Raw genomic sequence first — 230,686 nt, 5'->3', positions numbered from 1 at the left:
ATCGCGCCGTCGCGCTTCTCAAGGATCTACCTGACTATCAGTTGCTGACATCAATACCTGGGATCGGCCCGATCAACGCTCTGACCATCCTCGCAGAAGCTGGCGACTTGCGCCGTTTTGGACATCATCGGCAGTTCTTGAAGTTCTGCGGCATGGACTTGGCAACCATTCAGTCGGGCACATTCCGGGGCCAAACCAAGCTGTCAAAATACGGGAATGCCCGCTTGCGCCGCACCCTATGGATGGCTGGCCAGGTTGCCATACTGCAGCGCACCAACAGCTTCCGGGATAAGTTCGAGCGCTACATCGCCAAGGACCGACAAAACACCCATTTGCGTCGAAAGGCGTATTCCGCAATCGCCGCCAAGATGGCCCGTACTGTTCACGGGATTATCAAACATGGCGAGCCCTATCGCCCTTTCTTTGAGGGGTGATCGATCGCAGAAGGACCTTTCTCTGTAGGTGCCGTGGAGGCAGGTAACTGACCTCGTAGATAATGTTCAGGCCTTCTGTGTTAGCGACCCGATGATCTCGTCTTAAGGACGGTGAGAGCCGCAAAAGCGTACTCTGTGTTTGTTATGGGAGAGACTGTCGTTGACAAAAAGCCGAACTGAGGCATTCTCTGAACGTGTCGAGGCACCTCGATACGACAATGACCTGATGCCAAATCAGCCAGTTATTCCGCGCATAGGACGTTATCGATACGAATAGCCTTGGGCTTTCCACGCCATTCGATGATCTGGTTCAGGCTACGCACCACGCGTTCAGCGGGCAGTGAAAAGTCGACTTCGATGCAAAGGCCCTCGCGATTGAAGTCATCCAAGACGTTCAGTGTCCGGATCGACCGGCCGTCAGAGAGCTGATCGGCATAAAATCCATCGACCACGTCTCATTTGGCTTGTCAGGCACAGCCAGCGGTTCTGGCTTGTCTCGCTTCAGCCGTTTCTTGGGTTTGATCCGTAGATTCAGCTCCAGTTCGCAGTAAATCCGGTACACGCGTTTATGGTTCCAACAATAGCCCTGCACGTTGCGCAGATACAGAAAGCACAGGCCAAAGCCCCAGGTGCGCTTGTTTGCCGTCAGACGTTCCAACCAATCGGCGATCTCCTCGTTCTCGGTGCTCAGCGTTGGACTGTAGCGATAGCAGGTCTCACTGATCTGGAACGTGCGGCACGCCAGCGCGACACTGACCCCATGTACTGCCACCACCTTCATGGCCATCTCTCGTCGATGAGACGGGATGGATTCAGGCGGTCACTGCAACACAGTATGAACCTTTGCATTTAAGGACTGTGTTGATGACTAAGCCGCTGCCGATGGACGAACAAAAGAAATCAGTGATTTGGCGCGAGTGGGAACGCGGAACGCCGATGGCAAATATCGCTCGCGTTATCGACAAGCCACCTGCTACCGTTTTCTCGTATCTCCAGTATCATGGCGGCATTAGACCGCGTCACCGGTTTAGGCGCACTGAAGCACTGAGTTTAGAAGAGCGTGAGGAGATTTCCCGTGGCATATCGCATGGATATAGCATTCGATTTATCGCCAGTATTTTGTGCCGCAGTCCTTCAACTGTAAGTCGTGAGATCAACAAAAACGGCGGAAGGAATCTGTATCGTGCTATCATTGCAGATAAATTTGCCTGGTGCCGTGGGCAGCGCCCAAAGCCGTTCTTATTAGGCGAAAACGCAATGCTGAGAGATCTCGTTGATGCCAAGCTTAGTGAAGACTGGTCCCCTGAACAGATCGCGGGATGGCTCAAGCTGACGTATCCGGACACAAAGGGAATGCGTGTGTCTCACGAAACAATTTACAAAAGCCTGTTCGTGCAAACACGTGGTGTTTTGCGCAAAGAGTTGCACAACCATCTTAGAAGTAAGCGCAAATTCCGGCATGCCAAAGCTCACAAACCAGGATCAGGGCAGCAAATTGTCGAAGGAGTATCCATCCGGGAAAGGCCTGCTGCCATCGACGACCGCGCAGTTCCGGGGCATTGGGAAGGTGATCTCATTTGCGGATCGAAGAACAGCTACATCATCACTGTTGTCGAGCGCCAAACCCGGTTCACGCTCTTAGTGAAGGTCGATGGCAAGAAGACTGATACCGTCGTCCCTGCTTTGGCCCGTCAAATGACCAAACTACCCAGGCAACTGAAGCAAAGCCTTACTTGGGACCGGGGAACCGAATTAGCCTCTCATCAGAAGTTCACTGTTGCGACTGACATTGACGTCTACTTCTGCGATCCAAGCAGTCCATGGCAACGAGGAACAAATGAAAACACCAATGGTCTGCTGCGCCAATACTTCCCGAAAGGGTCCTGCCTTTCCAACTACTCTCAGGAACAGTTAGATGAGGTCGCAAACCAACTCAACAATCGGCCACGGAAAACCTTAGGGTTCCTCACACCAGCGTGTAAGTTAGAGCAGGTGTTGCAGTGACCGCCTGAATCCATCACCACTAATTTTAGGGGGGATTACCCGCCCCCTTTTGATAAGACCGGATGGCAGGCACTTCGAAGTTTGCCCCCTGATGGCTTGCGCGCCGCCCTGTCTAGATGTAGTGTGTGAGACACATGCCGTGCGCATGATGTGCTAAGTCCGATTTCCGCTCAGTGAAGGTGATGTGCATGATGCCAGTCCCTTCGCTTTTTGCAGGGACGCACCGATGCGCATTTCCGGTTTTCCAACATCATTTTTGGGCTTCAAAGTGCACGCGCGCGCGCCGCCTTGCGCCTCGATTTGACCCTTTGCTCATTGCCAAAGGCCACATCTGAGAAAGTCTATTCCGTCGCAAGGAACCCATAAATGACCAAGAAGCCTACACAACCCGTTGCCCCGCAACACAAACGCCTCCCTGTCGCTCTTGGGGGAAGTCGAGCAAACCATCAAAAGATTGAGGGCGAGGTGCATGACACGCTTCAGGCCCGCAGCGCTCTGGAGCGCCGCCGCGCCAGTGAAATCGCTATTCTGGAGATGGAGCTGGAGCAGCATCGCCGATTGCGCGATACGCGTCTCATGGCAGCTGTGCGCGATTTTGCGGCTGGCTATTTCACGACCGGCCGGTTTGTAATTCGGACAGATGCTGAACAAAAGCATTTGAAGCTCGCACGGGATCTGGTGGGGGAAGACCCAACGCGCCAGATCGCAGCGGAAGAAAAGCTGCAGGCTGCGGGAACGACGTTGGATGAGCTCTACGCGCGTGCCTATCAAACTCTCGCGGAGGGCCTGAGCCATCACGAAAAGCGTATTGAAAGTCTGGAAAAGCGCCGCCGCGAGCTCATGGATGATTTTGATGCACTCCGGGTCATTGCTCCGAGAATGCGGCAAAATGGGTAAGCGCGAGCAAACCAGCGTCGTGCGCGCTGCCCCATCGCAAAATGCTAAACGGCACGGGCTCACTGCGCCCGTGCCAAGTGCGCATACGCTCGAAATCTACCGTGAAATCCTCAACAATCCCGAACAATGTGCGGCAAGCTACGTGACGCATAAAGTGGCCCGCCTGGCATGGGAGTTCGCGGAAGCCGAGGCGCAAGTCGAGCGGACCAGCGCGGCTGAGCGCGCGCATCTATTTGGCGGTGCGAGAGCAGACGCGGTGACGATTGACGATTTCAAAAACGTGGTGCTGGACGTCCCAGCAATGCGGGAAATCGTCTTTTCGCAAACGACGGATGTCGCCGCTGCGGTCGCAGCCGCGCAGGAGGCGGCATACTGGAAAGCCTATTGGAAAGAGGCTGATCTACTGAAGCGCTATCGTCGCGAGGCTGAAACCAGAAGAAAGAAAGCGCAGGCAGCCTATACCAAGGCGCTTGTCGAGGACGATCCCAATCTACCCGGCTAGCGACGCTGTTTGCCGGCCGGAGCGGGCTTAGGAGACACCGGATCTGCCGTGACAAAGCAGTCTTAGCTTTTTATGGCGCGCTATTTGACAGCTATGAACCATTCATTCTCGGGGCGAAGACGGTCTTCGCCCCGAGAAACTCTTTTACCGGCTCGGTTTGTGGGCATCACTTGACCCGCCGGTGCTGCCGAGAGATGACCTCTCGCCCCTATGGCCCAAGACGTCTATGTTGTTTCGTTCGCATCCGAGCTTTGAGCCACCGCATCCCTACGTTTCGCTTTATCAGTCTCGAATCAGTGGATGTCGCTCCCACCGGTAGCGCGAGCTGAGCGGAGCCTTCGCATCGCGAAGCGAGGCGCGCGCGGGCCGCAGGGTGGTCCCATGTTTCCTGCCGAAGCTTTGACCGCATTGCGGACTATGTGCTGCAGAGGGTGGATGTCATTGCCCAGTGTCTCGATTTCGACTTCCGTGAGGGAGATCTATAAGCCCGGGCTATCGCAACGTTTCCCACCCCTTTACGTCGCCGGCCAGATACCATTTCCCGAAACGGACCTGAATTTACCTTTAAGTTGTGGGAGTAAGGTTTCGGCGTTAGCTGCAAGGCTTCAAGGGCAGGGCGCTGGTCGACGGATAGGTCCGGTTACGCACATAAGTAGCTTGGATGACAAATCCTTATACGCGCGGCAGTTTGCCGACCCACCGCAAAAATTAGTCGCATTTTGCGGTGCACTTGCCTAAAATTTGCAAGTGTGCAGGGGCGCCGGAGGACCTCATGAGTAAACTGAGCTTAAGGCTGACCCCTGATGAGAAAGCCCAGCTAAAAGCCTAGGTCGCAGTCAGGGGCGCAAGCATGACTAACTACATCAAAACTTTCATCGCCGCGGATATGGCTACGGGAAGTTCGGAGGAGCGCGCTGCCGCTTGGTTCCGCGAGAATGAAGCCGCGATTGCTGCGGAAGCAGAGCGGATCAAGACTAGCGGTGTTCCAGGGTCTGATTTGGCGCTGAACCACCCATGGTTTGGCGCAAAAGTGTGACGTTTTCGAAAGCACGGGCGATCTTTACCTCGTTTTTCAAGCGTAGCATCTGGAGCTAAGCAGGGTTGCACCAAGACTGGTCTTGCCGAGTGATTAGCCGCCGCCCCATACGTGGCTCATGGTTGATATAAAGACCCACTTTCCCGAAACGGCCTTTGGCTCACCTTTGAGTTGCGCAGCCCGGGTTTCACCCGGCGCTATACTTTCTACAAGGTCGAGAAGGCCGGTGCGCCAAAACCCCGATAACGTGCAACATCAGAGCTTCCTCGCTAGGCGCGAAGGAGCCCGAAGTCTTCGCCAATTTCGGAAGGCCCTGGTCCAGCAACATTTCAGCTCATGTCCGCCAGGAGCCCCAGGTTCGAACGCCAGAGACTGAAAGGTAGAAAATTAAGAATATCATACAACAATTTGATATATTTAGATAAACCCATTTTCCTTTCTTGTCTTCCACGTGCCTGGCTCCTGACGTTGAAGCAAAATCTCTCAAGCTATCGAAGACCTGAAATCCTCTGTTGTTTTAAAATCCAAGTTCGGCTTCGGTCCTGGACTGGGCATCAGGTTCACGAATGGCCTTTTGCGCAGCCGCTGGCAAAGGGCGAAGGTTCAAGCTGAGAGGCCCCAAGACGGGTCTATGCGGAGATGGAACAAAGGTATTTATTGACACGCATAGATTAATTTTCAGCCACCGCATGTTCCATGTTTGAGTAAATGTCGCTTCCATATTAAGGTTTTCCCAGAAAAACTTAATGTGGACCTACCAAGCCTTGGGTGAAAGCCCCTTCGGGACTGGCTTCTGGCAGCGAGACCGTTTTTTGAATTTTTGAGGGTATACGATGCAGATCGAAAAAACCGCCCTGGCAGGGGTATTGATCCTCACCCCTGTACGCCACGGCGACGCGCGCGGCTTTTTCAGCGAAAGCTGGAATGCCAAAACGATGGCGGATGCCGGGCTTAACTATCACTTCGTCCAAGATAATCACTCTCTGTCTGAGGCGCCATTCACACTGCGCGGCCTGCATTTCCAAACCCCGCCGCATGCGCAGGCAAAACTCGTGCGCTGTGGACGTGGTGCGCTGTTCGATGTGGCTGTGGATATCCGCCATGACTCACCCAGCTTCGGTCAATGGCTGGGCGTCGACCTTAGCTTTAAGAACGGACGTCAACTGTTTATACCGGCTGGATTTTTACACGGGTTTATCACCCGCGAACCGATGACCGAAATCGTCTACAAATGCACCGATAGCTATGCGCCCGACTGCGACGCAGCGGTTCGCTGGAATGATCCCGCGATTGGCATTGATTGGGGGCTTCAAGGACAAGCGCCGATCCTATCTGAGAAAGACGCGAGCGCGCCTCTGCTGTCCGAAATTAAGCCGCATTTTAGCTGGGGGACTCCCGCATGAAGCTGCTTGTCACCGGGGGTGCCGGTTTTATTGGGTCTGCCGTGGTGCGTCTTGCCTTGGCCCAGGGACATGAGGTGGTGAACCTGGATGCGCTGACCTATGCCGCTTGTCTTGATAATCTGACGGCGGTGGCGGACCTGCCGGGTTATCGGTTTGAGCACGCAGACATCAGAGATGAAAAAGCGTTGGCCCGAATATTTTCCTCTCATGCCCCGGACGCGGTGCTCCACCTGGCGGCCGAGAGCCATGTCGATCGGTCCATCGATGGTCCAGGCGCCTTCATTGATACGAATGTGACCGGAACTTATAAGCTCCTTCAGGCGGCACGGATCTTTTGGGAGGGCCGCGGCCGCCCAAAAAGCTTCCGCTTCCATCATGTGTCCACCGACGAGGTTTACGGAAGCCTCGGGGCTGAAGGCCTCTTTACCGAAGAAACGCCCTATGCGCCCAATAGCCCCTATTCAGCCTCCAAAGCTGCATCCGACCATCTTGTCCGGGCTTGGGGCGAGACCTATGGTTTGCCGGTGCTGCTGACCAATTGCTCCAATAATTACGGGATGTATCATTTTCCGGAAAAATTGATCCCGGTCGTCATCCTTAACGCATTGGCGGGCAAGCCAATCCCGATTTATGGTGCAGGCGAGAATATACGTGACTGGCTCTATGTTGAAGATCACGCCGAGGCGCTGCTCACAGTTGTAACCAAAGGGGTTGTGGGACGCAGTTACAACATTGGCGGCAATGCCGAGCTGAGTAACATCGATTTGGTACATCAGATCTGCGCGCTCTTGGATGAATTACGTCCTGCTAAGAATGCCTATTCTGAATTAATTTCCTTCGTCGCCGACCGCCCGGGTCACGATGCCCGTTATGCCATTGATGCCAGCCGTATCCAAAAAGAACTGGGCTGGCAGCCCTCGGTCACGCTAGAGGAAGGCTTGCGCCGAACAGTCGTTTGGTACCTCGACAATCCCGACTGGTGGCAAGCGCTGCAAGCGCGTGATGGCGTTGGAGAAAGGCTGGGTCGGGCATGAGCTTGCTTGTCTTTGGTACCACCGGGCAGCTCGCCGTTGCGCTGCGTAAGCTTGCACATGGTGGGCAGTTTCTCGACCGCGCTGCAGCCGACCTCACCAACCCCGCAGTCTGCGCCGCAGTGATCCGCGCGGCGCGCCCCTCTGCGGTTATCAATGCTGCGGCCTATACAGCCGTAGACCGTGCTGAGGCAGATGAGGCGTTCGCCACGGTCATCAACGCCGAGGCTCCTGGCGCCATGGCGCGGGCCTGCGCTGAGCTGGGAGTTCCCTTTCTGCACGTCTCGACAGACTATGTTTTTAATGGAAGCGGACAAAGCCCCTGGCGCCCAGACGATCCAATTTCCCCAATCAACGCTTATGGGCGCAGCAAAGCGACCGGTGAAGCAGCCGTGCGCGCGGCTGGCGGGGCCCATGCAATACTCAGGACTTCTTGGGTGTTCTCCGCACTGGGCAGCAACTTTGTGACCACCATGCTGCGGCTCAGTGAAAGCCGGGATAGCCTGAAGGTGGTCGATGACCAGGTCGGTGGACCCACCCCGGCGCTGGCGATCGCAGAAACACTGTTGCAGATGGCCGCTGAGATGACGGCAGGGCAGGGCGGTGGTACCTATCATTACGCAGGGGCGCCTGCGACCAGTTGGGAGTGTTTCGCACGCGAGATCTTCGCCATTGCAGGGCGCCCGGTCGACGTGATTGGCATTCCAACCTCAGATTACCCTACACCCGCAAAAAGACCGCTGAACTCTCGTCTCAATTGCGGCTCTTTGGAGAGGGATTTTGGCATTACGCACCCAGACTGGCGACCGGCGCTAGAAGATATTGTGAAAGAACTATCATGAAAGCACGTAAGGGCATACTGCTGGCCGGCGGGTCTGGAACTCGACTTTATCCCATCACAATGGGCATATCCAAGCAATTGCTACCGATCTACGATAAGCCGATGATCTATTATCCGCTGTCGGTGCTCATGCTGGCGGGCATTCGTGAGATCGCTATCATTACCACGCCACAGGACGCGGATCAGTTCAAACGCAGCCTGGGTGACGGCGCCCAGTGGGGGCTGTCCCTTACATTTATTGAACAACCCAGCCCCGATGGTTTGGCACAAGCCTATATTTTGGCAGAAGCCTTTTTGAACGGCGCGCCTTCGGCAATGGTTTTGGGTGATAATATTTTCTTCGGGCACGGGTTGCCTGAAGCGTTGGCCGCTGCCGGTGCCCAGAAAGAGGGGGGCACAGTGTTTGGGTATCACGTGTCAGATCCGGGGCGCTATGGGGTCGTGGATTTTAATGCCGAAGGTCGCGTGCAGGGGATTGTGGAGAAACCCGCCGTGCCGCCCTCGAATTATGCCGTAACGGGGCTCTACTTTCTTGACGGTACTGCATCTAACAAAGCGAAGGCAGTGACGCCGTCAATGCGGGGTGAATTGGAGATCACCTCACTCTTGGAGATGTATCTAGACGAGGACGCTCTTTGTGTGCAGCAGATGGGGCGCGGCTTTGCTTGGCTGGATACAGGAACCCATGGCAATCTGTTGGATGCGGGAAATTTCGTGCGCACTCTCTCAGAGCGACAAGGGTTGCAGGTTGGCAGTCCGGAGGAGATCGCTTTCAATAAGGGATGGATTGACGCCGAGCAACTGCGCCACCGCGCGGAGCGTTTTGCGAAAAACAGTTATGGTGCCTATCTCCTCCGATTGTTGACGTAGTCTCGCCAAGCAAGGGGGTATAGCAAAGTGGTGCGGTGCGAGCTCATAAGGCTTTGATGTGTTAGATCGGTCAAAGAACTTAAGGTAACCTTGCTGGATCGGCCTGATCGCAATATACTCCTTATCTGCACTCCCACTCCGAGAGGCTCACTATGGGACGGGCAAAGGTCAATCTGACGTTAGATGCAGACGTTGCAAAAACAGCGCGGTCGCTGGCCCTCAATATGACCAGTCTTGCCGAAGGTGCGATCATTGAAGCCGCTAAGCTTGAGCGTAATCGCTTGTGGTGTACAGAGCACCAAGCTGCGATAGATGCCTAGGCAGTGGAGGCAACCAAAGAGGGGATGCCTCTATCCAGTTTCAGAAGGTATTAGGACACAGGCGGGATGGCTCAGTTCGATTTGTACCGCCTTAGGAGTGCGCAGCTTGTCGTTGACCTGCAAACGGATCTCATTGGTATAGACGCCTCACCTGTTGTTGCCCCTTTGCGCGAGGCTGACCGATATACGGCTTTTCCGGGACTGACGCCAATTGTCGTATTCGAGGGTGTGACGTGGATCGTTAGAGTTCAAGAGCTTGCCGCGGTTTTCGGATCGGAATTTAGTGAACCGATCGCTTCTTTGAGAGCGCGTCGGGACGCACTGAAGCGGGATTTGTACATTTTGATCGACGGCGTTTAGCGCATCTGATCATGCTGTGGCATTGCAGTAGCGCTAGGATTCTTTCGATGAGATAAAAGCGCCCTCACCAGAGGGTATAAGATGCTCTGTAATTTGCCAGTGATCGCAAAATGTGTGGTCACCCCCGACCTATAGGGCCTGTGGACATTCATCTTGAAGCAATCAAGGCAGCCGCAAGATTCCAACTGGCTATGTAGCTGCAATCGGTTTTGTCGTAGCGTGTCGCTATACCTCTGAATTCCTTGATCTTCGCGAAGTAGTTTTCGACAAGGTGCCGCCATTTGTAGGCGTCGGCGTCATTGTCGCGTTGATGCTTGCGGTTCGCTTTCGGCGGGATCACGGCGGTTGTGCCACGCGCGTCCAGTTCTTCCAGAAGCCAATTCGCATCGAACGCTTTATCCGCCATAAGCGCGCCGAAGGAGACATCTCGGATCAACGGCGCGACGCCTTTCATGTCATGCGCCTGACCGGGCAGCAGCAGAAAGCGGACCAAGTTGCCAAGCGCATCGACCAGGGCCACGATTTTGGTCGTCAGGCCGCCACGCGAGCGCCCGATGGCCTGAGCCTGAGTCCCCCTTTTGCGCCGGTTGCCTTCTGGTGAACCTGAACGATCGTGCCGTCGATAAGCGCGTATTCGAGGTCGGGGTCACCGCTCATGGCGTTGAAAAGACTCTCGAATACACCCGCCTTGGCCCAGCGACGGAAGCGCCGGAACTGGCTGTTCCAGCTGCCGAAAGCGGGCGGCAGGTCGCGCCATGGTGAGCCGGTCCGGACGCGCCAGAAGACTGCTTCCAGGAACAAGCGATTGTCCTTTGCCGTAGCCCCCGCGTCGCTGGCCTTTCCCGGCAAATGGGGCTCAAGCCGCTGCCAAACATGATCCGTCACTACAAAGCGCTGCGTGTTCATTCAAACCTCCATTTTGGAAGCTTGAATCAGAAATTAGGTTAGATGGGAATCCTAAATGTCCACAGACCCTAGGCAGCACACCGGCTTTGTGGTGGCTTTAACACTCACCACAATGGCACATTGAGATGCCGTCGGGAGGGGCGTCCACATGGTGTAATCGCGGGAGGGAGTCGATTGTGCAAACTGTGGTCTGGAAATTCTCTGACACCATGATCACGGGTCCTGGCATTCCCACTTTATTATGTAGGCCTTGGTGTTGGCGGCCCATTTGTCGTCGATCTCCAACAGTACGGCACTGACCAGGCGCTCAAGGGCGACCTCGTTGGGAAATACCCGGACCTTAACGGTGCGACGTTTCAACTCCTGCTGCACGCTGCGCTCCATCGGGTTGGAGGTGAGCATGCGGCGGCGGTGGTGTTTTGGCAAGGTGAAGACGGTGAGGCCCTCAGGGACATTCTTCTCCAGCCATGCAGCAAGTTTCGGCGCTGTATCGCGATACTCGGTGACCAAGTCGGCCAAGCTGGTTTCGGCCTTGGCGAGGGAGGCCGCGTTCCAGATCTCGTGGAGCTCGGCACCGATGCGCTTGCGAACGGCAAGGTTCGGCGCGTGATGGATGGCGTTTTGGGCGAGTTAAAATGGCAGCGCTGCCATGTGGCCCCGCCGAAGACCGCCCTGCGCGCGGCCCGCAGTCCGGCATGATCGTCAGATACAATGTATTGGACGCCGCGCAAGCCGCGAGCTTGGAGGCTCTCGAGGAAGGCGCGCCAATGCACCTCGGCTTCCGACAGGGCCACAGAGACGCCGAGCACGATCCCGCCATGGCGCATCTTTTCGTATCGGGCGTCGAGGATCAGATATTTAATCTCGCCCAGAGGCCGATTGCGCCATGCTGCGAGCTCGTCATCGAGCAGCTTTGCGGCGCGGCTGACCTGACTGGAGGCCAAGGGACTGTCCTGAATTTTGTGCTCTGGCGTGGTAACTGCTCTATAAGGAGACCCACGTATGAGCATCGACAAAGAACTATTGGACCAGCTGATGGAAGGCCGGTCGTCTGGCGACCTATTTGGCAAGGAGGGCATTCTTGCTGATTTGACCAAAGCATTGGCAGAACGCGCACTGACGGCCGAGATGGAAGAGCATCTGGGAGAGGAGCGCGCTGAAGGGATTGAGGAGGGCCAGAACCATCTGCCCAATCGCCGTAATGGCAGCAGTCAGAAGACTGTGACCACCGACAGTGGGAAGGTCACCTTGGACATTCCGCGCGACCGCAACGGCACCTTTGATCCGCTGTTGATCGCCAAGTATCAGCGTCGTTTTCCCGAGTTCGACCGCAAGATCGTCAGCATGTATGCACGCGGAATGACGACCCGTGAGATCCAAGTGCACATCGAGGAGATTTACGGCTTTGAGGCATCACCCAGTTTGATATCGGCGATCACTGAGGCCGTGATGGACGAGGTTACCGCCTGGCAGAACCGCCCGCTTGAACCCTGCTATCCAGTGGTGTTCATGCCCTCTCGGCAGCATCCTGCGGATGCGCCTGCCGGGTAATAGACGCGATCCGGGTCAAAATCCGCAGTGATGGCGCGGTCTCGAACAAGGCAGTCTTCGTAGCCTTGGGGATCCTTCCAGACGGCACCCGGGACGTTCTGGGGCTGTGGTTCCAGGCCAATGAGGGTGCCAAATTCTGGGCAAAGGTTCTGAATGATCTGCGCCACAGGGGCGTTCAGGACATTCTGATTGCCGTGGTCGACGGCCTCAAAGGCTTCCCCCAGGCCATTGAGGCGGCTTTCCCGGACACCCAGGTTCAGACGTGCATCGTTCATTTGCTGCGCCACTCTATGAGCTTTGCCAGCTACAAGGACCGCAAGGCCGTGGCGACAGCCCTGAAGGCGGTCTACACCGCCTTGGACGTCGAAGCCGCAGAGGCTGCGCTGGCCGAGTTCGAGGAGAGTGATATGGCCAAGCGCTATCCGGCCATTGCACCGAGCTGGCGCCGAGCCTGGAACGAGGTGATCCCGTTTCTCGACTACCCGCCCGAAGTGCGCCGACTGATTTACACGACGAATGCCATAGAAGCCCTGAACTCGAAAATCCGGCGTGCGGTGCGAACCCGCGGCCACTTCCCGAGCGATGAGGCGGCGGCAAAGTTGATCTACTTGGCGCTCAATGCTACTTCCGTCGAGTGGAAGCGATCTGTACGTGAATGGCACCGCGTTAAAAGCCAACTCGCCATCATGTTCGAAGAACGCTTTCCCATGGCGTAACTGAAGGCGTCAGGGCACAAAATTACGCACACTCCCGAGGACAGGCTCTCTATCCCGAGCTCGCGCATCACCGCTTCAGCTTCACGTATGGAAACGCCCTTCACATACATCTCAGCCACCGCAAGCATCACGGCTCGCACCGAGCGCCGCCCGCGCTCCAGCGATTACGGGTAGAACGGCTGACCACCATGATCGGCAGTCTTCGGCACCCGCACCGAGACCGTGCCTGCGTGTCGATGCGCTTTGGCTTGTAGCCATTGGCACACCCCTGCCGCCCGGGCGTGCGCTCATAGCGGCCAGCTCCGAGGAAGCGCTCACGCTCTATCTGCATCGCTAACTCGAACGCTCGCGCGAACACTGTCGCCATGTCGTTGGGGCCGTGCTCGATCAGATGTTCCATGAGGGCCTCAACCGTTGTATCCTGCTGCTCGTCAATTTGTCCGTCTCCATGATGAGTTTGCACTTCCATGGAATACCAGAATGGGCAGCTTCTGCCGGGGCGCGCCCCGGCAGAAGCTCATGGCGCCAGCATCAAATGAATTTCCAGACCTGAAGTTACACCACCCTTCAAACGCGCCGCTGTCGCTGTCGCACGCAAACTCGCGGTCACAATGCATGCGATGCTCAAGGCCGGCCAAGCATTCAACCGGATCATTGAAGTGAAAGCCGTATAGTAATCTATCATCAGTGCTTGCAGTATTAAGCGCGCCGAGACGACCCTGCACCGGGCATACGAATCCTCAACGCGCGTCAGCATAGATTGGCAAGCCCAAAACACTGCCGCGACACTGGAACTATTGAAGTTACGGAGAAGTGAACCTTTGCAGAAAAGGCTTGCAAAACCGATCACGATTAGACGACGCTATCAACAAAGCCTCGTTCGATCCAGAGTCTCCTGTGTATCTGAGAAATGTTGGACTGATCGCCGTGTTGGTTTGATGTCGATTAGCCTCGAAGTGCTGGTAGACCAACGCCGGTCGCGTCGAACCCACCATCAGAAGCGACAACTTGACCGGTGACGAAGCTCGCGCGATCACTGGCCAAAAAGCAGATAACTTCTGCGATTTCACTCTCCGTTCCATAGCGGTTCAATGGCATTGCATCGTGGTAAGCTGCACGTATTTCAGGGGAGTGAACAGCGAGCGCCAATTTCGTATCCACCGGTCCAGGGCAAACACAGTTGACGCGAATGCCAACCTCGCCAAGTTCCGCGGCCTGCTGTTTGGTCAAATGGATCACGGCAGCCTTGGATGTGCCGTAAGCAATGCGAAATGTCGAAGCGCGCAGCCCAGAGATTGAGCCGATGTTTACGATGGCACCGCCTCGTTCTGACAGAAGCGCTAAGCAGGCCTGAGACATGAGGAACACACCGTCGAGGTTCGTGTCCATAACGCGCCGCCAGCGGGCGAAATCAGTCTCCCCGAGCGGGCCAAAGTCGGCGATACCTGCGTTGTTTACCAAAATGTCGAGGCGTCCATATGTCTGTTTTATCTCAGCTATGGCCTGCGCGACTTGTTGGGGGATCGACACATCGCAGGTGATGGCGAGTGCTCCAGGTAGGGTGGCCGCGGCCTCTGTAAGCTCATCTGTATCGCGGTCAAGCATGACGACGCGGCGGCCTTCTGAGTGAAAGAGCGCCGCGGTTGCAAGGCCAATGCCACGGGCGGCACCTGTAATCAGGGCGATGGTATCATTCATTTCAAAACCTCGGGCAGGAATAGGGAGAGGGCAGGGACCGCCGCGACAATAGCAAGACCAATGACGCTGATGGCGAGAAAGGGCAACGCGGCGCGGGCTATACGCTCCAAGGGTTGTCTGGTGATGTTTGCCGCCACGTAAAGATTAATCCCCACAGGCGGCGTGATTAGACCAATGGCGAGGTTTACCATGACCAACACGCCGAACCACACTGGGTCCCAGCCCAACTCACGCACCACGGGCAGGAAGATCGGCAGTGAGATGAACATGACGGTAACAGGGTCCATAAACATGCCTGCAATCAACAGGATCAGCATGATGACCATCAAGATTACCCCGGCATTGTCCGATAAGCCGAGCAATTGGTCCGAATACTGCCCGACCAAGTCTTCGACGGTGACTACCCAGCCAAATAGGCTTGCATAGGCGACCACAAGCATGACCACGGCTGAGGAAGATGCGGCTTCGGTCAGGGCCTCATAGAGGGCGCGGATTGTAAGTGTGCGATATGCAAAAGCGCCAACAGCGATGGCATAGACCGTAGCAACAAGGGCGGCTTCAGTCGGAGTGAAGATGCCGGAATAGATTCCGCCGAGGATGACGACTGGCGTCATCAAGCCCCAGAAGGACTCGCGAAAGCTCTGCCTAAGATCGCGCCAATATCCGTTGCTGGAAGGGGCGGGGGAAAGTTTGTCCAGCCCCTCGCGGTTGGTCGACTTGATGAAGGGCAGGACGACCAGCATCAGCACCCCCATAAACAGGCCGGGTATAATCGCCGCAGTAAAGAGCGCTGAGATCGAGGTTTCAGCAATGACGCCATAGATTACGAGACCGATGGACGGGGGGATGACAATCGAAAACGCGGCACCTGTACAAACAAGAGCGGCGGCTGCGGCCCGGGGGTAACCGTCCTCCTCCATTCCCTTGATGATCATGGGGCCAATGGCTGCGACAGACGCCGGACCAGAACCTGAAACCGCCCCCCAGAAGAGACAAACGACGGTGCCGACGACGCCCATACCGCCAGGCAGGCTACCGATCAGGATGCGGAAAAAGCGGATCATGCGCTCGGCAATGCCCAACGTTCCCATTAGAGTCCCGGCGAGAATAAAGAAAGGGATGGCCAGCAAAGCATATTTGGCAATGCCAGTGGCGATCAGGTCGCCCGCGAGTTCAAAGCCAAACCCAATTTGCCACATCGCATACATGGCCGATAAACCGAGCGCGAATGCTATGGGTACGCGCAGCGCTATCAGCGAAAAGAAGGCCACAATCATCTGGGTGCCGGCACCCATGTTCAGTATATCAGACACTTGGGGTCGCCTGTGAATTTTGCCGTGGCGGATGCCACGTCTCTACTGCATGTTGCAGGTAGCGGACAATAATGAGGGCAAAGCCAAAGGGCAGGCCGATCTGATACCACCATGCAGGCACGCCAAGAGCATAGCTGCGGATGCCGCTGTTCATCTGGTTCATCAGTGTAGACCAAGAAAACCAAGCCGAAGCCGCCAACAGCAAGACCGAAAGGACCACTGACAGCATGAATACGGCTCTTGCCGCAGGGCGCGGCAGGAAATCCTGAACGATCGTGACCGCCAAATGCTGCCCCCGCCGAGCGGCGATCGCGGCGCCAAAGACGGTCAGCAACAAAAAACCGTTGGTCAGCAGCTCTTCTGAGGCTGCGAAGGAATAATGCGTGGCATAGCGCACCACGACATTAACAAAGCCGATCAGCGTCATGCCTAGAAACAGCACAGCACAGATAATTTTCTCGAATTCACGCAGCACGAAACGCATGGCTGTCTATCCCCCCGGATCGGCGCGGCCCCACGGTGAGGCCGCGCCAAAGCTTTAGTTCGCCGGAGCGGAAGCGATGGCATCTTGGAAGCTGCTGACGATCTCGGTGCCGACTTTTTCGGCCCAAGAGTCAAACGCGGGTTTGGTGGCCTCGCGGAAGGCGGCAAGTTCTTCTTCGGAAGGCTCGTAAACCTCCATGCCTTTTTCTTGCAGGAAGGCGACCCCATCGGCGGTGCCTTTACGGGTGATCTCGCGCTGGTATTCCATCGCCTCGGTTGCAGCGGCGCGCATCTGTTCCTGCTTTTCTTCGTCCAAACCCTCCCAAACCTTGCTGGAGACGCCGAGGAAGATTGGATCGTAGGAATAGTGCCATGTCGTCAGGTGTTTTTGCACCTCAAAAACCTGCTGGGGGATGATCACCGCGCCGATGGGGTTTTCCTGACCGTCGACAACACCCTGTTGCAGCGCTGTCATGGTCTCGCCCCACTGCATCTGCTGGGGGTTGGCGCCAAGCGTGTTCATCACGTCGATATACATTGGGCCCGCAACGCGCATGTTCAGGCCCTTCATGTCCTCTGGGGATTTGATCGGGCGCACGTTGTTGGTGACTTCGCGGAAGCCATTTTCGCCCCAGGCAAGGACTTCGATGCCCTTCTCGCGCAGGATATCTTCGAGCATTTTGGCGGGCTCACCTTGGGTCGTCGCATCAACCTGCGCATAACCACCATAGAGGTAGGGCAGCGAGAAGACGGCCATTTCAGGCACCAGCGGTGTGACGTTGATCGCAGAGGTGACCACCAGATCGAGCGCGCCGCGGCCGACCATCTCGGCCTGCTTCATTTGGTCGCCGCCGGAGAGCTGCGCATTGGGAAAGACGCGCACGTCATAGGCGCCATCGGTTTTCTCAGACAGAAGCTCACCGAATTTCTCTGCCCCCTTGTGCCAAGTCGTGGTGTCGCCCGTGTTATGCGACAGACGCAGGGTGTCCGCGCTGACCGCGCCGGAGAAGACGGCGGTTGCAAAAATTGCGGCCAAACCCGCCTTTGAAATCATTTTCATAATAGTTCCTCCCTCATTGAGCCATAATGTGGAACAGAGTTCGCCGGCTCGGGCAAGATATTTCTTGCAATCAGGAAAAGAATGCGCAGTTCTTTGTTTTCATATCCCGGAATCCCGATGTGAGAGGTCCATACTATGAACGGCGGAGATCAGGCCTCCCCCGCCAGCGGCAGCCAAGCGGTGGACCGTGCATTAGCACTTCTGCAGATCACCGGGCGCGCAGCGGGGCGGGGGGTGGCGCTGTCGGATTTGATCGAGGCCTCGGGTCTAGGCAAACCGACGGTACGGCGGTTGATGCTTGCGCTGATCCGGCGCGGGCTGGTGGAACAGGATGGCGCCTCGCGGCTCTATTTTCTGGGAGAAGAAAGCTATGTCCTCGGCACTCTGGCAACCCCGCGCCATGGGCTGTTGGAGATCGCGGCGGATGCGGCTGTGCGGCTTGCGCAAGTGAGCGGGGACACGGCCTTCGTTAACGTGCGGCGCGGCGCAGCCGCGGTTTGTCTGCATCGCGAAGATGGGGCTTTTCCGATCCGGACGCACGCGCTTGAGACTGGCGCGCAGCATCCTTTGGGGGTCGGCGCCGGGTCGCTGGCGATGTTGAGCGCCTTGCCAGATGCAGAGGTCGAAATGGTGCTGGCTGACAACGCAGAGCGAATGGCCACAGACTACTCAGCATATGACGCCGCACTTTTGCGCAGCGATGTAGCGCGGACGCGCTCGCGGGGGTTTGCATTGAACCCCGGGCGGATCGTGCCCGGCAGTTGGGGCATCGGCGTGGCCCTTTGCCGCCCCGACGGCTCTGTCGCGGGCGCCATGTCGATCGCCGCTATAGAAAGCCGAATGTTGCCGCCGCGCGATTGTGAGTTGGCGGAATTATTAAAGCGCGAAGCGCGGGAAATTGAAAACCGGTTAGCGCGCAGGATGCCGCAGCCGGTACTGAAGGAGGATGAACGATGACGGACCCTTATATCGTGGGCTGGGCCCATAGTGCCTTTGGCAAAAGCGAAGCACCCGATACCGAAGCGCTGATGGCTGAGGTCACAGGTCCGGCCTTGGCCCATGCGGGCGTGGAGGCCGATGACGTGGACGGCATATTTGTCGGCGTCTTCAACAACGGCTTCTCGGGTCAGGATTTTCAGGGGGCGCTGGTCGGCATGGGGAATGAGGCCTTGGCCCGCGTGCCCGCCACCCGATACGAGAATGCCTGCGCGACCGGTTCTGCCGCATTGCACGGGGCGATGGATTTTATTGCCAGCGGCCGGGGCAAGATCGCCTTGGTGGTGGGGGCCGAGAAGATGACCGCCACACCGGGCGTGGAGGTGGGCGATATCTTACTTGGCGCCTCCTATCGCGCGGAGGAAGCGGGCGTTGGCGGCGGCTTTGCCGGGCTCTTTGGGCAGATCGCGGGCAGCTATTTCCAGCGCTATGGTGACCAATCCGAAGCACTGGCAATGATCGCCGCAAAGAACCACCATAATGGAATGCAAAACCCTCTTGCGCATATGCAGCGGGATTTCGATGTCGCCTTTTGCAATACTGTGTCCGAGAAAAACCCTCTTGTGGCTGGCCCTCTGCGGCGCACGGATTGTTCGCTGGTCTCTGACGGCGCGGCCGCGATGGTTGTGGCCGCGCCTGAGGTGGCGGCCCAGCTACAGCGCGCCATCCGTTTCCGCGCCCGCAGCCATACGAATGAACCGCTGGCGCTGTCGCGGCGTGACATCACCCGCTTTGATGGCGCGCGGCGGGCGTGGGAGCTGGCATTCGCGACGAGCGGTCTGACGCTCGATGACCTAAGCCTTGTGGAAACTCACGACTGTTTCACCGTGGCGGAGCTGTTGGAGTATGAAGCGATGGGTCTTACCGAACCGGGGCAGGGCAGCCGCGCCATCCGCGAAGGATGGACGGCCAAGGACGGGCGGTTGCCGGTAAATCCTTCGGGTGGGCTTAAGTCCAAGGGTCACCCCATCGGGGCGACCGGCGTGTCGATGCATGTCATGGCGGCGATGCAATTGATGGGCGAGGCGGGCGGCATGCAGATCCCCGACGCCGAACTCGCCGGGGTCTTTAACATGGGTGGGGCGGCGGTGGCTTCCTACGCCTCGATCCTTGAGCGAGTGGCATGATGCAGCCTGTCACCACCCGCGTCATGAACCTCTCGCAGTTTTTGACAGAGTCTGCGCGACGCCAGCCTGAGGAAATCGGTCTGGTCTGGGGCGAGGAAACCTGGGGCTGGTCCGCGTTGGAGGCCCGTGCCACCGCCTTCGCCGCCGCCCTGCGCGACCGCTATGGCATGCGCAAGGGTGATCGTTTGTTGGTGCAATCCGCGAACTGCAACCAGATGTTTGAGGCCGCCTTTGCCTGCTGGAAGCTCGGCTGCGTTTGGGTGCCCGCCAATTTCCGCCAAACGCCAGAAGAGGTCGCATGGCTTGCCATGTCTTCGGGGGCCAAAGGACTGTTGGCGGGGGCTGAGTTCGACGCCCATATCGCGGCTTGCGTGGATGTTGCCTTCACCGTCGCGATCGGCGGGGCCGGAGAGGATGATTACGACACGCTCGTGGCGGAGTTCGCAGGCGTGCCGGTCGCCGTGGCTGAAGTGGATCGTGACGATCCCGCGTGGTTCTTCTTTACCTCCGGCACGACCGGCAAGCCAAAGGCGGCCGTGTTAACGCATGGCCAGTTGGCCTTTGTCATTACCAACCATCTTTGCGACCTGATGCCGGGCACCGGGCCTGATGATGCGTCCATCGTCGTCGCACCCCTGTCCCATGGCGCGGGCATCCATCAGCTGACGCAGGTGGCACATGGGGTGAAAACCATTCTGCCCGGTGGGGCAAAGTTCGCCCCTGCGGAGGTTTGGCGCTTGATTGCCAAATGGCGCGTGACGAATGCCTTTACCGTGCCAACGATCGTGAAAATGCTGGTTGAACATCCTTCGGTTCATGAACATGACTATTCTAGCCTGCGCTACATCATCTATGCCGGGGCGCCGATGTACCGCGCCGACCAGATCCGCGCAATTGAGGTTTTAGGCCCTGTTCTGGTCCAGTATTTCGGCCTGGGCGAGGTGACGGGCAACATCACCGTGTTGCCCCCGGCGCAGCACTCCGCAGATGATGCCGTGATGCGGATCGGCACCTGCGGCTTTGCCCGGACGGGGATGCAGGTTCAGGTTCAGGACGCCGAGGGTAAAGAGGTCGCGCCCGGCGAGACCGGAGAGGTCGCCGTGATCGGTCCGGCTGTCTTTGCCGGCTACCACAACAACCCCGAGGCCAATGCCAAAGCGTTCCGCGACGGATGGTTCCTGACGGGCGACCTTGGGCATATGGATGCTGAAGGGTTCCTTTACCTCACCGATCGGGCGTCCGATATGTATATTTCGGGCGGCTCCAATATCTACCCGCGCGAGATCGAAGAGAAGATCCTGCAACACCCGGCGATCAGCGAATGCGCGGTGCTGGGCGTGCCAGATTCCACTTGGGGCGAGGTCGGTATCGCCGTGTGTGTGGCCCGTGATAACGCACCCAAAGCAGCTGATTTGCTGGCGTGGTTGGAGGAGAAAGTGCCGCGTTACAAAATGCCAAAGTCGTTGGTGTTCTGGGATAAAATGCCACAATCGGGCTATGGCAAAATCACCAAGAAGCTAATCCGCGCCGAGCTCTTGGCGCGAGGAGAAATTTCCAGTGTCTGAGACACAGAGGCTAAAACACCCCGGCCCGGTCGCGGCAGAGCGCATCAGGGCGGTCCCATGTATAGCAACATACCGGCGGGTGAAACTGGAAGCGGGATTAACGCTCCTGCAGGCGATGACTGATGCGGTCGACGGGGCGGGGGCGTGGTTCGACTTAACTGATTTACCAGTCAGCACGCTTACTTTTGTGCGTCCGGCGCCCGCAACGGATGACTGCCATGTCGCTTGGTACAGTGCCGAGAAAGTTCTGAATGACGCCACTATCCTGCACGCTGGTGCGCATCTCGGACGGCGCGATGGTGCGGCTTTTGCCCATGTACACGGTCTTTGGGTTGCGGCAGACGGCGCTCGGCACGCAGGACATCTTCTGGGAGAGGCCACAGTCTTGTCCGTTGATTGCGAGGTGGACGTTTGGGTGCTTGAAGGCGCAGTGATGGAAACTGGGCCAGATGTTGAAACCGGGTTCACATTGTTTCGCCCGACACAAAAAGGGACCGTTGATTGCCCGAACGCGGTGCTCGCCACTATTCGGCCCAACGAGATACTGGAAGAGAGCCTCGCGATATGTGCCTCAACCAGCGGACTTAGAGTAAAGGCGGTTAAAGGCCTGGGTAGTTTAATCGGTGCAAAGTTGATCGGACAGCCATCCTTGAATGATCGAGCAACAGAGGTTCTATTGACCGGCGAGGCAGGGCGAGCGGTGATCGCAGTGGGTTTTAACGGCCCTTCCGTCGTAGGCGAACTTCAGAGCTCAAGCCTGATTTGCGTAACTTTCGAAGCCCTTCTATTGTCGTAGTTGGCTGGTCAGCTTCGGGGTTAAGGGCTTTATTAGCTAACCAGCGAATGAGGGGAGCGAACGTTGTAGTCGTCGAGGCTCAACTCATTATGCTTTCGATGCCGGATATCGCCGGGGCGCGGCTGTCGCCGTAGAGCCTGGGCGATCAGGGGGCTGAACTTGACGGTCTGGCGCCGGATCGCCTGATACGAAACGTCCACGCTACGTTCCAGCATCAGCTCCTAAACTTCCCGCAGGCTCCAGTTAAACCGGACGTAGAGCCAGACAACATAGCGTTGATTTAAGGCGTGAACCTGTGGTGTTTGTCGCTGATCTTCTGTGTCCGCATCAACGCTGCGTAGGGGCAAATCAATGGACCAGCAACCTCAGACCAAGTAACGTAACAACGCCATTTATTTTACATAAGATTCACTTTTGGTTGCAACATTAAATATGCGCATAATTGACGCGCATTGCGTCAAAGCGTACTCTGTCTTTAGGAGGTCGACCCATGAATTCGCATACAAGAAAACCAACAAACTTGTCGTTGGACGCAGATTTGCTTACTCAAGCTAAAGCGCTGAAGATAAACTTGTCTCGCGCTGCAGAGGATGGGGTGCGAGTGGCGGTTTCTGTGGCCAAGGCACAGCAATGGAAAGCGGAGAATGCCGCGGCAATCCGAAGTTCCAACGCATACGTCGAGAGGCATGGGCTGCCACTCGATAAGTACCGTCAATTCTGATGCCCAAGTATGACGTATTTCCTAACCCGTCTGGTGATGGTTATCTTTTGGATGTCCAAACGGATCTTCTGAGTGATCTGAACACCAGGATGGTCGTGCCTTTGCTGCCAACATCAAGCGCACCGAAGTCTGCAACAAGGCTCAATCCGGTTTTTGATTTCGAAGATCAACAAGTCGTTATGGTAACGCAGTTCATGGCGGCGGTCCCAGCGGGTATTCTCAGGGTCTCAATTGGAAAACTCGATGAAGAGTTTGAGAAAGTTACATCTGCAATCGACATGCTTTTCCAAGGCTTCTAGGCGACAAAGCAAATCCGTTTATTTTTATACCATAATTCATATTATGAGTTTAAAATTTTTGTAGTGGCGCGCGCTACCTTCAAGTGCGACTCTTGTTAGAAAACAGTAGTTTATCTAACGGGAGGAATCGGTATGGGAGCCGTTTACGATCAACTGAGTATCACAGAACGACGCAAGATAGAACGCTGGAGACACGCGAAGGTCCCAGTTAACGAGATGGCGCGCGTTCTGAAGCGCTGCAGATCAACGATATTTCGCGAGCTAAAGCGCAACCATTTCTCGGACGAGAGCATGCCGGGATGCGATGGCTATTACGGTGCTGCTGCCCACCTCATGCAAGCGGAACGTCGTGCTCGAGAGCGCAAGCTGATTAAACATCCTGAGCTTCGCAAGCGCGTGATCGAGCGTATCAAGAACGGTTGGACACCCGAGCAGATCAGTAACCGCATGATCCACGAGGGTGCTCCGCTTAGGGTCTGCCAAGAAACCATCTATCGTTACATCTATTCCACAGAAGGTCAGCGCGAAGACCTGTGGTGGTATCTACCGACCCACCGTGTCGCCCGTAGACCACGCCGCACCAGAAGGCGTAGAGAACCCAAGTTCCACCGCGATGTCAGTATCCTGTTCCGCCCGGATGATGTCGCTCATCGCCGTCAGTTTGGTCACTGGGAAGCTGATTTGATGCTGTTCAAACAAAAGCTTGGCCAGACCAACGTCACCTCACTGGTTGAGCGCGTCAGCCGCTTCACCGTGATCCTGAAGAACCCCAACAAGCGCACCAAGCCGGTCATGGGCAAGATCACGAGTGCCATTAAAGATCTCCCCCTCGTAGCCCGACGGTCCATCACTTTTGATCGTGGAACCGGGCGCGCGCTACCCTCAAGTGCGACTCTTGTTAGAAAACAGTAGTTTATCTAACTGGAGGAATCGGTATGGGAGCCGTTTATGACCAACTCAGTATCACAGAACGACGCAAGATAGAACGCTGGAGACACGCGAAGGTCCCAGTTGACGAGATGATGCGCTTGCAAATATTGCAAGCATATTCTATGTAACCTCATGAACAACAAACATCGCAAAACGCTTGCCGTAGTTTTCACGGACCCTGTATCGGGGACGATTGAGTGGTCGGCGATTGAAAGGCTACTGGTTGCCGCGGGAGCACGGGTGATCGAGGGCAATGGCTCGCGCGTTCGGTTCGAGAAGGTTGGCGAGGTCGAGACGTTCTACCGCCCTCACCCGGCCAAGAAAGCCAAGCGGTATCAGGTTCGCGCTGCCCGTGCGTTTTTGGAGAGAATAGGAATTACGCCATGACCAACACCATGACTTACAAAGGCTACTCTGCCCGCATCGAGTACGATGATGAGGACGGCATCATGACGGGCCAGATTGCGGGCATCCGTGACGGCGTAGGTTTTCATGCTGACAGTGTGGAAGAACTGAAAGAGGCGTTCCATGAGGCGGTTGATGATTACGTCGAGACCTGCGCCAAGGTGGGCAAGGAACCACAGAAGCCATACTCTGGCCGCGTAATGTTCCGCGTCGATCCAGAGGTGCACCGCAAGGCGGCACTGGCCGCAGAGCTGTCGGGCAAGAGCCTCAACCAGTGGGCGGAAGATGTGCTGAACCGTGCTGCGTGCGGCGGACACCCAGTATAGAATATCGGCCCAAGCCTAACTTATGAATGCCGATGCCAAGGCTTCAGCCCTTGATGAGCGCAACGGACTTGGCGCGCACTTCTGCTAGTTCCGATATGGTTACCTGACCCTTCCGCTTTGCTCTTCTGACTTTCCAATCCAGGCTTTCCACTTGATCAGCAAGCGCTGCGCTAATCGGCGACCCTTTGATAACCACTTCGAAGGGGTATCCCTTTACTTTGGTCGTCATCGGGCAGCAGAGCATCAAGCCGATCTTATTGTACTTTGCTGGGCTCAAGACGAGCGCTGGACGGTGTCCTGCTTGTGGGTTGAATTGCAGCCAGACGATGTCGCCTGCCTCTGGGATGTAGGTCATATCAGAAGGTTTCTTGCCCCAATGGCCCACCAGTCTTGATTGATGCATGAGCATTATCGCTGGTAATTCCATTTAACAAATCGTCCAATAGAAACTCCGGCGATCGATCTGGCTCAATGATAATACGTCCATTTTCTTCGCGTACATCAACAGGAGTATCGAGCGATAGCTTCGCTGCCTGCATAATGGCTGCAGGTATCCGAACGGAGGCACTATTGCCCCATTTTTTCACTATCACGCGCATCTCTCATCCTCATTCCCATTTTGAACCCAAGATATAGACATGGTGTGCGTGTGTATCAACATCGTTAATACATCCGGAATCTACTTTTACATGAAGCGCGAAAGGAACCTTCGAAATCCACCACCCCGCTCGTAAAGATGAACTGCTGCTGTTTGCGATATGCGTAGCGTGACACAGGAGAGGTTTGTTTGAAATCCAATGCGCAGTCTGAGACGAGTATGGCTTCTGCGTGCATTCAGTTCAGAATGGATGGGGTGCAAAGCCGCGTTTGGTGTCTCGGTCAGTGTGCCGTGGGTGCGCATGTGGGTATATTGATGATATCATAGGCATTGCCCGCAGTAACGCTTTTCATAATTTTAATCTTTTAGTAACATATTTCATGCGTTAGTAACGTTTTTCAGAACATCTTGCCTTTAGTGACGATATTCGCACAGGAGAAACGCAAATCAACACACAGCCGATAGAGGCTCAGTTTTCAGGGCCTGTGAGCACAATTCACCAAAGACGATTGCCTGAGAACGCTATTCCAGCAGGCTATAGTGCGCTTATTGACGCCTATCACCTCGCAGTCCCCATCCCACACCAACTCTCTGCAATCGGAGACCGGCATCGCATTGTGATTTCGGATGAATGGCGCATCATGACACCACGTCATGAGCCCCAGGCTTCACTGCGTGGCCATCTGACATTCGCCCTAAAGTATGAAGGGCTTGATCTCGCTATTCTCAAACGATTGTTTGAGGCTGTTGGGAGTGAACCAATCGTTGCATGGGCTAGTGATGAACCTAATGGAAGCTATGCGCGGAGGGTTTGGTTCCTCTATGAATGGCTCCTCCAAACGCAAATTGGTCTGGAAGACGCAACTGGCGGACGCTACGTACAAGTGCTGGACGACCGTCTTCAATATGGGTCGGCCGGGTCAAACTCGTCACGTCATAGAGTGAAGAATAATCTGCCCGGGACACCAGACTTCTGTCCTTTGGTGTTTCGCACGCCGGAGCTTGATGCTTTCTGCGCAATGGACCTGGCGCACAGAGCCAAACAGATTTTGGACGAAGTGCCCCGCGATCTTTTAGCGCGTACAGCCGCATTTTTATTGCTGAAGGACTCTCGGTCCAGTTACGCTATTGAAGGCGAACGCCCCCCCCAAGATCGCATTCAACGTTGGGGTCGCGCCATTGGTGAGGCAGGCCGACAGCCACTTGATCAAGAAGAACTGCTCCGTCTCCAACAGATTGTCATTGGGGATGACCGTTTCATAAAATTGGGTTTCCGCCAGGAAGGCGGCTTCGTCGGATCGCATGATCGTGAAAGCCAGTTGCCTCTTCCGGATCATATAAGCGCGAAGCATGAAGACCTGGACGACCTAATTGCTGGCATGGTCGCGTTTGACAGCATAAATGGGCAGAATCTCGACCCTGTGATTGCCTCAGCGGTGCTCGCGTTTGGTTTTGTCTACATTCATCCGTTTGAAGACGGAAACGGGCGTCTGCATCGATACATCTTCCACCATGTTTTGGCCGAGCGTGGGTTTAATCCGCCAGGTGTCGTGTTCCCGATCTCGTCTGCAATCCTTGAACGCGTCGACGACTACCGCGCTGTCCTCGAAAGCTATTCAACACGACTGCTGCCGTTCATCGAATGGAAGCCAACTGAAAAATCCAATGTCGAAGTCATTAACGACACGGGCGATTTTTACCGCTTTTTTGACGCCACACCGCATGCTGTATTTCTCTACAGCTGCGTCCAAAAAACGATCGAAGTTGATCTGCCTTATGAGACTGATTTCCTCCGTCAATACGACCTGTTCCGCGCAGCAATAGATGACATCTTTGACATGCCCGCACGCACCGTCGATCTCTTATTCCGCTTCTTACAGCAGAATAATGGCCAGCTCTCTGAGAGAGCACGCGGCAAAGAATTTGCCGCTTTGACTGATCACGAAGTCGAGCGGGTTGAGGACATCTATAGTAATTTCAATGCTTCCTGAGGGTTCAGTCCGGCAGGCCGACATTCGCGATTCCGGCAGATAAACGCGTTCGGCGTGACCTATTTACCGGAGGAAAGTTCATGAGAAATTTATCAGACCATCTCCTTCGGTGTGACCTTCCGCTTTTGCAGGTTCTCCCGTGAAATTGACCGTCGTCTTCGCACCACTTCTTTACTTGTACTAAATATTGTACATATAGAGGGGAGCAAAGGAGAGTTGGTATGGATGTTATGACCTATTCAGATGCACGAGCTCACCTGAAGGACGTCATGGATCGTGCGATCAATGATAAGCAAGAAGTTGTTGTGACGCGCAAAAAAAGTGAGTCCGTTGTGGTCGTATCCTTGGACACCTGGAACGCCGTTAACGAGACGTTGCACCTCTTGTCCACACCGAACAACGCATCCCGCTTACGCGCATCGATCGCGCAACTCGATGCTGGAACTGGCAATGAGCGTGACCTGGCCGAGTGAAGCTGGTTTTCTCTGAACAGGCTTGGGAAGACTATCAACACTGGGTCAGTACCAATGACAAGGTGCATGAGCGGATCAACGAGCTGATCAAACAGTGCAAGCGGACCCCTTTAAAAGGGACCGGCAAGCCGGAACCTTTGAAAGGGGATCTGACCGGCTGGTGGTCACGGCGAATTTCTCAGGAAGATCGAATGGTCTACCGGGTCAAGGGAAGGGGCGACGGTCAAAGCTTAGAGATTGCGCAACTGCGGTTCCATTACTGAATGGCAGGAGTCTTGGGGGGTACACGTTTTTGATATCCTCCTCGCTACTTTCCTTCAGCGGTAGATGTTGCAATTCAGAACAAGCGCTATTCACAGACAGAGCAAAATCGGTCGCTGCGGCTTCAGTACGCTTCATAATAGCGGGCACATACTTCCTCATCTGATAAGTCCTCCATTAGAGAGATCTCTGTGCGTTTGTGTCGGTCGATGACATCAATGAGGGTTTTACCAAATGCTTTAGCAGCCCATTCGCTAGATGTGAGCGCGCTTAGCGCGTCATCAAGGTTCGATGCTAGGCGCGTGCATCCAGCTGCCTTCAGTTCCTCAGGGCTAAGTTTGGCAAGGTCTGTTTCGGTGGGCGTCGGCGTTGTCAGGTCGCGGTCCAAGCCGTCTAGACCGGCATTGATTAAGGCTGCGAGCAAGAGGTGGGGGCTGGCAGCCGCATCTGCGGCTCTAAACTCAAAATGGAATTTCCGAGCCATGGCCTCCGGATCTTTGGTGCCAAAGACTGGGCAAATACGTACCGCAGATTCACGATCTTTGTTCCCAAAATTGTTGAAGGCAGCACTCCAGCGATGAGGCTGGAGCCTGAGATATGAAGGAACAGAGGGCGCGGCGATGGCCAAGAATTCGGGTAGTCGTTCGAGAATGCCGGCCACAAAGGCACCCGATGCACGCGCAACTTCGCTAGGTTGCGTGGGGTCGTGGCAAACCGGTTGCCCATCTAAGGTTTCAAGGCTGAAATGGACATGCACCCCATTGCCAACGCCATCTGGATGCAAAATCGGAGCGAAGCTTGCGCGTTCACCCTGCCCTTGGGCACAAGCGCGCACCAAGTCTCTTAAGATTGCAGCTTCATCTGCTGCTCGTAATGCAGGTTTTGGGCCGACGGTAACTTCGCATTGGCCTGGCCCGTACTCCGGCATGAACGTGTCAATGTCGAGCCCCGCTGCGTCCAGAACCGACATAACAGCATTAGGGAATGTGCCGAGCCTTCGGAACGTGCGTAGCGTGTAGCCTAGCCCTTCTTGTTTCGGCAGGCCTGAATAATGAAACTCATGCTCGAAAGCCGCTTTGACGCGTAGGCCGTGCCGGTCTTCTAGCCGTTCCAACGCAGTCTTGAGCTGGCCGCGCAGACAGCAGTCCCACCGTTCGTCATCCAATGTGAAGATGTCACCCAAGGCAAAACTTTCGTCAATGCCAGCCTCTTCCATTTCGAGGTCGATCAAAGTTTCTGGATCCGGTCGGATCGTAAGATCCCCTAATGCGCCCCATGGGGAAGGTGCGATCGGGCCGAAAGAGGTCTGCAGAACATTCGTCGGTGTCCAGCCGATGCCGTTTTTTTGGCGCGACTCCCATGCGCGCCATGGAACCGCTTTACCGCGCAGTTGCCCTGCTACGTCACTGGCGCAGATCATTATTAAGTCGGTATCGAGACGCGTCACGTCGGACCTCCTAAGTGCTTTCAGATTGGGAATTATATGCGCCGGTATCTACGCAACTCAGCGTTTCGCCCAAGGCCAAACGTTCTTGAAGCGGAGGCCCGATCTTTTTTGCAAGCCCTCCGATAAGGGCCTCGGCGAGTAGAAGTTGCCCACAATGGCTATCTATTGGAGAAGGTGAAGCGGAAGGCATGCGAAACAGGACTTCGGCACCAAAATCATGCCTGTCGGCCCATGCGTCGGAGATGGCGATGACTCGCGCCCCCTGTTTGGCCGCAAGATTACTGAATCTCAGCAGGGATGGCTGATACCGGCGAATATCGGTCACGCAAAGTACCGTACGGCTGTTCATTTCCAATAGGTAGCGCTGCCATCCTTCGGATGGCCCCTCCACTAGCTGAACATTTGGGCGGAGCAAGCCCAGGTACTCTGTTAGCAGCGCGGCAATGTGCCGTGAATGGCGTCCGCCCGCGCAATAGATGCGGTTTTTCGTATCAGCGAGAAGAGCGGTGGCGGTTTCGAAATCCGCGTCCATTACTGGATCATGGCAATTCTGCAATTGCTGGGAAGTTCTGTTCAACAGATCGCTCAGCAAGCTCCCCTCTTGATCTGGGCGAGCAGTTTGGGCTGACAGTCGCTGTAGTGGTGTTTCCAGAAGCCGCGCTACGTCTGATTTTACAGCTTCCTGAAACCCTCCGTACCCATTCAGGTCGAGCCGTTGTACCAACCTCAGGACTGTCGCGGTACTCACATTGGAGCGCTCTGCTAAAGCTGAGACGGTGCAAAGAGCAGAAAGCGGGTATTGGCGCAGGATCTCGCGCGCCACGTCCTGCTCTCGACGTCCAAGAGATTCAAAAAGGTCAGTGATGCGCTGAGACACGGCAACAGAGTCGGCGCCAGTCGGGCTCAACTCGGGCTGATCAGTACGGGGCTGCGCATGTTTTTTGTTCATGAAAAAAAAGTAATGATATATAAGAGGCCCCACAAGACAAAAATGTCAAAAATTATTGACGCACGGCCCTCACCTTCGCTAGCGTCATGAGATGGACATGATGCCGGATAGCATGGCTGTTTTTGGCATGTCTCTGCGTCCTGTCGGCAGCGGTGGCGAAGAGCAACGACGCGTAAATGTTATTTGTCCGGTGTCATATTCGAAACTCAGGGGAGTAAAGATTGATGAAAACTTTAAAAAAATTTGCAGCAGCCGCGGCTTTGACCGCCTTAGGAGCCGCACCTGGCCTGGCACAGGACGAGCCAATCAAGATTGGAGCTCTTTATAATGCTACCGGAGGCATGTCGTCCTTGGATGGCCCTTCCCTAAAGGGCGCGCAACTGGCTGCTAAAAAAGTGAACGAGAACGGTGGCGTGCTTGGTCGGCAGATCGAGTTGCTTGCACCTGATACACGGACTGATCAACAGGAAACGGCGAAAGCTGCACAACGTGTCCTATCTGAAGGGGTCGTTGCTGGAATTGGGCAATCTGATACGACCTTTGTCATGGCCGCAGCGCCCTTGTTTCAAGAGGCTAGCATTCCCTTTGTGACATCCGGAGCAACGCACCCGGAGTTGCCGCAGTGGGTTGGAAACTACATGTTTATGGCGCCATTTGGAGATGATGACCAATCCTACGCCATCGCGGATTATGCGGTGGATGAGATGGACGCGAAGACTGCCGTCGTGTGGACGGACCAATCGATGGACTTCACGAAGGCCCTCAGCAAGTTTTTCAAGGAGCGTTTCATCGAGCGCGGCGGGGAAATTGTTGCTGAAGATAGCTTTATGATTGGCGACACTGACTTTTCAGCACAAATCGCGCGCCTCAAATCAACCGATCCGGCGCCCGACATTATTTTTGTCTCCGCAATCCCGACCGAAGCCGGTTTGACGGTCAAGCAAATCCGGGAAGCAGGGCTTGAGCTTCCGATCGTCTCTGGGGATGGCTTTGATACTGATCTGGTCGCGGATACCCCCGGTCCGGATCTGGCAAATGACGTTTGGTTTTCAACTCATACCTATCGTGGGGACGACCGTCCGGAAGTGGGCCAGTTCATTGCGGATTATAATGATGAGTACGGCATGGACCCCGAGAATGCTTTTGCGCCATTGGGCTATGATGCGTTGATGCTTGTTGTTGATGCAATCGAACGTGCCGGATCGGCGGAGCCCGATGCGATCCGCGATGAATTGGAAAAAACGCGCGACTTTAAAGCGGTGACCGGTACCATATCGTACACACGTGACACGATGGTGCCACCGAAGCCGATTTCGATCATCTCGGTTATGGGTGGTGAGTTCAACGTCGAGTCGATTTGGCGGCCTTGAGTTAAACGTCCACTCGCAAGCAGTCCATTGGTTTGCGAGCCTTTGAAAGACGAAGTGCGTGGGCGAAGTATTGGCGTTCCCCGAGGGAGTTTCCTTGGGGAACCACTTGCCCTACGAAAGCTCTTCCAAGATTGGCACTGTCTTCATGTGGGTCTCTACGGTTGATCTGACTTCATCACTCATCGGCAAATTTGGCGCTTCTGCATCCCAATGCTCCCGAAAAAGCTGAACGGTCTCTTTAGCAGCATCGATCGCCATCTTTTTCGGTATGGAAGCTTTCACCGCGAGATGCGTTAGCTCATCCAATGAGAACGCCGAGAACACTTTGGCGCGGCTGATCTTCATGTTGGTTGCATCGCCCGGAATGTAGGGCACGGTCGCCACAAAATCATAAGCGGGTGCCAGCGATACATACCGCCTGTCCGGGTAGATCAACGACCAGTTCTTCATGTGCATATCTGCATTGCCGATCAGCATATTAAAGGTCAGACGCCGGATATATTCGATGATGTCGGTGTCATTACCTTCGGCGGCGATCACCTGAGCGATGTTCCGGAATGTGCCATTGCCGTACTTGTCCTCAGGATAGAGCCCATAGACCTGTGCGAAATCCTCGATATGGACGCTCGATCCGTTGGATAGCCGATCAAAGCGCTCAATCACAAAGGCATGGTTGCCGGTCCTATCGATGCCTTCGGGCAAGTTCTTGATCGCATTGATGCTGACCAGATCGATGGCAGGCACGTTCATCCCGATAAGGCTGGCCAGCTTCATCATCGAGTATTCATTTTCAGGGACGCCGGAGAATTCGCGGGAGGGTAGCTTTACGATCCAAGAGCCCCCCACGCCAGAGGCGGGGATGGTCAGTCCGCCGCTTGCTTCCATCACGGCGGAAAACTTGAGTTGAACACCTGCCAGCGAGAAGCGCAGCGCGTTTTCGCGTTGATCATCGCCATGATCATCGGCACCGTCGGTGGCATCCGGCGGCCAGGCTTCACCATCGGAAGGGGTTATTGTGATCGCGCCGGGCAGGTCATGGCCAAGTGCCCAGAGTAAATAGAATTCACGTTCGGGATTCACGCCCACCCGTTCGGCCAGGTATTTGCGCAGATGACCTTCGGGCAGAAGGTTTGAGAAGAAGGGCATGACGCGCTTCTGATAGGGTCTAAAGTCCGTATAAAGCTCCCCGAATTCATCCTTGAAAGCGAGGCTGAGGGTCGGCCTGTCAGGGTTTTCGATATACTCGTCAGTGAAGGCAAAGATGGTGCGATCGCCGCCGAGATTGGTGAGCGTGCCGATCGGCTCGCCATACAGGTTCACGTTGAGAACGGAGACACTACTCATCGTTTTCTCCATCAAGGCGATAGGCAGGACGCGGCAAGCGCACGCGATCCTCGTTAGCTATGCCGTGAGCAAGCGTGTTCCGGAAACTTTTCATCTGCTTTGACGCGTCTTGCAGCGCTGCAATGCCACCCTCGCCCTCCACGGCTTTGAGCGCTTTACGGATGCTGCGCAATGTGTCGGGGTTCCGGATCAGGTTCCCGAATTGTCGCATCTCTCGAAACTGCCGCTGCAGGTTTTCGAAGGCGGGACTATCGATTTTGAGCGACTGGATGTGCTCAAGCTGCTTGGCGAGCTGGGCAATCTCTTTACGCGTTTCCGGCGTGGCCTTCGGCGCGTCGCTTACGTTACGGGTGAGCGTCCTTACGGCGGGTGCCGCCTTGCGCGGCACAAGCGCCAGTTCCAGATCGAGGGCGTTGGCAATGGCGGTCAGGCTTGAGACGGTGAGGTTGACCGCGCCGCTCTCGATCTTGGAGATGTGCGACTGCGGCACACCTGCACGCGCGCTTAGTGCGCGCTGGCTAAGCCCCTTGTTCTCGCGTGCGGTCTTCAGTGTCGCCGCCAGTTTTTCGCTCTCATAGCTCATCTTGATATAATCCTGCAGATCAAGCAAAGCGCTTGATCTGCGTTGGTGTATCATATTGGGCGCGGCTTCTCAAGTTATGATCTATTTAAGTATATATATGTAATGATGTGATATGCTTTTGTAGATCGAAAGCATGATGGCACATCTCCAAGATGGATCAGGGAGTGCGCACAGCCGTGTACTTCGGAGACCAGAGCATACTCGGTGCAGGGCCCTATGAATCATACGTCTGCCTTATGATCCGCGTTGCTTTTCGTCTAACCGGTTCGGTTTCCGTTCTTACACTTCGTTGCCGTTGAGCGAGGCATAGCATCGTCGTGACAGCTCGTGCTGGGTGGAATGCCCACTTGTGGAAAATCGGACGGGATCTTCTGCCCCTACAGCAGAGTGCCCACTACGTCTGGTTCGAATGTATCAAAGGGCTGACTGGGTTGGAAAACTTTCCTACAGCGCGCTATATGGAATTATGGACCCCGTGCGCGATAGCTCCGAGCCTGGGCGTCGGCCAGGCATGGGGATCGACGACCTGCCGTCTTGGAATGGCTGACCGGCTTCGGCCAGCGCAGGATATAAATGCCTGTGTCTGGGGCGGGCATCCAAAACTCGCCGCGTGCCTGGCGACAATCTCAACGAAGAAGGACGCAGCATTGATAACCCACACGATCCACAGGATAGCGGTGTTGGCTCGCCAAAACCGCCCTCTTCTTTTCTCAGAACGCCTCTAAGCGTTTCACAAGGAAATATTTTGGGCTGTCGCAGTCGATGCGGTGCTGGTGGAAAATCGTCTCCTTCGAATTTCCGACTTTTTAACAGAATAGGCTCTAAGCAAACTCTTTCTGCGGGCGTTCATTGAACTGATCGTGACAGGCTGCTGAAGTTGTTTCTGAAAAATGGCATATGGCGAAATCGTCCCACCCTCCGTCTCAATCAACCACATCATTTCTGAGCGCGATTGGCGGCCCAAGAATTTGGTTTTGTTGAGTTGTGATGCAAGCGTTCTTATTCGGCGGCTCGTAACTGTTGTAGGATATCTTCCACCTCTTCCGTCTGGCAATATCCGCCGAAGGCCGCGAGTGCCTTGTCGTGACGCGCTTTGGTTTTCGTTACACAGGCATCTTTGGCGCAGATCATGTAAAAGCCGAGATCAGCGCCATCACGCACCGCCATGTCGACACACTGATCGGTCAATAGTCCTGCCACGATGACCCGATCCAATCCCATGTTGCGCAGCAAATAGGAGAGATTGGTTGAGTTGAACACACCGGAAGAGGTCTTCGGGATCAAGATATCGTCTTCTTGTTGGCGCGCTTCTGGAAGTGTCTTGGCGAGGGGGGAGCCGCGGGGCACCAGAATGTCTGATAATTTGTGATCGAGGCTACGGTCCCGCCCATCTGCTGTTAGAGCTTCGATCACGGTATAAATGATTTCGCATCCTGAAGCGCGGGCGCCGTCAACCAAACGGGTTAATGCTGGCAGCATGCGGTCGCGCATCGCTGTGGCCATTTCGGGTGCTTCGGCCAAGACCTCGTCTGTATATTCACTAAGCTGGACATCAACCACAAGAACGGCGGTTTTCGATGGGGTTAACGGCCAGTTGCGTATTGGTTCGACCTGTTTCACAGCGTAGTCCCTTCTTTTGGAGGATTGGTTGTCACACCGAGGTTTTCGGCAGCTTCGCGCAGTGCAAAGACCAGTTCATTGGCTCGCGTCTCAATCTGTTCTCGAGTGGAGAGAAGGTCGTTTCGCACTTCAATTTCAACGCTGTCTAAGCCTCGATCTTCACCATGAACCGGGACTGTGTAGTCACTGTCTCGGTTCATGTCATAAGGCTCGTTTGCTAATGCCTTTTCCCCATGCTGCGCACGTAGCGCTTTTAGTAAAGCAGGAGATAACGTCGTGTCGCGGTCAAAGAGTACTCCATACTCCACTTCCCGTTGCTTTCCGAAGAACGTTGGGGTGAAGCTATGAATGGTCACAAAAAGAGTTCTTTGGCCTCGTGCTTCCCTCGCATCCAGCATATTTGCTACGCCATCCTGGAAGGGTTGCCAGATTTCGGCCCGACGTCGCGCGCGCTCGGCAGGCGTCAAATCGGCATTGGCTGGAACAGGAATGCCCTCGCCGTGTGTGGGGATGAAGCTCTCAGCTTCCCAATGTCGGTTGCAGTCGCAGATCATGCGCGAATACCGCTGGGTTGCCAAAGGGGCGTCAAGACGCTGGGCGATAATGTGCGCTAGGTCCAACGCCCCAATATCCCACATGAAGTGGCGGGTTAAGTGTTCATCATCAAGTCCCAGTGTGCCGAGGCTTTTTGGGAGGCGCGCGCTTGCGTGCTCACACACGATCACAAAAGGACTTTGGCCAAGCTCATTTTCAAGTCCGAAGGGCGATGGCTCGTCGGCACTTAAGAGTGTTAGATAATCAGGCATTAGGGGCTCCGACTACGGCTTTCTTCGCCGCTTCGCAAATGAAACTTTTAATACATATTGACATCAAGGCGGTTACAATATCAATTTAAATTTGTCTAGAATGTCTTCGGCAAGGTCTCATGTCGCAACTGAATGTGCGAAAACTTTCCAAACGGTTCGGCGGCGTACAAGCGCTGTCAAACGTGAGTTTCACTGTAGGGAAAGGTGATCTGGTTGGGCTGATCGGCCCGAATGGCGCCGGCAAAACAACTGCCTTTAATGTTCTGACTGGCGTAATGGCTGCCAGTAGCGGAAGCATTGAATTTGAGGGCAAGGACATCACTCGTCTGAGCCCTGAAGTGCGCGCTAATCTGGGTATGACCCGCACCTTCCAGAATATCCGATTATTTGACGATATGACGGTGCGTCAGAATGTTATGGCGGGCGCGCATGCACGCGCAGGTCGCTCATTGATGCACAGCGTCTTTGGTTTGCCTGGGCATCGTGCAGCCGAACAGCGCATTGGCGAGATCGCCGATGAAATGTTGGAACGAACGGGGCTGACAGAGTTTGGAAGCCGTAACGCGTCCGAATTATCTTATGGGGATCGGCGTCGGGTCGAAATCGCTCGAGCATTGGCCAGCGCGCCGACCCTGTTGCTGCTGGATGAGCCAGCGGCGGGGATGACAGACACTGAAAAAGGACGCCTTTCGCAGCTGGTGCGTCGTTTGAATGACGATGGCCTCACGATTATTCTCGTGGAGCATAACGTGCGCATGGTTGCTGCATTGTGCAAAAGACTCATCGTCGTGAACAAGGGCGAGATGCTGGCCCTTGGCAAGGTGGACGAGGTTTTGCGTATGCCCGAGGTCGCAGCCGTTTATCTGGGTCGTCGCCGCAAGGAGATATTGTGATGCTGCGTGTCGAGGAGCTGCACGTTAACCGAGGCCGCACTAAGGTTTTGCAGGGGATCAATTTTGCTGTCGAAGCTGGCGAGATCGCGACGCTCATTGGGGCCAATGGAGCAGGCAAGACGACAACTTTGATGACGTTATCGGGGCTTTTGCCCATTTCTAGCGGTCAAGCAAGGCTTCAAACCTCAGACGGCAGTTATGACGTTGGAGCAACCAGTCCGGTCGACTTAGTGCGCGCAGGTATTGTTCACGCCCCCGAAGGGCGTCAAATTTTTGGGCGTCTGAGCATTGAAGAGAACCTGCAGCTCGGTGCTTTCTTATCGAACGATAAGGCGCGCGTGGCGCGAGCAATTACTGATATTTATGAACGGTTTCCTATTTTGGGGGAACGGCGTGCAATGCCGGCGGGCAACCTTTCTGGGGGCGAGCAAATGATGCTGGCCATTGGCCGTGCGCTTGTCGCCGAGCCCAAATTGCTTTTGCTGGATGAACCATCCTTGGGCCTGGCGCCTCAGATCACTGAAGAGATATTCGACTTTCTTGAGGAGTTGAACCGCGAGCAAGGCGTGACGATGCTGATTGTCGAGCAAAACGCAATGCTCGCACTTGAGCTGGCAGATCGGGCTTTTGTTCTGGAAAACGGGCGTATCGTACTCGAGGGCAGCGGCGATGAGCTGCTCAATGATCCAGCTGTTTTTGAAGCATATTTGGGGGTGGGCTGATGTCCGACTATCTGATCCAGCAGGTCGTGAACGGTCTGAGTCTAGGCAGTCTTTATGCACTTGTGGCGATCGGCTTCTCACTGATTTATGGTGTAATCCGTTTGGTCAACTTTGCCCATGGCGACCTACTCATGATCGGTGCCTTTATGACCTTCGGCTTAGTGGCAAGTGATGTCGTGCCATGGGCCGCAATCCCGCTTCTCGTCCTCGCGGGAGGCTTTGCAGCTGGCGGGCTTATCGAGAGAATAGCTTTCCGCTCCATCAGTGGCGCACCTATGATCACCGGGTTTATTGTCACGCTTTCTGCCTCTGTCGCGATCCAGAACCTGGCACTGATTTTTCTGGGCTCGCAACCGCGTAACTTCAACTTTCCTGAGGTATTTCGTATGCGCCTTCCGCTTGGAGGCGCAGATGTCGCATTGATTGATCTCGTTATTCCGGCGGTCACTCTGTTATGTGCGCTTGGACTTACAACATTTATCCGCAAGACCAGAGTGGGAATTGCGATCCGTGCGGTGGCGGAAAACCCCTTTGCCGCACAGCTTATGGGGATCTCAATCGGCCGTTTGGTCTTTCTTGTTTTTGGGCTCGGCGGAGCCTTGGCCGCCCTAGCAGGTCTTTTCTGGAGCGGAAAATATGGCCAGATCAATCCCTTGATGGGGTTCCTGCCGGGTTTGAAGGCCTTTTTGGCCACGATTATCGGGGGTGTCGGGTCCTTGCCTGGTGCAATCGTTGGCGGCTATATCCTCGGCTTTTCTGAAATTGCCTTTGTGGGGTTTCTGCCACCTGAGTATTCAGGGTATCGCGATGCCTTCGTTTTTGGGCTCCTCATCCTGATCCTTTTGGTCCGCCCTCAAGGGTTGTTTGGTGAAGCAGAGCAGGAACGGGCATGAGACAGCTGCAAATCACACCTTGGCAGGCTTTCTTCGTGCTCGTTGTGGCTATGGCCATCCTGGTTCTGGCTGTTGATGCTTCTGGCAATGGCTACTTCCAGACGTTTACAGCCCTTATGCTCATTCAGGTGATGTTAGCGGTTAGCTTAACGATGACGAACGGCTTTACTGGTATGTTTAGTCTTGGTCACCCTGCTTTTATGACCATTGGGGCCTATGTCGCGATCCTGTTTACCTACCCAGTGGGCCGCAAAGGGTTTGCGATGCCCGCTTTGCCCGAAGCTGTCGCCCAGATCCATTTATCCCTCCCCGTAGCAGCTCTGGTTGGAGGCTTGGTTGCTGCGTTGATGGGGTGGATCATTGGACGTCTCGTTGTACATCTTCAAACCCATTATCTTGCGGTGGCCACGCTGGGCTTGATCATCGTTGTTCAGACCTTCGCTCTCAATCTGGATGGTTTCACCCGTGGTGGTCGCGGCATCACGGGCATTCCGCGGGAGGCGACGCTTGCATTGATCGGTTTTTTTACCGTTTTGGTGATCGTGCTGTGCTGGCGGATTAAACACGCTTCAATAGGGCGAGCGATGCTCGCTGTACGGGAAAACGAAATGGCTGCTCGTTGCTTTGGCATCAAAGCCATTCGGATAAAAGTAATGGCCTTTGTCTTAGGAGCAGGCATTGCTGGTTTCTGTGGGGCTCTTTTGCCGCATGTCGTTTCTGTCATGTCACCGAAGTCCTTCGGTCTGATATTGGCTTTCAATCTCATTGCGATCATCGTGGTCGGTGGGCAAGGGTCGATCATCGGGGCGATTTTTGCTGCCGTCTTGATCACCTTCGGCAGTGAATCTTTGCGTCAGGTAGAGGAAGCGACTGGGGTTTACGGCGTGACACAGGTGATCGTGGCCGTGGCGCTGATTGCTTTCCTATTGGTGCGGCCCAAGGGTCTCTTTGGTTTGAAAGAACCATTTGTGCGGACGTCATGACGATGCTTCTTGAAGCCGAAAAAACCGCGCTGCTGTTGATTGATGTGCAAGACTACGTTCTTGATCCGATCAATCACCCGCCGCGTCCGTCTTTTTATGACCGCATCGCCCATGTTGTGTGGCCAAGCTTGTCAAAGCTCTTGCCAACCGCGCGCGATAGCGGCGTTGAGGTGTGTTACACGGTCATGGAAAACCTTACTCGGGATGGTCGTGACCGCAGTCTTGATTACAAGCTTTCTGGTTTCAACATTCCTAAAGGTTCTCAAGGTGGGCAGGTTTCGTCCCGCTTTTCTCCTCAAAGTGACGATATCGTGTGGAAGAAGTCCTCGGCTTGCCTCTTTCATTCGACCAATTTTGACTACGTCATGCGTAATATGGGTATATCGACCATCCTATGTACGGGCTTTCTGACAGACCAATGTGTTGAGCAAACAATGAAAGTCGGGGCGGCTCTGGGGTATCGTATGATATGTATTGAAGACGCTTGTGCTACGGATACTAAAGAACGACATGCATCTGCCTTGCAGCGAATTTCACTCTCTGGTGAGGTCGCATCTAGCCAAACGGTCCGCTCAGCGTTTGTGTTTTAACGCTGCGGCTCAAAGCTAGATCATTACATCACCCCCATTGGGATTGAAGGTTGTACCTACGTAAAAAGCAGCTTGCTCAGTGGCCAATAACAATGCTGTCGGGGTAATCTCTTCGACGCGACCTTGCCGTCCGATCATGAGGTCATTTTGTTTTCTTGCGGCCCATTCGGGAGGCAGCCTCATGTCAGTATCCAGTGGCCCAGGACAAATTGCATTAACCGCGATACCATCCTTTGTCACCTCATGGGCCAGTGCTTTTGTAAGGCCAATTACCCCGGCCTTGGCTGCCGCATAATGGGTCATTCCATAGCCGCCCTTGTGAGCCAGCTGCGAGCTGATGTTGATGATCCGGCCATAGCCGCGCGCCCGCATCGCAGGCAGCACAGCACGGGTGCAAAGGAATACGCTCTTTAAGTTGATCCGGAGCATTTCATCCCATGTTTCGGTGGTCATTCCATCCATTGCTGCGACCGTGATGATCCCGGCGTTATTGACCAGGATATCCGGAGGACCAAGCACGTGAGCCGCTTCAGCCATTGCGGCATTGAGGGCAACCTCCTCCCCTACATCGACTTCAATGGCGACACTGCGCCGGCCAAGTTTTTTGATATCTTTGGCGACATTTGCACTGCTTCGCGCATTGCGATCAAAGATTGCAACATCGGCTCCTTCGCGGGCATAAAGTAACGCGATACCGCGTCCCAGACCTGTGCCTGCACCGGTAACGAAGGCAATACGATTGTCTAGTTGTCCCATAGGTGTGCTCCTTCGCACTCTGCGTGCGAGATTGATGATATCGTATATTTATGAGTATCTTAGAGTTGCAGCTGGCTGTTTCAAATATGTAAGTCCGGTTAAGAGGGGGTAAATACCCGTGGCCATGGGTATGACTTCGGCTGCTAAATAGTAGAATGCTACAGAAGCCTAAGAGGCGTTGCAAAAGAAGGATGCGGAATGGGCCAGAAGAACCAATTCCCCGCCGGCAGAAAGCTTGGACGGGTCCTGGTTACGGGTGCTGGCGGCTTTCTCGGGGCGGCAGTGGTAAGCGCACTCAGGACAAGAGGCGTAGATGTTGTGGCCACAGACGTGGGCTCAGTAGTATGCCAACGCAGTGATATCATGCAGTGCGAAGTGACAAACAGTGAGCAAGTCGACTTGGTTGTAAGGCAAGGAGAGTTCGATACGATCCTGCATTGTGGCGCCGTATCAGGTCCAATGGTAATGCCCGAGCGGCCCTTGGATATATGGAAAATCAATGCTGGAGGCACCGCCTCTGTTCTTGAGGCAGCCCGCCGCCATAGAGTGGGACGTGTCATCATATGCTCCACCAGTGAAGTATACGGTGAACTGTCAGGTTCTGTCGACGAAGCCTCTCAGCTTGCCACTCATACAATCTACGGTGCCAGCAAGGTAGCAGGCGAGCAAGCGATGCTGGGCTACGTCAAAGAGCATGGAGTAGATGCTGTCGCATTGCGGCTGTCATGGATATATGGGCCGGGGCGACAAACGCCTACGACGCTTGAGAAATTGGCGCGCGCAGCGCATTCAGATCACAGGTTTGAACTGCTTACGCCTGCGAACGCATATACTCATTACCTCCATATTACGGATGCTGTGGATGGCCTTTTGCGTGCCGCGGAAGCAAAAGCGCCTCGCTCAAAGATACTTAATATTACGGCTGGACCTGCAATCGAGATGTCAGATGTCGCAGAGATAGTTATGCAGATTCAGCCAGGCATAGCGGTCACCTGTGCACCTTCTACTCAAAGCGGACGGGGGATTTCAGAATTGCGCAATCAGCGGGCTTTTGAGGAAATTGGGTTTGCCCCAAAAATTTCCCTCGAAAGCGGTTTGAAACAACTGTTTCAGCACTTTCTCTCAGTTAAATAACCGGGCTCTTCTTTTGTGATGCAAACGCAGAGGATTTGAAGGTCAAAACTCTCAAACCGAGTGCTTATGCGGCCGTTCAGCACTCGACGGGGGAACTTCCTAGGTGCTTTGGGGTTCATTGAACAATACCTCATGCGGCCAGAAGGGCTAGTCGCAGTGTTTGCAAGTTAGGGATTTACTATGTTCGCTCACCTCAAAACCCTTGCCTTGGCGGCCGGCGTTAGCACGCTCGCGCTGAGCACAGCTGTTCTTGGCTCAGAGGACGTTCGCATTTCCAAGATTGATGTGGAATCTTCTGTCGCTTCAATGGCGGACAGCAATGCACTGACCTTTTACCCTGATCTAGAGGAAGACTTGAGGTCTGAGATTGCTCAACGTGTCCCATTGAGCAGTGACGGCGCAGACCCGCAAATAAGGGTCGATATTCGTAAGATCGCATTGAACGGATCAGTGATGCTTCCAGAAACTCGAGAATTCAATGAGTTAGAGGGTGTTGTTGATGTAACGAGCCCCACCGGGGAAAGCTCTGGACTGAGCTTTGCAGTCAATATTTCTGCCTATAGTGGTGACGCAGTCGCTCCAGAAGGCTATGTAAATGTGCCGCCTTCGGAGACAGATTTTTATGTTGCGATGGTTTCAACTTTTGCGGATGTTGTTGCTGAAGGCCTCAAAAACGTGAATACCTCCGGGAACAAAGTTGATCCCTAAATCCAGTTATTTCTTCTGTCGCAGCCCAGTTTTCAAAGACAGAAGGAAAAGGCGCGGGTCTTCCCACCGGATCCGCGCCACCATGCCTTTTTTGACAAGGTAGGCCGCCGCAATTTTGCCGAGCGATGGGGAGGAAGCGGCACGACATATGGCATCATAGCTATTCTTTTCCTGTAATTCGTAAGCAGCATGGAACATTGCGTCGCAGCTTCATCAGGTTGTTGCCGTAATGACGTTTGATCGAAAAGTCTTCTAGAAGTTAGACCTTGCCTGCAGCTTCGGGGCTGGCATATTTAAAATATGCCCTACGTGTTTCAAAGTGTCGGATTTGTCGGAATTTTTGCTATATTTTCCGACAAATCCGACAAGTCCGTGCCACTTCGCTCAAGCATATGACGTATTGAGGGGTCTGCTCCGGCTCAGTGCAAAATCCTACGTTAAGGAATATTTTTCCCTGACGCTGACACCCTTTGCGGAATTTACATTGAGACACGAACTGAGATGCACGACTTCGCTATCTGAGAGCCTATTTTACATCCGTTTCACAAACCTGCGTTTGTGGAAGCCGCCATTCGCTGCGCTGCGCATGAAATCACTCAGTGCGGACAAAGCAGCCATTTGCACACATGCGGCGAACGGCTGCTGCCAGAGCTTCGATTGTACAACGGGCGATAGCTATAGAAGATTTATGCCGCCAGCTTCTCATTTTTCATTCTTAATGAATGCTGCGTCTGCGACCGGCGTGAAACCCGGGCCTGTGATCTGAGGTGTTTAGTCTTCAGGTCGAGCTGCAATCCCGAGAGCGGCACCTGCGACCGGCGTGAAACCCTGACCCTTGGCCTGAGCTTTCTTCTCTTCAGTTTGCGAATGCGTAACGTCAATCGTAGCGCGTGCGGGGGCTTCGGGCGATGATTCTGGCGCGCCGGAATGGACCGCTCCGACAGCAATGATTGCACCCAAGCCGAGTGCCAAAGGACCAGCTGGCTCTGCTGAAGCTGATGTCGCAGTGATTGCACAGAACATGATTGCTGTGTTGCGAAGGGTGCGAAGCATAATATTTCCTTTAAGAACTATGTAAATGAAGCCAAAGCATTTGACCCTTTGAATAAGCCCAAGCCCCTGAAGATATGCCATTTCAACTATTTGTTATCGGATAACAGGGTGCAACCCACTTATCCGATAACTAGAAGGAAGGTGTGATGCGGCTGTGTACAGCCACACCTTCCGATGTTGGGGGGGTACTCAATTTTGAGCCTTTCCGAGGCCAGCTTTTCTTTCAGCGTTACTTCGCCATTCGAGATGAAAACGAGCTTCCAGACACGCGTATTGACCGCTTGAACGTAGAAGCTTGATCGAACTTCCCACAGCCGTTCAAGAGTGCGTAGGCCATGGTCTTTTCTTCTGACCAACCGGAGCAAGTGCTGAATCTTTGGGCGCACGCTTAGGTTTAAAAACTTTTTGTTGAGTTAACCTCTAGGTTGCCTATGGTCAATTCGTTACAAGTTAACTATCTCCTCTCATATAGAGGTGACTACATGAAGATTTTACGATTATATATCGCTGGAGTCGTGGCTTTTTTGTCTGTGCTGCTTTTTGTGGGGTACGCCATATAAGGCCTATGACGCACGCTCCTTCGGCTATCTAAGGCGAGGTCGGCGGTCCAATTTTGCCTTGAGGATGCTCCGGTGACCCACTTCGAGATTATCTGTAGCCCGCTGAGCCAGGCAGTCGTGGTGGAAGGCAATCGCTTCGAAATACAGATTTATCGTGGGGAAGATACCCAATGGTCCCTCGAAATAGTCAATGCCAAAGGGACCAGCTTTGTTTGGGATGAACTGTTTCCAACGGAGGAGGACGCGCTTGGCGCGGCATTAAAAGACTTTGAGAACAGCCCTATTAAGAATTTTCTTTCCTGATGATATACACTGTAAGTTGTGCTGGTAACTGTGGGCCAAATATACGTCTAAATGGCATCCGAAAAACGTTACCCTTCAGGCATGCTTCTCCGTCAACCGAGGGGTTCATTTCGTGACCAGCGCTTCACTATATCGAGATAGATGGTCTATTTGCCGCCCACTCGGTCTCGGCGAAGGCGGGTGTGTGTAATCGCGCTCAGCATCTAATATTCTAGGGTTACTAGGGCAATGTATCTGCTCTTCACGATATGCCTGATTTAACATCGGCCTGTTGAGAAGTTCTCACAGTTCAGTTGCAAGATGGCCCAAACAATCGCCAGCTTCCACCAAAGCATGTGTACGGATGCAAATCGCGACGCCACCAGCTTGAAAATGAACTGGTACTGGATCGTCCCAAGGCGCATCAATATTATGGATTAGGCCCGCGATCGCTCCCGCCTCTACAGTTTCACCCAGAACGTATTGAGGTTCAAAGAAACCTGCACGATCAGCAAATGCATAGAGCCCGGGAGCGTCCATCACAAACTTTCGGCTTTGGGGGGCTGGGGGCAAGTCTACTTTCAAGACACCAAGATGGGAGAGTACTCCGCGAATACCGCGTTCCACCATTGCCAAACCGCCAAGATTAACACTCGCTCCACCACCAAATTCGCCCGTGAGAAATTCGACGCCATTTTGATGGGCATGGTTTCCCATGACCCGATCTTCTCCACTTAAGGCTCTGATCGAGTCGAAGTAGATTACCTTCTCTGCGCCGAATGCCTGAACCAAGTCTTCAGTTCGGTCTGTTGCTGCTGAATCGTCCCAGCGGGGCGCGAGCAGCGTGGGAACGTATTGTAGCGAGCTGCCACCAGCGTGTAGGTCGATCATGTAGTCTGCGCGAGGAAGCAATTCGCTTACTACATAGTGGGCAATCATTTCGGTTGCGGTGCCATCAGGGCGACCTGGAAAGGTGCGATTCAGGTTAATATCGTCAATCGGAGACGTGCGTGTCCCTGCCGCAAAGGCCGGTTGGTTCAACATGGGTACAACAATGATGCGGCCGGCAACTTGCTTAGCCTCAACCTCACGGACCAAGCGTGTAAGCGCGATAGGCCCCTCATATTCATCACCATGTACACCTCCAGTAAGTAAGACTGTCGGCCCTTCGCCGTTCTTAATCGTAGCAATAGGAATTGGGATGTGCCCATAGGCTGAACGATGTACGGAATTTGGCAACTTCAAGTGCCCGACATGGCGCCCATCTTTATCCAAATCGATGCTCGTGCTGATCATAGTTTGTTTAATGGCCATCCGGTCGCTCCTTTAATCTCACGGCTTGGTCTAATTCGCAGGGGGCGTCGCCGGTCCTACCGGTTTGCCCATGGCGTTTGACTGCTGCTTTGGCTCTATAAAAACATCTGTGCGATGATCGCTGACCCAAGGAAGGTCCCGATCATTACCAACAGTGCCACGATTAAGATTTTCCATCCTGACCGTTTGGCGATTGCCACCTCATGTTCGGCGATTGCCAGTCCTGCATAGGCGACGCAGGGTGTACCCAGTGCAATAAAGTTCACATCGTTCGTCCATCTGAGCACAAAATCTGCCGTTGGCATGCCGGGCAGGCAAACGAGAATGGCCAATAACGAAATCCACGCCACAGCAGGTAGTCGCAATGGTACGAACCTAGCAATTAAAAGCCCCACTAATGAGATGGCTACGAGCAACAGAATACCGATAGCCGCGCCAAGCGGCGGCATACCCGGACCGATCACATTGCCAATCCAGCAGATTACTCCAACCACAGACAGAATGAAGATATTTTGTTTAAAGTTGAGGTACGGCTCGTCTGCCGGTGGCTGCGTGTCGTCAGATATCGCGGTCATGGCCGTACCCTTTTTAAGATTGGATAAAGAATGTTGCACAGCGGCAGTGCCACAAAGATGCACACATAAAGTCCGGTGGCGTAGGTCATTAGGTTGCTGGCGCCGGCAAGAGCGGCCAACTCGTCCGCGCGGTCGGGAAATAATTCTGTCAACGACCCCGTACAGGCTAGCATCATGCTTCCCGAACCAACGCCACAGGCCATGGCAAGAGCTGCAGGATCAAACAATCCGAGCGAGCCGAAGAGAGAGGCAAGGATGGCGAAGATGAAGGTGCCCACAAGCGTGCCAACGACGTAAACCCCTAGAACGCCGGTGCCTTCGGCACTTTTGAGGCCGTACTTCTCAGCGATCACGCCGATGTTGGGTTCGCGCGCAACCGAGAAACAAGCTCCAATTGCTTCACGCCCCATTCCAAGCATGATCACAGCAAGCGGCAAGGCAAGGACGACCGTCCCCAAGTTCCCGATCTCCTGCAGGATGAGAGCTGGCCCGGCCTCGTAGATGGTATTCATAGCTGGCCCGATAATCGTTCCAAACTTTGCCATGAACGGCAGGATAGAGATCAAAATAATAGAAGAAGCTGCTTTCTGCTGGCGTGGCGTTGTCCATGATGCCGCCCACTTAATAATCTGCGGGTTGAGCAAGAGCCCAAGGATGAAACTATAAAACAATGGAAGTAGCAGGATCGAACCTATCCCGATGGGGATCTGTATGATGCCGACCAGCTCCGCAAGAATGGTAATAACGGCAACGCCAACATGCAGGCGCCAATCTGTCAGGGCATGCCACGAAATCGCAGTGCGCGCCTTGGGCGCAGCTTCGTTAGGATAGGGCAATTTAAGTGTCCTCTTTTGTCCGATCTTGCACGGCACGATGCCTTGCGATCGCTTCGATCTCGACCCGCGCCCCTAATGGGAGTTCAGCAACGCCCACGCAGGACCGTGCTGGGGCATGAGACTCGAATTCTTCTTGGTAGACGGCATTCACCTCAGAATAGTCGGCCATATCTGTGATAAAGATTGTTGTCTTAATCACGTCGGAAAGATCGCAACCTGCGCTTCGCAGAACCTTACGGAGGTTCGTTAGGGCGTGCCGTGCTTCTTGAGCGGCGCTACCTTTGCGAAGCGTGCCGTTCACGTCCAGAGCCACATTCCCAGAGACGAATACGAGGTCGCCATAAACTGCGGCGTGAGAGTATGGGCCAACTGCAGGGGCCACGCCCTGCCCGCTTACGGTTTTGATTTCTAAGTCCACCTCAACCCCCTAATATTTCTTGATATCGCTCAATTGAGATATTTGATCCGCAAGCAAGGATCGCGACTTTCTTACCCTCACATTTGTCTCGGAGCGGCCCGCAGATTGCCGCAAGAGTGGCGGCGCATGCTGGTTCAGCGATCAACCTCAGAGTGCTGTAATAAAGCCGCATGGCATCGCGCAGGGCATTGTCGGAGACGCGTATGATCGCGTCGACATTCTCTTTTGTGATGCCGAAGGAATATGCCATCGCATATGGGGAGCCCAAACTGTCAGCAATTGTAGCCACAGAAGCGAGCTTGGCGGGTTTCCCGCTTTCAAAGCTGCGCGCCATACTGTCCGCCCCTTCAGGCTCAACGCCAAAAATCAGAGCATTCGGGCGCGCTTTGCGAATGACTGCGGACATGCCGCTGATCAATCCGCCCCCACCGACGGGAATAACATAGATATCGGCGTCACCGACATCTTCTAGCATCTCTAGTCCACAGCTACCTGCGCCTAAAGTCATGTGTTTAGCATCGAAAGGATGCATAATAGTGCGGCCCTCGCGGCTCTCGAGCGCCTGCATCAGTTCAAAGGCGGCGGCTATATCGGGAACTAAAGTTACTGTTGCGCCAAGTTTGCGGCAGCTTTCGATACGTAAAGGGTCGGCAGTCTCAGGCATAATGATTGAAGCGTCGACGCCTTCAGCTTGCGCGGCCCAAGACACGGCCATTGCGTGATTTCCACCACTGGCCGCCACTACACCGGCCGCTCGTTGCTCCTGGGAGAGGCCCATAATTCCGAGAATTGCACCGCGTGCCTTGAAGGATCCAGCTTGTTGGAAAAGTTCAAGCTTTGCCTTTACGCTTGCGTTCGGTGGCAGATGTGCCTGTAGCGTATCTTGCGCCAATAACAAGCTCGGCGTTCGAACCACGCGGCCCATCAGCGCCTCGTGGGCGGCTTGGAGCTCGTCCATAGGTGGGGAATACATCCTGGCTCTCCTATGCTGCCATCTTCGCAGCGGAGACTGGCTCCTTAAAGGCTCCCAGCATATAGATAATGATGCATAAAGTTATGCATTTATGTTGTAAGGGCGTAGCGGGCGACTACCTCTTTAGCGATGCGAAGTAACTTCTTTACTGCGGGCGTGTGCGCCAGATTGCGGCTGAAACTAGCTGTACAGTCAAACGACAAGATAGGATCAAGGGGTTTGACCACCACACCATTTTTCCTCCAGAGATCAGCGGAAAATGGGTCAATTAAGCCGATGCCAAGCCCTCTGAGTACCATGGAGTATGCATTTGCTGAGCTTTGTGTTGAAACACGCGCACGCGTCGTTACCCCATGCTCAAGAAGGTACTCCTCCTGCTTTTGGAAGAGGTCGAGCTCGTCTTCAGCAAGTGAAATAACAGGTTCTCCAACAAGGTCTTTCACGTGAATGCGTGCTTGGCCCGATAGAGGGTGTTCTGGTGGCAACGCGCAAACAAAAGGAATTCGACCCAGTTGAACTTGCTCGATCCCAGGTTGATCCCCTAGCCGGTAACCAAACCCGATATGAGTTTTGACATCTCGGATCTTACGAAAATAGCCCGTTATACCGCGGGACTCGACATGAAGACGGGAAGCGCCGTCTTGAGCCAGAAACCGTTCAGAGATTTCAGGAACAATGGTCATCGCCAGAACAGAAATCGATACGATGCGTATTTCCTCGCTGAGCATGCCTCCGAGACGCGAAGTTCCAGCTCGCAATCTCGCATGTGCTTCAAAAAAGTCATCCGTAAGGGCATGAAATTCTAAGGCGCGTGTTGTCGCACTCACCCGCCCCTTTCGCCGTGTGAAAAGAGCAAACCCTAGACTTTCTTCCAACTCTGTCAGCATGCGCGTCACAGTTGATTGGCTTACTCCCATGGAGTGTGCTGCGGCCGACAATGTTCCATGGAGTATAGCTGCGCGGAAGGCCGTCAAATGCTTGATATCAAGCCCTCTATAATTCTCTATATTTTGCATACCGAACCTCAAATTATTCGTTCTCGCATAATGGATTTCGGCGCCAAGGGCTGCATAGAAACCTAAAAAATTGGGGGCTGTTGCATGCATCAACCGCGCGATGCTTCGCGAAGATTGCAGTGAAAGCTCTTATTTTCGCGATCCTCTATCCAGAGAGGCACTCACCTCCACATCGGCGGATTTAGAGAATAGCTTTCTTCGGCACTGCCGACATTAGTATGGTACGTCTTTTACTCCGAGACGTCAGGGAACGTTCAAACCACGCAGCCACCTCCGGTCTCACGCCTTGTCCAATAGGGTCTATCTCTACGATGGTCATTGGGCAGTCTGCGCCTAACTGTGACGTAAGCCGTTTGCGAAGCTCTGCTTCATCTGCGTCTATTTCCACGCCCCAGAGGTCGCGAGCAATCAAAACCGCTTTAAGCGCATTCATGACTTTCGCCCCATCCTTCGCGGTTGGGAAAGCCATGGTGTCATATGAAACCAGAAATGCGGGCAATGGCTCTCCCTTCTAACACAGAAATTGTACAGTGATCTTGCGGCAGCTCTTCAATCGGAGCAAGCGTAAGATTGTTTCTCCACGGCCTCAACAGAAGCGTATTTTACTACAGGGTCGTGCAGTGTGTGTCGTAGCGCTGGAACCGCGCTTATCCTCCTAGCATCAGGGTCACTGGAAATAAGGCTGAGCTTCGAGAAGGTTGGATGTTTGGCTTCGTCCCCGGGGGCAGCAACAGGAGCAAAGAACGAGAAGGCGCCAACAACAATTTTTTGACGAGAACTATCGGCGCCTTCTCTAAGCAACCCAAACCTAAAGCCGGTGAGCCGGTTCAGACTGCCTTGCTAACAGGTGATTTATTCCGGTTGGAGAGTCAAGACAGACCTCCGCTCAGGTAAGGCGATAAGACGCTCCGCGATCGGATAGAGCGGCACAGCTTACTTGAACTCGGCCTTGCCAAGCAAACCGCATTGAAGATGCCTCTGTCGTTCCATCAGACGAAAAACATGTTTCCTACTATAAGGCTTTAAACGCCTAGTCGGAGTAGCTGAGGCGCATCGCCAGTGCTCCGCAACCTTGGGGGTGCCGATGCGGCCGGTTTTGAGGGTTTCATTTCCATGTGCCATTTGCGCATTCATTTGAGTCGAGCAGCCGCCTGCTCTGGCAACCAGGTAACGATTTCAGGAAATGCGACAAAGAGGATCAGGACAACCACCTGAATAAGGAAAAACGGGATCACACCACGGTAAACCTGACCAATGCCAATCCCATCGGGCAACACCCCCTTGAGATAGAATAGCGTGTAGCCGAAGGGCGGGGTGATGTAGGCCATTTGGGCGGTCACCATAAACAGCACGCCAAACCAAAGTGGATCAAACCCCAGTGTTTTAATGATTGGCACGAATACTGGAACGCACAGCAGAATGATGCCGATCTCGTCCAGAAAAAGCCCCAAGAATATCAGAACTAAAAGCATTGCCAGCAAAACCACATAGCGAGAGGAATCTAAGCTTTCGACAAAGCTCAAGACGCTGTCCGCGCCCCCAGTCGCCACAAACACTGAGATGAATGCCTTGGCGCCCAACGTGATCCACAAAATCATCGCCGTGACGCGCAACGTGTCTGTCGCCGCCGCATTGAGGCTCGACAGCTCAAGGCGGCCAGAGAAGATTGCAGAAAGCAGCGCGCCGAGAACGCCGACCGCGGCAGCTTCGGTAGGCGTCGCAATCCCTGCATAGATTGAGCCTAGAACAGACAGGATCACGAGCGCAGGCAAGGCCAGATGCCTCAGAGAAGCAACCTTTTGAGAGAGCGGTATGGTGGTTTCATCCACCGGCTTAGGCGCGAGCTTGGGGTTCAAAGCTACGCGCACCCAAATGTAGCTGCAATATCCCACCGCAAGGACAAGACCAGGTATAATCCCTGCAATGAACATCTGACCAATCGAGATCTGTGCTGTGATCGCATAGACGATCGTAACCACTGATGGTGGGATCAAAATGCCCAATGTACCGCCTGCGCAGATCGCCCCCAACGCCAATGGAGGGTGGTATCCGCGCGACAGCATGGAGGGCAGCGCAAGAATGCCCATCGCGGCAACCGCTGCACCGACAACGCCCGTCATTGCAGCCATGATTGTGCAGATGACCACGGTTCCAATCGCCAAGCCACCTGACACCCCCCCGAACCATGTTTCCATCGCAGTATAAAGATCATCAATGATCCGGGATTTCTGCAATATCGCCGCCATCAAGACGTAAAGCGGGATCGCCATGAGTGCTTCTGACGTCATTGTCTCAAAGGTATTAAGCACCGTGACGATCAGCGCACTGGGCCCCCATAAAGTAGCGGTCGCCAGAAAAGCGATGGCACCTAACACGAAGGCAAGCCCCGCGCCGCTGAGCATCAGTACGATGAGCGAGGCAAACATCCCGAACAGGACAAGACTGCTTTCCATCAGGTGGTCCTCACTTTCAGAGCGAAGACCACTTCGGCAAGTGACTGCAAGATGAGCAGTAACCCTGCCAGAGGGAGAACCATCTTGGCGGGCCAGACTACGGGGTTCCATGCGGAGTAACTGGTCTCACCATATTCGAACGCCTGCCATGCTAGCGGCAAGCTGAACCGTACCAAGATCAAGCCGAAAAGAAGCGCCAGCAAAGCGGCCGCAACCGCGAGGATCGTGCGCAGTCTGCCCCGTGCTGCAGCCGAGAGAATATCGACCGCCACATGCCCTCCGATGTGAAGTAAATAGGGCCCGCCAAGAAGGAAAAATGGACCGAACAGCAAAGTGGCCAGCTCAGGCCCCCAACTGGTCGGGCTATGAAACGAATAGCGGGAGATGACTTCGAAAAGCATGAGTGCTGCAATGACATAGACCAGCCATTTGGTGGTCTCAAATGTCCAGCGATTGAACGTGGTAATAGCTTGAGCCGCGCGAAGCATTGGCACCTCCCTGTGTTACAAAAACGGCCCGATGCTCGCTGGCTCGGGCCGTTCTGTGGCTTGTTTAGGGGGACTAGAGGAGTCGGAGATCCGAGAGAAGCTGTTTTTGGCTTTCCATCATTTCCGTTGCGAGGGCATCGCCGTTGGTCGCTTTCTCCCAAGAGGCCACAGCTTTGCTGCGCGCCTCAGCAACATCTGCGGGATCGAGGGTGATGATCTCGACACCGGCTTCCTCAAACTTCGCAAGGTATTCGGCGTTGTCCACGATGATGTTCTGACGCAGCGCCCCAGACACTTCGCGCGCGGCTACAGCTAGGGCAGCCCGTTGCTGATCATCCAATTGACCATAGGCCGCCGTATTGGCCACATAGCAAGTCGCGGTGGATGGCTGGTGGATACCCGGTAGGATGAGGTATTTTGCGACCTCGTGAAGGCCCTCTTCGTAGTTTGCTTTGATGTCGCCGCGGTCGGCAAGATCAATGAGGCCCTTATCGAGGGCGGAATAGACTTCGGACGTGGGCAGCGGAGAGACAGCAACGCCAAAATCTGCCATTACGGCAGCAGCCAGACCAACAAAACGACCTTTAAGGCCTTCCATATCCGCCATCTTGCGAATTTCGACTTTCGAATGTAGCGGCTCTTCGCCGTAAACCGTCGGGGCTACATAAGTAAGGCCGGCAGGGGCATAGGATTGGGCTGCAAGCTCCATGCCGCCGCGTTCGTAAAACCATGCTTCGTATTGATCCGCTTCGGGGAACCCGAAGGGCACAGTGGAAGAGAACCCATGCGCCGGAATCTTGCCGGCGGTATAACCGTCAAAGGTTTTCATCAACTGGAATGCGCCACCGCGTACGGCATCGAAAGACTGCGCGGCCGGTACAATCTGGCCGCCCGCAAAAGGCGTGATATCGAGGCTTCCGCCGGTCAGTTCGCGCACCCGGTCGCAGAACTTTTCTTCATAAAGCATTGGTGTGGTGCCGCCGCCCCAAAGGGCCTGCATCCGCCACTCAATTTTACCTTGAGCGCGGACTGAGCTTGCCGCGACAATTGCCGGAGCAGCCAAACCTGCCGCCGCGGCACCGCGCATGAAATGCCGGCGCGTGGCGCTTTTGTTGAAACTATTTGTCATTGGTTATCCTCCCTAGAAACCTGAATGCTGTGTGTCGTCTTAAAGTTCAGACAATACTCTCTTTGCCGCCTGGACGCTGACATGCCCCTCCCCCGCGATGGCCTTAGCTACCGCTTCAATCTGCGATCCTGTGGCGCCTGCGAGAATGGCGATATTGCGCGCGTGCAGCGCCATATGCCCCTTTTGAATGCCCTCTGTCGCCAGCGCACGCAGGGCGGCCATGTTTTGCGCCAGCCCTACTGCGACGGTGACTTCTGCAAGCTCTTGCGCCGTCTCGACGTTCAGTACGCGCAATGCCGCTTGTGCCGCCGGATGCGTTTTGGTTGCTCCCCCAACCAGACCGAGCGCCATAGGCATCTCAATCGTACCGGTGAGTGTGCCATCCTGACCACGTTCCCACGTAGTTAACGAAGTATAGCTGCCCTTGCGCGCGGCCCAAGCATGGGCTCCCGCCTCAATCGCTCGCCAGTCGTTGCCGGTGGCCACAACCACAGGGTCGATCCCGTTCATGATGCCCTTGTTATGGGTTGCTGCGCGGTAAGGATCAATCTGCGCCAGTGCATAAGCCTCGATCATGCCAGTGATCACTTCTCGCCCGTCCATTGCTTTTGTGGTCATGGCTTCGGGCGTTAAGGTGACATGCGCTCGCGCTAAGCGACGATCAGCCAGATTGGACAAGATACGCAGGCGGGTATGCCCACCGGCAATTTCAGCGACGCGTGGCGCGATTGTTTCTGCCATCGAGTTAACGGCGTTTGCCCCCATCGCATCGCGCACATCGACTAGAATATGGAGCACTGCCATGGGCCCGACAGCTGTGTTTTCAAACACATGAACTTCGATCCCAATGCAGCCGCCGCCCAGCGATACCAGAACCTCATCGCGCGCATTACACATCTCGCGCAGTTCGGTTTCTGCAGCAAGCAGCCGATGACGGGCTCCGCTTGGGTCCGTCAGGCCTGCCACTTGTATCTGCGCGCGCATCACCGGCTGGTCGGAGGATGTGTGAAAGCCGCCGCAGCCACGAGCAATTTTGGCCATATAGGAGGCTGCAGCCACCACAGAGGGCTCTTCAACTACCATCGGGATCAGGTAGTCCTTGTCATTAATCGTAAAGTTGGAGGCGACGCCAAGCGGAAGCTCAAACTTCCCTATCACATTCTCAATCATCCCGTTTGCAAGCGACATTGGCAAGACATCACGCCCTGCTAGTGCGGCCTGATCGGTATCGGCGAGGCCGACTGCCTTTGCTAGTAGGTCCAGCCGCGCCTCTGGCTCAAGATTGCGCAGGTTTTCGAGCCGTGAATTGATCTGCACTGTGGTGCCGTCAGCCATTTAGAATATCCCCCCTTATTCAGAGCGAAGCATATGCAGAACTGGGAGAAGCTTTATAGGGACAATTGTGGAAAACAGCTGCGCACTGTACTGGTACTAAAGAGGGTACAGTAAGGGTTCCGTGGTGAACAAAATCGATACTATCGTACAAATCCTTACCGATCGCATCGCTAATGACGATCTAAAGGCAGGAGAGCGTCTCCCTTCTATCCGAGCGGCAGCGCAGGATCACTCCGTGTCCAAGAACACTATAGTCGAGGCGTATGATAGGCTGGTCGCGCGCGGGCTTATCGCAGCTCGACAAGGGGCTGGCTTTACCGTGGCAAGCCAACATCAAACCTTGCGAGAAGACGAGGCGCCGCGTCATCTGATCGAAGCGGTAGACAGTATCTCGCTGCTGCGCGCGCAGCTTGACCAGAACTACGCAGTTCGGGTCGGTGATGGTCGCCCACCCGCCTCGTGGATGGCTGGCATTCCCATGCGCCAATTGCCGGATCAGGATAGCGACACGTCGGGATACGGTTCCCACATGGGGTATCAGCCGCTACGTTCCTTAATTGCAGCGCATCACTACGCCGATGGTATTGCGCTTGATGCGAACCAGATTGTCACGACATTTGGCGCAAACCACGGCCTGGACCTGATTGTGCGACGCTATCTAAAGGCAGGCGACACAGTCTTGGTTGATGACCCCGGGTACTACCCTTTATTTGCGAAATTACGGCTCGCTCAAGTGAGCTATATCGGGGTGCCGCGCGGTGCTGACGGACCGGACCTGGAGCAATTGCGTAATTTGGCTGCCCAGCATCGGCCCAAACTTTTTTTCACGCAGTCCCTTGCTCAGAACCCGACGGGCACTTCAATGAGCCTAATGACAGCTCATGGAGTTTTGAAGCTGGCTGAATCATCGGGGTTCATGGTCGTAGATGACGACCCCTTCATCGATCTGCCAGACCCGAAAGGGGTAAGGCTTGCGGCGCTTGATGGCTTTGACCGGGTGATCTTCGTCGGCACATTTTCTAAGACACTCTCTGCTTCATTCCGAACCGGCTATATCGCGGCCCCGCGTGGCATTGCCGAAGAACTTGCTGAACTGAAGATGATCACAACCGTCAACTCATCACGCATGTCAGAAATGATTATTGCTGAGGCGATCCGAAGCCGCCGCTATGCCCGTCATCTCAACAGACTGGCAGGAAGATTGCAGGACGCGTCGGAGAAGTTAAAAAATGATTTGGCCGATCTGAATTTGCGGTGCAAGTTTGACCCAGGACAGGGCTATTACGCTTGGCTGGAATTGCCCGAGGGGGTGAGCGATACTGAACTCGCCCGCAAGGCCGCAACAGAGGATATTTTCCTAGCCCCCTCTACTTTCTTCTCAGCGCAGGAAAACAGTGGGAATGCCGGCATTAGGCTCAACATCACTCGCACTAGCGATCCTCGGTTTTTGCGCTTCTTAGCAAAGCAGATTGGTCAGTAGCCCTCAAAGTGCTCGAGGTAATACCCCAATGCCCTTCTTCTCTTCGCTGAAACGGCTTTTCTTCATGTCCTAAGACACTACCAACCCACCTCAGACTATAGGTTTCCTGCTCATCCACCAAGAACGCGCTATCAAGTATATAGTGTGACGCAAACGACGACTGCGGCGATCAGGCTGTATCCAATCATATGGAAAAGATCGGTTTTTGAGTGATGTGTCATTTTTTGCTCCAATCCTGCTCTATGCTCGTGATTGTTGACCAGCAATGGGGCAATAAGGGGCCGCCTATAAGGCTTAAGTGTGGGCCCGGTCGATTTTTTGTACCTCATTGAGCCGGCAACTGAAGTCTGTGTTATCCTCGCAGCGGACGCAGCAGGGCTGAACTCTTTAGAATTATGTTCAAGAGAAGCCCAATGCTGACGCCAAGCCCTATCCCTGCCAAGTCTGCGAAGAAATCTGTGAGTTCGCCGGATCGTCCGATATAGGGTTGGATTACCTCAATCAGAGCACCGTAGGTGACAGCCGCAACCATCACTTGGAAGAGAGCCTTTGGATAGAAGGCAGCGCAAGGCAACGTTAGCGCCATGAATGCGATAATGTGATGGATTTTGTCGGTGCCCGGGATGGCTTGAGGTGTGTTTAAGGGCATCAACGTCAACGCCGCGATGCCAGCGGCCAGACCGGCAGTTAACCAAATTGCAATCAATCGGCGCTGCTTAACGCTCAGCGGCGTTGATTGAGGTTTGGGTCTGTCTCTCATCTTGGTGTTTTCAGCTCAAAATTTTGGAAAGCAAGGCGCATAGATACCCCACTGGCCTAAAGGCGACCGACATGGTGAATGTGCGCTGCGGGCGTGCCTACCATAGCTCAATAACACGAACGATCCCCGATCATTTGAGACGGCATAATACCGCAGGGTACCCGTTCTGCGCATTCTGCCCCTCCGAACAACAGCCTTGCCTCAGGCCTCGCTTACATGAGGGTGGATTTAATCAATAATAAAATAACAATGATATTATATAGTTGCGAGCTTCAGTTGAAGCAGATTGAGAGGTGCCCTCCCCCAAGTTTGACGCGCCATCTGAACGTTGAGGACCCGTTATCGCTTAGATGGGACGGCTGCAGAAAATCTTCCGCCCACTCCTTAAGCGGCCCTTGCAGTCCCCTCGAGATCTGTTTTGGGCCACTCAATAAGTTCAGGATCTAAACGAGCTGGAATCTAACAGTACGATTGCTCATTTGAGCGGATATGGTGTCAAAGGATGGCTTTGCTCCAAGGGCACCCAGCTTGACGCTGGCGCTCTTGCGCAGGTATCTAGCCTTTGCGTCTTTACGCATGGCCAAGCGGTACTTATAGGTAAGACTTACCCACTTAAAGCTCGAGGTCTGCCATGATCCGCACCGTTCTCATCAGCAAGTATATTCACATCCAAGGCCAATTTGTCCGGGCTTTGTCCTGCGGAAACATTGTGGTTTCCGTCGGAAATAAAGAGTTTGAAGGACGCCCCCTTTCGGCGCTGCCTAAGTCGTCCTCACATGAAATGCTTGCAGTCTCCTAACATGCCAATGTGAGCACAGGGCCGCATCTCACCAGTGGTGCGGTCATAGTGCATTGGTGGTTCTTTGCCGGGCGTTGAGCCGCAAGCAGAGAGAAGCAGGAAAGGTATCAAGATAAGTCGTTTCATGGGGGCAATCTCAGATTGATTGTGCGGCCATACAGCCGTCACTTAAGTTTATGGATCTAGCCCTTAGCGCCTTGGCCGCGGGCGTAAACGTCTTCGTAGCGGATGATATCGTCTTCACCCACATAACTTCCTGTCTGCACTTCAATGAGTACCATGGGAATCTTTCCGGGGTTTTCCATACGGTGGACCGTGCCGAGGGGAATGTAGACTGACTGGTTTTCGCTTACGAGCTGCACATCCTCTCCGATCGTAACTTTTGCGGTACCTTCGACAACGATCCAATGCTCAGAGCGATGATGATGGCTTTGCAGTGAGAGCGCCGCGCCTGGGTGCACTACAATACGTTTGACTTGAAAGCGCGATCCCGAGACCAAGCTTTCGAACCACCCCCATGGCCGATAGTCGCGAGGCAGAGTTTCGGCTTGTGCGGCGCCTTTCTTCTTGAGAGCCGCCACGGCCTCTTTAACATCCTGCGCACGATCTTTGTGGGCGACCAGCACTGCATCAGGCATGGCAACTGCGATGATATCTTGCAAGCCAATGCCGACAAGGTGCTGGCGTGGGTCTTCTGCACGCAGCAGTGTATCATGACAATCGATGGCCGTCGCAGAGTTGGAAGTTACCACTCCGGCTTCATCTGGCCCGGATTCGCGCCAGACAGCATCCCAGCCTCCTAAATCTGACCACGCCCCCGAGTAGGGCATAACACTGAGGTTATCTGCTTTTTCCATCACGGCATAATCGATGGAAATGTTGTCAACTTGGGCCCAGGCATCTGGCGCCAGCCGCGTAAAGCCTAGATCTTTCTCCGCCTCTTCCAGGGCGGTACGCACTTGCATCAACATCTCGGGCGCATGGGTTTCGAAAGCCGCAATGATCGCCTTTACGGAAAAGAGGAAGATACCCGCATTCCACAAATGCTGACCATCGGCGAGCATAGCCTCTGCAGTAGGTTTGTCTGGCTTTTCGACGAAGCGCTTTAATGGCTGAGGTGTAGCATCCAGCTCTTCTGCCAATGCGCCGTTGATCTCCAGCCAGCCATAGCCAGTCTCTGCGCGGTCAGGGTGTATACCGAAGGTGACCAGCTGGCCTGCTTGTGCCGCAGGTGTAGCGGCTTGCACCGCGCTGCGGAATGCCTCCGCATCTGGGATAACATGGTCTGAGGGAGCGACAAGCATCAGTGCTTCTGGAGCGCGCTCTGCCAGACTCAAAGCTGCGGCCAGAATTGCCGGCGCAGTATTTTTGCCTTCTGGCTCGATTAAAATCTCCGCGGGGGAAATCTCTACTGCCGCAAGCTGCTCAGTTACCACAAAGCGGAAGTCTGATCCCGTTAATAGTACTGGCGGGGCAAAGCCCTGCCCTATCATGCGTTCTGCCGAGCTTTGAAATAAGCTGTATGCCCCCATCAGCTTCGCAAACTGTTTTGGATAGCTTTTGCGGGACAGCGGCCAAAGCCGGGTGCCAGAACCGCCGCACAGCAAAATAGGGTGCACGATGTGTGTCATCTATCGTTCCTCGGTAAATACTATCTGTAACAATAGCACCCTGCCCTTCTAGAAGCCACAAGCCAAGCTCAGCTTTGGCTTGGAATTTTGGTTGGAGACGGGGTTAGGCGGCTTCCACGCGCAGCGAGCGTGGTGACTGGGTCTAATGATTTTATTGTATAAATTCAATCTCAACTGCTTTGGCGTGCGCTTATAATGTCATGGATTGGTATCAAGCAGAACCTGCGCAGCTGGTCTCATTGACGGGGCATATTATCAAGCGCTACACATTTGTTCTGACGGACAATACAGCCACATTTTTAGAAAAACCCATATGTTAAATAGGATATCCAATATATTGGCGCGATCAAAGCGGCGCCGTCGAACCGCTATGGTTATCTCTATATTTTTATGGACGATAGCGCTTAGTACAATTTTAGTTGATTGTTTTGTTGGATAGGAAAATCGGCGGTTCTCGCCAAACTCAAGAAGGCTATGTCGCGGACCGTATTTTGGCTTCGATCAATCTGATCCAAATAGATCGCGGGTAAAAATTTAATCCATGACGTCTTCAAGATCGCGCGTTCGGCGGTTTGCGAGTATGATGTCGCAGTCTTTTTTAGATTTAGAAAGATCACGCTCCACCTGTGATCCGACAAAATCCTCATCCTGCATTTCAGGCTCATAGACGATTACCTCAATGCTCTTGGCTTTGATCCGCTTCATCACGCCTTGGATTGAACTTTGCCGAAAATTGCCTGAGCCGGACTTCATGACCAAACGGCAAACGCCAACACGGCGTGGTTTTTGAGCGAGTATCTGTTCGGCAATAAAATCCTTGCGCGTGCGGTTAGCGTCAACGATGGTGCGGAGCTATTTTGCGGTACCTCAGAGCAGTTCGCCAAGAGTTGTTTGCTGTCTTTAGGCAAGCAATAGCCACCATAACCAAAGGAAGGGTTGTGATGCGTGGGGCGGGCAGATTTTTCAGTCCTCAACGATGAGAGTGGGATACTAAGGAATTAAACGCGAGACAATCATCGCTGCAGCTTCTTCCGCGGTGATTTCTGTCGTGTCGATGCGAAGCTCCGGGGCTTCTGGATGCTCATAAGGTGAGTCGATGCCTGTGAAGTTCTTCAATTCTCCCGCCCGCGCCTTGGCATAAAGCCCTTTGACATCACGTTGCTCGGCCACTTCAAGTGGTGTGTCGACGAAAACTTCAATGAACTCACCGGGTTGCATAATGCTGCGCACCATGTCGCGTTCCGACCGGAACGGTGAGATGAACGCCGTGATCACAATCAGTCCGGCATCGGTCATCAGTTTCGCAACTTCGCCAATACGGCGGATGTTCTCAACGCGGTCGGCTTCGGTAAAGCCAAGGTCCTTATTCAAGCCATGACGCACATTGTCGCCGTCCAGCAAGAAGGTGTGGCGGTTCATGCGCGCCAACTGCTTTTCAACCATATTGGCAATTGTGGACTTTCCCGAACCAGAAAGCCCTGTCAGCCAAAGCACGGCAGGTTTTTGGTGCTTCATTGAAGCATGGTGTTCACGCCCGATGTCGGTCGCCTGCCAGTGGATATTCTGGGCGCGACGCAGGGCAAAGTGGATCATACCAGCCGCAACCGTCTGGTGGGTGATCTTGTCGATCAAGATAAAGCCACCCAGATCGCGGTTTTCGGCATAGCTGGAAAATGGAATTTCACGGTCGGTTGTGATGTTGGTCACACCAATTGCGTTCAGGTCCAACGACTTGGCCGCAAGGTGTTCTTGGGTGTTGACGTTGATCTCGTATTTCGGGGCCTGCGCTGTGGCCGATACGGTTTGGGTTCCTATCTTCAACCAATAGGCGCGTCCGGCGACCAGTTCGGCCTCGTCCATCCATACCAGTTTGGCTTCGAACTGGTCAGCCACCTCAAGTGGCGACTGTGCGGCGACAATGACCTGACCGCGAGAACAATCGATCTCATCGGCCAGGGTCAGCGTAACGGATTCGCCCGCGACAGCCTCTTCGCGATCGCCTTCCAGACTGACGATGCGCGCGATGGTCGATGTCTTGCCCGACGGCAACACGCGCACTGGATCGCCCGGTTTCACGGTGCCGCCTGCAATCAAACCGGCAAAGCCGCGGAAATCCAGATTGGGCCGGTTGACCCATTGAACGGGCATACGGAACGGCCCGTGCTGGTCGCGGTCGTCCTTGACCTCGACCGTTTCAAGATAGGGCAGTAGGGGGCTGCCAGTAAACCAGCCAGTATTTTCGCTTTGGCTGGTGATGTTGTCGCCCTTGAACCCGGAGATAGGTATTGCGGTGAAGGCCTCAATTCCGATGCTGTCAGCGAAGGCGCGGTATTCGGAAACGATGCGGTTAAAGGTGGCCTCGTCGTAATCCACGAGGTCCATTTTGTTGACGGCCAGCACGATATTGCGGATGCCCAGCAGGTGTACCAGGTGGCTATGTCGGCGGGTCTGGGTCAGGATACCCTTGCGCGCGTCGATTAGGATAACCGCCAGGTCGGCGGTCGAGGCACCGGTGACCATGTTGCGGGTATACTGCTCGTGGCCGGGGGTGTCGGCGACGATGAACTTGCGCTTTTCGGTTGCGAAAAAGCGATAGGCGACGTCGATGGTGATGCCTTGCTCGCGTTCGGCAGCGAGGCCGTCGACCAGCAGCGCAAAGTCGATATCTTGCCCTTGGGTGCCAACACGTTCGCTGTCGGCCTTAAGCGCTGCAAGCTGATCTTCGAAGATCATTTTGCTATCATACAGCAGCCGCCCGATCAGCGTGGATTTGCCATCGTCAACAGAGCCGCAGGTGATAAAGCGCAGCATCGTCTTGTGTTGGTGCATCTGCAGATAGGCATCAATGTTCTCGGAAACGAGGGAGTCTGGTTTATAAAAGGTGTCTGTGGTGGTCATTGGATGGATACCTGAATGCTTGAACTGGGTTGGGGAATGCGAAGCGGTTAGAAGTAGCCTTCCTGCTTCTTCTTCTCCATCGAAGCGGTCTGGTCGTGGTCGATGGCGCGCCCCTGACGTTCCGAGGTGGTGGTCAGTAGCATTTCTTGGATAACTTCAGGCAAGGTTGTCGCGGTGCTTTCGATCGCACCCGTCAGTGGATAGCAGCCCAAGGTGCGGAACCGGATTGATCGCATCTGCGGTGTTTCGCCATCCCTGAGTGGGAAGCGGTCGTCATCCACCATCAGGATCATTCCATCACGCTCTACAGTTGGGCGGGAGGCTGACATATACAGCGGAACAATTTCGATATTTTCAAGGTGGATATACTGCCAAATGTCCAATTCCGTCCAATTCGAGATTGGGAAGACACGCACACTTTCGCCCTTAGCCTTCTGAGCGTTGTATAAGCGCCAAAGCTCTGGGCGCTGATTTTTCGGGTCCCAGCGGTGGTTGGCCGAGCGGAAAGAGAATACTCGCTCCTTGGCGCGTGATTTTTCCTCGTCGCGACGGGCCCCGCCAAAGGCTACGTCAAAGCCGTGCTTGTCGAGCGCCTGTTTCAGACCTTCGGTCTTCCACATATCTGTATGTAGGGAGCCATGATCAAACGGGTTAATGCACTTTTCCAGTGCTTCGGGGTTCTGATGGACCAGCAGTTTCATGCCCGCATCTTGCGCCGCCTTGTTGCGCAACGCGTACATATCGCGGAACTTCCACGTTGTGTCGACGTGCAGCAACGGAAACGGAGGGGATGCCGGATAGAATGCTTTTTTGGCCAGATGCAGCATGACGGCGCTGTCCTTGCCGACGCTGTACAGCATGACGGGGTTTTCTGACTCGGCGGCAACCTCGCGCAGGATGTGAATGCTTTCCGCCTCTAGGCGCTGCAAATGGGTCAATGTCTTGGTCGTCATAAGCGCCTCTTTCAGAACTTCGTTGCCAGTGACCTAGTCTTGCTTCCCACTCAAAACCTCCCCCATATGGGGGGCAAAGTGACAAGGTGAGGCCCCATGCCCAGCGAATCCGAGATTTTGACAGCGCTTTTCGCGGCTGCCATGGGTGACAGCGAAGGTAATTCGTCGACATTCTGGCTGGATTTCCTTGATCTGTTGGCACAGAGCAGCCACGCCGAGAGCGCGATGCTGCAAATCCAATGGCGGAGTGGGTCGCCTGTGCTCTGGCAGGTGGGTGCCAACTGGAGTGCGCCGGACCTAGCAACGATAGTGCGTATGCGGGCCGGACGGGTTTATTCCACGACCGATCTGCCTGCTGCAGCGATATCCGGTTCTGATGCGCCCGGCCGCGCCGTGCGGGCGCTGAAGGTGATAATCGGGCAGGAGGGAGTGGCACTGTTAATGCTGCAACGCGAGGGGGCGGATTTTCGAGCGACGGACGCGTCGCGATTATCTTCTTTGGTTCCTTACATTGGCCCCGCCCTGAAAGGGTGGAAGGAACTTGAGCAAAGCCGCAGCATCGCAGCGTTGGACCGTCATATATGTCGCGCTCTAGGCGCGGGTTGGATCATTTTCTCGCAATCTGGAAAGGTGCAGCAGATGGCTCCTGGGATGGCCGATCGGCTAGCGACGGCGGCAGGTGTGTACTTGCGCGCTGACAGAAGGTTGTTCGCACCCGATGACAACGCTGCAGAAGCGCTGCGTCGGGGCATAGCGGCAGCCACACTGCACGAAGGAGAGGCGCAATTCGTCGAACTGTCACGCAGACCTGTGGTGCAAATGGTCATCCGTGCAGAATCTTTGGCAGGTGAGCCGGTGCTTGTGGGACGCCTGCGCCAAAGTTTAGCCACGCGCGACATTCCTGAGGCCCAACTTGCCAGTCGCTTTGGCCTCAGCCGCAGTGAGGCGCGTTTGGCGGCCCATCTTTGTGACGGGTTCAGCTTGCGTGACGCCGGGCAAGCTCTTGGCTGGACGCTAGAGACGACCCGGAGCTGCTCCAAGCAGATCTATGCCAAAACTGGAGCCAACGGACAAACGGCCGTTTTGCGTCGGATACTTCTTGATATCGTTTGGGTTGCCCAAATGGATTGATCTCGGCATGCTCGGCTTTCAATGCTGGCGTGACCGAGCAGCAACTGAGCCGCGTGAAGATTGCTGGTCTGCAGGTAGATGGCTTGGTGCAACCTCAGCAAATGTCACGCTGTCGCCTCGCATTCACTTGTTGTTGGGTGCGGTCACACAAGTCGGATTTTTTTGTTCTCAGCCTTTCGCACTCGGCCCGCGGATATGAACATTCTCTACCGAATGATGTCACCTTCCCAAAGATATTTAGCTGTCTACGTCGAACAGAGAGGACGGAGGGGTGTTGTGCAATGCAGTTAACATTCCTGAAAGACGTGCCCCGGTGCGAGTGTAGGACCGCGCTGCACACCATTCGGCGCCCCGTTTTTGCACATCTTCAATAGCACTGTTCGGAATGCCGTTAGGCCCTGAACGCAAGCCCTTTAACCAGCTTTCGATTCCCATTGCCATATCGGTAACTGAACGGCCCGGCAGGGTCAGAGTGATGTCTGCAACGTCGGAAAAAATCTCCAAGGGCGTAACCGCCACCGGACGCCCGCTTGCCAGTCCGTAGCGCACAGCGCCTGAGGCCGACTCCGCGCTGGATTGATAGGGAAATACGATGAGATCACAATCTTGAAGGGCTGCCATAGCCACTGCGTCGCTCGTAAACTCAGTATTGATTTGAACCGCGTCTTCTATCTGGTGATAGGCTACACGGTCCTGTGCGAGATCAATTTCGGCCCGTGAAACGGGTTGGGGGTATTCGGCATTGATCATACGTAGTGCTACATTATGGCCCCGCCTGCGCAATACGGCAATGGTATCAATGAGATCAACCAAGCCTTTCCCTGGGAGGAAGAAGCCATAGGTGCCCAGTACAATCGGTCCTTTACGCGCAGGCAAAGCTGCTGCTTTCGCGGGTACCAAAATGCCATGAGGCACCAAGGTCACATTTTCTGCAACACCCATCTCTCGCAGTCGGGACATATCCGCCGATGTATGTACTAACAGGCGGTCGCACCCCCGAAGCGCTGAAGTGATTTGCCGCAATTGGCGATCTGCAGGCGCGCGCGCATCATTGCTGCCATGAAGCATGACCACCACTCGGCGGCCCGCGGCGCGCTGTGCATCCAAAAAGGCGCCCAGCTGAGACATGTCGAAAAACGCGTAGTTGAACTGCACCACGAGAACATCAAGGTTCGCCGCATTGATCTGAGCTGTAAGACGGTCGAGACCACCTTGCCCTTCACTCCAGCATCGGACCACTGGGTGCGGCAGGCTCTCATCAGGCTGGGCAGTGTTGTCACTATCAGAAGCCAAGACAAGAATATCATCATTAGGCATGTGATCGAGCAGGTGCTCTGAATATGTCGCAATCCCGCAGCGGGTGTTGAATGTACTGATCCAACCAATGCGGGGCGGCGTTATTGGTTTAGCGGCAGCATGTTTGACAGCCGCAATACTGCGTTGTGCAACAGCATCCCAAGTAAACCGTCCAAGCAACCAGTCGCGCGCCTCTTGCTGCTGCGCAGAGGTGGGTAAATCGGCGTCCGCAGCTTCGTTTAGCGCGTTGATTAAATCCGGCAGTTTTGGCTCTGCCCAAAGACTGTCGCCGGCTCCCAGATGACTATCTGCTTGCACCAAATCATAGTCGATGAAGCGGAGGAGCGGGCAGCCCTCAAAGACTGTCTGGCCACTCCACCCGGTGGTGATTACCCTGCACCCTGCCATCAAGCCCTCTGCGACAGGAAGGCCAAAGCCCTCTGCACGGCTCGGCAATACGGCGACATGAGCGGCGGTCATAAGAGCAGACATCTCTATGGCAGACATATCCTCTGAGATCAGATGGACCTGTGATAACCCCGGTTTGGAGGCAATCTGTGCCGCAATGTCGTTGTGTGGATTATCAAAGGTTTTAATGATCAGAGCTACATCTTCGCGATCTCCAAAGGCCTGTGACCAAGCTTTGAGCAGAACATCAGCACCTTTGCGTGGAAAGCAAGAAGAGACATGGATGAACACCCGTTTGGCGTTCTTAATCCGAGGCGGCAAAATGGGAGCCCGCTCAGGAGCTACATTGAGCGGCAAGTGGTCTACGCCATTTCCGACCACATAAGCTGGCACACGCACACCGTTATCGATCATTACCCTTTGCACATGCGCAGAGGTTACAGTCATGAGCCGTAAGTGTGCGTTAAAGTGATCAACGTAATCTACGGGAAGTCCAGTTTCTTCCCATGCGTAGCAATGAAGTCCGCCGACAATCGGTTTTTTACTCGAGCCTTTAGGCAAGTCCTCGACACGAGGAGGGTACATATTGCGGGTGATGACGGTTGCACCATCGCTGGAGCGTCTAAACATAGCGGCAAGATCGGGCTCAGCTTTGAGAAACTCTACACTCGGATCAAAGGCCCCCGGTCCTTCAGCCGAGATTAAGGACACGTCTTGTCCGGCCCGATCTAATGCGCGGGCCAACTCTCGATTAACCAAAGCCAAAGAATAAGAGCTGTCAAAAGGCCCTTCCAACTGCCAACTGAGGGGGCCTTGAGGAAGGGTCATGGAAGACATCAATGGCGCGGAGGTCGGGCGGCGGCTCTTCAGTCGCGCCGGGCGCAGCCTTTTGGGTCCCTTTAGCCAAGCGGCAAAATTGCGCAACTTACGCGATCTTTGCATAAACTTGGTTTTTTTGAGACGGTGCAGAAGGACTATATCTGCTTGCATCGCGCTTGTCTGATTGCGCAGCTGGTGCAACTGATCATCCAATATTCTGATCTGTTCGGCCTGCTGTTTCTGTCTGTCATCATACGTTTGGGCAAGGTCTTCACTCGAGGCACCAATGTTCAAGGAGAGCGGCTGAGCGAGGGCTTGTGTTGCCGCCTCGTTCCCCGGCTTTTGACCTATAACAGCGTAATCGGGAGCGGCCCCATAGAGCACGTCTTTCAAACCTGGGGGCTCAGCCCCCTGTGGCCCATTCAGTCTGAAGCGACTTACCGGTGCAAGCCCATGGTACCCAAAGAGGAATTTTAACACTTCCGGCGGGATTGGGCTTTGATGTGTCGCATCATTGTGGAACGTTAGAGTCGCCACGCCAATCGCTTCTGGATTGGGGGTTTCAATGATCAAAATGCCGCCGGGTGCAAGTGCCCGAACCGACCCTTCCAAAAGAGTAAGCAACATATCCTGAGGGATATGCTCGGCAAGATGGAACGCCGAGATGACGGCTTGGCTATTGTCGGGTAATGTGGACAATGTCTCGAGCGCGTCGGCGCAGATTACTTCTAGACCGAGATCGCGGGCCTCCAGCAACATCCCTTGGTCCAGATCAACACCGCATGCGTCAAACCCCCAGCTTCCTAAAGCTTCCAGCCACTCGCCCCGCCCGCAGCCCATATCAAAGGCCGCTTGCGGCATCTCTGAGAGTTCCCGTAACGGCTGCACAAAGGGCGCATAAAAGCCTAAGCGGGCGATAATTTCTTCACGTGGTCCTCGGAAGGCCGCTTCAAAATCACGATAGAAAAGGTCCCGGTCCATATTTGCCCTCAACTCTGGCTTTATTTTACCCTATCCAGCCGCAGGAGGGCCTTAGGCACTGCTTGCTAAGAGGCAGGCAGTCTGCCAATAGAGCCACCATTCTATCCTAGCCATGGCATTTGCACATATGACAAAAATAGTTGTCGATGTAACTGAGCTGCGTAACTATATTTCTAAACACGCGCAACTGAGCGGCATCCAGCGGGTTATGGTAATGCTGATTGAAGCGTTGGCAGCTCATTACCCTCCCGATGACCTCTGGCTTGGATATTGCGGGAATGATGCGAGCGACTACCGCGTTCTACCTTATCGCGTGTTGGCTCCAGAGGGAGCCGCCGATCTGCAAAAGCTCGCCCATGTGCTTGACGTTGCCCCGACAAATACGCAACGCCCTTCGCTTGAAGGCTACGCGCAAAAACCTGCTAAACGCCTTATCCATACGCTCTTGCGCGACCTTAATGCCAAAGCAGGAAATGCAGATCATTTCCGCAAACGGAACCTGACGATAGAAGAATGGCAAGCGTCAAGCCCGCGGCGGGCCTCCCACACGCCAGCCTTCGAAACCCAAGCTGCTTCAAAGGTATGCGCTCCGGGTGACTGGGTGATCCTCTTGGATGCCGGCTGGCTTGATCCAAGCTGGAATGTTGCGGAAAATTGGCGCGACGACTTGCGTGAAAAAGGCGTTAAAATCGCCTTAATGGTGCACGACCTGATCCAGATGCAGAACCCCGAGTACATCTCGGGGACGGACCCGATGCGGTTTTATAAATGGCTCCTGAGCACCTTGAAGAACACCGATCTATATCTGGCCAACTCTCAGGCGACCGCAAAAGATTTTCGCGCATTTCTAACAAGCCACGAAGCAGAGCGGGAAGTTGCTGTTCTGCCGTTGGCACAAGAGGCCCTGCCCCGGCCGTCCACTTCTGCGGCAGGGACCGACACGCTTATACCCGCCCCCTATGATGTCTTGGCGACCAGCTGGAATCTGGATGAAAACATTCGCGCCTTGCTTAAATGGCCGTTTGTTCTTTGCGTTGGTACAATGGAAGCACGCAAAAACCTTTGGGCCTTAGCGCAGGTCTGGGATCAGTTGCGCGATGATCCAGGTGTCCGCCTGCCTAAGTTGGTGTTCGCAGGCCGCAGGGGGTGGCTAAACGCTGATTTCGATGCGCTGATGCAAGCCACCGGGCGTTTGGGGGGCTGGGTAGAGATCTGCGAGAGTCCCACAGATCTGGAACTGGATTTCCTCTATCGCCACTGCTTGTTCACTGCCACACCCAGTTTCTACGAGGGCTGGGGTTTGCCGATCGGTGAAGGGCTCAGCTACGGCAAAACCGGGGTCGTCTCCCAAACATCATCAATGCCAGAGGTTGGTGGCGACATGGTGGAATATTGCGATCCACATGATCTCTTTTCCATCAAAACGGCCTGCCTCAGACTTATTGCCGATCCGGATCACCGCGCCTCTTTGGAGGCCAAAATTGCTAAGGCATCCATGCGGAGCTGGGATGATGTGGGGCGCGATCTTCTAAAGCTGATTGCTTAACGCAACGATGGCCTCAGTCGAGAGGCCTAGGCGCTTTGCTTCATTGCAAGCGATCTCTAGGAGAAGCCCCGCCCCTGCGGCGGTCAGCGGTCTGGCGGGCAGTTGAGGGATACACTTTATCCTCACTCTCTTATAGAGAGCCCGTACTTGTCAGAAAACGCAACTTTCATGCCCATGATCAGGTTATCCAAAATGTTCCGGAAGAATGGCCGACGCCCCTTATTTACCGATCAGGATAAGAAGAATATTTCGTGGTTCTGGCATGGCTACTTCAAGCAGAAGACGCCCTGGCTTGGCCTCGTAATGGGGATGATCCTGATACAAGGGGTGGCCTATCAGCAATTCATTCGACTGACCGAGGATGGCTTGCGCGTTATCTTTGACAATGGCTCGATTGGAGGCTTGGTCGGTGTCTGCGCCATGGTTATGGGTATCTTTTCGGTAAGAGCGCTGATGTCATACACCGTGCCCCGCTTATCGACTTGGTTGGCAAGTGATGCGGTCTACAAAGTGCGCCGTGATCTAATTGACCACATGATGACCCTCGATTTGGCATATTTTGAGCGCACTAAATCCGGTGAGATCATCTTGCGCTTGGTCAATCAGGCCCAGGACCTTAGTGGCTTTATCGGACAAACCACAGTCAATGCAGCGCGCGATGCCGTCACGGTGGTTATTGTCTCGGGTTATCTGACTTGGAAAAACCCTCTGCTGTTTCTCCTAGTCATCCTTGTCATGCCCACAGTGACCATTCTTGTGCGCCACATTTCACACGGCGTCAAAGAAGTGCAGGCAAGCGCTGAGAATGCCATGGGCGACTACATGTCTGGCATTGAAGAGATGAGCAATGGCATGCGCACGGTTAAGATTTCCAACCAAGAGCCCGTGGAACGGATGCGCCTTAACAAGGCCACGACGGAAATCCGACGCCTAACAATTCGCCTGCAGGCAGTACAAGCTCTGATGAGCCCCTCGGTCGATATTCTAGCGGCCATCATTTACGTTTTGATCATTGGTGTGGGTGGCTACATGGCGCTCAACCCTGGCTTTGATATGGATGGTGCATCCATTATCGCCTTCATGGTCGGCATGGCGCTGATATTCGATCCCGCGCGCCGCATGACCAGTTTCTTTGTGAGCCTGCAGGCAAGCTTGATCATCTTGGACAGCCTGCAAGCGCTTTATCGCGAGCGGCCAACGATCACCAATGCGCCTGATGCGAAAGAAACCTTCGATCCCCGTGCCGACATCGTTTTGGAAGATGTCTCTTTCTCTTACAAAGAAGACCAACCTCTCTTCGAAGGGGTGAACATGACCTTTGAAGGTGGCAAGATCACTGCAATCGTTGGGGCCACAGGATCGGGGAAAACGACTGTACTGAGCCTGATTGCACGTCTTTATGACGTCAGCAAAGGTGCGGTTAAGATCGGAGAGGATTGCGTCGATCAACTGCGCATTGATAAGCTGCGGCAGTCGTTCTCTGTGGTGGCTCAAGACATCGTTATTTTCAACAACTCGATCTACGAAAATATTCGCTATGTGCGACCAGAAGCAACCGAAGAAGAGATTTGGCGCGCCGCTGAACTGGTGGGTATCGACACATTGATGCGAAGCCGAGGGGATGCCCCCTTGGGGCCGAAAGGCTCACAGCTATCAGGGGGGCAAAAACAACGTATTGCTCTCGCGCGCGCCTTCCTGCGCTCCGCGCCCATTTTGCTGCTCGATGAAGCCACCTCGGCCCTTGATCAGCGCACAGAAGAAAAAGTCCGCGGCGCTATCGATACATTGGCAGTGGATAAGACCACCATCATCGTCGCGCATAGGCTGTCCACCGTTACTCATGCCGATGTGATCTATGTGCTGGATGAAGGGACCGTCGTAGAAAAGGGCTCTCATAGCGAACTGATGGCGCTTGATGGGCTCTACGCCGCTATGTTTACCGCTCAGCGCAATAGCTATGGTTGACGTCGTTTTCTTGGGTAAAGGCATTTAGCTATAGCGCGCAAAACCCTCCAGAAGCTCCGAGCCCGAAAACCATATGCGAGAGTTAGCAGCTAAATCACAAAGGCGAACAACGGTGGCCCCGACTTACTTCTTCGACGTATCTGACATCCTAAGTTATGTACGCACGGAATCTTCAATTTCGGGGATCCAACGGGTGTCCCTCGCTTTGATTAAGCGCATCGCGGAGCAAGCTGGCCCCGAGAACATCATGATCTCATTTTGGACGCCTGATAACCATTACATCGCACTGCCAGCTTCCCACCTTACAGATATGCCCGATTTTGATACTGATCGGCTTAGTCATATGTTCTTTGGGTCTAAAGCGCGCCTTATGGAGCAAACAGCCCCGACGCTTGGGCGGTATCGCTTGAGACCATTAAAGTACTGGGTTTACTCACTTGTTCGACATTTCAAAGCCGCGATTGGCGACGAAGCACATTTCTCTAAAAAGGGAAGCTCCATTGCGGAATGGAAGAGCTATCATGCAGGCAGACGCAATCATACGGTAACTCCGCTCCCACCACAGCCGAAGGGGCAACTGGTGGACGATTTGGCACGGCCTGGCGACCAAGTTGTTGTCTTGGGTGCTGTGTTCGGCTTAAGCAAGCTGGCAAAAGAGCTAGAGCGCCTGAAGAATGATAAGCAGGTTGATGTCACCATCTTTGTACACGATCTCATCCCTATTCTCGCTCAGGAATACATGCATGGGGGCTTCTCCCACAAATTTGACAGCTGGCTGAAAAGTTCCACCAATTATTGCACAAACTACGTGGCCAACTCTTGCCATACCCGCGGCGACCTCCAAAGTTATCTCGAAGAGCAAGGCACACCGAAGCCGGTGAAAGTGGTGCCGTTGGCTCAGCAGTTCCATCGACCCGAGAAGGCCGAAGGAGGTGCCCTCAGCGATCAGGCCCGCCAAATACTCGATCACCCATTTGTATTGGTTGTTGGCACCTTAGAGGACCGTAAAAACCTACTGCGGCTGGCCATAGCTTGGCAACATCTGTGCGCAGATGAAACCATCACCACACCAAGGCTGATCTTTGCAGGAAAACAGAACTGGCAGAGCCCAGACTTCACCGACTTCATAAGGCGAACGAAAAGCCTTGATGGCATGATCGAGATTGTTAACCGGCCATCTGATATAGAACTCGCAGCCCTTTATAATGGCTGCCTTTTCACCGCTATGGTCAGCCTCTATGAGGGGTGGGGACTCCCTATCGGGGAGAGCCTCTCTATGGGAAAAACTGCGGTCGTGGCAAAGTCTACCTCGATGCCAGAAGTGGGCGGAGACCTGGTAGAGTATTGCGACCCTCTGAATGTGGAGAGCATTGCGACAGCCTGTAAGGCACTGATTGTCGATGCGACACGTCGCAAAGCTCTCGAGCAGCATATCGCGCGGGCAAAGCTTCGGACATGGGATGATGTCGCTGAAGAATTCATGCAGGCACTCCGGTGACCTAACCTCGAAAGGATATGCCATGCCTTCAGCTGAACGAATGACCATCACGCTGCCATCCGACATGGCCGAGACGCTGCGCCAAACCGTGGCCGGTGGCGAGTATGCTTCAACCAGTGAGATTGTCCGTGAGGCGCTACGCGACTGGACCCGCAGCCGTGATGCCGAGCTGCGCGATCTTGAGGCTCTGCGGAGTGCCATCAAGGCCGGGCTGGACAGCGGGCTAGGTATTCCAGCCGGTCAGGTATTTGCCGAGCTGCGCGCGCGTTACACCGACAAGTCCTGATCGTGGCAAAGCTAGTTGTCTTGCCCGCCGCGCAGACAGGCCGCATCGACATTGGAACCTCTCACGCGCGCCGTAAAATCGCCCAAAACTGTGGTAAGTTTTCCTGAGTAAAAGCACAGAAAGAGGTTGGCAATGCGAATGCAGAAAATATCGGGATCAGCCTTTGCGGCATTTTTGCTTACTCTGCCGAGCTTTGGTTTCGCGCAGGCCATTTTGACGATCACAACTCCAGAGCAATCAGCATCCTTCACCTTGGAAGAGCTGCTAGAGATGCCTCAGACGACCGTGGTCACAAAAAACGACTACGTCGATCACCCCGCAGCGTTTCAAGGGCCGCTTCTCCGCGCCATTTTGGAAACCTTTGAAATCGACCGCCATGCTGATCTGAACATGATCGCACTTAACGATTTCAACTCGACTGTGCCAGCTGCAGATGCCTTTGACTACGATGTCATACTGGCGGTGCTACGCGATGGCGAAGGTATGACGGTGCGCAACAAGGGACCAATTTGGGTCATTTACCCAATGGACGAACACCCTGAACTTCGGGACGATGCTTACAATAATCGGTTAGTTTGGCAGCTTAAAGAAATCTCTGTCGAGTGAAGAAAAAAAACAGAATCATCCGAACGGCACTCCTCGTATTGTTCGTAGGGGCCGTATTCTTCGGGATAGGCGTGATCTTTAAGCTTAGCGAGCGGGTCGAGAATATCCAAACAGCAGAACAAAGCGATCCTCTATGGATCGGTTCGCAATTGCAGTTTGAGATGCTTCGGCTTGAGAAGGAACTCAGCGAAGTGGCGCTCGGTTCCAAACCTGCGGCCGACATCGCGTTGCGCTTTGACATCGCTTGGAGCCGGATCACCATCCTTCAAGAGGGCAAGCTGGCAGAGCTTATTACAGCCTTCAACATCGACCAAAGTGTCCTTTCCGCCCTGCAAGACAGATTTGAAGTTCTGGAGCCTCAGATCACAGAGTTTGCCACTCAAGATATGAGTGAGGTGAAGCGCAGACAAATGGTGGAGGACATTTTGAACGCACTCGATGGCTTCGACAGCTCCCTCAGGGATTTTCTGCTTTCGCTCGCACAGGCAAAAACCAGTTCACTAACAGAATTCAGAACGGGTCTGCTTTCCCTGTCGCAGGCCATTGCGTATCTTGGCGCAACGATCCTAGTGCTCTTCTTCATTTTCATAATGTTGCTTCTGATTGACCTCCGACTCGCCGGGAAAAGGGAAAGAGAGATGCGCGCTCTCGCGGAAGAAGCAACTTCCGCGTCGCGCCTAAAAATGAACTTCATGAGCGTTGTTAGCCATGAGCTACGCACCCCGCTTACGTCGCTGCTTGGTGGGCTGGCGCTATTGAAAGCCAAGGTTGGCGCCACACTGGAAGACAAAACCGCTCTTAAACTTTTAGATGTTGCCAGTCGCAATGGAGACCGACTTCTCACCCTTGTTAATGACATTTTAGATGCCCAAGCTCTGAGCGAAGGGAAAGTCTCAGTCAAACAAGAGCCCACCGACCTTACTGAAGTGGTCGAGGCTGCCGCGGAAAGTTGCCGAACCTATGCCGAGACCCTCGGGGTCAGCTACGAAGTGTCTACGGCACCAGGAAAAACCTTGGCTCTTACCGACAGTGCGCGTGTCTCTCAGGTCTTGAGCAACTTCCTCTCCAATGCCGCAAAATTTACATCTTCAGGGGATGTGGTCACCGTCCGCCTGCAGCGGATTGGGCACAAAGCCCGGATTGAAGTGGCTGACCATGGGATTGGCATACCTATAGAGAGACAGAATGATATCTTCAGCGCCTTCCACCAGATCAATCCCGGTACAACGGGCGCAAACAAGAGCAGTGGTCTTGGATTGAACATCACAAAGCAACTAATGGACCTGCTTGGTGGAAATGTCGGCTTCAGCTCTGTGGAGGGAGAGGGGTCAGTGTTTTGGATGGAGCTTGAGCTCTTATCCGAACCATGAAGTGGGTTTAATGGCTCGGCCAGTCTCGGCGCGATAGTATGGCGATCTCATCTCAGAAATCCACCTGCCCCGCTCTCCATCGTTTCGCCTTAGCCTTAGTCGATAGGATTGTTAGAAAAGCTCTATCTCTCGTGCGATAAGTGCCGCCTGCGTGCGGTTCGCAGCCCCAATTTTGCGATAGAGCGTCTTCATGTGCAGCTTAACCGTCGGCTCGGTAATATGAAGGTCTCGCCCGATTTCTTTATTAGTCTTACCTTCAGTCAGGCCTTTCAGCATCTGCAGTTCACGGGGCGAGAGTTTTTCGATCAACGGGTGAACGGGGGTATCTTCTAATGCGTTTATGAAGTCGAACGGGGCATATTGTTCGCCCATCGCCATGAACTTGACAGCATTAATCATGGATTTTGCAGGCAAGGTTTTGGGGATGTACCCTGCGGCCCCAGCTTCCAAAGCTTCTTCCACGATTTCTCGGGTCGCTTCACCAGAAAGCAGGGCTACTCGTTGCCCTCCCTCAAGCGATAGTGCATGCTTTAAGCCTTCCAAACCGTTCATGCCCGGCATATTCAAATCCAGCAAAATCAAATCATAGGGCAAGTCATTTACAATCATTTTGCAGGCGGATGGCAGGTCTGAGGCGACGGTTACCTCAATATCGCTCTGCGTTTGGAAGAACATTATAAGTGTGTCCATCAGCAAGTTGTGGTCATCCGCAATTAAAATACGCATTTGGCTCTCCTATGCTCAATCTCTAAACTGGTATTGCAGGGCATGCACGGTGAAATTCGGCTTTTGTTGTGCGTAGAAGGGGTCGGCAGGGCTGCCCCACTCGGATAGAAATCGGTACTATCGGTGCGCCCGAAATTCTCAGCCATGTTTGTCTTTGCGACTTGGCGCCCCAACGCACCGCGATTGAATTGAAGGGAGCGCATTTTCCTATAAACCGTTAAATTACATTACATTATAACGCAAAGTTAAAGTGGCTTTGAGCGCAAAGAGACTGAGTGCCTAGGATAAAATACACCTGGCGCGCTTAAGTAGCTTACCAAAGGCGGCCCGCAACTGTTAGGGATATATGGACTACTGGAAACCAGAGAGTTACGAATTATGAGTGAAGAGGAACGGATAGAGCTCTTGGAAAAAGCGCTGATAAAATACGTCGAGTTATACGGCCTTATCGACGAGGCACGCGAGTATTATATAAAAAATTGGGAGGCCAAAGCCGCGCCGCCTGAGCGAAAACACTAAGCAATACCGCAGAAGTTTTTAGAGGCTGGTATTAGAAAAAGTACTTAACGCCCAGCTCAAAGAAGTCATCCCCATCCAGAGACGTCAATGGATCTTCTGGGTCATCGGCATCGACAAAGGTCGAAGAGAGCTCCATGCGGGCGCTATCGGACAAACGGAACGACAGGTTTACGTTTAGGACGTTGCTATCTGTATGGACATCATAGAGCCCGCTCATAGCAATCGTTGTATCCCTGAAGTCATTAAAATCATACCGTATTGTAGCGAACAAATCGTTGTCTAAGAACGTCTGGGGTTGCCGGCTGGACCGCCCATCGTAGATATACTCGGCGGCCGCGCGTAGGTCGCCTCCTGTCCGAAATGCATCTCCAAAGCTGTATTCTGCGCCGACCACTCCGGAAAAGTAATCCTCCCGATCGGTGAATTTCTGCGCGCCTTCAAACTTCAGCTGCCAGTCACCAGTAGTATAAGCCAGCTCAAGCCCGACTTGGTGAATGTTTTGATAATAAGCAATTGAACCGACACTATCACCGGAAGCTAAAAAACCTTGCGTAGCAGGATTGGCCGCGTCAAAGACCTGCTGCGCCAAAGGGTCGTCACTCCCCTGCCCTAAATTTTCATATGCGCCGCGAATATCTGCATTGATCGCCGTGCAGGTTGCTTCAGAAACAGTGGAGGAGCGAAATGAGCAGCCAGGTAAATAGACTGGTTGCCGGTCCGTACCTGAGAAAAACGAAAGACCATAGTCCAATGACCCTTCCGCAAAACTGAACGTATGGGTGTGACGCAGGGCGATATCTAGGTCATCTTTGTCTTCAAACATGGTGCGATTATCGTCAGGAACCGCGTTAAAGCGCAGCCGCTCAGAGGCGGTCGCATAGTCCTGCTCTCGAAAGCCCGCGAGTGCGAAGAAGCTAAATGACCCATAGGTTTGCGTGTCAAAAGATAAGACGGCCATCGGTTGGCCTAACCGCTGCTCTTCGTCTGTCTCGAAAAACGAGCCGTACTGATTGATAATGTTGACCGGGTTTGCTGCTTCAGTCACGCCCCAGTGTACGACATCGCTGCCAATCAGGTACCGAAGCCTGCCCGCGCGCCCTTCGACATAGGCTTTAGTTACATCAAATGACTGGGTGCCAAGGCGCAGATCGTTACTGCCGTTCAGCTCGGTCACCCATCGCCCGAAAGAGAGATCTCCGGACGCAGCAAGCCGGAGGCTGGCAATTGTGTGAGTCCCCTGCGTACTTTGTTCGGGCAATTTTCCGTCATGCAGGAAGCTACGAGCGATCAGGCCCGCCTCCCCTTCAAACGTAATGTTTTGCGCAGTTGCAGAGCTAGCCAGCGCAACGCCAAGGCCGCAGATCCCAACTTTCCAGGGTTTAAGTATTCTGCGCATCGAAGTGCCCATCCAAGAATGCCCGGTCTCACACTTGATGAACGGTTCTATTCAATTTGAAAACAAATTGGAGGGTGCCTAGGTCGCAATTATTGAGCTTGTGTGTTTAGGAACACGCAAAAGCGATGCTTATTGGCTTGTTGGGGCCGACCTGAAGGGGGGCATGTTGTATATCCGCCCTTGGCACAAGAGGTATCTCCAGGCCTTATTTGGGCGCGTCACTGGGTGCTGACATGTATCCGGCCTCGTTTGCAGCCTCATACATGCCGCGGGCCAGATGTTGTTCGAAGACCGTGACCAGATCAAAACCGCGGGCTTGAAGGCACTCTGTTGCACACTGTTTCTCCCGACCTTCGCGCAGACATGCTCGAGGGCGGCTACGGTCACCCGCTGTAGTGGCCGGTTTGATGCCACCGCCAAGCGTCGGAAATCATCTGTTCCAGCGTTGAGCGCTTGGGCTGCCAACCCAGTTCCTCGACCGCGCGGAAAGAGCCTGACACCAGCTTGGTGCAATCGCCCGGGCGGCGCGCGCCAATGTGATGGGGGACCGTTTGATTGGTTACTGCACGACTGTGATCTAGGACCTCGCGCACCGAAAAACCGCTGCCGGTACCAAGATTGAACACCCGGCTGCCTTTGTCGGATTGGAGCCATTTCAGGCCCAAGACATGTGCGTCAACCAGATCGCAGACATGCACATAGTCACGAATGCAGGTGCCGTCGGGCGTGGCATAGTCATCACCATAGATCGTCAGCGCCGAACGTTTTCCGGCGATAGCATCGAGCATCAGTGGGATTAAATGTGTCTCTGGCTGGTGGAACTCGCCCACTTCGCTTTCTGGGTCGGCCCCGGCCACGTTGAAATAGCGGAAGATCACATGCTGCAGCTCATGCGCAGCTTCAAAATCACGTAGGATATCTTCAATCGCACGTTTCGATGCGCCATAGGCGTTGATCGGGTATTGGGCACTGTTTTCGTCTAAGATGACATTGTCTTGATCGCCATAGGTCGCACAAGTGGAGGAAAAAACAAACTGCTTACAGCCCGCCGCTACGGCTGCTTCAATCAACGTCAGTGATCCGCCGACGTTATTGCGCCAGTAGAGGCCGGGCTGGCTCATGCTCTCGCCCACTTGGCTAAGTGCTGCAAAATGCATCACCGCAATCGGCTGATGTTTGGCGAACACCTCATCCAGTCGCACTCGGTCCAGTAGATCACCTTGCTCAAACGGGCCGAATTTCACCGCGTCGCGCCACCCGGTTACGAGATTATCAAAAGTAACAGGTGTGAAGCCCGCAGCTTTCAATGCCTTACACGCATGCGAGCCAATATATCCGGCGCCGCCGGTTACGAGCACTTTATTCATATTAGCCTTCCACTGCGCTGCTGCGTCGCCGTATCTACTCGCGTGATGCTTTGCAAACAAACCTTTGAGCGCTGCCCGGGACATATCACCCAGGAGGCAGAAGCATTTAAAAAAGCCGTTTCACTGCGCGCGGGTCATAGCCTCCCGGGTCAGTTGATTGGGTTGAAGCCCTATATTGAACCGGTAGTTCTTCCAGTTCAACGTTGTACTCTTCCCAGTCAGGTGGTTGACCATCGTCATTTGTGACGGGCGCCAAAAACGGCCTTTGTATTTCTTATAATTTTTCATGGTGAGCGTTTTATTCAGCTGCCCTTGGCGATTGTAGTACTGAATCAGCTGATATCGCAGAGCATTTGTATCTATCCATACTGCTTGCTGAGAGTATCCTGATTTGTAGACGGGGGTCCGTTGCAAGAGATGGCAGGTGCCCGCGCCATTGGGGCAGGCTTCATCCCTTAGCCACACATGCCGGTAGCTGGATGCATCTTGCTCGACCATATCTTCATAGGAAAACTCACTGCCGACGAATGAGCCCGAACGTCCGCTCCCAGATATTTTCTTCACCCGGCTTGCGGCAGGGAGGTACAGCCATTGGCTGTCTTGTTTGGTGTCGAATGAGTGGGTAAGCAAAGCTGTTCCCCGGATATCACCCGGCCAATCAAACACCATCATGTAGCGTGTGGCACGACCGCCGTTTAGCTCTAAGTTCTTTGCTGCAAAGCGGCGTTTACTGGTGGCGCCCCCTGCCGTGCGCAAGGTCATATCCCCTTGCACAGCAAAGTCACCATAGCCGTTTCCGGCAGCTTCTGCACGCTGTGCAATCTGTTGTCCTTTTTGCGCGTCTTGTGCAAATCCCGAAGCAGCGCTCGAGCAGATAATCACAAGCGGTATAAGCAATTTCTTGAATATCATAGCTTTGTCCTTTCGAGAACGGCAGGTAACAAGATTAGGTCTGTGAAGAGCGCCAGCACAATAACAATGGTCGTTAAGCCTCCAAGGTGCTGGTTGATCAAAAAACCGCTCTGGGTCATGATAAAGAACCCGCTACTGATTGCGACAGACGTGACCATGAGAGCCGTACCTACGGTCCGAAACGTCAGACGTAAGGCGGCTTCGCGGTCCAAACCACGGCGACGATGACGGTTGTAATGTATCATGATGTGCACCGTATCATCCACAACAATGCCAAAGGTCATGGTTGTCACCACAGTAGACCCCAGATTGACATCGCCGATCAGCCACCCCCACAGGCCGAAAGCGAGAATGGCAGGCACAACATTTGGCACAAGACTGATCAGCCCCAAGCGTAGATTTCGCAATGACAACGTCATCAAGGCCGAGACCAACACCAGTACTGTTAGCATACCATAGATCATTGCCTGATTGTTGCGCTGTGTGAGCTTGGAGAACGCGACCCCGACCCCTACGGCATCAGTCGCGATTTGGGGCTCATTCTCGCGCAACCAAGCCTCAGAACGCTGCGCAAATTGAGCAATATCTTGACCATCCGCCCCGCGTAGGACCACCGTCAGACGGGTTTTACTCCGGTCAATATTCATCATCTGGTTCATGTCTTGCCCAACGGGCAGCGACAATTCGTATAGCATCATAGCTTGGGCATTGCCCTGCTGTGTCGGAGCTAATTGATAGCTGTCTTGCGCCCCCCCATCCAAGGTTTGGTTAAGTCGTTTCAAGACGTCTGTTACCGTGCCTACAAAAAGGACTTTATCTTGCGTGCGCACCCAGTTTGTAAAATTGTCGACACGGCTCAAAAACTCTGGAGAGAAAACACTGTGACCTTCCGGCGCTTGAAAGGAAAAATGCACGCTCTCCATACCAGTTAGATGCTCCTCAATGGCATCATTATCCGTACGGAAGCTAAAACTCTCATCGAAGTATCGAAGCGCGCTATCGTTGAACCGGATCTGGGAGAGGCCGAGTAAAGCAAGCACCGTCGCGAGGCCAAATAGGCTCACCAATCCACGCTTGTGCAGGGCAAAAGACGCAAGCTTTTCCAATTGATGCCCAGGAATATGTACTGGTTTGAAACACAAAGCCGGGGCCCGCCGCAAAATCAACGGTAAGAACATTCCTGTGAGCAGCCAGCCAACAACAATGCCAAAGGCCACGATAGTTCCCATTTGGGCCAGGGGAGGCGATTCAGAGAAGTTCAAACATAAGAACCCGATGGCGGTCGTAATATTGGTGACTGACACTGCGGTGAGGTTTTCTTCCACCGCCTCATAAGTCGCTCGCAAGCGATCTTGATTTTGTGCCATGCGGCGCGCCCATCCCAAGACCACATGCACACAAGACGCCGTAATCAACACCATGACGGCCAATGGGCTGGTTGCCGTAGCAGGGATAAGCGCGATGCCCATCCAACCAGCAAAGCCTAAGGTCGCGAGCGTGCCGCCTAAGGTCACAAGGGTTGTTGCCAGCCATCCGCTGATCGTGCCTAATCCCAGCAACATCAAAAGCGTCACCACCGCAAAGGACAGGGGCACCAGTTGGCGCATATCCCGTTGCGCCGCCTCATTGATGGAGACACCCCCAATGACCCCGCCACTGACATGTATATTCAAGTCAGGGGCGCGTGCCTGCCAGTCGGCTTTTAGCGCGCGCGCACGTTCTGCCATGTCCAATCGGTCGATTGACGCATTCTCAGAGGGGACAAGGTCAATAAAGATGCCAAAAGCATTGCAATCAGGCGCGACCAAGCGATGCACCAACTCAGTCGACGTCAATGCGATGTCTTTGACTCGTTGCGCATCTTCCGGGCCCAAATCGGTATCTTCGGAGAGCAATGGCTCGATGATGATATCATCGCCATCTGCATAGCTGTGGTTAAAATTGGCTACAGAATCCACCCGCAACACATCAGGTAGCAACCAAGCTTCTTCGGTGAAGGCTCTCAGCCGCGTCAAACCTTGCGGTGTGCATATATCTTCCTCGCCCACGACGGCGAAAATCAGCGTGTCAGATTTTGAATAGGTATCCTCGAGTTGGAGAACAGCGTTTATATCTGGGTTGCTTGCACCAAAAAAATCACGGTTATCACTGGAAAAGCTTAAGCGTAGCAGGCCGAGGCTGGCGATCAGTAAGATCACAGCTCCCAGCATGAAAAACATCACATCATGGGTGACGATATAATGTGCGATCCGACGCGTGCTTAAGCGACCCTCATGCGCCTTGTGCTTAACACGCATGAGTGCCGGCCGTCTTCATAGCTGCAGAGGGCATTTTTATAGGTATTTTCATGCTTGCTAGCTTGCAACCACGGCATCTACCGGCGCACGGTTCGGAGAAACCAGCATGCCTTCCAGTTGTGCTTCAAACGCAGCGATAATAGCTTGCTGCTCTACCTCTGTGACCACCGCGCTATCAAAGGTAAATTGATAGGATGTCCCCTTTTCGTTGGCCGCCACATCTAGCCGTACATCGTTGTATGTGGCGCCGTCGCGTGAAGGTGGCAATTGGTTTTGCAAGGCGAAGCCGATCTGGTTCAGACGTGCTCCTGAGGCCTGAAGTCGCCCGTCGAATTCCTCTGCTGCGTTGAATACATCAAAAGCGATGTGATCATTGCTCGCAGACAGAATGCGCTTGAAGTCTGCGGCCTCCCACTCATTGCGTTCATTGACTGGAACGATGATCGGCAAAGTGGCCGTAAAGGGGCCAAAACCTTCGGCCATGCCCGACGGACGAGCTGATACATCTCTTGCGATCACAACGGCTTGCGCCCCGTTTTTGGCCTTTTGCAGAGCACCTGCGTAGGCCAGCAACATATCCGCCTCCGACAAGGTGTTCTTTAGATGACCGTCCTTTACCTGTGCAGCTCCATGATCTCGACCCATGGCTTCAGGCCCCAAAGCACGCCCGCGGTTACTAAAGGCCACTGGGCCCGGTACTTTGCGTAAAACATGGCTCCAAAAGGATCGATCACGAAGCCCTTGGGGCGTGTCTGCATGATAAGCAAGCGTGCTAAGATGGGCTGAGGCATCAAACTTGCCAGGAATTACCGCAGTGGGCGCGGCACAAAGCTCAGCCCAAAGTGCGTCTTTTAGAAACTCTAATGCCTGCGCGTCGCCCAAAGCGGCATGCATCGCAATCTGTACCTGCAGTCCGGATTCTTTGGCGATCTGGCCAAACCGCAGCAATTCGCCTCGCGCCACATCCAGAAGTTCTTCAGGTTTCAAATGTCCGCTGGTCAGCTGAGGGGCTTCGCCCAGAGCAAAGTTAGGTTTAGAGCCCCGCGGGATATCGCATGTCAAACCCATCAAAGGGAATTGCATGAATGTAGCATAAATTGCTTTTTGCAGATCCCCGCTTTCTACGCCTTCAGGTGCATCAAACACCAAGCGATGTTCAAACGCACGGCGTGTTGACGCTGAGCTGAACCGCGCCAGCGTTGTAGCAATCATACCGGCTTGCCCATCTGTAAATGCACGTTTTTGGTAAATGGCTGCAGATGCCCCCTGCCCTTCATCCTTTCCATCTTCTGTATTGTCTGCGAGGCGCGCTTGATGGGCTTCAAACTCATGCGCCAACACCTTTGAGAGCTCTCCCACCGTGGGGGCTTTGAGGAAATGCGACGCCATGATGGAGACGCCGAGTTCTGTCTCCAACCGCATTTTGAGCTCAAATGAGGAGAGTGAGTCCAACCCCGCTTCGCTCATGGGCATATCCAGATCGTCCGGGCTCAGGCTAACCTTAAGCAGATCGGACAAGGTGGCTGTCACGAAACCTGCGATCTCAGCGACAAGCGCATCGCCCGTGAGCGAAGACAAGCGTTTGGCCAGATCACTATCATCCCGCCCTCTGCCACTGATCATACTGGCAAACCGCGGTGCACGTGAGAGCGCTATATTGGTTCGACCCGCTTTCTCCCAGTCTCCACGCCCATAGCAAATCCGCCCCAGCCCGGTTCGCAAAAGAGTGCCAAGCGCAACCTCGGCCTCTGCCGTGTAAAGCCCAGCCATTCCCGAGGTCTCAAGATAACTTGCCAACTGCTCGTCGCGCGCCACAAAGCCCGTATCTGCAATAGCCCCCCAGTCTATCGTACCGCCCTGGTTACCACGCGCCGATCGATAGTCCGCCAAAGCGGACAGAAAGCCATTCGCCGCGACATAGTTGCTTTGCCCCATGGCCCCAAAAGTTTGGGATATGGAAGAGAAGCTTATTAGGAAATCAAGAGGCTCATCGAGGGCTTGCTCTGCTTGATGCAAAGCCCAAGCGCCAATGACTTTAGGCCCTAGAACCGCCTCCAGAACTTCTGGCGTCATCATGGTGATCAGAGTGTCCTTGATCACCGCAGCACCGTGTAAGATGCCCGCAAGGGGCTTGTCTTGATCGCCAGCAGCCGTCAGTACGGCATCATGAACGGCGATGGCATCTGTCGTATCTAGCACTTGCTCGCGCACGTCTGTGCCACGCGCGCGCATTGCTTCAAGAAGCGGTTTGTCTTCTTCTGCCAGCCGCCCTGACCGAGATGCAAGTAATAGCCGACCCGCTCCCTGGCGGCTCATCCAGTCAGCCATCGCCAAGGTGAAACCCCGTGTCCCGCCGGTGATCAGATAGCTAGCATTTTTTCGAAAGGTGATTGGTTTGTCGCGGTCTTCGCGGACGACAAACGTCTCTTCATCAAAGGTCACCACCACTTTGCCCACATGCTGCGCCTGAGACATATAGCGAAAGGCGGTACGCACCTTTGAAAGGGGGAAGTTAGTTGTGGGCAGTGGCAGCAAGCGGCCCTCGCGAATATCGCTCATGACGGCATGCATCTGACTTGCTAGAAGCTCGGGACGCTCCGTACCCATGGCGGCGAGATCGATGATATTGAAGGACTGATTGCGGCGCATGGCCTTCATACCCACCGCATGATCCGCATAGACGTCACGTTTGCCGATTTCTAAAAACCGACCGTAAGGGGCGAGGATGTCTAGCCCTTTATCAATATTGCTTCCCGGTAGAGAGTTCAGGATCAGATCCACCCCTGTGCCTTGGGTAAGCGCCATGATTTCATCTGCGTAATCGAGGCTGCGCGAGTTCATCACATGCGCGACACCTCGCTCGCGTAGCAAGGCACGTTTGTCGTCATTGCCTGCGGTTGCGAACACTTCTGCCCCTGCGGCTTGAGCAATCTGAAGCGCGGCCAACCCGACGCCACCTGTAGCCACATGGATCAGAACCTTGTCACCTTCAGACAACCGCCCCACCTCTTTGAGGGCATAATGGGCCGTCGCGAAAGCTGAAGGGATTGTGACTGCAGCATCATAATCCAAAGCATCATGCATCGGGATCAACCCCTCCGCGCTGATCGCAAGAAAACGCTGCAAGCAATTGCGCCCCATACCCATAACCCTGTCTCCCAGGGCAAAAGCTGTGACCTTCTCGCCTACTTCGACAATATCTCCAGAAAACTCTAACCCCAGGTTTTGCCAAGCAGGCTCTGCTTCCGCATCTTCTGGCAACAAGGCCGTCACTGCCATGATGTCTCTGAAATTTAACCCAACTGCCCGCACCTTAATGCGGACCTCATCCGCCCCCAGAGGGTGGCGAGGGCATTCAAAAAGATCTAGCCGGTCAATGACCCCAGGCTGGGGCATGGTGACTTTAAAATTGTGCGCATCTTCTGCTCCGATGGTCAGCTGACGCTGCGGGAGGTCATCGCGTGCTCGCACTTTTAGCCGCGCAGCATAAATCGCGTCTCCGTGCAGTGCGATCTCGGTCTCTTCCATCGGGCACAAAATGGCTGACGCCAGCCGCGCTTCCATGTCGCTGTGCCCCTTGGATACATCGATATGGCGGAAGTTAAGTTCGGGTAGCTCTGTTGAAAGGGTGCGCATTGTGGCCATCACGGAAGCACCCGCCACACTGGAGGGTGTCAAACAGCTTTCAGCAGTCGGGCGCACGTTTGTGGTCGCAATAATGATACGCGGTAAGGCGTGAAGCCCCCGTATGTCATGCAGCGCAACCCCCATCTCAAGAAGCGTTTGTACCGGTCCGCGCACAGCATCATAGATCTCAGCCGGTGTGCAATCCTCGGCTAAATCCGGTGCAGACAGCGGCCAAGCAAAAACAACGCCCTCAATAGCAAGAGTTGCATCATCTTTGCTGGCAGCAGGCATGAGGAGATCGGCCAAAGCATCCGTGATATCCTCGCCAAGCGTATCATGACCCAAGCGGGTAACATCTGCGCCTTGCTTTTGCAGCGCCTCGATAAGACCTACGGTTTGCGCTGTTTGCTCCCCCAAGACGAGCCAGCGCCCAGGCGTCTCTTTCAAACTCAGATCCAGATCGACCAAATCGAGTTCCTCGACAATAAAGTCAGGCGGCGTTTGCACGTCTTCCTGGACCGCGGAGGCCTGGGGCATCTCTTTGGCTCTCAAGCCCGAAACGCTCAACAAAATAGTGCCATCGGCCCCAGCAATATCTATTTTACCGCGCCCTTGCTCAAAGGAGATGCCCTCCCCAATGGATATGTTCGCGGTGACATCCGCAGGCAGACGACCATAGCACCGTACCCGTGCAATTCCGGTAGGTAGCAGCGCGAGCTGATGCTCGGCCGCCACGTCGCTATCGACCCAAAGCTGCCCCGATAGGGTCTGCATACATCCATCTAAAAGCGCCGGATGGGCCACATATTTATCTAAAGTCGCCCGGCAACTTTCATGCGCGGCAATCACGCCAACGCCGCGATCGCTGTCTACCACAAGGTTTTGAATCGTAGCAAAGGCGGGACCGTATGTGACAGCAGCAGCATTCTCTAACCCTTCGTAGAACGCAGAAATGTCCGGGGTGCGCAGTTTTGCATCCTCTTGATGCAGCTTCTGCAGTTTCCCAGGTGGGGCCACATCCACTGGGCGCAACACCGCGCTGGCGCGCAACACCCATTCTTCGCTGCTGTTTCGCAACCGGCTGCTTACTTCGATCCGACCGCGGTCGGATACAAAGACCGTTTGCAGCTGTACCGTCCCCTGAGGAGGTAAAAATAGCGCCTTATGAAAGCCAACGTTTTCCAGCTCGAGCACTTTGTCGGGAAACAAAACCTGCCCTGCAGCCAGCATAACATCCACATACCCGGCGGCTGGAAACAATGCCTCTCCCACATAGCGGTGATCTTTAAGAAAAGAGGGGGAGGATATGTTGATGTCTTGAACCCAAACATCTGCTGGTCCCCGGGTACGTAGCCCCAGAAGAGGATGATCGGCGCAGGTGAAGAGTTGGTAGCTTGAATCCTCGGAATCCGCCCAATACCGGTCAGTATCCCAAGCATAGCTTGGAAGCGAAATGCTGCTATCGCCTGGACCATAAAGGGCCCGCCAGTCGAGCTCGACACCATGTACAAAAAGCTCAGCTGCCGAGGCTGCAAAATAATCCAGATCAGGAAACTTATGGCTCATGGATGAAACCACATCGATAGCCGCCCCACAGGCCAGGGCAGTGCTCGCGGTCAAAGGTTTGAGTGTTGTGTGGGGTCCTATTTCGAGAAAGGTCGTAGCGCCCATCTCAATTGCGGCCTCAATCGCATCCATGTAGCGCACGGATTGACGCAGGTTTTGCCAGCAATAATCCAAATCTAGGCGGGTTTCTAATTTGCCTGTCACAGTGGACAAAAAGTCAATTTTAGGCTGAGACCAGCTGATCTCTCCGACTTCGTGTCGCAACCAGTCCTCTGCTTCTTCCAGCTGGTAGGAGTGCCAAGCGCCATCAATTTTCAACAAACGGATGAAGGTGTCAGGATAAGTGGCCTCGAAGTGAGCGACAAAATCCTCAACCGCAGCCTTTTGACCACTTATGGTCGTAGCCCCCGGCCCATTGCGTCCTGCAATATCAATCAGGCCGTTGTCAGGCAGCATCGCCTCGACATCCTCTGGCGGCAGCCCCACTGCAGCCATCGCGCCCATGCTTGTTATATGATCCAAAATTGTACTGCGCTTGGACAAGTAACGGACCGCATCCTCGAGTGACGTGGCCCCACACTCAATGGTGGCAGCAACTTCGCCGACGCTATGGCCCAAGACTATGTTCGGCGTAACACCCCAGTGGCGCCATAAGGCAGACAACCCATACTGCACAGCAACAAGAGCGGGCTGGGTCACCCATGTCTTATCAATATTACTGGTCTCTTTATCTTTGGCCATTTCTGCCAGCACTGACCATCCACTCACAGCGGCGTAGGCCGCGTCAAAATCCTCAATGGCCGCCCTGAAAATAGGCGCATGAGCCATCAAATCACGCACCATATCCCATGATTGGTTGCCCTGCCCTGAATAGGTAAACACCAGCTTCGGCGCATGTTTGACCTGCCCTATGTGAACATGTTCGGGTAACATATCGGGCAGATCTTCCGCACTAAGCGCCTCAAGGCCTGAGAGCAGATCCTGTTCGGTTTTGCATAAGATAACCGCCCGGTAGGAATACATTGCCGGACCATCTGCTAAGCTTGCCGCCAAGCGGCTTAGGGAAACTTCTGCCAAAGGACCATTTTTGCGGGCCTTCAAAAGATTGCGCGCGGCCCCCGAAAGCGCCTTGGGGGAGGCGGCGGTCAAAGGGATCAAAACAGGCTCATCTGTTGGTGAAGCAGTCGACACTAAAGCAGCGGCCGTGTCTTTTTGAACCTTTACCGCCGTGCTTGGCGCCGAAGCGATAAGGGTAGAGGCATTGGTGCCACCAAAGCCAAAGGAATTTACGATCGCACGCCGCTCCCCTCCAACCGCTGGGAACGGGGTGATGTTCCGAGGAACTTCTAGATTAAGTGCATCCAGCGGGATCGCCGGATTGGGATCGTCAAACCGGCGATTGGGCGGGATCTCTCCTTTTTGTAGGGAGAGAACTGCCTTGATGATACCGGCCATACCCGCCGCTGATTCAAGGTGACCCACATTGGGCTTGATTGAGCCAATATACAATTTGCGGTCTGGAATGCGTCGTCCAATAGCTTGGCCGATGGACCCTGCTTCAATGGGATCACCGATCGGCGTACCGGTCCCATGTGCTTCAGCATAGCCAACCTCAGATGGGACACGTCCTGACTTTGCGAACAGCTGTTCGATAACATCTATCTGGGCCTCCGGGCTGGGAGCCGTCATTGTACCCGTCTGGCCATCTTGATTGACCGCTGTGGCTTCGATCACCGCATGGATACGGTTGCCATCGCGCATAGCCGCATCCAAAGGTTTCAGGAGCAATGCCCCTACCCCCTCACCTCGCACATATCCATTTGCCGTCTTATCAAAAGCCGACAACTGTCCTGTGGGCGATAGCATGCCAGCTTTTGAGAAAGCGACGAAAGCCCCAGGGTGAGCGATTACGTTCACGCCGCTGACGAATGCCATGTCGCAACTGCCCGCCTGCAGATGACGCACCCCCTCATCCAAGGCGACCAAAGAAGATGAACAGGCCGTATCGACCGATACGCTGGGACCCGTCAGATTGAGACGGTGAGACACCCTGTTGGCGACGATGGACATTGCATAGCCAGTGCCTGCATATTTTTCCTCATCCGCCGTGTTCATCTCGCGAATGGTTTTGTAGTCAGATTGGGAGACCCCAACAAAGACGCCGGTACGCTGACTTACCACGTCATCCATCTTAATGTGCGCGTTCTCAAGTGCCCCATAGACGGCTTGCAAAACGAGCCGTTGCTGGGGGTCCATGCTGGCGGCTTCTCGAGGTGCAAGGCCAAAGAACTTAGGGTCAAATTGATCAATCTGCGGCAGGATTCCGGCCCATTTCGTATAGGATTTCCCTAGAGTTTCGGGGTTGGAATCATAGAACTTTTCGGTTGAAAAACGCTCGTTGGGGATCTCAACAATCCCGGTGCCTTGCTCACAAAGCATCTGCCATAAGCTGTCTGGATTGTCTTCTGCGCCGGGAAACCGAAACGCCATGCCGACGATTGCGATCTTGGTGGAATTATGAGGTTTGGTACTATCGTTTGCTGCGAATGGCATAGATCTCATCTACCTTCTGTCCCTGTTCGGATCTGAGGCGCTCAGAGAATATTGCGCCCCTCGAACTTGTTCTACGGCCGCTAGGCCGACAGTGATCGCGATGCTTTTTCTGTAAATACTCCACCAAAACTGAGAATTTACCCAGACTTTTCTCAAATAAGTCGACATCTTGCCCTGATCCGACACGCGGACCAAAGTTGAACCGGCCCTCGGGACGGCGCTATGAGGGCTGTATGCAGAGGCCCGTTTAGGCCGCATCACACGACCTGGATTTTGCCACCCTCCCCCACGTGCATGCTCACATCGTCCTAAGGGCGGGCGATCTAGCAGCGTTCATTGGGCAATCTCAGCTGATCATTAAAGTACATACACTTGTTGAAGGGCCTCTGCGGTTCGAAACTGGTTTTGAGCTCCAGCAAAGAAGGCCGATGAGGCCTTTTAACATTAGAGCGACCTTCACGATGTCATCACGAACCGGTGGCATCAACATACCAAGGTAGGTCTGCAAAAATCCACAAGCATTGATTGGCTCGCTGCCATTGTACCCCGGTTAGCACCACCAGATCTTTGAAGCGGCTTCAATGGTTTGCCTCCTGGACAAATCTACTGTTTGCTCTCGCGTCGCCTTCGAGGTCAACACGGCCCGATATCTCTCCTGACTGTACGATCCGCTTTGTCCGGGATTTTAATCCCGCCCAACAAGCTAGCACTGGCCCGAATCCCTAAGTGATGTCTGCAATAAGTCGCTCTGGATCAATATCGCGTTGTTTCTCAATCTGACCCAATCAGCTGCCACTTGCCGGATTGATCTTACGTCGCACACATCACTCGTCAGGCTGGGACCTTAACCTGGAGCTTTTACCGTCAAAAGCACATATATCCGATTGATAACATACCAAAGTTATGTTTTATATACTTTTGATATTAACTGTGCCGCCCTTGTTATGGGGTGAAGAGAGGAATTACCCCCATGGCCGATACCGTTTTACAAGCCGGACCACAGATCAGCGTCCCTGTCGACGCGCTTCAGTCAGACATCGCACGTTATAGCAGACAGGGCGATACGCTGACCGTGCAATTGAAAAATGGTGATACGATCACCATCAATGATTTCTATAAACCTGCAGTAGATGGCTCTCTGCACAGCCTCACGCTGCGCGATAACACCAATGTCGACATTCAAGGCGAGCCCGAAGAAGAACTCAGCTCAGAAGAGCTGGCTGGTCTTGCCGGGGCAGGTCTGGCTGGCTTGGGGTTGGCAATGTCGGGCGGCGGCGGTGGAGATGATGACGATGGGGACGCTGACGCCGATGCGGACGCCGATGCGGACGCCGACGCTGATGCGGACGCCGATGCTGATGCGGATGCCGACGCTGATGCGGATGCAGATGCGGACGCCGACGCTGATGCAGACGCTGATGCGGATGCAGATGCGGACGCCGACGCTGATGCAGACGCCGATGCGGACGCCGATGCTGATGCAGACGCTGATGCGGATGCTGATGCCGACGCTGATGCAGACGCTGATGCGGATGCAGACGCGGACGCGGACGCTGATGCCGATGCGGATGCCGACGCTGATGCCGACGCGGACGCTGATGCGGATGCCGACGCTGATGCGGATGCCGACGCTGATGCAGACGCGGACGCTGATGCCGATGCGGATGCCGACGCGGACGCCGATGCCGACGCGGACGCTGATGCCGATGCAGACGCGGATGCTGATGCAGACGCCGATGCGGATGCAGACGCCGATGCCGACGCGGATGCGGACGCCGATGCTGATGCAGACGCCGACGCGGATGCCGACGCGGATGCAGATGCGGATGCCGACGCTGATGCAGACGCCGACGCTGATGCCGATGCGGATGCCGACGCTGATGCGGATGCCGACGCTGATGCAGACGCCGACGCGGATGCCGACGCGGATGCAGATGCGGATGCCGACGCTGATGCAGACGCCGACGCTGATGCCGATGCGGATGCCGACGCTGATGCGGATGCCGACGCTGATGCTGATGCGGATGCCGACGCTGATGCCGATGCAGACGCGGATGCTGATGCAGACGCCGATGCGGATGCAGACGCCGATGCCGACGCGGATGCTGATGCAGACGCCGACGCGGATGCCGACGCGGATGCAGATGCGGATGCCGACGCTGATGCAGACGCCGACGCTGATGCCGATGCGGATGCCGACGCTGATGCGGATGCCGACGCTGATGCTGATGCGGATGCCGACGCTGATCACGGCTTTGTCGACCCCATCCTTTCCGATGAAGGTCTGCTTGGAGATGTAACTGGGAACGAGGGTCTTTTAGGTGCGGTTACCGGCTCTGAGGGCTTGCTTGGCGACCTCCTTGGTAGCGGAACGCCATTGGGTGATGTCGGCGAAGAGTTGCTAGGTCAGCCCGTGATCGGAGGCGGAGAGATATCTGAAGATACTGGTCTTGTTGACGGTGTCATTGCTGACGATGGTCTGCTCGGTCCTGTTACAGGAAACGAAGGCATCCTTGGTGATGTCACGGGCTCTGAAGGCTTGCTTGGCGACCTGGTCGGCAACGACGGTGTCTTGTCGGATCTCACCGGTGCTGATGGTCTGGTCGGTGGTCTGGTGGGAACCGGAACGCTTGGGGCAACCGATGGTGACGGCGGTGACGGCGGCCTTCTCGATGGCTTGCTCGGCGGTGAAGGTGGCGAAGACGGCCTACTTGGTGGCCTGCTCGGCGGTGACAGCGGTCTACTCGACGGCGTAACCGGTGAAGACGGTCTCGTTGGCGGCCTGCTCGGCGGTGACAGCGGTCTGCTCGACGGCGTAATCGGTGAAGACGGTCTCGTTGGCGGCCTGCTCGGCGGTGACAGCGGTCTGCTCGACGGCGTAATCGGTGAAGACGGTCTACTTGGTGGCCTGCTCGGCGGTGACAGCGGTCTGCTCGACGGCGTAACCGGTGAAGACGGTCTCGTTGGCGGCCTGCTCGGCGGTGACAGCGGTCTGCTCGACGGCGTAACCGGTGAAGACGGTCTCGTCGGTGGCCTGCTCGGCGGTGACAGCGGTCTGCTCGACGGCGTAACCGGTGAAGACGGTCTCGTCGGTGGCCTGCTCGGCGGTGACAGCGGTCTGCTTGACGGCGTAACCGGTGAAGACGGTCTCGTTGGCGGCCTGCTCGGCGGTGACAGCGGTCTGCTCGACGGCGTAACCGGTGAAGACGGTCTACTTGGTGGCCTGCTCGGCGGTGACAGCGGTCTACTCGACGGCGTAACCGGTGAAGAAGGTCTCGTTGGCGGTCTGCTCGGCGGTGACAGCGGTCTACTCGACGGCGTAATCGGCGAAGATGGTCTCGTTGGCGGCTTGCTTGGTGGCTTGGGCGGTGGACAAGACGACATCGTCTAACCGACAGATCAATCGAACAATCACAAGCCCTACATGCTATGTAGGGCTTGTTTGCCGTCCAGACGCCTGTTGGGAAAAGTTCTCATTCGCCTGCTGGCTAAATACGTGCCGGAATCAGATGGCACCGGTCGCGGCTATGGCTTCAGGCAAACATTTTGACTTTGAAGATCGCCTACCCCTCCTGCAACCAGTATTAAGGCAGGCTAAGATTTTCTGAATCTCGAAAGGCGCTGGAAAAGGCCTGTGCTGTTTGAGCCTTTCACCAAGATAATGTCACCCGTGGAGACCTGTTGAGTCAGGATATTCTCAAGATTTTTCGGGTCTAAAATGGTGAACCTACGGTCATTGCCAACCAATGGAAGGCTCGCCTTAAGCTCGTCACCGACAAGATAGACGGCATCCAAAGGTTTGTTTTTGAGTAGGTTAAGAAGTGCATCATGTTCTGACCGACTGTCCTCACCAAGTTCCGCCATATCCCCCAGAATGGCCACTCGCTTCCCACTGCATGGCATAGCAAACATCTCATCCAACGCTGCCCGCATCGATGCAGGGTTTGCATTATAAGAATGGTCCAGTATCTTTGCGGGGCCTTTCGTTGTGGCCCATTCGATAATCTGGCCGCGCCCGATGTCTTTCGTAAAGGTCGTCAAATGCTCAAGCATAGGCCCAATCGGTTGACCCAGTACATTGGCGACAGCGGCGACAGCCATCACATTATCAATCGCATAGCGCCCCGGGCCCTGTATGGGGACTATATGACGTTCTCCAAAAACGTTCAGCATGACTTGCGTTGCCGATGCGGCTGAAGATGTCGGAAAAATATTGGCCGCATCCGACCACCCGTAAGTTACAATCTTCAACCCCTTGAGTTTTGCAGCAGCCTCTACGATCTCATATTCGATCATATCTCGATTGAGGATCGCCACGCCTTGGTCGGGCATCTCTGAAAAAATGCGGGCCTTTTTTTGAGCGATAGTGGCCGTGTTCGTATGATAGGCCAAATGTGCAGGATGAATATTGGTGAACACCGCAATGTCTGGTCGCGCCAGTCGGCTGTTCTCTTGCATTTGTCCGATGGCCATTTCCAGAACACAATATTGCGTATCCGTGGGCGCACAACACAGGTTCCAAGCAAGACCGCGCGCCATATTCGCGCTAAAACGGGTGGCGTGAACTTTGCCGATTGCACCAAGGCAATGCGCAATCATTGACGTGACAGTGGTCTTTCCCGCGCTCCCCGTTACGCCGACGATCGGCCCAGTGAGTGATCTACGCGCGTCTTTTGCCAAGGCCATCAACGCGGCGCGCATATCAGGAACACGTAAGACAGAGCCCGCTTTGCCAAAGACTTCGCAGCTGTTACTCACAATCGCGAGGCGTGGAATAATCCCTTTTCTTTCTAGTTCCTTATAGGGAATTCCAAAACTGTCATCTGCATGCCGTACAAACACGATATCATCCTCGCGAAAGCTTGGGGCGAAGATCGAAACGCCATTCAGCTCCAGCTTTTCACTTGGGGAAGTCAGCCATTCTGACCCCGGCAAAAGGTCGGCTATATCTGCTGTCGACCAGCGCGCCCGACCCGTCGTACTGACCCGCCGGCGCTTTTGCTGATCGCAAAGGCTGATAAAACTGTCGCGTTCTTTCAGATAAGAGCGATATGCGATCAACCCGGACAGGTAGTGTTCAACATCATCAATGCGCACCCGGAACCCGTGGTGGCGAATAAAGAAGCTTCCAGTGACTGAAGCCGGGTTTCTGAAATACATCGCGACTTCGGGGAAAAAGAACCCGTTGGTTAGATACTGCGCCCTATGTTCCATCGCCTCGCGAAACGCATCAAGATCCAGCGCATCAATGACCGGAACGAGCGATGCATCCTGCAGCGATCTTTGCAACAGCAGGCGGGTGGCGCAGCACAGTTCCAGAAGGGTAGGAAAGGTAGTGATCCTATCGCGGATAAACGGCAAGTAGTCTCGGACGTTGCGGACGCCAAATGCGATATACTTTGGGTCCGTGTAATGACGAGACAGCTCGTTTACACAATACGCCAGCCAGTGATCGTTGTACTGCCAATAATCCTTGGCGATAAAGTAGTCGACAGCACGCCGCGTCGCATCCAACCAGCGTTGATCGCCGGTGGCACCGTACAGGCGCATCAGCGCAAATGCGGCTTCCCCATCATAATAGACTGTGCGAAAATCCTCTTTCGGGGTCAGGGTTTCCGCATCCAGAATGTGGTAAAAGCTGCCATCCGTTCGTTGCATCGACAAGATTCCGGCGCCCAATCGATGCGCCAGTTCGAGCACAGTCTTGTCCCCTGTCACTTCGAAGAACTTGCAGCACGCCAAAATGGCAACGGCATTACCACCCAGCTTTATCTCATTGCCCCTGTCCATCAAAAAGGCCGACGCACCGCCCGGACCACTGCGGTATTTGACAAGGTGTTCCGCGATCTGCCTTAAAGACCGATCAATGGCCTCACGCAAATCATGGCTTTGTAGCAACTCATAGGCTTCGCACAATGCATAGGTACTGCTGGCGTGGCGCAACGTGTTGTAATGGTTAATCGAGCGATCAAAACATGGATGTCTGCCATAGTGAAATAGGCCGTTCTCGTTCACCTGGGCCGCAAGATATTCAGCGCTCTCACGTATCAGGAAATCAAGGTTATCAGGCTCCATGAGGTCGAAAATGCGCCGCCCACCGTTAAGCCCAGAAGGCTCGAGGCAAACAATTTCGTTGCGATCAAGATCACGAAACAGCCCATCAGATGTAAAAAGATAAACGGTGTCGGAATCCGCTGGTGCTTCAAACGTTTTTCCAAAACGTCTTTTCCAGTAGATTCCAAAGTTATTGAGATTCATCTCGCAATGCGGAACTTGCGCGCCTTTATAAAACAAGGCACTGCCGTTCAGCTCACCTTCAGTTATCGCCTGCGTAAATCCCGTATCTAGAGACATACCTTTGCGGCTGTAGTTGCGTTTTACCTTCTGCAGCGCAGCTTTGTAGTTGGCAAAGGACGTCGCTTGCACCGAAGTCGCCCAATCCAAACGCACATGGCGCGCGCCAAGCAGCTGCAAGGACGCCTTTTCCTCTAGCCGCTCGCGCAATTCAACCAAGGTTGAAGCCGTGATCGTTTTAACCCGTGCGCGGCTGTCACCATCCGTCGCCGACACAAAGACAACAAAGCACGGATATGGTTCTGGCAGAGGGGATATCCGCGCGATGAGTTCGTCGAGGAGTTGCGATACTGTAGCGGTTTTCATAAGAGTTCAGCGTTCGCGTCTAAGTATTGCATGAGGTTCGGGAGGCAACCACACATCGCAACCGCAAACCGCCTAACCTGCTCATTCCCTTGCCATTCTTAAGTAACGATTGGAAAGAGACAAGACAACCTAGGGGGCACGCCCCTACGGTAAATATTGATAAATGGAGGGCCAACATTCTCGTCAGTTGCGCTGCACTCTGGCATCAATCTCCTGCGCCAATTGTCCCAAATCAGCTTGCCCCCAAGAGGCTGCGTTCCCAATCAGAGATGCTTGGGGCCCTTGGGGGCTGGAAGTGACGTTCATTTGGAGCTCAAATCCGCTGTCAGATTCTTTGGGCAGATCTATGCGTTCCATCGTTAAAAAGCCGAAAGATATTTTCCCAATCATAGCCTCTTCAAAGATTTTCCGAAACGGAGAGGTTGAGAAACGCCCTGTAGGGGTTCGGATATGAACGAGAAACCGCATCCAATCCGCCTTAGCACGGATTTCTTGTCCCATGAGGGTATCATCATCCAAGGCCGAGGTCGGCAACATCTCAGCAGAGGCTGATATCTGTTCCGACACCCAGCCGGCCCCTGATCCACAGGAGTAGCGCAAGGGGAACTCGAGCATTTCGGCACCAATAAAAGAAGCTACCGCCGCTTCTCGCCGCCCCACAACGCTGTGGACCAATACCGCCCCTTGGCCGGCCTGAGCGCACAGCGTTTCGGAAAAGGCCGCGTGCAGATGACAAAAAGCCGAAACACCCGTATTTTTGACTAAGACCTCCACCTGAGCGGAGACCTGAGGCGCCAGAACGTCATTCAACGTGTTGGTTTTACTTATATTTTTTGGGGACAAATCTGGCAAACCCTGCGCCTTGCGGCCAATGTTCAACTTCTCCGGCAAGGGGAACAACCCCTCTCTCCAAAATGCATCTTTTTCCTCTGCGCGCGTCAGTATTTGTTTGCCGCGGTGGGAAATGAAGTCCCCGTGAGACAAAGGGCTTTCAGAGACAGGCATGCTCAGTGCGTGTTTGAGCAGCTCTTCAAGCAGCAGGACAATGCTATAGCCGTCGATGATCGCATGATGGACCCGCACCAAGATCACATCTCCCGCGCCGCCGAACTTAAGCAGGCACATTTCAAACATTGGATCAGAAAGCGCCGTCAGCGGTTTTGCACAGCGCGCCATAATGGCCTTCTTTTGCGCCGCTTCGGACATCTCCCCTAACTCTTCTATGATCAATCCGATCGGGTGATTTGGCAGGATCTCGGCGCGCCAGACATTACCCAACTCAACAAAACGAAGCCGCAAGGAATCATGTCTGAGCACAAGTTGATCAAAGGCACGGCGCAGGGTGCGAGAACTCACACCAGGCGTGATACGAACGGCCCATGAAATCGTTTGGTTGATATGAAACCCCACCGAGGTTTCTGGATCAAGGGCCGCCGCCAACATACGCTGCTGGTAGTAAGAGAGGGGAAAATATTTTCCTTGTCGCAGAGCAGGTGTCGGAACTGTCATATGCTTTCTATGTCTTCCCCACAGGTGCGCCCGCTCAATAGTGGCATCTCATGATTGAGAAAACATTGCATGGTAAGGTTGCTTCACGCAACAAAGGAGAACTGGTCCCAGTTTGTCAGAAGTGCACTACCAAAACCCAAGCGTTAAGATCGTCGCTTTTGAAGCTGATCCCTCGAAAATATAAGAAAGTGCTTTGCCTTCTGTGAAGCCCTTACGAAACTATCGCAGGTCAGGATTTTAACCTTGCACGCGCACCTCTATCTCTTGTGCCAGTTGCTGAAGGTCATCATTGCTCCAGCCGGCAGCATCAGCAACGAGAGAAGCTTGCGGGCCACTTTTTGTTGGATAGATATTAAGTTGGGCTTCAAAATCGGTCTCTGTGCTCTTGGGCAGTTCTATTCTTTCCAAGGTGATAAACCCGAAGCTGATCTTCCCCCCAAGGGTCTCCTCAAAAACCTTGCGAAATGGAGAAGACGAAATACGACCTGTTGGCGTAGGGATATGCACAAGAAACCGGTACCAATCCCCCTCTTCAGTCTGCAGCTCTCGCCCCAGCCTGGTCTCCTTAGAGAACGCTTTGGTAGGCACCATCTCAGATGAGGCCGCGACTTGCTGGGAGACCCAAGCCGCTCCTGATCCTTGGCAATACTTCAAAGGAAACAAAAGCATTTCAGCGCCGATGAAGGACGCAATTGCTGCATCTCGACGCCCCACAATGCTATGAACCAGCACCGCATCTTGTCCCGCTTGAGCACAAAGGGTCTCTGAAAACGCCGCGTGCAAGTGGCAAAAAGCTGACACTTCGGTGCTTTTGGACAAAGCATCGATCCGGGCAATCGTCTGCGGCTTGAGAAAGTTTTTTAGTGTATTTGTTGGCCCTGTATTGCGCATCGACAAAGGGGGGAGTCCTTTTGCCTGGCGCCCAAGTTTCAATCGCTGCGGCAGCGGGCAGAGGGCATCGCGCCAAAAGTCATCCTTTATAGACGCGTTCTCCGCCAACTGATTATTGCGGTAGGCCATGAAATCCGCATGGGATAGAGGCGCCTCACTGACAGGCATGTTCAACACATGTTTAAGCAGCTCCTCAAACAGTAAAGCCAGACTGTAACCATCAATGATCGTATGATGGATCCGCGCCAGGATCACATCTCCCGCGCCCCCGAACTTCAACAATTGCATCTCGAACATCGCCTCAGACAACGCCGTCAACGGTGTCGCGCAATAGGCTGCGATCACGTCCCTTTGTCTCTCTTCGGACATCTCTCCTAGGTCTTCGACAATCAATCCTAGTGGATGTTTGGGCAGGATCTCAGCATGCCAGCTGCTGCCGATCTCGACCATGCGCAGCCGCAATGAATCATGCCTTTCAACCAGCTCATCGAATGCGCGGCGCAGAGTACGAAAGCTTACTCCGGGGGTGATCCGCAAGGCCCATGAAATTGTTTGATCCAAATGAAATGCAGCAGGCGTATCGGGATCAAGCGCTGCAGACAGCATGCGGCGTTGATAGTCTGAGAGCGCAGAGTACTTTCGTGACCGAAGAGCGATGGATGTCATGGTGTTCTTCTATCCTCCCCCGACGTGTGCATTACCTTACACGTTTCCAGCTTTGTCCGTCACATATTATGCCAAGACAGCCTTCAACGCGCAGTTCGGTTTTGTGTAGGGTAACCTTAGCCCTGTACACCTTGCGGTTTTCGGCATCCCAAACCCTGCCATTCACCCATTGGTTTGCGCTTACTTGTTCAAGATCCCAGAAAATTGGCCGCCCGACGATCTCTGTATGCGGGGTTCTAAACGTTTCATGGATATACCCGCAAAGCAGCGTCCGATTTCCTTTGCAGGGCGCAACCTCAACGTGCAAATAGGCGCCAGTTCGGCCGGTTTCCGTAAGCCAGATTCCAAAGGGCTCGGCCCCCAAATCAGAGGCCGAGATACCCATTGCAACAAGAAAGCCGATCGTCAGTTTCCGCATCGTTCGCCATAAATTCCGCATCGTTCGCCATAAAAAGAAGGTTTCTGATTACGTATAAGACCGATGGTCTACCGCCATCTAGAGTTCCGCAGCGGCAGACCTTCGCTCATGTTAGGCGATAAACTCTACGAAGTCTGTATTGCTCATCCCTTGAATGCCAACCCTAACGGCTCAATGAGTGCCCGCTCCAACTGCCCCGTCGTCTCGATCGACAGATGTGATACCACCAAGGTCAAAAACGTTTCGCGAAAATCCCGGCGGGCAGCGGCACCGTCTACAAAGCAAAGGCTCAAATGGTCTCAGCGATCAACACTACCGAGGCAGAAACCCCATGAAAAAGAACACGCGCAAACCAAGGCCTCCCAAGGAAACACCACCGGCGCCGACCAGCACCAAGATGTCACCGCCGCGCAATCTGACGCCCGAGCTTTGTGAGCGTCTGCGCCGGGATATGATGAAAGCCTGCCTGACCGTGGCGGAAACACATGGCCTGATGGTCGAAGACGGTGAATTGAGTGATATCGATCTGCGTCATAGCTTCAGCATCGGCTTTCGCGTCGGCATTCCGATGGAAGACGGCACAATCTACTCGCCGGACAAAGCCATGTTCGAGGTGCTCGCACCGTAACCGCTCCATTGATACCGCGCTTATGCAGCTTGATTGTTTTGCGCAGCCATCGGCACCCAGTTCCACGGCAGCAGGTCATCTAAGCGGTTGATCTTGTGATCATGGATGCGGTCGAGGATGTCAGCGAGATAGGCCTGTGGGTTGAGGCCGTTTAGCTTTGCGGTTTCAATGATCGTCATGGCGCGGGCGAGTGTTTCTGCACCGGTGTCGGCCCCGGCAAACAGCCAGTTCTTTCTTCCGATTCCAATCGGTCGCAGGGCGCGTTCAGCTGGATTATTGTCGATGGCCACGCGACCGTCTTCCAGGAACAAGCTGAAGGCTTCCCGACGGTTGAGGCCATAGCGGAAGGCCTTGGCCAAATTGCTCTTTCCCGGGATGCCCAAGAGCTGTTGCTCGGACCAAGTAAAGAACGCCTCAACCTTCGGCAGGCTGAACTTTTGACGTGCCGCGTAACGGACGTCAGCAGGCTGGCCACTGATATCGCGCTCAACGTCATAGAGTTTGCCGACCTGGTCGAGCGCCTCGCGGGCGATCTCGGATTTGGTCGATGCCCAGAAGTCGTGGAAGTCACGGCGCAGGTGCGCCCAACAGGAAGCCTCGCGTAAACGAGGCAAACCATCAGGTCCAGGCGCGTAAAGCTTGGCATAACCCTTGTAACCGTCTGCCTGAAGGATACCGCTGGCATTAGCCAGGTGGTCCAAGACATGCTCCTCCTTCCAATCCGGCGCAAACCGATAGACGGCTCCAGGTGGCGCATCCCCCGCCCATGGGCGCTGGTCACGCACATAGGCCCAGATCCGTCCCTGCCTGACGCCTTTACCAAGCCCTTTGTCGCGCAAAGATCGGTCCAGCACCCGGATCGGCGTGTCATCCGCATGCAGCAGGTCGCTGCCCATGATGTCAGCCTCGATCCGTTCGATCAGTGGCGACAAGGCCTTCATGGCCCGCCCGCACCAGCCCACAAGGGTGGTCTCGGGGATGTCTGCGCCCATGCGGGCGAAGATCTCGTGCTGGCGATATAAGGGAAGATGATCGTCAAACTTCGCGACTAAAATATGAGCCAGCAGGTTCGGGCCTGCCATGCTGCCCGGGATCGGACGGCTGGGTGCAGGCTCCTGCACCATCCGCTCGCAGCGGCGACAGGACTTCTTGATCCGGGCGATCTGAACCACCTTCATCTGGGCTGCAATCATGTCCAGCAGTTCGCTGACATCCTCACCCACCACGCGCAGATCGCCGCCACAGTCAGCGCAGCATGTGCCGGGATCAAGTTCACGACGCTCGCGCGGTGTCGCATCCGAGACACGTGGACGTCGACGCAGCGCGGGCGCAGAGGGATCATCCGGTGCCGGCTCGTCCTGACCTTCGTCGATGGGCGCTTCATCGCCCTCGGCCACGGCCAGTAGCAAGTCTTCAAGGGCCAGTTCCAGCTGCTCGATCTCGCGCTCGATCTTTTCCGATGACTTGCCGAAGGCCAGCTTCTGCAACTTTGCGATCCGCAGGCGGAGGGCCTGAACCAGCTGGTCGTGGACCCGCAATGTCGCCGAGATCTTGGCATTTTCCGCCTGCAAAGCCGCAATCATCGCCTTCAATATGGCGGGATCATCGGGGAGGTTTTGCGTTACATTCGACATGCACATGGCTACCACAATGCACGTGATAGCGCCATAAAAACAAAGCGTTTTAGCCTATATATTCAGCCCACGCGAGCGGGCGGCGCGCCCCAATCCGGCCTGCGCCAGTCAATGCCTTCCCACAACATTGCAAGCTGCGCGGACGTCAGACGGGCGGCCCCCTCGGTCATTGCAGGCCAAGGGAAGCGGCCGCGTTCCAGGACTTTATAATAGAGGCAAAAGCCCTGACCGTCCCAATACAGAAGCTTGAGCCGATCTCCCCTGCGGCCGCGAAAGGCGAAGACCGCACCGCCCGTCGGCTTCTGGCGCAGGACATCCTGGGTCAGCGCAGCAAGACCAGCAATGCCCTTGCGCATGTCCGTGACACCGCAAGCCACGTAGACGCGAACGCCAGTGCCCGGACCAATCATACTGCTTCCACAGCACGGATTAGCTGCGTCAGCGCCAAGGCAGCCATGTTGCTGTCGAAGTGCAGGCTGCGGCCGTTGCGCAAGCGCAGTTCGACAGCCATCGGGGCCGCGACGGTGGGTGTGTCAGCGATGGCGGGAACGCCGTGTTCAGGAATATCGAAAGGAAGGAAGAGCGCACCTGCGTCAGGCGACCAAAGTCCTTTGTTCTTCAGATCATGCCGCCACGCATAGATCTGTTGCCGCGTGATCTCGTGGCGCTGCGCCACCTGCGTGACCGTCGCACCATCCGTGTCCACCGACATGACAATTCCAAGCTTCTCTTCGTCGCTCCAGCGCCGCCGACGTTCAAACCCCAGTATCTCACCACGCATAGCCGACCCCCACCTAAGACACGTCGCTAACGACGTCGTTAAGCACGTCTCTTAGCAAATCATCAGCAGATCAGGCAGGTGGTCCCAATCGAGTGGTTACCTCGCACCTCATTTTGGGCTGGAGCCATCTGATTATCGCCGAACGTTTAAAACCGGTGGAGACCTCCACCGGATCGTTGGGATCAACCCTAACAGACCAAAATACCCTATCAGCACTGAGCGGGTCTCCGACGGTCGCGGCTTCAAGATGCCAGCTGAAAACGTCGCTATGTATCTGCAACGGTCAGACCCATGAGGTGTACCGTAAGCGCCGTCTGCGGCCCATTGATTTTCACGGTTCCGTTAAGCTGATGGAGCGGGGAATTCCTCTCTGAGCATTAGAAGAAGACAGCGCTTACCTTTTTGCCGATATTGATCGGCCGAATGTTCAGGAAGTCCATTATGCCATGGGCGAACATGCTTCTCTTGAAGTCATTCCGGTCCATCAAATGCCTCCAGCGAGTTAACGTGACAACACCCACTAGGCATCTAAAGCCTGCCACCGGCCGTCAGACCTAGCCGGTGGCTCTGATCAAGCGATAAGGTCAAAAGCTTCAAAATCAGCTTTTAGCCCAATCGTGGAAATCCGACCACCATCATCAAGATCCCAGCTCTTAATATACGTCAACGAGCTGTCCTGATGGAGTGTGGCCTCATCAATGATCACCAACTCTGTTTCATAAGAGATCATTTGTACATCTTCAGCGTTTGCCATCAAAAAGCTGATAAAGTCCCTTACAGATTGGTCGTACTTCTCAAGCTGGCCCTCAGGTCGAATAACGCCAGTGTCGTTTGTTGCCGAAGCCTGACCAAAGTCTGATAGATAATCCTGCGCCGTGGCATTTGTTATGATGTTGCCTGTGGTGGAGAACCCAAATTCTTTCAACACAGCAGCAACATCAGAAGGCAGGGAATTCGCAAGTACGTAGCTGCTCTCGACATGGATTTCTGGCATGTCAGTCATTGAAACGCTGTCATTTTCAGCGGTCTCTTTCAACTGAGAGGCTTTAGTGAGAGCCATCTCAGAAGAATCCCCTTTTCCTTCATCTTCAAAAGGATACGCCTTGTTCCTCATGTTGCTGAAGACCTCGCTACCCACCGCAAGAGCCAATAAAGGCGCTTTCGAGAGTTGCTCGGTGGTCAACAGGCTTGCGGTGACTTCCATGGCCTGCATGAGCTCTGACACTATGGTCTCAACTTGTGAACTCACAAGGCTGCTTGCAAAGAGATCGAAGTCCAGCAGAGAGCTCCAGATGCCCTCTGCATTTTCGCCAAAGTCCTGCAGGATGTTCCAATCGGCACCAGAGATGCTCAGCAACATGGTCTCGAGCGACTTCTGATCTGTCTCGCTGATTTTGTCTTTTTCTCCAGAAGTACCGTTGGAGAACAACCCAGCAGTCTGCGCAACCTTTCCGAGGAACGGATCTAGACCATAGGTCAGTGCAAGGGCGCTGAGGCCCATGCCGACGTAGTTTGCAGGCAATGTGAGGTTTACTGATTTTTCCGCATGATCTGGATCATGCCCGATATGCGTCTCTGCCGAAAGCAATGTGGCCTCTTCAGCAAGAGAGAAGGTTGTTATTGCTTCTGGAACCGTGGCGTCAAAAAAGACGGGCTCTGCGAGGATCTCAGGCGCAGCCTCCTCAACGACATCCTCCTCCGGCGTGACCGCGGCGCTCGCTTCATCCGATTGCAAGTAAATTGTCCAAATCAAAGCGGCCAAAGCTGCAGCGGGATGCACAGTTACTTTGCGATCCTTTGCTTCTGCAAGCTGGATGATGTTTTGCCGTGCCTTAGACTTATTCTCTTTGGCCATCCCCAGCTGCTGAATATAGGCATCAACAAGATCATTGAGGCTATGTCCTTTGACAACAGCGCTCTGAGAGGGGCTGTCGAGCATATAAATCGCGCGAATACGGCAAAGGTGAACAAAAACCTCACCTTTCGGGTCCAGGAAAACGAACCAAGGATCGCCCTCATCAGTAACACCACGATCGGTTGCAATCGTAAGGTCAGCTAGGTTCAAAAGCCGATTGATGCGGAATAATGTGGCGAGTTCTTGATTGGACCAATCATAGCTGGCCACTCCCGCCGCCGCGTCTTTATTGCGAGGCGGTCTTCCTGCTATGCGCTTTTGGCGCGAACCCAATTGCAAGAGAGGGCTGTCTTGGAAAGTCTCCAACGGCATGGCGCCTTCAACGAGGCTGGAGAGGGAATATGTCCCACTGTCGCCGCGTTTGCGTGTCGTTTCATCGGTCTTGTGGCGTGGGAATTTAATGACTTCCGACATAGGTGTGCCTCAGAGTGTAAAGCAAACCGACCGGAGTTATGAACTCAGTGGGCCTGCGCCTTTGTTCCAAATAAAATATCATGGGTGATCGGGTCATAATAAGACAGCAAGGTCATTACGAACGAACGAGGCTCTTGGCCAAGCGCATTCGCCCATTCGACATACCTGCTGCTAGGTATCTTGCCACGGCCATTCTCAAGCTGAGAAATAAATGTGTAATACTCGAGCGACAAAATGTTCGCGAGATCACGCTGCGAAAGCCCCTGCGTTTCGCGGAGGCACTTCAGCCAAGCGCCCATTTCACGGCGTTGGTCCTGCGCGTTCTTTCTTACACTGTCGCAATCAGCGAGCATCGGCCTGGCTTCCATATCTAGGATTCAATAAACGTAAAGTAATGTAGCACCATTTTCCCTGCTACATCAATGACGTTCAAAGATTCTCTACGACCGCTATCCTCCTCTTATACGTGCACATAGCTCTTACGCCTCTCATTCCTCTCGAAAGCTCTTTGAAACAGCCTCTGACAAGGGAGAAACGAGGTAATTCAGCACTGTCCGCTCCCCGGTTACAATAACGGCATCTCCTGGCATCCCGGGTGTCAGGTTGCCCTTGATACCCTCAGGTAGATTCGCTTCAGGAACATGAATGCGTGCCAGATAATAAGGCAAATCGTTGGGGTCCTTGGGACTTATCACATCGCTTGAAACAGATTGGACGGTGCCGAAGACGATGGGCAACAGCTTTGTTTTGAAAGCACTTAGACGGACTTCCGTCTCCATGCCTGGGACAACGCTGTCGATATCCACTGGCGCCACACGTGCGTCGATGACGAGGTTTTCGTCCATCGGCACGATTTCCATCAGAACTTCACCTGACCGCACAACCGACCCGACAGTGGTTGCCTGCAAGTCTTGGACTGATCCAGATGTCGGCGCTCGGATGACGGTACGGTCCAGCGTGTCTTTGGCCACTAAAACACGCTCTGTAAGCTCCGAGATCTCAGCTTGTACATCTTTCAACTCAATATTGGCGCGCTCACGGTACTCTTGCACCAGCTTAAGCAGGTTCAAGCGGGCCTCGCCCGTCGCTCCCCGCACTTGGGACGCCTCTGAGATAACCTCCCCCAAACTGGCTTCAGTCTCAATCAGGGTGTCTTCGAGTTCTACCAAACGGTTGCTTTCGATCACCCCTTTTTGTTCGCCAGATTGCAATCTGTCCAAGTGAGCTAGGCGCAGCGCAACCCGACGCTCCATAGCATCTTTTTGTTGATCAAGCCCAACGATCTGCTCGTTTAGCTGCTCCAACCGATACTCCAAGATTTCTGTCTGCGAGAGCAAAATGGATCGTCGATCCGAAAATATTTGACCCTGCGTACGCAAGGCACCTTGCACCCTTGGATCTTCTGACTTCACCAGGTCCTCGGGGAACTCGACTTCTTCTTGCGAGGTTTGCTCAGCGAGCAACCGCGCTTCGGTCGCCCGTGCAACATTAAGCCTCTGCATATGCAAATTTAGGTTTGATCTGGCCTCAATGCTATCGAGAAGAAGGAGCACATCACCTTCCTCAACCTGATCGGCCTCTCTTACCCGGATCTCTCGGATAATACCGCCATTTAGGTGTTGGACGACCTTCCTGTCCCCTTCCAAAGCAACAGTACCTGGAGCGACCACAGCACTATCGATCACGGCCGTCGCAGCCCAGCTTCCCAGCCCTCCGAAGATCAGGAGGATGACCAAATACCCCAGCCGGGCATAAAACCGTGGAGAAGTCTTCATGAGCCCACACTTCTTGTTTGGGAATAAAGCGATGCGATATTCCTATTTGAAACTAAAACTCTACGCATCAGGCACCAATGTTCGTAACTCTGGCAGCGGCTTGCTGAGGCGGTGTTTCAGGCTGTTTTGGTTTCAACAGGTCTTTTGTGTCCAACATCTTTTGAACAGCGCCGTTGCTCAACATGAGGGTCTTATCAGATGTGGACAGCAAGTTCGCCTTATGAGTGATGACCACAACAGTCTTGCCGAGCGCTTTCAGCGCAAGCAAACATTGTGCCAGAGCGTTTTCGCCTTCGCTGTCGAGGTTGGAGTTGGGCTCATCCAAAACGATCAAGCTTGGGGTGCGGAAAATTGCCCGCGCAAGCCCGACACGCTGACGTTGCCCACCTGAAAGCTGCGCGCCGCCATCGCCGATTTCTGTCGCATAGCCTTCCCGAAGGCCCTGGATCATCTCATGGGCCCCGGCAAGCTGGGCTGCCGCAATGATCTCCTCATCGGTGGCTCCCGTGGTAAAGCGGGCAATGTTCTCGGCAACCGTTCCGGAAAAGAGCTTAACCTCTTGCGCTAGGTAGCCGATCGAGCCGCCCAACTGATCCGGGTCCCAGTGATTGAGCTCTGTCCCGTCAAGACGTACAGCCCCTGCTGCGGCCCCTGTCACACCGACAAGCACACGCGCGAGCGTAGATTTGCCCGATCCGCTTGGCCCAATCACGGCAAGTACATTGCCGGCCTCAAGACTAAAGGTAATGCCTTTGAGGAGCGGGTCTCGGGACCCTGGCACCACGGTTGAGACCCCCTCAAGCGACAGAGCGCCTTTTGCGGCTGGTTGCTCCAACCTATCGGTCTCATCCAGAACGCTATCAAAAAGCTTGCCTAAGCGCTCATTGGCTTGGCGCGCGGAGATGAACTGCTTCCACTGGCCCACAGCTTGCTCAACGGGGGCAAGTGCGCGGCCCATAACAATCGAGGCTGCGATCATGATGCCGGGGGAGATCTGCTGGTTCATGGCAAGGTAAGCGCCCGTCCCCAGAATGGCGACCTGCAGGCTCATGCGCACGAACTTGGAGCAGGACATGATAAATCCGGCCCAGTCACTTGCTGAGGCTTGGCTGCTGAGCATGACTTCGCGTTGCTTAAGCCAGCGGCCAGACAGCTCTTTGCCCATACCCATGGCCTGAATGACATCCGCATTCTGCAAAGCAGCGCTGGCAAAATGCGCGGACCCTTGGCCTGCATTATTAGCCTCTTTCAGCGCGGAGCGCGTGAGCAGCTCATTTAGCAAGGCTAAGATAAAGATGATGACGGCACCTGTGGTGGCCACAACCCCAAGCCAAGGATGGAAAGCGAAGCACAGCGCCAGAAACAGGGGCGTCCAAGGTGCATCAAAAAAGGCCAAAATGCCTTGACCGGTGATGAAATCACGCACCCGGTCGGCGTCTCCCAATGCGGTGCGCGCACCGCCATTGGGGTTTGCCAATTGCAGGCGAACCACCCTGGAAAACATAGGACCTGACAGCGCTTCGTCGAATTCCAAACCTGCCCGGACCAGCATTCTTGAGCGAATAAATTCGAGTAGCCCGTAGGTTACCAAAAGCCCCACCGCCACGCTCGTAATCATGATCAGCGTGTACTCACTCCGACTGGAGAGCACGCGGTCATAGATTTGAAGCATGTAGAGCGGACCTACAAACATCAGCAGGTTTACGAAAAAACTGAAGATTACCGTAGCCATCAGAATGGCGCGGAACCGCCCATAGGCCTGTTTCAATGCAGTTGGTGCCGACATAAAGCAGCTTTCCCTCGAATAACTTAGCTAAAGTGGGTTCCCATCCTCAGAACAGTGGATGCCTTACCCTACGTCAAAAACCCTTTGTGTCATAGAAAAAATGGGCCTGAATATGGCCCATCTATAGCTGCGTTGAGATGACCTACTTACGCGAAACAAATGCGCCTTAAGCAGGTCGGCCAATCTGACCTCGTTAGCTGTCGGTTGGAAGAGCTTCTTTCAGAGCACTAATGTAAGCTTGGCGAGCCGTTTGCGTGATTGCGATCTCACGTTGGAGCTTTTGCACCTGTTGCTCACAGATTTGAACATTTGCCAGCTGCTGTTTCGCATCATCGCTCAAATTATCAGAATCGTACTCACGACCGTCAATCGTTACTTTGGCCATCAAACAGCCCCTCCTCAATAGAAAATTATATTGCCGTTTTGTAGGCAAGTTTCCGCGGGAACAAAAGCCCCTCAGCCAATTAAAAAATCAAGCTGCGCAATTTCGCCTATTCTAGTTTGCGCCCACAATGGGGCGAAGAGTGATCAACATTTTTGCATTTCCCTCCTCGCTGCGCCCTGCATAAAGTGCGGTATTGCACATAAATGCAGAATCCGTAGCAATCTTTATCAATCTCGCCCCAAATGGAAAGCTGGCACTTCGTTAGCTTTGTTCGAGATCAGAGCTCTCGCTGGAGGAAACGGCGACAAGGATATCTTGTGCAACGTGTTGCCAGGTGCGCAGATCAGTGCGGCTTTGCGCGATTTTGGCTTTCAGAATCTCGTAATTATTTGGATTAGAGCTCAATTGGTCGATGATATCAGCAAGTGACCGCGGGTCAGCAGGGTCGAAATACTCAGCCAAATCCCCACCGACCTCTCGCAAAGCTGGTATATCAGACGCTATTCCCGGTGTTCCCAGCCAGAGCGCTTCTCCAAGTGGAAGCCCCCACCCTTCCATGCAACTGGGAATGACCAGAGCCAGTGCATTCTCGTAAATCTTTGCCAACTCGGCTTGGTTCGGGTCTAGAACAAACCGTATTTTATCCCTGATGGAGGCGTATTCGGGCCGGTTCACATATTCTAAAGTGCGTTTTCGTTTGGCCCCGGCCAAAATAAGATCAGGCACTGGGCGGCCCGTCTCATCCAAGTGATGCATTGCTTTCACAAGGCACTCGAGATTCTTTCGACCTGTCATCATCCCGACCCCGAGCAAATAAGGCGTCTCGGGCAAATCAAGATTGATAGGCTCATCTGATTTACGCATTTCTTGCGCGAGTGGCACCGACAACACAGGCGGAAGTGAGCACATACGCCCTGCAGTCGAAAACTGTTCAATCTCATCTTTGGTAAAAACAGAGTTGGTCAGCAGTTTTTCAGCATGCTGTACTACGATGCGGTTATCATGCGCAAAATTCCGGGCAAACATACTTTGCCGCGGATGGGCATATTCATGCAACGGGATCATATCGTGCAACAAAGGAAAGAACCGCGTTCGAACGCCCGCTTCATCCATTGCCACAAGATAGTCAGACATCATTTTTGGGCGCCCTAAAGACACAAGTATTTGGCCTTCGAGGTCAACGTCGCGCGTACGGCCCTCGGGGACCGAGCGACGCCATCGTCTCAAACTGACTTTTCTAGCGATGCGGCGCATCAGCGGCTGAAGTGTATCGCGCAACCCATGCGCATTTGGGTGGCTATATCGGAGCCGGACAGGCTTCGCTTCAACCGGCAAGTTTAGATCCAACACACCATTCGCCGAGGCGGCGCCGATACGCGGTGTGATTTCAAAAAATCGGTCGTGTGCAGGGGAAAATATGACAAAGCGAACATCAGCGGAGGCGTTGGCCAGTTCATACCCAACCTCAAGTACTGTGCGGGCAATACCGTAATACTTAAATTTGGAGCCCGCAGACAAAAATAGCTCAGAAAGATCATAATATATCGTCGCCATAGTCGCTCTTTACCTGCTCCCTCCAGTGCACCCGCACTCCCGTATCTTTGAAGGGGGGCACAGGTAAAGACGGTATATCTTTTTTCGCGCTCCAGCCAAGCGCGTTGGCGCTTATCCACCTACCCACAAATGGCGTGCGTCTTGATTACGCATCACCTGGAAATGGAAAACCCTTACAGGCCTATTAAAAGTGAAAAGCCCCCAGAAATTCTGGGGGCTTTCCGTCGACAGAGAAAACCCTGCCTTATGATTTAGCTTACGCGAACGTGAAGTTCTCGTTGTTGAGACCGCCGGTAGTCCCGGACAGGAAGATTTCGAAGTCGAGACCGGACGCTGCAGGGTCATTTGCAGTAATGGTCGTGTCGGTCCCATCATCAACGATGCTCAAGTCAGCAAGACCGGTGATGCCGAGACCAGAGACATCCAGAATGGACAAGCTGGTCAAGCCCGCAGTTGCAAAGTCATCGAAGCCTGTGATGGTCCAGATATCAGAGGCATCCGCAACATCCTGCGTGAACTCGTAGGTCACAATCGCATCATCTACACCGAGATCGTTTTCGGTGACGTTCGCAGACTGGTCATTGAAGCGGATTGTAATATTACGATCCACATCTGCCTGATCTTGAATGTCTACGACCATAGTCCCAACTGCACCTTCGTAGTCCGAGAAGTCGATCAAGGACAGAACGTTGGACAGGCTGCCTGGTGCGAAGCTAACGGTATCCACATTGCTACCATCATCGTTACCACCACCGGTGATATTCAGTGTCCGAGCGAACACTTCATCGATATCGTAGGCAGCACCGCTGGCGTCGTTGTCACCATCGTCATCCAACAGGTTCAGGTCGAATGTATAGGCATTGATCCCTGTGGCATTATCGTCATCAAGGTCCAAGTTGATAGTATTATAGTTACCAACAAAGATTTCAGCCGCACCGAAATTGTTCGCCCCTTCAACACTTGACGTATCAAGGTCGCGGAAGTTCAGGTTCAGAGCGTTGCTGTTGTCCTCGGCTGCTGCGATGAACGTCAGGTTGTTGCCTTCAACATCAGTCAGGTTGGTGTTGACTGTGATCTCTTCATCACCTGCAGTGTTGTTCATCTCCAGATCAGCACTGAGGAGGTTGATCACATACTCTTCAACACCGCTCGCGGTTGCTGCGTTGAACACACCGGAAGCAGCATCAGCAGACCCATTGAACGGCGCACCGAACTGGATGGTTTCGAAGCCCGAGATGACAGCGCCAGGTGCAAGCACACCAGAGAGCTGCAGCGTATCGTTTGCACCTGCAGTACCAGTCACTTTGTCAGCACCAGCGTTGTTCAGAACAGCACCAGTAGTGGCCAGAACCAGATCACCAGCCAGATCAGAACCATCAATGGTTGCAGCCGCACCAGCGCCAGAACCCGCCCCGTTAGCATCCGCAAGAGCGTCTACAGCAATGGTCAGGTCCTGCGTGCCTACCAGGGTCAATGTATTCAGCGCCGCGGCGTTGAAGGATGTAACCTGGTTGGAAGTTTGGGCCCGGCCGTTGGACTGGATTTCCAGTGCATCGACACCTACTTCTGGGTTGCTCACTGTCAAGTTGTTGACGGTCAGCTCACCATTCGTACGCGCTGTGTTTTCCAGCACAACAGTCGCCGTATCAACACCGACTTCATCCTGGATTTCGTCCAGAATGATTGTACGGAAATCCTGATCAGCGTTGTTGTTCGCGTTGTCGTTCAGCGTTTGGTTACGACCAGAGATGACTGCGTCCGTACCCTCATCCAGATTGATCAGCGTGGTGTCGTCACCAAGACCACCGTCGCCATCAGTCGCGATGACTACGGTCTCAAGACCCATCATGTTGCCTTCGATGAAGTCAAACACCGCTGGATCGTAAGTGAATTCACCGCTACCTGCGATAACCAGGTTCTCAACGTTGGTGAAAGATTCCCAGGCACGCATGTTACCGGCACCATCCAAGCTACCGTCAACCGATGTGTTAACCTCGACAGTGTCAACACCGCCTTCGCCGTCCACAGACGTGGTGTCTTTAACGTCCAAACCGCGCAGGTTGAAACGATCTTCACCGTCCCCACCAATCAGGTCGAGAGTGAAGTCATCATCTGCGGCAACTTCATTCTGCACGAACAGGCTGGTGTTCGAGCCTGCATCACCCATGTGGTAGGTGAACTGGACAACGCCATTGTCGGGGTCGAGATATTTGTCGAACACGTCGTTGGAGTTCAGAGCAGCAGCGATCATCGTCTGACCGTCGAAACCTTCAGCATTGAAGACGCGAACGTTCTGAAGACCACCGGCCAAACGACCATCTGTGGTGGTTTCTTCGCCGCCAGCGTCGATGGTACGAACGCCGATTTTCAGATCGCCGGTGTTCTGCGTGCCGTCGGCATTGCCGCGCGTCACGTTCACAACTTCCAGCTGCTGTTCACCATTCAGACCACCGCGGTTTACCGAGCTCAGAGCCGAGATGTGGCTGTCGTCATCGACAACAACGTCCATCACTTCAATGCCGCGCTCGCCGGACATGCCTGCGACGTTTACAGCACCACCTTGAGACCCGTTGCCGGCGTCATCGAGATATACTGTGGTGCGTGTTGGCAGCGTTTCGAGGTTTTCACCCACTTCAACGCGGTTACGCACGTCGATGCCAGTAAAGCCCAGCAGAACAGCTGTGGCTGGGTCTGCACTCAATGCGCCGCCTTCGCTGTCAGAGATGGTGAAGACACCGTCGCCAACATGGGACACGGTCAGGTTTTCGAGGCCAGCTGTGCCATCGATCTGTGCTGTCAAAGCAGCTTCAAGATCGGCCCAGGTGTTCGCTGCGGTGATGTCCGCAGATTCCAGCGCGTACTCAGTACCGTCCAGATCGAAGGTCACTTTGCCAACAGCAATGTTGGAAAGCTCAGCGCCAGGAACCAACACGTCTGCGTTAATTTCCTGGATGGTCAGCGTCAGGATGGATTCAGACTCCACGTCGCCTTCCAGGTAGTTGGCGTTGATGTAGGCGTTCAAACCCGCACCGGGATCCGTTTCGTTCAGACCAAAGGCAGTGTCCATCGGCTTGGAGCGGATGTCTTCGATCTGGATGTTGCTGCGGCTGTTGTCAGACCACCACTGCTCGACACCCATCATCTTCTCGGCGTCGATTTTGGAGCCGTTGAAGCCAGTGTCGATGTTGAGTGTCTGCTCGCGCAGGTTCACAACTTCGATGCTGTTTGTTGTAGCAGAAATCGCGGGGCCAACAGGAATTGTGCCGGATGTGGTCAGCGTCATGTCCACGTTCAGCGTGTCCATGCCTTCGCCGCCGTCCAGCGTGTCGCCGGATTCGAAGGTGTTGGTCACGGCGCCCAGCATGTTTTGTTCGATCGGCGCATTGAACACGTCATCGCCGGAGGTGCCGGTCAGATTGTCGACGCCAACTTCGAGAGCAATGGCGCCCGTTTCGCCGTAAGCGTCCAAATAGGCAGCAGTTTCGGCTTGGCCTTCAGCAACGGATTCCTCTGTCGCATCGACACCGTCCAGAACGCCTTTGGCGGAAGCTTCAGCAGCTGCATTGATGCTGCCGTCTTCGTTGAAGTAGGAGAAGCCCGAGATGTCTGCGGTCGACTGAACCCAATCAAGCGCAACGGCTGTTTTGTTGTTCAGGATGGTCAGGTCTTGACCATCAGCAGAATCCTGAGCACCCGACTGGATGTCAATGATCATACGACCAGGGGATTTACCCGCAGCCAATTCGCCTTCCCAGTACGCCAGGCCATCGGCATCGGGCGCGCGGTTAAACAGGTTCAAGTAAACAGCTGTAATAAAGGCCTCTGGGGAAGCCACTTGTGGGTTCGCCAGGAAAGGATAAAGACCTGTCGCTTCGGGCTGAACCGAGAACGACTGTGCAATGTCCAGGTAGGACATGTCAGGGTTGTTATCTAGCTCATTGATCCAATAGTTAAGCCCCGTTGGGTTGGGAGCGCGATCAAAGTAGCCGATGTACAGCTGTACGATCTGATCGATTTGGGCTTGCGTAGCCATGGGTGAATTACCTCCAGAAATTTGTGAACCACGTTCACTGCTCGATAAATGCCTCGGCCACCAACGTTGCCTTACAGGCACGACCGAACAGAGCCTTGGGCTCATAGAGTAGGGTATTACTTTAACTGTACTTCTTTCGCAATAATAAACTGTATAGCAAATTTCATACCCCCTCCTTGATAAGCATGCCCTTGCAACCACTGCGTCCCCCCGGGTCCGCAGATCAGATTGCAGGGCAGTTCAAGAAGATACCGCCAAGCGCAGCGGCACAGAGTATATCCTCCCGCCAAAACCCGAACAGAACGAGAGAAATAGGGCGAAACAGACCGATACGGGCTTCAGTTAATGCACCACGACACCCTACTATGCAGACTACACCGGCTGCAGGACGGACAAGCGCAACCATTGCCCTTCTGGGCACAAATGCCTGACACAAGAGCCAAAAAGGGGTGCTCTGTACGACGTTTCGTCTCCGTCGACCCCCACCCTTTCTGAGAGCTACGGCGCGCCGTGCAGCGCAGCTTTTTCAACGTCGGTTTGGGCGTTCTGAGCACACCATCGCATATTTTCTGGCCCAAACAGCCCTTGGCGCAAAGCGTTGAGTCGGGCAATGCTTAACCAGGATGAAGGGGCGCAGAGTTTTGGACCACAAATGACGCGACCCTCGACCGGATAGACCAAGATCGCGAGAAGCCCCGGAAACCCCAGCTCTTTGCATTTTTGGTGCAGATGAAACTTGGGTTGGCGAAATGATGGCCAACCTTATCTTCGGCGTCCACAAAACGTGGCGTTTTTTGAGGGAGAGTGCATAGATGCGCATCGGCGAAGATTCTTTCGCCAATAGCTTGTCGAACCCAAACCTCGTGCGCGACCTCATTTTCTGCCGCCATCCACCGTGCGATCTGTTCGCACTAGAAAACACGCTCGGGTTAGCGATGATTGACCAAAAGCAAGCAGCCATATATGACCGGTATATATATATTAAAAGTCATATGAGACGATAAATGTCTAATCTTCGTGCCCAGAGAGCTTTGGCGCACCTTGGCCGCAACCTCAAACAAGCGCGCCTCATACGTCGTCTTGCTATGGTCGATCTCGCAGAACGCGCAAACGTTTCGGAGAAGACGATCCAGCGTTTAGAGCGGGGCGATTCTGGCGTGGGCATCGGGAAGCTGGCCGCGGTGCTTGCGGCGCTCGGCGAGCCCGATGCGCTCGCGAAGATCCTGCGGATAGAAGAGGATGCTGTGGGCCTATCCCGCGCCCTCGACGCGATTCCCCAGAGGGGGGTATCCTATGTAAAGCGCCGAGGCGCCCGCGCGCCGGGTAGCCGCCATGAGGACGAAGATGATGACGATGAAGGCGTAGGCTTCTGATGGCCCCGCGCGCAGAACAGAAGGTCGCCCATGTCTGCCTTGGAAGCGCGCTCTTACCGGTTGGGAAGCTGCGGTTCACGCAGGCGCCGCGCCGTCAGCATTCCGAATTTCAATATTTCGAGAGTTGGCTCAACGATGCGCGGTCCTTCGCGATCGCACCTCAGCTGCCGCTCGGGCTGACGCCCTCCTATGCATCCCTGGCATCCACAGGCGATCAGCACGACAGCCTGCCTTCCGCCCTTCAGGATGCGACCCCTGATGCATGGGGGCGTCTCTTGATGGCGCGCGTTCACGGCGCGGGTCTCAGTGAATTCGACACGCTTACCCTGTCAGATGATGCGACGCGCCAAGGCGCACTCCGGTTCATCGGAGAAGACGGCGAGATCATCAGTGGACATCGCGCCCCGGTGCCGAACCTCATGCAGCTTGATGCACTCCGGGAGAGTGCGGCCAAGATCGAGCAGCGCCGCGAGATATCGAGCGAGGGTCTGCGCCAACTCGCAAACGCCGGCAGCTCGATGGGCGGCGCCCGACCGAAGGCGAATGTGCAGGACCGCGATGTCCTCTGGATCGCTAAGTTCTCGTCCCCGGGAGACCAGAGCCCTGTGGAGCGCATTGAGGTCGCGACGCTCCAGTTGGCGCGGGAATGCGGTCTGCGCGCACCAGACGCACGGCTGATGCTGGAAAGATCTAACCATCCAGTGGCCCTGATCCGACGCTTTGATCGGCGGGCGCGCAGGCGTGTCCCTTACTTTTCTGCGCGCACAGCTCTTGATAGATCAGGATCAGAGCAAGGCTCCTATACAGAGATCGCCGAGGCGATCCGGATGATCAGTAAGGCTGCGCGGGCAGATCTGCATGAGCTTTGGGCGCGAATGACATTCAACGTTCTTGTCACCAACACGGACGATCACCTGAAGAACCACGGGTTCATTTATGCCGACGATGGTCTTTGGCGTCTCTCCCCGCTCTTCGATGTGAACCCACAGGCAGAACGCCATCGCTATCTCAAGACGGCGATCATAGAAGGAGAGCCATTTGAGGCGTCACTCGATCTTGCGGTAGCCGCTGCGGAGTTCTTCGATCTATCGCAGAACGAGGCGCGCAGGCGGGCGCGCGAGATGGCCTCACTGATCGCCAATCGGTGGAGACCTCTCATGCGGCAATTCGGTATTGGCGGAGAAGACCTAAAAACTCTCGCAGACGCCTTTGAACACCGCGAGGCAGAGAAGGCTCTTAGCTTCTAATCAACATCACGGCGTAATGTGCCGCGGCGAGACCTTCGAGCAAAAAAGAAACAACCGCCAATCTCTTGACGGCTGCCCCGGACTGCAAAGCGCTGGCGGAAAACCACGGCGCTTCCGAAAAAAATCAAAGCTCTTCTTGTACGAAGAGCTAATAATCCCGCACCGCTTTGCACTCAGACAAGCGCTCATCAAGTATCCAATGAGCCCCAAAGAATTCGACTGTGGACGGCCTTCGCCGCAACATTGCCCCGGATACAACCGAAGATACCATAGACCAGCGGTGCCGCGCGCGCGTTCAGTTTTTCTGGAGACTGCGTAGCACGCGATCAAGCGCCTGGCCTTGCTTAGAATATTTTGCGGGGCTGTCTTTGACCAGATTGTAATAGGCCGCCGCATCATAGAGCTGTACCGGCAATCCCAAATCTTTCGCTGTTAGACGCCCCGTGGCCGACAGCACAAAATAGGCTGCAACATAGAGGTTGGCACGCGCCGCCACACGCGTTGATTCCGCATCCAGGAGCGCCTGCTCGGCGTTGAGAACGTCAAGCGTGGTGCGTGCGCCCAGCTTTGCTTCTTCGCGCACCCCCTCAAAGGCCGTGCGTGCTGCTTGAATTTGTCGCTCTGAAGCCTCCAACTGCGCCCGTGCAGAGGTCAGCCCAGCATAGGCATTGCCAACATCCTGCACGACGTTGTTGCTCACAACATGCAGATTGGCCCGCTGGCTATCATGCTGCGCCATCGCCCGCCGCACAGCAGAAGACAGCGCCCCCCCTTGATAGATCGTTTGGTTGGCTTCCACCCCCACACTTCCACTGCGGGTATAACTTTTGTCGTTGAACGTCTCGGTCAGGCCATAATTGCCCTGAAGCGTCACTTTGGGCGCCATCGCCGCTTCGTTGGCACTTACTGCCAAACGAGAGGCGCTAACTTGGTGTTGCGCGGCCAAAACCGAAGGGTGTTGGCGCACGGCAAGGGCCTTAGCCGCCTCTAAGCTTCCTCCGACGTCAGGCAGGCGCGGTGGCGGGCTAAGGTTGACGGGTTTGCGGCCGATGGCCGTACGGTATTCTTCCACCGCGCGCAGCAACTCCCCTTCCGCACCGGCCAACTCACTGCGGGCCTCTGCCAGCTGCGCTTGGGCAAGCGCTACATCAGTATTTGTCACTTCCCCAACTTCAAGGCGGTCGCGCGTCGCGCGCAGCTCTTCTACGAGAAACCCTAAGTTATTGTTGCGCAGCGCCACAACATCAGAGGCTTCAACAACCCCCATATAGGCTGCCACAGCCCGCAAGAGTACGCGCTGTTCGATGTCGAGCAATGTCTGCCGGGTTGCCAGCACCGTTTCCTTGGCAGTCTCGACCCGATACTGGCTGGCACCGAAGTCATAAATCAACAGCTCTGCGATCAGATTTATTGATGCGGTGAGGCTTTCAGTTGACTGCACAGCCTGAATACCGGAGCTCCGTAGAGAGCCAAAATTCTGTGTCAAACCACCCGCCCAACGCAGTACAGGTTTTAGCATCGCCTGGGCGCTGGCCACATCTTCATCTGCTGCCCGCAGCAAGGCCCGATTTTGCTCCAACAGCCCGGAATGCTCATACGCCCCAATCAAAGCATCCGCCAAAGTCTCCGCGAATGCCGGGCGGGGCACCATCAACACCAATGCCAACGGCAACGCCGTAACACCACGCTGCACAGCGCTCTTGAACCCAAATATACTCATTATTCAGCTGCCTATTGCCTGCGCGCAATTACCTTCCTATCTCGCCCGATCAAATGACCGGCCAAAAAATGGGCTTTACGCTTTATCTCGTTATAAGTGTATCAACTTTACTCTACTGCTAGGTATGCGGTCCTTTTGTGTCAAGCGAAGCGACCAAGCCCGTCAGCCCCGCCCAAAGACTGCATCCTGGGTGTTCGTGGATACTACGCGGCTTTCAAACGGTTCGTTAGTGGCGCGTTGGCGCCCCTCGATACCGTTATCGACGCGCTCAACATCGACCGCCTTCCATCGCGTCGGCACGTCTGATCTGTACCAGCAGCATCGTCAGAAGATTGAAGAACCCTTCGGCTGGGCCAAGTCCGTGGGACCACATGGTTCAAACTGCGTTTGGCGGCCTCGACAGGGTCCGCGACAATTCCCGGCGGTCATGGCGGCCTGTAAAACAGGCCACGGAAACGTCTTGTTGCCTAACGAAAGGGGCCAAATTTGACCCGGCGTCCGAAGCCGCAAAGAACCGCTTTCAAACCGTAGCGACGGAACAGCTGCCTTCTGTAGCAGCCTGCTATAAATTGCTGGATGCTCAATCCGATTCCACGAGCGGTTTTTCGGCTTCCTCAATAGCATCGAATTTGCCGACAGAAACGTCCAGCAAGACCCACCGTGCTTTTTCGTTGATGAAAACTAGGTCAAAACTGATGTGCTCGGGAAGCACAGGAAAGTAGCCGGTAAGACGAATTTGTTCGCCTCCAGCAGCGACTTGCGAATTGAGTATCTCAGGCTCCTCGACCAGCACGGGCAGCATATCCACACCTGCTTCACGGACAGGGGCAAATAAACCGGCCAATCGTGTTGGATCGTTCGCCTCCGAGAAGTCGCGTGACGCATAATCACGCAGGACTGTATAGTTTCCTGTCCAGTTGCCGTGATTGATTGCGATCATGACGTCACGGATCAATGCAACAGCAAAACTGCGCTCAACGCTTGTGTCTTCCTGTGCAGTTGCCGATCCCGCCACCAGCCCAAAACATAGAAGCACCGCAAACAATGTTCGCGGTGCTGTGACGTTGAAGAAATTGGTCAGACTTACCACGCGTAGGTTACACCAACACGACCACCGACTTGATCGTTATCAAACCCGTAGGTGACACCCGCATCGAACTGAGTGTTGTTGTTGAACCGGTAACCCATCGAAACGGCCATCGCTTGTGATCCCTCAAAGCTGCCCAATCCTGTGGACACTGCAAATTGCTTGTTTTCAGGAACATAGGGTGCCTTCAAGGCCATTGCCATCGCGATACCGGACTTGTTGTTGGCAATCGCAGCCGAGTTGTTCTGCACTGCTGAACCAAGGGACAAAACCTGGCCCAAGTTCACATCCGACGTTGCGAGATTGCCCGAAGAGTCGGATGTTACCAGCGCGACCGGACCGCTTTGTGCATCACGACTTGCCTGCGTAGCAATACCAGACGCAGTGTAAGTGTTATTGGCATTACCGAGTGTGAACTGGTTGTCGCGTGTTGCCACGGCACCATTACCAATGGCAGCCGAGTTGGTACCCTGAGCCGAGGAGAGGTTACCAAAGGACAGCGATTGTGCACCTGACGCTACAGCACCTTCCCCAACAGCAGTTGAGCGTACGCCAGTTGCTTGTGCAAGGTGACCAAAGGCTTGAGCACGTTCTGCGGTGGCCATTGCCTGCCAGCCGATTGCAGTTGTGCCGGCACCTGTGGCAACACTTTCGCCGCCAATAGCTGTTGTGGAGGGACCTGTCGCAGCGGCGGTGTCGCCCAACGCAATCGCGTCGATACCTGTCGCAATCGCTTCGTTGCCAATGGCAGTTGCATTATCTGACTGTGCATCGGCGTTTTCACCGATGGCCAATGAACGCACACCCTGAGCCGTGGCGAGGTGGCCAAAGGCCTGCGCGCGCTCTGCGGTGGCGGCAGATTGCCAGCCGATTGCCGTTGTGCCGGCGCCCGTGGCAACGCTTTCGCCGCCAATAGCTGTCGTGGAGGGGCCTGTTGCAGCAGCGGTATCGCCCAATGCAATCGCATCAATACCTGTTGCAATTGCTTCGTTACCAATAGCCGTTGCATTGTCCGTCTGTGCATCGGCGTTTTCACCAATGGCCAATGACCGCACACCCTGAGCCGTGGCGAGGTGACCAAAGGCCTGCGCACGCTCTGCGGTGGCGGCAGATTGCCAGCCGATTGCCGTTGTGCCGGGGCCGGTGGCCACGGTTTCACCGCCGATGGCCGTCGTCGATGGGCCTGTGGTCGTTGCCTCGGAGCCAATTGCAACACCGTCAACGGAGTCTGCGGCGGTGTTCGCCCCATCACCAATAGCGACAGAAAAATTACCATCAGCTGTCGTGTTCACGCCGCATTCTGCAGAGTTCGTCCCTGTCCCGGTATTGCAAGGTGCTGCCCCATCGGCAAATGCCATTGATGAGCTGCTAATCAAAAATATAACTGCAGCGCTATTTTGCAGACGTGAGAGGGAGGTACTATTGATTTTCATCGGGCAATCCTTGTTGGGCGTTTTCGCGCACGAGACATTACTTACTGTAATTGTTGTCAGAATTCGGCCTGTAGGCAGAATATTGGAGACACGGTAGCTTGCGTTAATAAGTTTCAAAAGTTTCAGAATTTTTTTGAAGTTGCCTTGGTAAGGAAAGGCGTATTGTCCGGCATATCGCTCAGAGGACGCGGTATTCCACCATCTACGGACGCACCACGAAGCATTGTAGGCTGCGCTCTATCACAGCGTGGACACGCCATTGGCGCTCACGGCGCCACACTTCAGATCATCGGGCTTGCTAAGTTGCAGTACGTCCCGCAGTCAGTTGTTCTGACTGGCATTTTGCCACTGCAGATGCTCGCTACCATCGGTGCAAAGCAGTTGTCCTGTGACCGCAGGCGCATCGATAAAGTAGCCAAGGGCTGCAGTAATATCCGCAAGGTTCACACCCCGCTTCAACACCGTATTCCGGCGCTCCTGTGCAAAGACTTCTTCAGACTGATGTTGACCTTGCAAGGTTGGCCCAGGTCCGATGCCGTTCACCCGCTGACGTCTACTTTGGCCGGGACAAAGCCATTCTGAGAGAAAGGAAGAAGATCAAGAACCTGACGATCCGACAGCGCCGCTTGCAACATCAAAAACAAGCAGCATAATCAATCACACAACCGAACCAGAGCCTCCAATGTTCAAGCCGCTCTGATGTCCCACTTTATATGACGACGGACAGGCGGTATTTAGATAAGAGCGCGCTAGGCCTCACGTGCGACAAGACTCTCTTAAGACCAAGCGCTCATAAAGCCACACTTATGCCGCGAGCCATCTCTAGGAGAGGCTTTCTAGTTCGCGGGCCCTGCGGGATCTGACAAAATGCCTGCACACACCCGCCCCCTCTTTCTCGCCCATTTTTTGGAAGCAAAATGACGTCATATTTTCAGCTGTCTGACACGGAGAAATCCATCTTTCTCAACGAGAACTGGTCCGCTCTGGACAGTGGCTACAGGTATCACGAAACGACCGTCACCTACAGCTTCCTCACACATGCAGATGGCCGTCAATCAGAGAGCTACCTTGAGGACGCGCCTTTTGTCTTTGAGACGTTCTCACCAGCTGAGCAACAGGCTGTCAGGTTCTACTTGGGCTACATCGAAAGCTTCACGAACCTGACGTTTGAAGAAGTGGGGAGCAATGATGGACAGATGGGCTTTGGCTTTCACAACATGGAGATGGGAGGCTATGCGAGCTATCCCTTCCGCGGAGACCAAGGCGTATTCCTCAATGTCGACGCGCGCCTTCAAGCAGAGCCCGAGAACTTTCATTACATTCTCGCCCATGAGATCGGCCATGCGGTTGGCCTGAGCCACACCTGGGAAGGCCAGATGCCCGCCTTTTCCGAAAGCATGCACGACATGCGGCTCATGACCGCCCTGTCCTATAACAGCGTCCTGTTCGACAGCGGCTCCACACAAAGAGGTTTTGTGACAGGGCTCCAAGCGCTCGATATTGCCGCCCTGCAAAACATCTACGGCACGCGGATAACGTCCGCCGACAATGTCTTCGCTGTCAATGAGCATGGAGGCATGAGCAAGGAGGGCACACACTGGAACATGTCGATCCTTACGCCCACCACCTTGGTCGATACCGGCGGCACGGATACCGTTGACGCAAGCGGCTTGAACCAAACCGGTCCGGCGATATTCGATTTCCGCAAAGGTCTATTTCTCGACACCGAACAAGCAATCGAAATCTATGATTGGAACCAACAGACCTGGTCAGACCCCATCACCCCCGTCTCACCCCTGCCCCGCCTGCAAATCCAGCCCGGGACCGTGATTGAACACTACATCGGCACAAGCGGCGTTGACCTGGTCATCGCAGGTTACGGAAACCAGATCGTAAATGGCGGCGGTGGCATTGATACGGTCAGCTACTCTGGCCACCAAAACAGCTACACGCTGACGCTCAGCGCGCAGCGCACCACCCTCACCGATCGACGCCCCGACCAGAATGGCACAGACACATTGGCCGACATTGAGTTTCTGAGCTTCGATACCGGCATTAAAGGCGATGAGTTTGACTTGTCACTCTTCGGAGGCGCGGCGGGGCTCGCTGAGGCAGACATGCTGAATGTGGTGGAACTCTACATCGCCTACTTCAACCGCGCCCCTGACGCGATGGGCTTGAACTATTGGGGCACCGAGTTCTCCAAAGGCTACACCCTGCCCGAAATGGCAGAAAGCTTCTTCGTGCAATCTGAGACACGTAGCACATATGAGACGGCCTTAGACGCGGATGGCACCCTGACAGATGTACCTGCCTTTGTTGCCGCCGTTTACACCAATGTACTGGGGCGCGCAGCAGATCAAAGCGGGTTCGACTACTGGGTGAATGAGCTGCAGGACAACCCTGACATTACGGCGGGCATCTTCATTCTCGCGATCCTGAATGGCGCCAAGCACCCAAGCAACCCCAGCCCCCAATCTGCACTCGACCAACAATACCTCGAGACAAAGACAGACGTGGGCGCGTATTTTGCTGTTATCAAAGGTATGTCAGACGTCGACAATGCGATCGACGTCATGAGCCGCTATAACGGGTCGCAAGCAGGAGTAGATGCGGCCATCAACGCTGCAGACAGTTTCTATGCAAGCGCCCTCGATGCCACCAACGGCGACTTCTTAATGCCCCTGGTCGGCGTTCTGGATGATCCTTTTGCCATAGCTTGACGGCTGCCCAGAACGCGCGAAACGTCTAATCGAGAAGCCACCCTGTCCGTGACGTCACTTCTCGTAAGCCGCCCCGAGAAAGGGGTGGCAGCGCTCAATGCAACAGGCGATCGCCTGTATGGTCGCCCCTAAGCGCCAAACCCCGCATATAACCGGGCTGATCCCTTGTGGCACTGCCATTTTATTGCTCATCTTGCGGCCCCTGCCCCGGTGCTTGACCTGTGCCGACGCAAAAGGACCTACTCACAGCAAGGCGGTTAATTCCACATGGGCAAATGAATGTAATTCTAACTCAAAACAAAACCAATTATCTTTAGTATACATACCATTCTTAAGTATATAGTATCAGACTATTAAGTATATTTCTGCGTCTTATTATTGCCCCATACAGTAAAAAACCATACTTTATTACCCCTTTAGGCTTATCCCTTATTGCGCTACCTCATAAGTTGTGCCTTGAGTTAATCAAGCGGCCTGCCGCTCATCGGCAGCGCGAAAAGCGCTGTGTATTGAGGCTGAACAACGAGGTTATTGCTCTCCATGATTATCAAATTCATCAAAACTTTCGCACGCGACGAAGACGGCGCCACGGCAATTGAATACGGTCTATTTGCGGCTCTTATCGCGGCAGGTATCGTTACGGTGGTAGGGCTACTGGGTGATGAACTCGTCGCTACTTTCGAAGTTATTAAGACTGCCGTCACCATTCCTGAATGACCAGATCCTTGACATTTCAGGAATTTAAAAATTGAGTATTTTCAATGATATGCCGAAGCGCGTATTGCTTGTCCTATCGACGTCTGCGGTCCTTGCCGTAGCCGTCACTTGGATCAGCATTCGCCCTGAGAGCCAGCCGGCCTCCCCCTCCCCGGGGGAGGTTGCCGTTGTAAATGAGATGCCCAGCATTGCTGTTCTGGGGGCTTCTGAACTCATATTGAAAGACACTGATTTATCGATCGGTTTTATTGAAGTGATCAATATACCTGCCAATTTGATTACTCCGGATTTTATTCTCGATTCTGAAATCAATCGAAAACGTCTATCAGGTCTTCGGGCAGAAAAGGAAATTCAAGTGGGATCGCCAATCATGGCGAGCGATCTTATTATTCCCGAGCCGCCCGAAAAACCGGTAGCGCAGCCAGAAAAGATCAGCAGGTTCACCGGGGATCTGGGAGCCGGCATGCGGGCGATCTCAGTGCCACTCAGCCGGCAAACCTCAATTGGCGGCCTAATAGAGCCAAATGACCGGATCGACGTGATGGTGTCCTACAACTCCCAGGGGGATGTGCGCGCTGTGCGAAGCATCCTTGAGAATGTACGGGTGCTGGCGCTCAATGAGATGGGCAATCGAAGCAATGACGGGCGCATGATGACGCTGGAGTTGCACCCTGAAGGTACGAAGGTACTGGCGCTCGCAGAGCAAACAGGAGAGCTGATATTTGTGCTGTCTTCCGCAGGTGATGGCGGCCAGCCAATCATCGTGCGCGATGACCCCATGCTCTCAACACGGATTTCGGGGGAAACCGTGGATAGCTACACGCCGCCGCCCAAAAAACGCATCACAGTATTCCGGGGACAGGGCGGTCAAAAACAGACCGCTTTTGCTGCGGAGGATCAGGCGCAATCGCCACTTAAACAAGAAGCTCAAACGGGAAATGATCTGCCCATCTCCCGCTAGATTTAGACCTCAGGATTTTCATCCATGCTGCCAAATATTACCAGGGCCATCGCATTAATCGCGGCTGGCTCCGTCATGCTCATCCCTGACATAAGCCCTGCACAAACCGTGATTGAAGCCACCGGGAAACCGGTTAGTCTTTTCCCCGGCGAGGGGAAGTTGATCCGTCTCGACCAGCCTTCCGAAACTGTCTTTTTGGCAAATCCGGAAATTGCAGATATCGAGGTCAAATCTGCAAACCTTGTTTATATCTACGGAAAAAGCCCTGGAAACACGACGCTCTTTGCGCTCGATGAGCTTGATAACGTCACCCTTTCGAGCGTCGTGAAGGTTGCTTTGAATGTTGGGGCGTTAAATTCGGCCGCACATTCCGCCGTATCCGCTGGCAATTACCAGGTGCGGGAAACCGAAGGTGCCGTGGTTTTGACCGGGCGTGTACCTTCCCTTGGAGATGCCACGCAGATTGAGACTGTCGTCCGGGCCCTTTCTGGTCAGGAGGTACCCATTATCAACAGCCTGACGCTCGATAATCCCGCACAGGTGAACTTGCAGGTGAAGATTGCCGAGGTTTCAAGAACGGTCACCGAGGATCTTGGGACAAGCTGGACTGCCCTGGGGAATGGATTGAATGGCGGGGTCGGTGCGCCCGGTGGCTTTGCCCTAAACACCGACTTCACTGTCGGTTCCCAATTGCAGGGCGTCAGCCTCGAAGCGCTCCAACAAGAGGGTTTGGTGACCATCCTATCAGAGCCAAATCTTACGGCGCGATCAGGCGATAGGGCCAAGTTCCTGGCCGGGGGCCGCTTCCCCTATCAAACCGCGGCTTCGGATGACCGAGTAGAGGTCGTTTTTGAACCCTATGGCGTGGAGTTGGAATTCCAGCCCGAGGTACTTCAATCGAACAAGATTAAGCTTGAGGTCGACACCACGGTCCGTGAATTGGATTTCTCAAATGGCAGCACCTCCAATACCCAAGGGCTCCCCCTGATCCTGGAGCGCAGCGCAGCGACGACAATCGAGGTTGGCAGCGGCCAAAGCTTTGCAATTGCTGGTCTGTTCAAAGCCACATCGCAGCAGTCCATTGATGAGGTCCCCGGCCTCGGTCAGGTTCCCCTTCTGGGCGCCCTATTCCGTTCTACTAGCTATCAGAGCGGCGAGAGTGAGCTGGTGATCATTGTGACCCCCTATCTGGTCGAACCAGGCGACCCAAAGAAGTTCAAGACACCCGTCGATGGGTTTAGACCGGCCGGCACATTGCAGCGCGCTCTGACAGGAGAGCTTTCGGTGGGCGTGCCTGTGGAAGACGGCAATGCAATTTCCATCAAGAGCATCAACGGTAAAGCGGGGCTACTTCTGCAATGAGTATCTCCAGAATATCTTTGATGGCTGCCCTGGCTTCCCTATCCCTTGCAGCAGCCTGTTCGGCGCCTGAGCCCAGTGTCTCGGTTCTCGACCGTCTAAACGCCCCCTATGTCGAGGCGCAGCATCAATTCCATTTCGGTCATGGTGCAGCCAATCTGACAAGTCATGAGCGCGGCAAGCTCAACAGCTTCCTGCAGGCAAGAGCGCTGCGCAGTGAGGATGTGTTGATCATCACAATCCCGACCAGTGGCGATAACAATACCGACGCTGCCCGTGTCCAGAATGTAACCGCGGCCCTGTCTCTGGTTCCGTCACGCATTAAGCTCTCAATGCAGGAAAGCTTTGCCAAGCGCCCATTGGAAAGACATCAAATAGGGCTGATCAGGGTCGCACGCGCCGAGGGGATCAGGGTCACATGTCAGCCGGGCGTTGAAGACCTAGGATGCGCCAATGCCATCAATCTCGCGCATATGATCCACCGCCCTGCGGACATCTTATCACCAGCACCTACAGCACGCACGGCAGCGCGTTGACCGTTTTGTTTTGAGGGGATTGACGTGTTTCAGGGCAAAGTAAAACTTAACGCACGGTTTAAGCGAACCCAGATCGAAGCCTTCGTTGAATCCGAAGATGCGCGAGACGCAGCCGAGAAGCTTGTGGCCCAGATTGGCGAAACCGCAAGTCTTACGATCCACCCGGGCACCGCGGCCACGGCCGCCCGCCTCATTGGCACAGCCCCTCTCGGCGATATCCTTATCGTCGAGTTGGGGGCTGCGCTCGGGCCAGCTATGGACCGGATCAAGGAACTGAAGGAGGCCGGATCACGGGTGATCGCCGTCGGTCACGTGAATGATATTCCGACATATCAGGATGTTCTTGATGCCGGGGCTCAGGAATACCTTCCGCTTCCACTGGGTGATCGTCAGCTGCAGATATCGAAGCTGCTGGGCTCGGTCGCACCAGACACACGCACCAAGGCACAGTCTCGCTGTATTGCTGTCTGCGGGGTCTCCGGGGGCTTGGGCGCCAGCGCCATCGCCGAGAACCTCGCTGTGGCATACCTTGATGCAGCGGGGAGCACAAAAGCCAAAGGTGATCTGCAAAACCGCGTTGCTCTGCTTGATGCAGACCTCGAATTCGGCTCGATTGCAGCTGACCTCGATACTGATCTGACAATGGGGCTTTTAGACGCCCTGTTGGTGCCAGAGCGGGTTGATGACACCTTTCTTACCTCGACAATGGCAACGCCCTTGGACGGGCTCTATCTTTACTCCGCCAGCGTAAATGATCCCTCCAGCACCTCCGAGATGGAGGCAAATCTACCATCCCTTCTACGTCGTTGCCGCCAGAGCTTCCCTTTAACAGTTGTAGACTTGCCGCGAAGCCTATTGGCGGCACAGCCAGAGCTGGCAGAGGAGTTGGATGATATCATCTTCATTTTCGGACCAGGTTTCTCCTCAGTCCGAAACTGCAGCCGCCTGGTTGAAAGGGTCAGTAAAAGCTCGAACCCACCGCGCTTTTCTTACCTGATGTCCAAGCGACGCCGAGGTGCAGGGCTCACGCCAGCAGAGGTCAAACAGGCGCTGAACATCAGTGACCTGCATGAGCTGCCTGAAAGCGCATCCGACTTGGCCCGCGCCTCGCTGAAAGGTCAGCCCGTGAGGAGGATCTCAAAAAAAGGGCCCTATAGCCGGGCCATCACGCGCCTGATGAACGATCTCGAAGAGCCTGTAAATCTGGGCTCACAGTCAAAACGGAAGGGCCTCTTTGGGGGGAAGAGGCATAACAAATGACGCTAACGGAAAGCTTCCCTGATCAAAAGACCCCCTCAATACCGGCAGAGTTGCTTCAGAAAATCAATGCGCTCATTTCAAGTGGCGCGGAGCCTGGGCCTCACGTCGTAAGCCGGGCCATAGATTGGTATGAGGCGCAGACGGGCCAGGAAATACCTATTGATGAGCAACGCGAGCTGGTTCGATCTCTTAGTGAGAAGGCCAGCGCTCTGTCTGAACCAGAACCAGGGGCCCTGCCGGACACGTCAGCACACCCTGCCCGGAGCGCCTCTCTTGCCGGGTTTGATCGCCACCTCAACAGCCTCAGTCAGCGCGTCATGCCGGAAATTATGGCGCTTCTCGACCTTACCGAGCTCGCCTCAGGACCGGATGATCTGCAGCGCGAGACCATCGCCCGGGCTGTTCGCAGCGTCAGCAGAAAACAGAAATTAGAACTTAACGGGGCCGAAAGCACTCAGCTGGTTGAGTATGTCCTCGACGATATGATGGGCTTTGGCCCCCTCGAGCGGCTGCTGGCTGACGACACAATATCCGACATCATGGTGAATGGGTCCAAGCAAGTCTACATTGAGCGGAACGGGCAGCTAGAACTTACAGGCGTCACCTTCCGGGACAATCAACATGTCCTCAATATTGCAACACGGATCGTATCGCTGGCTGGCCGTCGTGTTGATGAAACCACCCCCCTGGTTGATGCCCGCCTGCCAGATGGTAGCCGTATCAATGTGACGATCCCTCCGCTTGCTCTGAAGGGACCGACGCTAACAATCCGGAAGTTCCCCAAGGGCGAGCTGCAGCTGGCAGATCTTGTGGCGCGCGACAGCCTATCCTCACCCATGGCAGAGTTTTTGCGTCTTGCGGCAAAGATGCGATTGAACATCCTTATTTCGGGAGGAACAGGGTCCGGTAAAACCACCCTGCTGAATGCGATATCAGGCGAGATTTCAGAGGCCGAGCGCATTGTGACAATCGAAGATGCTGCAGAGCTGCGGCTTCAACAGCCGCATGTCGTATCTCTGGAAACGCGGCCACCCTCGATTGAGGGACTTGGCGAGATCACCATGCGTCATCTGTTCCGCAATACGCTTCGGATGCGCCCCGACAGGATCATCATCGGCGAAGTGCGCAGCGAGGAGGCGCTGGACCTCTTGCAGGCAATGAACACCGGCCACGACGGCTCGATGAGCACCCTTCATGCCAATTCCCCCCGCGAGGCGCTGACACGCCTAGAAAGCATGATCGCCATGTCAGGGACCGCCCTTCCAAGTGAATTCGTTCGCCAGCAGATAAGCTCCGCGATTGACCTGGTGGTTCAAATATCGCGCATGCGAGATGGGGTACGTAGGATCACCTCAATCTGCGAAATCGTGGGCGCTGAGGGCAACACGCTCAGCATGCAGGAACTGTTTTGCTTCACCCCCGATCTGACCCGCACGGGCGAGACCATCATTGGAGAGTTCCAAGCAACAGGCAGCACCCCCTATTTCACGACGCGGGCGGCAGAAATGGGTCTGGAAAGCACATTGCGCCGTACATTGGAGATTTAGGATGCTGCAGATATTTGCTTTCTTCCTCCTCATATTCGGTGTCTTTGCGACCACCGGATTGGTCTTCGCCATTACACTCGACCGTGCGCGTCAGACACGCCTTCAAAGGTTGGTCAAGTTTACCAAGAACCATCCACTTCAATTCTCTGATCGGGCGACACGGCGCCTTGAAATTGAGGATGAAGGCGAGACTGGCAAGGTCGACAACAGCCGCTTCGCGCGCCTGCTTGATACCCGTCTGCGAGAGGCCGGGTTGGAGATGAAACCCAGAAGCGCCATAGCGGTGATGGTGATTATGGCCATCGTGATGGTCGCGGCATTCCAGATTCTTAAACTGGCGCCCCTGCCCTTGGCTCTGCTCATTTCCGGGCTGTCCAGCTACCTGTCTTTCACTGTCTGGCTCGGTCATCTGCGCTCACGCAGGATTAAAGCGTTTAACGAAGCATTGCCTGATTGCCTTGATGTGTTTGCCCGCGGGCTTCGGTCCGGGCAGCCGGCACCGGTTGCCCTGCGGGTGGTGGCCAATCATGCCAAGGGCATTGCCGAGGAAGAGTTTAGCTTTTGCTGTGAAGAAATGCGTCTGGGAATAGGATTGAACGAGGCGCTTGGCGGTATTGCTGATCGCATCGGCTCCCAGGAAGCAAGGTTCATTGTTATTGCTGTTGGGCTTCAGGTCGAAACCGGTGGCAATCTGGTCGAGACACTGGAAAACCTTGCCAATATGTTGCGAGAGCGCCGTAAGCTGCGCAAGAAGGCTGCTGCTTTATCAGCAGAAGTCAGGGTCAGTGCCGCAGTCCTATCCTCCCTTCCCTTCGCTATTGGCCTCATCATCTGGATGGTGAACGGCGAATACCTTCAGCCACTTTTCATAGATGCGCGCGGACGTATCCTTGCGCTGGTCGGCGTTGCCTTCCTCGGCATGGGTATTTTCAGCATGTATAGATTGTCGCGTCTCGATGTTTAGTGAAATTCCCCCCCTTGTTCTGATACTCATCGCAGCACCAATCCTCTATTTTGCACAGACAGCGGTGTTGAACGCTCTCGACGGACGCGAGCGCATGGCGCGACTGAACCGCACCATGAACCTGAAACGCAATGATCGGACCATGCCGAGACGATCAAGCTCTGGCTTCCTGCTGGGAATGGCAAAGCGCGTTGCCATAAACACCTCCGAGCGGTTCTCCATCGTCAATGGGGGCGAGGCGGAAGCCTCTGCCAAGTTGCTCCGCACCGCAGGGTTCCGCGGGCGAGACGCTCTGCTGATCTACTCCTTCTTGAAGTTGTTGCTGCCGATCGGAGGTATAGGTTTTACCTGGCTTTGGTTCTCACTTGATGCGTCCAGCGAGATGGGGGTGTTCATGAAAATCATGATTGCCCTCGCCGCTGCACTTCTGCTCTCCAAGCTCCCAGATGCGGTCCTCAAATTTCGTCAAAAGCAAAGGTATACCGAGGTCCAAAAAGCTTTCCCGGACATGTTGGAGCTGCTGGTCATCGCGACTGAGGCGGGGTTGAGCTTCGGGCCTGCTCTCAACCGAGTGGCGCGCGAGTCACATGCTGTAGCTCCAACACTCTCATTCGAAATCAGACAGTTATATGTCGAGCTTAATGTCATGCCAGACCGTGACGGGGCTTGGGTCAGGCTCTCGGAGCGTTTACCCCTCTCGGAAATATCAATCTTTGCCAATGCGATGATGCAGGCCGAACGCTATGGCACCCCGATCTCGCAAGCCCTGCGTACCCTAATGCGCGACCAACGCGCGCTTCGCTTGTTGCGGATCGAAGAACAAGCGGGGCGTATCCCGGCCTTGATGACGATCCCCTTGATCCTTTTCATCATGCCCGCGCTCTTCGTGGTGTTGATCGGTCCGGCCGCCCTCAACATTCTCGACAATATCATGGGAGGGGCTTTGAACTGATGCCTCATAGATGCAGTTTTTGGAGGAATGAGGACGGCGCTGTCGCCGTGGAATTTGCACTGATCTTACCGCTCTTGCTGGCGATCCTTTTGGGGATTGCCTGCTTTGGGCAATACTTCTCGATTGCGCATAGCTTGCAACAGCTTGCCGCTGAAACCGCACGATACTCTGTCCGAGGGCTAGGAAGAGAAGAACGCGAGGACAAGGCCTACGTTTTTATCGAAGAAGCCAAAACACGTTTCCCAATCCTACAGGGTGACAATGTCACCGAGTTAATTTCGATGGATGTGACGCCTGGGCCAGGCATCAAAGTGACCCTCACTTATGATCTGACTGGTTCTGTAATCGACCTAGTGGATGGCTTCCTTGGCCTTAAAATCACCAAGGTCTCGAGGAGTAGCCATCTTGTATATTAAAGGCTTCCTGAAGCGCTTTGGCAAAGACGAAAGCGGTGTCGTGATCATCATCGCGGCCCTCATGCTGACCGTCCTCATGGGATTCATGGCGCTCGCCATTGATGTTGGTCTCCTTTATTTCCAACAGAAAAAACTGCAAACAGAGGCTGATCTGACGGCCGTGAGCGCTGCCTCGAACTTGTGGTCGGATCCGGACGAACATGCTCTCGAAACAGTGAAGTGGAATGGCCTTGAGCCGGATGCTCTCACGGATATCAAATATGGTCGCTTCATCCGCACTGAAGATGCGAAACTCGAACCGGGGAGGTCATGGGTTGAGCCAGGCGATAACGCTGCGCAGGTCACCCTGAACAAAGAGGTGCCCCTATATTTTGCACAGATCTTTCTGGATCAAGATACGACGCGCATCCAAGCGGAGGCGACAGCTGCACGCTATGATAGCGCTTCTTTCAGTCTGGGCTCGAGATTGCTCAGGATTGATGAGGGAATTCTAAACGCGGTTCTGTCTGCGGCTCTGGGCACAACGGTGGGCCTCGATGTCCTTGATTATGAGGCCTTGGCAGATGCCGATATCGACCTGCTGTCTTTTTCGGACGCATTAGCGTCACGACTTGATGTTACGGCGGGAAATTATGAGGTTCTACTCACGAAAGAGGCTGATCTTACAAATATCGCCGGAGCTCTTCTCGACACAGGTCTTGGAGAGGAAGTTACAACCGCCTTAACCACCATCATCAACAGTGGAGCTTCAGAACTTCTAAACGTCTCCGATCTCATTTTGATCGAAGGAGAAGATGTGAAGGCCCTCGCTCCTGACCTCCTGCCCAAGATCACCGTCAAAGCGCTCGATCTACTGAAGGCATCGGTGGATATCATTAATGCAGAAAGACATATCGAGTCAGACCTCGATGTCGGCATCGACGGTTTGGTCTCCGTAGATTTCGACCTGGTGGTGGGCGAGAAGAAAGCAAAATCAGGATGGATTACCATCGGAGAGCGCGGTACGACCCTCCATACGGCACAGACACGTCTTAAGCTGGACCTGAAACTAGAGCCCTCGATCTTCGCTCCTCTGGGCCTTGACATCTTATCTGTTAATTTACTGCCGCTCTATATCGAGGTTGCCGGTGCCACCGCCTCACTGACAGATATCGACTGCAGCGTCTCAGAACCCGATGATGTCATAGCCCGTTTTGATACCGGCACAGACCCTCTGAACGGCGTAACAGGGACACATGTGGCTGAGGTATTCCTGGGGCAGTTCGATCCGCCAGACTTCAATGATAACACGACCCCATTGAACAAAGACAAACTTCATCCCGCAGATTTACTCAAGATTGAGGTAGATTTGTTTCTGGCTAAAGTGGAAATAGCTGTGCTGTTGGAAGCGGCAATACCCCTAGGTATTTCCGAACAAGCACAGACAGAATTTATCCTTTCCGAAGTTTCTAACTACGATCCTCCGCCATTCAAGGAAATTGGTTCTGGTGACCTTTTGACCGGAGTCCTTTCGGCGGTCATGAAAGAAGTTGATGTTTCATGGGACTTTGACCTCGAACTCTTGGAGATCAACTTTGGTTTTCTCACCGCTATAGTTGAAGCGACTTTAGAAGGTACTCTGAATACCCTTCAAAGCGGCATTCCCCCTATCTTGAGTGGTCTAACCTTAGCTCTGGACGATGCGATCGACGAACTAATGGAGACACTCGGCCTTGGCATTGGAGAGGCTGATCTGGCTTTGCATGGTCTCGCTTGCGACAAACTTCTACTTGTCCGATGAACATGCCACCTTTCAAATATGATTTTTCCCAATTGGAGATAAAGTTGCCCCTCCCTAAATCACTTCTCCGCCCCCTCGGCGCTCTACTCCTGGCTGTCTCTGTTTCGGCCTGCACCGTACCCACAGAGCAAAGCCGGCCGACCTCTGACGCAGGACCTGCCTCATCAAGTCTGAGGCTTGCGCAGGCTACGGCCAAGTCCGGAGACCACCAGACCGCCGCGCGCTTGTTTGAAAACATCGTAGAAGAGGAGCCGGAGTCTGTGTCCGCTCTACTGGGATTGGGCGACAGCTACTCACGCCTTGGACAGCAAAACCGTGCTGCAGCGGTCCTCAACCGTGCCCATGAGCTCGATAATCGCAACGTCGAGGTCCTATCGGTCCTAGGCCGCGTCCATCTCTCCCAACATCAAGCAGAAACCGCACTGGCCAATTACAACAAGGCCCTGAAAATTGACCGAAGCAATATCTCAGCCATCACGGGCAAGGGCGTGGCCCTCGATACGCTATCGCGCCATGCGGAGGCTCAGGAGGCCTATCAAAGCGGGCTCTCACAATATCCGGCCAACTATGTGCTGCGCAACAACTACGCCCTTTCGCTGGCGCTGAGTGGCCAACAGACGAAGAGTATTGCAATCCTGCAGGAGTTGGTGCGCGATCCGGTCGTGGCGCCACATGTCCGAGACAACCTGGCCATGGTCTATGGGCTTGCCGGGCGGGAAAACGACGCAAGAGCAACGCTTGCTTTGGATCTTGAAGCCAGTCAGATCGAAGAGAATATGGGGATCTACCGCGCCCTGAGACGGATGCTTGGCGAGGGCAAGAAAATCGGCGCACTGGTCTACGCATAGTATCCTGTGTGCAGATTTTCGTACGGAAGTGAGCCCCATTTAGAATGGACCCAACTGGCTGGACCAGAAAGCCCTCAGCATCTGATGCTTTAGACGTGCTTTGCTTTCGGTGCCGTTTAAGAGGAAACTGGTCGTGATAGCTGAGCCCCCCTGTCTATCAGGAGGTGGCCGAAATTCGTGAAGGATACCGAAAACGCGTTTGCGGCGTGCAATTGATCGGTAATCCCCCCATTTCTAATGGGGTCCAGCCGTAGAATTCACGCGGCTGTTTTCAGTTTCATTGCGGGTGTCATGCCGCCGATGCCCATGTTGGGTCGCTCGTTGTTGTAAGATGGGGTGGTTGCCGCCCTCCCCAAACGGCATCGCAATGTGCCAGGATGTGGTCCTGAAAGAGCCCCAAGCTGGTAACACCTAAATGAGTGTATAGGGTGAAATCATCGCGCTATTGCGGCTCTGATCCGAGCACCAAGTTCTCTGGGTTTGAATGGCTTAGTGATAACTTCTATCGCACCAAGTGCCAGCATTTCGGATTCGGCACTTTCACCAACCCGAGCGGTCAAAAAGATAGCTGGAACATCTGCAAGGCCTGGAAGTTGCCGTAACTTTTCGAGTGTTTGAGGGCCTGACATATCTGGCATCATGTAATCGAGTAAAAGAACCTCTGGATTGAATTCAGACGCTCTAAGGAGAGCGGCTTCGCCAGAGTCACATTCGGCCACCTCGAAACTATCATACAGCTCAAGGGAAAGCTTGATGATCTCAAGAATGTCAGGTTGATCTTCAACGATTAGTATTTTGATAATATTCATTATTAAATCTGGCTTAAATCGGCAACTTCGTTCCGATCCAGTACTTATCGAGTTCAGTAATTGAAGTCACTCAAACTTTAAAATTGTTAGCCAAATTATAACTTTAAGGCGAGATATGGGCGCACACAGCATCGGCTTTTATGATGAGTTTTGCGCCCGCAACATTACTAGGCAAGCGCCGGGACCTGTAAATCATTAGGTTTAAGCCGCGATCAAGATAGGCTGGCGCTGCCCCGCGACAATCATGTCGATCCTCGCAAGGCGCGCGCCACCGCGGCTGCTCGCTCCGCCGGAACATCGCCCGGCATCCGCAACACCAGATCGTTTCCAAGCTCAATCGTGATGATGCCGGCGGCCCGGCGGGCAGCCGCTGGCGGACCAGCGTCCTCAGGCCCCCCGTAACCGGCACAAAGGCTGGCAGAGCAGCAGGCGCTACCCCGGCCATGGCGTCCGCCGGCAAGTCCAACTCCCCCTGGCGTGCCCGCCGCCGCCACTCGGAGAGTTGATGCGCGGCCAAGTCGTGCTGTCGCGCGACATCCACCACCCGCACACCGGGCTGAAAGCTCTCGGCTACAATCCGGGCCTTCACATCATCTGGCCAGCGTCGATATCCCCGCGTTCGCTGCAAAACCTCAATGCAGCCATCAAACCCATTCCCGCCATCTGCCATCGCCGTCTCCTTCTGAATGCACAGAGAGAAACTCTCCGCTCCATCAGCGTAACGGAACCGTGGAAATCAATGCGACGGGGACGGCGCTTACGCTTCAAACGTGGACCATGAGATTCCTAAATGGGCCCAATTTAAAAAGGGTTTGAACGGGTGTGCTCCCGCTATAGGACGTTTCTAAGCAACCGTCGTCTGGATCGCGGCGTGATTTATACCGGAACAAAATGTAAGCCTTGGGAGGGGGCTGGCTTCTTGCCACTACTTTACTTGCCCCGGGATTCTCGCTCGCAATAGCTGTCGTCATTGCACAACATCGCTTTTTCTATGAGAGCGCAATCACAGGGCAGAACCCGCTTTAGAGCTTGTGACCGGGCAGCTTTAAAGCCTGCTGAATCCAACTTACCAGTTGATCTTCATCGAGCCCCTCATCCTCATGAATATCCAAGTAGCGGGTTCCTTCGACTTTGGAGGCCTTCGGCGGCACTGGATCAAGTGAAGAGCCCGTCATGAACGTGATCTGCACATAGCTCTTGTAGCAGTACATGGCGAGAAACCAGCCGTCCTCCTTGCCATAAAACGGGGTATTCCACCGAACCTGTTTTCGAACCTCGGGAAAAGCTTTTACAATCAAGGTGTCGATCTGTCTTCCAAGCTCATACTTCCAGCCCGGCATTGCAGAGATGTACGCCTGCACAGATGGATCGCCATCCCCTTTGGGGATATAAGGGTTGGTGCTCGATGAATGCGTTGGCTTGTTGGTATCGGTCATAATCCGAGTTTAACACGAAAATTACAAAGTGCCGAGCTCCGCCATCCGGCAGCATCTTTGTAGCTTCGGGCTCTCATCCGGCTTTCGCCGCACTGTTTGCACGCCAATTCACAGCTTTAGGATCACTGGCGGGGGGTCACGACGCCACACCCCCCTGTTGGGAAACTGCGGCCGTTTCTGGCACTTATGTTGGGCGATAAGTTTCTTGCATTTGTAGGGTGTCTCGCCGATCGTCGCCATACTGCTACCCATGATTGCCAGCTTTAACAAAACCGCCTCCACACACCCAAAGGCAAAAGCATTAAAAAAAGGAATACCATGACCAAACCTTTGAATAAATCCGAGCTCGTCGCAGAGATTGCCGCACATGGAGAAATGACGAAAGCAGAAGCAGTAGCCGCACTTGATACCGTTGTGGCCGTCATTACAGCACAGATGGTCGCAGGAAAAACTGTCATCCTGCCAGGCCTTGCCAAGTTTGAGACACGCGACCGCCCTGCCCGTCAGGTTCGCAATGTCTCCACAGGTGCGATGATAGACAAAGCCGCTGACCGCGCCGTTAAGATATCGGCTATGACTGGAATTAAAGCTGCCGTTAACGCTTGACGCGTTTTCAGCTGTTTAACAAGCGGGTGGACTGCCAGAGATGAACAGGTTGGCGGTCGCCTCAGCGGATGGAGCGGCTCTCGGAAATCTGGATCATAATTCTACTGGGTAGCGAGGCTTGGGCCTGTTCGAAATAGGCTTACATCGTTGGTGAATACCGTATCAGGCTCGAGGCGGATCAGACGCCCGGACGGATCATCGACGCGGGCGATCTCGGAGACAAACCAAAAGTTCCAATCCCTCTCTGGGCCGAGGTAGCGGGTAAGCAGGCGCTTGAACAAGTCGGGTTTCATTGGATGTATTGCGGCCCGACCGCGCATGCCAAGATGCCGCAAAATGCCTCCCGCATTGTCGTATTGCACAATTTCGACAGCCACACGCGGGTCATGCGCAATCCGTTCGATTGAAGCACTGCTTTTTGAGCCCAGCATCCAGAGCGAGCCTTCTTCCCACTGGAACCAGACCGGCGCATTTCGCGGGGCGCCGTCCTCTGCGACCGTGGCAAGGTTGGCCATGAGAGGAAGATGTATGATCTGCTCGAACTCAAATGCGGTCTTCATTTGCTCACACTGCGACGAACAAACTGCATTAGCAACTTTCGGCCTGACAACGCTAAAGGTTGTTGGCAGGTTGAGCGATAATCAGGCCTCTACAAACTAGGGCTGAACCTGATGTTTGGGCGGTTTTGCGACGTATCCGATTGATTTGTTGTTGCGAGACAGCAAGGCTACCGAAGGAGATACACTTTTGGGTGTGCAGGTTTTGGTAGTGGGTCTCTGTCCAGCTGCTGTTCACTGCATCGAACCGAATGACCGCTATGTATGAAATAGGAGCGGGTAGAAGCACACCCACTCCTATTAATAATCACCCGCCGGGCGTTGCTGCTGACCCCGCGAGAATTCCACCATCAATCGTCAGTTCAGTGCCCGTCATGTAGGCGGCTTCGTCTGAGGCGAGCATGACGGCAAGAGCTGCGACCTCTTTCGCCTCGCCAAAACGCTGCATGGGTGTGTCGGCCACCATTAACGCCTCCCGGTCCGCCCTATCAGGACCGTCGCCAAGCATCTGTTCCCACATCGGCGTCATGATCGCTGCCGGATGGACTGAGTTACAGCGGATGGCGAGGCCTTGACCGGCACAATAAAGCGCTACCGATTTTGTGTGGTTGCGGATTGCAGCTTTCGAGGCGGCATAAGCAGCGGCCATTGGAATGCCAACCAGGCCAGAGCGGGACGAGATATTAATAATGCTTCCCACACCTTTTTTCCGCATGGCACGGATGGCATAGCGGCAACCGAGGAAGGTGCCGTCGCTATTCACGGCATGAACGGCCCTCCAGTCAGCCAAGGAAGCGTTTTCAGGATCGTGAGCCGGCGGTAAGCTATCAAACGGCCCTTCAAGACCGGTGATGCCAGCGTTGTTGACCAGCACGTCGAGGTCGGGAAAGCGCTCTGCTACGACATTCCAATCAGCCTCGGATGCCACGTCAAGGCGGGCAAAGGTTGCGCCGATCTTGTCGGCCATGGATTGCCCGGTCTTGGCGTCAACGTCTGTCAGTATGACGTTAGCCCCTTCATCGCAAAATGCGATTGCAATGGCGGCACCAATACCTCGGGCGCCCCCTGTTACGAGGGCGGTTTTGTTCTGTAGTCTGAGCATAAAATCTCCGTGAGATTCGTGTTCGCTGGATCCCAAGCGTCGATCGCTCAGAGCGCATTGCCGCCCTGTAGGCGGATTACCGGAGGCGTTTATCCATTGTCGTTCACTCCTCTACGAATGGTAACAAAATAGAAAACGATATTATGACGGTCAAGCGCACATAAGCCGCCATTCGCGGACCGTGCGGCATCTGACAAATGGGCACCTTGCAGTCATTCGCCCCGCTATCTTCGGCGCGCAGGCCGCGGCAATCACATCAAATGCAAAATGAATGCGGTCATAGGGGAACTCGCCCCCCTCGTTGGTCCAGTCGAGACACCAGCGTTGATGAACGTTCTCACGTCTCGATGCACGGCCTGTTCGCCACGATCAACACGCCGAGAAACCTCCCGGATCGACAAGGCCCCCTCTCCGGCCAACGCCTTCACGATGGCCAGGGAGGGGCCAAAACCCGGTGCATGTCGTCTTAAGTTGCGAAATTCAGCGTGGGCGTGGCGTCGGCGGCCGCGCTCAAGCGAACGGTTAGAGTGTTCATTTCAGCATCCATTCGTGTGAATTACCCTTCGATGCGCATGCGCATCATCTTCTCAGGGTTTGCCTCGATCGTCTGCAGATACGCTTGAACAGCGGCCGCAGGCACACTGTCACCCTGCTCGTATTTTTGAAGGGTTTTCAAATCCACGCCAAACATGACGGAAAATTGCTTCTGGGTCAGGCCCACTGATGTTCGGACTTTTTTGACCCATTCTTTGGAGGCGTTCTTAGACTTCAGCTTGGGAGACCTTCGGATAAATTCAGGGTGCACCCCGACCGCCGCAAGTTCATTTGCCAGACGCTCCCGCGAAGCCACCTGTGGCAGAACCAACAGTGCTTCACCCTCATCAATCACGCTTTCCACTGCCCGCTTGGCAAGCAGAAGCTTCAGGCCGCATTGTGCGAGAGCTTGCGTTGCCGCAATCGCATTGATTTCAGCAGAGTCACCCTTAGGACGAAGAACGACGCTTTCTTTTGAACCGGACTGGTTGCGGTCGACGACCTGGACTGGCCCCAGTCGTCCGAACACCTCCTTCAATTCTGCATTCTTCATAATCTAACTCCTCAAGTACTGAAGCAGCAATCTGACGAAGCCTACTGGCTCCCAGGCCGTTTGGATCAAAGCCTTCGCCGTGCAGGTGAAGCCCTTTTGCCAGAATATGCCGGCGCTCTTGGTCGACCTCGACTTCAGCCATAACCTTCAAGAGCCCTTCGGCTATCTCGATGGATATGATTACAACCGGGTCATCAGAGTCGTCGATCAGGATCACTGCTTTCTCCATATAACATATACCCTGATAGGGTAGTAAATCAAATACATCTCGCGAAGCCTTGTCGTAGCGCAGAACGCAAAAACCGTTCACCACGAGGGCAAATTGGAGCGCGACGCAGCATCGGTTAGTTGGGCGCGCAGCATCGTTCTCGCCGAAACCAGCACGAGCGCCCAGCTCCAGACGCTGCCGTTCGACAAGCTGGCGCTGAATTCACCAGGCTCAAACAAAGCGGTCGCTTGCATCACTCGCGAGAAGGTCGGTTTTTGGGAAGTCACTATTGCTGGGTGGGTTAGAACCTATCACAAACCGATCCATCAGAAAGGACGACGCTGTCCATCGGAATATCCCATGGCATAGGAAAAATTGTCGGAATGCGGCAATGGGAAAATCCGACGCCAATAACCTTTGGCAAAGGATCGAGCTGCGCCAAGGTCTTGTCGTAATATCCGCCCCCATTGCCGAGCCGAAAACAGGCTTCGTCCACGCCCAACAATGGCGAGATCACGACATCCGGCACCGCTTCTGCGCCGCGCGTGGGTACCGGAATGTTCCAGATACCGCGTTCCATTGCACAACCTGGCTGCCAGGCGCGGAAACTCAACGGCGCGTTTTTTTCCGCGACAACCGGGAGAAGAACAACAGCACCAGCGGCATGCGCCTTGGCCATCCAATCGCGCAGGTCCGGCTCCCCGCGAATTGGCCAATAAACAGCGATCTTCATGCCCTGCTGCGGGACGACGCGTGTCTCGAGTTTTGTGATAAGATTTGCGGTCATCGCGGCACGCTGCTGAACGGACAATTGCCGCCGCGCCTCCATCAAACGGGCACGCTCTGCCGTTCGAAACCGGGCCACATCTCGCATCCTTATTGGATCGACTGGGTTCCCATCGATCAAAAGATGGGCCATGCACGGGTCCGAGCCGCCTGTGACGTCATCCTCCATCATCAGTCCCTCTCTGACCTCACATTATTGATGTCCGATAGAAGTTCTGTTGTCAGACTGCGCCGCGCAAGGGTTCCGATCAAGTCAGACCGCGTGACAATACCAACGATACTGCCGTTGGCCAGAACCCGCACGGCATCAAAGGCGTCATCCGCGCCACCGCTGGCAATAGCCACCAACAATCAATATTTCCCCAATGTCACGTCCGTCAGGTAAGCTACAAACTCCTACTTCGCGATCATAGCTGCGCCGTCCTTCCAAGGTGCAGCGAAGCTGAACACCTTTAACTATCCCAGTGATTTGCCGCGTAGCGCGATCGCCAGATTTACTGCCGCGTTCAGCACAGTCGAGATTAGCAATCCGGATCGGGATAAGGCCAACAACAATAGTATCGCCATCCCGGATGCGGGTAACGGTGTCAACAAGCTGCGCGCCGGGCGATGCAGTCGAAGTTTCCTGTGTTCGACGAACACTCTTCCGTGCGCTACCGTCTGTCCATGCGCCTCCCCCTCTTATTATGCGCGGTTTGCTGGCATCTTGCTGAACGGCAGTCTGATTTTCAGGTCGCAGCACTATCGCCGACAGCAAGACTGCGCAGCCAATCACCGGCAGAAAAGATGATAAACCGTTTTTGCGGCGGCGGAACTTCGTGACTTTTGACATTCTGTCCAGTTTGCTGGGCAAATCAGGCAGCAATTTGACGAAAGAGGTTCAAGAAAGGGCGACCGGCGACCCTTAGGTCACAACGCTGTTGCCGGGCTGCCGATATCAAAAACACCCATCAGGCAGAGAAAACCCCCGCTGCCATCGGGCAACGGGGGCTCTTTGTTCAACATCAAGTGCTGAACTAGCTCATGCTTCGCGTTCCAGCTTTTTACGTGCCAGCTTACGGGCACGACGGATCGCTTCGGCTTTCTGACGCGCGTTTTTCTCGGAAGGCTTCTCGAAATGCTGCTTGAGCTTCATTTCACGGAGTACGCCTTCCTTTTGGAGTTTTTTCTTTAGAACCCGGAGGGCTTGATCAACGTTGTTGTCGCGAACACTAACCTGCATGTGGTTTCCACCAACTTTCTTGTTAAAATTGTAATAATTTCCAGTAACTGGCGGGATAGAAACCCTAAACTGACTTGTATAGCAAGGTCGGATATGCGGAACAAAACTGCCAATTTCCACTGTTGCGCCGAGGCCCACTCAACCTACCATAAAAACATCGTATCGCGTTGTTTTACCGATAATTTGATGGGTGCATTTCTGAACACCCTCTAGAGGATCAGCCTTAGCGGGCCACTTTAGCACCACGCGTTTACGTGCATGTGCGATCGCCAATCGTACAAGATCAGCAGCGTCATCGTCTGCGCCGACGATTTCACGGACTTGACGCAGCTCCAACTTCACCAGTGCAGAATTTTTACGTTCAGGATGCATTGGATCGATCAGAATTGCTTCGGCAGATAATTCAGGGATCAAATCCAGGGCGTCGCCTTTCAAAAGTGTCATGCGGCCAATTATTTCGCGGAGCTGGCCACCTTCTCTTGCTGCGCGCTTCATGCCCTGAACTAACAATGAATGCATTTTCTCTGAGCGTTCGATCAAAGTGACCTGGGCACCTAAAGAAGCTAAAAGAAATGAATCCCGTCCCAATCCGGCTGTCGCATCAACGATCATGGGGGTTTTACCCTCCCGTAGCCCCATAGCCTTGGCCAAATCTTGACCACGACCACCACCAAACCGAAGACGATGTGCAACAGAACCTTTGACAAAATCAATGCGAAGCTCTTTCGCAAACTGCTTCAAACTTTATCCATTTTCTATTCCTGAAGATCACCATCGCTCGCACGCTTCAGCCTGTAGTGCATTTTCCACACCTTCATAAAGCGGTTATTGGTGGAGCGTGCAGCATTTTACAGTATGGGCTCATTACTGCCCTTAGCTTCAACAAGCACCCAGGGCGGCTCACGGCACGGGATTGCCGTTTGGGGTTGCCTTATCGACGAGCGCTCACCCCAAATTGGAAGTTCGTTGCAGCAGCTTTAATGTTCAGGCCGCATCGATTTCCGGGTCTTTCACATCGGCATTCTTGAGCTGTCGCGCCATGATTTCAATAAACGGTATGGTCGGGTTTGCTTCGGCCAGCATACCGACTTTCATCCAAAATTCAGCCTGAGCATTGATCGAACGGCACATGACAGCACTGGACTTGCGCAGTTCTTCGTGCAGCCCGTCCCCGATTTTTACGATCCCCATCGACGCACCTCCCACTTTGCATTATACGAATTATACATGATTCGTATAATACCTAAGCAACATGAGGTCAATCTGTCTGCTGTTGCTACCATGGAGGATGAGAGAGACGGCATGATGAAAGGCTATATCGACGTGCCCGTCGCACCAAAGGCGCAAGACGCTCGCAGAACCGAAGCCGTCAAACTGTACGGACCAGATGCATTCGAAGGCATGCGCCATGCGGGCGCCTTAACTGCAAGATGTCTGGACGGCGTATCCGATCTTATCCACCATGGCACCGCTCTGACGCAAATTGATGCATTCGTACGCGACTTCGCGGCCGCCCATGACGCCACGCCCGCGACACTAGGCTACCAAGGGTATCAATACGCCTGCTGCACGTCGGTCAACCACGTGGTCTGCCACGGCTTCCCGAACGGTAAGAAGTTGCGCGACGGCGACATCGTCAATGTCGACGTCACACTGATCCTTGACGGGTGGCATGGGGATTCCAGCCGGATGTACGTGGTCGGCAAGCCTAAACGTGCAGCCGAGCGGCTGATCCGGATCGCCCATCAGGCGATGATGCGGGGGATTGAGACTGTGCGACCGGGGGCGCATCTGGGGGATATCGGCCACGCGATCCAAAGCCATGCACATTCCGAACGTTGTTCCGTGGTCTGCGACTTCTGCGGTCACGGCATCGGCCAGGTTTTTCACGATTCACCTAATATCCTGAACTTCGGCAAAGCTGGTACCGGCTTAGAGCTGCGGGAAGGCATGATCTTCACCGTTGAGCCGATGATCAACCTCGGTCGTGCCGACGTGAAGATGCTTGCGGACAACTGGACGGCGGTGACGCGGGACAAGTCTCTTTCGGCCCAATTCGAGCATTCGATAGGCGTGACATCAGATGGCTTCGAGATCTTCACCCTCTCACCCAACGGCCTTCACGCGCCCGGGGTGGAGCTCCAAACGGTTTGCGCATAGCAGACCTTAGACACTACCGCAGCATCTGTTAAATTGCGTTCCGTCCAGTCATTTTTGCCACCAGACATGAACGCCCGCGTTGGTGAAGCTTTCCACAACTCACCTGCTGCCTTGAAAACAGGGGGCCCCTCCTGTTCAGCTATTTGCTCTGAGCCGACCTAAAATTGCGCCTTCTATCAGATTTTAAATTCAGCCTGCCCTCCTGATTTAACTAGCCATTCTCAGGAGTTGGTACACGCCCCCATTGGGGGGTCGCCCTGCGCCGCGAAGGCCAATACTCCTGTCATAGAGTTGTAATATGAGCATCACATAGCTGTAGCCATCGGGTGTTTTACGGAAGCGAGCCGCGGGGCGCAGATGCGTTATCCGCCGGACCAATACCTGCCTCGCAAACCGCGAACCGACCGGAGAGCTGCACAATGAATATGAACCGACGTCACGTCATGGGCCTGATGGGGGCGACCGCCTCTGGGCTTTTCCTGCCGAGCCACCTGCGGGCCCAGCAAAACCGCCCCTCGATCAGAATTGCAGTACAGCAAGTCGTCATCAACAACACGCTGGACCCTTGGAACGAACAGTCGAATGTCGGCGAACGCGCGCTCTACCCTAACCTTTGGGAAGGGCTGCTCCTGCGCGACTGGATGGGCAACCAAGGCCCTGTGCCGGGTCTGGCGACTGAGTGGAAGCGCCTAGACGAAAAGACCGTCGAGTTGAAGCTCCGCGAAGGTGTAAAGTTCCACAATGGCGATGAGATGACTGCCGAGGACGTGGTCTTTTCACTCTCCCCCGAGCGGCTATTTGGAGACACTCAACCGGCGGGCGGCGAAACCATTTACGCAGAGAATTTTACCCGCTCCACAGGCAAGGACATCCCCGCCGCTTTGCCGGGTATCGCGCGGCGCAAATGGCCCTCGCTGGCCGGGGTGGAAGCCGTCGATAAATATACCGTGCGCTTTCATAACGCGACGCCTGATGTAACAATGGAAGGGCGCCTTTATGCTGGCGGCAGCATTGTGGCCAGCCGTCGCGCTTGGGACGAAGCAGAATCCTATGATGCTTGGGCAAAGCAACCGGTCACTACAGGCCCCTATTACGTCGACGATTTTCAGCCAGATGTCTCGCTCACCTTGCGTGCGCATGAAGACTATTGGGGCGGTCGTCCTCCCTTGGAAACAATTACCTTCGTGGAGGTGCCCGAGGTTGCAAGCCGCGTAAATGGTCTCTTGTCCGGCGAATACGACTTCGCCTGCGATTTACCGCCTGACCAGATTGGAACTGTGATGGATGCACCGGGTCTGGAAGTTCAAAACTCCACCATCTGGAACCACCGCGTCAATGTCTTCACGCAAGACCATGAGCAGTTGCAAAACCCGCTTGTGCGCCGCGCAATGACCCATGCAATTGATCGTAAGGCCATCGTTGAGGCCCTTTGGGCCAATCTAACAGAAGTACCTGCAGGCCTTCAGTTCGACAGTTTCCGGACCTCTGACATGTTCATCGAAGGTTGGGACGCCCCCGAATACAACCCAGAGCTGGCGCGCCAGATGCTTCAAGAGGCGGGTTACAAAGGCGATCCGATCCCATTCCGTCTCCTGAACAACTATTACATCAATCAGGTGCCGAACGGACAGATCCTCACTGAGATGTGGAACCAAGTCGGCCTGAACGTCGAGATCGAGATGAAGGAAAACTGGGGCCAGATTCTTGCCCAAGACAGTCCACGAGGGGTACGCGACTGGTCTGCTTCCAACACGATCAACGATCCGATCTCGCCGATGGTGGTGCAATTTGGGCCGAATGGCTCAGCCCAGCAAAACCGCGAGTGGACGAATGCAGAGTTCAACGATCTTTGCCAGGTGATGGAGACTTCGACAGACCGCGCCAAGCGCAAACAAGCCATCGCACGGATGCTGACAATCGCCGAGCGCGAAGACCCGGCTTACAATATCCTGCACCAGAACGCGGTCTTCACAGGCATGCGGTCGAACCTAAACTGGAAGGCGGCTCCCGCCTTTGCCATGGATTTCCGCGCCTCTAACTGGCCCGGTCAGTCCTAAACTATAGCGGCGCGCTCCCAATCTGGGGGCGCGCCCTTGCGCGCATCGCTAAGGACTTCTTCTCATGAACAATCTGGTCGAGATCAGAAACCTGCGGGTTGCCTTTGATGGCGTACCGGTACTGCATGGCATCGATCTTGATGTGGCTCCTGGCGAAGCCTTAGGGCTGGTCGGAGAAAGTGGCTGCGGCAAGTCTGTGACTTGGCTCGCCGCGCTTGGCCTGCTGCCGGGTAAAGCCAGCGTAAGCGGATCGGTCTACCTGCAAGGCCAGGATTTGACAGGCGCGCCGCGCCAAGCGTTGGAGCGGGTGCGGGGCAAGCGCGTTGCCATGATTTTCCAAGACCCGTCGAGCGCGCTTAACCCCGTGATCCGGGTAGGCCGGCAAATCATCGAAGCATTGCGATTGCATCGTGGACTTGCGGGGGCTGCAGCGAAGACCGAGGCGTTGCGATTGATGGACCTTGTCGGCATTCCCGACGCGCGCAACCGGTTCAATCTCTACACCCATGAATTTTCCGGCGGACAAGCACAACGCTTGATGATCGCGATGGCGCTTGCGGGCGAGCCTGACCTGCTAATCGCCGATGAGCCCACAACGGCGCTTGACGCTACAATACAGGCACAGATTCTCGATCTGTTGATCACTTTACGTCATGAGATGTCGATGGCTACAGTTTTTATCAGCCACGATCTCGCAGCTGTGGCACAGGTCTGCGAACGCGTCTGCGTGATGTATGCGGGCAAGATCGTCGAAGAAGGCCCTGTCGCGCAGCTTTTTGACACACCACGCCATCCTTACACTCAGGGGTTGTTCGACGCGATACCTTCACTCTCTGGCCCGCGGCGGCGATTGGTCCCGATCCCTGGCACCGTACCAGATCCGCGCCAACTGCCGACAGGCTGTGCGTTTGAGCCCCGTTGCGCACGCGCACGCACGTTTTGCACGCAACACCGACCAGAACTGCTGCCCCAGCCGGAAGGCCGCCAGTTGGCTTGCGCCTATCCCGTGCCAGTAGCGCAGGACGCTGTGCAGCGAGAGAAGGAGTATCAATGAGCCCCCTGCTAGAGGCCCGCGAGCTGGTCCGCATCTATGAAACCCGCCGTGGTCTGCTGGGGCGCCCCTCAAATGTACGGGCTGTGGATGGGGTTAGCCTCAAGGTCAGACGCGGTGAAACGTTGGGGGTGGTGGGCGAGAGCGGCTCGGGCAAGTCTTCTCTAGGACGCATGCTTTTGGGGATTGATACCGCGCAGGGCGGCGCTGTCTATATTGACGGAAAGGCTATGCCTCTTTTTGGCTCCCCCGAGTGGCGCTCCCTGCGGGCACGCATTCAAATGATCTATCAAGACCCCCTGGCCGCGTTGGACCGGCGGATTGGCGTGGCAGAGCAGCTGCGCGAACCACTGGATATTCACCGCATTGGCGATGCTGAAAGCCGCATGGCGCGCGTCCACGAAGTGATGCTATCAGTCGGTCTGCGCCTCGACCAAGCCGATAAGTTTCCGCATGAACTTTCAGGGGGGCAACGGCAGCGTGTCGTTATCGCGCGGGCACTGATGACCGAACCTGAGCTGCTGGTTTGTGACGAGCCTGTTTCGGCGCTTGACGTCTCCATTCAGGCGCAAGTGGTGAACCTGCTGGCTGACCTGCAGCGCGACCGGGGCCTTGGCATGGTCTTTATCAGCCATGATCTGAAGGTCGTTCGGAACCTCTGCGATCGGGTCGCGGTGATGTATCTGGGCCGCATCGTTGAAGAGGGCCCCGCTGATACGATATTCAGCGACCCGCAGCACCCCTATACGCAGGCTTTGGTCTCTTCAGTGCCCCAACCCGGCCGTGCACTTAACAGCCGTATCATTCTTCAGGGTGAACCGCCAAACCCCGGCAACCGCCCGCCCGGATGCGCCTTTCACCCGCGTTGCCATAAGGCTGAGGACATCTGTCGCCACACCGTTCCCGAAACCCAGGGTGCCGGCGTTGAGTGCCGCGCGGCCTGCCATTTCGCTGGCCACGCAGCACGGCCGGAACTGGTTTGAACAGGAGCCTTAAGTGATACGTTTCGTAACCTCCCGCCTCTTCCGGGCCGGGCTGACGATCTTGTCGGTGATGACATTTGCCTTTGTAGTGCTACGCATGTCGGGAGACCCGGCGCAGGTGTTGCTGGGGCCGGATGTGCCGCAGAATGTGGTGCAGGATTTCCGCGACCGCTGGGGGCTCGATGACCCGATCTGGCGCCAATATCTCTCCTACCTTCAAGCTATGATGCAAGGCGACTTTGGCCTGTCGATGCGCGACCGTTCACCCGCCATTGACCTCGTGATGCAGCGCATTCCGGCCACGTTACAACTGACAATCCCTGCGCTGATCCTGCAACTGGCCTTCGGCATCCCGGCAGGTATCTACGCCGCACTAAAGCAGGGCACACTGGCAGATCGGAGTGTGATTGTCGCGGCAATCATCGGGTTCACCGTTCCTTCCTTCGTAATGGGTTTGCTGCTGGTTTTGATCTTCGCCGTCACCTTGGGGGCTTTGCCCTCCGGCGGGGCCAGCAGTTGGCAACATGCGATCCTACCTGTGCTCACCATGAGCATCGGCGGCATCGGCGTTCTGGCCCGTTTTTCGCGCTCCGCGATGATTGAGGTGATGGGCCAGCCCTATATTCGCACAGCCTCTGCCAAAGGGGTCCGCTGGAGCGATGTTGTCCGCAACCACGCGTTACCGAATGCAGCGGTGCCGATCGTAACAATCGTAGGCTTCATGGTGGGCTCGTTAATTGCTGGTGCCATCATCGTTGAAACAATATTTAGCTGGCCGGGCATGGGGCGGTTGCTGATCGTGTCCGTCACCAATCGGGACCTGGCGGTGGTGCAATGTATCTTGCTGCTGGTCGCCGCCGTTATGGTGGTGTCAAACCTAACGGTCGACCTCCTTTACGGCTGGCTTGACCCGCGCCTGCGCCAGACAACCTCCGCACATTAAGGAACTGACATGGCTGTCACTACCGTCAATCCCCCGCGCTTTGCCAAACGCCGCCGCGCGCGGTTACCCTTCACCGTGCAGCTGGCGCTATTTTGGCTTTCGGCGATGGTCATTTGCGCGCTTTTTGTAGATCTTCTGCGGCCCTATCCGATCACCCAGATGAACCTCAGCACACGGCTCGCTCCGCCGGGCACGCCGGGGCATTGGTTGGGTACAGATGAATTGGGCCGCGACGTGCTATCGCGCCTGATCCAGTCGGTGCGGTCCTCACTGGTTATCGCTTTTGGGGCGACCCTGCTTTCGGCCTTCTTTGGCACATTGCTGGGCTTCATGGCGGCCAAGTTCCGCGGCGTGGTGGAGCATGTGGTCGTGATGTTGGCGGATTTTCAAGCCGCGCTGCCCTTCCTGATTATGTCGCTGGCGGTCCTCGCGTTCTTCGGATCATCTATGCTGTTGCTTGTCTGCCTAATGGGTTTCTACGGATGGGAACGTTATGCTCGGATCACCCGCGGACTTGCCATTTCAGCAAGTGCTCAAGGATACGCCGCTGCTGTGGTTCAACTTGGTGCAAAGCCATCGCGGGTCTATCTACGCCACATTCTTCCCAATGTTGCATCGACGTTGATCGTCTCCATGACACTCACTTTCCCCGAAATTATCCTGATGGAGTCCAGCCTTTCGTTCCTAGGACTTGGGGTGCAGCCGCCCGATACAAGCCTTGGCAATATGGTGGGCTTTGGGCGCGAGTATCTCACCACGGCACCATGGATCATGCTGTCGCCTGCCGTTGTGATCGTGCTGACAACATTAGCGATCTCATTGGCCGGCGACTGGCTGCGCGACCGCCTGGACCCAACACTCTAAGACTGGAGCCAAGGTTTGGGAGGTACCGCGGTTATGATGGTAAAAGGGCGGCCCACTGGCCGCCCATTGTGGTCAACGCGTAACGATCACAGTGCTGCTATCGATATAGTTGTCAAAATGCACCAAGGTCTGATCCGCATCGGCAAGGATCACTGCGATCTGTGCCGGGCCATCAAGTTCTTCGAACGTACCGCCATCAAGGTTCACAGTTACGTTGTAATGGTTCCCTGACATTGTGGTAAAGGGAATGCCCCGCCACAGCGCAGTAGAATTATAATGAACATGGCCGGCAATCACCTGCCGAACGTCGCCATGTGTTGCGAGCAGATTGGCCAATCGTGCGCCGTCGCGCAGGATAATGCGGTCGACCCGCGTGAAGAGCGGGTTTGCGTGGTGGTGCAAGATGCCGATGACGGGCTTGTCCGCTGCCTCCAGCAACCGTTCTTCCAGCCAGTCATATTGCGCGTCGGTGAGCACGCCCGGATGTATTCCCGGCTCCGAGGAGTCGAGCAAGATGGTCCGGTAACCCTTGTGATCTATCACCTTATCAATGCAGCCGGTCTCTGCTTCATAGTCTTTACCGAAGACTTCCAGAAAAACAGGCCGATCATCATGATTGCCTAGGGTGATATGGCAAGGAACGGTTAGTTCCGAAAGGATCGACTGCAACCGGACATAGGCTTCCGCCTCCCCCAGGTCGGCCAAATCCCCCGCCAGAACACAGAAGTCTGCATCCGCATGGCGCGCATTAATGGCCGCCACGCCGCGTGCCAACCGGTCTGCAGTGTCAAGCGTGTGGGTTGTCTCTCCTTCGCGTACGATGTGTAAGTCGCTTAGTACAACGATCTTGAGTGTCATTGGCCAAGCCCCTCACGTGTCAGATAACCAATCGATGCTGGAATGCCGATTTTGTTGCGGAGTTCCATGATCAGGCGTGGTTGTTCTTCCAGTTTGGCAAGCGCGCGGAAGACGGCATGCCAGCGGATCGTTCCTTCGCCAATCGCCCAATGCCGGTCAGCATAACCATCAGCATCTTGTAAATGAATATGGTCCAGCAAGCCCGCTGCGGCGCGCACGTAATAATCCACCGGTGGCCCGCCATTGGTGCCATGGGCATAGTGGGCGTGGCCCGTGTCGATCGACAGGCGCACCGCGGGAGAGTCAAAACTTTCCACCAATAGTCGACGGTCACGCGGGGCGATGTCTTCAATGTTTTCAATGACCAGCGTAACACCCTGATCTTCCGCACGCTTTACGGCACCTGAAAGCGTCGCATGGGTGTTTTGAATCACCATGTCGCGGGCATTCTCAAGGTTGTCGAAATTATTGTAGTCCCAAGCAGTATAGGGCGAATGGAGCACCATCTGCGTTGCCCCGACAGCCTGGCAAACATCTAACCCTTGGTTAACCCGTTTGGTCACCACCGCGCGAACCTCAGGGTCATTTGAATGGATGGTGAAGCCCCAAAAGGGTCCGTGGATACCCAAACGTCCGGTATAGCCATCCAAAAGTGCCTTGATCCGGTCAGCTTCGGGCTGCCAATCCCCCCCCAGCACGTCAGGCGCATGAAAGGATTGAAGCTCAAGATCGCGCTGCTTTTCGAGTATCCAGTCGCGGTAGGTTTCAAGGTCTGCGGTGCCAAGCGCCGCGCCGATGACGGGAGGGGTCATATTCTGTCCTGTTGTTGAGAATCTGCCCCTTTCCTTGCGGCTGTTATATGTTGACCAAGCGAAGGTTCAGTGAAGATTTCATTACGACAGGCAGCAGAGCTATAGGCGCAAGAACACCCGAGACGCTTCCGCCTTTGACGAAGGTCCGTTCTATCGCCCGGTGCAGATCACGGCGCGGGTTGATGCCGATGTGTTGGCGTAGTTTGCACCCATCACCAATGGTATCCCCGATGGGCGGCTACAACATCAATCCCGGCCTGCCTAATCAGCTCGTGTAGCGGCGATGGTCTCCATGCTGTCAATCAAATCTTTTAGCGTGGAAATAAAAGTTGCATATCGTTCTGGGCCGATCGCATCGTTAAGTGAGTGTAAGTGACCCAGTGCTTTTGCTTCCATCAAAGCCTGTTGCTTGATCCCTTTTTCGGTCGCAACACTTAGGTGTATTCGCCGATCGTGAGCGGATCTTAGTCGGACAATCAGGTCTTCGTCTTCCATCCACCGGAGTGCTTTTGTAACACTTGATTTGTCGCGGGCGGATGCGGTGCCGATCTGGGTCTGACTGATGCGTGGGTTTCGGACGATCAAGGTCAAAATGGTGAAATAGCCGGGTTGCAGTGCGTCCTTGCCCAAACGCGCGCGGAAGTCTTCATAGGCAACTTCATAGGCACGGCGCAGATACATGCCGATGAATTCATGGAGAATGCCGTGGTCTAATGAGTTGCTTTCCGGAGGCTGTGCAGTCCCATAAGTGAGCCGGTCATCCGTGGGGGGCCCTGGGCTTGTGGCTATGGTTTTCTTATTCATGTTCAGCGCGCCAGTTCGGGCAGGACCATGACGATCCATGGCACGGCGATGATGATTATGATGCGAATAAGATCGGCCAATACAAAGGGCAAGATGCCGCGGTACATATCCCCAACGGACAAGTCATCAATGACAGACCTTATTACAAAAAGATTCAGGCCAACCGGGGGAGTGATCAAGGAGAGCTCTGTGACCATGACTGCAAAGATCCCAAACCAGATGGGGTCAAACCCTAGTTGGGTTACAATTGGGAAGAAGATGGGGATGGTCAGCAAGATCATGGAGAGGCTTTCCATAAACATGCCCAAAAAGAGATAGATCACGAGGATGGTGAGGATCACAGCGGTCGGGCCGAGGCCTAAGGAAGTGATGAGATCTGACAAAGCGGCGGGGAGGCCGATGAGGTTCATGAAGTTGGAAAAGACCAAAGCCCCGATAAGAACCAGAAACAGGCTTGCCGTTGTTGTTACAGTTTCCACCAAAGAGGCAACCAGTCCTTTCCATGACAGGGCACGGCGCCAGAGCGCAAAGGCCAGCGCACCGGTTGCGCCTACGCCTCCTGCTTCGGTAGGGGTAAATATCCCTTTGTAAAGTCCTCCGATGATTCCCACAAAGAGCAATAGGATGGGACCGACACTGCGAAGATAGCGCAGACGTTCGCTCCAGCTCGCGCGGGGGGCTGCAGGCGCGCAGGAAGGATCAATCTGGGCGGCGATGCGGATCGCTGCCAGATACAGCACAATGGCTAGGACGCCCGGTAAGATGCCCGCAATGAACAATGAGCCGATGTCCGTGCCAGTGGCAATGCCGTAGAGCACGAGGATTACGGAGGGCGGGATCAGAATGCCCAAAGTGCCCCCTGCGGCGACGGCTGAGGCAGCAAAGCCATCAGCATATCCATACCGGCGCATTTCCGGCACCGCGACCTTCGCCATTGTGGCGGCCGTGGCCAAAGAGGAACCGCTGAGCGCGGAGAACCCGCCGCATGCTAGGATTGTGGCTGCTGCCAATCCGCCCCGCATATGGCCTACAAACCCATGACAGAGCCGGTACAGGTCTTCTGACATACGCGCGCGGGTAACAAAGACGCCCATTAGGATGAACATGGGCAGCACAGAAAGCTCATAGGACATCGTTGCATTGATTGGCAGCTGGCCAATCATTCCCATTGCTGTGCGCTCAGAGATCGTGAGCCATATCCCGGACAGGCCAATGAGCAACATGGCCAATGCGATTGGCATCCCGCCCATCATCAGTACAAAAACACCGAAGAATGCTACCCCGGAAACCTCCCAAACGGCCATTAGAGCCCCCCGCCACTGGCCGTCGCAGACCGGTCCTGCCTGAAAGATTCAATGGCACAAAGCAGAAATGCAATCGCTGTAACGGCCAGAAAAATAGCCATGCTTTGGGCGATCAAGCCCTTGGGGACGCGCAATTCCATTGTGACCTCATTATAAGTCAAAAGGCGTTCGCCCTGCAGCCATACGCGCCAAGAAACAAAAGCCACAAGTGCTGCCCCCACCAGATCAGAGAAGACACTGGCGATCCGTACCAGCACGGGCGGTAGCCGCTCGATTACGATTGTCACGATAATATTGCCCCGGCGACGGACCATGAGTGGCAAGGCACTGAATACAATCAGCCCCATACCGATTTCGATCATCTCAAAGCCACCCATAAGCGGGCTGCGCAGCCCATAGCGCATGGCAACGCCTGTAAATGTCACGGCCATGACCGCAAAAGCAATGAGCCCAGACAACCATGCCAGCGACAGACACAGCCGGTCAAAGAAAGTAATGGCAGCCGACATGTCAGTATTCTCTTTCTTCAAGGGTCTGTGTCAGGCGCAAAGAGGCAGCAATGCTTTGCAGAGCCGCCTCTTAACGTTATTTTACGACGTTCACTTCGCGGTCTGCGCGATAGTTCTCAGCCATATCGCGGGCATACTGGAGGATGGCTTCCCCATCAAAACCCTTATCTGACGCTTGGGCCAGCCATTCGGTTTCGAGCGGTTTCAATGTGTCGCGAGCAGTGGCGACATCTTCGTCGCTCAGCGTGACAAACTCCACGCCGTTTTCGTTTAGCTTCTCTTCACCATATTTGTCACCATTGGACCAAGCAAACCCGGACAGCATGGCAAGAGCCATGCCGGAGTGCTTGTCAACGGCTGCGCGCTCTACTTCGCTCAGGCCGTCCCAACTGTCTTGGTTAAACGCGACCCAAAACGTATCTGTGTAAAGGCCGCCGGGGACGCGCGTGATTGAGGAAATGACCGGTGTGATGCCAAAAAAGTCGATGGATTCAGAAGGAAAGGTAATCCCATCGGCAACGCCTCGCGACATCGCGGTTTGTGCCTCTGTTGGCGGAAGTTGAACAGGAGACGCACCCAACTCTGACATGATGCGTCCGGTCACATTACCCCCTACGCGGATCGTTTTTCCCTGCAAGTCCGTTAGGGTTTCAACCCGGCCTTTCGCCATATTGATGTTTGGGTTGGAGTGGGTGAACAGACCTACCACATGGGCGCCCTGATGCTCGCCGTAATCTGCACCAAACTTTTGGTAGGTCAGCCAGGAGGCGGCGGAGCCTGCCCATGGATCGGGCGACATGAAGGGCAGATCCATGACCTGTGTCATAGTGAACCGACCGGCATTATGTCCCGATACGCCGTAGCCGACGTCAAAGGCTTGGTCCAACAAGAGGTCAAACTGGGCTGGCGGGGGGCCGAGAGGAGAGGTCATGATTTCAAACTTCAGAGACCCTGCCGTCTCTTCTTCAATCGCTGCGGCCCATGGTTCTAAAATGCCCGCAACGATGAGATGGTGTGCCGGAAGCCAGGATCCCACCCGAATGGTTTTGGTCTCTTGCGCGAGGGCGGGGACCGCACTGCTCGCGAGTGCTGCGGCAAATGCCCAAGTTGCAAATGGTTTCATTTCTTACTCTCCCTTATAATCTCTAATTGTTATCAGCTCTTGCGGTCGGTCTATCAAAGTTTGCTCGGTCCGCTCAGTTTAAAGATTTCCAGAGCGTCTGCCGTCTCTCCCCCACGTACAGTCAACAGGCGAAACTGCTCAGCCGCCATTGAAGTGAACGGAACCGGAGATGTGCAAGATCGTGCAAGATCGCAGACTGAGTCGAGATCTTTCAGCATTGTGTAGACATGCCCCAAAGGAGGTTCATGCTGCGCGTTTACCATCCGGGGCATGAAGATCTGTAACGGTTTACTGTCCGCGAAACCGCCGGCCAAAGCTTCCGGCAGCCGTGTCGCATCAACGCCAGCATTTGTAGCAAGACGTGCAGCTTCGGCCAAAACTGCCATCGTGCATCCAACAATAACTTGATTGCATAACTTGGTTGTTTGGCCGGCGCCGGATGGCCCCATCAGCGTAAAGCGCTCGGCCATTTCTAGAACTACTTTTTCAACACGGTCAAAAGCGCTTTGAGCCCCCCCGGCCATGATTGCCAAACTGCCTGCTTCAGCGCCCGGAACACCGCCAGAGACAGGGGCATCAATCCAATCCATCCCCGTTTCAGCTTTGAGCTGTCCGGCCATCTTGACCGTAGCTTCTGGCTGGATGGAAGAAAAATCAACTAAAGTGGTACCGTCACGCGCCCCTGCGGCAACACCGCCTTCACCAAAAACGGCCTCTTGAACCGCCTGGGTGTCGGTTAAGCACATAAAAACGATATCTGACCGGCGTGCAACTTCGGCGGGATTGGCGCCTAAAGTGGCCCCTTTTTCGACGAGCGCTTTGGTTTTGGCCGCCGTGCGGTTCCAGACAGTCAGCGCATAGCCTGCGTCGAGCAGGCGCGCGGCCATTGGCGTGCCCATTAAGCCTGTGCCAATGTAGCCGAGTGTTGTCACATCGCTCATGTTGTTTTCCCTTTCCTGCGTGGCTCGGGCCACTGGGCGTTTCCGGGGTGCGTGACGGCGCCTTCATGGGCTTGGCCTACGGAGGCTGCGTATTTGGACAGCAGGCCTGCGCGATGGCGTGTTTCGGGGGCTTTCCACTCAGCGCGCCTGCGTGCCAACTCCTCATCAGGGACGTCGAGTGTGATCGTTGCCGACGTGCCGTCGATGGTGATCAAATCCCCGTTTTGGACCAATCCCATCGGTCCGCCGGTCGCCGCTTCAGGGGCAGCGTGGCCAATACACATGCCCCGCGTCGCACCAGAAAAGCGACCATCCGTCAGAAGGGCGACCTTCTCGCCCATCCCTTGCCCGTAGATCAGGGCTGTAAGCCCCAACATCTCGCGCATACCAGGCCCCCCCACCGGGCCTTCATTGCGCACGATCAGGACCTCGCCTTCTTTATAATCGCGTGAATGAACCGCTTCGACAGCTTCATCTTCGCTTTCAAACACCCGTGCCGTTCCGGTGAAGGTCAGCGACTTTAGCCCGGCCACTTTCAAAAGCGCGCCATCCGGGCAGAGGTTCCCCTTCAGTACAACAACGCCACCAGACTGCATAATAGCGCTGGAGACGGGGTGGATGATTTCGCCATCCGGTGCTGGAGCGTCTGCCACTTCTTCGGCGAGCGTTCGACCTGTCACGGTCAGTGTGTCGCCATGCATGAAACCATTGGCGATCAGCTCTTTGATGACCACATGTGCGCCGCCAATTTCGTACACGTCTTTGGCATGGTATTTGCCACCGGGCCGCAGATTGCCAATGAATGGCGTGCGTTGGAGAACGGCAGCAACATCATCAGCTGTAAACTTGATGCCTGCCTCATGTGCAATTGCCGGAATGTGCAACGCAGTGTTGGTAGACCCGCCGGTGGCAGCAACGATCGCACAAGCATTTTCAAGCGCCTTGCGTGTCACGATATCTCGCGGCAAGGGACCGCCACGTTCGATCAGCTCCATCACAAGAGCGCCCGCACGATGGCCCACGCCTTTGCGTTCCGAATAAACGCCAGGGATCATAGAAGAGTTAGGCACCGTCAGTCCTAATGCTTCTGAAACCATCGCCATAGTATTGGCAGTGAACTGCCCCGCACATGAGCCAATGGTTGGCTTGCAGGCTTCTTCGAGCTGAGTAAGCTCGTCCTCGGTCATTGTCCCTGCTTGAACTGCACCAACAGCTTCGTAGGTGTCCAAAACACTCACATCGCGCCCCTGGAACCGTCCTGGTAGAGCAGATCCGCCGTAAACAAAGACGGAGGGCACGTTGCACCGCACCATCCCCATGATGACCCCGGGCAAAGTCTTATCGCATCCGCCATAGCCAACGATGCCATCATAGGCATGCCCGTGGATCACCGCCTCAATACTGTCTGCAATGATCTCTCGGCTGACGAGACTGAATTTCATCCCCTCATGGTTCATGCCCACACCGTCCGACACGGAGATTGTCGTAAACTCCCGTGGGGTGCCTCCAGCCATGCCGACGCCTTCCTTGGCATACTCAACCTGGGCGTAATGGGTCATGTTGCAGGGGGTGGTTTCGCCCTTTTGACTGACAACACCAACCATCGGCTTGGCGATGGCCGCGTCGTCGAGCCCCATTGCATGCATAAATGCGCGGTGGGGGCTACGGTCGATGCCGTCAGTGGTAATGCGCGAGCGAAGTGGCTTTTTGTTGGACGATGCCATATTGCCGCCTCCAAAGAAAGTTTCATTAAAGAAGGTTTATACTTGAACCAAACCACTCAATGCCGTTTCCTGTCAATGTTGAATTCGAGGTGCGGCAGATGAAGCTTATTTCCAACGTCTCAATGATGTTCTGTGAACTTCCCTTAGTGGAACGGCTCAAAGCAGCGCAGGATGCCGGGTTCGATGGGGTCGAGATCCAATTTCCGGAAGCACAGGCGATTGCGCCTTTGAAAGAGGCATCGAGCGCGCTGGAGATGCCCATTGAGTTGATCAACGTTCCCCGGGGGCCGGGGGAATCTGTCGGTCTCGCCGCACTGCCGGCCGAGAAAGAAGCTTACCGCGCTGCTGTGGAAATCTGTGCCAAACAAGCCGCCACTTTGAACGTGCGCAAAATCAATGTTCTTTCTGGCCGACCGCCTGAAGGCGTGCCTCACGCCGATTGCCTGGCGATGTTGAAGGCCAATCTAACATATACTGCTGAGGTGATGGCCAACATTGATGTGCAGGTCATGGTGGAGGCAGTGAATCGTCACGATGTCCCGGGCTTCTTTCTCTCGGGCCTAGATGAGGCGCTCGCGCTTTTGGAGGAGCTCAACTGTCCTAACATCGCGCTTCAGTTTGATTTGTACCATATGGCAATCACAGAGCCCGACTTACCTGCTGCAATCCGGCGGGCGGGGCCAAGGATCGGCCATGTTCAATTTGCTGACACACCAGGTCGCCATGAACCTGGGACTGGCGAGATCGATTTCGCCGCAGCTTTCACGGCACTGCACGACATAGGCTACCACGGCGCAGTTTCGGCAGAATATCGTCCGCAGCATAACACATGTGACGGACTTCAATGGATGATAGATTTCAAAAGGATGATGGCATGACCCACCAAACCACGTTGATTGAGAGAATCTTGCAGGATGTTCAGAATGGCAGTCCTTTTAACCCGTATGCCGAAGAGCCACCGCGAAGCCTCATGCAAGCCTATGCCGTTCAGGATGAGGTGGCAGCGTCCCTAGCTGCTCCTGAAATGCGCGGCCCGGTTGCTGGTTGGAAGATCGCCGCGAACTCGCAACAATTAATGGATCGGTTCAAACTCAGCGAGCCTGCGTCGGGTCGTATCTTTGCAAGTCAATCAGTGAAAAGCGATGCGGTGCTGGACGCATCGGATTACACAGAATTTGCCTTTGAGCCAGAAATCGTCGCTGTAATGAAGTCGACGCTGGCACCACAAGAGACACCCTTCAATCGGTCTCAGGTGGTGGCTGCCATAGATAGGTTCGCGACTGGAGTAGAGCTATTGGATATGCGTCATACGGACATGCCCAACACTCATATTCCCGATGCTATCGCACAAAATATTTCGAACGTGGGAGCGGTTGTTGGTGATGGTGGGGTTGAGCCAGAAAGCTTAAACACTAGCGATCTTAATACTGTTGTCCTGATTGACGGCAAAGTTGTGCACGACGTTACAGGAGCGGCTCCGCAAAACCCTCTGGATGCCGTAATTTGGCTTGCCAATCACCTCGCGTCTCGAGGCCTCGCCCTTGAAGCCGGTCAAGTCGTCTTCTGCGGAACGCATAGCCCGATCTTATATCATGACGGACCAGGGAAAATTGAAGTCGAGATGTCCGGCGTTGGTAGAGCAGCACTCACGCTTCGCTAAGCAAAGGCCCTTAGATTTTGGGTCCTGACGGCGGGAAAGGCCCGCACCATCAACACAGCATAGGCTGCTCAATAAGCGACTGGCCGAGCTGCTTGGGTAACTGCTGAACTGGTAGCCCGTTGGAACCGGGCGCTTCAGTGGGCTCAAAAGATCGAACAGAAGCTCGCAACGCGATACGGTTGCAGAGGTTTAGGTCCGTATTGCAGTCATGAAGGGCTACACCACGCTTGGCATACCCATCACGGGAACCGTAGACGCTGTGTCTAGGGAAAGGGAAATTCGTTCATAAACGACTTCATACAACAGAACCTCGGGAGCCTGTCACGCTTTGCCACATGTCAAACAAGGTTAAGAAACCTTTGCTTTGCCAGTAGAGGCTTCGTTGCTTGTGACGCTTGGCCCAGGCAAAAGATTACATCAAGTTTCTGACCGCCTGCCGCATCTTTCTATAGCCCTTACTGGAAACCGCAAAGTCGCTAGCCAGCTTCCATTTGGCGCGATAGGCCTCAGGGGTCAGACCATGCACTTGGCTTAGATGACGACGCAGAAGACCCATCTCCTCCCCACATTCCAGACAGGTAAGAAGGTGAGAGCCACCCTCCTGCTCATCCTCGAGATGCTCGCAAGAATTTGCGCCGCGGCCGTTAGGCAGGAACACGACGAAGTCCGTTCCCTCCCCCGGCTGGCTGGATACCGAGATCTCACCGCCCATCCGTTCGACGTCGCGGCGAACGATGCTCATACCAAGCCCCGTGCCTCCTCCCTGACGCGCCGTTCTTGGGTTGTGCGCTTCGAACTCATCAAAAAGTCTGACGAGGTGTTCTGCCTCAATGCCACAGCCGGTATCTGTGATCCTGATAGTGGCACCGTCCTGGCAGTGTTCTGACGCGATCGCGACCCGCACTTCGCCGAGGGACGTAAACTTAACAGCGTTGGAAAGAAGGCGTTCAACGACTTGGGTGAGGACTTGCGCATCAAACAGTAAGAGGGGATCATCTTTGAGGTCACAGGTAAGAGTGAGATCTATCCCTTTGGTCTGAGCGGCATCATGATGCCTATCCACGATATTGCCGATTACTTCCGACAGATTAAAGGATTCCTGGGCAATCGAAGCGGTCGCGTCGTCCAACTCTGCAATCCGCACAAGATCATCTGCGAGCGCGCTCAACCGGGATACATTCCGCTCAATCACCCCAACGAGATTGCGCGCTTTCTCATCGGCCACGACCATGCTCAGAAGACGGGTTGCTCCCCCAATGGAGCTAAGGGGGGTCCGCACCTCATGATTGGCATGCGACAGAAAGCTTGCACGGGTCGCCGCGGCTTGCTCGGCCAAACGTTTGGCCTTTACTCTACCGTCCTCTGCAGAAGTCAGATGAAGCTGGTCGGCTGCGATGGAGGCCAATCGGGTAAGGATTTCAATATCGTTTTCGTCCCAATCCCGCGGGCGGTGGTCTATACAGCAAAATGCGCCCACAACGTCCCCCCGCTCACTGCGGAACGGAACCCCGAGATACCCAATGAGGCCAAATTCAGCAACCGCCGGGTTATACTTAAGCTCAGGGTGCTTTCGAGAGTCTCGGACCACAAGCGGTTTGCCGCTGTCACGGACATGTTTGCAAAAAGAGTGGCTTAGTGGCGTCGAACGCGTCTGGAAGAGTTCTCCTGTCAGGCCCGCGGCTGACTTAAAGAGCTGTTGACCACCCGCATCGTCGATAATCGTGAGAAGGGATATAGGCGCCTTCATGACAAGGGATGCTATATTTGTAAGCTTATCAAAGCGCGCGTCGCGCTCGGACAGAGATGGGTCCAACTCAATAGATTCAGACGCACTAAAATTTGCGGAAACATTACAATTCAATGTCATAGTCCTACACTCTGCCTTACTGGCCGAGGTAAGAGGAAACCCGTTAGGACAATCAATACTAAAAGCCCATTTTGGGCCAAAAAAACGCAAAACTTGCGCCTGCGCAAAGAGCCCATGTCATTGAATACAAATGGTAAAATACCCATTCATGGCAGCAGAAATTATCGCAAGGCAATATCAAGTCTAAAGTATGGCGAAAGAAAGGCGCACAGCCCTTCAAAACTGCCATAATTTCGCTAAACATTTTCGAAACAGTAAACAAAATACTCCGTATTTTTAGTTTGCGTTCAATATTAAGGCCAATTGATGGAAATTCTTGCAGTCGACGACGACCCAATCATCCGAGACCTGGTCCAAACGACCCTATCTGCCGTAAACGCTTGCGAGATCACCACCGCCTCCTCTGGCGCAGAGGCGCTAGAGCTTCTTTCAGCACCAGAAACAAAATTCGACTGCCTGCTGCTCGATATCGAGATGCCAGAAATGGACGGCATTGCCCTATGCCGCAAAATTCGATCCCTACCGGGATACCTCTACACACCCATCCTAATGCTGACGCAAAGGACGGATGCTATCGCAGTGGGCCGCGCCTTCGTGGCAGGTGCGACCGATTATGTCACAAAGCCGTTTGAAGCAGGCGATCTTAGGTCAAGACTGCGTGTGGCAGAGCGCATGATGAAGAGAACAGAAGCCACGCTCCATATTTCCGCACAAGATTTGGAAACGGGATCGCCAGGGGTGCATCACTTTGACGATAGTCAAGCCGTGCACATCGAAGATATCCCTCAACTTGTTCTCCCCTTTTCACTGGGGGCATATCTCTCCCAGCTCTCACGGAGCAGCTTAGATGATTGCCATGTTTTTGCGGTCTCCATCGATAACTTTCAGCAGCTGTACGCGAATGGCACCACCGCAGAGGTCAGGACTGCAATCGTTGCAGTCACGCGGCTCATAGCGCAGAGCATAAGCTGTCCGGAGCTTTTGATGACCCACAACGGGGGCGGCATGCTTCTCTGCGTGGTCACAACTGAGCACCTGCCAGATTGGGACGACGTGGAAAATGCAATTCAACGTCAGTTGGGGGAGTTGGTCCCACGCTATGAGCACGGCGGCAAAATGAATCTCACCCTTTCGATCGGCAAGCCGATCCAGCCGAATGCCAGCGCCACACAGCGCGTAAAGCGGACGTTTGATCGCGCAATCCAACGGGTGAAGTCCGCCAGAACGGAAAGTCTCACGGGCTCACAACCAGATCTGCACCCTGCTGCCGCGGCGTCTTGATGCCGGCGTCGCTTCCCGTTTTGCCCTGCATCACAACGGCGCACGCTCCTACCATTAAAGTTTGTTCATTGGAAAAATGTCGGTCTTAAGTCACTGGCACTTTCCTTCCGATTTATGCGCCGCCTGGACCGGGACTATGCCGGGCAAAATTAAACACTCACCGAAAAACTTCGCAGGAGCCTACCTTCCGCTTTTCAGGTGGAAAATATTCGTTCTGTTATCATGCGACAAAAATCGCAACACTTGGCCAATGGGCGAAAGAAAATACCTTCAAGCGCTCTTCCTTCAATCCCTCAAGGAGAGCCGGAATTACCCCCCAGTCCCTCGACTAGCGTCAGCACCGCCGACAGCTCGATTGGTCCCTCCACCAGAATGCGCCGACTATCTGACAACGCCATGTCGGCGCATCGCACCGTGACGGGACCTGTTGGAGAGATGCACGACGCTGACGTCGCGCCCGCGACCTCAAGGGGGAGAAACACCGCGCCCTGAGGCTCGAGAAGCTCCTAGGCCTGACCTTCCGATGCAAGCCGAGGGTCGCGGCGCCATTTGTGGATCAGACTGGCGCCCCTCGCTTAGCGACGCGCAACCTGCGCAACAAAAACCGCGCCTGCGCAAATCGTCCGCGCCTCATTATCCGACCAGAACCGCTTTTTCTGACCCTTCTTACCCCCCATCCCAAACCTCAAGATGTCTACGATGGTGGACGTCTAGCAAGCACTATGACCCGCCGTCCGAGCGCCGAAGCCGGACGGATGCTGTCAGACCCAGAACGGCCCCATTTTCAACGTTAGACCAGTGTGCGTTCGGCGGCAGTGTCTTGGCGCGGCGGGCCATAAGATGGGGCTTGCCGAAAACCATCGGTTCTCACCCGAAGGTATCTTCTGTGGGAGGCAGCATAGCCCCAGATGTTCGATTGTTGTTTTCTTCAGATGCGAGTAACATACACGGGAAGCAGAAAGGGCGATTACATGGCCTGCACACACAAAAGCTATGACGAAACCGCCTCCGAGGACCGCAGGACTGTGGTTGCGAGCGCAATAAATAGTCAGCGCCTTGAGGGGTTGGAGCTTGACGTAGATACGTTAGCCGATCTTGATAATTTCATTTCAGGAAAAATAGACTTAGCGCAGGTCAAAGCCAAGATTGAAGCAAGGTTCGATCGCCTTGAACCGTCCATATAATTAGACATGTCAGATAAGTATGATGGTGGTGACAGATATTTTGATCCGGACACTGGAATACTCCGCAACAAGCTTGGACTAAGAACACAACAAGACCTTGACTTGGCTGAAACTGGCTATGCGGACTCTACGGGAGTATGCTCGATACATCGCCGAACGCGCTGGTCATAAGCTGACATGGGAGGGGCTGGATCGTGAAGATATGGTGCAAGCATCAATTCTTTCCCATAATTCCAACCACCATGCTCTGCGCGACATTATTATCAGGCAAATGACCTGCTGTTAATTAACTGAGCTTGCGCGATGTGTGGCGGTTGTTCTGCAGAGCTTCAAGCTCAGCTCGATCGGCGGGGCCAAGGTAAAGGCAGATGTCGGACCGAATTTGCATGCAACTTCCCAATGATGACGGAAGATGTGCGCGAATTTGGGGTGATTACCGTATGCAGTCACAAGCGGATGGTCGGCGCTTTTATTCCCCCGCGATCTTTGAAGAGCACAAAATTCAGGGCAGCCCCAGACGTCATTAAATCGCCACAATCCTGGATACACTCTTTAGTATAGATACATACCAAAGAACATGTCGCAAGGGCCCTGGAGACCCAAGCGACAAAGAACAGCTCGTTTCGACTGCCTGCACTTAAAGCCGCAAGGACCCGCTGAATGCGTCTTCCCTTCGCGAACTCTAATTCAAGCATGTCGCATCATGATCAAAGGACAAAGCACATGAAGATCCTCGCCGTCGATGACAATCCCTTCATCCTCGAGTTCTTGCCGGCAATCCTGCAAGGGACGGATTTTGCGAATGTGACCGTTGCCGCTTCGGGAAAGGAAGCGCTCGCAATCATCGAAGCGTCAGCGCAGCCTTTCGATTGCCTCCTGCTGGACATTGTGATGCCCTTCATGGACGGGATAACGTTGTGTCGCAAAATTCGGGCGATCTCGAGCTATCGCACAACGCCGATCATCATGCTGACACTCAAATCCGACGCAATATCAATCGAGCAGGCGTTCGCGGCCGGAGCCAACGACTACATTGTCAAACCCTTCGAAGTCCGAGAAGTTGAACGGCGCCTGCGCGTGATCCAGCGCCTCCTAGACAGTTCAGAAGTGGCGCTGCGGCTCGACCCCAAATTGATGTTGACAGGCGGCCACGAGGGGCAACACGACTTCGCTTTAGAGGACCCGGTTCACGTTCTTGGCGTGCCCCAATTGGTCCCGCCCTTTTCGCTGGGAAATTATCTCTCGCAGCTTTCTCGCAAGCACTTGAACATCTGCCATGTCTTCTGCGCGCAAATCGAGGACATCGCGACCTTATATTCTCGCGGCAGCAGCCGCGAATACGCCATGGCCATCGCCAATGTATCAGGCGCAATCAGCCGGGTTGTGGACTGCCCGCAGCTTCTTATGGCGCATTTCGGCGGCGGTACGATATTATGTATCGTCACCGGCGACAGCCTACCAGGCTGGCCGCAAATAGAAGAGTTAGTCTTAGCCGAACTTCAGATCATGGGGCCCTGGGGGGAAGACGCGAACCACGCACCGATCACTCTTTCGATCGGCCGGCCCGTCCGACCGAATGCCAATCGAACGCAGCGGGTACGCAACACTTTCAACAGAGCGATCGATCGGACGGCTGGCCGTCAGATCTCTAAGAACAATGCCTCGACCTCTCATACGTCAGCTGTATCATCTGCTCGTTGATCTCCTGACGGAGAAAGAAGCGCTTCATCCAACTCGGCCTTCTCCGGTTTATACGGTGAGGCCGAGCCATTCTTTCGAGATAAAGGTTCTGGCAACCTGTCAGGAGGATGGAGATCATGCAGGATATCGGCGCGGACCAAGGCCGCAATCTTCCCCGCGCAGCCCCCTCCGACCAAAAACGCCAACAGTATGGTCCAGCGGCCTCCTCCCAGCAAATACACGACGGTCGCGGTAATGATCGCATAAAGCAGACCAATGAGCGCGACGTTCCTCGGGACCTGAAAGAAACGCGCGCCGACGGCGGATAGCTTGCTGCCTGATCGTTCGACTGGCCCTTTTCCTCCCGCAGCCCCCATTCTCAGTTTCCGTCGCCGCTATCGGGATAGGCAAGGCATCGAACACATAAGGTGTGGGCTAAGAATATCACGCTGCCGTCCGTTTCGGTTAAGCGAAAGTAGAGGTGGAAACAGGCGCGTTGCTTGGCCATGCAACTCCAGTTCCTTAGTTAACGTTGACCCCTCCGGTAGCGGGAAAGCTGCCGGAGGGGTCAACATATTTTCTCAAATCAACCGGGACGGTTAGATGCTGCCTAGGCCGTCGTCGGTCAGCCCTCCCAGCAGATCGGTGACTTCGTTAAGCGTCTCGCCGAGCGGGTTATCGCCGCCGAGCAATCCGCCAGCGAGACCGCCAGAGCCGCTATCTTCTCCGGTCAGACCACCGAGCACGTCACCCAGCGGACCATCTTCTCCGGTCAGGCCGTCAAGGACATCACCCAGTGGGCCCTCCTCCCCAGTTAGACCGCCAAGCACGCCACCCAAAAGTCCACCCAGAGGATCGTCGGCACCGCCCTCTCCTGCGGACGTACCCTCGCCAAGAGTACCAGTGCTGGTAAGGTCGCCGACAATCCCACCAGAGCCGGTAATGTCTGACAGAACCCCCTCGTTGCCAACGAGGTCACCAAGCAGGCCATCAGAGCCCGTTACGTCACCTAATACACCCGAATTGCCGGTGAGATCGCCTAGCAGGCCACCATCAGAGATAACCCCATCAACCAAGCCAATGCGATCATCTGGGACGCCATCTCCGAGGAGAGGTTGTCCCAAAAGAGCATCCCCCACAGTGCTCGCCGGGGTGCCCTCGCCAATCAGATCGCCTAGCAGACCCTCAGAGCCCGTGATGTCTCCCAGAACCCCAGAGTTTCCTGTCAAATCGCCCAGAAGTCCGTCGTCAGAGATCACCGGGTCGAGGAAGCCTTGATTATTCAGGTCTGTGGGCTCAGCTGGGTCGGCCGGGACCGTAGGAACGCCATCTCCCAACAGGCCACCCAGCAGATCATCAGCGCCTCCTTCGACCGTACCTCCGCCAAGCGTACCTGTGTTGGTAAGATCGCCAACAAGCCCTCCGGAACCAGTGATGTCTGACAGAACCCCCTCGTCACCGACTAGGTCACCAAGCAAGCCATCAGAGCCTGTCACCTCACCGAGCACACCCGAATTACCGGTGAGATCACCCAACAGTCCCCCATCCGCGAGGACCCCGTCGAGAATGCCTACGCTGTCATCAGCAACGCCATCTCCCAACAACGGCTGGCCTAGAAGGTCATCTCCCACGGCACCAAGCGGGGAACCCTCGCCGATCAGATCGCCAAGCAATCCCTCAGAGCCCGTGATGTCTCCCAGAACCCCAGAGTTCCCTGTCAGATCACCGAGGAGGCCATCGTCAGAGATCACCGGATCAAGGAGGCCTTGATCACTCGAGTCCGTAGGATCAGTCGGATCGGTCGGATCCGTGGGATCGGTCGGGTCCGTAGGATCAGTTGGATCGGTTGGGTCCGTAGGATCAGTCGGATCGGTCGGGTCCGTGGGATCAGTCGGATCGGTTGGGTCCGTAGGATCAGTCGGATCGGTCGGGTCCGTAGGATCAGTCGGATCGGTTGGGTCCGTAGGATCAGTCGGATCGGTCGGGTCCGTAGGATCAGTTGGATCGGTTGGGTCCGTGGGATCAGTCGGATCGGTCGGGTCCGTGGGATCAGTCGGATCGGTTGGGTCCGTAGGATCAGTCGGATCGGTCGGGTCCGTAGGATCGTCGTCTCCCCCACCGCTACTGCTGGCCGCGGCACCAATTAGACCTAAGCCACCTGCCGCCGCCGCGATCAAACCCTCATTAGACATCTCACCGCTACCACCGACAAGAGGATCACCTTCGACCCCGCTCTCGGTCCCGTCGGCCAGAACCAAACTATGCAAAGAACCGTCCGCTGCTGGAATGTAAAAATCATTGACTGTGATCACATCCCCGTTCGCAAGGGTAATGAACAAGTCATCCCCCTGTCTGGCGTAGCGCTCAATGTCGGAACGGTTAACGTCAATCTTGATGCCAATTTCAGAACCGGCTTGGATGGTTCGATCTGCCATGTGCAAACTCCTCATGGGGGCCGCCTTGGGAGAGGCGTACTTCTAAAGTATGTATAAATAACTTAAGTATATGAGAAACAGGCGTTACTCTGGTTGTCAATCCTGAATGGGGGGGGCTTTGCCACCCTCATCTCAGATCCCGCCCCCGGTATGAAATCGCTGAGCGCCTTGAAATTAAGGGAAAAGCCCCGCCTTTCAGCGGGGCTTTTGGTAAGTGCGAGAAGTTAGAAACAGTCTGTTTACGCGCCATCCACCGAAGCCGAGAGGCTCAGGAGCATGCCGTCACCACCGAGACCATCCAGCAGATCGCCGCCTAGATTGCCAAGCAGACCCCCATCACTACCCGCTCCCAGCAGGCCGACACCGGTGAGATCACCCAGCAATCCGTCCTCGCCGGTTACATCAGCCAGCAGGCCCATATCTCCAACAAGATCACCGGCCAAGCCCTCGGACCCGGTCACGTCACCCAGTAGGCCTTCGTTCCCCGTCAGGTCGCCAAGCAGACCGCCGTCCGCGATCACCGGATCAAGCAAACCATCCTCAGCCCCCACGGTGGCCAACAGGTCCTCAACCGTACCAGAGACGACATCAGCTGGTCCGCCGTCCCCGCCGAGAAGGCCGCCAAGAACGCCACCTTCACCGCCGAGCAAGCCACCAACGAGGCCCTCGTCACCAAGAACACCGTCTAGCACGCCACCCTCACCGCCGAGCAAGCCGCCAACAACACCCTCGTCACCAAGAACACCGTCTAGCACGCCACCCTCGCCGCCAAGCAGACCTCCAAGAAGATCCCCTTCGCCGCCGAGCAAGCCGCCAACAACACCCTCGTCACCAAGAACACCGTCTAGCACGCCACCCTCGCCGCCGAGCAGACCTCCAAGAAGGTCCCCTTCGCCGCCAAGCAAGCCGCCAACAACACCCTCGTCACCAAGGACACCATCTAGCACGCCACCTTCACCGCCGAGCAGGCCGCCAAGAATACCGCCATCACCGATAACGCCATCAAGAACGCCTTCTACGGTTTCAACGATACCGTCCACTGCGCCACCTTCGCCCAGCAAACCATCGGTCAGCCCGGTCCCGCCAAGGACGCCGCCCAAAAGACCGTCATCAGACACAAGTCCTCCAGTCAAACTACCAGACCCGTCACTGCTGCCCAAAAGGCCGCTGCCCGTTAGGGTGCCAACCAGGCCATCCTCTCCGGTAACGGGGCTCAAAAGCCCGTCGTTGCCAACCAAATCTCCCAGCAAGCCATCGGACCCGGTCAGGTCTCCCAACAGCCCATCGTTCCCGGTGAGACCACCCAGCACGCCTTCATCCCCAAGCACGGGATCAAGCAATCCAGTGTCCGCCTCATCCGTAGGCTCAGTGGGGTCCGTCGGATCGGTTGGATCAGTTGTGTCTGTCGGGTCGGTTGTGTCCGTCGGGTCGGTTGTGTCCGTCGGATCGGTTGTGTCCGTCGGATCGGTCGGATCTGTTGTATCTGTAGGATCAGTTGTGTCCGTCGGATCAGTCGTATCGGTAGGGTCTGCCGGATCGGCCTCATCATCGCTGTCATCAGCAAACGCGAGAGAAGCTGTGGTCAGAGCGCCCAGCCCAGCACCGATTTGCTCCATGTTGCCACCAAGACCGGCAACCTCTTCCGTGTCATCAAAGGTCCCTTCAACGCCGCTGAACGTACCATCAGCCAGCATCAGCTTGTGCGGCACACCGCCAGCCGCAGCTTCGTAGAAGTCAGATACGACGATCTTACCGCCATCACGCAACTCTACAACAAGGTTGTCCCCTGACTTTACGTATCTGGAAATGTCACCTTTGGCGGCATCTATCTTCACGTTGGCTAGGCCGCCAGCCTGGAGCTCAGTAATCGCCATCTCTTCTTCCTCTATCTATCCAACGCCCCTTGGGAGCGTGACCATTGGTCCACCCAGTTTCTCAATAACGAGATCACATACTAAAGTTGCGGTCAATGGATAGCTTACATACTTTTAGACATGTGCACCTTGCGTTGCTCATACACCCCGATATCCAGCCAAATGCTCATCAAGGGAACCCACGCGGTTGACGATAGCCCCTCAGGATCGCAGCATCCCAACGGCCCACTTGGATCGGTATGTTACCCCTCCTGCCCACCAGAAGAACAAAGCATGCTGGAGAACCAAATGCCCGAGGAAAAAGAATCGGCTTTGAACGCAGCAAAAGTCAGACCTGTTCTGCAGGCGATCGCACGCTTAATATCCACCGATCGGCGCATTGCGATACTCGCAACAGGGAAGGCAGAAATCCTACTTTCAAACCCCCCTGCCAATCAATTGGGGCTGGACGTGGCGGCTCTCAAGGCGACCTTTAGCTGGCCCACACTCTGCGCCCGCGCACAGCGCAGCGGCAGCGTTGCGGTATCCACAACTTATAAAGCAACACAGCTCGAGGGAGAGCTGGTACACCTCTCTCTTGGCAATGCCGAAACTTTCCTGCTGCGCTTGGTCGAAACTGATCAAGAGGCTGTGCAACTACAAAACCGCGCGCGCGCAGCGACCCTGCTTCGGGTTGCCCACGACCTAAGAACACCAATCCAATCTGTCTTAGCCTCCGCAGAAACACTCTTTGAGCAAGAGAAAGGCGCAGCTGCAGCGCCCAATCCGCGCACCGCAGACGTGCAGAAGTCTGCGCAACTCGCCCTCACTCACATAGAAAAAGTGATCCGCGTGATCCGGGGGGAACTGACCAGCGCCGACCTACAAGCCGACGAGGACTTCGACCTGGGCGAAGAAGCACGAACAATCGTCGATATGATCAAGCCCATCGTGCACGGGCGAGGCGCGAGCGTGACCCTGACCGTAGAGCCACAAGACCAACTCCGGCTTCACGGGCCCGTCCATCTGGTGCGCGCCCTGCTCCAGAACATGTTCGACAATTCAGGCAAACATGGCGGGGAAGCCATCGACATACATGTTACATGCGCCCCCGGCCCAAGACAGCAAGACACCAAAAGGCAGAGCGAAAACATCATCACCGTTCAGGTCGCAGATCAGGGCGGCGGTATACCCGATGCCCAAAAGGCGCGGCTGTTGGGAAGCAATATTGACGCAACACGCATAGACCGGAGCACCGACGCCAAGACAGAGCGGACCAGCGCCGGGATGAGCGTCCTAGCCCATGCCATCAGCCACCTGGGCGGCCATCTCGAACTTCTTGACCGAGCCCATGACGGCGAACCGCTGATAGACACCACACAACCTGTCGCCGGGACAATCTTACGCGCGACTTTCTCATTGCCCGGCGCAGCTGCAGATACCACAGCAGAGGATCCAGACGCCACGCCGAGCAGCGATGGACTGCTAAAAGGCCTTGGGATACTGGTCGTAGAGGACAGCCCCTCAAGCCGAGATTGGCTGGTTCACAGCCTGAGCCAAGCGGGCGCGCAGGTCGAAGGGGTCGAGAACGGATTGCGAGCAATGCGTATTCTGCAACGGCCCGACGCCGCGCAGAACATTAACCTTCTGCTGACCGACATGACCCTCCCCCATATAAACGGTGTCGAGCTGCTGCGCGGCATCCGAGATGAACAATCAAAGGGCAGACTGGAATGGGACGGGCTGATCCTTGGTCTGACAGCGCATGTTAACGACAAGCTGCGTGAGGCATGTCTCGCCCTCGGAATGGTCCGGCTGCTGGAAAAGCCCATCCGCAATGCTGCGCTTTGCCACGCGGTCTACTGTGCAGCCCACAGCAAGGATGACAACACAGTCTCCGCCACAGACGGCAGCGCCCAACCAATAAAAAAGACCCCCGCCACCTTGGCAGAACCATTCTCAGCAAGAACAGTCAAAGACCTGACCAAGCAGCTTGGCCAAGAGGCTGCCGTGGGGTTCATGATGCGCGCCCATGCCGAGGCACGGGCGATCCTTGATGAGATCACACCCGGCAAGCAGAGCGCCGAAACCAAGCGCTTGCTGCACGCCGCAACCGGGTCTTCCGGCCTTACGGGCCTTAAGTTGCTGGAACACGGCCTGCGCCAAGTAGAGCTTTCTCTCGACACCTCCGAAACGACACAGCAAGTTGCACTCGAGGGCGCAAGGGAAGCATTAGACGCGACGCAAAAAGCCATACACACGCTTGGATCAAGTTCACCCGATAACAGATGATCGCTTGCTTCGCTGAGGTTTCGTGATAAATCTAGCGTCCGGGCCGATAAACGGTCCTTTTTTGTTCGGCCTTTGTCGATTAATGCCGTCCGTCGATAGTGTTGACTTGAGGACTTTACCCAGGGGTTTCGTAAATCAAAGATGAGTAATATGACGTCCCCTCAAACCAAACCAACCCGGATCCTAATCGCAGATGACCATGCGATGGTATTGGAAATGTTTGAGCAGTTCCTCTCAAACCTCCCCGACTTTGAGGCACAGACCGCGCCCGACCTTGAGACCGCGCTCGACAAGATCGACGCGGAAGGACCTTTTGATCTGGTGTTGGTAGACCTCGACATGCCAGGCATGAACGGGATTACAGGCCTGTCAAAAGCCCTCGAGCGGAACGGGGGCAAGCCCGTCGGAATTCTGACCAGCAATCCCACAGCGCATGTCGTGTCAGAAGCACTTGCTCTGGGCGGCGCAGGCATCGTCCTCAAAACGGAATCGCTTAAGAGCCTCACCAACGAGATACGTTTTATGGCCAACGGCGGGCGGTACGTTCCAGTCGAGCTTATCGACCGGCCACGCGCCAAAGTCAGTAAAGTATCAAGCAATTCCCCTCTATCAGAACGCGAAATGACCGTTCTAGCCCTTCTCGCCCAAGGCCAACCCAACCGCGAGATCGGAACCGAACTGGGTCTGGCCGAAGCAACCGTCAAGATGCATGTGAAATCCATCTGCGCCAAGCTGGGTGCAAACAACCGCACCCAAGCGGTCATTGTCGCCCGCGACATGAACATCTTCTGAGCGAAGAAACAGCAACCTCACAGCGCCTCAACCTTAGTTGCACCCACAAGTTTATGTGCGCTACGCTCACACCACCCCCCCTCCATAACGGCTGGGGGAGGCCCGAAAACGGAGCCAATGGTGAGCAAACCAGTTATCGTCTTTGCAGGTGCCGTATATCCCGGCCAGTTCGGCCTGCTATGCGACTACCTGCGCCATTCAGGCCTGGCCGAAAGCTACTTTCTAACCACGCCAGGACATATGAAACGCAACCGACAGCGCGGCAATCATATTCTTGGGTTTCGCCCGGATGGCCCAATTTTGAGCGATGATCGGTACTACTATTCAGCCAAAGTGGAACGCTCAGCCCGCATCGGCAGAGGGCTACTCAACGCTCTACGCGACCTGCGCAAACATACGAAGATCGACGTGGTAGTGGCCCACTCCCTTTGGGGTGCGCCGCATTTCCTCTACGATGAAATCGACGCGGCCATTGTCAGCTACATCGAATTCCCAAGCTTCCGGGCGCATGGCTGGGACCCCGCCTATCCACCCGACTTGTCACAACGGATCGCAGACCGAAATGCTGAGATGCTGAACTTTCACCAAGCCGTCTGCAGCGACCTGGTGATCTGCCCCAGCCAACATGCAAAGAGCATGTTCCCCCCTGCCCTGCGCTCCAATATCGAAGTGCAAATGGAGGGGTTTGATTTCACATCAATGCCTGCACCTGTGACCGGCGGCCGCGAGAAGATGACAATCGGTTTCGCGGCACGCGATCTGTCATCAGCCAAAGGCTTTGAAACCTATGTGAGGCTGGTCGACAAACTGGTGTCACAGGGCGTTGATGCGCAATTCATTGCCTTCGGCGGCGCCGAGGAAGTGACTTATGGCTACGAACAACAAGCTGTCACGCGCGCACATAACGGCCAGATCAAAACTTTCCGCGATCACCTAATGCTTAAGCACCCCCGCGCCGCAAAGGTGATCGAATTTCCCGGCAAACTGCCTTACGATGAATTCTCAAAGCGGATCACAGAAGTAGACCTTTTCCTCTACCCCCTAAAGTTCGGTGTCGCAAATTGGGGTTTGATGGAAATACTGGGGCGCGGTGGCTGCGTCCTAGCACCCGACCGTGGATATGCAGCTGAGATGATCCAAGACGATGTCAACGGACAGCTGCTTCCCGACAACGACGATGCTTGGATCAACGCAATCCTCGCCCTCCTAGACGATCCAGCGCGACGCTTTCGTTATGGGCAGAAGGCTCGGAACCTCGCGCGCGCGCAATACGACCTATCTGTCACAGCCCCCCGCTACATGACGCTCTTCCGACAAGCGATGTCCAATCGCGCAGCCCGGATCGGGAACGCCCAAGAGACCGCCAACTCACCTAGAAATATGCCCTGAGGCCCAACCCAAACGTCTGCCGCGCGACGCATCATCAAAGCCAATGAGCGAGAACAAAAAGCATATGCCGACCGCTTCTGAGGACGACGCACCGGATCTGAATGCGCCCTACTGGGCCGACAAGTCCGCCAGTGCAACCCTTCAGCGTGGACGACCCAAGGCAGAAGGTTCGGGCTGGCAAAGCCGGATCAACGATGCTTTGCGCAAGGTCGCGCTAACGAACATCACGGCTCAAGCAAAAACGCTGTCAGGTTCTGGGCACAATGCAGGAGCCGGATAATCTCGACAGTATGCCCGTCCAACCGATACACCACTAGATGTGCGCCCGTGGGATGTATCCGCACCGACGGGGACTTTTCTTTGGAAACTGGGTGACTTGAGGCCACCCAGTGCCACATCTGCAGACTGACCGCTTTTCAAACTCATGCTCCGTGATGCCCTCACGCACATCGCCCGGCTTGCGAATAACTTTGTGCCCGCATTCCCAGCATCGAACTTCAATGTGCGTGATGCCTATCGCAAATAACTGATCAGTCATCGGACCTCTCTCAACAAACGCCCAAGGGCTCGCGGTGCTGGAAGAGGCGGCCAAAACCATGCTTCCGCCAGGATACACCATCGAATATGCTGGGGTGTCACGGCAGATCAAGCGCGATTCAAACTCGCTGCTCATAACCATGGTAATCTCGCTCGCGATCGGTTCGCCTAGTCAATCCGGGTCTAAACTTAATCACCCAGAGATAAACGGTCGACCGACTGGCAGTGATCCCATGCTCCTCCAGTAGGTCGACCACATCTTGGTAGGGCTGCGGATAATGCAGATACTACCTACCGCAACACACAGAGGATGATGTGGCGCGGGATAATCAACCTCAAAAGCGAAAACTTGGCTCAACGGCTAAGTTAGTGCAACAGTCTGAGAAATACTGAGGATCGCAGATTCCGCTCTATTCACGGTCCGAGATTAGCTTTTGTATTGAGTGTGGTCCCCAAGCTTTCCTGAAGAAAAACCGCGGCCTTTATATTTGAACTGTCACATAGCTTATCCTTTTGGTGGGTAATGAGCAGTGGATTAAGCTCTCAAACCGGCAGTGGTTTTTCCAGATCGGTCAAAAACCTTCAAGGCCTCCACGCTCGAGGATTAGACAAAGCGTCAATATCTCGGTTGATTTGAGCCTGGTTACCTAGCCAATGAAGCGCATCGGAACCATTGACATAATTGTCAATAATGTTATTTATAATAAATTCGGAGGAGGAATGAAATGAAATTTAGCTGTAATATCAGCTCTTTATTGTCGGTGCTGTCTGCAGCATCGCTCGGAGCACTTAGGAAAACTACAATCGCCCTTGCCGCGACGCTCTCCATTAGCGGCGCGTTGCCTGCAGTGGCTGATGGTTCGCTACGACTTGGGACCGCCAGTGAGGGCGGTGTCTGGTTTGTTCTCGGAAATGGTTTTGCCAAGGTGTTTGGGGATGCTCTCGGGACAGTCGTTACGCCGATTACAACAGCGGGATCTATGGAAAACGCACGGCGCCTGAGCGCCGGGAACGATCTGCATATTGGCCTGTCGCTCGCCACGAGTATGCGTAACGGCGTCAATGACGGCACTGTCGATGCTGATAAGATCCGCGTCATCGGTGCGGGTCACGCGAATTTCATGCAGGTTGTCGTTCGAGATGAATCTGGGATCGACAGCTGGGCAGATGCGTTCGGTAGCGGTTACGTAGTCGGCGTTGGTGAACCTGGCAGCGCATCGTTTGAGGTAACGACCGGGGCAATACAAGCAATCGCAGGATCACTCGACAACATCAATCCTGCCCGGATCGGCCATCAGGCGCAATCCGAGGCTCTCAAAAACCGCGACCTGGAGGTTATGGTTGTTACGCCCGGCATTCCGACTGGCGCCGTGGTCGATGCCACCAGTTCGGCAAACGCCCGTCTGATTTCAGGAACAGAAGATGAAATCGCCACACTACAAAAGGTCATGCCCTTCATGGCTACGGGTGTCATCCCGGTTGGCACTTACACAGGCCAAGAGAGCCCAGTCACAACAGTTGTTCTACCTTCCATCATGATCGTGAATGACCAGATGGACGATGACACCGCCTATGCGTTGACGAAAGCACTCTATGAAAACCCGGACAAACTTGCCTCTGTCCACTCGAATGGCAGCCAATGGGTGCCGGAGAATGCATTAGCATCGCGCGAGTTCATAGTGGATCAGGGCTTTGACTACCATTCTGGAGCGGTCCGCTACTTCAAAGAAATTGGCATCTGGTAAACTCATGGGGCGCGGCCAAAAGTGCCGCGCCCGAAGATTATAGGCACTTTATGCGGTTCTGATCCGCAACCTACGGGAGAAAATCCATGACGGTCGACGAGATCCCCGCACGTGGTAGAAGTCGGTTTGCCGATCTCTGCGCCCTTATTTTCGGTGCCGTTACCGTGGTGCTAGCCGCAGGTTTTTTCTTTCTCGATCCAGTTCTTAATCGGATCCTGCATATAGGTCTGGGTTTTCTAATGCTGTTTGCCATGCAGCGTGAGGCACCGGACCGCTTATCACGCGCGATTGGGACTATTGGGATCGTCGGGATCGTTCTGGTCACTGCTTATGCCTACTACTGGTATCCGCAGATGTGGCAGTTCGCGGGTTTGCCGCCATCATCCACGGAAATCGGCCTTGGGTTGATCGCGCTGTTGATGGCGTTGGTGGCAGCTTGGCGCGTAGCTGGACCGAGCATCCCGATTATCGCCCTGTTCTTCATCGTTTACACTCTTGCCGGCGCGAACCTGCCGGCACCTTTCTCCCATGCTGGGCTCGATTTCACTCAAATCGTTCAGGCATTATTCTTGACTGGGCGGGGGATTTACGGGTCAATCACCGGTGTTTCAGCAAGCTATATTGTATTGTTTGTGCTCTTCGCAGCATATCTAGGCCAGCTTGGCTTCATAGACTTTTTGCTAGTAAAATCCCAAAAGGCGCTTGGTCGAACTCGCGGTGGGCCGGCAAAAGTCGCCGTCATCGCCAGCGGCAGCCTTGGTGCCGTGATGGGCACTGCTTATGGCAACACGGCGAGCACCGGAGCATTCACCATTCCGCTGATGAAGCGCACTGGTTTCTCTGGACCGTTTGCGGCCGCCGTTGAGGCGACGGCGAGTGTCGGTGGGCAGTTCGTGCCACCCATCCTCGGCGGCGCGGCCTTCCTAATGGTCGACATTCTCGGCATTACCTATACTAACGTGATGCTAGCAAGCATTCCGCTGGCAATCATGTTCTACCTCAGCATCTTCGTAATGGTTGATCTGAGAGCCGCCCGCGATCATTTGGCGGGGGTCGAAACCACCAACCTGTCTGATGCCATAGATTTGAAGGACGATTTCTTTTTTGGCGGCTGGTTGAAGTTCCTACCTATCATTGTCCTGATCGCAATGCTGGTGCAGGGCTACACGCCACCTCGAGCAGGCTTCTATGCTTTTTGTTCCATCGCACTGGTCGATTTAGCCGAGAACCGCTCTCTTGTCTTTGCTATCCGAAACCTCTTTCAAGGGCTGATCGAGGGTGCCCGCAATGCGGCAGTTATCGTTGGGATCATCGCCGCCGCTGGCATCATCGCAGGCCTAACCAGCACCACAGGCTTGGGTCTCGTTCTCTCTCAAATTCTCGAAGGGGTAGCTGGGGAGAGCCTCCCCTTGCTTCTGGTGCTTACAGCAATCACCTCAATTATTCTTGGCTTAGGTTTGCCGACCATCGTTTGTTACCTTCTGATGGCCGTTCTAGTCGCTCCCGCGCTGATTTCGAGTGGTGTAGAGCCAATGGTTGCTCACTTATTCTTGATTTACTTTGCGGCGCTGTCATCGATTACGCCACCAGTCGGTCCAAGTAACTTCATTGCGGCGTCCATCGCAGGCAAGGATACGAACCCGATGAAGGTCGGCATGATTGCGGTTCAACTAGCTTTGCCTGGATTCATCGTCCCTTTCGTATTTGTTTATCACCCCGAGCTTCTGCTGACCGATGGTATTACCTTTGGCATAACCTACAGTTTGCTAACCGCGTGCATCGGCATTTATGCTCTTGCCGCAGCGCAGGTGGGAATGGTGCTACCTGGCCATCGAGCTGGTGGATGGCTATTTCGTGGCATGCTAATGCTCGGTGCCTTGGCGCTGATTTGGCCAGGCGGGTATACGGATATACTGGGCTTTTCGTTGTTAGGGCTGGTGCATATCTTAGCCCTGCGGCGGAACGGTAATGCGACCTATACGGCGGCAAAACCATGAGTGCTGGCCGTTGGATCAACCGGCCTGATGGTTCGAACTGGGGCGAATTCGGCCCCGATGACGAACGAGGTCGGCTAAACTTGCTCACCAGTGAGAGAACCCGGCAGGCCGCGCAGGAAATTCAAGAAGGCCGGAGTTTTTGCTTGTCGCTTCCATTGGATTATCCCGGTGGCAGCTTCTTGAACCCCCGACGCGGCCCTCCGCGTCACTTCGCGACAATCCGCGACGATAGCGCGAATTTCAATTACGACATCGCACGCGAGGATCCTGCGATCACAGATGTGATCTGCGATGATGCAGTCCTGTTGCATATGCAATATTCAACGCAGTGGGATTCCCTTTGCCATGTCGGAGCCCGTTTTGATGCTGACGGTGATGGCGACGCAGAAATTGTCTATTACAACGGTTGGCGTGGTGGCGAACACATAACCACTGGGGATGGACATGTCGGGTGCGGCATGGGCCCGGAGGGCGTCCAAGCTCAGCGCCTTGGTATCGAGCGGATGGCTGAAACTGGCGTTCAAGGGCGTGGCGTCATGGTCGATCTACTTCGGCATTTTGGTTCTGGTCGCACTCTCGTGACCGGCGCCATGTTTCGGGAAGTTCTGGAAAGAGATGAGATAGCGGTTGAGGCTGGCGACATGCTTTGCTTACACACTGGCTTCGCGGAAGCCCTTCTGGGCATGAACCGAACGCCTGATGCGGAAAAGCTAGCGAGAAGTTTTGCTGTCCTTGATGGGCAAGATGAGGACCTCCGCGACTGGATCACCGAAAGCGGCATCGCAGTCTTAATCGCGGACAATTATGCGGTTGAGCAAACAAAACGCACGCCCGTGGGGCCGCAAGGTTCATCTCTCCCCCTGCACGAGCATTGCTTGTTCAAGCTCGGAATTCACCTTGGAGAATTGTGGCGCTTGGGCCCGCTTAATGAGTGGCTGCGCGCAAGGGGTAGATCACGGTTCTTTCTGACGGCTCCGCCTCTTCGCTTACCTGGCGCGGTTGGGTCGCCTGTAACGCCAGTTGCGACGGTATAGCTCCTCTTAGCTAGACGGAAAATTTGCGCTCAGATACATGTCACGGGGGCGGTTGGTGTGGCGCAGATTGATCTGGATAAGGCGCTCTTGTGCGCCATCATCTTGACTGGCGGCTTCGGCAACGATGTCTGCGTGATCATCCTGTGCGGCGCAGCGGTAGGTATCGTCATAAAACCCCCGTGAGCGGATCGGATGAGTGCGAAACGCGTAGTCACGTATCGCGTTGGCCAGCACAGGGAGTTCACAAGCCTCAAAAAAGACCTCGTGAAACCGGTTGTTGAGCTCATACATCTCCTGAAGCGCACCGTTTTCACCTGCAGTGATGTGTTCTTCGTGCAGGTCCTGCAAGGACCTTACCACCTCCGGCTTGAGAGGGAACGCCATGCGCTTAATGGCCTGTGTCTGGAGCGCATTCCGAATGTCATAGAGGCCGCGCACCTCGTCAGCAGTGTAGTTTTGGACGCGCGCACCCTTGTTTCGCACCTGCACGACAAGACCGCGTTGAATCAGTTCGGTTAAAGCAGTGCGAACCTTGTGACGGGTCGTAGCGAAACGCTCGATTAGCTGGTCTTCGACAAGATGCTCTCGCGGATGCAAATGGCCGAAGATGATGTCTGATTCAATTTCAGCGATAATCCGGTTCTGATCCGTAAGGCGATCATTTTCACTGCCAGGGTTTGCCTTCTTGTTCATGACGTCTCCTGTTTTGGCCACTTTCACATTCTGTCCTGCAAACGGCAATCCGCTTCCGGAAAGTTTAATATGTAATATTATTGACAATATTATTCATAATGATAAAACCATCAACATGAAAAAATTTTCACCCCCTTATAGCGAGATGCTGATTGGCTGCGGCGCGGGTTTCTCCGGTGATCGGGTGGACGCGCCACAAGCCGTTGTTGCGCATCTCATCGCCGATGGGCGACCTTCGGTTTTGATGCTTGAGACACTCGGCGAGCGGACTTTAGCCTTGGCCCAAAAAGCGCGCCAACATGATCCGCAGAGCGGCTATGAACCGCTTTTAGAGCAGCTTGTTGGACCAATCATCGCGCAGTGTTTGGATGCCGAAATTCCGATCATTGGAAACTTCGGCGCAGCCAATCCTCGTGCGGCAGCTAGAGCAATCCATAAGCTCGCCAAAACCGCCGGCGCTCGGCGACCTCGTATTGCGGTAGTAGAGGGGGACGATTTACGCGCCAAGATCGCCGATATTACCTTGTCACCCTGGGAAGGGACGCCGTCAGACTACAGTCTGGATCCAGCCCGCATATTGGCCGCGAATGCTTATATCGGGGCAGAGGGTATAGCACAGGCCCTAGACGAAGGCGCTGATGTTGTGGTGACTGGTCGCGTGGCTGATCCCGCACTCGCCTTAGGGCCATTAATTCACGGCCTCGGTTGGTCTCCCAGTGACTGGGATAAGATGGCCATTGGCACGATGGCGGGGCATCTTCTGGAGTGCGGTTCGCAAATTTGCGGTGGCTACTTTGGTGACCCCGGCAAAAAGGATGTGCCCGACCCCGCGCGCATCGGTTTTCCTGTGGCAGAGATAAGCGCAGAGGGTCGCGTAACCATCACTAAAGCAAATGGAACCGGCGGGCGTGTGGACGTGCAGACCGGCCGCGAGCAACTGCTCTATGAGGTCCACGACCCCGCCGCCTATATCACACCAGATGTAGTCGCAGATATCAGCGAAGCTGAGATCACGAAGGTCGCTGAGAACCAAATTGAATTAAGTGGCGTTCGCGGGCACCCCGCCACCGATAGCTACAAGGTTACGGTCAGTCTGCGCGGTGGCTGGTTGGGCGAAGGAGAGATCTCATATGCTGGCCTGAACGCCCTACCCCGTGCGCGTCGTGCCGTAGCAACCCTCAAAGAACGCATGAGCATCCGCGGTTTGAACCTGAGGAGTCGTCTAGATGTGATCGGTATTGCCAGCATCTTCGACAGCGATGATGGAGCATTGCAAGCTACAATCTCCGACGCGCAAGCGGCAGATTTACGGGTCCGTCTTGCTGTGGAAAGTGATGACAAGGCCCAGGTTATGGCGGCAACGCAGGAAGTGTTGGCGTTGCTATGTTGTGGCCCCGCAGGGGGTGGTGGCGTTCGACAAAGCCATGTGGAACGAATTCATACGGTATCCTTCCTTGTGCCCAAACGAGAGATCGAAACAAAGGTCACCTTCCTATGAACGCAGACTCTAACAACATTGAAACTGCGCTTTACGCACTGGCCCATGCCAGAGCTGGCGACAAGGGCGAGCGATTGAGCGTGTGTGTATTCGCATATCACGAAGCGGCTTATCCCTTGTTGTGCCAGCAGGTGACTGAGATGCGGGTCAACGAACTTTTCGCACATCGTGGAACAACTCGAGTGCGCAGGTATCTATTGCCGCGTCTGAATGGCATGAACTTCGTATTGGACGGCGCGCTCGAGGGCGGCGTGAACGGCAGCCTAAATTTGGACGGGCACGGAAAGTCGCAATCGTTCCGGCTGCTGGAGCTACCAATCACAGTCCCAGCTGAGCTGGCATTTGCGCTTCACGACTAATCACCGCGCCCGATTGCGCGACTTTGGAGGACACCCGACATGACAATCGAATATCTTAAACGTGGCAAAACTGCGGGTGATCGTGCCGAAGATGATCTGAAAACTCGCGCCGTCGTTGAAGCCACCCTGCAAGACATTGAGGCTCGTGGCGACGAAGCTGTTCGGGATTTATCCGAAAAATTCGATAGCTACTCACCCAGGTCTTTTCGTCTGTCGAATAGTGAAATCGAAGCCTTGATGGCAAAGGTCTCCGATCAGGAAATGCACGACATCAAATTTGCGCAGGAACAGGTGCGCAAATTTGCCCAAGCACAGCGGGATTCGATGCAGGACATCGAAGTTGAGACGCTACCGGGCGTAATCCTCGGCCATAAGAATATTCCAGTGCAATCTGTTGGCTGTTATGTGCCAGGCGGTAAGTTTCCGATGGTCGCAAGCGCGCATATGTCGGTTGCTACGGCTGCTGTTGCTGGTGTCCCTCGCATCATCGCCTGCACCCCGCCTTTCAAGGGCGAACCAAATCCAGCGGTGATTGCCGCGATGCATCTTGGCGGGGCACATGAAATCTATGTTCTAGGAGGCATTCAAGCGGTTGGCGCAATGGCCATTGGCACCGAGACCATTGACCCTGTGCATCTTCTTGTTGGCCCAGGAAATGCTTTTGTTGCTGAGGCCAAGCGTCAGCTATTCGGTCGCGTCGGCATTGATCTTTTTGCCGGTCCAACTGAAACGATGGTGATTGCAGATGAGTCTGCCGCCGATCCGGAACTTTGCGCAACCGACCTACTGGGTCAGGCCGAACACGGATATAATAGCCCCTGCGTTCTCCTGACCAATTCCCGCGAGTTGGCGACAGGAACAATGCAGGAAATCGAGCGCCTGCTTGGCATCCTGCCAACGGCCGATACTGCAAAAATCAGCTGGGAAGAGTATGGCGAAGTAATTGTTTGCGATACTTATGACGAAATGTTGGCGGTCGCAGATGACATTGCATCCGAGCATGTGCAGGTGATGACCGATCGCGATGATTGGTTCCTGGAAAACATGACATGCTATGGCGCATTGTTCTTGGGACCACGGACGAATGTAGCCAATGGAGACAAGGTGATCGGCACTAATCACACCCTGCCAACAAAAAAGGCGGGACGCTACACTGGCGGATTATGGGTTGGTAAGTATCTAAAAACGCATAGCTATCAGCGCATCCTGACAGATGAGGCCGCGGCAATGGTGGGCGCTTATGGCTCACGTCTTTGTATGCTCGAAGGGTTTGCTGGTCATGCGGAACAATGCAATGTCCGCGTGCGACGTTATGGCGGTGTCAACGTGCCTTATGCTGCGGGTGCGCCAGTGGTGAAGGGCTGATGGAGCTTCCCCGAACCCCTTCGATGCGCCTTACGGGCAAGCATGCATTGGTGGCCGGCGCATCGCGTGGCATTGGTCTAGCGATCGCTGCCGCCCTAGCCGAAGCTGGTGCGAATGTAACCTTGGCGGCGCGTAGCGAAGCCTTGTTGAAAAAGGTGGTGACAGCACTACGCGCAGAGGGCAAGAACGCGCACGCATTGGCGCTGGACGTGACCGATACTGATGCTGTGCGACGCGCGGTTAGTGATCTTGCGCCGCTCGATATCCTTGTTAATTCCACAGGCCTCGCCCGCCACGGTCCAGCGCTCGACACCGACCCGCAAGACTTCGATGCGGTAATGAACGTGAATCTCCGCGCAGCCTATTTCCTCGCGCAATCCGCAGCGCGCGCGATGCAAGGGCGTGGCGGTTCGATCCTAACTGTATCCAGCCAAATGGGCCATGTCGGCGGTGTGGATCGGGCGGTCTATTCTGCATCCAAACATGCTATTGAGGGGATGACCAAGGCAATGGCGATTGAGTTCGGCCCGCAAAACATTCGCGTTAACACACTCTGCCCCACCTTTATACGAACACCTCTAACGGAAGCGACTTTCGCCGACCCCGAAAAACGGGCTTGGATAGAAAGTAAAATCAAGCTGAACCGTGTAGGCACTGAGGCCGATATCATGGGCCCAGCCGTTTTTCTCTGTTCGGACGCTGCAGAGATGATTACGGGAACGCACCTCTTGATTGATGGTGGATGGACGGCTGGCTGAAACTGGCAAGTGAGCTTCCAGCTTCGCATGGCCTCAGACCCACATGTGGTTCTGAGGCCATGCGCCTTAAGGCTAATTTCATGCTTGGCTTAGGCGCCTGGAAGCGAGAAAGCAGGAATCATTGAACCGCCCCTTGTTTGCCGGAGAGCGTTTGGTTCGAATGTTAGGCTGCTTTTTCATTTGGGTTCAAGGTTGCATAGAACATCGCGTAAGGCGAATTGATCGTGTCACCCTTGCGAACGGGCTCCACTGAAAACGCGGCGCATGGCGTCAGAGCCGCCCCATCGGCCAACCCGGCGTTCTCGCGTTAGAGCAGCCGAAAGCCTCCCCCGAAGGGCTTCGCTCACGTCCTAAAATCTGACCGCTGCTCCGAGTGCGCGAAAGCTGCGGCCCTTAATCCAATTGCCAGACAGGGAAGGAGGAACAATGCCCAGCCTGCAGTTGATAAAGCTAGAGTTATGAATGGCCAAAGCTGATATGACGATAACCAAAGTGGCCAATGAGCCGGAATTCCGCACCAAACGCAGTAATTTCCTGCAAACGTAGGGGAAATCTTTCATAACTCCTCCCCGCTTTACTTTATGATAAGCCATTCAATAAAAGACGGACCCATATTTTAGACAATGAATAATGTTCGATGCCAAGTAGATTGGGGCGTACATGCTGGTTCTGCTTTGAAAAAGGATTGTCGATATGCCCCGAAACACGTCCGTAACCCTTGGAACTCACTTTTCAGATTTCATTGTCGAGCAAGTACAGACTGGCCGCTATGGGTCCGCCAGCGATGTTGTGCGGGCAGGCTTGAGACTTCTCGAAGAACATGAAACAAAAATCCGTGCTTTGCAGGATGCGCTGATTGCTGGGGAACAGTCAGGGACGCCGCGCTCTTTCGACAGTGATGCCTTTTTGAGCCGTATGCACGCAAAGCACGCTGCTAAACATGCAGGATAAACCCTATGCGCTTTCGCCACTGACTGAAATCGACCTTGAAGAAATCTGGTTCTACACGTTTCAGAAATGGTCACTTGCGCAGGCTGACAGCTACCACCGTGATTTGATTGCGACGTTCGAGGGGTTGGTATCTGGCACCAAAAGGGGCCGGGAAGTCGATGTGCGCCCCGACTAACTGAAATGCCCGGTCGGATCGCATATGATCTACTTCCGCGACAGTGGCGACCAGATCGAGGTGATCCGTGTGCTGCACCAGCGGCAGGACGCAACTCTCAATCTCTGATAACCACGCTGGCCGGACTGATTTCCACTGATCCGGTCTGTTGATCCAGAGCACCCTTGGTTACCATTTTGAGCTCCCTTCAATAAAAATAGGGCAATCTTCGCCAAAAAACTCAAGCTCGAGAACGCCTCTACCTTCAGGGAGGTCCGCGTTTAGGAACCAGCAGCCAAACAGGTTAATGCCCAAATACGACCTGATTACCTTTGGGAGACTACATCGCCACGCGCAATCGCTTCGCGTCTTTCGGCCAGCTCAGTCTGTTCCAGCGACATCTTGTGTCTTAGGCTGAGGGCAGCTCTCATGCGATAAGGGAGCGGGGTTCGGCACCTCACGTATGCCGATCAGCAGAGGGTACGGATCGGGACATTTTAGATATGCGTTTACATATCATAGTTCTTATAATCGCGTTTCAGTGCTCGTCATCCAATCCTGTCCGCCGAATGCGATCAAGGCGATAAAGAGGCTGTCGACCTCGCGGTCGGGACGAAACACGATCGTGATGCGATACCCTTGCCCGCCGTGCCGGACGAGCCAGCCGTCCAACGGTGCTGAAAGCCGCATGCCGGACGCTGGATTGGCGATGATGTCAGATACAAGCACGTCGATCTCATCAAGACGTCGGCTTGCGGCGGCAAAATCACCGTCCGTGGCCTCAATGATATGATCGACCAAAGCGTTAATATCGTGCGCGATCAGCGGATGGCGGATGACCCGCATCAGGCAGAGCCGCGATCGCCTGCTTGCACGCGCCGAGCGAGATGCTCCCTCGCGTCAGTCGTTATGGTGTCGCCTGTTCGCACTGGTTCCCAGATATCCAGAGGCAGAGCCAAGCGGCGCTGTACCTCGGCCTCGAACAATACCTTCTCACGTGTCCGGGCAGCACGCGCGCGGGCCATCTCTCCCGAGACCGCCGCGCTGACGTTCGGGTATTCTCCGCTCTCAACCAGTTCGCGCGCAAAGGCAAAGGCGGTATCTGTAAAGCTGACGCTCTGCTTGTGGACGCCCATCTCTTCCTCCGCGTGGGTAGTCTATTAGAGCACCATATGCGGATATGGGCAAATCTTCAAGGTAAGCGTGATCAGCTACGCTAACGAAGAACTACATTGTTGTTTGAACCGTGGAGCGCGCTATCGACATTCCGGCAAACGCACTCACTGCCCACGCTGTGGACCTAGAAGCCTGCGAGATCGATTCAGCGCATGTCGCACTTTCTGCCGTTTCACTCTCCTGAATTTTTCGAAAACGAGCGCGGGTGATGCAGACTTTCCGATTGCCGGGTCGTTTATACCGCTTCGTCTCGATGCAACCCGCAACGCCTTCTTCGTACCAGCCCGCCGTCGTTCCGCTCTCACCATCCGTCATCATAGACTCGAAGCATTCGAGGCGTGGATATCCGCGGCAAACGTCGTTTGATCGACAATCGGCATGCCGGCTTGCAAGCTCGGCGCGATAACGCGACCACCCCAGAGCGCCAATTAGAAATGCGTGCTGAGACCCAGACCAAAGGTCTGCCGGGCGTCGCCTGGCTCGCGCTCAAAGGGGCTGGCGACATACAGCGACACAGGGGTCGCTCCAATGTCGAGAGTGACCGACACACCAATGCTGCTGCGGCGATGCCAACCATCATCAATACCCCCATCAAGCGTGTCGTCCAAATCCCAGCTGCCTCCGGTATCCACAAATATGCCCCCAAGGATTGGTGTGTGTAACAGCTCGCCAAAATCACGTTGCAGCTCGATGGATGCCCGTACAAAGTTATTTCCGCCCAAGGCATCCTCTCCATCGCGAGGGCCAATACCTCGCGGGGCAAATCCCCGGAAACTGTCCGCGCCAGGATAGAACCTATCGATGGCCCGAGACGCATTGCCGTCTAAACCGGAAACCGCCCCCGCATCAAATCCAAACAGCAACCGGGTTTTGTCCGCGATTGGAAACTGCATTCTTGCCTCAAAACGGGTATCCGAGAGCAGGTCAGATGTACCGACGTTCCAAAAATACTGATCCAATTTCACGCTGTAACCAAAGGTCTGCCATTGGCCATCACCCTCTTCTGGTTCAGGCCAATTCTTATGCGCCACGCCAAACCGAACATAGGGTGCTGCAATACCGTCGGTCTGTTCGCGCACCAACAAGGCACTGGCGCTCGGATCAAGATCGTAAAGTCGGTGATCTCGGTATCCTATGCCCCCTTCAAACCGTATGGTGGGCACCTGCGTCCAAGCAAGATAGGCTTCGGCTCTTACGGTTTCATAGGTAAAGCTACGGTCATCAAAAGAGTCACGGCCCGCCACGACTTCAAACCCCAAGTCCAGCGACGTCTCAAAGGCTTCTGTTCGATAGAGGTTCGCACTATATCGCTGTATCTCTTCGCCGTATTCAAGGCTCACCGCACCGTAAGTGCGGTCAAACAGGTTATAGCGTTCAAAGGACAGACTGGCTGTCAGCCCGTCCTGGGAGACATAAGCAAGACTTGCATCGATACGGCCCGGCCTTGTGTCCAACTCCTGAACGTCGATAACCAGCAGATCCCCCTCCAGCGATAGGCTCACCGTTTCAAACACGCCGGTCGACATCAGACATTCCTCGATCGCCATCAGCTCCCATTGCGAATAGGCGATCCCGGCTTCGGCACCGCAAGTTTTACGGATATCATCTTCGGGGATAAACTGCGCACCGCGCACTTCCACGCTGCGCACATTCTGTGCCTCAGCTGCTGTGGCCCATGGCAGCACCACTGTCATTGCTGCCGCCAGCGACGCAGATCGAAACACAACGGAAAAGAGAGCGCGGAACGCGCTTGAAGGGGGCAGCAGACAAGGCAAGGGCAGCACTTTCTATGTCGTATTTTGTAGTGGATAGGGCCAGCAGCGGCCCCACCACTTGGGTTTAGTGAAGGCGCGCCTTAAGAATTGGGCGCGTGAGGTAGCTTAAGATGGATCGATCGCCACTCTCAATATCAACTTGAGCAATCATCCCAGGCCGGATTGCGTACTGCTCCCCGAAGCGCTCCAAATAGCTCCGTTCGGTGCGCACCATAACGCGGTAAAAGTCGGCCGGACCTTGGGGCGTATCCTCTTCGACCGTGTCTTCTGAGATCTGCGTAACCACACCGCGCAGATCGCCATAAGTGGCAAAATCATATGCCGTAATCTTGACGCTGGCAGGCATGCCCGGCGCAATCAGCGCAACGTCCCGCGGCTTGACCTTCGTTTCAATGATCAACTGATCATCGGTGGGCGTAATCTGCATGATCGGCTCGCCCGGCTGCACCACGCCCCCGAGCGTGGTGATCTCGATGTTGTTAACCCTGCCCGACACCGGAGATCGGATTTCTGTCCGCCGGAACTCGTCCTGCTTTTGGACCAATTCTTGCTGCATCATCAACAATTTGGCCCGACGCTGAGCCAAATCCTTATAGGCGTCTTGGACATAGACATTGCGGGTTTCGCTGATCTTGCCATCCAGTTCAGCCTTCTTTTGCTCCAGTTGAAGCAAATTAATGCGGCTTACCGATCCATTAAGGGTCAAGGGCCGTGTTATGTCGATCTGCTCCTGAATGGCGAACCGCTCTGCCTCAAGAGCCTCAAGCGAGGCCTCAAGTTTTGTCCGTCTGGCCGTGAACAACTTTAGCTCATTGCGCTCCGAGCTGTTTGGCGCATCGCCAAAATCCAATACGGGGCGCTCAAGAACCTCTGCATCTAGGCGCGCAACCTCTGCAGTCAGCGCTATGATCTCAGACTCCGCTGAGAGAAAAGCCGATTCAGAGCGGGTCGGATCGAGACGCGCCAGCGTCTGACCTTCTTTAACAATGTCACCCTCTTGCACTGCCAATTCCGCCAGAATCCCGCCTTCAAGACTTTGGATCGTCTGCATCCGGCGTAAAGGAATGACACGGCCATCCCCCCGCGTGATCTCATTGATCTGGGCAACAGACGCCCATCCGATGGCAACGATCAAAGTGATGACAACCGTGCGTATCGTCCAGCGCGCGACCTTGAGTGTCTGACGCCGATAGCTGCCATCCAGGTGGCTTACTGGCATGTCATCAACGGTGGTCATTTCACAGCCTGCACCGGTTTGTTCTGAACGGCATTCGCACGTGCTGTGTTAAGAATGCTCAGCAGATCACCGTCGCGCGCCACCCGGCCCTCCTTGAGCACGATCGCGCGTTCGGTAAGCCCTAGCAACTCCCGCTTATGTGTCGAAATAATCGTCGTCCGGCCCTGCAGCCACTCCTTCATATGGGCGATAACCTTGCTTTCAGTGAGATGGTCGAAAGCCGATGTAGGCTCATCCAGCAAGACAATCCGAGGGTCCTGCAGCAGCACCCGCGCAAGGCCAATTGACTGACGTTGCCCCCCTGAGACATTGGCATTGCCCTGAAGTTGCAGATCAAGCCCGCGGACGTGGCGGCGCACGAACGTGCCTAATCCCACCGCATCCAATGCCTCAAGCAGCTCCTCGTCAGAATGCAGCCCATGGTCCAACAAAAGATTGTCCCGCAAAGTGCCTTGGAAAAGCGCGACACTCTGCGGCAGATAGCCAATCTGACGACGCCGGTCGATCGGATCAATCTGGCTTAGAGACAGACTGTCTACAAGCACGCTGCCCGACTGCGGATCCGTCAGACCCGCCATCATGCGCAAGAGGGTCGACTTGCCCGCGCCATTGCCACCAAGAAGCGCGATGCGTTCACCGGCCTTAATCGAAAGCTCAGGAATAGAAAGGATCGGCGGCGCTTGGGGATCGTGCCGGAAGACCACGTCGTCCAGCACAAAACCACCCGAAAGCGAAGGCGCACGGACAAAGTGGCGGTCGTCGGGACGTTCAACGGACAAATCCATGATCTGATCCAACCCCTCCATCGCCGCACGCACATGTTGCCACCGCGCCAGTAGGCCGGCCACCTGCCCCATCGGAGCCATCGTGCGGCCCGAAAGCAATGTGCAGGCGATCAGGCTCCCAACAGTCAATTCACCAGCGCTGATCAAATAAACACCGGTAATGATCACGCCTGCATAGGCCAGCTTTTGCACTGAGCTCACAAGCTGGGTCATAAAATTTGTAATACTGCGGGTCTTAATCGCCGTGGTCGCCATGGTTGCCGTCAACTGCGCATGCGCACGTTGCAAGCGGCCCTCAGCGCGCGACGCCTTCACAGTTTCTAAATTCGAAATCGTTTCCAGCAAAAGCCCGTTCAGCGCGGCAGCCTCACGCGTGTTCTCCCTTGAGGCTTTCCCTAGTTTCTTTTGCATCACCAGACCGGGCAGAACCGTCAAGATCACACCCGCCAGCACCACCAGGGCAATCGGCCCGCCAATGAACCAAATGACCCCCACAAAGATCAGCACAAATGGCAAATCGCAGATCGCGGTCACAGTGCTGGATGTAAAAAACTCGCGGACAGTGGCAAAGTCTCGGACTTGGTTGGCAAAAACCCCAGTTGACGCGGGCTGATGCTTCAGTCGCATGTTCGCGACCTTGTCAAACAGCTGCGCCGACAGCCGCAAATCAAGATCTCGCCCTGAAACATCAACAAGCGTCGAGCGCATAATGCGCAAAACCAACTCCAGAACGATGGCAATTCCCACCCCACTGGCAAGGATCCACAGGGTATCAAAAGCGTTGCTGGGCACGACCCGGTCATAGACCTGCATTGAGAAAAGGGCCGTAGCAACGGCAAGCAAGTTGGCCGCAAAAGAAGCCCAGATAACATCGCGGTAGATGGCCCAGTTGCTAAAAACCGGTCCCAAAATCCAGTGATGCCCGCTTTTGGAAGCGTCCAGCCGACTGCTCACAATATCAATTGGCTTGGATATCAAGACGCGCCCGTCATGCATCTCATCAAGCTTACTGCGCGTCCATAATGCGCGCCCGCCACCCGATTCCGGCAAGATAACCCGTGCTTGGGTCTCTGGGAGACCCTCCAGAACTATGGTGCGTCCGTCCTTTAGAAAGACCAATGCGGGCAGGCAGTGGGCAGGCAGAGTATCCAGAGATTCCCGGCTAATACGACAACTCATGTTGACCCGCCGCAGGGCGAGAGACGCCAAATGCTCATCTTGAGCGGCATCACCCGACTTTGGCAGGCCGTCGGTCAGCTGCTCTGCCGAGGTCGTCACCCCTTGCACCCGGCAAAGCTCAACAATGCCAGCGATCAAGGGGCCCGCGAAGTCATGGTCTTTCATCTCTGCTCCCCATTAATCATAGTGCCCTCAATTACCGCCCCGAGTACTAAGATGCGGCATTGAGTATCAGTGTGCCAAGAACACCCAGATCATGCGCGGCTTGGTATTCCGTGCGCTTGCGCTCGTCATAGGTGTCAATCTTCTCGATTTCGGAATCGTAAAGGTCACGGCCTGTGGTCAGCAGGTCCAAAATCTCACGCTGACCGCCAATGAACTGTTGCTCGTAATTGTCGAGCACCCGCTGCGCTTCAAGCAGCTGCTGCGACCGTGCGGTCTCGGTTCTGCGAAGAATGCTAATCTGCTGCAGTGCACTGGTCGCCGTATTTGTCAGCTCCCGCTCGGTGAACACCAATGTGGATTTTGCCGCCTGCAGGTTCAGTTCAGCAGATTGAATCTGCCGGCGCCCAAGTCCGCTGGAACTAAGGTCCACCCCCGTGGAAAGCCCGAGGGCCGCGCTGCTTTTACCGCCGTTCAGTGCGGCGCGGCCCTGTGCCTGCAACTTAATCGTGGGCATGCGTGATGCCTTGGCGGTCTCCACGCCAGCCGCAGCCTCGTCCGCCCCCGCGCGGGCAGCAACATAATCTGGGGCAATGCGCACCGCAGACCGGATTTTTGCGGCCTCAGCATAGCGACGGGCATACCCAAGATCAGGGGGCGCCACGATGGAGCCCACCTGGCGACCGACGAGGAAATCAATCTGAGACAATGCGATACTGCGGTTCGCCACGAGCTGTGACAGCTGGTCTTCTGCACGTGCGATCTCCAGTCGGGCACGCGCAACTTCGCCATTGTCGCCGATCCCTGCCTGGGCACGGGCCTCCGCCTGGCCGGCAATCCGCTGAGCAAACGCGGTATAATCGCGGGTCCGCTCGATCTTACGGTCCATCACCTCAACATCGATAAAATATTCGGCCACTTGAAGGGTCAGGCCCTCTACAGCCATTTTCAAATCAGAGACCGCCTGCACACGGACATGAGATGCCGCATTAATCTTACTGCGGATCAATCCCCAGTCGAACAGGACCTGTGAAACCGTCAGGGTAATACCGGGGCCATCGGAATCTGTGGTCGACGTATCACCCGACACGCTGATGCTCGGGTAATATTCATCCCGGGCCGCTTGGATGTCTATTGATCGACTGGCAACTTTTTGGCGAAGTGCAGAGACTTCACCGTCCCGTTCCGTGGCTTGCAATACGGCTGTGCGCAACGATATCTGCGCGGCAACCGGCGTTGCCAGAGTTAGAACAAGCGCGATCGCAGCTGTGGAATAAAACCAACCAGCAGCGCACCTGAAAACATTCTGGTTGCGCCTCATAACCCTCATCCAACAAACTCCGTCATTAACTCTGCCAGCAAATCTTGCTGGTATTCCATGTCCATAGGCATATCTGCACCCCCGACAAATGCACCTTCCATGGTGTCATCCGCCGGGTCGGCACCTTCCATAGCCGCGCCCTCGGGCGCTTCGGCGGTCTCAGGGCCGGTGGTCGACACCTCTGAATCGTATTCCTCGGGCGTCAATCTGTCGGGTTCGGCGCCGATCACTTCGTCGACTGCAAGTGAGAGCTCTGCCGTCTCACTTTGCGCCGCCACGGGCGCGCCGTCATCATCGCTTCCTGAAAGGAAATTGACCCCCGCTCCAAGTGAAAGGCCTGTGCCCGCCAGGAGGAGCGGGCTGGACCAATCCATGCCCTCCCCAGCACTCTCTTGAACGCCGGGCTGCTCAGCTTGCAATGCCGCCGCGCCCTCAGCGTCGTGCACAGTATGCTCTGCCACATCGCCATCAGTGCTATAGGTCGGCTCGGGCCCCATCAGCCCCGTCACAAAAGCCTCCCCGTCCGGCAGAAGCAGACGACTGAAGTCCCCTTCCTCACCGATCACGAAGAAGTCCTGTACCAGCAGCGTTTTTCCATCCGCGAAACTCAAGGCTAAATCGGACCCTAGCTTGTCGGATGCGACGATTGCCGGGGTCCCCTGCGCAAGCGAAATATCAGCCGGCGCGCCCAACGACATGTTTGAGACAGCTTGCACGTCCTCATTTCCAGAGGAGCCTCTTTGCATAAGCTTTACGCCAACGGACACGGCATGCCCCTTCTCAAAATGCGCGCTCACAATCGCCTAGCGCCATAGTATAAATCGTCAACCAACCTAAAGTAGTTTGCTTAGAACTTTTTCAGACTTTCGTTACAAGGGCAAACGCCCTGCACCTAAAAGGATGCAGTCCAATTGAGCCCATTTTGTGACAAAATTGAAAAATACCACCTTAAGAATGGCTTAAATCGTAATCGATACGACAAAAATCGTAATCGATACGACAAGGGCGGCTAAGGCGGGAGCCGCCATAGCCGTCAGTTTTAACTGTTCGCACAATGCCTATCAGGCATTGTCGTTGTCGAAGGTCTCCTGGAGCAATCCACCTAAGAGAGAGTGCCCTTGATCCGCACCCTGATCAAAGAGAATGTCGAGCGCGCCTTCGACAGCACCCGCTTCGGCAACCGCAGCATCTTCGACACCAAGCAGTTCGCCCTCTTCTTCGGCCATCGCATCGCTGCCAAACAGCGCATCGAAAGCCCCCTCCTCGCCGGTGATGTCGCTCACACCGCCCGCAAGGATGTCGTTCAACAGATTGTCGACCTCAGCATCAGGCGCATCATCCTCGATCGGATCGGACAGGCCAAGCACGTCTTGCTCAACCAAGCTGCCCGTAAGCCCTTGCTCACCCGTCAGCCCGGCGAACAGATCGTCACCCTCGCCACCCTCAACAACATTGAGGCCAAATACATCAACCTCTCCGAGCAGCCCGTCGAGAAGTGCGTCGCTGGGGTCCAGAAGTGTTTCAACAGACCCCAATAGGTCCTCACTGTCCCCGGCGACCAACGTGTCGAGGAAGCCGTCATCTCCTGCGTCTTCCGTCACCGGCACATCATCAAGCAAGGCAGCGCCAGAAACGTCAGCCTCTGATGAGGTATCAGGTGTATCTGTGGGAGCGACCGGGTCGGTCTCATCTTGCCCTATCAACGTTTGGGCATCGTTAGGTTCAGCCGTCACGCCCTCTGAGAGACCTGCAACTGACCCTTCGGTCAGAGGCGGGACCACAGCCGACGCAGCCTGGCCGCCCAGCAGTCCGCCAAGGATACCCCCAACAATAGGTACCTCATTAACCACGCTTCCAGCGCCCAAGACTGCATTGATGGCAGGCTCCGCGGTTGCGGCTCCGTCCTCCAAGGCATCTGAAACCTCAGGGGTCGTCGTATCGGTCAGCTCAGTCGGAACGTCCTCTTCGACCTCAGCGGCACCGCCCCCCAGCACTCCGCCCAGAAGCCCACCAACCAGACCATCATCGCCGAGAAGCTCATCAACAACGCCGTCGTCGCCAATAATACCGTCAACCAGCCCACCATCGCCAAGCACGCCGTCGGCAACTTGGGTTACAGTCTCGGTCCCCGTCTCCAGAACACCTGAAACCTCAGTGATCCCCGTATCGGTCAGCTCAGCTGGAACGTCCTCTTCGACCTCAGCGGCACCGCCCCCCAGCAATCCGCCCAGAAGCCCACCAACCAGACCATCATCGCCGAGAAGCTCATCAACAACGCCGTCTTCGCCAAGAGCACCACCGACAAGGCCATCATCGCCAATAATACCGTCAACCAGCCCACCATCGCCAAGCACGCCGTCGGCAACTTGGGTTACAGTCTCGGTCCCCGTCTCCAGAACACCTGAAACCTCAGTGATCCCCGTATCGGTCAGCTCAGCTGGAACGTCTTCTTCGACCTCAGCGGCACCGCCCCCCAGCAATCCGCCAAGAAGACCGCCATCACCGAGCAGGCCTCCAACCAAACCATTGTCGCCCAGCACCACATCGACAACACCGTTGTCACCCAGCACGCCGCCGACAAGGCCATCATCGCCAAGCAAGTCATCAACAACGCCGTCGTCGCCCAGAAGACCACCGACCAAACCGTCGTCGCCCAGCACCACATCAACAACACCGTTGTCACCCAACACGCCGCCGACAAGGCCATCATCGCCAAGCAAGTCATCAACAACGCCGTCGTCGCCCAGAAGACCACCGACCAAACCGTCGTCGCCTAGCACCACATCAACAACACCGTTGTCACCCAGCAGGCCGCCGACAACGCCATCATCGCCGAGCAAGCCACCAACAACGCCGTCGTCGCCCAAAAGACCGCCGACCAAACCGTCGTCGCCTAGCACTACATCAACAACACCGTTGTCACCCAGCACGCCGCCGACAAGGCCATCATCGCCGAGCAAGCCACCAACAACGCCATCCTCGCCCAGAAGACCACCGACCAAACCGTCGTCGCCTAGCACCACATCGACGACGCCGTTGTCACCCAGCAGGCCTCCAACAAGGCCATCATCGCCAAGCAGCCCACCAACAACGCCGTCTTCGCCCAGAAGACCACCGACTAAACCGTCGTCGCCTAGCACTACATCGACGACGCCGTTGTCACCCAACAGGCCTCCAACAAGGCCATCATCGCCAAGCAGCCCACCAACAAGACCGTCTTCACCAAGCAGGCCACCGACCACACCATCGTCGCCTAGCAAATTATCAACAACGCCGTCTTGACCAAGAAGGCCCCCAACGAGGCCATCGTCGCCGAGCAGACCGCCAACCAAGCCGTCTTCCCCAAGAACCCCGCCGACAAGGCCATCAACAAGACCACCTTCGCCCAGCACCGAGTCAATGACACCGCCGTCGCCAAGCAGGCCCGAGACGATGCCATCCTCGCCGAGGAGAACGCCCACCACGCCATCCTCGCCCAGAACGGAATCAAGCAAGCTGCCCTCTCCGAGAACACCGTCGAGCAGACCATCCACGAGACCGTCATCGCCGATCAGCGACCCGACGATCGACCCAACCGGCCCGTCATCACCCGGAATATCGTCAGGCAGCAAGCTGTCGCCAGGCACAATCGTAATGGTAGAGACGACCTTCTCACCCCCACTCGCACCAACATTGGGCTGCGTTCCAGCAGGCGAATTGACCGGCGCACTCCGCGCCTCCTGCACAGCCTCCCCGACAACAGCGCTTGGGTCGATCGCAATGTGAGACGTCAGCTGGCTTTCTTGCACCCCCGGCGTGACCGCTGTGTCATAACTCGCCGTATCAGACGTTTCTGCTGCAAGAGGATCAGCGCCGAGGTGAGCCTCAATCGCAGCGCCATCAGGCTGAAAATCACCGCCAATACCCTCGGCACCGACAACATCCGCCGCGCCCGTGCTGGGCCCTTGGGGGTCACCCTTAGCAAGAGAAGCCAGAACGTCAGCGCCAGGGAGCGTCGCCGCGAACGCCATCAAACCGTCTTGAGACGCACTTTGCGCCGCCAGCCCCATGCCAATCGCACCAGCAGTAACAGAAATCCCAGTGCTGCGCGCACCCGTGTCGCCCGCAGCCCGCAACAATGGCGTCGGAATCGAAGCGTATCCGACTTGCTCGGCGACCTGTACGCGCCCCTGCACGCCTTTGCTGCTCTCAAACTTGCCCAACTGGCAGCTCCATACTTATGCGCAACCGCGCGTCACGTGACGCGCTGCACCAATCCCAAAAACCCCGTCTCGCCAGAAGCAATCACAGGGGGCTCCTATACTTTTTATCGTACATAGCCCGGCGTGACGCTTGTCCAGTTAAACATACCAAAGGATTAACACCTTACTATAGTATGTCCTCCAACCCCATCTGGCAAGAAATTCAAGCCTAACGCTACGGAAACAATCCCGCATGATTGTTGGAGCACGGCCCAAAAGCCACACAACTCACCTAACCGAGAAGACCCAAGAAGAGCTGAATTTGGCTAAAAACACCCCTCTCCACCCCCAATCATGCACAAAAAGCTGCTTAAACAACGCTCTCCGCAGCCGCGCTGACAACCCTCAGCCACATCCAGCCTTCTCGACAGTCGCGCTTCATGCTCTTGATATCTTTCGACAGCACTGCCCCAGATTCGGAGAATCCGTCGGTCGGTCGTACAAAGAAGTCTCAATAAAGCCGGGTAGAGATTTTATCTCATGAGCCCTGAGCGACATCCGCGTGCCAAAGCAAAGACGCAGATCGGCCTCCGGTGTCTCTGCTAAAAGCTTCGAGAACCAGCGCGCCGAGCCGCCGTGACACGCAATCTTCGCTATGCCGTTGCCGCCACCGGAATAGAATCAGTCCATGGCCAGCTTAGCCGTCAAGTCCGACATGACCCTGTCGACAAGAATGTTGATCAACCGCTCTTGAGCGCTGTTTCGCATCAATGTTGGAAAATCATCATCCGTCGAAAACGAAGTAAAAGACTCCACCGCTCCAGAGACCAGTACCTTACCGTCCGCCTCATCAAACAGTTGGTAATTTACCTTTCCAATAACCTGACTGCGGCTCACGTCCCTGATATCCAGACCAACTTCAGAGAGTGATAGGTTATATCTCAAAGTCTTTTGGGCTTGAGAGTTGCGTGTAAGACGCTCTTCCATGCCCCGAACGAACAAATACTCTTCCCGGTTGCCCGGGGGAGCCACCTGAATGTCCGACAATGTTTGGCTGATCGACGATCCAGTCCCGTAGATTGGGGTAAAACCACAGCCGGCAAGACTGCCAATCATAAATAGGGCTGCGGATACATAAATCGCTCGTAGAGGTCGCACTGGACTATCCTTGTTCAATGTAAGCTTCGCACCTTGAGGCCCCAAGCATCAGCCATGCACAGACATTTTGCCCATGCATCAAATACCAACAACGGCGCACCCTATAGGCTTTCTTCTATGCACAAATATACGGCGTCCGACCAGCCCGACTTTAAACACAATCCTGACGTGACGAGACCCAAATTGATAAGCGCACCTCGATTTTACCACGGCTGTTATGCGGGCCCTGGTACAAAAGTGCCCCGCTTGCATCTACCGCCCCCCGAAGTTTCAGAGGCTAGAGTGCTTCGCTCTGCCCTGAACAAAGCACCATACAGCAGGCAAATTTTATATCCACGCCACTCCCCCATCTTCAGACCTTACTGAAGCTCAAAACCTCGACTATGAAGAGGGCCTAGCAACAAAGCGGCCACATCCCCCAAATGCTCTATGTATCAGTACATATACCAAAAACTGCAGGCACGAGCTTCGCCAAATCATTGGAGCAAGCGTTCGCCCCAAATGAGGTTCAGCTCGATTACCACCACGAGCGCGATCACGCTTTAGTTGCCGCGCAAGGCGTGGAGGCCGTTAAAACACATCAAGAATGGCTTTCGCCTCCGTTGCTTCAATCGGCATGGCGGTACCGAAAAGATCTAGCCGAACTCCCAAAGTCCATCAGGCTGGTGCACGGCCATTTCCCAGCACGGAAATACCATCGAGCACTGACATGGCGTAAACCATTCTATATCACTTGGGTGCGCGAGCCTTTTGCACGGGCGATCTCAAACTACTTCTATTGGCAAAGCTTTGATGCAAACACGATGCCAGACCCCTTAGTGAGAACAATCTTGTTAGAAAGATGGGACTTAGAAACCTACTTGTTCCACCCGGCTTTGCGGAACTACCAATCGCTGTTCTTAAAGGGCCTACCTTGGAAGCGGATAGATTTTCTAGGCGTGACCGAAACGTTTGCAAAAGACCTCACCACCCTATCACAGATGATCAAACGCCCCTTAAAACCCTTCGTGGAAAACGCCGGCCCTATTGCCAATGCTGCGGACAAACACGCCCATCTGCGCGATCGCTTCCTCGCGTATCATGACATCGATGCGCAACTCTACCAATATGCTCTAGACAGACAAAAATTGCAGACCACTCAAGCCCCAGCATCAACGTAAGAAAACGCATGCGTAACCAAAAAACATGCCGGGACCAAACACGCCTCCTTTGCCCGCGTCTTGCCTCTACGCCTCCGTTTTCAGCATATGTGCGATCGACTGTAGAATCACTGCATTCGTGTTAATGTCGCTATAAGTTGTGCTGGCCTGACCCGCTCTTTCGTTGATGCTGGAGGCAAAACCATAGGGCGTCTTGGCTCTATCTCTCACCAGAGCTCGCAGTTTGTCACAGAACGGGTGATCTCTATAGGCGGACCATAAAAATGCCCCCTTTGAACTGATCGAGAGATGCGCGTCGCGAAAGGCATTGGTGCGGTGCTCGGGCAAACTGTCCACGGTATCGGTCGCCCACACCCTGCCCGGCGCATCAAACTGTAGACCCTGATAAAGAAACCACGGGGGACTGTTGATAGGGCCTTCGGAGACACAAATGAGCCGACCGGTCTCATCGTGCTCCTCCAGCTGTGCGGCAAATAAAACATCCGCCAGATAGGCAGATTCAGGAGACATCCCAAATTCGAGCGCCTCCATGAGGAGAGGCTCTGCGCCCATAGGCCCGATATGCCCACCGACTTCCAGCAACGCCATCTGACCGTCAGATTGGCTTGCGCCCCGCAACACCTCATAGGGCGAATTCACGTCAATGCCCCAAGTCCGAAACGCCCAAGCAGCGTAATGGGCACAATGCGATCTAAAGGTGGACGCAAGCTTTCCCTCTTCCACAGAGTGGATAATGCCATCCGCGACGATGGCCTCCAAATCCCAAGAGGCCACGGTGGGCGCTGATTTCTCCTGAACGAGAGGATGCATGTCGAGATTGTACAAAGCCGCCAGCAACCGCCCCGCATCACAGCCATCAAAATTCTTATTGCCCCATTTGAACCTATCCGTTGCGATCCAACCCTGCGGTAAATGCCGTCCCTGTGAGCGTCGACCCGCAATGTTGGGCAGAATGCGGCGGATGGCGCTCTGAAACCCCTGGGGGGCGATCAGTTCAAGATCCACAGCTGCCATCAGCGCAAAAATATGCGAACCCACGTCCCACATCGTGACGGCTTCATGCAGCCTGCGTTGCCCCGGGGCAAAATTCACCGTCGCAGGGCAAAGCCCCGTCTCAGGATTGGTCCAGCGCTCAAAATATGACCATGCGACTTTGGCATCTGCCAGCAATTGTTCACGCTCTGTGTGCCTGTGCTCAGGCGGATGCAGCGCGTCATGCTGATAGGCCTGCGTACGGCGAAAGTGGGTTAAATACGGCCCAGTAGGCACCAGTCTTCTGACATACTCAGGCAGGGAAACAACATCCGTGATCCCGTCATCTAGGACTTGGTACAGGAGGTCTTTCAAAGCATTACGGTAGGCGCGGTTCCCAAGCAGACCCGCAGAAATCGCAAGCACGCAGTCTGCCGTCCCGAAAGAGAACCCTGAGGCATTGATCAGCATCTTTGGGTCATCAATCGCGATAACAGGGACATTCAGAACGTTCTGCGCCGTCAATCCCACTCGGTCTCGTTCAGACAATGCAGCCGCAATACCATAACCCTCGTGGGGCGTAGATTGGACACGGGGGCCGACACCCCCCTCAGAAAATCGGAAGTGCGCTACATCCTTCGTCAGCTCTGCCCCACCCAAGCCGATCCAATACCCAGACTGCGGGTCCGACGTCGGATCGTTCCCAAAACTTGTTGGCACCCCCGCGCCGCTCAACTCTCGCCGAAACGCCCTCACAGCTGCTTGGTCTTGTGAGGTTGCGCGTGCTTCCAGAACGAAATGCACCCCCATCAGCCGCTTATAGGCATAGGCATCCCGGAACTGGATGTCCGCGGCAAGGATGGGGCTGACCCAATAGTCGCCCTGTTGCTGCAACACCTGCAATGCGAAGGTTGTCGCCGCTTGCGCTACTCTGGCAAGTGGGTGATCCAAGAAGTCTTGCGCCGACAGGTAAAGCACCCGCTCAACAGCCTGACGCGGATAAAAGAGTGCAGCGTTTTGCGCCGACTTCAGCCTCACTCTTTGCCCCCCCACCATCCTGACCACGCCGTCTTCCCAAGCTTCGGGTCTCACGGGGGCACTCACAAAGGGGCGCGCCAGCACCGTACGGATACCCGAAGCACGCACACCTGAAGGCGCCACGGATCTGTCCCGCATATCACAGGCGATGGTCTGCGGGGCGCCATCCGTACTGCCCCCAAAACCATTGTGAAGGGCCTGGATAGCATCATGTACCGCACGCGCTTGAAAGTAGGGGCTCATGCGGCTCAAATCTTTCACAAGCGGCACGACTTCGATCAGACCAGGCGTTTTGATGAGCCGCTCTTTGAGCATTGTGGAAACTGCGCTTTGAGGCGCGAGCGCTTCTTGCGATGTGGGACCGAGATCAACCACACAGGTAACAGGCAAACCTGCCCGCGCGAAGGCGTCTAAAACAAGGGCGGCCCGTTCAGGATCGGCACTTCGATCAAAACCATCGATGACGACGATGGTATTTTGAGGGATCGCACTTGCCGCACGGGCCAAGGTTTGCTGGGAGAAAAAAACCGGCGCTGTCGTCCCCCATTTCAAAAACGTTCGGCGTCCAATCATGTCAGCTTTGCCTGGTCAAACTGAAAACCCGCGCGCGTCATACGCCCCCAAGACGCCAAAGAGCCTGTCGCGGCGCGCCACAGCGCGCGAATTACAGATATATACAACATTTGGCGGTAGAAAACGCGCTGCGCAGGCAGCAAAAGTAGCAGGCGCCGGTCTTCTTTCGGATCAAGCTTGAATGCCACAACTGCACTCATCACTTCCAATGCCGGAAGTGCCAGATAAGCCACAATCAGCGGGTTGGTGATAATGTCCGCATACTCCTGCTTTACCGTCCCAAAGTTCGTCACAAACTCTACAAGGAGGATCACCAAGAACAAGTCCGCCAATGGCGCGATCAGCGGCATTAGATACCCAAAGACAGCCAAGTCTGGAAGGGCCACACGGCCTAGGCTGCGACGCTCTATCATAGCCCCCGAATGCTTCCATCCCGCCTGCATCATTCCAAGAGACCAACGCAGGCGCTGTGTCATCAAACCTTTTAATGATGCAGGCGCCTCTGTGGTCGCGATTGCGCGGTCCTCATAAACCACCCGGTAATCCGTTCGGATCATGGCCATCGTCATATCCGCATCTTCGGTCAGCGTTTCCGAGGAAAAAATGCCCGCCTCCATCAAAGCTGTCGCCCGCCATGCGCCAATGGCACCTGGCACAACGGTAATGGCATTGAGATAGTCTTTTGCGCGGCGCTCAACGGCTTGGGCTGTGATGTATTCAAGCGCTTGAAGACGTGTGAGAAGGCTGTCTCGATTGCCGACCACCACCCGTCCGGCAACGGCGCCAATCTGGGGGTCGCTGAAATGCGGTGTCAGCAAGCTGACGGCATTGGGGGCAATCTGGGAATCCGCGTCAATGCAGATCAGAACCTCACTTTGGCATTCGTCGAGAGCTGCATTGAGCGCCGCGGCCTTGCCACGGTTGGGCTGACGCAAGACCGTCACAAGAGGATGATAAGCAAAGCTGATTGCTTTCTCATAGGTGTCATCGGTCGAGCCATCATCTACGACGATGATATCAAAGTCCGCATACTCTGTGTAAAGGGCCCGCCGAATGCAGTGCTCAATCACGCGCCCCTCGTTGTATGCCGGGATCACGATCGTAACTGAAGGCTTATGCCGTGGAGATGGCGAAACATGACGCTTATGTCTGGCGGTCAACACCAAAAGAGCCGTGGCGCGCAGCACCCCAATCGCAAAGACGCTCCAAAAGGCGATCTGAAGAAGAGACCAACCATTCCCCACGGCCAGGAAAGACATGCTGCCAAAGGTCGCCGTGACACGATTTCCCTCAGGCATCAGCATGTCAGGAGAAACCCCCAAGACGTCAGCAAGGGACGTGAACTCATAGCCTTGCGCGCGCAGCTCGGAAATTACTCTGGGCAAAGCTGCTACCGTCTGGCTTTGATCCCCCCCTCCGTCATGCAGCAAGACGACACCGCCTGCGTTGGACTGCACCTGTCTGATAATCTCATCAGCCAATCCATCGGCAGTCTGCGCCACCCAGTCGCGCGGCACCACGTTCATACCCGCAATGACATACCCCGCTTCTTCGAGCGGCAGAAGCGAGGCCACTTCGCGCGAGGTTATAGGACCGCCACTGCGCATATAGGGCTCTCGATAGAGCCGCATGTTTTTGCCCGTTAGCCCATTTAGCAGCAGCTGCGTGGAGTTAATCTCAACAGTGGCGCGTGAGGCTGAGACCGCCCCCATATTGGGATGGGTGTAGGTATGTGACCCTAATTCATGCCCCTCTTTAAGGATGCGCTTTACAAGATCTGGAAACTTGACGGCGTTGTTGCCTAGAACAAAAAACGACCCCGGTGTTTTGGTCTCTTGCAGAATTTCCAACGTCCGGGCGGTATGTTCAGGATGCGGCCCATCATCAAAGGTCAAAACGACCTTATTAGGTTCTCCGGCGCCATAAAGGCGCACAGCGCTTGCTTTAGGTGTTTCAAGATAGGTCATCGCGGTGACTGCTTGAGTGACATTGTCCGTTACGACTTGACGCAGCCCCAATTGCGGCATGGAAAGGGGCGCGACAAAAGGGCCCTGCCCCAAATGTTCAACATACTCCGACAGTACAATCTGACGAAGGCTCTCGTCAGAGAGAGCAACCCCCCGGGTGGTTTGGTCCAAAACCGCCCAAATCCCTGGGTCCTCATAGCCCAAGCCACTCAATCCGATGCTGCCGACATCACTCTTTTGCAGCATTAAAATTTGGTTCTGCACTGAAGCCGCATCGAGCATCCAAACCCGATGCTGAAGCCCCTTCTCATCAAGATACTGCGCTTGGCTATGGCCGGCCGCGCGGACAAATTCCGCAGACGCCCCCGCATCTGCCAGTGCAGACATCGTTTGCGCGAAAGGTTGGGTCTCAGGGCGCGGCCGCCCGGAGACCCAGTCAACACTATGGACCCCCAATTCAACGACCAGTTTTTCAGGAGCGACATGCTCTTTCAAAAACGCAATATGCTGGGCAAACCAACCAGTGTCGGCAAGCGGCTGTGGCGCAGAGCCAATCCAGTATTCCCGGTATCCATTGACAATAACCGTATCAAAAAACCGGTTTGCGAGAACCAAAAAACTATCGGGGACTGTGCTTGGAAGCTTCACACAAGACCTAAGGCCTTGCGTGCGCAATACCGTTGCCATCTGTTGGACAAGACTGCCGAAGATATCCACCCCCGCAGACGTCAAACTGCTGGCCTCAAGGCAGAACCCTTCCACATAGTCCGCGCCAGAGACGCGTTCAATGAACACATCAAATGCCCTGGCCACTTGGTCCGGCCTCTCACCACTGCTCAACGCACGCGAGATGGAGGCGTCCAGTCGAACAATTGGCATGATCCGAAGGCCCGAGGTCCTCTCAACATGCTCCAACAGCGGCGCGCGGGTCTCTTGGCTCACACCAATGACCTCTACAGCGCCTTGATCTCGCGCGAAATGGAACCAAGTGGGCAGCGCAACCTGAACAGTGTCACAACTCTGCCCAAAAGACATTGCCGCCCAGGGAAGCTCCACAGGGACCACGGCATAGACCTTCTGTGTCTGCGCAGGCACCTTCTGCCCCCCGCCTCTATCATCCGCAAGGCATCGGTATTTCTGAGCTTCCTGTTGAGCATAAAGATCAATCGCCGCGGTCTTTGGACCTTGATCGCTGCTTTCCAAGCCTAGGTTGGTCGGCTCAGACGCTGTGCTGCGCCCTTTCAAGACATTTATCGGCTCTGGCAGCGCCGCTTCCAATCCGCCATCCATTCCTACCATTGTCGCAAAAAGCATCAGCCAAGCGATGATGCCTATTGCAAACGTGCTTGCGGAAAAAAGGACACGCGACCTTCTACGGCGGCTAGGGTCCAAAAAGACACGATCGGACAAACCACGGCTCACGCGAGGCTCATAATAGCCCCGCTCTCCCGCATCCCTTTCGGTGCGTCTGTTCCCTCGGCTCGACACTGTCATGAGCGCCTTTGCATCCCCCCGTCACATACGAGCGTTCGGAAATGCAGCGCCGATTGGACCTTCTGAAAAACAGCAAAAGTCCAATTGAAACCTGAAGGCAGAAACGAGGGGGCAGCCGATCAAATGGCATTATCCCCGATTTACTTACGATCACTCAAATATCATCGGCAGCTGTTGAACGAAAACCTGGTGCGCCACAAAGCCAAGGCTCTATACCCGAAGAAGTATATATAAAGGCATCAATGTGTCACTAATCGGCCAGCTTTTGACCTAATTTACAATCACAGGGTGTGCGACTGTTTCCAATCACAGGACGCTGAAGTCGAAAGGTTCAAATTAGTTCTTAAAATACATAAAGTTGGAAGCAGTGCATTCTTCCTATCCGAAAAATGATTCGGGCGGAGCCCTGAACTCAAAGCCTGACTTTCGGAGAATCGTTGACTTGTTTATGCCTGAAGTCCATTCTGAAAGTGATCGTGCTCCTACAGCGCATGGTCACCCAGTAACGGCTGCAGCTTCGGCTGTAGCCGTTTTCTTCTATAGGCACAGAGCATTTTTAGGCAACCAACGTCACCCACGTGACAGAACAGCTGGTAAGCTTGAGACGCCGCTTCTATCGAACGCAAAAGGCTTGTCCCATTGGCCGTTCGCATAAATACACCAAATCGCCGCAGTCCATCTCGGCGCTCTACTGCACCTCTTGGTCCCCAAGCCCTCTCAGAAACCAATGAAAGCCCCGTCGAAGACCGATAAGAGCACCCAGCTATTCGGCCTTAGATGCCAAGCTTTCTCTTGAGCGCGACCACCTGGTTTTGAAAGACGTAGCCTGAGGACAAGCTTGCATCCCCCTTTACGGGCCACCATTCTGATTGCCCCGGATAGCTGCGCCAAATGCGATCAAAGCGGTCCGCCACATGCAGCACGCAGCTTTTCTCTCCAGGCGAACTGCCAGCGCGGCCATTGTTCGGCCAATACCACGTTAAATTATGGCACATACGCCCATAGGCATCGACCGTCCATTCGCCGGCGCCCAGACTGTCGCCGCTTTGGGCACACCAAGCGCGCGCTTGATTATTTGCCCCAAAATAAATCCCACCGCTACAATCGGCATCCCACTTTTCCGTCTTCCCGATATAAGCGGATCTAACTTGGCTCGCCGTCGGCGTTTTTGCACCGTAAGGAAGAGGATCTGCCAGCGCACCGAGAGGAAGAGCGGCAATTAAAAGCCCCATAAGCCAAGATTTCGGAAACACCATGGTGAGAGACCCTTTCGACAGGAAAAAACTTTGGAAACCATGGTCAGTGGGTTTATCCATCAAGTCAATCAATATCCCGACCATAGGCAGCCCTGAGCTTCACTTTCACCACCAAACATCACCCGTTAAAAGAGAATATAAGCGTTCAAAAGTCGCGCCCTTTTCAAAAATTAAACTTTCCGGGTTCGCGTTCTGGCTATTTATACTACCTCCTTGATATAAGTAATGCCGCAAGCATATGAAACATGCAGTAAATCCCTCGCCTTACGGCACAAACGGAAGAACAATATGATCGATAAGACTGACCTGAAATCCATGTCCCGCAAAGAGCTCGAAAAACACTTGGCGGATGTAAATAAAGCCCTTCAAGCCGCACGGGCCCGAGACCACCGGGATGCGAAGAAAGCCGCCGCAAAAGCCGCCGCTGAATTCGGCTTCTCTTTGGGAGACATCGCCGACGCCGAACCCCAGAAACCAATGAAGGCTAAATCAAAAGCCAAGTCCGCGCGAAAGCCCTCGAAACCCGCCTTCGCCAATCCAGAAGATACGAAACAAACATGGACCGGCAAAGGACGCCAACCCAACTGGTTCCGCGCTCAAGTTGCAAATGGCACCGAGCCTGACGCAATGCGCATTACCAATTAAAGAGCCCCTAACGTCCGCTTTCAGACGAGCGGAACACATCCATTCTCTCTTATAAAGGCCTACGGGTCGCGACCTTAAGAAAGTTTGATCAGCAAAGAAGGTCTTATCCGCGCCCGCCGATAAGACCTTCTTAGTTTTAAAGACACCTCAAATGGGGGCGGTGAATACACCCCTCGTCCCGCGCTTACCCCCACACTCAAAGCAGTTTCCACCTTTCGACAGCACATCTCCTTTGCCTTGGGAGATGCGCAGACGACACATTCTAGAGACAAAAAGGGGGCAACCATATCATCCCCTAGGACATATTCTGGCCAAAGCCGTATAATTTTAGACACAAACCACAGAGCACTGAACGCCAATCTCGCTCTGTGCCTTAAAAAGAAAATGAGAGAAACGCACATCTCAAACGGCACGTCGGCCAATAACGCTTGCAGGCGATAAGAGCAGAAACACACCCACTTGAGACCTCTTTCCGCCGCCAAACTGAAAGGAAGGTAAACTCATGAGAAACGCAATTACCCTGGCTGGGGGGCTCGCAGCAATCTACCTGTTCACCAATGGCGCACAGGCCCTCGAGCTCACCGACGGCAGCTACAAAACAGCACAAGACGGCGGAACCGGCATTCTAGAAATCGCCAACGGCCAGGCATCCCTTGGCGTCAAAGGATCAGCTTGCGTGGGGGACGTCGCCGGACAACTCGTTGCGCTGCCTGATGGAGCCCTCAGCTTCAGCCAAAATGCGAAGGGGCGCGACTGCACTTTGGTCTTGCGCGAAACAGACTACGGCCTGGCAAAAATCATGCCCGCGAAAGAATGTAGCGTACTGCATGGCGACACCTGTAGCTTCTTCGGAATCGTCAAAACAAAGGCCTCACCTTAAGATTAAAAGCCGACCGCACCCCCCGTCGACATGGGAACATCCACCGCTTAGGTGATCAAATAACCCGCCATTTCCCAGCCCGGAAACACCATCGAGCACTGACATGGGGCTTTGTTGCACAAATCAGGTGATGTCCAGACTTCCCCTTTCCCCGGACGGACTTATCCTACGAGCTCAGTAACGGGTATGCCAAGAGCGGTGTAGCGATTGAGCACGGCGATACGGATTTGGATTTCCGCGACCTGCCGGTCGAAGTCCCGGGCCATAACGGATTGGCCCAACAGTTTGATGCAGTTCATCTTCGTTTCGACGCGGCTCCGGCGGTGGTATCCTGCCAGCCGTCGCCAGAGAGCCTTTCCCAGATACCGCTGCGCATTTACTGCTTCGTTGCGAGCGACGGCTCCGGCACTTGTGGGCTTCCAGGGCTTGGCGTTCTTGCGCGGTGGAATAACAGCGTGAGCATTTCGGACGGCAATCGCGTCGTGACACTTGCGCGTGTCATAGGCCCCGTCAGCAGTGACCGATCCAATGTCCTGGTCGGGTGGAATTTGGTCAAGCAACTCGGGCAGCATCGGCGCATCACCCACGTTGCTGCTTGTGATATCCACGGCCCGAACCTCCAATGTTTTTTCGTCGATTCCGATGTGTATCTTGCGCCAAATACGCCGTTTCGCACCACCATGCTTGCGGGCGTTCCATTCACCTTCACCCTCAGCTTTGATACCGGTGCTGTCTATGAGGAGATTCAGCGGACCCTTGGACCCGCGATACGGCAGGCTCACCTTCAGTGTTCGCTGGCGACGACATAAGGTGCTGAAATCTGGCACTGCCCAGTCCAGCCCGACCAGCCGCAACAGGCTCTGGACGAACCCTGTTGTCTGCCTCAGCGGCATCCCGAACAGCACCTTCAAGGTCAGACAGGTCTGAATAGCGGCGTCACTGAATTGCTGTTGCCGACCGCGCTTGCCGCTACGCGGAGGCGTCCAAACCATCTCGGGATCAAACCAGATTGACAACGATCCGCGCCGCTTCAAGCTGTCATTGTAAGACGACCAATTCGTCGTCTTGTACTTCCTAGGGGCCCAACTGCTCATGCTCTCCAGCTATCATGCTGGATTCATACAGTGAATCCCATCAGCCGATTTGTGCAACAAAGCCTATGAGTGGACAAACACACGAAAAACTAAAGAACCTTCTTGAGGCTGTCCCCGCGGGGTTCCTCGTAGACTCCCCCTGGCTTGAACACCATGGGATAGGTCGACGTTCGTCCTACGCTTATGTCCAACGCGGCTGGGGCGAGTTCGCAGGATATTGCCGCATGTGAAGGCTTCTTCGGACGTCTGAAGACTGAGTTCTTCTATCCTCGCGATTGGCAGGCCTTCACCGTGGCCCAGTTTATTGACGAGGTTGACGCCTACATCCGCTGGTATAACGAAACACGCATCAAGATGTCCCTTGGTGGCAGAAGCCCAATCGAGTACCATAAAAGCCTCGGCCTTATGCCATGAAAACAGTCCAAGTTTTTGGCCGCACCCACGGTGAAAAGTGCAGGACCAGCCGGGAGCGTGCCCGCCTCGCCGATGCCGGTGAGAGCTTCGTTTAATTTGACGATGTTAATCTGCTTTCTAGTTTAGCGTCCGACGGCTTTTGATAGGGTCTGAGCTGCATCCAGCACAGCTTGCGCCGCTTCCTCAAGTTTCAGATCTTCCAACGCCACGACTCCGATCGAAAATTCCTGCGGAGCACGACCACCCCTAGAGAGGCGCACGGCACTGGATACGCCCACCGCGCCCTTATGCAATTGGCCTTGAGTGATGCTGTAACCATGGTTACGGGCAAAGCGGATATCTGGTGTATCCATGCTGGTTTCAGGGCGCGCCGCAAGAATTGCGATCCCAGCAGCCCCCCGAGTGATAGGATGCCGACGGCCAACCCGGTAGTGGATCGCAATCGCCACCTCACGCGGTTCAGCGGTCATCACAACCTCACATTCCTCAGCGTCAGCCATCGAAAGAAATGCAGTGGCACCGGTGGTTTCAGCGAGGCGTTCCAAAACGGGTAGGGCATGGGAGCGAATGCTATCCACTATGGATGCGCCCAGCTGATAAGTCGCAGCGCCCAACACGATGCGACCGTTGGCAACCCGTCGCAGCATACAGCGTTCTGCCAGTGTCGCGACAATGCGGTACGTAACCGCGCGGTGAAGATCCAGCCGTGAGGCAATCTCGCCAACTGTCAATCCCTCTGGTGCTTCAGCCACCAGTAACAATGCTTCGATGCCGCGGTCGAGTGTCTGCAGCTTGCCGGTGGTCATTGTGCAATCGGTCCCTTTGCTGGATGGCTCAGTGTGAATTGATAATATGTTTTGCGTATATCGTTACTAACTCGCCCATAAAATCTCAAGATGTAACTATATTAGTGATTGTCTGTTCATTATACGTAAAATAGAACGGACTCGGAGCATCGTGACTGAGGGGGAGCGAAAGGATGGTCGACCAAACCGTGAGCAAAGATAAGGGCTGCCCATTTGGCACAGCGGGCTCTCCGGGCGCGGAGCGTGGTTGTCCAGTTACAGATCCGACGGCTATGGCGGAGGCATTTGATGCTTTCGAAGGGCCATATCAGCTTGATCCGGCCGAAGCTCTGCGTTGGTCGCGCGACCAGCTCCCGGTTTTTTACGCCCCAAAACTGGGATATTGGGTGGTTTCCCGGTACGATGACATCAAAGCGGTGTTTCGCGACCCTATCCTGTTTTCCCCACGGAACGTTTTGGAGAAGATCACCCCCGCCACAGCAGAGGCGCAAGAGATCCTCAAGGGCTATGACTACGCTATGGCCCGCACCATGGTGAACGAGGACGAGCCCGCGCATATGGAGCGGCGGCGCGCACTGCTTGACCACTTCATGCCCGAGAATCTGGAACAGCAGCAGGATATGATCCGTCGCCTGACACGCGAAAAGATTGATGCTTTTATCGACAGCGGGCGGGTCGATTTGATTGATGGCATGTTATACGAAGTGCCGCTGCTGGTGGCGCTGCATTTCCTTGGCGTTCCCGAAGACGAAATTGCCACCCTCAAGACCTTTTCCGTAGCGCATTCGGTGAACACATGGGGCAAGCCTTCGGATCAAAAGCAGATCGAAGTCGCCCACGATGTAGGGCGTTTCTGGCAATATGCGGGTGAGATCATCGAAAAGATGCGTGCCGAGCCGGAGGGAACCGGTTGGATGCATCACACTATTCGCATGAACGCTGAGATGCCCGAGATTGTTACCGACAGCTATGTGCATTCGATGATGATGGCGATCATCGTCGCGGCGCATGAAACGACCTCGCTGGCGTCTGCCAACATGTTCAAAACCCTGCTGACGCATCCCGATGCTTGGAACGATATCTGTGCGGACCCCTCCCTGATCCCCAATGCGGTTGAGGAATGTCTGCGTTATGCTGGGTCAATCGTCGCGTGGCGCCGCCAGACCACGGCGCCGACAACATTGAATGGTGTCGATCTGCCCGAGGGCGCAAAGTTGTTGATTGTGCAGGCCTCTGGCAATCAGGATGAACGGCATTTCGAAGGGGCTGATACCTTTGATATCTACCGCGACAATGCCATTGACCACCTGACGTTCGGTTATGGCGCGCATCAATGTATGGGCAAGAACATCGGGCGGATGGAAATGCGGATCTTCCTCGAAGAAGTGACCCGCCGCCTGCCCCATTTGCGGCTGTCCGAGCAGGAATTTGACTACCTACCCAACACCTCATTCCGGGGACCGAATGAACTGTGGGTCGAATGGGATCCCGCACAGAACCCAGAGCGAACCGACCCGAATGCGATCCACCCCCGTCGCACCTTTGCCGTAGGCCCCCCCGCACGGCGCGACATCGCGCGAAAGGTACGGATCGCGGAGGTGCGCCAAGAGGCTGACGGCATCCTTGGCCTGACCATTGAAGACGCGCAGGGTCGCCCCTTGCCTAAATGGACTGCCGGGTCGCATATTGAGCTCTGCGTTGGCGCGTATGACCGTAAGTATTCGCTATGTGGTGTGCCCGAGAGTGACAGCTATCGTGTTGCTATTCTGCGCGAGGAACTAGGGCGTGGCGGGTCTCGGCATATTCATGAAACCCTCAGTGCTGGCGCGGAAATCCGTATGCGCGGGCCATCGAACCTGTTCCGGCTTGATGAAACCGCGCCGCATGTGGTGCTTGTTGCGGGCGGCATTGGGATCACGCCGATCCTTGCGATGGCCGACCGTCTAAAGGCCTTGGGGCAGAGTTATGCACTCCATTATGCTGGCCGATCTAAATCAACCATGGCGTTTTTGGACCGTGTGACCCGCGATCACGGCGCGCGCCTGTCGTTGTATGCAGGGGACGAAGGTGATCGGATGGACCTGCCCGACATGGTCGCGGGTCTGGAAGATGGCGCCCAAATCTACGCATGCGGGCCTAAGGGGCTGCTGAGTGCGCTGGAGACGCTGACCAAGGATCTACCCGAAGGCACATTCCACTTCGAGCATTTTTCGACCAGCGCCACGGGCATTGACCCCGACAAAGAGCAGGCGTTTGAGGCGGAACTGACGGACTCAGGTTTGGTAATCAAAGTCGCTGCCGACACTACTTTGCTGGATGCGATCATGGCGGCAGGGATCGATGTCGCCTGCGATTGCCGCGAAGGGCTGTGCGGATCATGCGAGGTGGCCGTGGTCGAGGGAGAAATCGACCACCGAGACATGGTTCTAACGCGGGCCGAACGTGCCGAAAGCAACCGTATGATGACCTGCTGTTCGCGATCCAAGAACGGGGCGCGAATTAAGCTTGCCCTTTAAGAGAACAATCACAGAATGACGACGACAAACAGGGAGGACCTCAAAATGTCACTTAAGAATATCCTCATTGCCAGCGTAGCCGCGACTGCGACCTTGGCCACAACCGCTCAGGCGGAAACAACGCTCAAGATTAGCCACTACCTGCCCGCAGTACACGGGATTCACACCGATTTTATCGTTCCTTGGGCCGAACAGGTGACCGAATGCACCGGTGGCGAGGTCCAGTTTGAGATCTTTCCTGCAGGCAGCCAACTGGGCAACGTCGCGCGGCAGCAAGAACAGGTTATGGCGGGTGTAGTTGACATCGCGCACGGGCTACACGGGATTCCACGCGGGCGGTTCCCGCGCACCTCTTTGATTGACATGCCTTTCCTTACCAATGACGCAGGGGCTGCCAGCTATGCGCTGTGGGAACTGCTACCGACACATCTGGCCGAAGAATATGATGGACTTAAGGTGCTGGCACTGCATGCCCATAACGGTGGGTTGTTGCACACAAACGAGAAAAAAGTCGAGACAATGAAGGATATGGATGGGTTGCGCATCCGAACGCCCAGCCCAGCGGTTTCTGAAATGCTGTCCGCCCTGGGCGCCGACCCCCAGGGCCTACCGCCGGGCGAGGTCTATGAAAGCCTGCAACGTGGCGTCATTGATGGCACTGTTTTCCCGTGGGACCCTGTTAAAAGTTTTGGCCTGAACGAAGTGCTGAACTACCACTTGGATCTCGGTGCCTATACTGTGTCGTTCTTCTACATCATGAACCAGCGGTCCTATGACAGCCTAAGCGCAGAAGCGCAGGCCTGCGTCGATCAGGCATCAGGTGCAGAATTGGTGGGTAAGTTCGGCGATTGGTGGAGCGAATGGGACGTGCCGGGCCGTCAAGACGCGATTGATGCGGGCCATGAAATTACCCAACTTTCACCCGAAGAGCGTGCTCGCTGGCGTGAAGCCTTGCAGCCGATGATGGATAGCTACCTCGCGTCGGTGAAGGATGAAGGCATCGACAATGGTGTCGAAATCTATCAGGCGATGCAGGAGAAGATTGCCGAATTTGAAGCGGCGCAGGACTGATCCTGCGGGATTGCGTCGCGAGTTCCGGCCCTGGGAGCAACCTTGGGCCGGTCCTTTTTGAAGGGGAGGGGATCACGTGGAACAGGTTTCGAAGATTGCCGGTTGGCTGATCAATGGGTTAGCCGTCTTGGGTGTCGCCGCTTTTGGCGCGGCGGCCTCCGTGACAGTCGTCGATGTTGTAGGGCGCCGCTTTGGCTATCCTATCGAAGGTGTGGTCGATCTGGTGCAATTGTTCGTTGTCACTGGCGCTTGGCTGACGATGCCTTTCGCATTCTTCACCGCGGCCCATGTCAGTGTTGATTTTCTTCTGTCGGTGATGCCAGGCCCGTTAATGATTCCGCTGAAGCTGCTGGCTGCTACGGCAAGTTTGGTGCTGGTCGCCCTGATGCTCTGGCAAGGCTATCTGACGTTCGAGACCCGAACCATGTTTGGCGACAAGTCTCAGCAGTTGGGCATTCCAATCGCGTGGTATTGGTATCCGCTGCTGATCGGTTTGGCGGTGTCCCTGTTGGCGATCGTCATGGAACTCGCGGTATCGCTAAGACGGGAGCTTGGTTATGAGTGATCCAATCCTTGGCGTGGCAGGCTTTGTTGCGGCGCTGGTGCTGATCGCACTTGGCCTGCCGGTTGCGATCTCGATGGGTGTCATTGGGGCCTTGGGCTACTGGTATCTGAACGGCTGGATGGGCGTGTCTTACATCCTCGGATCCAGCCCTTTTGAATCAATCTTTCCTTATTCGTTCTCAGTGATTCCACTATTCGTCATGATGGGCGTGTTTGCGTCGCATGCCGGGCTATCCCGGTCGCTGTTCAATGCTATCAATGCGTTTATTGGTCACAGGCGAGGCGGGCTGGCAGTGACAACCGTTGGCGCGAGCGCCTTCTTTGGCGCGATTTGTGGATCATCGCTGGCGACCGTGGCCACCATCGGCCGCGTCGCTTTGCCCGAGATGAAGCGTCACGGTTATAGCCCATCGCTTTCCACCGCTACCGTCGCCGCAGGGGGCACATTGGGTGTTTTGATCCCGCCCTCGATTCTGTTGGTAATTTACGGTCTGCTCACGCAAAGTTCTATTGGCCAGTTGTTCATCGGGGCGCTGGTACCTGGCATTCTGGGCGCGCTGCTATACGCAGGCGCCATCATGGTACAGGTGCGCATAAAGCCTGAAATGGCACCTCCGGCCGAAAGAGCAGGCTGGGGCACGCGCTTGCGATACCTTGGCCAAGTTTGGCAGGTACTTGCACTGTTCGGGTTGGTCATCGGAGGAATCTATCTTGGTTGGTTCTCTCCCACCGAGGCGGCAGCCGTCGGCGCAGTCGGTGCCTTTTTTCTGGCCGTATTCTCGGGTGAGTTGAACCGCGAAGTGCTCAGCCTGTCCGTGTTTGAAACGGCGGGATTAACCGCGATGATCTTTTTCATTCTGATCGGTGCGGCGCTTTTCAACTTCTTTCTTGAGAATACTGGCCTGCCCCAAATGTTGATCGATCAGATCCGCAGTTCAGGGCTCGGTCCGCTATCGGTTATGGTGATGATCTTGATCTTTTACGTGATCCTTGGGTGTTTCATGGACGCGATGTCGATGATCTTGCTGACTGTGCCTCTATTGGCCCCCGTGGCGCTGGAGTTGGACTTTAACTTAATCTGGTTTGGGATTGTGGTGGTTACGGTTGCTGAAATTGGGCTGATCACGCCCCCAATCGGAATGAACCTTTTTGTGGTGCAAGCCGCCGCCCGTGACGTTTCGCAAACCACAGTCGTTAAGGGCATCCTGCCGTTCATCCTAGCTGATATTCTACGGCTGGCGATACTTTTGGCCTTTCCTGCGATTGTACTATGGCTGCCAAGCCAGACCTTCTGAACAGCTCCCTGCGCGATGGATAGGCCGGGTCGCGAAGACTTCATATTCGGGGCTCTAGGTGCTCCAAGGGAATATAAGCATGCCGCACTGTTGCAGCGGCATGCTTATTGCGAATGAGTCAACCGGCCAGCCTGAGTGCCTATTCGTAGGAAAGAAACTCAATCACACGGAGGTGCGGACGAAAAGTTGGACTATCTTGGAGATAGTCCATGTACAGCTACGAAGAACGACTGCGCGCGGTTAAGCTTTATATCAAGCTCGGCAAGCGCGTGCAGGCCACCATCCGTGACACCATCCGTGAGTTGGGGTATCCAACGAAGAACGCCTTGAGAGGGTGGCATCAAAAATACCAACGTCTGCAGGACTTGCAGATACGATCGGCGACGCGCGCGCTTTGGGCTATCCAGGCCGAGCCACGCCGACTGTTTAGGTGCGCGAGGCCTTTCCTGCCACGAAGACGGCCTCCAACGCGACATATGGCCCTGGCAATCACTCTGACGCCGCGAAACAGGCTGCTGTGGTCGGGCTATATAGTCGTCATGAAAGTGCCCAGGCCCTAGCCGAAAAGTTCGGAGTTAGTCGGCCGACGCTCTATGCTTGGAAAACTCAGATCCTTGGCGCACGGAGTCTCTGCTGCGGTCGGTCTTCACCGTCGCGGGATTGGCGACCCCGGCTTGGCTGGTTGAAATCGAAGTTGTGGCAGTCCGCTCTGGCCCATGAGATCTGGAGACAGACAATCGTCTGAATGTTGAAGCGGTGGCCCGATAAAGGCCACCGCTTTTTTTCAGCCTTCGGTGCGATACCAGTCCGCGACGTTCCACAGGTCGCTGTCCCAAGCGTTCAGCTTGACGCCACCAAGCGTGTTACCCTGTGCTGCCACCGCCGCGCGGTTGATTAGCGGCAGCATGGATTTGCTCTCGGTCGTGATAATGTCGTTCAGACGTTCAACCAGACGCGCGCGATCTTCGATCTTGCTGGTGCGAGATAGCTCATCCAGCAGGGAGTCGTATTCCTCATCGCAAAAGCGGTTGATGTTCTCGCCCTGCCACTGGGTTGATGGCTTTGGCTCATTCCCACAACGGCGCTGCGCGAGATAGGCTTGCGGATCAGTGCCGTCATAGAGGTTCGCATACATTTCGACATCGGCATAGAACTTGGGAAAAGTGTCGGGGCTACCGGGGTCGCCGCCGAAAAAGACCGACGCGTCGATGTTACGCAACTCAACCTCGATGCCGATCTGGTTCCACCAGTCTTTGATCAGCGCCTGGAAGTCTTGACGCACGGCGTTGGTAGAGGTCTGAAACACGATCGACAGACGCATACCGTCTTTCTCGCGTACGCCGTCCCCGTCTTCGTCCAGCCAGCCTGCTTCATCCAAAAGTGCTTTCGCAGCTTCCAAATCCTGCGTCATACATTCAGTATTGTCAGAGCTATAAATCGGCGGTGCGGGAACCAGATTGCAGGTTGGCCGTCCTGCCTGACCGTAGCCGATTTCGTTGAGCAATTCGCGATCGATTGCCATGCTCATGGCTTGCCGAACATTCCGGTCGATAAGAAAAGGATGAGGCTCCTGAACCGTGGCTCGCGTTTCCGGGGGCAGGTCCGGAGAAGGGTTCGTCATATTGATTTCGATCCGCTCGACAAGGGGACCGAACTCAAAAATAGGCTTTCCCGTACCGCCCTCTGCGATTGTTTCCAGCACGTCAGGTGCCATCAACAAATCCCACGCGTAATCAAACTCACCGGTTTCCATTACGGCGCGCGCGGCTGAAACGGCGTCTCCACCGCCTTTAAAGTTCAGCTTGGCAAAGGCGGGCTTGGCGGGATCGCGATAACTGTCGTTTGCAACAAGCTGGATAGAATCATTTGGCCGAAAGTCCGTGACCACAAACGGGCCGCTGCCAATCGGATTGAAGTTTTCCTCGGTACAGCCTGGCGCCCGCGCACCGGCGCATTCAGCAAACTGTGCAGCCTGAAGGATAGGCGAGGCCGCCCCAACAAAAGGCAGATACGGGTAAGGTTTCGGCTCAACGAAATGGATTGTTATCGTCCGGTCATCAATGACTTCGACATTTTTGACGTCATTAAACTTGGACAGCTGGGCGCAACCACCTTCGGGGTTCATGCAGTAATCTGCCGTAAATTTTACATCATCGGCTGTTAGAGGCGTGCCGTCCGACCAAGTCACCCCTTCTTTCAGCTTCCAGGTAATAGCAGTTAAGTCTTCGGTCATGCCGCCGTTCTCGACCGTTGGGATTTCGACTGCCAGTTTCGGAACAAGCTCGCCTTTCTCATCGGCGTTGGCCAAAGGCTCAAGCACCATGCTGGAAGCATCGCGCTCTTTCACACCGCCGGATAGATAGGGGTTCAAGATTGAAGGCGCTTGCCAGTAGATAATGTTGAGTTGATCATCGCGACCGCGCTCGCCCTCTTGGGCAAACGCCATTGATGACAGCAAGGTCATCGAGGTTGCTCCGAGTAAATGTGCTGTGAACCGCATGGTCTATCCTCTGATCTGTTCGTGTTGAACGCGAATAATTACTTAACCAATCAAACAGATTCTTACCGATTTACAAGGCTGAGGACTCACGGTGGCGGCAGAGCAGGCATCTTCCCGACAAAGCCGCACCATTACCGAGAGCTATTCAAGCCCGGAAGCCAAGTACACCATGGGTTCCATTCTAAATCGCGGACCCTCTCAAACGCTATTCTAAAGGACACGGCAAATGGGCAATCAAGCTTCCACCTAAGGTTTCGGTGGCGGTGAACCGCGCGAAATATTTCCCTACAAACTGCCCTGATACCGAGCCGATCATCACTTCTGAATTGGTTGTCAGTCTCTACACGCACACCAAACGAGGCTATCATACTGGGGGGTTAACTCACCGCATGTACTTGTTTCGGCAGCGCAGTCTGCGGAAAAAGTGGCGACGACCCACCTGGGGTGTAAAGGGGAAAGGGTCACCGCATTTATTCGGCGCTGCAGGGAGGATGCACCGGCGTGAATGAACTACAACTGTCGTTCACAAAATGCATATACGTGCGCTTTAGGAAAAAGCAAAGACGGGGGCAGATTTCCACTGGTATGCCCAACCTGATGCACTTTGGGATGTGCGAAGAAAGGCGACGACCCTCAAGAACCAGGGAATGGAACGAAGGCCGCCGCAGTTTACCGCGGCCCATGGAAGTGCAAGCCGAGGTAGAATAGGGCGTCACCCGACACCCTAAAATTGCTTTCGACCAAAAAACTGCACAAAGCAAATGGTTTTGAAAAGCACTTATATGTTGGCCTTGTCGCTCTCTGCATTTAAGCCTGCGTCTTCCAGCTGTTCTCTGTTGGGCAGATCGCGCAAAGTCTCAAGGTCAAATGCGACGAGAAACTGCTCTGTAGTAACGAAGGTGTAGGGCGCGCCACGACGGGGCGCCCTTGGCCCGGCCCCGATTAGGTTGTGCGCATGTAACCGCCCAATCAGGTCCCGGCTAATCTCTTTGCCGAAGATGTCTTTCAACCCATCGCGGGTGATTGGTTGATGATAGGCAACGGCGGCGAGGACTGCGACGTCGAACGCATTCAGGTCCGTAAACTGATCATCTACGTCCGCAGCAAGGCGGATCGCTGGGGCATAAGCGGCCCGCGTCCGAAACACCCATCCACCGGCAACTTGAGAAAGTTCAAAGGACCGTTCCTCGAGGTCTACGGACAGGTCTTCAATCAGCAGGTCGACCGACACCCCCTCCCCCACCACCCGCGCCAAATCATCGCGTTTAATAGGCGATGCACTGGCGAACAGCACCGCCTCAATCCGGCGCATCCACTCGCGCCAGCGTAGCTCGGTTGGAAGGTCGGCAAGCTCGCGGTCGAGCTCTGACGCGGGGCGATTTTTTGCCATACCTAAACCCCGTAGATCCGAAACGTCTCACGACCAGTCAATTCACGCACCGCGCCGAGCGCAATCAAACGATCACATAGCCGCCGCGCCGCCCGATCTGGCAAAGGCAACGCGGACGGGGTCACGGCGTCACGGGTTAGAAAAATCTCAACCGCCTGCTTTGCCGCTTTCGCCCGGAGCTTGGGGGCGACTGCTTTCAGATGAGCTGTCCGACGCGCAAGGCCGGCGGAGAGCCGCACGGCCTCCGCGGCCGATGAGATGATCGCGCGATGACAGGCCCGACGCAGGTCTTCGCCTCGCTTTCTCAAGTCAGCACGGTTCAGGCCTTGGGCCAACAACGGCACAAGATAATCCCAGCCGAGCGCCTGCGCGAGGGCCGCATCCGTCAAGATAAGCGCCGACAGCTCTTCCCGCGGCGCATCGGTCAGGACCATCTCCAACACCATGGCCGCGCGAGAGACCGGCGCCCCCTGCCCCGCATCGAGCCACATAGCGATCTGCTCCCGCTCAAGGGTCGGTACGGCGCGGCTCAGAGCCGTAATAGACACCGGCCGCTCGGCTGCGCAACGCCAAGCCAGGTAGTCCCCACCTGCCGGTCCCGGTAGATCACCCGGGCGCAATAAGTGAACAGCGTCCCGCAAGTCTCGAGTCCGCTCAGAACGGCCAGAAAACGACACACTTGCCTCAGCGGCACGCAGCGCGAGACGTTCCCGCAATAAAGTTTTGGGGACTTCGTGTCGTGCCAACACCTGATCCAGTTGAGCAAGCGCCGCACCCGACAAAAACGCCACATCTTCAGGGGTTTCGGCTCGTCCGGAGGTGACCCAGTCAGGCATCCGAGGTAGCGTGGCAAGACACTCGATTGAATTCGCGCGGGCAAAGGTCATGCACGAAGCATACATCGAGGCGGCTCTTTATGCCAGAAAATAGCGACAAAACCGCCCAACATTGCTACGGTTAGATATGTCCAATAATCTTACATTATCGGAAGTAAAAAGATATGCTTTAGCACAGTCGTAATATTCGTGAAATTTTGGGGGAAACATGGCCACAGAGGACGCGAAGCTGAGCTCAGCACGCCCTAGCACATCCGAAAATGCTCAGGGTGACGCGAGAGAGCAAAAGAAAAGTGACGGCATCTCCCTGCCCTCGCATGTGGCTGGCTCAGGCGCCCTCGATCAGCTGGTAGAAACCGCACGCGGCTATGCAAAACAGGCGGCCTCTGAGAACACCCTGACTGCCTATGCAAAAGACTGGGCGCACTTTGCCCGCTGGTGCAGATTGAAAGGAACGGAGCCCTTGCCGCCTTCACCCGAGATGATCGGCCTCTACCTCGCCAACTTGGCGGCACCCACGGGAAAGGCACCTGCCCTCTCAGTTTCGACCATCGAGCGCCGTCTTTCTGGCCTTCGCTGGAACTACACTCAGCGCGGCTTCAACCTCGATCGCAAGAACCGCCATATCGCCACCGTGCTGGCCGGCATCAAACGCAAACACGCCCGTCCGCCGGTGCAGAAGGAGGCGATCCTGGCCGAGGACATTCTCGCGATGGTAGCCACCTTGCCTTACGACCTGCGCGGTCTGCGAGACCGGGCCATCCTACTGATCGGCTATGCGGGCGGGCTGCGTCGGTCGGAGATCATCAGCCTCGACGCTCACAAGGATGACACGCCGGATTCCGGCGGTTGGATCGCGATCTTCGACAAGGGCGCCCTGCTCACTCTCAATGCTAAGACTGGCTGGCGCGAGGTCGAAATTGGCCGCGGTTCCAAGGACCAGACCTGCCCCGTGCACGCACTCGAACAATGGCTGAATTTCGCCAAGATCAACTCCGGTCCGGTCTTTGTCGGCACGTCGCAGGATGGCAAAAGAGCATCCGAGAAGAGATTAAACGACAAGCATGTCGTGCGGCTGATCAAGCGCACGGTCTTGGACGCCGGAATTCGTGCCGACCTACCTGAAAAGGACCGGCTCGCGCTGTTTTCCGGTCATTCGCTGCGTGCCGGCCTAGCCAGTTCGGCAGAGGTTGATGAACGCTATGTCCAGAAGCAGCTCGGGCACGCTTCAGCCGAAATGACGCGCCTCTATCAACGCCGGCGCGACCGGTTCCGAGTGAACCTGACGAAGGCAGCCGGATTGTGACGAGGATCAGGTGTCTTCGGATTGCAAAGCCAAACGCGAGGCAACATGGCGCGGGAGATCGCTTCGGGAATGGAGGATATCCACGATGATAACCTCCTCCGATCGGTCTAGAAAGACTAGGAAATACTCCCCTGCCCTCATGAACCGTAGGTCTTCGCCATCACCAACGAGAGCTACGCAACTCCGACTATGGGCTTGGTCATTCAGAATGCGTTCACAGCGGTTGAGTAATTCTACCTCATAAAGCTCTGCTTGGCGGAGTCCGAAAGTTTCGACCGTCCATATAGCGAGTTCAGTAAGGCTGGCTTCCGCACGACGGGTTAGCCGGAAGGCTTGGCTCATGAACGCGCGCGCGCAGTAGCAAAGGCCCTACAGATCGCATCTTTGCCGCTGCCCTCAGCAAAATCACCCGCCTTGGCCTGCGCCAGACCCTCGAGAAGCCTTTCGCGGTTCCCCATGATCTGCGCCTCCTCCTGCTCGAGCAGCCTCAGGCCAGCGCGCAGGGCTTCACTCGCATTCTGGTAGCGCCCGGACGCCACCAGTGCTTGAACCAAATGGTCTTGGGCTTCGGTCAGGACAACGTTGCGGGTCACCATCGGTCGAATCTCCCCTATTGGCATTATATGCCAATGCGAAGTCTTGGTCAATGGAGACCGATTTTGGGCGAGGAACAGCCATTAGATAACCTCTCATCCCGTCACTATCTCGTTTCTGTGCCCCTGCCCCGCGCGGAAGACGATCGGAAGGAGTTACCTCGTGCCTGGAAATAAATAATATCAAAAAATTTCTGTGACTCAAATTTCTATTCTAGTTGTCCTCACCGGTTTACGCGGATGCCACTATCTCAGGTTAGAATATCGAACATCTCGGATGGAATAATGGGAAGGACTTGACCGCGGTCGTGCAGGCCGTGCTTCAATTTGACTTGATCCCAGATCAAAAAGTCATGGGTGTAGAAGGCGCGGATCAGCTGATCCGGTCGTTCAAGGCTAAAACTGGCGCGCGATGGGACGCTCTAGTATCGCATGCCTCCTACTCCTTCCTTTAATGCACAGGTAGAATAACTTTAGTCGATGTCGCTGTTCTCTATCTGGACGATCGCGAAGTCTTCGTGCAAGGGCCCATCTCTATGCATTTCGTGCCCGCCAATGGGTTTCAGTTCGTCTTGGTCGCGGTACATTCAAACTATAAAAATCAACGGCTGAACGAGAGAAGGGAGCGCTTGTCCTGCGATTCTACCTCGTTCAGCTGAATGAGAGTTTTGAAGGCACCCAGGCTTTCGTTGCGGTCGTTTTCAACTTGCCTCCGACGGAAGCGGTATGGGACCCAGTCAGCCAGTTCGTGGCAACTGTGATAAGCCTAGGCGGCACTACACTCATCTCCAACCTCTATGATAATATCTGGGCGCCGCGCGTCGTGAGCCTTCCTATTCAGGACAGCGCAGGCTGGGATTTCCGCATCAACTCTGGGAGTCACCCATGCTCAGGGGTTTGAAAGGGTGTCGAATCATATCCCGGCTTAATGTCGCTGAACCCGGACGCCGAGCCGGTCATCTACCCAACAGTTAGAAATGACCGCGGTCAATTTGACAACGCGTCGTTCCTTTCCGCCGAGCCGGCTAAAGCTCCTGAAACGGCAGCTCCAGTAATCGGGAACAGGAACTCGACAATTTACTATCTCCCAGAGTGCCCCGACTATTCAACGACCGGTTCAAAGTAGCGCTTTGGCTACAACCTTGAAGCCGCTGCGACCCGAGCCGGATTCCGCAGAGTGAAGAAATGCTAAAGCGCGCGGTTCGGAAAAGATCTATTTCTTCACAGGCTGAGGCTTTTCATGCAAGCTAGATAGTATTAATCAGAGCAACTCAGAAGGATACAGAATATCTGATATGATTGTTCAGGTAAAAAAATACATTCGGGTCCGGGGGCCAGAACATCTGTGGGAACCTGACTGGCGGATCAGGATTAATGCTGATGACAAGCTTACTACCTGTATACCAATGTCTCATGTCACGCGCGACATCGCGGTTGAAGCTCCGACCATATCTGAGACGTCTGAAGCGCTTTCATCAGGAAACTGAAGGGTTCGAGATGTCCACTTGATCTCGATTGACTGCGGTCCCTTTCAGGTCGATCACAGTATTCTAAGAAGGCACCGTATCAGATTCAGGAGAATTGACCGCGGTCAATTTGGGCTAAGCCCCGGATCATGTTAGGTTCAACGCATGCCTGCAACCGGTTTGCCCGCGATGAAGCCATCGATCATTGAGGTGAAATAGGCGGCCGGTGATTTGATGCGTAACGCATTCTCAGCCAGATATTCCAATGCTCTGAGCATGTTCGGCCATCCGATTGAAACGACACCTTTCGCCAGAGCGTCACTTTTCAAATTCAAAAAAGATCCGAAAAGAAAAACTGTTTCCCGCAGACGAGACGGAGATTGCACAGCGTTCGGATAGAGGCTGGCGATATTGGGACAACGCTCCCATGCTTCGACAAGCCGGGCATATTCGTTGGGCGCTTTCATATTAGGATCTATTTTTAAGGACTCTACTTGCCGGACAATTTGACCGTTCTTGCCGGACTCTTCCGACGTCTCCGCAAACAGGTTTCGAGGGCAAGCATCGCGCTGAACGCCGACTTTTCGGCTTGGCAAAGCGTCTGACTGGGCCGCTTCAAATTCATGTTCTAGCTCATCACCAACACCGCTTTGGCCGGGGTCAATTTCCCGGAGAGCAATTTCATTGAGGCCTGCATTCCCCAGCTGATCGGCGGGTGCAGGGTAGGGGATGCTGTGATGGGGTGGAGCGATCTGGCTATCCTCATCCCTGGCAGAAAGAGGCGCTTCAGTGGCAGGTTTCAGCTCGCGCATTTCGCAGATCAAAGCTGACACCTCTTCTGTCTTTAAAGAAGCTCGGCGTAGAATCTTCTTCACCTCAGCGAGAAAGTCGATCTGTGCCGCGGTCAACTGCTGAGGTGCGCGCAGAAGATCAGCCCGAATTGCCAACGCTACGGAACGCGTCAAGCGAAGCTCTTCCGCTTCAAGTTCGAGCCTTGCTGCCTCGGCCACCAGCTCGGGGTAGGCTTGGAGGAGGGGGGACAGATCGAAGCCAAAGGCGTCACGCACAACCCCGCCGACCCGGAGCGGGAAACGTTTTCCGGTGGCGCTGTCTTTGCGCGTGATGAAGCCGATATCGCAGAGCTTCGCGATGTGGCGCCGAAGCACTCGCTCATTCATGCGGTTGGCACGTTCACAGATGGATTTATTCGAGGGGTAAACCACGAGAAGCTCCCCGGAGCTAAGCGGGGCCTCTTCGCCTGTTTCGCGATTTCGGCAGGGGAGGAAGCTCAAAAGCGACTCAAGAACAAGGATTGTACTTGGCGTTATTTCATAGCTCGGTGAGCTGCTTTTGACCGCGGTCATCAAATCGCGACGGGTTACTTGGGGTGCTGGTCCAAGGCGGGTAGGGGGATGGCTCCCCCGTTCCCCGGTATGAATCACCGTGGTTGTAGCCTGTATCATAAATTTTCAGACGGCAAAGAGAAACCATTCACCAAAAACGGTGTTGCAAACGATTCTCTAGCAAGGTATCCATGAGGTGCTTAAATCTTATGGGACCCTTCGAGACTTCGGTTTCGGGGGGTTTCTTTTTGCGTTGCGTCTGCCACCTTTCTCTTTGTTATTCTCTATGGTTGTTACGAGGCCATTATGGCTCTTATTGTCGTTCGGTCCGATGAGTTGACCATGGTCAACTATTTAGAATCAATTACTTAACCTTTTGACCACCGGCCAATTCGCTTGACCAGCTGTCAAATATTTGAAGAAGATGGTCCTCAAGATACTCGATAAAATCAGTTGCATATTCTTCCGTTGTCTCGATGGTGATTTTCCCGCGCTTCTTGACGAAGCGAACCGGCTTATCGCCCACCGTCAATGGTTCAGAGCGTCTCACCGGGGCGGCTACTTGTTGCTGCGTCTCTTCGCTCAAGGTGGCGGTACGAATCGTATCAATGAGGCCCTGCAGAGCCTTGAGGGGGTCCTCCTCGTCAGGGACCATCGCAAGCAGCTTGTTGGTATCGAGGACACCAGTTTCTTTGAGGGCCTTGCGAAGATCCAACCATGGCCGACGGCCAATATCATGACCAGAGCCAATACGTTCGATGACCTCGATGGGTACATCACGGGCCACGGTAGCGAGGCGGCTCAATGTCGTTTTATCAACCGCCAGAAGCCCGCAAATCTCATCTTTATCGAAGCCGTACTCGTCCAGACGCGTTGCGAAAACTGCCTGTTCGATGAAGCTTCGCTGAAGGCGCGCGGAGTTCTCACGTGCGAGCGACATGAGGGCATCGCGCTCTTCCATTTCACGGATGAGCGCGCGCACCGGGATGCCAAGTTCACGGCAAGCCGCGATACGCCGCCGCCCATAGACCACTTCATACCGCTGACCGGCGCCACGCCTGTAACGTAGCAGAACCGGGAGCTCCTGTCCGGAAGCCTGGATCGATGCAATCAGATCATCGAGTCCATCGCTCGTATCAAAACGGTCCTGCAGCGCGGAATCTGCGATCTCACGTGTATCCACCATTTGAGCGGCTTGGGAAGAGACCTGGCTCAATACATTGGACATGGCTTGTAAGGACCTGGGTCCGCTTGGCGCTTTAGTCTTCTCTTGCACGATAGGGGAGGGGGGCTGCGCGAGAGTTTCGGATGGCGAAGACGCCTCACTGAGTTGACTTAGGCTTTTAGCGAGTAGATCACGTCTCATCTGATACATTCCTTCCCCAAGCGGCCTGGATCATCTTCTCGACGTCGTTTGAGAAGCCGATGACGCTTTCAAGCGCGCGGTTATAGGTCTTGCGGTTCTTGGCGCCGGCCAAATCCACCTCGAAGATCGTCTTTTGCGAAAGTCCGGCTTCACTGATTGCCGACGACTTCACGAAAGGGGTAGGGATCACGCTATCGCCGAGCAGTTGCCGGATCCAATCAGCAAGATCGACCTGCGTACTGATGCCGGTGTCATAGCGGGTCAGCAGATAGGCGAAATTATCGTAGTTTGCGACGCCGCCGTTACCATGAATGACCTCAAGCACACCGGAGGCCATGTTGAGAAACTGGCTTGCCGAGGCAAGATCGACCCGTTCAGGGATTACGGTCATTAGTAGAGATGTGGACGCACATACGGCCGCCATAGTCAGATAGCCCAGCTGTGGGGGACAATCGATGATGACGATATCGTAGTCGTCTTCGACCTGACGGAGGCTATCCCCCAGCCTGTTGAAGAAAACGGGCTGCTCGCCGCGGCTGAGCGCCATTGGCGTTTCGGTCTCGAACTCAGATAGCATGATGCCGCCCGGTACGAGGTCGAGGTTTGGCACATAGGTTTTGCGCAGCACATCTGTGATGGGCACGCGGATCGTATCACCGTCTGTATAGCGCAGCGCGTCATAGAGCGTTCCGCCTTCCTTGAAGTCCAGCTCAGGCTGATATCCGAAGAAGGTTGTCAGGGAAGCCTGGGGATCGGCATCTATGCAGAGAACGCGATATCCACGAGCGGCAAGTCGAAATGCAAGATGAACCGATGAGGTCGTTTTCGAACTGCCCCCTTTAAAATTGACGGTCGACCAGACTTGTAGTTTATCATCAGGCTTGCGTCCCGGCAGAAAATGATGGGGATCCTTGGCGTTCTTATCGAGGATCTTTCGGATCTTCAGAACGTCTTCAGCGGTGTAGGAGCGCTTGTTCCCAGTACTCTGAGCAACGTCAGGAATTTTGCCTTCAAAATGCGATTTACGCAGGTAGCCTCCGCTAACCCGAAGCAGCTCTGCAACTTCTGCTCCCGAGAAGGTCCTGAGGGTCTTCTCTTCCTTCGGAGCAAGAAAGAGCTTCGACATATTGTCAAGCGCCTGCGACAGCCTTTCGGAGTCTGCGCGTAGCTTATCATGAAGTGCGTTTGTCAT

Annotated in this window: 189 protein-coding genes and 11 pseudogenes (1 of these 200 cut by a window edge); 94 read left to right on the top strand and 106 right to left on the bottom strand. The window is 54.9% G+C overall.

The annotated features are described in order from the left end of the window. On the top strand, window positions 1-434 hold the 3' end of the coding sequence (locus tag DSM110093_RS19280; RefSeq protein ID WP_243268033.1) for an IS110 family transposase. Its footprint begins 799 nt before the window's first position; only the last 434 of its 1,233 coding nucleotides appear in the window; the start codon falls outside the window, past its left edge; it ends in the stop codon at window positions 432-434. Between the two features lie 260 nt (window positions 435-694). On the opposite strand, the pseudogene DSM110093_RS19275 reads toward DSM110093_RS19280, so the two are convergent. After that, window positions 695-1,239, bottom strand: a pseudogene (locus DSM110093_RS19275) (DDE-type integrase/transposase/recombinase); the annotation flags it as partial. Between the two features lie 59 nt (window positions 1,240-1,298). Here DSM110093_RS19275 and DSM110093_RS19270 point away from each other — a divergent pair. From DSM110093_RS19270 to DSM110093_RS19225, 10 genes are all read left to right on the top strand, one after another. Then, on the top strand, window positions 1,299-2,438 hold the full coding sequence (locus tag DSM110093_RS19270) for an IS30 family transposase (protein ID WP_243268031.1): 1,140 nt from the start codon (window positions 1,299-1,301) through the stop codon (window positions 2,436-2,438). A 366-nt stretch (window positions 2,439-2,804) separates the two neighbouring features. Next, a complete protein-coding gene (locus tag DSM110093_RS19265) occupies window positions 2,805-3,335 on the top strand; it encodes a hypothetical protein (protein WP_243268029.1) in 531 nt (176 codons plus the stop codon). Next, window positions 3,328-3,837, top strand: coding sequence for a hypothetical protein (locus tag DSM110093_RS19260; RefSeq protein WP_243268028.1), 510 nt, complete (start codon window positions 3,328-3,330; stop codon window positions 3,835-3,837). The genes DSM110093_RS19265 and DSM110093_RS19260 overlap by 8 nt, the downstream gene beginning before the upstream one ends. A gap of 850 nt (window positions 3,838-4,687) precedes the next feature. Continuing rightward, entirely contained in the window at window positions 4,688-4,873 is a 186-nt protein-coding gene (locus tag DSM110093_RS19255; RefSeq protein WP_243268026.1) for a hypothetical protein, read from the top strand. 833 nt (window positions 4,874-5,706) lie between these two features. Beyond that, a complete protein-coding gene (gene rfbC / locus DSM110093_RS19250; protein WP_243268024.1) occupies window positions 5,707-6,276 on the top strand; it encodes a dTDP-4-dehydrorhamnose 3,5-epimerase in 570 nt (189 codons plus the stop codon). Next, on the top strand, window positions 6,273-7,310 hold the full coding sequence (rfbB, locus tag DSM110093_RS19245; RefSeq protein WP_243268023.1) for a dTDP-glucose 4,6-dehydratase: 1,038 nt from the start codon (window positions 6,273-6,275) through the stop codon (window positions 7,308-7,310). The genes rfbC and rfbB overlap by 4 nt, the downstream gene beginning before the upstream one ends. Next, complete coding sequence (rfbD, locus tag DSM110093_RS19240; RefSeq protein ID WP_243268022.1) at window positions 7,307-8,149, top strand: dTDP-4-dehydrorhamnose reductase; 843 nt, start codon at window positions 7,307-7,309, stop codon at window positions 8,147-8,149. Before rfbB ends, rfbD begins: the two co-directional genes overlap by 4 nt. After that, window positions 8,146-9,018, top strand: a complete 873-nt coding sequence (gene rfbA, locus DSM110093_RS19235; protein ID WP_243268021.1) for a glucose-1-phosphate thymidylyltransferase RfbA — start codon at window positions 8,146-8,148, stop codon at window positions 9,016-9,018. The genes rfbD and rfbA overlap by 4 nt, the downstream gene beginning before the upstream one ends. A 152-nt stretch (window positions 9,019-9,170) precedes the next feature. After that, window positions 9,171-9,338, top strand: coding sequence for a type II toxin-antitoxin system CcdA family antitoxin (locus DSM110093_RS19230; protein WP_243268020.1), 168 nt, complete (start codon window positions 9,171-9,173; stop codon window positions 9,336-9,338). Between the two features lie 66 nt (window positions 9,339-9,404). Further along, on the top strand, window positions 9,405-9,698 hold the full coding sequence (locus DSM110093_RS19225) for a CcdB family protein (protein WP_243268019.1): 294 nt from the start codon (window positions 9,405-9,407) through the stop codon (window positions 9,696-9,698). Window positions 9,699-9,846: 148 nt separating this feature from the next. Here the strand turns inward: DSM110093_RS19225 and DSM110093_RS19220 are convergent. The 3 genes and pseudogenes from DSM110093_RS19220 to DSM110093_RS20900 all read right to left on the bottom strand — a co-directional run. Then, window positions 9,847-10,604 (bottom strand): IS5 family transposase gene (locus DSM110093_RS19220; protein WP_243268018.1). Its coding sequence is split into 2 segments (ribosomal slippage): window positions 9,847-10,268 and window positions 10,268-10,604, totalling 759 coding nucleotides; the frame shifts between segments, so codons are not numbered across the junction. 213 nt (window positions 10,605-10,817) lie between these two features. After that, window positions 10,818-11,183 carry a transposase gene (locus DSM110093_RS20905; RefSeq protein ID WP_279290867.1) on the bottom strand — a complete coding sequence of 122 codons (366 nt, stop codon included), beginning with the start codon at window positions 11,181-11,183 and terminating at the stop codon, window positions 10,818-10,820. Between the two features lie 116 nt (window positions 11,184-11,299). After that, window positions 11,300-11,614: pseudogene (locus tag DSM110093_RS20900) on the bottom strand (transposase); the annotation flags it as partial. On the opposite strand from DSM110093_RS20900, the pseudogene DSM110093_RS19210 reads away from it, so the two are divergent. Further along, window positions 11,607-12,871, top strand: a pseudogene (locus DSM110093_RS19210) (IS256 family transposase). The pseudogenes DSM110093_RS20900 and DSM110093_RS19210 overlap by 8 nt on opposite strands. Here the strand turns inward: DSM110093_RS19210 and DSM110093_RS19205 are convergent. The 6 genes from DSM110093_RS19205 to DSM110093_RS19180 form a co-directional block, all read right to left on the bottom strand. Next, window positions 12,760-12,999 carry a hypothetical protein gene (locus DSM110093_RS19205; protein WP_347568655.1) on the bottom strand — a complete coding sequence of 80 codons (240 nt, stop codon included), beginning with the start codon at window positions 12,997-12,999 and terminating at the stop codon, window positions 12,760-12,762. The pseudogene DSM110093_RS19210 and the gene DSM110093_RS19205 overlap by 112 nt on opposite strands. Then, a complete protein-coding gene (locus DSM110093_RS19200) occupies window positions 12,999-13,271 on the bottom strand; it encodes a transposase (RefSeq protein ID WP_243268017.1) in 273 nt (90 codons plus the stop codon). The genes DSM110093_RS19205 and DSM110093_RS19200 overlap by 1 nt, the downstream gene beginning before the upstream one ends. A 545-nt stretch (window positions 13,272-13,816) precedes the next feature. Next, entirely contained in the window at window positions 13,817-14,569 is a 753-nt protein-coding gene (locus DSM110093_RS19195; protein WP_243268016.1) for an SDR family oxidoreductase, read from the bottom strand. Next, window positions 14,566-15,882 carry a TRAP transporter large permease gene (locus tag DSM110093_RS19190; protein ID WP_243268015.1) on the bottom strand — a complete coding sequence of 439 codons (1,317 nt, stop codon included), beginning with the start codon at window positions 15,880-15,882 and terminating at the stop codon, window positions 14,566-14,568. The genes DSM110093_RS19195 and DSM110093_RS19190 overlap by 4 nt, the downstream gene beginning before the upstream one ends. Further along, on the bottom strand, window positions 15,875-16,366 hold the full coding sequence (locus DSM110093_RS19185; protein WP_243268014.1) for a TRAP transporter small permease: 492 nt from the start codon (window positions 16,364-16,366) through the stop codon (window positions 15,875-15,877). Before DSM110093_RS19185 ends, DSM110093_RS19190 begins: the two co-directional genes overlap by 8 nt. A 54-nt stretch (window positions 16,367-16,420) precedes the next feature. Continuing rightward, the gene (locus tag DSM110093_RS19180) at window positions 16,421-17,419 is read right to left on the bottom strand and encodes a DctP family TRAP transporter solute-binding subunit (RefSeq protein ID WP_243268111.1); all 999 of its coding nucleotides are present in this window, start codon (window positions 17,417-17,419) and stop codon (window positions 16,421-16,423) included. Between the two features lie 141 nt (window positions 17,420-17,560). On the opposite strand from DSM110093_RS19180, the gene DSM110093_RS19175 reads away from it, so the two are divergent. The 4 genes from DSM110093_RS19175 (at window position 17,561) to DSM110093_RS19160 (ending at window position 21,909) form a co-directional block, all read left to right on the top strand. Next, window positions 17,561-18,382, top strand: a complete 822-nt coding sequence (locus tag DSM110093_RS19175; protein WP_243268013.1) for an IclR family transcriptional regulator — start codon at window positions 17,561-17,563, stop codon at window positions 18,380-18,382. Further along, entirely contained in the window at window positions 18,379-19,548 is a 1,170-nt protein-coding gene (locus DSM110093_RS19170; RefSeq protein WP_243268012.1) for an acetyl-CoA acetyltransferase, read from the top strand. Before DSM110093_RS19175 ends, DSM110093_RS19170 begins: the two co-directional genes overlap by 4 nt. Next, window positions 19,545-21,113 carry an acyl-CoA synthetase gene (locus DSM110093_RS19165; protein WP_243268011.1) on the top strand — a complete coding sequence of 523 codons (1,569 nt, stop codon included), beginning with the start codon at window positions 19,545-19,547 and terminating at the stop codon, window positions 21,111-21,113. Before DSM110093_RS19170 ends, DSM110093_RS19165 begins: the two co-directional genes overlap by 4 nt. A gap of 79 nt (window positions 21,114-21,192) precedes the next feature. Then, complete coding sequence (locus tag DSM110093_RS19160; protein ID WP_243268010.1) at window positions 21,193-21,909, top strand: hypothetical protein; 717 nt, start codon at window positions 21,193-21,195, stop codon at window positions 21,907-21,909. 98 nt (window positions 21,910-22,007) lie between these two features. Here DSM110093_RS19160 and DSM110093_RS19155 read toward each other — a convergent pair. Next, a pseudogene (locus DSM110093_RS19155) lies at window positions 22,008-22,189 on the bottom strand (IS6 family transposase); the annotation flags it as partial. A 210-nt stretch (window positions 22,190-22,399) separates the two neighbouring features. Here DSM110093_RS19155 and DSM110093_RS19150 point away from each other — a divergent pair. The 5 genes from DSM110093_RS19150 to DSM110093_RS19130 all read left to right on the top strand — a co-directional run bounded on the left by DSM110093_RS19150 (window position 22,400) and on the right by DSM110093_RS19130 (window position 24,590). Further along, complete coding sequence (locus DSM110093_RS19150) at window positions 22,400-22,630, top strand: type II toxin-antitoxin system CcdA family antitoxin (RefSeq protein WP_243268009.1); 231 nt, start codon at window positions 22,400-22,402, stop codon at window positions 22,628-22,630. Beyond that, entirely contained in the window at window positions 22,630-22,929 is a 300-nt protein-coding gene (locus DSM110093_RS19145) for a CcdB family protein (protein WP_243268008.1), read from the top strand. Before DSM110093_RS19150 ends, DSM110093_RS19145 begins: the two co-directional genes overlap by 1 nt. 132 nt (window positions 22,930-23,061) lie before the next feature. Beyond that, window positions 23,062-23,841 (top strand): IS30 family transposase, encoded by a 780-nt coding sequence (locus tag DSM110093_RS19140; protein ID WP_243267803.1) that lies wholly within the window; start codon window positions 23,062-23,064, stop codon window positions 23,839-23,841. 150 nt (window positions 23,842-23,991) lie between these two features. After that, complete coding sequence (locus DSM110093_RS19135; protein ID WP_243267802.1) at window positions 23,992-24,246, top strand: type II toxin-antitoxin system HicA family toxin; 255 nt, start codon at window positions 23,992-23,994, stop codon at window positions 24,244-24,246. Then, window positions 24,243-24,590 carry a type II toxin-antitoxin system HicB family antitoxin gene (locus DSM110093_RS19130; protein WP_243267801.1) on the top strand — a complete coding sequence of 116 codons (348 nt, stop codon included), beginning with the start codon at window positions 24,243-24,245 and terminating at the stop codon, window positions 24,588-24,590. The genes DSM110093_RS19135 and DSM110093_RS19130 overlap by 4 nt, the downstream gene beginning before the upstream one ends. 43 nt (window positions 24,591-24,633) lie before the next feature. Here DSM110093_RS19130 and mazF read toward each other — a convergent pair whose 3' ends face one another. Beyond that, window positions 24,634-24,945 carry an endoribonuclease MazF gene (gene mazF / locus DSM110093_RS19125; protein ID WP_243267800.1) on the bottom strand — a complete coding sequence of 104 codons (312 nt, stop codon included), beginning with the start codon at window positions 24,943-24,945 and terminating at the stop codon, window positions 24,634-24,636. A gap of 1 nt (window position 24,946) precedes the next feature. Continuing rightward, a complete protein-coding gene (locus DSM110093_RS19120; RefSeq protein WP_243267799.1) occupies window positions 24,947-25,189 on the bottom strand; it encodes an AbrB/MazE/SpoVT family DNA-binding domain-containing protein in 243 nt (80 codons plus the stop codon). Window positions 25,190-25,829: 640 nt separating this feature from the next. Here DSM110093_RS19120 and DSM110093_RS19115 point away from each other — a divergent pair. The 3 genes from DSM110093_RS19115 (at window position 25,830) to DSM110093_RS19105 (ending at window position 27,915) form a co-directional block, all read left to right on the top strand. Beyond that, window positions 25,830-27,179, top strand: coding sequence for a Fic family protein (locus DSM110093_RS19115; protein ID WP_243263448.1), 1,350 nt, complete (start codon window positions 25,830-25,832; stop codon window positions 27,177-27,179). A gap of 221 nt (window positions 27,180-27,400) precedes the next feature. Then, window positions 27,401-27,652, top strand: coding sequence for a type II toxin-antitoxin system prevent-host-death family antitoxin (locus DSM110093_RS19110; protein WP_243267798.1), 252 nt, complete (start codon window positions 27,401-27,403; stop codon window positions 27,650-27,652). Beyond that, entirely contained in the window at window positions 27,649-27,915 is a 267-nt protein-coding gene (locus DSM110093_RS19105) for a Txe/YoeB family addiction module toxin (protein WP_243267797.1), read from the top strand. Before DSM110093_RS19110 ends, DSM110093_RS19105 begins: the two co-directional genes overlap by 4 nt. 122 nt (window positions 27,916-28,037) lie before the next feature. Here DSM110093_RS19105 and DSM110093_RS19100 read toward each other — a convergent pair whose 3' ends face one another. Together DSM110093_RS19100 and DSM110093_RS19095 are read right to left on the bottom strand one after the other, a co-directional pair. Further along, window positions 28,038-29,360, bottom strand: coding sequence for a glutamine synthetase family protein (locus DSM110093_RS19100; RefSeq protein ID WP_243267796.1), 1,323 nt, complete (start codon window positions 29,358-29,360; stop codon window positions 28,038-28,040). Between the two features lie 10 nt (window positions 29,361-29,370). Continuing rightward, window positions 29,371-30,309, bottom strand: coding sequence for a MurR/RpiR family transcriptional regulator (locus DSM110093_RS19095; protein ID WP_243267795.1), 939 nt, complete (start codon window positions 30,307-30,309; stop codon window positions 29,371-29,373). A gap of 224 nt (window positions 30,310-30,533) precedes the next feature. Here DSM110093_RS19095 and DSM110093_RS19090 point away from each other — a divergent pair, with 224 nt between their 5' ends. Further along, the gene (locus tag DSM110093_RS19090) at window positions 30,534-31,679 is read left to right on the top strand and encodes an ABC transporter substrate-binding protein (RefSeq protein ID WP_243267794.1); all 1,146 of its coding nucleotides are present in this window, start codon (window positions 30,534-30,536) and stop codon (window positions 31,677-31,679) included. A gap of 111 nt (window positions 31,680-31,790) precedes the next feature. Here the strand turns inward: DSM110093_RS19090 and DSM110093_RS19085 are convergent, their stop codons facing one another. The 4 genes from DSM110093_RS19085 to DSM110093_RS19070 form a co-directional block, all read right to left on the bottom strand. Continuing rightward, a complete protein-coding gene (locus DSM110093_RS19085) occupies window positions 31,791-33,023 on the bottom strand; it encodes a HipA domain-containing protein (RefSeq protein WP_243268002.1) in 1,233 nt (410 codons plus the stop codon). Next, window positions 33,016-33,606, bottom strand: a complete 591-nt coding sequence (locus tag DSM110093_RS19080; protein ID WP_243267793.1) for a helix-turn-helix domain-containing protein — start codon at window positions 33,604-33,606, stop codon at window positions 33,016-33,018. Before DSM110093_RS19080 ends, DSM110093_RS19085 begins: the two co-directional genes overlap by 8 nt. A gap of 999 nt (window positions 33,607-34,605) precedes the next feature. Continuing rightward, window positions 34,606-35,226 carry an isochorismatase family cysteine hydrolase gene (locus DSM110093_RS19075; RefSeq protein WP_243267792.1) on the bottom strand — a complete coding sequence of 207 codons (621 nt, stop codon included), beginning with the start codon at window positions 35,224-35,226 and terminating at the stop codon, window positions 34,606-34,608. After that, window positions 35,223-36,032, bottom strand: coding sequence for an N-formylglutamate amidohydrolase (locus tag DSM110093_RS19070; protein ID WP_243267791.1), 810 nt, complete (start codon window positions 36,030-36,032; stop codon window positions 35,223-35,225). Before DSM110093_RS19070 ends, DSM110093_RS19075 begins: the two co-directional genes overlap by 4 nt. 119 nt (window positions 36,033-36,151) lie before the next feature. Between DSM110093_RS19070 and DSM110093_RS19065 the strand changes: the two genes are divergently transcribed. From DSM110093_RS19065 to DSM110093_RS19045, 5 genes are read left to right on the top strand one after another with little or no spacing between them, the layout of a single operon-like run. Then, window positions 36,152-36,925, top strand: coding sequence for an ABC transporter ATP-binding protein (locus tag DSM110093_RS19065; protein ID WP_243267790.1), 774 nt, complete (start codon window positions 36,152-36,154; stop codon window positions 36,923-36,925). Beyond that, window positions 36,925-37,647, top strand: a complete 723-nt coding sequence (locus DSM110093_RS19060) for an ABC transporter ATP-binding protein (protein ID WP_243263462.1) — start codon at window positions 36,925-36,927, stop codon at window positions 37,645-37,647. The genes DSM110093_RS19065 and DSM110093_RS19060 overlap by 1 nt, the downstream gene beginning before the upstream one ends. Next, complete coding sequence (locus DSM110093_RS19055) at window positions 37,647-38,540, top strand: branched-chain amino acid ABC transporter permease (RefSeq protein WP_243263464.1); 894 nt, start codon at window positions 37,647-37,649, stop codon at window positions 38,538-38,540. Before DSM110093_RS19060 ends, DSM110093_RS19055 begins: the two co-directional genes overlap by 1 nt. Beyond that, window positions 38,537-39,523, top strand: a complete 987-nt coding sequence (locus DSM110093_RS19050; RefSeq protein ID WP_243263465.1) for a branched-chain amino acid ABC transporter permease — start codon at window positions 38,537-38,539, stop codon at window positions 39,521-39,523. Before DSM110093_RS19055 ends, DSM110093_RS19050 begins: the two co-directional genes overlap by 4 nt. Next, on the top strand, window positions 39,520-40,113 hold the full coding sequence (locus tag DSM110093_RS19045) for an isochorismatase family cysteine hydrolase (RefSeq protein WP_243267789.1): 594 nt from the start codon (window positions 39,520-39,522) through the stop codon (window positions 40,111-40,113). The genes DSM110093_RS19050 and DSM110093_RS19045 overlap by 4 nt, the downstream gene beginning before the upstream one ends. 15 nt (window positions 40,114-40,128) lie before the next feature. Here DSM110093_RS19045 and DSM110093_RS19040 read toward each other — a convergent pair whose 3' ends face one another. Next, window positions 40,129-40,869 carry an SDR family NAD(P)-dependent oxidoreductase gene (locus DSM110093_RS19040; RefSeq protein WP_243263468.1) on the bottom strand — a complete coding sequence of 247 codons (741 nt, stop codon included), beginning with the start codon at window positions 40,867-40,869 and terminating at the stop codon, window positions 40,129-40,131. Window positions 40,870-41,067: 198 nt separating this feature from the next. On the opposite strand from DSM110093_RS19040, the gene DSM110093_RS19035 reads away from it, so the two are divergent. After that, entirely contained in the window at window positions 41,068-42,003 is a 936-nt protein-coding gene (locus DSM110093_RS19035) for an NAD(P)-dependent oxidoreductase (RefSeq protein WP_243267788.1), read from the top strand. Window positions 42,004-42,183: 180 nt separating this feature from the next. Next, window positions 42,184-42,711, top strand: a complete 528-nt coding sequence (locus DSM110093_RS19030) for a hypothetical protein (protein ID WP_243267787.1) — start codon at window positions 42,184-42,186, stop codon at window positions 42,709-42,711. 771 nt (window positions 42,712-43,482) lie between these two features. Here the strand turns inward: DSM110093_RS19030 and DSM110093_RS19025 are convergent. After that, on the bottom strand, window positions 43,483-43,845 hold the full coding sequence (locus DSM110093_RS19025; RefSeq protein WP_243267786.1) for a hypothetical protein: 363 nt from the start codon (window positions 43,843-43,845) through the stop codon (window positions 43,483-43,485). A 551-nt stretch (window positions 43,846-44,396) separates the two neighbouring features. On the opposite strand from DSM110093_RS19025, the gene DSM110093_RS19020 reads away from it, so the two are divergent. Then, window positions 44,397-44,627 (top strand): hypothetical protein, encoded by a 231-nt coding sequence (locus tag DSM110093_RS19020; protein WP_243267785.1) that lies wholly within the window; start codon window positions 44,397-44,399, stop codon window positions 44,625-44,627. Between the two features lie 282 nt (window positions 44,628-44,909). On the opposite strand, the gene DSM110093_RS19015 is transcribed toward DSM110093_RS19020, so the two are convergent. The 10 genes from DSM110093_RS19015 to DSM110093_RS18970 all read right to left on the bottom strand — a co-directional run bounded on the left by DSM110093_RS19015 (window position 44,910) and on the right by DSM110093_RS18970 (window position 55,143). Further along, window positions 44,910-45,920: a succinylglutamate desuccinylase/aspartoacylase family protein gene (locus DSM110093_RS19015; RefSeq protein ID WP_243267784.1), complete on the bottom strand. Its 1,011-nt coding sequence runs from the start codon at window positions 45,918-45,920 to the stop codon at window positions 44,910-44,912. A 95-nt stretch (window positions 45,921-46,015) separates the two neighbouring features. After that, a complete protein-coding gene (locus DSM110093_RS19010; protein WP_243263477.1) occupies window positions 46,016-46,495 on the bottom strand; it encodes a hypothetical protein in 480 nt (159 codons plus the stop codon). After that, window positions 46,492-47,331: a DUF3100 domain-containing protein gene (locus tag DSM110093_RS19005; protein WP_243267783.1), complete on the bottom strand. Its 840-nt coding sequence runs from the start codon at window positions 47,329-47,331 to the stop codon at window positions 46,492-46,494. Before DSM110093_RS19005 ends, DSM110093_RS19010 begins: the two co-directional genes overlap by 4 nt. A gap of 1 nt (window position 47,332) precedes the next feature. Next, window positions 47,333-47,749, bottom strand: a complete 417-nt coding sequence (locus DSM110093_RS19000) for a Rid family detoxifying hydrolase (RefSeq protein WP_243263479.1) — start codon at window positions 47,747-47,749, stop codon at window positions 47,333-47,335. A 1-nt stretch (window position 47,750) separates the two neighbouring features. Then, window positions 47,751-48,674: a threonine/serine dehydratase gene (locus DSM110093_RS18995; RefSeq protein ID WP_243267782.1), complete on the bottom strand. Its 924-nt coding sequence runs from the start codon at window positions 48,672-48,674 to the stop codon at window positions 47,751-47,753. A 137-nt stretch (window positions 48,675-48,811) separates the two neighbouring features. Beyond that, entirely contained in the window at window positions 48,812-49,828 is a 1,017-nt protein-coding gene (locus DSM110093_RS18990; RefSeq protein ID WP_243268001.1) for a LysR family transcriptional regulator, read from the bottom strand. Between the two features lie 1,040 nt (window positions 49,829-50,868). Next, on the bottom strand, window positions 50,869-52,191 hold the full coding sequence (locus tag DSM110093_RS18985) for a TRAP transporter large permease subunit (RefSeq protein ID WP_243267781.1): 1,323 nt from the start codon (window positions 52,189-52,191) through the stop codon (window positions 50,869-50,871). Continuing rightward, on the bottom strand, window positions 52,191-52,679 hold the full coding sequence (locus DSM110093_RS18980) for a TRAP transporter small permease subunit (protein ID WP_243267780.1): 489 nt from the start codon (window positions 52,677-52,679) through the stop codon (window positions 52,191-52,193). Before DSM110093_RS18980 ends, DSM110093_RS18985 begins: the two co-directional genes overlap by 1 nt. 73 nt (window positions 52,680-52,752) lie before the next feature. Then, on the bottom strand, window positions 52,753-53,808 hold the full coding sequence (dctP, locus tag DSM110093_RS18975) for a TRAP transporter substrate-binding protein DctP (protein ID WP_243267779.1): 1,056 nt from the start codon (window positions 53,806-53,808) through the stop codon (window positions 52,753-52,755). A gap of 39 nt (window positions 53,809-53,847) precedes the next feature. Then, entirely contained in the window at window positions 53,848-55,143 is a 1,296-nt protein-coding gene (locus DSM110093_RS18970) for a hydroxymethylglutaryl-CoA reductase, degradative (RefSeq protein ID WP_243267778.1), read from the bottom strand. Window positions 55,144-55,267: 124 nt separating this feature from the next. Between DSM110093_RS18970 and DSM110093_RS18965 the strand changes: the two genes are divergently transcribed. Continuing rightward, on the top strand, window positions 55,268-56,623 hold the full coding sequence (locus DSM110093_RS18965; RefSeq protein ID WP_243267777.1) for a PLP-dependent aminotransferase family protein: 1,356 nt from the start codon (window positions 55,268-55,270) through the stop codon (window positions 56,621-56,623). Window positions 56,624-56,975: 352 nt separating this feature from the next. Here DSM110093_RS18965 and DSM110093_RS18960 read toward each other — a convergent pair whose 3' ends face one another. The 5 genes and pseudogenes from DSM110093_RS18960 to cysD all read right to left on the bottom strand — a co-directional run bounded on the left by DSM110093_RS18960 (window position 56,976) and on the right by cysD (window position 63,664). Continuing rightward, window positions 56,976-57,383 (bottom strand): VanZ family protein, encoded by a 408-nt coding sequence (locus DSM110093_RS18960; RefSeq protein WP_243267776.1) that lies wholly within the window; start codon window positions 57,381-57,383, stop codon window positions 56,976-56,978. A gap of 981 nt (window positions 57,384-58,364) precedes the next feature. Next, the gene (locus DSM110093_RS18955; RefSeq protein WP_243267775.1) at window positions 58,365-59,813 is read right to left on the bottom strand and encodes a mannose-1-phosphate guanylyltransferase/mannose-6-phosphate isomerase; all 1,449 of its coding nucleotides are present in this window, start codon (window positions 59,811-59,813) and stop codon (window positions 58,365-58,367) included. A gap of 534 nt (window positions 59,814-60,347) precedes the next feature. Further along, a pseudogene (locus tag DSM110093_RS18950) lies at window positions 60,348-60,757 on the bottom strand (UDP-glucose 6-dehydrogenase); the annotation flags it as partial. 46 nt (window positions 60,758-60,803) lie between these two features. Further along, window positions 60,804-62,711, bottom strand: a complete 1,908-nt coding sequence (gene cysN / locus DSM110093_RS18945; RefSeq protein WP_243267774.1) for a sulfate adenylyltransferase subunit CysN — start codon at window positions 62,709-62,711, stop codon at window positions 60,804-60,806. 47 nt (window positions 62,712-62,758) lie between these two features. Then, window positions 62,759-63,664: a sulfate adenylyltransferase subunit CysD gene (gene cysD, locus DSM110093_RS18940; protein WP_243263493.1), complete on the bottom strand. Its 906-nt coding sequence runs from the start codon at window positions 63,662-63,664 to the stop codon at window positions 62,759-62,761. A 96-nt stretch (window positions 63,665-63,760) separates the two neighbouring features. Here cysD and DSM110093_RS18935 point away from each other — a divergent pair, with 96 nt between their 5' ends. Continuing rightward, the gene (locus DSM110093_RS18935) at window positions 63,761-64,795 is read left to right on the top strand and encodes a hypothetical protein (RefSeq protein ID WP_243267773.1); all 1,035 of its coding nucleotides are present in this window, start codon (window positions 63,761-63,763) and stop codon (window positions 64,793-64,795) included. Window positions 64,796-65,032: 237 nt separating this feature from the next. On the opposite strand, the gene DSM110093_RS18930 is transcribed toward DSM110093_RS18935, so the two are convergent. Then, on the bottom strand, window positions 65,033-68,311 hold the full coding sequence (locus DSM110093_RS18930) for a glycosyltransferase (protein WP_243267772.1): 3,279 nt from the start codon (window positions 68,309-68,311) through the stop codon (window positions 65,033-65,035). A gap of 100 nt (window positions 68,312-68,411) precedes the next feature. On the opposite strand from DSM110093_RS18930, the gene DSM110093_RS18925 reads away from it, so the two are divergent. The 6 genes from DSM110093_RS18925 to DSM110093_RS18900 all read left to right on the top strand — a co-directional run bounded on the left by DSM110093_RS18925 (window position 68,412) and on the right by DSM110093_RS18900 (window position 75,570). Further along, a complete protein-coding gene (locus DSM110093_RS18925) occupies window positions 68,412-69,845 on the top strand; it encodes a glycosyltransferase family 1 protein (RefSeq protein WP_243267771.1) in 1,434 nt (477 codons plus the stop codon). A gap of 147 nt (window positions 69,846-69,992) precedes the next feature. Continuing rightward, window positions 69,993-71,810: an ABC transporter ATP-binding protein gene (locus DSM110093_RS18920; RefSeq protein ID WP_243267770.1), complete on the top strand. Its 1,818-nt coding sequence runs from the start codon at window positions 69,993-69,995 to the stop codon at window positions 71,808-71,810. Between the two features lie 112 nt (window positions 71,811-71,922). Continuing rightward, entirely contained in the window at window positions 71,923-73,308 is a 1,386-nt protein-coding gene (locus DSM110093_RS18915; protein WP_243267769.1) for a glycosyltransferase family 1 protein, read from the top strand. Window positions 73,309-73,330: 22 nt separating this feature from the next. Further along, a complete protein-coding gene (locus DSM110093_RS18910; protein ID WP_243267768.1) occupies window positions 73,331-73,594 on the top strand; it encodes a type II toxin-antitoxin system ParD family antitoxin in 264 nt (87 codons plus the stop codon). 132 nt (window positions 73,595-73,726) lie between these two features. Next, window positions 73,727-74,200 (top strand): hypothetical protein, encoded by a 474-nt coding sequence (locus DSM110093_RS18905; RefSeq protein ID WP_243267767.1) that lies wholly within the window; start codon window positions 73,727-73,729, stop codon window positions 74,198-74,200. Further along, window positions 74,197-75,570 carry a HAMP domain-containing sensor histidine kinase gene (locus DSM110093_RS18900; RefSeq protein WP_243267766.1) on the top strand — a complete coding sequence of 458 codons (1,374 nt, stop codon included), beginning with the start codon at window positions 74,197-74,199 and terminating at the stop codon, window positions 75,568-75,570. The genes DSM110093_RS18905 and DSM110093_RS18900 overlap by 4 nt, the downstream gene beginning before the upstream one ends. A 111-nt stretch (window positions 75,571-75,681) precedes the next feature. On the opposite strand, the gene DSM110093_RS18895 is transcribed toward DSM110093_RS18900, so the two are convergent. The 6 genes from DSM110093_RS18895 to DSM110093_RS18870 all read right to left on the bottom strand — a co-directional run bounded on the left by DSM110093_RS18895 (window position 75,682) and on the right by DSM110093_RS18870 (window position 90,533). Then, a complete protein-coding gene (locus tag DSM110093_RS18895) occupies window positions 75,682-76,296 on the bottom strand; it encodes a response regulator transcription factor (protein WP_243267765.1) in 615 nt (204 codons plus the stop codon). A gap of 550 nt (window positions 76,297-76,846) precedes the next feature. Continuing rightward, on the bottom strand, window positions 76,847-78,211 hold the full coding sequence (locus tag DSM110093_RS18890; RefSeq protein WP_243267764.1) for a hypothetical protein: 1,365 nt from the start codon (window positions 78,209-78,211) through the stop codon (window positions 76,847-76,849). A gap of 383 nt (window positions 78,212-78,594) precedes the next feature. Next, the gene (gene galE / locus DSM110093_RS18885; RefSeq protein ID WP_243267763.1) at window positions 78,595-79,578 is read right to left on the bottom strand and encodes a UDP-glucose 4-epimerase GalE; all 984 of its coding nucleotides are present in this window, start codon (window positions 79,576-79,578) and stop codon (window positions 78,595-78,597) included. 120 nt (window positions 79,579-79,698) lie between these two features. Beyond that, on the bottom strand, window positions 79,699-80,490 hold the full coding sequence (locus tag DSM110093_RS18880; RefSeq protein WP_243267762.1) for an outer membrane lipoprotein-sorting protein: 792 nt from the start codon (window positions 80,488-80,490) through the stop codon (window positions 79,699-79,701). Further along, a complete protein-coding gene (locus tag DSM110093_RS18875) occupies window positions 80,487-82,787 on the bottom strand; it encodes an MMPL family transporter (RefSeq protein WP_243267761.1) in 2,301 nt (766 codons plus the stop codon). Before DSM110093_RS18875 ends, DSM110093_RS18880 begins: the two co-directional genes overlap by 4 nt. 57 nt (window positions 82,788-82,844) lie before the next feature. Beyond that, a complete protein-coding gene (locus tag DSM110093_RS18870) occupies window positions 82,845-90,533 on the bottom strand; it encodes a type I polyketide synthase (protein ID WP_243267760.1) in 7,689 nt (2,562 codons plus the stop codon). Between the two features lie 970 nt (window positions 90,534-91,503). On the opposite strand from DSM110093_RS18870, the gene DSM110093_RS18865 reads away from it, so the two are divergent. Then, entirely contained in the window at window positions 91,504-93,924 is a 2,421-nt protein-coding gene (locus DSM110093_RS18865) for a BapA prefix-like domain-containing protein (protein WP_243267759.1), read from the top strand. A 203-nt stretch (window positions 93,925-94,127) separates the two neighbouring features. On the opposite strand, the gene DSM110093_RS18860 is transcribed toward DSM110093_RS18865, so the two are convergent. The 3 genes from DSM110093_RS18860 to DSM110093_RS18850 all read right to left on the bottom strand — a co-directional run bounded on the left by DSM110093_RS18860 (window position 94,128) and on the right by DSM110093_RS18850 (window position 100,259). Beyond that, window positions 94,128-97,193, bottom strand: coding sequence for a Mur ligase family protein (locus DSM110093_RS18860; RefSeq protein ID WP_243267758.1), 3,066 nt, complete (start codon window positions 97,191-97,193; stop codon window positions 94,128-94,130). Window positions 97,194-97,376: 183 nt separating this feature from the next. After that, a complete protein-coding gene (locus tag DSM110093_RS18855) occupies window positions 97,377-98,702 on the bottom strand; it encodes a condensation domain-containing protein (RefSeq protein ID WP_243267757.1) in 1,326 nt (441 codons plus the stop codon). A gap of 237 nt (window positions 98,703-98,939) precedes the next feature. Then, window positions 98,940-100,259: a condensation domain-containing protein gene (locus DSM110093_RS18850; protein ID WP_243267756.1), complete on the bottom strand. Its 1,320-nt coding sequence runs from the start codon at window positions 100,257-100,259 to the stop codon at window positions 98,940-98,942. 749 nt (window positions 100,260-101,008) lie between these two features. Here DSM110093_RS18850 and DSM110093_RS18845 point away from each other — a divergent pair. Continuing rightward, window positions 101,009-101,305, top strand: a complete 297-nt coding sequence (locus tag DSM110093_RS18845; protein ID WP_243267755.1) for a hypothetical protein — start codon at window positions 101,009-101,011, stop codon at window positions 101,303-101,305. 20 nt (window positions 101,306-101,325) lie between these two features. On the opposite strand, the gene DSM110093_RS18840 is transcribed toward DSM110093_RS18845, so the two are convergent. From DSM110093_RS18840 to DSM110093_RS18795, 10 genes are all read right to left on the bottom strand, one after another. Further along, entirely contained in the window at window positions 101,326-102,939 is a 1,614-nt protein-coding gene (locus DSM110093_RS18840; protein ID WP_243266316.1) for an IS66 family transposase, read from the bottom strand. A gap of 62 nt (window positions 102,940-103,001) precedes the next feature. Next, window positions 103,002-103,349: an IS66 family insertion sequence element accessory protein TnpB gene (tnpB, locus tag DSM110093_RS18835; protein ID WP_086055032.1), complete on the bottom strand. Its 348-nt coding sequence runs from the start codon at window positions 103,347-103,349 to the stop codon at window positions 103,002-103,004. Then, window positions 103,346-103,720 carry a transposase gene (locus DSM110093_RS18830; protein ID WP_243266315.1) on the bottom strand — a complete coding sequence of 125 codons (375 nt, stop codon included), beginning with the start codon at window positions 103,718-103,720 and terminating at the stop codon, window positions 103,346-103,348. The genes tnpB and DSM110093_RS18830 overlap by 4 nt, the downstream gene beginning before the upstream one ends. Before the next feature lie 571 nt (window positions 103,721-104,291). After that, on the bottom strand, window positions 104,292-106,049 hold the full coding sequence (locus DSM110093_RS18825; protein ID WP_243267754.1) for a hypothetical protein: 1,758 nt from the start codon (window positions 106,047-106,049) through the stop codon (window positions 104,292-104,294). Window positions 106,050-106,093: 44 nt separating this feature from the next. Continuing rightward, the gene (locus tag DSM110093_RS18820) at window positions 106,094-106,402 is read right to left on the bottom strand and encodes a helix-turn-helix transcriptional regulator (protein ID WP_243263259.1); all 309 of its coding nucleotides are present in this window, start codon (window positions 106,400-106,402) and stop codon (window positions 106,094-106,096) included. 135 nt (window positions 106,403-106,537) lie between these two features. Beyond that, window positions 106,538-107,824, bottom strand: a complete 1,287-nt coding sequence (locus tag DSM110093_RS18815; RefSeq protein ID WP_243267753.1) for an HlyD family type I secretion periplasmic adaptor subunit — start codon at window positions 107,822-107,824, stop codon at window positions 106,538-106,540. 67 nt (window positions 107,825-107,891) lie between these two features. Beyond that, on the bottom strand, window positions 107,892-109,610 hold the full coding sequence (locus DSM110093_RS18810) for a type I secretion system permease/ATPase (protein WP_243267752.1): 1,719 nt from the start codon (window positions 109,608-109,610) through the stop codon (window positions 107,892-107,894). 193 nt (window positions 109,611-109,803) lie between these two features. Next, window positions 109,804-109,995 (bottom strand): DUF6447 family protein, encoded by a 192-nt coding sequence (locus DSM110093_RS18805; protein WP_243263262.1) that lies wholly within the window; start codon window positions 109,993-109,995, stop codon window positions 109,804-109,806. Between the two features lie 261 nt (window positions 109,996-110,256). Further along, window positions 110,257-111,549 carry a glycosyltransferase gene (locus DSM110093_RS18800; protein WP_243267751.1) on the bottom strand — a complete coding sequence of 431 codons (1,293 nt, stop codon included), beginning with the start codon at window positions 111,547-111,549 and terminating at the stop codon, window positions 110,257-110,259. A gap of 256 nt (window positions 111,550-111,805) precedes the next feature. Next, window positions 111,806-115,582, bottom strand: coding sequence for a DUF4214 domain-containing protein (locus DSM110093_RS18795; RefSeq protein WP_243267750.1), 3,777 nt, complete (start codon window positions 115,580-115,582; stop codon window positions 111,806-111,808). A gap of 1,004 nt (window positions 115,583-116,586) precedes the next feature. On the opposite strand from DSM110093_RS18795, the gene DSM110093_RS18790 reads away from it, so the two are divergent. Together DSM110093_RS18790 and DSM110093_RS18785 are read left to right on the top strand one after the other, a co-directional pair. Continuing rightward, complete coding sequence (locus DSM110093_RS18790) at window positions 116,587-116,955, top strand: helix-turn-helix transcriptional regulator (RefSeq protein ID WP_243267749.1); 369 nt, start codon at window positions 116,587-116,589, stop codon at window positions 116,953-116,955. After that, window positions 116,955-118,202, top strand: coding sequence for a HipA domain-containing protein (locus DSM110093_RS18785; protein WP_243267995.1), 1,248 nt, complete (start codon window positions 116,955-116,957; stop codon window positions 118,200-118,202). Before DSM110093_RS18790 ends, DSM110093_RS18785 begins: the two co-directional genes overlap by 1 nt. 295 nt (window positions 118,203-118,497) lie before the next feature. On the opposite strand, the gene DSM110093_RS18780 is transcribed toward DSM110093_RS18785, so the two are convergent. The 4 genes and pseudogenes from DSM110093_RS18780 to DSM110093_RS18765 all read right to left on the bottom strand — a co-directional run. Next, window positions 118,498-119,922, bottom strand: coding sequence for a TolC family outer membrane protein (locus tag DSM110093_RS18780; RefSeq protein ID WP_243267994.1), 1,425 nt, complete (start codon window positions 119,920-119,922; stop codon window positions 118,498-118,500). Between the two features lie 580 nt (window positions 119,923-120,502). After that, window positions 120,503-121,012, bottom strand: a complete 510-nt coding sequence (locus DSM110093_RS18775) for a hypothetical protein (RefSeq protein WP_243267993.1) — start codon at window positions 121,010-121,012, stop codon at window positions 120,503-120,505. Further along, the gene (locus DSM110093_RS18770) at window positions 121,006-122,301 is read right to left on the bottom strand and encodes a YadA-like family protein (protein ID WP_243267992.1); all 1,296 of its coding nucleotides are present in this window, start codon (window positions 122,299-122,301) and stop codon (window positions 121,006-121,008) included. Before DSM110093_RS18770 ends, DSM110093_RS18775 begins: the two co-directional genes overlap by 7 nt. 462 nt (window positions 122,302-122,763) lie before the next feature. Further along, window positions 122,764-122,988, bottom strand: a pseudogene (locus DSM110093_RS18765) (short-chain dehydrogenase); the annotation flags it as partial. A 371-nt stretch (window positions 122,989-123,359) separates the two neighbouring features. On the opposite strand from DSM110093_RS18765, the gene DSM110093_RS18760 reads away from it, so the two are divergent. The 12 genes from DSM110093_RS18760 (at window position 123,360) to DSM110093_RS18705 (ending at window position 136,505) form a co-directional block, all read left to right on the top strand. After that, complete coding sequence (locus DSM110093_RS18760; protein ID WP_243267991.1) at window positions 123,360-125,165, top strand: DUF4214 domain-containing protein; 1,806 nt, start codon at window positions 123,360-123,362, stop codon at window positions 125,163-125,165. A 540-nt stretch (window positions 125,166-125,705) separates the two neighbouring features. Then, window positions 125,706-125,882 carry a Flp family type IVb pilin gene (locus DSM110093_RS18755; RefSeq protein WP_243267990.1) on the top strand — a complete coding sequence of 59 codons (177 nt, stop codon included), beginning with the start codon at window positions 125,706-125,708 and terminating at the stop codon, window positions 125,880-125,882. A 31-nt stretch (window positions 125,883-125,913) separates the two neighbouring features. Continuing rightward, window positions 125,914-126,843, top strand: a complete 930-nt coding sequence (cpaB, locus tag DSM110093_RS18750) for a Flp pilus assembly protein CpaB (RefSeq protein ID WP_243267989.1) — start codon at window positions 125,914-125,916, stop codon at window positions 126,841-126,843. 24 nt (window positions 126,844-126,867) lie between these two features. Continuing rightward, window positions 126,868-128,205: a type II and III secretion system protein family protein gene (locus DSM110093_RS18745; protein WP_243267988.1), complete on the top strand. Its 1,338-nt coding sequence runs from the start codon at window positions 126,868-126,870 to the stop codon at window positions 128,203-128,205. A 20-nt stretch (window positions 128,206-128,225) separates the two neighbouring features. Beyond that, window positions 128,226-128,738 (top strand): hypothetical protein, encoded by a 513-nt coding sequence (locus tag DSM110093_RS18740; protein WP_243267987.1) that lies wholly within the window; start codon window positions 128,226-128,228, stop codon window positions 128,736-128,738. Window positions 128,739-128,762: 24 nt separating this feature from the next. After that, window positions 128,763-129,998 (top strand): hypothetical protein, encoded by a 1,236-nt coding sequence (locus DSM110093_RS18735; protein WP_243267986.1) that lies wholly within the window; start codon window positions 128,763-128,765, stop codon window positions 129,996-129,998. Window positions 129,999-130,315: 317 nt separating this feature from the next. Beyond that, window positions 130,316-131,545: a CpaF family protein gene (locus DSM110093_RS18730; RefSeq protein WP_243267985.1), complete on the top strand. Its 1,230-nt coding sequence runs from the start codon at window positions 130,316-130,318 to the stop codon at window positions 131,543-131,545. Next, the gene (locus DSM110093_RS18725) at window positions 131,448-132,509 is read left to right on the top strand and encodes a type II secretion system F family protein (protein ID WP_243267984.1); all 1,062 of its coding nucleotides are present in this window, start codon (window positions 131,448-131,450) and stop codon (window positions 132,507-132,509) included. Before DSM110093_RS18730 ends, DSM110093_RS18725 begins: the two co-directional genes overlap by 98 nt. Window positions 132,510-132,603: 94 nt before the next feature. Beyond that, a complete protein-coding gene (locus tag DSM110093_RS18720; protein WP_243267982.1) occupies window positions 132,604-133,461 on the top strand; it encodes a type II secretion system F family protein in 858 nt (285 codons plus the stop codon). 47 nt (window positions 133,462-133,508) lie between these two features. Beyond that, the gene (locus DSM110093_RS18715) at window positions 133,509-133,877 is read left to right on the top strand and encodes a TadE/TadG family type IV pilus assembly protein (RefSeq protein WP_243267981.1); all 369 of its coding nucleotides are present in this window, start codon (window positions 133,509-133,511) and stop codon (window positions 133,875-133,877) included. Beyond that, window positions 133,867-135,657 (top strand): pilus assembly protein TadG-related protein, encoded by a 1,791-nt coding sequence (locus DSM110093_RS18710; RefSeq protein WP_243267980.1) that lies wholly within the window; start codon window positions 133,867-133,869, stop codon window positions 135,655-135,657. Before DSM110093_RS18715 ends, DSM110093_RS18710 begins: the two co-directional genes overlap by 11 nt. Then, a complete protein-coding gene (locus tag DSM110093_RS18705; protein WP_347568652.1) occupies window positions 135,654-136,505 on the top strand; it encodes a tetratricopeptide repeat protein in 852 nt (283 codons plus the stop codon). The genes DSM110093_RS18710 and DSM110093_RS18705 overlap by 4 nt, the downstream gene beginning before the upstream one ends. Window positions 136,506-136,939: 434 nt before the next feature. On the opposite strand, the gene DSM110093_RS18700 is transcribed toward DSM110093_RS18705, so the two are convergent. From DSM110093_RS18700 to DSM110093_RS18690, 3 genes are all read right to left on the bottom strand, one after another. Continuing rightward, window positions 136,940-137,314, bottom strand: a complete 375-nt coding sequence (locus DSM110093_RS18700) for a response regulator (protein WP_347568651.1) — start codon at window positions 137,312-137,314, stop codon at window positions 136,940-136,942. Window positions 137,315-137,417: 103 nt separating this feature from the next. Next, on the bottom strand, window positions 137,418-137,984 hold the full coding sequence (locus DSM110093_RS18695) for a transposase (protein ID WP_347568650.1): 567 nt from the start codon (window positions 137,982-137,984) through the stop codon (window positions 137,418-137,420). A 352-nt stretch (window positions 137,985-138,336) separates the two neighbouring features. Further along, window positions 138,337-138,750, bottom strand: coding sequence for a DUF1801 domain-containing protein (locus DSM110093_RS18690; RefSeq protein WP_243263286.1), 414 nt, complete (start codon window positions 138,748-138,750; stop codon window positions 138,337-138,339). A gap of 318 nt (window positions 138,751-139,068) precedes the next feature. Here DSM110093_RS18690 and DSM110093_RS18685 point away from each other — a divergent pair, with 318 nt between their 5' ends. Further along, window positions 139,069-139,356, top strand: coding sequence for an HU family DNA-binding protein (locus DSM110093_RS18685; protein WP_243263288.1), 288 nt, complete (start codon window positions 139,069-139,071; stop codon window positions 139,354-139,356). 101 nt (window positions 139,357-139,457) lie between these two features. On the opposite strand, the gene DSM110093_RS18680 is transcribed toward DSM110093_RS18685, so the two are convergent. The 9 genes and pseudogenes from DSM110093_RS18680 to DSM110093_RS18645 form a co-directional block, all read right to left on the bottom strand. Then, window positions 139,458-139,916, bottom strand: coding sequence for a pyridoxamine 5'-phosphate oxidase family protein (locus DSM110093_RS18680; RefSeq protein ID WP_243267978.1), 459 nt, complete (start codon window positions 139,914-139,916; stop codon window positions 139,458-139,460). Window positions 139,917-140,220: 304 nt separating this feature from the next. Then, window positions 140,221-141,015 (bottom strand): SDR family oxidoreductase, encoded by a 795-nt coding sequence (locus tag DSM110093_RS18675; protein WP_243267977.1) that lies wholly within the window; start codon window positions 141,013-141,015, stop codon window positions 140,221-140,223. A 240-nt stretch (window positions 141,016-141,255) separates the two neighbouring features. Continuing rightward, window positions 141,256-141,475 (bottom strand): annotated as a pseudogene (locus DSM110093_RS20950) (hypothetical protein); the annotation flags it as partial. A gap of 96 nt (window positions 141,476-141,571) precedes the next feature. Further along, a complete protein-coding gene (locus DSM110093_RS18670; RefSeq protein ID WP_243267976.1) occupies window positions 141,572-142,102 on the bottom strand; it encodes a type II toxin-antitoxin system MqsA family antitoxin in 531 nt (176 codons plus the stop codon). Between the two features lie 509 nt (window positions 142,103-142,611). Continuing rightward, a complete protein-coding gene (locus DSM110093_RS18665; protein ID WP_243267975.1) occupies window positions 142,612-143,268 on the bottom strand; it encodes a 5-formyltetrahydrofolate cyclo-ligase in 657 nt (218 codons plus the stop codon). 144 nt (window positions 143,269-143,412) lie between these two features. Next, window positions 143,413-143,928, bottom strand: a complete 516-nt coding sequence (locus tag DSM110093_RS18660) for a hypothetical protein (protein ID WP_243267974.1) — start codon at window positions 143,926-143,928, stop codon at window positions 143,413-143,415. A 189-nt stretch (window positions 143,929-144,117) separates the two neighbouring features. After that, the gene (rpsU, locus tag DSM110093_RS18655; RefSeq protein ID WP_243263529.1) at window positions 144,118-144,318 is read right to left on the bottom strand and encodes a 30S ribosomal protein S21; all 201 of its coding nucleotides are present in this window, start codon (window positions 144,316-144,318) and stop codon (window positions 144,118-144,120) included. Between the two features lie 138 nt (window positions 144,319-144,456). Next, window positions 144,457-145,059, bottom strand: coding sequence for a class I SAM-dependent methyltransferase (locus DSM110093_RS18650; RefSeq protein WP_243267973.1), 603 nt, complete (start codon window positions 145,057-145,059; stop codon window positions 144,457-144,459). Window positions 145,060-145,302: 243 nt separating this feature from the next. Next, window positions 145,303-145,509, bottom strand: coding sequence for a ParD-like family protein (locus DSM110093_RS18645; protein WP_243267972.1), 207 nt, complete (start codon window positions 145,507-145,509; stop codon window positions 145,303-145,305). A gap of 114 nt (window positions 145,510-145,623) precedes the next feature. Between DSM110093_RS18645 and map the strand changes: the two genes are divergently transcribed. The 6 genes from map to DSM110093_RS18615 all read left to right on the top strand — a co-directional run bounded on the left by map (window position 145,624) and on the right by DSM110093_RS18615 (window position 152,376). Further along, entirely contained in the window at window positions 145,624-146,478 is an 855-nt protein-coding gene (gene map / locus DSM110093_RS18640; protein WP_243267999.1) for a type I methionyl aminopeptidase, read from the top strand. Window positions 146,479-146,897: 419 nt separating this feature from the next. After that, the gene (locus DSM110093_RS18635) at window positions 146,898-148,535 is read left to right on the top strand and encodes an ABC transporter substrate-binding protein (RefSeq protein WP_243267971.1); all 1,638 of its coding nucleotides are present in this window, start codon (window positions 146,898-146,900) and stop codon (window positions 148,533-148,535) included. A gap of 64 nt (window positions 148,536-148,599) precedes the next feature. Continuing rightward, on the top strand, window positions 148,600-149,589 hold the full coding sequence (locus DSM110093_RS18630; RefSeq protein WP_243267970.1) for an ABC transporter ATP-binding protein: 990 nt from the start codon (window positions 148,600-148,602) through the stop codon (window positions 149,587-149,589). Further along, a complete protein-coding gene (locus tag DSM110093_RS18625; RefSeq protein ID WP_243267969.1) occupies window positions 149,586-150,569 on the top strand; it encodes an oligopeptide/dipeptide ABC transporter ATP-binding protein in 984 nt (327 codons plus the stop codon). Before DSM110093_RS18630 ends, DSM110093_RS18625 begins: the two co-directional genes overlap by 4 nt. Window positions 150,570-150,582: 13 nt before the next feature. Further along, window positions 150,583-151,512, top strand: coding sequence for an ABC transporter permease (locus DSM110093_RS18620; protein WP_243267968.1), 930 nt, complete (start codon window positions 150,583-150,585; stop codon window positions 151,510-151,512). A 9-nt stretch (window positions 151,513-151,521) separates the two neighbouring features. Next, complete coding sequence (locus DSM110093_RS18615; RefSeq protein ID WP_243267967.1) at window positions 151,522-152,376, top strand: ABC transporter permease; 855 nt, start codon at window positions 151,522-151,524, stop codon at window positions 152,374-152,376. A gap of 72 nt (window positions 152,377-152,448) precedes the next feature. On the opposite strand, the gene DSM110093_RS18610 is transcribed toward DSM110093_RS18615, so the two are convergent. The 8 genes from DSM110093_RS18610 to ilvD all read right to left on the bottom strand — a co-directional run bounded on the left by DSM110093_RS18610 (window position 152,449) and on the right by ilvD (window position 160,451). After that, a complete protein-coding gene (locus DSM110093_RS18610) occupies window positions 152,449-153,234 on the bottom strand; it encodes a phosphodiesterase (protein WP_243267966.1) in 786 nt (261 codons plus the stop codon). Further along, complete coding sequence (locus DSM110093_RS18605) at window positions 153,231-154,046, bottom strand: sugar phosphate isomerase/epimerase family protein (protein WP_243267965.1); 816 nt, start codon at window positions 154,044-154,046, stop codon at window positions 153,231-153,233. Before DSM110093_RS18605 ends, DSM110093_RS18610 begins: the two co-directional genes overlap by 4 nt. Window positions 154,047-154,307: 261 nt before the next feature. After that, a complete protein-coding gene (locus tag DSM110093_RS18600) occupies window positions 154,308-154,850 on the bottom strand; it encodes a MarR family winged helix-turn-helix transcriptional regulator (protein WP_243263296.1) in 543 nt (180 codons plus the stop codon). Window positions 154,851-154,852: 2 nt separating this feature from the next. Continuing rightward, window positions 154,853-156,154 carry a TRAP transporter large permease gene (locus DSM110093_RS18595; protein WP_243267964.1) on the bottom strand — a complete coding sequence of 434 codons (1,302 nt, stop codon included), beginning with the start codon at window positions 156,152-156,154 and terminating at the stop codon, window positions 154,853-154,855. After that, a complete protein-coding gene (locus DSM110093_RS18590; RefSeq protein ID WP_243263298.1) occupies window positions 156,154-156,663 on the bottom strand; it encodes a TRAP transporter small permease in 510 nt (169 codons plus the stop codon). The genes DSM110093_RS18595 and DSM110093_RS18590 overlap by 1 nt, the downstream gene beginning before the upstream one ends. A 76-nt stretch (window positions 156,664-156,739) precedes the next feature. Next, window positions 156,740-157,786 (bottom strand): TRAP transporter substrate-binding protein, encoded by a 1,047-nt coding sequence (locus tag DSM110093_RS18585; RefSeq protein ID WP_243267963.1) that lies wholly within the window; start codon window positions 157,784-157,786, stop codon window positions 156,740-156,742. Window positions 157,787-157,839: 53 nt separating this feature from the next. Beyond that, complete coding sequence (locus tag DSM110093_RS18580; protein ID WP_243263300.1) at window positions 157,840-158,727, bottom strand: NAD(P)-dependent oxidoreductase; 888 nt, start codon at window positions 158,725-158,727, stop codon at window positions 157,840-157,842. Then, complete coding sequence (ilvD, locus tag DSM110093_RS18575) at window positions 158,724-160,451, bottom strand: dihydroxy-acid dehydratase (protein ID WP_243267962.1); 1,728 nt, start codon at window positions 160,449-160,451, stop codon at window positions 158,724-158,726. Before ilvD ends, DSM110093_RS18580 begins: the two co-directional genes overlap by 4 nt. A 98-nt stretch (window positions 160,452-160,549) precedes the next feature. Between ilvD and DSM110093_RS18570 the strand changes: the two genes are divergently transcribed. Together DSM110093_RS18570 and DSM110093_RS18565 are read left to right on the top strand one after the other, a co-directional pair. Beyond that, window positions 160,550-161,329, top strand: coding sequence for a TIM barrel protein (locus DSM110093_RS18570; RefSeq protein ID WP_243267961.1), 780 nt, complete (start codon window positions 160,550-160,552; stop codon window positions 161,327-161,329). Next, window positions 161,326-162,111: a fumarylacetoacetate hydrolase family protein gene (locus DSM110093_RS18565; RefSeq protein WP_243267960.1), complete on the top strand. Its 786-nt coding sequence runs from the start codon at window positions 161,326-161,328 to the stop codon at window positions 162,109-162,111. Before DSM110093_RS18570 ends, DSM110093_RS18565 begins: the two co-directional genes overlap by 4 nt. Window positions 162,112-162,523: 412 nt before the next feature. On the opposite strand, the gene DSM110093_RS18560 is transcribed toward DSM110093_RS18565, so the two are convergent. Continuing rightward, complete coding sequence (locus tag DSM110093_RS18560) at window positions 162,524-163,978, bottom strand: ATP-binding protein (RefSeq protein WP_243267959.1); 1,455 nt, start codon at window positions 163,976-163,978, stop codon at window positions 162,524-162,526. 306 nt (window positions 163,979-164,284) lie between these two features. Here DSM110093_RS18560 and DSM110093_RS18555 point away from each other — a divergent pair, with 306 nt between their 5' ends. From DSM110093_RS18555 to DSM110093_RS18545, 3 genes are all read left to right on the top strand, one after another. Further along, window positions 164,285-165,259 (top strand): response regulator, encoded by a 975-nt coding sequence (locus DSM110093_RS18555; protein ID WP_243267958.1) that lies wholly within the window; start codon window positions 164,285-164,287, stop codon window positions 165,257-165,259. Window positions 165,260-166,230: 971 nt separating this feature from the next. Continuing rightward, on the top strand, window positions 166,231-166,443 hold the full coding sequence (locus DSM110093_RS18550; protein ID WP_243263313.1) for an antitoxin VbhA family protein: 213 nt from the start codon (window positions 166,231-166,233) through the stop codon (window positions 166,441-166,443). A 723-nt stretch (window positions 166,444-167,166) separates the two neighbouring features. Beyond that, a complete protein-coding gene (locus DSM110093_RS18545) occupies window positions 167,167-168,144 on the top strand; it encodes a response regulator (RefSeq protein WP_243267957.1) in 978 nt (325 codons plus the stop codon). A 578-nt stretch (window positions 168,145-168,722) separates the two neighbouring features. On the opposite strand, the gene DSM110093_RS18540 is transcribed toward DSM110093_RS18545, so the two are convergent. Together DSM110093_RS18540 and DSM110093_RS18535 are read right to left on the bottom strand one after the other, a co-directional pair. After that, window positions 168,723-170,558 carry a BapA prefix-like domain-containing protein gene (locus tag DSM110093_RS18540; protein ID WP_243267956.1) on the bottom strand — a complete coding sequence of 612 codons (1,836 nt, stop codon included), beginning with the start codon at window positions 170,556-170,558 and terminating at the stop codon, window positions 168,723-168,725. A 239-nt stretch (window positions 170,559-170,797) separates the two neighbouring features. Then, window positions 170,798-172,432 (bottom strand): BapA prefix-like domain-containing protein, encoded by a 1,635-nt coding sequence (locus DSM110093_RS18535; RefSeq protein ID WP_243267955.1) that lies wholly within the window; start codon window positions 172,430-172,432, stop codon window positions 170,798-170,800. A gap of 273 nt (window positions 172,433-172,705) precedes the next feature. Between DSM110093_RS18535 and DSM110093_RS18530 the strand changes: the two genes are divergently transcribed. The 7 genes from DSM110093_RS18530 to DSM110093_RS18500 all read left to right on the top strand — a co-directional run bounded on the left by DSM110093_RS18530 (window position 172,706) and on the right by DSM110093_RS18500 (window position 182,197). After that, window positions 172,706-174,703, top strand: a complete 1,998-nt coding sequence (locus tag DSM110093_RS18530; RefSeq protein WP_243267954.1) for a response regulator — start codon at window positions 172,706-172,708, stop codon at window positions 174,701-174,703. A 150-nt stretch (window positions 174,704-174,853) separates the two neighbouring features. Beyond that, window positions 174,854-175,495: a response regulator transcription factor gene (locus DSM110093_RS18525; RefSeq protein WP_243267953.1), complete on the top strand. Its 642-nt coding sequence runs from the start codon at window positions 174,854-174,856 to the stop codon at window positions 175,493-175,495. 117 nt (window positions 175,496-175,612) lie between these two features. Then, a complete protein-coding gene (locus tag DSM110093_RS18520) occupies window positions 175,613-176,884 on the top strand; it encodes a glycosyltransferase (protein ID WP_243267952.1) in 1,272 nt (423 codons plus the stop codon). A gap of 43 nt (window positions 176,885-176,927) precedes the next feature. After that, a complete protein-coding gene (locus DSM110093_RS18515; protein WP_243267951.1) occupies window positions 176,928-177,164 on the top strand; it encodes a BrnA antitoxin family protein in 237 nt (78 codons plus the stop codon). Window positions 177,165-178,146: 982 nt separating this feature from the next. Continuing rightward, the gene (locus DSM110093_RS18510; protein WP_243267950.1) at window positions 178,147-179,166 is read left to right on the top strand and encodes a TAXI family TRAP transporter solute-binding subunit; all 1,020 of its coding nucleotides are present in this window, start codon (window positions 178,147-178,149) and stop codon (window positions 179,164-179,166) included. Window positions 179,167-179,252: 86 nt separating this feature from the next. Next, the gene (locus DSM110093_RS18505; protein ID WP_243267949.1) at window positions 179,253-181,163 is read left to right on the top strand and encodes a TRAP transporter fused permease subunit; all 1,911 of its coding nucleotides are present in this window, start codon (window positions 179,253-179,255) and stop codon (window positions 181,161-181,163) included. Continuing rightward, window positions 181,160-182,197 (top strand): cyclase family protein, encoded by a 1,038-nt coding sequence (locus DSM110093_RS18500; protein WP_243267947.1) that lies wholly within the window; start codon window positions 181,160-181,162, stop codon window positions 182,195-182,197. The genes DSM110093_RS18505 and DSM110093_RS18500 overlap by 4 nt, the downstream gene beginning before the upstream one ends. A gap of 6 nt (window positions 182,198-182,203) precedes the next feature. On the opposite strand, the gene DSM110093_RS18495 is transcribed toward DSM110093_RS18500, so the two are convergent. Next, a complete protein-coding gene (locus DSM110093_RS18495; RefSeq protein ID WP_243267946.1) occupies window positions 182,204-182,890 on the bottom strand; it encodes an FCD domain-containing protein in 687 nt (228 codons plus the stop codon). Between the two features lie 115 nt (window positions 182,891-183,005). Here DSM110093_RS18495 and DSM110093_RS18490 point away from each other — a divergent pair, with 115 nt between their 5' ends. The 6 genes and pseudogenes from DSM110093_RS18490 to DSM110093_RS18465 all read left to right on the top strand — a co-directional run bounded on the left by DSM110093_RS18490 (window position 183,006) and on the right by DSM110093_RS18465 (window position 188,104). Continuing rightward, on the top strand, window positions 183,006-184,388 hold the full coding sequence (locus DSM110093_RS18490; protein WP_243267998.1) for an acyclic terpene utilization AtuA family protein: 1,383 nt from the start codon (window positions 183,006-183,008) through the stop codon (window positions 184,386-184,388). After that, window positions 184,385-184,747 carry a hypothetical protein gene (locus DSM110093_RS18485; RefSeq protein ID WP_243267945.1) on the top strand — a complete coding sequence of 121 codons (363 nt, stop codon included), beginning with the start codon at window positions 184,385-184,387 and terminating at the stop codon, window positions 184,745-184,747. The genes DSM110093_RS18490 and DSM110093_RS18485 overlap by 4 nt, the downstream gene beginning before the upstream one ends. 39 nt (window positions 184,748-184,786) lie before the next feature. Then, window positions 184,787-186,112: a histidinol dehydrogenase gene (hisD, locus tag DSM110093_RS18480; RefSeq protein WP_243267944.1), complete on the top strand. Its 1,326-nt coding sequence runs from the start codon at window positions 184,787-184,789 to the stop codon at window positions 186,110-186,112. Then, window positions 186,112-186,870, top strand: coding sequence for a glucose 1-dehydrogenase (locus DSM110093_RS18475; protein ID WP_243267943.1), 759 nt, complete (start codon window positions 186,112-186,114; stop codon window positions 186,868-186,870). Before hisD ends, DSM110093_RS18475 begins: the two co-directional genes overlap by 1 nt. A gap of 693 nt (window positions 186,871-187,563) precedes the next feature. Next, entirely contained in the window at window positions 187,564-187,821 is a 258-nt protein-coding gene (locus tag DSM110093_RS18470) for a type II toxin-antitoxin system ParD family antitoxin (protein WP_243267942.1), read from the top strand. Beyond that, a pseudogene (locus DSM110093_RS18465) lies at window positions 187,811-188,104 on the top strand (type II toxin-antitoxin system RelE/ParE family toxin). The gene DSM110093_RS18470 and the pseudogene DSM110093_RS18465 overlap by 11 nt, the downstream one beginning before the upstream one ends. A gap of 396 nt (window positions 188,105-188,500) precedes the next feature. Here DSM110093_RS18465 and DSM110093_RS18460 read toward each other — a convergent pair. Together DSM110093_RS18460 and DSM110093_RS18455 are read right to left on the bottom strand one after the other, a co-directional pair. Next, a complete protein-coding gene (locus DSM110093_RS18460) occupies window positions 188,501-188,821 on the bottom strand; it encodes a type II toxin-antitoxin system RelE/ParE family toxin (protein WP_243267941.1) in 321 nt (106 codons plus the stop codon). Then, window positions 188,821-189,111, bottom strand: a complete 291-nt coding sequence (locus DSM110093_RS18455; RefSeq protein ID WP_243267940.1) for a hypothetical protein — start codon at window positions 189,109-189,111, stop codon at window positions 188,821-188,823. Before DSM110093_RS18455 ends, DSM110093_RS18460 begins: the two co-directional genes overlap by 1 nt. A 227-nt stretch (window positions 189,112-189,338) precedes the next feature. Here DSM110093_RS18455 and DSM110093_RS18450 point away from each other — a divergent pair. Beyond that, a pseudogene (locus DSM110093_RS18450) lies at window positions 189,339-189,517 on the top strand (IS6 family transposase); the annotation flags it as partial. A gap of 62 nt (window positions 189,518-189,579) precedes the next feature. On the opposite strand, the gene DSM110093_RS18445 reads toward DSM110093_RS18450, so the two are convergent. The 7 genes from DSM110093_RS18445 to DSM110093_RS18415 all read right to left on the bottom strand — a co-directional run bounded on the left by DSM110093_RS18445 (window position 189,580) and on the right by DSM110093_RS18415 (window position 200,949). After that, the gene (locus DSM110093_RS18445; protein ID WP_243267939.1) at window positions 189,580-190,845 is read right to left on the bottom strand and encodes a BamA/TamA family outer membrane protein; all 1,266 of its coding nucleotides are present in this window, start codon (window positions 190,843-190,845) and stop codon (window positions 189,580-189,582) included. Between the two features lie 145 nt (window positions 190,846-190,990). Continuing rightward, window positions 190,991-192,163 (bottom strand): HlyD family efflux transporter periplasmic adaptor subunit, encoded by a 1,173-nt coding sequence (locus DSM110093_RS18440; RefSeq protein ID WP_243267938.1) that lies wholly within the window; start codon window positions 192,161-192,163, stop codon window positions 190,991-190,993. Further along, window positions 192,160-194,292, bottom strand: a complete 2,133-nt coding sequence (locus DSM110093_RS18435) for a type I secretion system permease/ATPase (protein WP_243267937.1) — start codon at window positions 194,290-194,292, stop codon at window positions 192,160-192,162. Before DSM110093_RS18435 ends, DSM110093_RS18440 begins: the two co-directional genes overlap by 4 nt. A gap of 46 nt (window positions 194,293-194,338) precedes the next feature. Continuing rightward, window positions 194,339-195,610: a TolC family protein gene (locus tag DSM110093_RS18430; protein WP_243267936.1), complete on the bottom strand. Its 1,272-nt coding sequence runs from the start codon at window positions 195,608-195,610 to the stop codon at window positions 194,339-194,341. A 5-nt stretch (window positions 195,611-195,615) separates the two neighbouring features. After that, window positions 195,616-196,377 carry a hypothetical protein gene (locus DSM110093_RS18425; RefSeq protein ID WP_243268107.1) on the bottom strand — a complete coding sequence of 254 codons (762 nt, stop codon included), beginning with the start codon at window positions 196,375-196,377 and terminating at the stop codon, window positions 195,616-195,618. Window positions 196,378-196,671: 294 nt separating this feature from the next. Continuing rightward, window positions 196,672-199,812: a hypothetical protein gene (locus tag DSM110093_RS18420; protein ID WP_243268105.1), complete on the bottom strand. Its 3,141-nt coding sequence runs from the start codon at window positions 199,810-199,812 to the stop codon at window positions 196,672-196,674. 660 nt (window positions 199,813-200,472) lie between these two features. After that, the gene (locus DSM110093_RS18415; protein ID WP_243268103.1) at window positions 200,473-200,949 is read right to left on the bottom strand and encodes a hypothetical protein; all 477 of its coding nucleotides are present in this window, start codon (window positions 200,947-200,949) and stop codon (window positions 200,473-200,475) included. A gap of 422 nt (window positions 200,950-201,371) precedes the next feature. On the opposite strand from DSM110093_RS18415, the gene DSM110093_RS18410 reads away from it, so the two are divergent. Beyond that, a complete protein-coding gene (locus DSM110093_RS18410) occupies window positions 201,372-202,109 on the top strand; it encodes a hypothetical protein (RefSeq protein WP_243268102.1) in 738 nt (245 codons plus the stop codon). 66 nt (window positions 202,110-202,175) lie between these two features. Here the strand turns inward: DSM110093_RS18410 and DSM110093_RS18405 are convergent, their stop codons facing one another. The 3 genes from DSM110093_RS18405 to DSM110093_RS18395 all read right to left on the bottom strand — a co-directional run bounded on the left by DSM110093_RS18405 (window position 202,176) and on the right by DSM110093_RS18395 (window position 209,493). Further along, the gene (locus tag DSM110093_RS18405) at window positions 202,176-204,692 is read right to left on the bottom strand and encodes a DUF3131 domain-containing protein (RefSeq protein WP_243268100.1); all 2,517 of its coding nucleotides are present in this window, start codon (window positions 204,690-204,692) and stop codon (window positions 202,176-202,178) included. Then, window positions 204,689-207,754, bottom strand: coding sequence for a glycosyltransferase (locus tag DSM110093_RS18400; RefSeq protein ID WP_243268098.1), 3,066 nt, complete (start codon window positions 207,752-207,754; stop codon window positions 204,689-204,691). The genes DSM110093_RS18405 and DSM110093_RS18400 overlap by 4 nt, the downstream gene beginning before the upstream one ends. Window positions 207,755-208,926: 1,172 nt before the next feature. Further along, complete coding sequence (locus DSM110093_RS18395; RefSeq protein ID WP_243268097.1) at window positions 208,927-209,493, bottom strand: DUF995 domain-containing protein; 567 nt, start codon at window positions 209,491-209,493, stop codon at window positions 208,927-208,929. 231 nt (window positions 209,494-209,724) lie between these two features. Between DSM110093_RS18395 and DSM110093_RS18390 the strand changes: the two genes are divergently transcribed. Together DSM110093_RS18390 and DSM110093_RS18385 are read left to right on the top strand one after the other, a co-directional pair. Continuing rightward, window positions 209,725-210,054 carry an H-NS histone family protein gene (locus tag DSM110093_RS18390; RefSeq protein WP_243268096.1) on the top strand — a complete coding sequence of 110 codons (330 nt, stop codon included), beginning with the start codon at window positions 209,725-209,727 and terminating at the stop codon, window positions 210,052-210,054. A 502-nt stretch (window positions 210,055-210,556) separates the two neighbouring features. Further along, window positions 210,557-210,934 (top strand): hypothetical protein, encoded by a 378-nt coding sequence (locus tag DSM110093_RS18385; protein ID WP_243268093.1) that lies wholly within the window; start codon window positions 210,557-210,559, stop codon window positions 210,932-210,934. A 161-nt stretch (window positions 210,935-211,095) separates the two neighbouring features. Here the strand turns inward: DSM110093_RS18385 and DSM110093_RS18380 are convergent, their stop codons facing one another. Further along, the gene (locus DSM110093_RS18380; RefSeq protein WP_243268092.1) at window positions 211,096-212,028 is read right to left on the bottom strand and encodes an IS5 family transposase; all 933 of its coding nucleotides are present in this window, start codon (window positions 212,026-212,028) and stop codon (window positions 211,096-211,098) included. A 14-nt stretch (window positions 212,029-212,042) separates the two neighbouring features. Here DSM110093_RS18380 and DSM110093_RS20945 point away from each other — a divergent pair, with 14 nt between their 5' ends. Together DSM110093_RS20945 and DSM110093_RS18375 are read left to right on the top strand one after the other, a co-directional pair. Then, window positions 212,043-212,258: an AbiEi antitoxin N-terminal domain-containing protein gene (locus DSM110093_RS20945; protein WP_347568654.1), complete on the top strand. Its 216-nt coding sequence runs from the start codon at window positions 212,043-212,045 to the stop codon at window positions 212,256-212,258. Continuing rightward, a pseudogene (locus DSM110093_RS18375) lies at window positions 212,236-212,442 on the top strand (IS3 family transposase); the annotation flags it as partial. The gene DSM110093_RS20945 and the pseudogene DSM110093_RS18375, both read left to right, overlap by 23 nt. A 122-nt stretch (window positions 212,443-212,564) precedes the next feature. Here the strand turns inward: DSM110093_RS18375 and DSM110093_RS18370 are convergent. Beyond that, complete coding sequence (locus tag DSM110093_RS18370) at window positions 212,565-213,248, bottom strand: helix-turn-helix domain-containing protein (RefSeq protein WP_243268090.1); 684 nt, start codon at window positions 213,246-213,248, stop codon at window positions 212,565-212,567. A 173-nt stretch (window positions 213,249-213,421) separates the two neighbouring features. Between DSM110093_RS18370 and DSM110093_RS18365 the strand changes: the two genes are divergently transcribed. The 5 genes and pseudogenes from DSM110093_RS18365 to DSM110093_RS18345 all read left to right on the top strand — a co-directional run. Beyond that, the gene (locus DSM110093_RS18365) at window positions 213,422-215,764 is read left to right on the top strand and encodes a cytochrome P450/oxidoreductase (RefSeq protein ID WP_243268089.1); all 2,343 of its coding nucleotides are present in this window, start codon (window positions 213,422-213,424) and stop codon (window positions 215,762-215,764) included. A gap of 45 nt (window positions 215,765-215,809) precedes the next feature. Continuing rightward, window positions 215,810-216,835: a TRAP transporter substrate-binding protein gene (locus DSM110093_RS18360; RefSeq protein WP_243268087.1), complete on the top strand. Its 1,026-nt coding sequence runs from the start codon at window positions 215,810-215,812 to the stop codon at window positions 216,833-216,835. 76 nt (window positions 216,836-216,911) lie between these two features. Then, entirely contained in the window at window positions 216,912-217,400 is a 489-nt protein-coding gene (locus DSM110093_RS18355) for a TRAP transporter small permease (RefSeq protein ID WP_243268085.1), read from the top strand. After that, window positions 217,393-218,694, top strand: a complete 1,302-nt coding sequence (locus DSM110093_RS18350; protein ID WP_243268083.1) for a TRAP transporter large permease — start codon at window positions 217,393-217,395, stop codon at window positions 218,692-218,694. The genes DSM110093_RS18355 and DSM110093_RS18350 overlap by 8 nt, the downstream gene beginning before the upstream one ends. 209 nt (window positions 218,695-218,903) lie before the next feature. Then, window positions 218,904-219,313 (top strand): annotated as a pseudogene (locus tag DSM110093_RS18345) (transposase); the annotation flags it as partial. 165 nt (window positions 219,314-219,478) lie between these two features. Here DSM110093_RS18345 and DSM110093_RS18340 read toward each other — a convergent pair. From DSM110093_RS18340 to DSM110093_RS18330, 3 genes are all read right to left on the bottom strand, one after another. Beyond that, window positions 219,479-221,194, bottom strand: coding sequence for a peptide ABC transporter substrate-binding protein (locus DSM110093_RS18340; RefSeq protein WP_243268082.1), 1,716 nt, complete (start codon window positions 221,192-221,194; stop codon window positions 219,479-219,481). 778 nt (window positions 221,195-221,972) lie between these two features. Then, window positions 221,973-222,584: an SMC-Scp complex subunit ScpB gene (locus DSM110093_RS18335; protein WP_243268079.1), complete on the bottom strand. Its 612-nt coding sequence runs from the start codon at window positions 222,582-222,584 to the stop codon at window positions 221,973-221,975. Between the two features lie 2 nt (window positions 222,585-222,586). Next, window positions 222,587-223,471: a DUF1403 family protein gene (locus DSM110093_RS18330; protein ID WP_243268109.1), complete on the bottom strand. Its 885-nt coding sequence runs from the start codon at window positions 223,469-223,471 to the stop codon at window positions 222,587-222,589. A 157-nt stretch (window positions 223,472-223,628) separates the two neighbouring features. Here DSM110093_RS18330 and DSM110093_RS18325 point away from each other — a divergent pair, with 157 nt between their 5' ends. Beyond that, window positions 223,629-224,726 carry a tyrosine-type recombinase/integrase gene (locus DSM110093_RS18325; protein WP_243268078.1) on the top strand — a complete coding sequence of 366 codons (1,098 nt, stop codon included), beginning with the start codon at window positions 223,629-223,631 and terminating at the stop codon, window positions 224,724-224,726. Between the two features lie 6 nt (window positions 224,727-224,732). Here the strand turns inward: DSM110093_RS18325 and DSM110093_RS18320 are convergent, their stop codons facing one another. The 5 genes from DSM110093_RS18320 to repA all read right to left on the bottom strand — a co-directional run bounded on the left by DSM110093_RS18320 (window position 224,733) and on the right by repA (window position 230,686). Further along, window positions 224,733-225,068: a type II toxin-antitoxin system RelE/ParE family toxin gene (locus tag DSM110093_RS18320; RefSeq protein WP_243268075.1), complete on the bottom strand. Its 336-nt coding sequence runs from the start codon at window positions 225,066-225,068 to the stop codon at window positions 224,733-224,735. Continuing rightward, window positions 225,065-225,322, bottom strand: coding sequence for a type II toxin-antitoxin system ParD family antitoxin (locus DSM110093_RS18315; protein WP_243268073.1), 258 nt, complete (start codon window positions 225,320-225,322; stop codon window positions 225,065-225,067). The genes DSM110093_RS18320 and DSM110093_RS18315 overlap by 4 nt, the downstream gene beginning before the upstream one ends. 1,621 nt (window positions 225,323-226,943) lie before the next feature. Further along, window positions 226,944-228,248: a helix-turn-helix domain-containing protein gene (locus tag DSM110093_RS18310; RefSeq protein WP_279290866.1), complete on the bottom strand. Its 1,305-nt coding sequence runs from the start codon at window positions 228,246-228,248 to the stop codon at window positions 226,944-226,946. A 244-nt stretch (window positions 228,249-228,492) separates the two neighbouring features. After that, window positions 228,493-229,494, bottom strand: coding sequence for a plasmid partitioning protein RepB (gene repB / locus DSM110093_RS18305; RefSeq protein WP_243268070.1), 1,002 nt, complete (start codon window positions 229,492-229,494; stop codon window positions 228,493-228,495). After that, window positions 229,484-230,686: a plasmid partitioning protein RepA gene (gene repA, locus DSM110093_RS18300; protein WP_243268068.1), complete on the bottom strand. Its 1,203-nt coding sequence runs from the start codon at window positions 230,684-230,686 to the stop codon at window positions 229,484-229,486. Before repA ends, repB begins: the two co-directional genes overlap by 11 nt.

This window comes from Sulfitobacter sp. DSM 110093 (assembly GCF_022788715.1).
Classification (GTDB): Bacteria; Pseudomonadota; Alphaproteobacteria; order Rhodobacterales; family Rhodobacteraceae; genus Sulfitobacter.
This window is presented reverse-complemented; position numbering and strand designations above follow the sequence as displayed.

Coding starts and splice junctions, on each gene's coding strand:
- DSM110093_RS18910 (WP_243267768.1), top strand. CDS start 73,331: ATGCCTTCAGCTGAACGAATGACCATCACGCTGCCATCCGACATGGCC.
- DSM110093_RS18525 (WP_243267953.1), top strand. CDS start 174,854: ATGACGTCCCCTCAAACCAAACCAACCCGGATCCTAATCGCAGATGAC.
- DSM110093_RS18535 (WP_243267955.1), bottom strand. CDS start 172,432: ATGGCGATTACTGAGCTCCAGGCTGGCGGCCTAGCCAACGTGAAGATA.
- DSM110093_RS18850 (WP_243267756.1), bottom strand. CDS start 100,259: ATGACATCCATCGCTCTTCGGTCACGAAAGTACTCTGCGCTCTCAGAC.
- rfbD (WP_243268022.1), top strand. CDS start 7,307: ATGAGCTTGCTTGTCTTTGGTACCACCGGGCAGCTCGCCGTTGCGCTG.
- DSM110093_RS18530 (WP_243267954.1), top strand. CDS start 172,706: ATGCTGGAGAACCAAATGCCCGAGGAAAAAGAATCGGCTTTGAACGCA.
- DSM110093_RS19090 (WP_243267794.1), top strand. CDS start 30,534: ATGAAAACTTTAAAAAAATTTGCAGCAGCCGCGGCTTTGACCGCCTTA.
- DSM110093_RS19045 (WP_243267789.1), top strand. CDS start 39,520: ATGACGATGCTTCTTGAAGCCGAAAAAACCGCGCTGCTGTTGATTGAT.
- DSM110093_RS18325 (WP_243268078.1), top strand. CDS start 223,629: ATGGCCACAGAGGACGCGAAGCTGAGCTCAGCACGCCCTAGCACATCC.
- DSM110093_RS18780 (WP_243267994.1), bottom strand. CDS start 119,922: ATGAGTATATTTGGGTTCAAGAGCGCTGTGCAGCGTGGTGTTACGGCG.
- DSM110093_RS18310 (WP_279290866.1), bottom strand. CDS start 228,248: ATGATACAGGCTACAACCACGGTGATTCATACCGGGGAACGGGGGAGC.
- DSM110093_RS18330 (WP_243268109.1), bottom strand. CDS start 223,471: ATGACCTTTGCCCGCGCGAATTCAATCGAGTGTCTTGCCACGCTACCT.
- DSM110093_RS18995 (WP_243267782.1), bottom strand. CDS start 48,674: ATGGGCCGCGTGGTTCGAACGCCGAGCTTGTTATTGGCGCAAGATACG.
- DSM110093_RS18595 (WP_243267964.1), bottom strand. CDS start 156,154: ATGGCCGTTTGGGAGGTTTCCGGGGTAGCATTCTTCGGTGTTTTTGTA.
- DSM110093_RS19195 (WP_243268016.1), bottom strand. CDS start 14,569: ATGAATGATACCATCGCCCTGATTACAGGTGCCGCCCGTGGCATTGGC.
- DSM110093_RS18470 (WP_243267942.1), top strand. CDS start 187,564: ATGCCCCGAAACACGTCCGTAACCCTTGGAACTCACTTTTCAGATTTC.
- ilvD (WP_243267962.1), bottom strand. CDS start 160,451: ATGGCATCGTCCAACAAAAAGCCACTTCGCTCGCGCATTACCACTGAC.
- DSM110093_RS18870 (WP_243267760.1), bottom strand. CDS start 90,533: ATGCCATTCGCAGCAAACGATAGTACCAAACCTCATAATTCCACCAAG.
- DSM110093_RS18340 (WP_243268082.1), bottom strand. CDS start 221,194: ATGCGGTTCACAGCACATTTACTCGGAGCAACCTCGATGACCTTGCTG.
- galE (WP_243267763.1), bottom strand. CDS start 79,578: ATGAATAAAGTGCTCGTAACCGGCGGCGCCGGATATATTGGCTCGCAT.
- DSM110093_RS19060 (WP_243263462.1), top strand. CDS start 36,925: ATGCTGCGTGTCGAGGAGCTGCACGTTAACCGAGGCCGCACTAAGGTT.
- DSM110093_RS18800 (WP_243267751.1), bottom strand. CDS start 111,549: ATGGCGACGATATATTATGATCTTTCTGAGCTATTTTTGTCTGCGGGC.
- DSM110093_RS18600 (WP_243263296.1), bottom strand. CDS start 154,850: ATGAATAAGAAAACCATAGCCACAAGCCCAGGGCCCCCCACGGATGAC.
- DSM110093_RS19110 (WP_243267798.1), top strand. CDS start 27,401: ATGGATGTTATGACCTATTCAGATGCACGAGCTCACCTGAAGGACGTC.
- DSM110093_RS18320 (WP_243268075.1), bottom strand. CDS start 225,068: ATGAGCCAAGCCTTCCGGCTAACCCGTCGTGCGGAAGCCAGCCTTACT.
- DSM110093_RS18660 (WP_243267974.1), bottom strand. CDS start 143,928: ATGTCAAAAGTCACGAAGTTCCGCCGCCGCAAAAACGGTTTATCATCT.
- DSM110093_RS19185 (WP_243268014.1), bottom strand. CDS start 16,366: ATGCGTTTCGTGCTGCGTGAATTCGAGAAAATTATCTGTGCTGTGCTG.
- rpsU (WP_243263529.1), bottom strand. CDS start 144,318: ATGCAGGTTAGTGTTCGCGACAACAACGTTGATCAAGCCCTCCGGGTT.
- DSM110093_RS18585 (WP_243267963.1), bottom strand. CDS start 157,786: ATGAAACCATTTGCAACTTGGGCATTTGCCGCAGCACTCGCGAGCAGT.
- DSM110093_RS19070 (WP_243267791.1), bottom strand. CDS start 36,032: ATGCCTGATTATCTAACACTCTTAAGTGCCGACGAGCCATCGCCCTTC.
- DSM110093_RS18365 (WP_243268089.1), top strand. CDS start 213,422: ATGGTCGACCAAACCGTGAGCAAAGATAAGGGCTGCCCATTTGGCACA.
- DSM110093_RS18555 (WP_243267958.1), top strand. CDS start 164,285: ATGGAAATTCTTGCAGTCGACGACGACCCAATCATCCGAGACCTGGTC.
- DSM110093_RS19270 (WP_243268031.1), top strand. CDS start 1,299: ATGACTAAGCCGCTGCCGATGGACGAACAAAAGAAATCAGTGATTTGG.
- DSM110093_RS18955 (WP_243267775.1), bottom strand. CDS start 59,813: ATGACACACATCGTGCACCCTATTTTGCTGTGCGGCGGTTCTGGCACC.
- DSM110093_RS18590 (WP_243263298.1), bottom strand. CDS start 156,663: ATGTCGGCTGCCATTACTTTCTTTGACCGGCTGTGTCTGTCGCTGGCA.
- DSM110093_RS18675 (WP_243267977.1), bottom strand. CDS start 141,015: ATGCTCAGACTACAGAACAAAACCGCCCTCGTAACAGGGGGCGCCCGA.
- DSM110093_RS18520 (WP_243267952.1), top strand. CDS start 175,613: ATGGTGAGCAAACCAGTTATCGTCTTTGCAGGTGCCGTATATCCCGGC.
- DSM110093_RS18490 (WP_243267998.1), top strand. CDS start 183,006: ATGAAAAAATTTTCACCCCCTTATAGCGAGATGCTGATTGGCTGCGGC.
- DSM110093_RS18460 (WP_243267941.1), bottom strand. CDS start 188,821: ATGCGGGTCATCCGCCATCCGCTGATCGCGCACGATATTAACGCTTTG.
- DSM110093_RS19180 (WP_243268111.1), bottom strand. CDS start 17,419: ATGATTTCAAAGGCGGGTTTGGCCGCAATTTTTGCAACCGCCGTCTTC.
- DSM110093_RS19265 (WP_243268029.1), top strand. CDS start 2,805: ATGACCAAGAAGCCTACACAACCCGTTGCCCCGCAACACAAACGCCTC.
- DSM110093_RS18515 (WP_243267951.1), top strand. CDS start 176,928: ATGAGCGAGAACAAAAAGCATATGCCGACCGCTTCTGAGGACGACGCA.
- DSM110093_RS18565 (WP_243267960.1), top strand. CDS start 161,326: ATGACCCACCAAACCACGTTGATTGAGAGAATCTTGCAGGATGTTCAG.
- DSM110093_RS19225 (WP_243268019.1), top strand. CDS start 9,405: ATGGCTCAGTTCGATTTGTACCGCCTTAGGAGTGCGCAGCTTGTCGTT.
- DSM110093_RS19120 (WP_243267799.1), bottom strand. CDS start 25,189: ATGCGCGTGATAGTGAAAAAATGGGGCAATAGTGCCTCCGTTCGGATA.
- DSM110093_RS19050 (WP_243263465.1), top strand. CDS start 38,537: ATGAGACAGCTGCAAATCACACCTTGGCAGGCTTTCTTCGTGCTCGTT.
- tnpB (WP_086055032.1), bottom strand. CDS start 103,349: ATGATTGGTCCGGGCACTGGCGTTCGCGTCTACGTGGCTTGCGGTGTC.
- DSM110093_RS19085 (WP_243268002.1), bottom strand. CDS start 33,023: ATGAGTAGTGTCTCCGTTCTCAACGTGAACCTGTATGGCGAGCCGATC.
- DSM110093_RS18540 (WP_243267956.1), bottom strand. CDS start 170,558: ATGGCAGATCGAACCATCCAAGCCGGTTCTGAAATTGGCATCAAGATT.
- DSM110093_RS18430 (WP_243267936.1), bottom strand. CDS start 195,610: ATGAGGCGCAACCAGAATGTTTTCAGGTGCGCTGCTGGTTGGTTTTAT.
- DSM110093_RS18705 (WP_347568652.1), top strand. CDS start 135,654: ATGAACATGCCACCTTTCAAATATGATTTTTCCCAATTGGAGATAAAG.
- DSM110093_RS18790 (WP_243267749.1), top strand. CDS start 116,587: ATGTCTAATCTTCGTGCCCAGAGAGCTTTGGCGCACCTTGGCCGCAAC.
- DSM110093_RS19130 (WP_243267801.1), top strand. CDS start 24,243: ATGACCAACACCATGACTTACAAAGGCTACTCTGCCCGCATCGAGTAC.
- DSM110093_RS18935 (WP_243267773.1), top strand. CDS start 63,761: ATGCCCAGCGAATCCGAGATTTTGACAGCGCTTTTCGCGGCTGCCATG.
- DSM110093_RS19260 (WP_243268028.1), top strand. CDS start 3,328: ATGGGTAAGCGCGAGCAAACCAGCGTCGTGCGCGCTGCCCCATCGCAA.
- DSM110093_RS18925 (WP_243267771.1), top strand. CDS start 68,412: ATGGCATTTGCACATATGACAAAAATAGTTGTCGATGTAACTGAGCTG.
- DSM110093_RS18875 (WP_243267761.1), bottom strand. CDS start 82,787: ATGCGTGTTAAGCACAAGGCGCATGAGGGTCGCTTAAGCACGCGTCGG.
- DSM110093_RS18440 (WP_243267938.1), bottom strand. CDS start 192,163: ATGACCACCGTTGATGACATGCCAGTAAGCCACCTGGATGGCAGCTAT.
- DSM110093_RS18720 (WP_243267982.1), top strand. CDS start 132,604: ATGGCGCGACTGAACCGCACCATGAACCTGAAACGCAATGATCGGACC.
- DSM110093_RS18445 (WP_243267939.1), bottom strand. CDS start 190,845: ATGACAGTGGTGCTGCCATGGGCCACAGCAGCTGAGGCACAGAATGTG.
- DSM110093_RS18385 (WP_243268093.1), top strand. CDS start 210,557: ATGAGAAACGCAATTACCCTGGCTGGGGGGCTCGCAGCAATCTACCTG.
- DSM110093_RS18380 (WP_243268092.1), bottom strand. CDS start 212,028: ATGAGCAGTTGGGCCCCTAGGAAGTACAAGACGACGAATTGGTCGTCT.
- DSM110093_RS18570 (WP_243267961.1), top strand. CDS start 160,550: ATGAAGCTTATTTCCAACGTCTCAATGATGTTCTGTGAACTTCCCTTA.
- DSM110093_RS18845 (WP_243267755.1), top strand. CDS start 101,009: ATGAAAAAGAACACGCGCAAACCAAGGCCTCCCAAGGAAACACCACCG.
- DSM110093_RS19150 (WP_243268009.1), top strand. CDS start 22,400: ATGAATTCGCATACAAGAAAACCAACAAACTTGTCGTTGGACGCAGAT.
- DSM110093_RS18395 (WP_243268097.1), bottom strand. CDS start 209,493: ATGGTCGGGATATTGATTGACTTGATGGATAAACCCACTGACCATGGT.
- DSM110093_RS18370 (WP_243268090.1), bottom strand. CDS start 213,248: ATGACCACCGGCAAGCTGCAGACACTCGACCGCGGCATCGAAGCATTG.
- DSM110093_RS19135 (WP_243267802.1), top strand. CDS start 23,992: ATGAACAACAAACATCGCAAAACGCTTGCCGTAGTTTTCACGGACCCT.
- DSM110093_RS18635 (WP_243267971.1), top strand. CDS start 146,898: ATGAATATGAACCGACGTCACGTCATGGGCCTGATGGGGGCGACCGCC.
- DSM110093_RS19140 (WP_243267803.1), top strand. CDS start 23,062: ATGGGAGCCGTTTACGATCAACTGAGTATCACAGAACGACGCAAGATA.
- DSM110093_RS18510 (WP_243267950.1), top strand. CDS start 178,147: ATGAAATTTAGCTGTAATATCAGCTCTTTATTGTCGGTGCTGTCTGCA.
- DSM110093_RS18695 (WP_347568650.1), bottom strand. CDS start 137,984: ATGGCAGATGGCGGGAATGGGTTTGATGGCTGCATTGAGGTTTTGCAG.
- DSM110093_RS18560 (WP_243267959.1), bottom strand. CDS start 163,978: ATGACATTGAATTGTAATGTTTCCGCAAATTTTAGTGCGTCTGAATCT.
- DSM110093_RS18755 (WP_243267990.1), top strand. CDS start 125,706: ATGATTATCAAATTCATCAAAACTTTCGCACGCGACGAAGACGGCGCC.
- DSM110093_RS18805 (WP_243263262.1), bottom strand. CDS start 109,995: ATGGCCAAAGTAACGATTGACGGTCGTGAGTACGATTCTGATAATTTG.
- DSM110093_RS18880 (WP_243267762.1), bottom strand. CDS start 80,490: ATGATATTCAAGAAATTGCTTATACCGCTTGTGATTATCTGCTCGAGC.
- DSM110093_RS18410 (WP_243268102.1), top strand. CDS start 201,372: ATGCTCTATGTATCAGTACATATACCAAAAACTGCAGGCACGAGCTTC.
- DSM110093_RS18315 (WP_243268073.1), bottom strand. CDS start 225,322: ATGGTGACCCGCAACGTTGTCCTGACCGAAGCCCAAGACCATTTGGTT.
- DSM110093_RS19055 (WP_243263464.1), top strand. CDS start 37,647: ATGTCCGACTATCTGATCCAGCAGGTCGTGAACGGTCTGAGTCTAGGC.
- rfbC (WP_243268024.1), top strand. CDS start 5,707: ATGCAGATCGAAAAAACCGCCCTGGCAGGGGTATTGATCCTCACCCCT.
- DSM110093_RS19255 (WP_243268026.1), top strand. CDS start 4,688: ATGACTAACTACATCAAAACTTTCATCGCCGCGGATATGGCTACGGGA.
- DSM110093_RS19025 (WP_243267786.1), bottom strand. CDS start 43,845: ATGGCATATCTTCAGGGGCTTGGGCTTATTCAAAGGGTCAAATGCTTT.
- DSM110093_RS19040 (WP_243263468.1), bottom strand. CDS start 40,869: ATGGGACAACTAGACAATCGTATTGCCTTCGTTACCGGTGCAGGCACA.
- DSM110093_RS18690 (WP_243263286.1), bottom strand. CDS start 138,750: ATGACCGATACCAACAAGCCAACGCATTCATCGAGCACCAACCCTTAT.
- cysD (WP_243263493.1), bottom strand. CDS start 63,664: ATGACGACCAAGACATTGACCCATTTGCAGCGCCTAGAGGCGGAAAGC.
- DSM110093_RS18405 (WP_243268100.1), bottom strand. CDS start 204,692: ATGATTGGACGCCGAACGTTTTTGAAATGGGGGACGACAGCGCCGGTT.
- DSM110093_RS18495 (WP_243267946.1), bottom strand. CDS start 182,890: ATGAACAAGAAGGCAAACCCTGGCAGTGAAAATGATCGCCTTACGGAT.
- DSM110093_RS18895 (WP_243267765.1), bottom strand. CDS start 76,296: ATGCGTATTTTAATTGCGGATGACCACAACTTGCTGATGGACACACTT.
- DSM110093_RS18350 (WP_243268083.1), top strand. CDS start 217,393: ATGAGTGATCCAATCCTTGGCGTGGCAGGCTTTGTTGCGGCGCTGGTG.
- DSM110093_RS18980 (WP_243267780.1), bottom strand. CDS start 52,679: ATGCTTCGCGCGGCTCAAGCTATTACCACGTTCAATCGCTGGACATTT.
- DSM110093_RS18645 (WP_243267972.1), bottom strand. CDS start 145,509: ATGGGGATCGTAAAAATCGGGGACGGGCTGCACGAAGAACTGCGCAAG.
- DSM110093_RS19145 (WP_243268008.1), top strand. CDS start 22,630: ATGCCCAAGTATGACGTATTTCCTAACCCGTCTGGTGATGGTTATCTT.
- DSM110093_RS18730 (WP_243267985.1), top strand. CDS start 130,316: ATGCCGGAAATTATGGCGCTTCTCGACCTTACCGAGCTCGCCTCAGGA.
- DSM110093_RS18435 (WP_243267937.1), bottom strand. CDS start 194,292: ATGAAAGACCATGACTTCGCGGGCCCCTTGATCGCTGGCATTGTTGAG.
- DSM110093_RS18855 (WP_243267757.1), bottom strand. CDS start 98,702: ATGACAGTTCCGACACCTGCTCTGCGACAAGGAAAATATTTTCCCCTC.
- DSM110093_RS18390 (WP_243268096.1), top strand. CDS start 209,725: ATGTCCCGCAAAGAGCTCGAAAAACACTTGGCGGATGTAAATAAAGCC.
- DSM110093_RS18500 (WP_243267947.1), top strand. CDS start 181,160: ATGAGTGCTGGCCGTTGGATCAACCGGCCTGATGGTTCGAACTGGGGC.
- DSM110093_RS18840 (WP_243266316.1), bottom strand. CDS start 102,939: ATGTCGAATGTAACGCAAAACCTCCCCGATGATCCCGCCATATTGAAG.
- DSM110093_RS18760 (WP_243267991.1), top strand. CDS start 123,360: ATGACGTCATATTTTCAGCTGTCTGACACGGAGAAATCCATCTTTCTC.
- DSM110093_RS18785 (WP_243267995.1), top strand. CDS start 116,955: ATGGCCCCGCGCGCAGAACAGAAGGTCGCCCATGTCTGCCTTGGAAGC.
- DSM110093_RS18680 (WP_243267978.1), bottom strand. CDS start 139,916: ATGAAGACCGCATTTGAGTTCGAGCAGATCATACATCTTCCTCTCATG.
- DSM110093_RS18625 (WP_243267969.1), top strand. CDS start 149,586: ATGAGCCCCCTGCTAGAGGCCCGCGAGCTGGTCCGCATCTATGAAACC.
- cysN (WP_243267774.1), bottom strand. CDS start 62,711: ATGACCACCACAGACACCTTTTATAAACCAGACTCCCTCGTTTCCGAG.
- DSM110093_RS20945 (WP_347568654.1), top strand. CDS start 212,043: ATGCTGGATTCATACAGTGAATCCCATCAGCCGATTTGTGCAACAAAG.
- DSM110093_RS18475 (WP_243267943.1), top strand. CDS start 186,112: ATGGAGCTTCCCCGAACCCCTTCGATGCGCCTTACGGGCAAGCATGCA.
- DSM110093_RS18985 (WP_243267781.1), bottom strand. CDS start 52,191: ATGGAAAGCAGTCTTGTCCTGTTCGGGATGTTTGCCTCGCTCATCGTA.
- DSM110093_RS18825 (WP_243267754.1), bottom strand. CDS start 106,049: ATGTCGGAAGTCATTAAATTCCCACGCCACAAGACCGATGAAACGACA.
- DSM110093_RS18905 (WP_243267767.1), top strand. CDS start 73,727: ATGCGAATGCAGAAAATATCGGGATCAGCCTTTGCGGCATTTTTGCTT.
- DSM110093_RS18550 (WP_243263313.1), top strand. CDS start 166,231: ATGGCCTGCACACACAAAAGCTATGACGAAACCGCCTCCGAGGACCGC.
- DSM110093_RS19175 (WP_243268013.1), top strand. CDS start 17,561: ATGAACGGCGGAGATCAGGCCTCCCCCGCCAGCGGCAGCCAAGCGGTG.
- DSM110093_RS18505 (WP_243267949.1), top strand. CDS start 179,253: ATGACGGTCGACGAGATCCCCGCACGTGGTAGAAGTCGGTTTGCCGAT.
- DSM110093_RS18990 (WP_243268001.1), bottom strand. CDS start 49,828: ATGCATGCAACAGCCCCCAATTTTTTAGGTTTCTATGCAGCCCTTGGC.
- DSM110093_RS19095 (WP_243267795.1), bottom strand. CDS start 30,309: ATGAACAAAAAACATGCGCAGCCCCGTACTGATCAGCCCGAGTTGAGC.
- dctP (WP_243267779.1), bottom strand. CDS start 53,808: ATGACAAATAGTTTCAACAAAAGCGCCACGCGCCGGCATTTCATGCGC.
- DSM110093_RS18815 (WP_243267753.1), bottom strand. CDS start 107,824: ATGAAGACTTCTCCACGGTTTTATGCCCGGCTGGGGTATTTGGTCATC.
- DSM110093_RS18605 (WP_243267965.1), bottom strand. CDS start 154,046: ATGACCCCTCCCGTCATCGGCGCGGCGCTTGGCACCGCAGACCTTGAA.
- DSM110093_RS18580 (WP_243263300.1), bottom strand. CDS start 158,727: ATGAGCGATGTGACAACACTCGGCTACATTGGCACAGGCTTAATGGGC.
- map (WP_243267999.1), top strand. CDS start 145,624: ATGAAAGGCTATATCGACGTGCCCGTCGCACCAAAGGCGCAAGACGCT.
- DSM110093_RS18485 (WP_243267945.1), top strand. CDS start 184,385: ATGAACGCAGACTCTAACAACATTGAAACTGCGCTTTACGCACTGGCC.
- DSM110093_RS18610 (WP_243267966.1), bottom strand. CDS start 153,234: ATGACACTCAAGATCGTTGTACTAAGCGACTTACACATCGTACGCGAA.
- mazF (WP_243267800.1), bottom strand. CDS start 24,945: ATGACCTACATCCCAGAGGCAGGCGACATCGTCTGGCTGCAATTCAAC.
- DSM110093_RS18630 (WP_243267970.1), top strand. CDS start 148,600: ATGAACAATCTGGTCGAGATCAGAAACCTGCGGGTTGCCTTTGATGGC.
- DSM110093_RS18865 (WP_243267759.1), top strand. CDS start 91,504: ATGGCCGATACCGTTTTACAAGCCGGACCACAGATCAGCGTCCCTGTC.
- repA (WP_243268068.1), bottom strand. CDS start 230,686: ATGACAAACGCACTTCATGATAAGCTACGCGCAGACTCCGAAAGGCTG.
- DSM110093_RS18545 (WP_243267957.1), top strand. CDS start 167,167: ATGAAGATCCTCGCCGTCGATGACAATCCCTTCATCCTCGAGTTCTTG.
- DSM110093_RS18960 (WP_243267776.1), bottom strand. CDS start 57,383: ATGAGAGACAGACCCAAACCTCAATCAACGCCGCTGAGCGTTAAGCAG.
- DSM110093_RS18740 (WP_243267987.1), top strand. CDS start 128,226: ATGGCTGCCCTGGCTTCCCTATCCCTTGCAGCAGCCTGTTCGGCGCCT.
- DSM110093_RS19035 (WP_243267788.1), top strand. CDS start 41,068: ATGGGCCAGAAGAACCAATTCCCCGCCGGCAGAAAGCTTGGACGGGTC.
- DSM110093_RS19010 (WP_243263477.1), bottom strand. CDS start 46,495: ATGACCGCGATATCTGACGACACGCAGCCACCGGCAGACGAGCCGTAC.
- repB (WP_243268070.1), bottom strand. CDS start 229,494: ATGAGACGTGATCTACTCGCTAAAAGCCTAAGTCAACTCAGTGAGGCG.
- DSM110093_RS19165 (WP_243268011.1), top strand. CDS start 19,545: ATGATGCAGCCTGTCACCACCCGCGTCATGAACCTCTCGCAGTTTTTG.
- hisD (WP_243267944.1), top strand. CDS start 184,787: ATGACAATCGAATATCTTAAACGTGGCAAAACTGCGGGTGATCGTGCC.
- DSM110093_RS18810 (WP_243267752.1), bottom strand. CDS start 109,610: ATGTCGGCACCAACTGCATTGAAACAGGCCTATGGGCGGTTCCGCGCC.
- DSM110093_RS19080 (WP_243267793.1), bottom strand. CDS start 33,606: ATGAGCTATGAGAGCGAAAAACTGGCGGCGACACTGAAGACCGCACGC.
- DSM110093_RS19030 (WP_243267787.1), top strand. CDS start 42,184: ATGTTCGCTCACCTCAAAACCCTTGCCTTGGCGGCCGGCGTTAGCACG.
- DSM110093_RS19170 (WP_243268012.1), top strand. CDS start 18,379: ATGACGGACCCTTATATCGTGGGCTGGGCCCATAGTGCCTTTGGCAAA.
- DSM110093_RS19200 (WP_243268017.1), bottom strand. CDS start 13,271: ATGGAACATCTGATCGAGCACGGCCCCAACGACATGGCGACAGTGTTC.
- DSM110093_RS19230 (WP_243268020.1), top strand. CDS start 9,171: ATGGGACGGGCAAAGGTCAATCTGACGTTAGATGCAGACGTTGCAAAA.
- DSM110093_RS18700 (WP_347568651.1), bottom strand. CDS start 137,314: ATGAATATTATCAAAATACTAATCGTTGAAGATCAACCTGACATTCTT.
- DSM110093_RS18665 (WP_243267975.1), bottom strand. CDS start 143,268: ATGATGGAGGATGACGTCACAGGCGGCTCGGACCCGTGCATGGCCCAT.
- DSM110093_RS18745 (WP_243267988.1), top strand. CDS start 126,868: ATGCTGCCAAATATTACCAGGGCCATCGCATTAATCGCGGCTGGCTCC.
- DSM110093_RS18970 (WP_243267778.1), bottom strand. CDS start 55,143: ATGGCTGACGGCACCACAGTGCAGATCAATTCACGGCTCGAAAACCTG.
- DSM110093_RS18860 (WP_243267758.1), bottom strand. CDS start 97,193: ATGAAAACCGCTACAGTATCGCAACTCCTCGACGAACTCATCGCGCGG.
- DSM110093_RS18820 (WP_243263259.1), bottom strand. CDS start 106,402: ATGCTCGCTGATTGCGACAGTGTAAGAAAGAACGCGCAGGACCAACGC.
- DSM110093_RS18795 (WP_243267750.1), bottom strand. CDS start 115,582: ATGGCTACGCAAGCCCAAATCGATCAGATCGTACAGCTGTACATCGGC.
- DSM110093_RS18615 (WP_243267967.1), top strand. CDS start 151,522: ATGGCTGTCACTACCGTCAATCCCCCGCGCTTTGCCAAACGCCGCCGC.
- DSM110093_RS19115 (WP_243263448.1), top strand. CDS start 25,830: ATGACACCACGTCATGAGCCCCAGGCTTCACTGCGTGGCCATCTGACA.
- DSM110093_RS18685 (WP_243263288.1), top strand. CDS start 139,069: ATGACCAAACCTTTGAATAAATCCGAGCTCGTCGCAGAGATTGCCGCA.
- DSM110093_RS19205 (WP_347568655.1), bottom strand. CDS start 12,999: ATGCTTGCGGTGGCTGAGATGTATGTGAAGGGCGTTTCCATACGTGAA.
- DSM110093_RS18455 (WP_243267940.1), bottom strand. CDS start 189,111: ATGGGCGTCCACAAGCAGAGCGTCAGCTTTACAGATACCGCCTTTGCC.
- DSM110093_RS18830 (WP_243266315.1), bottom strand. CDS start 103,720: ATGCGTGGTGAGATACTGGGGTTTGAACGTCGGCGGCGCTGGAGCGAC.
- DSM110093_RS18335 (WP_243268079.1), bottom strand. CDS start 222,584: ATGGCAAAAAATCGCCCCGCGTCAGAGCTCGACCGCGAGCTTGCCGAC.
- DSM110093_RS18670 (WP_243267976.1), bottom strand. CDS start 142,102: ATGAAGAATGCAGAATTGAAGGAGGTGTTCGGACGACTGGGGCCAGTC.
- DSM110093_RS18890 (WP_243267764.1), bottom strand. CDS start 78,211: ATGCGCAGAATACTTAAACCCTGGAAAGTTGGGATCTGCGGCCTTGGC.
- DSM110093_RS18360 (WP_243268087.1), top strand. CDS start 215,810: ATGTCACTTAAGAATATCCTCATTGCCAGCGTAGCCGCGACTGCGACC.
- DSM110093_RS19065 (WP_243267790.1), top strand. CDS start 36,152: ATGTCGCAACTGAATGTGCGAAAACTTTCCAAACGGTTCGGCGGCGTA.
- rfbA (WP_243268021.1), top strand. CDS start 8,146: ATGAAAGCACGTAAGGGCATACTGCTGGCCGGCGGGTCTGGAACTCGA.
- DSM110093_RS19015 (WP_243267784.1), bottom strand. CDS start 45,920: ATGGCCATTAAACAAACTATGATCAGCACGAGCATCGATTTGGATAAA.
- rfbB (WP_243268023.1), top strand. CDS start 6,273: ATGAAGCTGCTTGTCACCGGGGGTGCCGGTTTTATTGGGTCTGCCGTG.